The organism is Serratia bockelmannii, from assembly GCF_008011855.1.
Lineage (GTDB): Bacteria > Pseudomonadota > Gammaproteobacteria > Enterobacterales > Enterobacteriaceae > Serratia > Serratia bockelmannii.
The window spans coordinates 1,190,552-1,419,303 of record NZ_VOUX01000033.1 but is presented as its reverse complement, the minus strand read 5'-3'; the positions used below and the strand labels follow the sequence as shown (position 1 = coordinate 1,419,303).

General features: G+C 59.8%; 212 protein-coding genes, 4 tRNA genes and 1 other RNA gene (2 of these 217 running past the window's edge). 139 read left to right on the top strand and 78 right to left on the bottom strand.

Translation table 11 applies throughout. The features are described 5' to 3' along the window. Positions 1–121, top strand: the 3' end of a protein-coding gene (locus FOT55_RS23235) for a multidrug/biocide efflux PACE transporter (protein ID WP_016926809.1). It extends 332 nt beyond the left edge of the window; the window shows 121 of its 453 coding nt (coding positions 333–453); its start codon lies off the left edge, out of view; the stop codon is at positions 119–121. Between the two features lie 66 nt (positions 122–187). Beyond that, positions 188–880 carry an aspartate/glutamate racemase family protein gene (locus tag FOT55_RS23230; protein WP_019453821.1) on the top strand — a complete coding sequence of 231 codons (693 nt, stop codon included), beginning with the start codon at positions 188–190 and terminating at the stop codon, positions 878–880. Here the strand turns inward: FOT55_RS23230 and FOT55_RS23225 are convergent. Then, positions 877–2,124: an ion channel protein gene (locus tag FOT55_RS23225; protein WP_147824082.1), complete on the bottom strand. Its 1,248-nt coding sequence runs from the start codon at positions 2,122–2,124 to the stop codon at positions 877–879. The two genes, FOT55_RS23230 and FOT55_RS23225, sit on opposite strands and share 4 nt — an antisense overlap. Before the next feature lie 310 nt (positions 2,125–2,434). On the opposite strand from FOT55_RS23225, the gene glk reads away from it, so the two are divergent. Then, on the top strand, positions 2,435–3,397 hold the full coding sequence (glk, locus tag FOT55_RS23220) for a glucokinase (protein WP_025303754.1): 963 nt from the start codon (positions 2,435–2,437) through the stop codon (positions 3,395–3,397). Positions 3,398–3,467: 70 nt separating this feature from the next. On the opposite strand, the gene FOT55_RS23215 is transcribed toward glk, so the two are convergent. Continuing rightward, complete coding sequence (locus FOT55_RS23215; protein ID WP_060433775.1) at positions 3,468–4,697, bottom strand: L-lactate MFS transporter; 1,230 nt, start codon at positions 4,695–4,697, stop codon at positions 3,468–3,470. Between the two features lie 397 nt (positions 4,698–5,094). Here FOT55_RS23215 and FOT55_RS23210 point away from each other — a divergent pair, with 397 nt between their 5' ends. Beyond that, on the top strand, positions 5,095–5,427 hold the full coding sequence (locus FOT55_RS23210) for a DUF2502 domain-containing protein (protein WP_025303752.1): 333 nt from the start codon (positions 5,095–5,097) through the stop codon (positions 5,425–5,427). Positions 5,428–5,431: 4 nt separating this feature from the next. On the opposite strand, the gene FOT55_RS23205 is transcribed toward FOT55_RS23210, so the two are convergent. The 3 genes from FOT55_RS23205 to FOT55_RS23195 all read right to left on the bottom strand — a co-directional run bounded on the left by FOT55_RS23205 (position 5,432) and on the right by FOT55_RS23195 (position 9,198). Continuing rightward, the gene (locus FOT55_RS23205) at positions 5,432–6,166 is read right to left on the bottom strand and encodes a LytR/AlgR family response regulator transcription factor (RefSeq protein WP_025303751.1); all 735 of its coding nucleotides are present in this window, start codon (positions 6,164–6,166) and stop codon (positions 5,432–5,434) included. Then, positions 6,163–7,854, bottom strand: a complete 1,692-nt coding sequence (locus tag FOT55_RS23200; RefSeq protein ID WP_147824234.1) for a sensor histidine kinase — start codon at positions 7,852–7,854, stop codon at positions 6,163–6,165. The genes FOT55_RS23205 and FOT55_RS23200 overlap by 4 nt, the downstream gene beginning before the upstream one ends. 99 nt (positions 7,855–7,953) lie before the next feature. Then, a complete protein-coding gene (locus tag FOT55_RS23195; RefSeq protein WP_049203742.1) occupies positions 7,954–9,198 on the bottom strand; it encodes a DUF1479 domain-containing protein in 1,245 nt (414 codons plus the stop codon). Between the two features lie 168 nt (positions 9,199–9,366). Between FOT55_RS23195 and FOT55_RS23190 the strand changes: the two genes are divergently transcribed. The 3 genes from FOT55_RS23190 (at position 9,367) to FOT55_RS23180 (ending at position 11,890) form a co-directional block, all read left to right on the top strand. Further along, positions 9,367–9,906: a GNAT family N-acetyltransferase gene (locus FOT55_RS23190; protein WP_141998610.1), complete on the top strand. Its 540-nt coding sequence runs from the start codon at positions 9,367–9,369 to the stop codon at positions 9,904–9,906. 119 nt (positions 9,907–10,025) lie between these two features. Then, positions 10,026–11,255: an alanine transaminase gene (gene alaC, locus FOT55_RS23185; RefSeq protein WP_016926818.1), complete on the top strand. Its 1,230-nt coding sequence runs from the start codon at positions 10,026–10,028 to the stop codon at positions 11,253–11,255. Between the two features lie 110 nt (positions 11,256–11,365). Beyond that, positions 11,366–11,890 carry a cytochrome b gene (locus FOT55_RS23180; protein WP_060433767.1) on the top strand — a complete coding sequence of 175 codons (525 nt, stop codon included), beginning with the start codon at positions 11,366–11,368 and terminating at the stop codon, positions 11,888–11,890. Between the two features lie 66 nt (positions 11,891–11,956). On the opposite strand, the gene ypdK is transcribed toward FOT55_RS23180, so the two are convergent. The 3 genes from ypdK to FOT55_RS23165 form a co-directional block, all read right to left on the bottom strand. Next, positions 11,957–12,031 carry a membrane protein YpdK gene (gene ypdK / locus FOT55_RS23175; protein WP_099782600.1) on the bottom strand — a complete coding sequence of 25 codons (75 nt, stop codon included), beginning with the start codon at positions 12,029–12,031 and terminating at the stop codon, positions 11,957–11,959. A gap of 558 nt (positions 12,032–12,589) precedes the next feature. Continuing rightward, positions 12,590–13,027 (bottom strand): type II toxin-antitoxin system HicB family antitoxin, encoded by a 438-nt coding sequence (locus FOT55_RS23170; protein WP_025303746.1) that lies wholly within the window; start codon positions 13,025–13,027, stop codon positions 12,590–12,592. An 83-nt stretch (positions 13,028–13,110) separates the two neighbouring features. Then, positions 13,111–13,563 (bottom strand): DUF805 domain-containing protein, encoded by a 453-nt coding sequence (locus FOT55_RS23165; RefSeq protein WP_043140239.1) that lies wholly within the window; start codon positions 13,561–13,563, stop codon positions 13,111–13,113. Between the two features lie 283 nt (positions 13,564–13,846). Between FOT55_RS23165 and mltB the strand changes: the two genes are divergently transcribed. Next, positions 13,847–14,935, top strand: coding sequence for a lytic murein transglycosylase B (mltB, locus tag FOT55_RS23160; RefSeq protein WP_049203736.1), 1,089 nt, complete (start codon positions 13,847–13,849; stop codon positions 14,933–14,935). A gap of 58 nt (positions 14,936–14,993) precedes the next feature. Here mltB and FOT55_RS23155 read toward each other — a convergent pair whose 3' ends face one another. Further along, positions 14,994–16,145 (bottom strand): porin, encoded by a 1,152-nt coding sequence (locus FOT55_RS23155; RefSeq protein WP_147824081.1) that lies wholly within the window; start codon positions 16,143–16,145, stop codon positions 14,994–14,996. Between the two features lie 396 nt (positions 16,146–16,541). On the opposite strand from FOT55_RS23155, the gene FOT55_RS23150 reads away from it, so the two are divergent. Genes FOT55_RS23150 through FOT55_RS23140 form a run of 3 tightly spaced genes read left to right on the top strand, consistent with a single transcriptional unit; the run spans position 16,542 to position 18,108 of the window. Next, positions 16,542–16,832 carry a hypothetical protein gene (locus tag FOT55_RS23150; RefSeq protein WP_049200124.1) on the top strand — a complete coding sequence of 97 codons (291 nt, stop codon included), beginning with the start codon at positions 16,542–16,544 and terminating at the stop codon, positions 16,830–16,832. Between the two features lie 46 nt (positions 16,833–16,878). Beyond that, positions 16,879–17,802, top strand: coding sequence for a DMT family transporter (locus FOT55_RS23145; RefSeq protein ID WP_147824080.1), 924 nt, complete (start codon positions 16,879–16,881; stop codon positions 17,800–17,802). A gap of 3 nt (positions 17,803–17,805) precedes the next feature. Then, entirely contained in the window at positions 17,806–18,108 is a 303-nt protein-coding gene (locus FOT55_RS23140) for a hypothetical protein (protein ID WP_049294901.1), read from the top strand. 11 nt (positions 18,109–18,119) lie between these two features. Here FOT55_RS23140 and dsdC read toward each other — a convergent pair whose 3' ends face one another. The 3 genes from dsdC to FOT55_RS23125 all read right to left on the bottom strand — a co-directional run bounded on the left by dsdC (position 18,120) and on the right by FOT55_RS23125 (position 21,373). Further along, positions 18,120–19,049 (bottom strand): DNA-binding transcriptional regulator DsdC, encoded by a 930-nt coding sequence (dsdC, locus tag FOT55_RS23135; protein ID WP_025303739.1) that lies wholly within the window; start codon positions 19,047–19,049, stop codon positions 18,120–18,122. 441 nt (positions 19,050–19,490) lie between these two features. Continuing rightward, positions 19,491–19,742 carry a CsbD family protein gene (locus FOT55_RS23130; RefSeq protein ID WP_025303738.1) on the bottom strand — a complete coding sequence of 84 codons (252 nt, stop codon included), beginning with the start codon at positions 19,740–19,742 and terminating at the stop codon, positions 19,491–19,493. Between the two features lie 134 nt (positions 19,743–19,876). After that, positions 19,877–21,373, bottom strand: coding sequence for a helix-turn-helix transcriptional regulator (locus FOT55_RS23125; protein WP_043140220.1), 1,497 nt, complete (start codon positions 21,371–21,373; stop codon positions 19,877–19,879). Positions 21,374–21,601: 228 nt separating this feature from the next. Here FOT55_RS23125 and FOT55_RS23120 point away from each other — a divergent pair, with 228 nt between their 5' ends. From FOT55_RS23120 to FOT55_RS23105, 4 genes are all read left to right on the top strand, one after another. Further along, entirely contained in the window at positions 21,602–22,573 is a 972-nt protein-coding gene (locus FOT55_RS23120; RefSeq protein ID WP_147824079.1) for a TIGR04086 family membrane protein, read from the top strand. A 64-nt stretch (positions 22,574–22,637) separates the two neighbouring features. Next, positions 22,638–22,796 carry a hypothetical protein gene (locus FOT55_RS23115; protein ID WP_230201404.1) on the top strand — a complete coding sequence of 53 codons (159 nt, stop codon included), beginning with the start codon at positions 22,638–22,640 and terminating at the stop codon, positions 22,794–22,796. Between the two features lie 683 nt (positions 22,797–23,479). Continuing rightward, a complete protein-coding gene (locus tag FOT55_RS23110; protein ID WP_049207364.1) occupies positions 23,480–24,280 on the top strand; it encodes a helix-turn-helix domain-containing protein in 801 nt (266 codons plus the stop codon). Positions 24,281–24,300: 20 nt separating this feature from the next. After that, positions 24,301–25,575, top strand: coding sequence for a lactonase family protein (locus FOT55_RS23105; protein WP_238476128.1), 1,275 nt, complete (start codon positions 24,301–24,303; stop codon positions 25,573–25,575). Between the two features lie 93 nt (positions 25,576–25,668). Here the strand turns inward: FOT55_RS23105 and FOT55_RS23100 are convergent. Next, positions 25,669–25,743, bottom strand: a tRNA-Arg gene (locus tag FOT55_RS23100). Positions 25,744–25,872: 129 nt separating this feature from the next. After that, on the bottom strand, positions 25,873–26,799 hold the full coding sequence (locus FOT55_RS23095; RefSeq protein ID WP_049207362.1) for a formate/nitrite transporter family protein: 927 nt from the start codon (positions 26,797–26,799) through the stop codon (positions 25,873–25,875). Between the two features lie 229 nt (positions 26,800–27,028). Between FOT55_RS23095 and ccmA the strand changes: the two genes are divergently transcribed. From ccmA to mlaA, 10 genes are all read left to right on the top strand, one after another. Continuing rightward, positions 27,029–27,661 carry a cytochrome c biogenesis heme-transporting ATPase CcmA gene (gene ccmA, locus FOT55_RS23090; protein ID WP_015378626.1) on the top strand — a complete coding sequence of 211 codons (633 nt, stop codon included), beginning with the start codon at positions 27,029–27,031 and terminating at the stop codon, positions 27,659–27,661. After that, complete coding sequence (gene ccmB, locus FOT55_RS23085) at positions 27,661–28,320, top strand: heme exporter protein CcmB (protein ID WP_025303731.1); 660 nt, start codon at positions 27,661–27,663, stop codon at positions 28,318–28,320. The genes ccmA and ccmB overlap by 1 nt, the downstream gene beginning before the upstream one ends. 120 nt (positions 28,321–28,440) lie before the next feature. Then, on the top strand, positions 28,441–29,178 hold the full coding sequence (locus FOT55_RS23080) for a heme ABC transporter permease (RefSeq protein WP_004936270.1): 738 nt from the start codon (positions 28,441–28,443) through the stop codon (positions 29,176–29,178). Next, complete coding sequence (gene ccmD / locus FOT55_RS23075) at positions 29,175–29,411, top strand: heme exporter protein CcmD (protein WP_025303729.1); 237 nt, start codon at positions 29,175–29,177, stop codon at positions 29,409–29,411. The genes FOT55_RS23080 and ccmD overlap by 4 nt, the downstream gene beginning before the upstream one ends. After that, a complete protein-coding gene (ccmE, locus tag FOT55_RS23070; protein ID WP_004936264.1) occupies positions 29,408–29,902 on the top strand; it encodes a cytochrome c maturation protein CcmE in 495 nt (164 codons plus the stop codon). The genes ccmD and ccmE overlap by 4 nt, the downstream gene beginning before the upstream one ends. After that, positions 29,899–31,869, top strand: a complete 1,971-nt coding sequence (locus tag FOT55_RS23065) for a heme lyase CcmF/NrfE family subunit (RefSeq protein ID WP_147824078.1) — start codon at positions 29,899–29,901, stop codon at positions 31,867–31,869. Before ccmE ends, FOT55_RS23065 begins: the two co-directional genes overlap by 4 nt. Next, a complete protein-coding gene (locus FOT55_RS23060; RefSeq protein ID WP_147824077.1) occupies positions 31,866–32,417 on the top strand; it encodes a DsbE family thiol:disulfide interchange protein in 552 nt (183 codons plus the stop codon). Before FOT55_RS23065 ends, FOT55_RS23060 begins: the two co-directional genes overlap by 4 nt. Continuing rightward, positions 32,414–32,881, top strand: coding sequence for a cytochrome c-type biogenesis protein (locus tag FOT55_RS23055; protein WP_099816978.1), 468 nt, complete (start codon positions 32,414–32,416; stop codon positions 32,879–32,881). The genes FOT55_RS23060 and FOT55_RS23055 overlap by 4 nt, the downstream gene beginning before the upstream one ends. Next, the gene (gene ccmI / locus FOT55_RS23050; RefSeq protein ID WP_060433754.1) at positions 32,881–34,095 is read left to right on the top strand and encodes a c-type cytochrome biogenesis protein CcmI; all 1,215 of its coding nucleotides are present in this window, start codon (positions 32,881–32,883) and stop codon (positions 34,093–34,095) included. Before FOT55_RS23055 ends, ccmI begins: the two co-directional genes overlap by 1 nt. A gap of 28 nt (positions 34,096–34,123) precedes the next feature. Next, entirely contained in the window at positions 34,124–34,882 is a 759-nt protein-coding gene (mlaA, locus tag FOT55_RS23045) for a phospholipid-binding lipoprotein MlaA (RefSeq protein ID WP_025303725.1), read from the top strand. Between the two features lie 116 nt (positions 34,883–34,998). Here mlaA and fadL read toward each other — a convergent pair whose 3' ends face one another. Beyond that, positions 34,999–36,321 carry a long-chain fatty acid transporter FadL gene (gene fadL, locus FOT55_RS23040; protein ID WP_004936243.1) on the bottom strand — a complete coding sequence of 441 codons (1,323 nt, stop codon included), beginning with the start codon at positions 36,319–36,321 and terminating at the stop codon, positions 34,999–35,001. Positions 36,322–36,726: 405 nt separating this feature from the next. On the opposite strand from fadL, the gene FOT55_RS23035 reads away from it, so the two are divergent. The 4 genes from FOT55_RS23035 to sixA all read left to right on the top strand — a co-directional run bounded on the left by FOT55_RS23035 (position 36,727) and on the right by sixA (position 41,565). Then, complete coding sequence (locus FOT55_RS23035) at positions 36,727–37,023, top strand: YfcZ/YiiS family protein (protein WP_072145088.1); 297 nt, start codon at positions 36,727–36,729, stop codon at positions 37,021–37,023. Between the two features lie 195 nt (positions 37,024–37,218). Then, positions 37,219–38,529, top strand: a complete 1,311-nt coding sequence (gene fadI, locus FOT55_RS23030) for an acetyl-CoA C-acyltransferase FadI (RefSeq protein ID WP_025303722.1) — start codon at positions 37,219–37,221, stop codon at positions 38,527–38,529. Then, a complete protein-coding gene (gene fadJ / locus FOT55_RS23025; protein WP_025303721.1) occupies positions 38,529–40,694 on the top strand; it encodes a fatty acid oxidation complex subunit alpha FadJ in 2,166 nt (721 codons plus the stop codon). The genes fadI and fadJ overlap by 1 nt, the downstream gene beginning before the upstream one ends. Before the next feature lie 388 nt (positions 40,695–41,082). Beyond that, the gene (sixA, locus tag FOT55_RS23020) at positions 41,083–41,565 is read left to right on the top strand and encodes a phosphohistidine phosphatase SixA (RefSeq protein ID WP_004936230.1); all 483 of its coding nucleotides are present in this window, start codon (positions 41,083–41,085) and stop codon (positions 41,563–41,565) included. 70 nt (positions 41,566–41,635) lie between these two features. Here the strand turns inward: sixA and smrB are convergent, their stop codons facing one another. Next, entirely contained in the window at positions 41,636–42,166 is a 531-nt protein-coding gene (gene smrB, locus FOT55_RS23015) for an endonuclease SmrB (RefSeq protein ID WP_025303720.1), read from the bottom strand. A gap of 170 nt (positions 42,167–42,336) precedes the next feature. Here smrB and prmB point away from each other — a divergent pair, with 170 nt between their 5' ends. The 6 genes from prmB (at position 42,337) to FOT55_RS22985 (ending at position 47,015) form a co-directional block, all read left to right on the top strand. Then, positions 42,337–43,269 (top strand): 50S ribosomal protein L3 N(5)-glutamine methyltransferase, encoded by a 933-nt coding sequence (gene prmB / locus FOT55_RS23010; protein ID WP_025160157.1) that lies wholly within the window; start codon positions 42,337–42,339, stop codon positions 43,267–43,269. 65 nt (positions 43,270–43,334) lie between these two features. Then, positions 43,335–44,420, top strand: a complete 1,086-nt coding sequence (gene aroC, locus FOT55_RS23005) for a chorismate synthase (RefSeq protein WP_004936219.1) — start codon at positions 43,335–43,337, stop codon at positions 44,418–44,420. Between the two features lie 5 nt (positions 44,421–44,425). Beyond that, on the top strand, positions 44,426–45,253 hold the full coding sequence (mepA, locus tag FOT55_RS23000; protein ID WP_147824076.1) for a penicillin-insensitive murein endopeptidase: 828 nt from the start codon (positions 44,426–44,428) through the stop codon (positions 45,251–45,253). A 3-nt stretch (positions 45,254–45,256) separates the two neighbouring features. Then, positions 45,257–46,063 carry a sulfite exporter TauE/SafE family protein gene (locus tag FOT55_RS22995; RefSeq protein WP_025303718.1) on the top strand — a complete coding sequence of 269 codons (807 nt, stop codon included), beginning with the start codon at positions 45,257–45,259 and terminating at the stop codon, positions 46,061–46,063. 80 nt (positions 46,064–46,143) lie between these two features. Next, entirely contained in the window at positions 46,144–46,701 is a 558-nt protein-coding gene (locus tag FOT55_RS22990) for an elongation factor P hydroxylase (protein ID WP_043140178.1), read from the top strand. A 32-nt stretch (positions 46,702–46,733) separates the two neighbouring features. Beyond that, positions 46,734–47,015, top strand: a complete 282-nt coding sequence (locus FOT55_RS22985) for a YfcL family protein (protein WP_016926855.1) — start codon at positions 46,734–46,736, stop codon at positions 47,013–47,015. A gap of 41 nt (positions 47,016–47,056) precedes the next feature. Here FOT55_RS22985 and mnmC read toward each other — a convergent pair whose 3' ends face one another. Then, positions 47,057–49,078 (bottom strand): bifunctional tRNA (5-methylaminomethyl-2-thiouridine)(34)-methyltransferase MnmC2/FAD-dependent 5-carboxymethylaminomethyl-2-thiouridine(34) oxidoreductase MnmC1, encoded by a 2,022-nt coding sequence (mnmC, locus tag FOT55_RS22980; RefSeq protein WP_147824075.1) that lies wholly within the window; start codon positions 49,076–49,078, stop codon positions 47,057–47,059. Positions 49,079–49,248: 170 nt separating this feature from the next. On the opposite strand from mnmC, the gene fabB reads away from it, so the two are divergent. Further along, on the top strand, positions 49,249–50,469 hold the full coding sequence (gene fabB, locus FOT55_RS22975) for a beta-ketoacyl-ACP synthase I (RefSeq protein WP_016926857.1): 1,221 nt from the start codon (positions 49,249–49,251) through the stop codon (positions 50,467–50,469). Between the two features lie 212 nt (positions 50,470–50,681). After that, positions 50,682–50,903: a putative periplasmic lipoprotein gene (locus FOT55_RS22970; protein ID WP_004936201.1), complete on the top strand. Its 222-nt coding sequence runs from the start codon at positions 50,682–50,684 to the stop codon at positions 50,901–50,903. A gap of 51 nt (positions 50,904–50,954) precedes the next feature. Here FOT55_RS22970 and apbE read toward each other — a convergent pair whose 3' ends face one another. Then, positions 50,955–51,986: an FAD:protein FMN transferase ApbE gene (gene apbE, locus FOT55_RS22965; protein ID WP_147824074.1), complete on the bottom strand. Its 1,032-nt coding sequence runs from the start codon at positions 51,984–51,986 to the stop codon at positions 50,955–50,957. Positions 51,987–52,140: 154 nt separating this feature from the next. Here apbE and FOT55_RS22960 point away from each other — a divergent pair, with 154 nt between their 5' ends. Further along, on the top strand, positions 52,141–53,253 hold the full coding sequence (locus FOT55_RS22960; RefSeq protein ID WP_147824073.1) for an SLC13 family permease: 1,113 nt from the start codon (positions 52,141–52,143) through the stop codon (positions 53,251–53,253). Here FOT55_RS22960 and pepT read toward each other — a convergent pair. After that, positions 53,250–54,497 (bottom strand): peptidase T, encoded by a 1,248-nt coding sequence (gene pepT / locus FOT55_RS22955; protein WP_147824072.1) that lies wholly within the window; start codon positions 54,495–54,497, stop codon positions 53,250–53,252. The genes FOT55_RS22960 and pepT overlap by 4 nt on opposite strands. Before the next feature lie 217 nt (positions 54,498–54,714). Between pepT and FOT55_RS22950 the strand changes: the two genes are divergently transcribed. Beyond that, positions 54,715–55,611, top strand: a complete 897-nt coding sequence (locus FOT55_RS22950; RefSeq protein WP_147824071.1) for an endonuclease/exonuclease/phosphatase family protein — start codon at positions 54,715–54,717, stop codon at positions 55,609–55,611. 27 nt (positions 55,612–55,638) lie between these two features. Here the strand turns inward: FOT55_RS22950 and pdxR (FOT55_RS22945) are convergent, their stop codons facing one another. Further along, the gene (pdxR, locus tag FOT55_RS22945) at positions 55,639–57,072 is read right to left on the bottom strand and encodes a MocR-like pyridoxine biosynthesis transcription factor PdxR (RefSeq protein ID WP_187181966.1); all 1,434 of its coding nucleotides are present in this window, start codon (positions 57,070–57,072) and stop codon (positions 55,639–55,641) included. 93 nt (positions 57,073–57,165) lie between these two features. Here pdxR (FOT55_RS22945) and FOT55_RS22940 point away from each other — a divergent pair, with 93 nt between their 5' ends. Beyond that, entirely contained in the window at positions 57,166–57,621 is a 456-nt protein-coding gene (locus FOT55_RS22940; RefSeq protein ID WP_147824069.1) for a rhodanese-like domain-containing protein, read from the top strand. Positions 57,622–57,625: 4 nt separating this feature from the next. Here FOT55_RS22940 and flk read toward each other — a convergent pair whose 3' ends face one another. Next, the gene (flk, locus tag FOT55_RS22935; protein WP_147824068.1) at positions 57,626–58,654 is read right to left on the bottom strand and encodes a flagella biosynthesis regulator Flk; all 1,029 of its coding nucleotides are present in this window, start codon (positions 58,652–58,654) and stop codon (positions 57,626–57,628) included. A 205-nt stretch (positions 58,655–58,859) separates the two neighbouring features. Between flk and FOT55_RS22930 the strand changes: the two genes are divergently transcribed. The 4 genes from FOT55_RS22930 to FOT55_RS22915 are packed head-to-tail and all read left to right on the top strand — an operon-like array spanning position 58,860 to position 62,514. Continuing rightward, positions 58,860–59,222 (top strand): hypothetical protein, encoded by a 363-nt coding sequence (locus FOT55_RS22930; RefSeq protein WP_033639760.1) that lies wholly within the window; start codon positions 58,860–58,862, stop codon positions 59,220–59,222. A 49-nt stretch (positions 59,223–59,271) separates the two neighbouring features. Continuing rightward, positions 59,272–61,308: a protein-disulfide reductase DsbD family protein gene (locus FOT55_RS22925; RefSeq protein WP_147824067.1), complete on the top strand. Its 2,037-nt coding sequence runs from the start codon at positions 59,272–59,274 to the stop codon at positions 61,306–61,308. Next, on the top strand, positions 61,305–62,021 hold the full coding sequence (locus FOT55_RS22920) for a DsbA family protein (protein ID WP_025303706.1): 717 nt from the start codon (positions 61,305–61,307) through the stop codon (positions 62,019–62,021). Before FOT55_RS22925 ends, FOT55_RS22920 begins: the two co-directional genes overlap by 4 nt. Then, positions 62,014–62,514, top strand: coding sequence for a protein disulfide oxidoreductase (locus FOT55_RS22915; RefSeq protein WP_089196121.1), 501 nt, complete (start codon positions 62,014–62,016; stop codon positions 62,512–62,514). Before FOT55_RS22920 ends, FOT55_RS22915 begins: the two co-directional genes overlap by 8 nt. On the opposite strand, the gene pdxR (FOT55_RS22910) is transcribed toward FOT55_RS22915, so the two are convergent. Beyond that, positions 62,511–63,977, bottom strand: a complete 1,467-nt coding sequence (gene pdxR / locus FOT55_RS22910; RefSeq protein ID WP_147824066.1) for a MocR-like pyridoxine biosynthesis transcription factor PdxR — start codon at positions 63,975–63,977, stop codon at positions 62,511–62,513. The two genes, FOT55_RS22915 and pdxR (FOT55_RS22910), sit on opposite strands and share 4 nt — an antisense overlap. A 172-nt stretch (positions 63,978–64,149) precedes the next feature. Between pdxR (FOT55_RS22910) and FOT55_RS22905 the strand changes: the two genes are divergently transcribed. Next, positions 64,150–65,145 (top strand): DMT family transporter, encoded by a 996-nt coding sequence (locus FOT55_RS22905; protein ID WP_060433735.1) that lies wholly within the window; start codon positions 64,150–64,152, stop codon positions 65,143–65,145. A gap of 156 nt (positions 65,146–65,301) precedes the next feature. After that, positions 65,302–65,931: a CatB-related O-acetyltransferase gene (locus FOT55_RS22900; RefSeq protein WP_141998586.1), complete on the top strand. Its 630-nt coding sequence runs from the start codon at positions 65,302–65,304 to the stop codon at positions 65,929–65,931. Between the two features lie 34 nt (positions 65,932–65,965). Here the strand turns inward: FOT55_RS22900 and FOT55_RS22895 are convergent, their stop codons facing one another. From FOT55_RS22895 to FOT55_RS22885, 3 genes are read right to left on the bottom strand one after another with little or no spacing between them, the layout of a single operon-like run. After that, complete coding sequence (locus FOT55_RS22895; protein ID WP_016926872.1) at positions 65,966–67,483, bottom strand: tripartite tricarboxylate transporter permease; 1,518 nt, start codon at positions 67,481–67,483, stop codon at positions 65,966–65,968. An 11-nt stretch (positions 67,484–67,494) separates the two neighbouring features. After that, the gene (locus tag FOT55_RS22890) at positions 67,495–67,926 is read right to left on the bottom strand and encodes a tripartite tricarboxylate transporter TctB family protein (protein WP_025303701.1); all 432 of its coding nucleotides are present in this window, start codon (positions 67,924–67,926) and stop codon (positions 67,495–67,497) included. 15 nt (positions 67,927–67,941) lie between these two features. After that, positions 67,942–68,922 (bottom strand): Bug family tripartite tricarboxylate transporter substrate binding protein, encoded by a 981-nt coding sequence (locus FOT55_RS22885; RefSeq protein WP_025303700.1) that lies wholly within the window; start codon positions 68,920–68,922, stop codon positions 67,942–67,944. Between the two features lie 275 nt (positions 68,923–69,197). Between FOT55_RS22885 and FOT55_RS22880 the strand changes: the two genes are divergently transcribed. The 3 genes from FOT55_RS22880 (at position 69,198) to FOT55_RS22870 (ending at position 71,774) form a co-directional block, all read left to right on the top strand. Beyond that, entirely contained in the window at positions 69,198–69,527 is a 330-nt protein-coding gene (locus FOT55_RS22880) for a hypothetical protein (RefSeq protein ID WP_060433730.1), read from the top strand. Between the two features lie 167 nt (positions 69,528–69,694). Next, positions 69,695–70,369, top strand: coding sequence for a transcriptional regulator TctD (gene tctD, locus FOT55_RS22875; RefSeq protein ID WP_025303698.1), 675 nt, complete (start codon positions 69,695–69,697; stop codon positions 70,367–70,369). Continuing rightward, on the top strand, positions 70,356–71,774 hold the full coding sequence (locus FOT55_RS22870) for a sensor histidine kinase (RefSeq protein WP_147824065.1): 1,419 nt from the start codon (positions 70,356–70,358) through the stop codon (positions 71,772–71,774). Before tctD ends, FOT55_RS22870 begins: the two co-directional genes overlap by 14 nt. Here FOT55_RS22870 and FOT55_RS22865 read toward each other — a convergent pair. Beyond that, complete coding sequence (locus FOT55_RS22865) at positions 71,771–72,691, bottom strand: DMT family transporter (protein WP_049207333.1); 921 nt, start codon at positions 72,689–72,691, stop codon at positions 71,771–71,773. The two genes, FOT55_RS22870 and FOT55_RS22865, sit on opposite strands and share 4 nt — an antisense overlap. Before the next feature lie 117 nt (positions 72,692–72,808). Here FOT55_RS22865 and FOT55_RS22860 point away from each other — a divergent pair, with 117 nt between their 5' ends. The 15 genes from FOT55_RS22860 (at position 72,809) to hisP (ending at position 87,105) form a co-directional block, all read left to right on the top strand. Continuing rightward, the gene (locus FOT55_RS22860) at positions 72,809–73,582 is read left to right on the top strand and encodes an AraC family transcriptional regulator (protein WP_025303695.1); all 774 of its coding nucleotides are present in this window, start codon (positions 72,809–72,811) and stop codon (positions 73,580–73,582) included. A gap of 53 nt (positions 73,583–73,635) precedes the next feature. Beyond that, the gene (gene pdxB / locus FOT55_RS22855; protein ID WP_060433728.1) at positions 73,636–74,757 is read left to right on the top strand and encodes a 4-phosphoerythronate dehydrogenase PdxB; all 1,122 of its coding nucleotides are present in this window, start codon (positions 73,636–73,638) and stop codon (positions 74,755–74,757) included. 110 nt (positions 74,758–74,867) lie between these two features. Next, positions 74,868–75,878, top strand: a complete 1,011-nt coding sequence (locus FOT55_RS22850) for an aspartate-semialdehyde dehydrogenase (RefSeq protein ID WP_025303693.1) — start codon at positions 74,868–74,870, stop codon at positions 75,876–75,878. Beyond that, positions 75,878–76,699, top strand: coding sequence for a tRNA pseudouridine(38-40) synthase TruA (gene truA / locus FOT55_RS22845; RefSeq protein WP_025303692.1), 822 nt, complete (start codon positions 75,878–75,880; stop codon positions 76,697–76,699). The genes FOT55_RS22850 and truA overlap by 1 nt, the downstream gene beginning before the upstream one ends. 78 nt (positions 76,700–76,777) lie before the next feature. After that, positions 76,778–77,440 carry a DedA family protein gene (locus FOT55_RS22840; RefSeq protein ID WP_004936130.1) on the top strand — a complete coding sequence of 221 codons (663 nt, stop codon included), beginning with the start codon at positions 76,778–76,780 and terminating at the stop codon, positions 77,438–77,440. A 232-nt stretch (positions 77,441–77,672) separates the two neighbouring features. Continuing rightward, entirely contained in the window at positions 77,673–78,581 is a 909-nt protein-coding gene (gene accD, locus FOT55_RS22835; RefSeq protein WP_025303691.1) for an acetyl-CoA carboxylase, carboxyltransferase subunit beta, read from the top strand. A 191-nt stretch (positions 78,582–78,772) separates the two neighbouring features. Continuing rightward, entirely contained in the window at positions 78,773–80,038 is a 1,266-nt protein-coding gene (gene folC, locus FOT55_RS22830) for a bifunctional tetrahydrofolate synthase/dihydrofolate synthase (RefSeq protein ID WP_043140120.1), read from the top strand. Further along, the gene (gene dedD / locus FOT55_RS22825; RefSeq protein WP_049203693.1) at positions 80,039–80,776 is read left to right on the top strand and encodes a cell division protein DedD; all 738 of its coding nucleotides are present in this window, start codon (positions 80,039–80,041) and stop codon (positions 80,774–80,776) included. 234 nt (positions 80,777–81,010) lie between these two features. Beyond that, positions 81,011–81,511: a colicin V production protein gene (gene cvpA, locus FOT55_RS22820; RefSeq protein WP_004936119.1), complete on the top strand. Its 501-nt coding sequence runs from the start codon at positions 81,011–81,013 to the stop codon at positions 81,509–81,511. Positions 81,512–81,532: 21 nt separating this feature from the next. After that, positions 81,533–83,050, top strand: coding sequence for an amidophosphoribosyltransferase (gene purF / locus FOT55_RS22815; protein ID WP_025303688.1), 1,518 nt, complete (start codon positions 81,533–81,535; stop codon positions 83,048–83,050). Positions 83,051–83,181: 131 nt separating this feature from the next. Further along, positions 83,182–83,754, top strand: a complete 573-nt coding sequence (locus FOT55_RS22810) for a UbiX family flavin prenyltransferase (RefSeq protein ID WP_019453741.1) — start codon at positions 83,182–83,184, stop codon at positions 83,752–83,754. A gap of 303 nt (positions 83,755–84,057) precedes the next feature. Then, entirely contained in the window at positions 84,058–84,840 is a 783-nt protein-coding gene (hisJ, locus tag FOT55_RS22805) for a histidine ABC transporter substrate-binding protein HisJ (RefSeq protein WP_004936109.1), read from the top strand. An 82-nt stretch (positions 84,841–84,922) separates the two neighbouring features. Beyond that, entirely contained in the window at positions 84,923–85,609 is a 687-nt protein-coding gene (locus tag FOT55_RS22800; protein WP_025303686.1) for a histidine ABC transporter permease HisQ, read from the top strand. Beyond that, positions 85,606–86,310 (top strand): ABC transporter permease, encoded by a 705-nt coding sequence (locus tag FOT55_RS22795; RefSeq protein WP_025303685.1) that lies wholly within the window; start codon positions 85,606–85,608, stop codon positions 86,308–86,310. The genes FOT55_RS22800 and FOT55_RS22795 overlap by 4 nt, the downstream gene beginning before the upstream one ends. Positions 86,311–86,331: 21 nt before the next feature. Further along, complete coding sequence (gene hisP / locus FOT55_RS22790; protein ID WP_004936098.1) at positions 86,332–87,105, top strand: histidine ABC transporter ATP-binding protein HisP; 774 nt, start codon at positions 86,332–86,334, stop codon at positions 87,103–87,105. 7 nt (positions 87,106–87,112) lie between these two features. Here the strand turns inward: hisP and FOT55_RS22785 are convergent, their stop codons facing one another. The 3 genes from FOT55_RS22785 to yfcG form a co-directional block, all read right to left on the bottom strand. Continuing rightward, positions 87,113–88,027, bottom strand: a complete 915-nt coding sequence (locus FOT55_RS22785) for a TIGR01777 family oxidoreductase (protein WP_147824064.1) — start codon at positions 88,025–88,027, stop codon at positions 87,113–87,115. A gap of 16 nt (positions 88,028–88,043) precedes the next feature. Then, positions 88,044–88,415 (bottom strand): dihydroneopterin triphosphate 2'-epimerase, encoded by a 372-nt coding sequence (gene folX, locus FOT55_RS22780; protein ID WP_063988979.1) that lies wholly within the window; start codon positions 88,413–88,415, stop codon positions 88,044–88,046. 111 nt (positions 88,416–88,526) lie between these two features. Further along, the gene (gene yfcG, locus FOT55_RS22775; RefSeq protein ID WP_147824063.1) at positions 88,527–89,156 is read right to left on the bottom strand and encodes a GSH-dependent disulfide bond oxidoreductase; all 630 of its coding nucleotides are present in this window, start codon (positions 89,154–89,156) and stop codon (positions 88,527–88,529) included. A gap of 233 nt (positions 89,157–89,389) precedes the next feature. On the opposite strand from yfcG, the gene yfcE reads away from it, so the two are divergent. Continuing rightward, complete coding sequence (gene yfcE, locus FOT55_RS22770) at positions 89,390–89,941, top strand: phosphodiesterase (protein WP_147824062.1); 552 nt, start codon at positions 89,390–89,392, stop codon at positions 89,939–89,941. Between the two features lie 99 nt (positions 89,942–90,040). After that, positions 90,041–90,586 (top strand): NUDIX hydrolase YfcD, encoded by a 546-nt coding sequence (gene yfcD / locus FOT55_RS22765; protein WP_025303679.1) that lies wholly within the window; start codon positions 90,041–90,043, stop codon positions 90,584–90,586. A gap of 53 nt (positions 90,587–90,639) precedes the next feature. On the opposite strand, the gene FOT55_RS22760 is transcribed toward yfcD, so the two are convergent. After that, complete coding sequence (locus tag FOT55_RS22760) at positions 90,640–91,659, bottom strand: LacI family DNA-binding transcriptional regulator (RefSeq protein ID WP_147824061.1); 1,020 nt, start codon at positions 91,657–91,659, stop codon at positions 90,640–90,642. A gap of 310 nt (positions 91,660–91,969) precedes the next feature. On the opposite strand from FOT55_RS22760, the gene FOT55_RS22755 reads away from it, so the two are divergent. The 5 genes from FOT55_RS22755 (at position 91,970) to FOT55_RS22735 (ending at position 96,010) form a co-directional block, all read left to right on the top strand. Then, complete coding sequence (locus tag FOT55_RS22755) at positions 91,970–92,413, top strand: PTS sugar transporter subunit IIA (RefSeq protein WP_147824060.1); 444 nt, start codon at positions 91,970–91,972, stop codon at positions 92,411–92,413. 92 nt (positions 92,414–92,505) lie between these two features. After that, positions 92,506–92,787 (top strand): PTS sugar transporter subunit IIB, encoded by a 282-nt coding sequence (locus tag FOT55_RS22750; protein WP_147824059.1) that lies wholly within the window; start codon positions 92,506–92,508, stop codon positions 92,785–92,787. A gap of 23 nt (positions 92,788–92,810) precedes the next feature. Beyond that, entirely contained in the window at positions 92,811–94,190 is a 1,380-nt protein-coding gene (locus FOT55_RS22745) for a PTS ascorbate transporter subunit IIC (RefSeq protein ID WP_004936074.1), read from the top strand. 13 nt (positions 94,191–94,203) lie between these two features. Further along, on the top strand, positions 94,204–95,055 hold the full coding sequence (locus tag FOT55_RS22740) for a transketolase (RefSeq protein WP_147824058.1): 852 nt from the start codon (positions 94,204–94,206) through the stop codon (positions 95,053–95,055). Next, positions 95,048–96,010: a transketolase family protein gene (locus FOT55_RS22735; RefSeq protein WP_147824057.1), complete on the top strand. Its 963-nt coding sequence runs from the start codon at positions 95,048–95,050 to the stop codon at positions 96,008–96,010. Before FOT55_RS22740 ends, FOT55_RS22735 begins: the two co-directional genes overlap by 8 nt. 76 nt (positions 96,011–96,086) lie before the next feature. Here the strand turns inward: FOT55_RS22735 and FOT55_RS22730 are convergent, their stop codons facing one another. The 3 genes from FOT55_RS22730 to ackA form a co-directional block, all read right to left on the bottom strand. Further along, complete coding sequence (locus tag FOT55_RS22730) at positions 96,087–96,605, bottom strand: hypothetical protein (protein ID WP_147824056.1); 519 nt, start codon at positions 96,603–96,605, stop codon at positions 96,087–96,089. Between the two features lie 335 nt (positions 96,606–96,940). Then, on the bottom strand, positions 96,941–99,103 hold the full coding sequence (pta, locus tag FOT55_RS22725) for a phosphate acetyltransferase (RefSeq protein ID WP_147824055.1): 2,163 nt from the start codon (positions 99,101–99,103) through the stop codon (positions 96,941–96,943). A gap of 74 nt (positions 99,104–99,177) precedes the next feature. Beyond that, a complete protein-coding gene (gene ackA, locus FOT55_RS22720) occupies positions 99,178–100,380 on the bottom strand; it encodes an acetate kinase (protein ID WP_025303669.1) in 1,203 nt (400 codons plus the stop codon). A gap of 358 nt (positions 100,381–100,738) precedes the next feature. Between ackA and yfbV the strand changes: the two genes are divergently transcribed. The 4 genes from yfbV (at position 100,739) to FOT55_RS22700 (ending at position 104,436) form a co-directional block, all read left to right on the top strand. Then, complete coding sequence (gene yfbV, locus FOT55_RS22715; RefSeq protein ID WP_004936061.1) at positions 100,739–101,194, top strand: terminus macrodomain insulation protein YfbV; 456 nt, start codon at positions 100,739–100,741, stop codon at positions 101,192–101,194. Positions 101,195–101,337: 143 nt separating this feature from the next. Beyond that, positions 101,338–101,832 (top strand): YfbU family protein, encoded by a 495-nt coding sequence (locus FOT55_RS22710; RefSeq protein WP_016926898.1) that lies wholly within the window; start codon positions 101,338–101,340, stop codon positions 101,830–101,832. A 17-nt stretch (positions 101,833–101,849) separates the two neighbouring features. Next, the gene (locus tag FOT55_RS22705) at positions 101,850–102,506 is read left to right on the top strand and encodes a sugar phosphatase (protein ID WP_049207312.1); all 657 of its coding nucleotides are present in this window, start codon (positions 101,850–101,852) and stop codon (positions 102,504–102,506) included. Positions 102,507–102,585: 79 nt separating this feature from the next. After that, positions 102,586–104,436 (top strand): SLC13 family permease, encoded by a 1,851-nt coding sequence (locus FOT55_RS22700; protein ID WP_072008257.1) that lies wholly within the window; start codon positions 102,586–102,588, stop codon positions 104,434–104,436. Between the two features lie 27 nt (positions 104,437–104,463). Here the strand turns inward: FOT55_RS22700 and yfbR are convergent, their stop codons facing one another. Beyond that, positions 104,464–105,063, bottom strand: a complete 600-nt coding sequence (gene yfbR, locus FOT55_RS22695) for a 5'-deoxynucleotidase (protein ID WP_025303666.1) — start codon at positions 105,061–105,063, stop codon at positions 104,464–104,466. A gap of 107 nt (positions 105,064–105,170) precedes the next feature. Further along, a complete protein-coding gene (locus tag FOT55_RS22690; protein ID WP_025303665.1) occupies positions 105,171–106,385 on the bottom strand; it encodes a pyridoxal phosphate-dependent aminotransferase in 1,215 nt (404 codons plus the stop codon). An 856-nt stretch (positions 106,386–107,241) separates the two neighbouring features. Between FOT55_RS22690 and lrhA the strand changes: the two genes are divergently transcribed. The 14 genes from lrhA (at position 107,242) to nuoN (ending at position 123,962) form a co-directional block, all read left to right on the top strand. After that, positions 107,242–108,186, top strand: coding sequence for a transcriptional regulator LrhA (lrhA, locus tag FOT55_RS22685; protein WP_025303664.1), 945 nt, complete (start codon positions 107,242–107,244; stop codon positions 108,184–108,186). 708 nt (positions 108,187–108,894) lie between these two features. Next, a complete protein-coding gene (gene nuoA, locus FOT55_RS22680) occupies positions 108,895–109,332 on the top strand; it encodes an NADH-quinone oxidoreductase subunit NuoA (RefSeq protein ID WP_025303663.1) in 438 nt (145 codons plus the stop codon). A gap of 15 nt (positions 109,333–109,347) precedes the next feature. Next, positions 109,348–110,022: a NuoB/complex I 20 kDa subunit family protein gene (locus FOT55_RS22675; protein ID WP_004936039.1), complete on the top strand. Its 675-nt coding sequence runs from the start codon at positions 109,348–109,350 to the stop codon at positions 110,020–110,022. Positions 110,023–110,118: 96 nt separating this feature from the next. Beyond that, on the top strand, positions 110,119–111,915 hold the full coding sequence (gene nuoC / locus FOT55_RS22670) for an NADH-quinone oxidoreductase subunit C/D (RefSeq protein ID WP_025303662.1): 1,797 nt from the start codon (positions 110,119–110,121) through the stop codon (positions 111,913–111,915). A 2-nt stretch (positions 111,916–111,917) separates the two neighbouring features. Continuing rightward, positions 111,918–112,469, top strand: coding sequence for an NADH-quinone oxidoreductase subunit NuoE (gene nuoE, locus FOT55_RS22665; RefSeq protein WP_004936034.1), 552 nt, complete (start codon positions 111,918–111,920; stop codon positions 112,467–112,469). Then, positions 112,466–113,812 carry an NADH-quinone oxidoreductase subunit NuoF gene (gene nuoF / locus FOT55_RS22660; protein ID WP_043140066.1) on the top strand — a complete coding sequence of 449 codons (1,347 nt, stop codon included), beginning with the start codon at positions 112,466–112,468 and terminating at the stop codon, positions 113,810–113,812. Before nuoE ends, nuoF begins: the two co-directional genes overlap by 4 nt. Positions 113,813–113,889: 77 nt before the next feature. Continuing rightward, positions 113,890–116,628, top strand: coding sequence for an NADH-quinone oxidoreductase subunit NuoG (gene nuoG / locus FOT55_RS22655; protein ID WP_060447996.1), 2,739 nt, complete (start codon positions 113,890–113,892; stop codon positions 116,626–116,628). After that, a complete protein-coding gene (nuoH, locus tag FOT55_RS22650) occupies positions 116,625–117,602 on the top strand; it encodes an NADH-quinone oxidoreductase subunit NuoH (protein WP_004936022.1) in 978 nt (325 codons plus the stop codon). Before nuoG ends, nuoH begins: the two co-directional genes overlap by 4 nt. Before the next feature lie 14 nt (positions 117,603–117,616). After that, complete coding sequence (gene nuoI, locus FOT55_RS22645; RefSeq protein ID WP_025160170.1) at positions 117,617–118,159, top strand: NADH-quinone oxidoreductase subunit NuoI; 543 nt, start codon at positions 117,617–117,619, stop codon at positions 118,157–118,159. 13 nt (positions 118,160–118,172) lie between these two features. After that, positions 118,173–118,730, top strand: coding sequence for an NADH-quinone oxidoreductase subunit J (nuoJ, locus tag FOT55_RS22640; protein ID WP_019453717.1), 558 nt, complete (start codon positions 118,173–118,175; stop codon positions 118,728–118,730). After that, on the top strand, positions 118,727–119,029 hold the full coding sequence (nuoK, locus tag FOT55_RS22635) for an NADH-quinone oxidoreductase subunit NuoK (protein WP_004936014.1): 303 nt from the start codon (positions 118,727–118,729) through the stop codon (positions 119,027–119,029). The genes nuoJ and nuoK overlap by 4 nt, the downstream gene beginning before the upstream one ends. After that, positions 119,026–120,873, top strand: coding sequence for an NADH-quinone oxidoreductase subunit L (gene nuoL, locus FOT55_RS22630; protein WP_015378577.1), 1,848 nt, complete (start codon positions 119,026–119,028; stop codon positions 120,871–120,873). Before nuoK ends, nuoL begins: the two co-directional genes overlap by 4 nt. A 95-nt stretch (positions 120,874–120,968) precedes the next feature. Further along, positions 120,969–122,498, top strand: a complete 1,530-nt coding sequence (gene nuoM / locus FOT55_RS22625; protein ID WP_025303660.1) for an NADH-quinone oxidoreductase subunit M — start codon at positions 120,969–120,971, stop codon at positions 122,496–122,498. A 6-nt stretch (positions 122,499–122,504) separates the two neighbouring features. Continuing rightward, entirely contained in the window at positions 122,505–123,962 is a 1,458-nt protein-coding gene (gene nuoN / locus FOT55_RS22620) for an NADH-quinone oxidoreductase subunit NuoN (protein WP_025303659.1), read from the top strand. A 59-nt stretch (positions 123,963–124,021) separates the two neighbouring features. Here nuoN and FOT55_RS22615 read toward each other — a convergent pair whose 3' ends face one another. Next, complete coding sequence (locus FOT55_RS22615; protein WP_147824054.1) at positions 124,022–124,897, bottom strand: LysR family transcriptional regulator; 876 nt, start codon at positions 124,895–124,897, stop codon at positions 124,022–124,024. A gap of 288 nt (positions 124,898–125,185) precedes the next feature. Here FOT55_RS22615 and FOT55_RS22610 point away from each other — a divergent pair, with 288 nt between their 5' ends. From FOT55_RS22610 to menE, 10 genes are all read left to right on the top strand, one after another. Next, complete coding sequence (locus FOT55_RS22610) at positions 125,186–126,421, top strand: MFS transporter (RefSeq protein WP_025303657.1); 1,236 nt, start codon at positions 125,186–125,188, stop codon at positions 126,419–126,421. 130 nt (positions 126,422–126,551) lie between these two features. Next, positions 126,552–127,061, top strand: a complete 510-nt coding sequence (locus FOT55_RS22605; RefSeq protein ID WP_025303656.1) for a DUF1097 domain-containing protein — start codon at positions 126,552–126,554, stop codon at positions 127,059–127,061. Between the two features lie 239 nt (positions 127,062–127,300). Further along, entirely contained in the window at positions 127,301–128,065 is a 765-nt protein-coding gene (gene idnO / locus FOT55_RS22600) for a gluconate 5-dehydrogenase (RefSeq protein ID WP_025303655.1), read from the top strand. Positions 128,066–128,087: 22 nt separating this feature from the next. Further along, a complete protein-coding gene (gene idnD / locus FOT55_RS22595; protein WP_043136539.1) occupies positions 128,088–129,119 on the top strand; it encodes an L-idonate 5-dehydrogenase in 1,032 nt (343 codons plus the stop codon). Between the two features lie 81 nt (positions 129,120–129,200). Next, positions 129,201–129,512, top strand: a complete 312-nt coding sequence (gene elaB, locus FOT55_RS22590) for a stress response protein ElaB (RefSeq protein WP_025303653.1) — start codon at positions 129,201–129,203, stop codon at positions 129,510–129,512. A gap of 380 nt (positions 129,513–129,892) precedes the next feature. Continuing rightward, on the top strand, positions 129,893–131,569 hold the full coding sequence (gene menD, locus FOT55_RS22585) for a 2-succinyl-5-enolpyruvyl-6-hydroxy-3-cyclohexene-1-carboxylic-acid synthase (RefSeq protein ID WP_147824053.1): 1,677 nt from the start codon (positions 129,893–129,895) through the stop codon (positions 131,567–131,569). Then, positions 131,566–132,336, top strand: coding sequence for a 2-succinyl-6-hydroxy-2,4-cyclohexadiene-1-carboxylate synthase (gene menH, locus FOT55_RS22580; RefSeq protein ID WP_043136534.1), 771 nt, complete (start codon positions 131,566–131,568; stop codon positions 132,334–132,336). The genes menD and menH overlap by 4 nt, the downstream gene beginning before the upstream one ends. An 11-nt stretch (positions 132,337–132,347) precedes the next feature. Then, the gene (gene menB / locus FOT55_RS22575; protein ID WP_043136531.1) at positions 132,348–133,205 is read left to right on the top strand and encodes a 1,4-dihydroxy-2-naphthoyl-CoA synthase; all 858 of its coding nucleotides are present in this window, start codon (positions 132,348–132,350) and stop codon (positions 133,203–133,205) included. Then, a complete protein-coding gene (gene menC, locus FOT55_RS22570; protein ID WP_142591681.1) occupies positions 133,205–134,188 on the top strand; it encodes an o-succinylbenzoate synthase in 984 nt (327 codons plus the stop codon). The genes menB and menC overlap by 1 nt, the downstream gene beginning before the upstream one ends. Continuing rightward, entirely contained in the window at positions 134,176–135,561 is a 1,386-nt protein-coding gene (gene menE / locus FOT55_RS22565) for an o-succinylbenzoate--CoA ligase (protein WP_147824052.1), read from the top strand. The genes menC and menE overlap by 13 nt, the downstream gene beginning before the upstream one ends. A gap of 43 nt (positions 135,562–135,604) precedes the next feature. Here the strand turns inward: menE and katA are convergent, their stop codons facing one another. Further along, positions 135,605–137,041 (bottom strand): catalase KatA, encoded by a 1,437-nt coding sequence (gene katA / locus FOT55_RS22560; RefSeq protein WP_025303647.1) that lies wholly within the window; start codon positions 137,039–137,041, stop codon positions 135,605–135,607. 338 nt (positions 137,042–137,379) lie between these two features. Between katA and FOT55_RS22555 the strand changes: the two genes are divergently transcribed. From FOT55_RS22555 to FOT55_RS22545, 3 genes are all read left to right on the top strand, one after another. Continuing rightward, positions 137,380–137,919, top strand: coding sequence for a YfaZ family outer membrane protein (locus tag FOT55_RS22555; protein WP_033643844.1), 540 nt, complete (start codon positions 137,380–137,382; stop codon positions 137,917–137,919). 200 nt (positions 137,920–138,119) lie between these two features. Beyond that, positions 138,120–140,297 (top strand): TonB-dependent receptor, encoded by a 2,178-nt coding sequence (locus FOT55_RS22550; protein ID WP_147824051.1) that lies wholly within the window; start codon positions 138,120–138,122, stop codon positions 140,295–140,297. Positions 140,298–140,304: 7 nt separating this feature from the next. Further along, a complete protein-coding gene (locus FOT55_RS22545) occupies positions 140,305–141,300 on the top strand; it encodes an ABC transporter substrate-binding protein (protein WP_147824050.1) in 996 nt (331 codons plus the stop codon). Between the two features lie 34 nt (positions 141,301–141,334). Here the strand turns inward: FOT55_RS22545 and tyrP are convergent, their stop codons facing one another. Continuing rightward, the gene (gene tyrP / locus FOT55_RS22540) at positions 141,335–142,543 is read right to left on the bottom strand and encodes a tyrosine transporter TyrP (RefSeq protein ID WP_004935940.1); all 1,209 of its coding nucleotides are present in this window, start codon (positions 142,541–142,543) and stop codon (positions 141,335–141,337) included. A 245-nt stretch (positions 142,544–142,788) separates the two neighbouring features. Here tyrP and FOT55_RS22535 point away from each other — a divergent pair, with 245 nt between their 5' ends. Further along, entirely contained in the window at positions 142,789–143,985 is a 1,197-nt protein-coding gene (locus FOT55_RS22535) for a nicotinamide mononucleotide deamidase-related protein YfaY (RefSeq protein ID WP_049207301.1), read from the top strand. A 3-nt stretch (positions 143,986–143,988) separates the two neighbouring features. Here FOT55_RS22535 and FOT55_RS22530 read toward each other — a convergent pair whose 3' ends face one another. After that, positions 143,989–145,197 carry an FAD-dependent oxidoreductase gene (locus tag FOT55_RS22530; RefSeq protein ID WP_238476127.1) on the bottom strand — a complete coding sequence of 403 codons (1,209 nt, stop codon included), beginning with the start codon at positions 145,195–145,197 and terminating at the stop codon, positions 143,989–143,991. A 116-nt stretch (positions 145,198–145,313) separates the two neighbouring features. Here FOT55_RS22530 and FOT55_RS22525 point away from each other — a divergent pair, with 116 nt between their 5' ends. Then, entirely contained in the window at positions 145,314–146,135 is an 822-nt protein-coding gene (locus FOT55_RS22525) for an AraC family transcriptional regulator (RefSeq protein ID WP_060433916.1), read from the top strand. 230 nt (positions 146,136–146,365) lie between these two features. Continuing rightward, a complete protein-coding gene (locus FOT55_RS25700; RefSeq protein ID WP_004935921.1) occupies positions 146,366–146,518 on the top strand; it encodes a Hok/Gef family protein in 153 nt (50 codons plus the stop codon). Between the two features lie 59 nt (positions 146,519–146,577). Here FOT55_RS25700 and yfaE read toward each other — a convergent pair whose 3' ends face one another. The 4 genes from yfaE to ubiG all read right to left on the bottom strand — a co-directional run bounded on the left by yfaE (position 146,578) and on the right by ubiG (position 151,492). Further along, entirely contained in the window at positions 146,578–146,838 is a 261-nt protein-coding gene (gene yfaE, locus FOT55_RS22515) for a class I ribonucleotide reductase maintenance protein YfaE (protein WP_025303642.1), read from the bottom strand. Between the two features lie 3 nt (positions 146,839–146,841). Then, positions 146,842–147,972: a class Ia ribonucleoside-diphosphate reductase subunit beta gene (gene nrdB, locus FOT55_RS22510; RefSeq protein WP_019453694.1), complete on the bottom strand. Its 1,131-nt coding sequence runs from the start codon at positions 147,970–147,972 to the stop codon at positions 146,842–146,844. A gap of 67 nt (positions 147,973–148,039) precedes the next feature. Beyond that, complete coding sequence (nrdA, locus tag FOT55_RS22505; protein WP_025303641.1) at positions 148,040–150,328, bottom strand: class 1a ribonucleoside-diphosphate reductase subunit alpha; 2,289 nt, start codon at positions 150,326–150,328, stop codon at positions 148,040–148,042. Positions 150,329–150,766: 438 nt separating this feature from the next. After that, a complete protein-coding gene (ubiG, locus tag FOT55_RS22500) occupies positions 150,767–151,492 on the bottom strand; it encodes a bifunctional 2-polyprenyl-6-hydroxyphenol methylase/3-demethylubiquinol 3-O-methyltransferase UbiG (protein ID WP_025303640.1) in 726 nt (241 codons plus the stop codon). A 212-nt stretch (positions 151,493–151,704) separates the two neighbouring features. Between ubiG and gyrA the strand changes: the two genes are divergently transcribed. Then, the gene (gene gyrA, locus FOT55_RS22495; RefSeq protein WP_147824049.1) at positions 151,705–154,347 is read left to right on the top strand and encodes a DNA topoisomerase (ATP-hydrolyzing) subunit A; all 2,643 of its coding nucleotides are present in this window, start codon (positions 151,705–151,707) and stop codon (positions 154,345–154,347) included. Positions 154,348–154,514: 167 nt separating this feature from the next. Next, positions 154,515–157,376 (top strand): two-component system sensor histidine kinase RcsC, encoded by a 2,862-nt coding sequence (gene rcsC / locus FOT55_RS22490; protein ID WP_025303638.1) that lies wholly within the window; start codon positions 154,515–154,517, stop codon positions 157,374–157,376. A gap of 61 nt (positions 157,377–157,437) precedes the next feature. Here rcsC and rcsB read toward each other — a convergent pair whose 3' ends face one another. Genes rcsB through FOT55_RS22470 form a run of 4 tightly spaced genes read right to left on the bottom strand, consistent with a single transcriptional unit; the run spans position 157,438 to position 162,420 of the window. Continuing rightward, positions 157,438–158,088, bottom strand: coding sequence for a response regulator transcription factor RcsB (rcsB, locus tag FOT55_RS22485; RefSeq protein ID WP_004935900.1), 651 nt, complete (start codon positions 158,086–158,088; stop codon positions 157,438–157,440). Beyond that, positions 158,081–160,783: a phosphotransferase RcsD gene (gene rcsD, locus FOT55_RS22480; RefSeq protein ID WP_049207299.1), complete on the bottom strand. Its 2,703-nt coding sequence runs from the start codon at positions 160,781–160,783 to the stop codon at positions 158,081–158,083. The genes rcsB and rcsD overlap by 8 nt, the downstream gene beginning before the upstream one ends. Positions 160,784–160,803: 20 nt before the next feature. Next, the gene (locus FOT55_RS22475) at positions 160,804–161,958 is read right to left on the bottom strand and encodes an MFS transporter (RefSeq protein ID WP_049294881.1); all 1,155 of its coding nucleotides are present in this window, start codon (positions 161,956–161,958) and stop codon (positions 160,804–160,806) included. A 54-nt stretch (positions 161,959–162,012) separates the two neighbouring features. Beyond that, a complete protein-coding gene (locus tag FOT55_RS22470; protein WP_062826730.1) occupies positions 162,013–162,420 on the bottom strand; it encodes a DUF4186 domain-containing protein in 408 nt (135 codons plus the stop codon). A 702-nt stretch (positions 162,421–163,122) separates the two neighbouring features. Here FOT55_RS22470 and ompC point away from each other — a divergent pair. Together ompC and FOT55_RS22460 are read left to right on the top strand one after the other, a co-directional pair. Further along, positions 163,123–164,253 (top strand): porin OmpC, encoded by a 1,131-nt coding sequence (gene ompC, locus FOT55_RS22465; protein ID WP_025303634.1) that lies wholly within the window; start codon positions 163,123–163,125, stop codon positions 164,251–164,253. A 158-nt stretch (positions 164,254–164,411) separates the two neighbouring features. Further along, entirely contained in the window at positions 164,412–164,828 is a 417-nt protein-coding gene (locus tag FOT55_RS22460; RefSeq protein WP_025303633.1) for a VOC family protein, read from the top strand. Here the strand turns inward: FOT55_RS22460 and FOT55_RS22455 are convergent. After that, complete coding sequence (locus FOT55_RS22455; protein WP_147824231.1) at positions 164,822–165,400, bottom strand: TetR/AcrR family transcriptional regulator; 579 nt, start codon at positions 165,398–165,400, stop codon at positions 164,822–164,824. The genes FOT55_RS22460 and FOT55_RS22455 overlap by 7 nt on opposite strands. A gap of 107 nt (positions 165,401–165,507) precedes the next feature. On the opposite strand from FOT55_RS22455, the gene FOT55_RS22450 reads away from it, so the two are divergent. The 4 genes from FOT55_RS22450 (at position 165,508) to FOT55_RS22435 (ending at position 166,758) form a co-directional block, all read left to right on the top strand. Continuing rightward, the gene (locus tag FOT55_RS22450; protein ID WP_025303631.1) at positions 165,508–165,975 is read left to right on the top strand and encodes a nuclear transport factor 2 family protein; all 468 of its coding nucleotides are present in this window, start codon (positions 165,508–165,510) and stop codon (positions 165,973–165,975) included. Between the two features lie 126 nt (positions 165,976–166,101). After that, on the top strand, positions 166,102–166,431 hold the full coding sequence (osmE, locus tag FOT55_RS22445) for an osmotically-inducible lipoprotein OsmE (RefSeq protein ID WP_025303630.1): 330 nt from the start codon (positions 166,102–166,104) through the stop codon (positions 166,429–166,431). Between the two features lie 157 nt (positions 166,432–166,588). After that, positions 166,589–166,676, top strand: a tRNA-Ser gene (locus tag FOT55_RS22440). Between the two features lie 6 nt (positions 166,677–166,682). Then, positions 166,683–166,758 (top strand) — tRNA-Thr (locus FOT55_RS22435). 225 nt (positions 166,759–166,983) lie between these two features. Here FOT55_RS22435 and FOT55_RS22430 read toward each other — a convergent pair. Beyond that, positions 166,984–167,226: a DinI family protein gene (locus FOT55_RS22430; RefSeq protein ID WP_025303629.1), complete on the bottom strand. Its 243-nt coding sequence runs from the start codon at positions 167,224–167,226 to the stop codon at positions 166,984–166,986. A gap of 871 nt (positions 167,227–168,097) precedes the next feature. On the opposite strand from FOT55_RS22430, the gene FOT55_RS22425 reads away from it, so the two are divergent. Together FOT55_RS22425 and FOT55_RS22420 are read left to right on the top strand one after the other, a co-directional pair. After that, a complete protein-coding gene (locus tag FOT55_RS22425; RefSeq protein WP_147824048.1) occupies positions 168,098–168,751 on the top strand; it encodes a helix-turn-helix domain-containing protein in 654 nt (217 codons plus the stop codon). Beyond that, complete coding sequence (locus FOT55_RS22420; protein ID WP_043136490.1) at positions 168,752–169,240, top strand: ATP synthase subunit B family protein; 489 nt, start codon at positions 168,752–168,754, stop codon at positions 169,238–169,240. On the opposite strand, the gene FOT55_RS22415 is transcribed toward FOT55_RS22420, so the two are convergent. The 4 genes from FOT55_RS22415 to ttrS form a co-directional block, all read right to left on the bottom strand. Further along, positions 169,233–169,964 (bottom strand): metallophosphoesterase family protein, encoded by a 732-nt coding sequence (locus FOT55_RS22415; protein ID WP_147824047.1) that lies wholly within the window; start codon positions 169,962–169,964, stop codon positions 169,233–169,235. The genes FOT55_RS22420 and FOT55_RS22415 overlap by 8 nt on opposite strands. 17 nt (positions 169,965–169,981) lie before the next feature. Beyond that, positions 169,982–170,644 (bottom strand): VUT family protein, encoded by a 663-nt coding sequence (locus tag FOT55_RS22410; protein WP_025303625.1) that lies wholly within the window; start codon positions 170,642–170,644, stop codon positions 169,982–169,984. Positions 170,645–170,984: 340 nt separating this feature from the next. Further along, entirely contained in the window at positions 170,985–171,584 is a 600-nt protein-coding gene (ttrR, locus tag FOT55_RS22405) for a tetrathionate respiration response regulator TtrR (protein WP_147824046.1), read from the bottom strand. Then, on the bottom strand, positions 171,556–173,277 hold the full coding sequence (ttrS, locus tag FOT55_RS22400; protein WP_230201417.1) for a tetrathionate respiration histidine kinase TtrS: 1,722 nt from the start codon (positions 173,275–173,277) through the stop codon (positions 171,556–171,558). Before ttrS ends, ttrR begins: the two co-directional genes overlap by 29 nt. Before the next feature lie 228 nt (positions 173,278–173,505). Between ttrS and ttrB the strand changes: the two genes are divergently transcribed. From ttrB to ttrA, 3 genes are read left to right on the top strand one after another with little or no spacing between them, the layout of a single operon-like run. Next, a complete protein-coding gene (gene ttrB, locus FOT55_RS22395; protein ID WP_147824045.1) occupies positions 173,506–174,228 on the top strand; it encodes a tetrathionate reductase subunit TtrB in 723 nt (240 codons plus the stop codon). 11 nt (positions 174,229–174,239) lie between these two features. Continuing rightward, the gene (gene ttrC / locus FOT55_RS22390; RefSeq protein ID WP_147824044.1) at positions 174,240–175,265 is read left to right on the top strand and encodes a tetrathionate reductase subunit TtrC; all 1,026 of its coding nucleotides are present in this window, start codon (positions 174,240–174,242) and stop codon (positions 175,263–175,265) included. Beyond that, positions 175,258–178,329: a tetrathionate reductase subunit TtrA gene (ttrA, locus tag FOT55_RS22385; protein ID WP_147824043.1), complete on the top strand. Its 3,072-nt coding sequence runs from the start codon at positions 175,258–175,260 to the stop codon at positions 178,327–178,329. The genes ttrC and ttrA overlap by 8 nt, the downstream gene beginning before the upstream one ends. A gap of 38 nt (positions 178,330–178,367) precedes the next feature. Here the strand turns inward: ttrA and FOT55_RS22380 are convergent, their stop codons facing one another. Beyond that, complete coding sequence (locus tag FOT55_RS22380; RefSeq protein WP_147824042.1) at positions 178,368–179,276, bottom strand: LysR family transcriptional regulator; 909 nt, start codon at positions 179,274–179,276, stop codon at positions 178,368–178,370. A 125-nt stretch (positions 179,277–179,401) separates the two neighbouring features. Here FOT55_RS22380 and mhbT point away from each other — a divergent pair, with 125 nt between their 5' ends. Genes mhbT through FOT55_RS22355 form a run of 5 tightly spaced genes read left to right on the top strand, consistent with a single transcriptional unit; the run spans position 179,402 to position 184,401 of the window. After that, entirely contained in the window at positions 179,402–180,751 is a 1,350-nt protein-coding gene (mhbT, locus tag FOT55_RS22375) for a 3-hydroxybenzoate transporter MhbT (protein WP_025303618.1), read from the top strand. Between the two features lie 18 nt (positions 180,752–180,769). Further along, the gene (gene gtdA, locus FOT55_RS22370; RefSeq protein WP_049208494.1) at positions 180,770–181,807 is read left to right on the top strand and encodes a gentisate 1,2-dioxygenase; all 1,038 of its coding nucleotides are present in this window, start codon (positions 180,770–180,772) and stop codon (positions 181,805–181,807) included. A gap of 15 nt (positions 181,808–181,822) precedes the next feature. Continuing rightward, complete coding sequence (locus FOT55_RS22365) at positions 181,823–182,524, top strand: fumarylacetoacetate hydrolase family protein (protein WP_025303616.1); 702 nt, start codon at positions 181,823–181,825, stop codon at positions 182,522–182,524. A 19-nt stretch (positions 182,525–182,543) separates the two neighbouring features. Further along, positions 182,544–183,188, top strand: coding sequence for a maleylacetoacetate isomerase (maiA, locus tag FOT55_RS22360; protein WP_060433915.1), 645 nt, complete (start codon positions 182,544–182,546; stop codon positions 183,186–183,188). 19 nt (positions 183,189–183,207) lie between these two features. Next, positions 183,208–184,401 carry a 3-hydroxybenzoate 6-monooxygenase gene (locus FOT55_RS22355; RefSeq protein ID WP_147824041.1) on the top strand — a complete coding sequence of 398 codons (1,194 nt, stop codon included), beginning with the start codon at positions 183,208–183,210 and terminating at the stop codon, positions 184,399–184,401. A 112-nt stretch (positions 184,402–184,513) separates the two neighbouring features. Here the strand turns inward: FOT55_RS22355 and FOT55_RS22350 are convergent. The 4 genes from FOT55_RS22350 to FOT55_RS22335 form a co-directional block, all read right to left on the bottom strand. Then, a non-coding RNA gene (locus FOT55_RS22350) (RtT sRNA) lies at positions 184,514–184,643 on the bottom strand. 34 nt (positions 184,644–184,677) lie between these two features. Beyond that, a tRNA-Pro gene (locus FOT55_RS22345) sits at positions 184,678–184,754 on the bottom strand. A 78-nt stretch (positions 184,755–184,832) separates the two neighbouring features. Further along, positions 184,833–186,614, bottom strand: a complete 1,782-nt coding sequence (gene yejM / locus FOT55_RS22340) for an LPS biosynthesis-modulating metalloenzyme YejM (RefSeq protein WP_147824040.1) — start codon at positions 186,612–186,614, stop codon at positions 184,833–184,835. Positions 186,615–186,623: 9 nt separating this feature from the next. After that, entirely contained in the window at positions 186,624–186,851 is a 228-nt protein-coding gene (locus FOT55_RS22335) for a YejL family protein (protein ID WP_004935782.1), read from the bottom strand. Between the two features lie 210 nt (positions 186,852–187,061). On the opposite strand from FOT55_RS22335, the gene yejK reads away from it, so the two are divergent. After that, positions 187,062–188,069, top strand: coding sequence for a nucleoid-associated protein YejK (gene yejK, locus FOT55_RS22330; protein ID WP_025303563.1), 1,008 nt, complete (start codon positions 187,062–187,064; stop codon positions 188,067–188,069). An 84-nt stretch (positions 188,070–188,153) separates the two neighbouring features. Here yejK and rplY read toward each other — a convergent pair whose 3' ends face one another. Beyond that, positions 188,154–188,438 carry a 50S ribosomal protein L25 gene (gene rplY / locus FOT55_RS22325; protein WP_004935776.1) on the bottom strand — a complete coding sequence of 95 codons (285 nt, stop codon included), beginning with the start codon at positions 188,436–188,438 and terminating at the stop codon, positions 188,154–188,156. 162 nt (positions 188,439–188,600) lie between these two features. Then, positions 188,601–190,358: a DEAD/DEAH box helicase gene (locus FOT55_RS22320; RefSeq protein ID WP_060433649.1), complete on the bottom strand. Its 1,758-nt coding sequence runs from the start codon at positions 190,356–190,358 to the stop codon at positions 188,601–188,603. Positions 190,359–190,676: 318 nt separating this feature from the next. On the opposite strand from FOT55_RS22320, the gene rsuA reads away from it, so the two are divergent. From rsuA to FOT55_RS22305, 3 genes are all read left to right on the top strand, one after another. Continuing rightward, positions 190,677–191,390, top strand: coding sequence for a 16S rRNA pseudouridine(516) synthase RsuA (gene rsuA / locus FOT55_RS22315; protein WP_147824039.1), 714 nt, complete (start codon positions 190,677–190,679; stop codon positions 191,388–191,390). Between the two features lie 41 nt (positions 191,391–191,431). Beyond that, positions 191,432–192,628, top strand: a complete 1,197-nt coding sequence (locus tag FOT55_RS22310; RefSeq protein WP_025303559.1) for a Bcr/CflA family multidrug efflux MFS transporter — start codon at positions 191,432–191,434, stop codon at positions 192,626–192,628. 594 nt (positions 192,629–193,222) lie between these two features. Beyond that, a complete protein-coding gene (locus FOT55_RS22305) occupies positions 193,223–193,567 on the top strand; it encodes a YejG family protein (protein WP_004935763.1) in 345 nt (114 codons plus the stop codon). Between the two features lie 8 nt (positions 193,568–193,575). Here the strand turns inward: FOT55_RS22305 and yejF are convergent, their stop codons facing one another. The 8 genes from yejF to FOT55_RS22260 all read right to left on the bottom strand — a co-directional run bounded on the left by yejF (position 193,576) and on the right by FOT55_RS22260 (position 203,957). Then, positions 193,576–195,186, bottom strand: a complete 1,611-nt coding sequence (yejF, locus tag FOT55_RS22300) for a microcin C ABC transporter ATP-binding protein YejF (protein ID WP_147824038.1) — start codon at positions 195,184–195,186, stop codon at positions 193,576–193,578. A 1-nt stretch (position 195,187) separates the two neighbouring features. Then, positions 195,188–196,213, bottom strand: a complete 1,026-nt coding sequence (locus FOT55_RS22295) for an ABC transporter permease (RefSeq protein WP_025303557.1) — start codon at positions 196,211–196,213, stop codon at positions 195,188–195,190. Then, a complete protein-coding gene (locus tag FOT55_RS22290) occupies positions 196,210–197,301 on the bottom strand; it encodes a microcin C ABC transporter permease YejB (RefSeq protein WP_147824037.1) in 1,092 nt (363 codons plus the stop codon). Before FOT55_RS22290 ends, FOT55_RS22295 begins: the two co-directional genes overlap by 4 nt. Positions 197,302–197,310: 9 nt before the next feature. Then, positions 197,311–199,119 (bottom strand): extracellular solute-binding protein, encoded by a 1,809-nt coding sequence (locus FOT55_RS22285; protein ID WP_147824036.1) that lies wholly within the window; start codon positions 199,117–199,119, stop codon positions 197,311–197,313. 89 nt (positions 199,120–199,208) lie between these two features. Then, entirely contained in the window at positions 199,209–200,795 is a 1,587-nt protein-coding gene (locus FOT55_RS22280; protein WP_025303554.1) for a cyclic di-GMP phosphodiesterase, read from the bottom strand. Positions 200,796–201,207: 412 nt separating this feature from the next. Further along, positions 201,208–201,783 (bottom strand): bifunctional murein DD-endopeptidase/murein LD-carboxypeptidase, encoded by a 576-nt coding sequence (gene mepS, locus FOT55_RS22275; protein WP_025303553.1) that lies wholly within the window; start codon positions 201,781–201,783, stop codon positions 201,208–201,210. Between the two features lie 410 nt (positions 201,784–202,193). After that, on the bottom strand, positions 202,194–202,904 hold the full coding sequence (locus FOT55_RS22265; RefSeq protein WP_025303552.1) for a phosphatase PAP2 family protein: 711 nt from the start codon (positions 202,902–202,904) through the stop codon (positions 202,194–202,196). Between the two features lie 78 nt (positions 202,905–202,982). Then, positions 202,983–203,957, bottom strand: a complete 975-nt coding sequence (locus FOT55_RS22260) for a CobW family GTP-binding protein (protein WP_025303551.1) — start codon at positions 203,955–203,957, stop codon at positions 202,983–202,985. Between the two features lie 318 nt (positions 203,958–204,275). On the opposite strand from FOT55_RS22260, the gene FOT55_RS22255 reads away from it, so the two are divergent. Continuing rightward, on the top strand, positions 204,276–204,584 hold the full coding sequence (locus tag FOT55_RS22255) for a type 1 fimbrial protein (protein WP_004935734.1): 309 nt from the start codon (positions 204,276–204,278) through the stop codon (positions 204,582–204,584). A 61-nt stretch (positions 204,585–204,645) separates the two neighbouring features. Here FOT55_RS22255 and FOT55_RS22250 read toward each other — a convergent pair whose 3' ends face one another. Then, on the bottom strand, positions 204,646–206,118 hold the full coding sequence (locus tag FOT55_RS22250) for a mannitol dehydrogenase family protein (RefSeq protein ID WP_147824035.1): 1,473 nt from the start codon (positions 206,116–206,118) through the stop codon (positions 204,646–204,648). Positions 206,119–206,411: 293 nt separating this feature from the next. On the opposite strand from FOT55_RS22250, the gene uxuA reads away from it, so the two are divergent. Next, positions 206,412–207,602 carry a mannonate dehydratase gene (uxuA, locus tag FOT55_RS22245; RefSeq protein ID WP_147824034.1) on the top strand — a complete coding sequence of 397 codons (1,191 nt, stop codon included), beginning with the start codon at positions 206,412–206,414 and terminating at the stop codon, positions 207,600–207,602. Positions 207,603–207,644: 42 nt separating this feature from the next. Here the strand turns inward: uxuA and yeiP are convergent, their stop codons facing one another. After that, complete coding sequence (yeiP, locus tag FOT55_RS22240) at positions 207,645–208,217, bottom strand: elongation factor P-like protein YeiP (RefSeq protein WP_004935725.1); 573 nt, start codon at positions 208,215–208,217, stop codon at positions 207,645–207,647. A gap of 126 nt (positions 208,218–208,343) precedes the next feature. Next, on the bottom strand, positions 208,344–209,588 hold the full coding sequence (gene mtr, locus FOT55_RS22235; RefSeq protein ID WP_025303548.1) for a tryptophan permease: 1,245 nt from the start codon (positions 209,586–209,588) through the stop codon (positions 208,344–208,346). A gap of 271 nt (positions 209,589–209,859) precedes the next feature. On the opposite strand from mtr, the gene FOT55_RS22230 reads away from it, so the two are divergent. Further along, a complete protein-coding gene (locus tag FOT55_RS22230; protein ID WP_019453627.1) occupies positions 209,860–210,114 on the top strand; it encodes a YkgJ family cysteine cluster protein in 255 nt (84 codons plus the stop codon). Here the strand turns inward: FOT55_RS22230 and FOT55_RS22225 are convergent. The 4 genes from FOT55_RS22225 to FOT55_RS22210 all read right to left on the bottom strand — a co-directional run bounded on the left by FOT55_RS22225 (position 210,111) and on the right by FOT55_RS22210 (position 215,745). Beyond that, positions 210,111–211,286: a sugar efflux transporter gene (locus FOT55_RS22225; RefSeq protein ID WP_147824033.1), complete on the bottom strand. Its 1,176-nt coding sequence runs from the start codon at positions 211,284–211,286 to the stop codon at positions 210,111–210,113. The two genes, FOT55_RS22230 and FOT55_RS22225, sit on opposite strands and share 4 nt — an antisense overlap. A gap of 155 nt (positions 211,287–211,441) precedes the next feature. Next, positions 211,442–213,916, bottom strand: coding sequence for a trimethylamine-N-oxide reductase TorA (gene torA, locus FOT55_RS22220; protein ID WP_147824032.1), 2,475 nt, complete (start codon positions 213,914–213,916; stop codon positions 211,442–211,444). A 12-nt stretch (positions 213,917–213,928) separates the two neighbouring features. After that, positions 213,929–215,089 (bottom strand): NapC/NirT family cytochrome c, encoded by a 1,161-nt coding sequence (locus FOT55_RS22215; protein ID WP_043136424.1) that lies wholly within the window; start codon positions 215,087–215,089, stop codon positions 213,929–213,931. Positions 215,090–215,322: 233 nt separating this feature from the next. Beyond that, positions 215,323–215,745, bottom strand: coding sequence for a nucleotide triphosphate diphosphatase NUDT15 (locus FOT55_RS22210; protein WP_147824031.1), 423 nt, complete (start codon positions 215,743–215,745; stop codon positions 215,323–215,325). A 247-nt stretch (positions 215,746–215,992) separates the two neighbouring features. Between FOT55_RS22210 and fruB the strand changes: the two genes are divergently transcribed. From fruB to FOT55_RS22190, 4 genes are all read left to right on the top strand, one after another. Next, the gene (gene fruB / locus FOT55_RS22205) at positions 215,993–217,126 is read left to right on the top strand and encodes a fused PTS fructose transporter subunit IIA/HPr protein (protein ID WP_049294865.1); all 1,134 of its coding nucleotides are present in this window, start codon (positions 215,993–215,995) and stop codon (positions 217,124–217,126) included. Beyond that, positions 217,123–218,064, top strand: a complete 942-nt coding sequence (gene fruK / locus FOT55_RS22200) for a 1-phosphofructokinase (protein WP_043136417.1) — start codon at positions 217,123–217,125, stop codon at positions 218,062–218,064. Before fruB ends, fruK begins: the two co-directional genes overlap by 4 nt. Before the next feature lie 11 nt (positions 218,065–218,075). Next, positions 218,076–219,761 (top strand): PTS fructose transporter subunit IIBC, encoded by a 1,686-nt coding sequence (gene fruA, locus FOT55_RS22195; protein ID WP_060433639.1) that lies wholly within the window; start codon positions 218,076–218,078, stop codon positions 219,759–219,761. Positions 219,762–219,921: 160 nt separating this feature from the next. Next, entirely contained in the window at positions 219,922–220,515 is a 594-nt protein-coding gene (locus tag FOT55_RS22190) for a DJ-1/PfpI family protein (protein WP_147824030.1), read from the top strand. 19 nt (positions 220,516–220,534) lie between these two features. On the opposite strand, the gene nfo is transcribed toward FOT55_RS22190, so the two are convergent. Both nfo and FOT55_RS22180 read right to left on the bottom strand, forming a co-directional pair. Further along, complete coding sequence (gene nfo / locus FOT55_RS22185) at positions 220,535–221,374, bottom strand: deoxyribonuclease IV (RefSeq protein WP_049205268.1); 840 nt, start codon at positions 221,372–221,374, stop codon at positions 220,535–220,537. Positions 221,375–221,472: 98 nt separating this feature from the next. After that, complete coding sequence (locus tag FOT55_RS22180; RefSeq protein WP_049294862.1) at positions 221,473–222,546, bottom strand: YeiH family protein; 1,074 nt, start codon at positions 222,544–222,546, stop codon at positions 221,473–221,475. A gap of 194 nt (positions 222,547–222,740) precedes the next feature. Here FOT55_RS22180 and FOT55_RS22175 point away from each other — a divergent pair, with 194 nt between their 5' ends. The 3 genes from FOT55_RS22175 to FOT55_RS22165 all read left to right on the top strand — a co-directional run bounded on the left by FOT55_RS22175 (position 222,741) and on the right by FOT55_RS22165 (position 225,599). Continuing rightward, positions 222,741–222,938 (top strand): hypothetical protein, encoded by a 198-nt coding sequence (locus FOT55_RS22175; RefSeq protein WP_043136401.1) that lies wholly within the window; start codon positions 222,741–222,743, stop codon positions 222,936–222,938. Positions 222,939–223,035: 97 nt separating this feature from the next. Beyond that, positions 223,036–223,902 (top strand): DNA-binding transcriptional regulator YeiE, encoded by an 867-nt coding sequence (gene yieE, locus FOT55_RS22170; protein WP_025303536.1) that lies wholly within the window; start codon positions 223,036–223,038, stop codon positions 223,900–223,902. Positions 223,903–224,120: 218 nt separating this feature from the next. After that, positions 224,121–225,599, top strand: coding sequence for an amino acid permease (locus FOT55_RS22165; protein WP_025303535.1), 1,479 nt, complete (start codon positions 224,121–224,123; stop codon positions 225,597–225,599). 45 nt (positions 225,600–225,644) lie between these two features. On the opposite strand, the gene FOT55_RS22160 is transcribed toward FOT55_RS22165, so the two are convergent. Continuing rightward, the gene (locus FOT55_RS22160) at positions 225,645–226,745 is read right to left on the bottom strand and encodes a GGDEF domain-containing protein (protein WP_049294860.1); all 1,101 of its coding nucleotides are present in this window, start codon (positions 226,743–226,745) and stop codon (positions 225,645–225,647) included. A 364-nt stretch (positions 226,746–227,109) separates the two neighbouring features. On the opposite strand from FOT55_RS22160, the gene FOT55_RS22155 reads away from it, so the two are divergent. Both FOT55_RS22155 and FOT55_RS22150 read left to right on the top strand, forming a co-directional pair. Continuing rightward, positions 227,110–228,192 (top strand): FecCD family ABC transporter permease, encoded by a 1,083-nt coding sequence (locus tag FOT55_RS22155; protein ID WP_025303533.1) that lies wholly within the window; start codon positions 227,110–227,112, stop codon positions 228,190–228,192. After that, on the top strand, positions 228,189–228,752 hold the 5' portion of the coding sequence (locus FOT55_RS22150; protein WP_147824029.1) for an ABC transporter ATP-binding protein. Its footprint extends 225 nt past the window's final position; the window shows 564 of its 789 coding nt (coding positions 1–564); the start codon lies at positions 228,189–228,191; its stop codon lies off the right edge, out of view. Before FOT55_RS22155 ends, FOT55_RS22150 begins: the two co-directional genes overlap by 4 nt.

Genomic DNA, 228,752 nt, shown 5'->3' with positions numbered 1-228,752 from the left:
GCTGGAAATCGGTTTCTTCCTGTTCTTCCTGCCGTACACCATGGCCTATAACTGGCTGTACGACACGCTGCGCCAGCGCTGGTTCGAAGCGCGCCAGCCGATCAATTCCGGCGCCAAATAAGGCGTCGTCAGCCCGGCGATTCTCAGGTAAGGTCAGAGGATCGTCGGAAATGCTGAGGAACGAATGATGAAAGTGTTGGGCTTGCTGGGTGGCATGAGCTGGGAATCCACCATTCCTTATTACCGCACTATTAACGAGCAGGTAAAGGCACGCCTCGGCGGGCTGCATTCGGCCAAAATCGTGCTCTACAGCGTCGATTTTCAGGAGGTTGAACGCTTGCAGCACCAGGGCGATTGGGACGGTGCCGGCCGGCTGCTGGCCGCCGCCGCAGTGGCTTTGCGCGCCGCCGGCGCCGAAGCTATCGTGATCTGCACCAACACCATGCACAAGGTGGCGGAGGCGGTCGAGCAGGCCAGCGGCCTGCCGCTGATTCACATCGCCGATGCCACGGCGCTGCAGGTGCGGGAAAAAAACATTCGCCGCGTCGGGCTGCTGGGCACGCGCTTTACCATGGAGCAGACCTTCTATCGCGGCCGCCTGCAGGAATTGCACGGCATCGACGTGGTGACGCCGGTCAGCGCCGATCGCGACATCGTACACCGCATCATCTATGACGAACTGTGCCTGGGTAAAATTCGCGACGCCTCGCGCGATGAGTATCGCCGGATCATCAGCGATCTGGAGCAGCAGGGCGCGCAGGGGATTATTTTCGGCTGCACCGAAATAGGTTTGCTGGTGAGCGAGCGTGATGCGTCGGTGCCGGTGTTCGACACCACCGCGATCCACGCCCGCGCCGCCGCGGCGTTCGCGTTGGCCTAATCGTCGTGCGGCGGCTGCCGGCGATTCACCAGCATCAGCGGTTTGCCCGCCAGCGCCAGCCAGGCGGGCAGCATCACGATGCACAGCACCGGCAGCAGGTGCAGATCCGGCACCACCGCCACCGCCATGAACAGGCTGAGCCAGCCGTCGCGCGTGACCACCAGCACCAGCCCCATGATGGCGCAGGAGACGGTGATCGCCGCCGGCACTGCGGGAACGTGCTGATGCAGCATCAGCCCCAGTGCCACGCCGACGAACACCGCCGGGAAGATGCGCCCGCCGCGAAAGCCACAGGCGGCGGCGATCACCAGCGCCGCCAGCTTGGTCAGGGTAATGGTCAACAGCGCCGGCACCGAATAGCCATCGTCTTGCGCGAGGCGCTTCATTTCATCCAGCCCTTTGAACAGGGTAATCTCTCCGCCCACCAGCGCCAGCAGGCCCAGCACAAAGCCCCCCAGCCCTAACATCAACACCGGGTTCTTCATCGAATGGAACAGGCGGTGAACGTGCGGGAAGCACCACAGCGCCACCATGCCGAGCGCGATGGCGATCAGCGCCACGATGGCGCCGCTGAAGATGTCCGGCAGCCGCGTCACGTCGTAGGCGTCGAGCTGCAGGGCGAAGTTGGGCACGAAGAACATCTGGGTGGTGACCGCGCCGGCGGCGGCGGCGACCAGCGGGGCAAACAGCCGATCCCACAGCGGCGTTTCGTTATTGCCCGCCAGGGTTTGCGAGAAGATCAGCGCGGCGGCGACCGGTGTGCCGAACATCGCGCCGATGGTGCCCGCAGCCGCCAGGATGATCCAGTCCATGCGCGGCACCTTCGGCAGCAGGCGCGCCCCCGCCGCCGCCACCAGCGCGATATTGATGGCGGTGATCGGGTTTTCCGGCCCCAGGCTGACGCCGCCGGCCAGGCCGACGATCAGCGCCAATCCCAGCCCCGGCAGGGCGGAGAGCGGCAGAGGCATGCCGATCAGCGATTCCGTCGCCGGATCCGGCCCGGCGTGGCCCGGCATGTAGCGCGCGATCAGGCCGACCGCCACGCCGGTCAGCGTCAGCATGCCGAGCTGCCACCAGGGTGCCTGGGCATCCAGGCTCAGCGCGTCGGGCAGCGTCACCCACAGCCATTGCTGCAGCGTAGCGGCGACTTTCATCATCAATAGCAGCACCAGACTGGAGGCGGAACCGATAATCAGCGCAGGCAAAGCAAAGGCCAACATGGCATTGGCGCGCGGATGCAGCATGGATAATCCCTTGTCGATGCCTCCATGCAGGGCAGGGAGAGCGGGTGGTTGGGCAGTGGCCACAGCTTGCCAGACTATCGGCGAGCAGGCACGCATTGATATTGCCCGGCGTCGATGACGGTTAACAGTCGCGGCGGCGCGTTTTTTGCCGCAATTTGTTTCAAATCGCGGCATCACGGGCAAGCTGAAACGTTTTTTGTGATCCGGATCGCTATTGGGGCGCAGATCCGAGGCGGGTGATTGTTGTTTTCGCAGCAGGATTTTACAGTGTGGGCAGCTTTTTATTTTTCATTTTGCGGAGACGAAATCAATGACCTATGCCCTCGTGGGTGATGTTGGCGGCACCAATGCCCGCCTGGCGTTGTGCACTGTTGCGACGGGTGAGATTACCCAGGCGAAAACCTATTCCGGCCTGGAGTTCGACAGCCTGGAGGCGGTGATCCGCCACTACCTGAAAGCGTGCGATATCGAGGTGCAGGACGCCTGTATCGCGATCGCCTGCCCGGTGACGGAAGACTGGGTCGCGATGACCAACCACAGCTGGGCGTTCTCTATCAAAGAAATGAAGGCCAACCTGGGGTTGAGTCATCTGGAAGTGATCAACGATTTCACCGCCGTCTCGATGGCGATCCCGATGCTCTCGCCGGACGACGTGCTGCAGTTTGGCGGCGGCGATGCGCAGCCGGGCAAACCGATCGCGGTGTACGGCGCCGGCACCGGGCTGGGTGTTGCCCACCTGGTGCAGGTCGATCGCCGCTGGGTCAGCCTGCCGGGCGAGGGCGGCCATGTCGATTTCGCCCCGAACAGCGAAGAAGAAGACATTATTCTGGAGGTGCTGCGCGGTGAAGTGGGGCACGTTTCCGCCGAGCGCGTGCTGTCCGGGCCGGGCCTGGTCAACCTGTATCGCGCCATCGTCAAGGCGGACAACCGCCTGCCGGAGAAACTGGAGCCGAAGGACATTACCGAGCGGGCGCTGGCCGACAGCTGCATCGACTGCCGCCGTGCGCTGTCGCTGTTTTGCGTGATCATGGGGCGCTTCGGCGGCAACCTGGCGCTGAATCTGGGCACCTTTGGCGGCGTGTACATCGCCGGCGGCATCGTGCCGCGCTTTATGGAATTCTTCAAGGCCTCGGGCTTCCGCGCCGCTTTCGAAGACAAAGGGCGTTTCCGTGACTATGTGCGAGACATTCCGGTGTTCATGATAACCCATGGCCAACCGGGCCTGCTGGGAGCCGGCGCGCATCTGCGCCAGACGCTGGGCATGCAGCTGTAAGCAACGCGGCGGCACGATAAAAAAAGGGGCGCAACCCACAGGTTGCGCCCCTTGTCTTTTTCGTGGGGTATCAGGCTTTGGCCAGCTCCGCCGTTTGGGCGGTTTCTGCCGTTTCCGCTGCCACCGCCTTCGGCGCTTTGATGAACAGCGTAATCAGCAGAGAAGCGGCGGACAGGACGCCAATCACCATAAAGGTGGCGTGGAAGCCGCCGAAGTATTTGGCGACGAACGAACCGGCCAGCGCGCCCAGGCCGAAGCCCTGGTAGATGATGCCGTAGTTCTTGCTGTGGTTTTTCAGGCCGAAGAAGTCGCCGACAATCGCCGGGAACACGGTGATGTTGCCGCCGAAGCAGAAGGCCACCGCGCCGACGCAGATGAAGAACAGCGTGTGGTTCAGAGTCATGAAGCTCAGGGCGACAATCGCCAGCACGGTAACCAGCATGGTGAAGCTGATGACGCGCATGCGGCCCACTTTATCGGACAGCGTACCCAGGATGATGCGGCCGGCGGTGTTGAAGATGGCGACGGCGGACACGGTGTTGGCGGCGGTGGCCAAGTCCATCCCGGCCAGTTGAACGCCCATGTCTTTCACGATGCCAATCAGATACAGACCGCTCATGCAGGCAGCGAAGAAGATGGTGAACAGCAGGTAGGCTTCTTTGGTGGCCAGCATCTGACGCACGCTGTAGTCGTTACCCAGACCGTTGGCGCCTGGTTGTGCGGCGTTGGTCGCCAGCACCGGCTCTTTCAGCAGCAGGGAGCCGACGACGATCAGGCCCATCACGATGGCACCCCAGTAGAAGAAGGCACCGGAAACGCCGACGTCGGCGATCAGGGCGGCGTTGACGTATTTGAACAGCAGGCTACCGCTGCCGAAGGCGCCGACGGAGATGCCGGAAATCAGGCCTTTGTTGGCGGGGAACCACTTAATCAGGTTGGACAGGGTGGAGATGTAGGCGATACCGACCGCAAAGCCCACCACCACGCCGGCCAGCAGGTAAATCATGTCAAGCGAGCTGACGTGGGCGCTGGCGATGAGACCCAGGCCGACCAGGATGCCGGAACACAGCGTCAGATTGCGGATGCCGAAGCGTTCTTGCAGCTTGCCGGCGAACAGCGTGGCGAAGGCCAGGAAGAAGCTGGTGATGGAGAAGGTGGTGGCGACGTCTGCCAGCCCCCAGTGGAACTTGTCGACCAGCGGCTGGTTGAACAGGCTCCAGGTGTAGATGGTGCCCAGACCCATCTGACAGATGATGGTGCCGAGAACGATTAAGCTGCGATTTGCCGGTTTGGTGTTCATGGCCGGTCTCCTTCCTGTGTGTGCGTTGCCGGGCGTGAGCCGTTGGCTGAAATTTGCGGGGTGAATCTGTGTTCCCGCGGTATGGGCTTATTATATGGCCGGCACCCCCGGCGGGCGGCGGATCGGGAATGAGTTGCACGACGGAAGGAATGAAATGCATGTTATGCGGCGTGAGTTGCCGTTTTTGCGCCGAAAAGCGCGTGAAATGCCGGGGGTGACACGTGATCTACATCAAAGATATCAACGATTTATTGTTAATCGGCGGTGAACGATTGTGGTGAAATTGTGAAGGATGCGTCTGAAAGGCGTAAATCGGCATTGCGCCTATAGAGCGGCGATGAGCGCGGGACTATGTTATCTGCGATCGGACGAGGTCCGCTCTGCAGGAGTCCATGAAATGAAAAAAACGCTGTTGTTACTGGCCGCGCTGCTGGCGCTGCCGCTGGCGAGCCAGGCCGACGTGTCCATCGGCGTGAACGTGCCGGGCCTGTCGTTACATATCGGCGATCGCGATAATCGCGGCCACTACTGGGACGGCTATCGCTGGCGCGATCCGCGTTGGTGGGCCGATCATCACCGGTATGAACGCCCGCGCGGGTACTATTACGGCCCGCCGCCACGGGTGATTTACTACGGGCCACCGCGGCGCGACTGGCGAGATCGGCCGCATTACCGCATGCCGCCACCGCCGCCGCCCGGCTATTACTACCGTCCGGGCCCGCGCTGGTAAGCGCTTACAGGCGCATCAGCTTGCGGAACTCTTTCACCTTGCTGCGGCTGACCGGCACTTCAAACTCGAGATCGCTCAGCCGCAGAATGTAGGTATTGTTGAACCAGGGGACGATCTCGCGGATCTTCGCCAGGTTAACGCAGTAAGAGCGATGGCAGCGGAAGAAATGTTCTTCCGGCAGCCGGCCGTAAAACTCGGTGATGTTCATCGGCATCACGAACTCTTCCCGGCGGGTATAGACCCGCGTCACCTTTTCATCGGCGGCGGCGTAATAGATGTCGTTGATGTCGGTAACGATGATCCGCTCGTCTTTGATCAGGTTGATGCTATGGCTGCCGCGGCTCGGCGCGCTGGCCGGCTCCGTCGCGCCGGCGGGGCGATGGTGCAGCGCCTCCAGCTTTTGCAGCATGGTGACGATGCGCGCCTCGTGATAGGGCTTGAGGATATAGTCGAACGCTTCGATCTCGAACGCTTCCACCGCGTGCTCTTTATAGGCGGTGATGAACACGATCGACGGGCGATGCGCGAATTTACTGATGTTTTGCGCCAGCAACACGCCGTCCAGCGACGGGATGTTGATATCGAGGAAAATGGCGTCGACCTGGTGAGTCTGCAGGTATTTGAGGACGTCGAGGCCATCCTCGAAGGTGGCGACGATATCGATATTGCTGTGTTTCTTGATCAGGTAGCTGAGTTCTTCCTGCGCGAGGAATTCGTCTTCCACGATGATGGCTTTCATGAGGCCTCCCCGACCGGCGGCGCGCTCGGCTCCTGATGCAGCTTGCCGCCGTTTTTGCTGATGTAGAACGCGATTTCGGTGCCCGGCTCCAGGCGGCGGATATGCAGCCCTTCACCGTACAGCAGCGACACGCGGTGATGCACGTTGAGCAGGCCGATATTGTGGCCCGGCATTTCGTTGCGCGCCACCCGATCGATGGTTTCCTGGTTGATGCCGTGGCCGGTATCCTTCACCGAAATCTTCACCCGGTCGCCCTGATCTTTCACCGCGATCACCACCACCCCTTTCCCCTTACAGGGCTGGATGCCGTGCACGATGGCGTTCTCCACCAGCGGCTGGATCAGCAGGCTCGGAATGCGCACCGAGACATCGTCGTCGATGTCGTAGATCACCGTCAGCTTGGCGCCGAAGCGGGCCTGTTCGATGGCGATATAGTCCTGAATCTGATGTAACTCCTTGCGGATATCGATCAGTTCGTCGTTCAGCTCCAGGTTGTAGCGCAGGTAGCGCGACAGGTTAATGATCAGCTGGCGCGCGGTGTCCGGATTCAGGCGAATAGAGGAAGAGATGGCGTTCAGCGCGTTGAACAGGAAGTGCGGGTTAATCTTGCTCTGCAGCGCGCGCATTTCGGCCTTGTCCGCCATCTGGCGCAGGTGCTCGATGCGGGACACTTCCATCTGCGTGGAGATGATCTGCGACAGCCCGACCGCCATCACCTTCAGCGTGTTGGTGATCTGGTGGGCGTGGCAGTAGTAGATTTTTAGCGCGCCGGTCACTTCGCCTTTTTCCCACAGCGGCACCACCAGCTGCGAATGGATCTGCGGCGCCGCCGGGTTTTCCAGGTTGTTCTTGATGATGATTTTGCCGTGGCGAATGCTTTCGCGGGTGACGCGGCTCAGCCCTTCGCGGCCGATCGGGTAGGCTTCGCGCCCTACGCCGACGTAGGCCAGCACCTGATGGGTATCGGTGATCGCTACCGCGTCGGCGCGGATGTCCTGGCGGATGATATCGCAGATGGTGGCCAGCGATTCGCTGTTGATGTTGCGGAAATAGGGCAGCGTCTTGTGGGCGATATCCAGCGCCAGCTTAGCCTGGCGCGCGGCGATCACTTCTTTCTCATCCTCGACGCTCTGCACCAGCAGCACGATCAGGCCGATGCACACCGTGCCGAGGATCATCGGCAGGGCGATCTGCGACACGATGTCCAGCCCAAGCTCGGTCGGCTTGGCCCACAGCACGATCAGCAGCATGGTGAGGGATTCGCACAGCATGCCGCCGACGATGCCGGCACGCCAGCGCTGCTCTTTTTTCACCCTGAGGTTGATGTAACCGGCGCTGATGCCGGCGATGATGCTGGTGATAAGACAGGGCACCGACGTGATGCCGCCGATATCGATCAGATAGCGGTGCACGCCGGCGACGATGCCGGTGACGATCCCCACCCAGGGGCCGAACAGGATGCCGCCGGCCATGATGGCGATGACGCGCACGTTAACCAGCGATCCTTCGACGTTGATGCCGGAGTAGGTGCTGAACAGCGCGAACAGCGAGAAGATCGCCGTGACGATGCCGAGCTCGAGCGGCGTATGGTCTTCTTTTTGCAGCAGTTGGCGGAACAGCCGGGTGCGGGTCAGGAAAAACAGACAGATCAACATCAGCGCGGCGCGATCAAACACCGCCAACAGCATTTCAAAAAAAGGGTGCACGACGGGTTCTCGCTGCGGCCTACGGATGGCGGCAGTATACCACAGCGAAAGGGGCCCGTGGCGTGCGCCACGGGCGGGGGATTAGCCCATGCCGAGCTGCGCTTTGCCCAGTGGCGTCAGCAGGTCGACGGTGGCGCGGCCGTCGAAATCCACCTCGAAGTCGTCAGGGGCGAAGTCTGGCGGCGTTCTGCCGTCGATAAAGCTCGGCAGCTGGCGCTGCAGATAGGCGTCGTTTTTCTCGCAGCCCGGCGCGGCAGCGATGTACATCACGTTGCTGTCGAACTCGCCGTTATGCTCGTTCTCCACCGCGTGGATCACATCGCAGTGCCAAAAGACCGTGTCGCCCGGCTCCAGATCGGGAATGGGGGAAATCCCACTTAATAAAAGGGGATGCCACTTTTCCGAGATCGACAGCGCGCGGCCCGGTGCCGCATCGCACAGATCGTCGTCGGCGACGTCGTCCTGCAGCGCGCGCAGCAACACATAGGCCATGGCGTTGGCGATCGGCACCAGGTTCAGCGTGCCGGCGTTGGTGCGCTGCGGCGTCAGCGCCGTCCAACCCTGGAAGGTGCGGAACATCGAGCAGACCGCCGGGGAGGCTATTTCACGCACTTCGGTGCGGCCGTCGGCGGCGAAGGGATCGTACTGCTGCCAGTCGCCGGAGAAAACGTGGCGATAGACATAGCGGAAGTTTTCGTCCAGCCAGCGCTCAATGGTGCCGCTGTCGACGTGCGGTGACAGGCCCAGCGACGAGGAGTTCGGCGGGCGGCGGCGGGTGCGATCGGCGTAGGTGGCGACGCGGGTCGGATCGAAATGCTGTTTGCCGTTGCTCTCGGTGGCCCACAGGCTGTTGAGGAACACCTGCACCGCATGCATGCGCGCATCCTGCCGCGCTTCAACCTGCGGTTTTGACCAATAGATGCCGTAAATCTGCGGCTTGCTGGCGGCCAACTTGCCGAAATAGTTGTCTTCGGCGGCGTTTTTCAACCGTTCGACGAAGTTGTTGCGCTCAAGGTAGTCGCCGATTTCCCGGTTCCAGCCTTCGGCCTTGGCGCGGGGGAACACGCCGCGAATGGCGCAGGCGCCGCGCTGTTTGATCAGCGCTATTTGCTGCTCGCTGACGCGCTGCTGCAGGATATCTTCTGCGTCGATCTGCGGCACCGGATTATGGCCGGCGGCCAGCTCGCGGCGGATCTGTTCGACCTGGCCGCGGATGTTCTCTTCCAGCGCTAGAAAGACGTCGCGGTAGTTCGGTAATGCCTGGCGCAGCTGGCGCTTGACGTTAACGATCGTCTGCGGAATATCGTCGATGACTAAAGAGGCCATGGTGTTCTCCTGGTGCCGCGTGGATAACGGCGGCGGGCAGTTGTAGGGAATCGGGCAAGACGTTAAGGTTTTGTGGTTTTAACGTGAATGATTATCGGCAACCAATCGGGGAAAATAAAGAGATATCTTTCATTCGTAAGTTCCTCTTTTTCGTTTTTCGGAGATTTTATGAAGCTGGTCACTGAACGTCTGCACTTACAGTCGATAACCGTCGAGGATTGGCCGCTGTTTCTGCGCCTGTACCAAGATCCCGAGGTGATCCGTTACATCTCCGATCCGCGCAGCGAAGCGGAGATCCGCGCACGGTTCGAAGAGCGGCTGCCGGCCTGGGACAAACACGGCGAGCAGTGGTTGTGTCTGGTGATGCGTGAGAAGCACAGCGGAGAGGCGGTGGGCATTACCGGCTTTCGTCCGCACTGGGCGCCGTATCGGCAGGCGGAAGTGGGATACGGGAGTTTGCCTTCCGGCCAGGGCAAGGGCTATGGCAAGGAGTCGCTACGGGCAGTGCTGGATTTTGCGGTGAACGCCTGCGGTTTTCACAAATTGACCGCCACCGTGACCGTGGGCAATCTCGCCTCGCGTGGCCTGCTGGAGTCGTGCGGTTTTCAGCTGGAAGGCACGCTGCGCGACAACTACCGTCTGGCGGATCAGTGGTGCGATGACTGGCTGTTCGGGCTGTTGGCGGCGGAGTTTCAGGGCGGCAAATAAAAATATCGCGCCAGGTATCGACAAGCTCGTCGGCGCTGCGCTATGTTCGATATTCGGTCAGTTCGCTGGCCAGCGTCGCTCGGACGGTCCGGGCGCTAACGTCTATCGAGGAATCCCCTATGGCTGATAACAGTCCACAGCGCCGTTTTACGCGCATTGAACGCCTTCCCCCTTACGTATTCAACATCACCGCCGAACTGAAGATGGCCGCACGCCGTCGCGGTGAGGATATTATCGATTTCAGCATGGGGAACCCCGACGGCCCGACGCCGCCGCACATCGTGGAAAAACTGTGCGCCGTCGCCCAGCGCGACGATACCCACGGTTACTCTACCTCGCGCGGCATTCCACGCCTGCGCCGCGCCATTTCGCGCTGGTATGCCGATCGTTATCAGGTGGATATCGATCCGGAAAGCGAAGCCATCGTCACTATCGGTTCGAAAGAGGGGCTGGCGCACCTGATGCTGGCGACCCTTGATCACGGTGATACGGTACTGGTGCCGAACCCCAGCTACCCGATCCACATTTACGGCGCGGTGATCGCCGGCGCCCAGGTGCGCTCGGTGCCGCTGGTGGACGGTGTGGATTTCTTCGGTGAGCTGGAGCGCGCCATTCGGGAAACCATTCCGCGCCCGAAAATGATGATCCTCGGCTTCCCGTCCAACCCGACCGCGCAGTGCGTGGAGCTGGATTTCTTCGAGCGGGTGGTGGCGCTGGCCAAACAGTACAACGTGCTGGTGATCCACGATCTGGCCTATGCCGATATCGTTTATGACGGCTGGAAAGCGCCGTCGATCATGCAGGTGCCGGGGGCGAAAGACATCGCGGTGGAGTTCTTCACCCTGTCGAAAAGCTATAACATGGCCGGCTGGCGCATCGGGTTCATGGTCGGCAATCCCGAACTGGTCAGCGCGCTGGCGCGCATCAAGAGCTATCACGACTACGGGACCTTTACGCCGCTGCAGGTGGCGGCCATCGCCGCGCTGGAAGGCGATCAGCAGTGCGTGCGCGATATCGCCGAGCAGTATCGGCAGCGCCGCAACGTGTTGGTGAAGGGGCTGCATGAGGCGGGCTGGATGGTGGAAAACCCGAAGGCGTCGATGTACGTGTGGGCGAAAATTCCCGAGCCTTATGCCCACCTCGGTTCGCTGGAGTTTGCCAAACGCCTGCTGGCGGAAGCCAAGGTCTGCGTCTCGCCGGGCATCGGCTTCGGCGACTACGGCGATACCCACGTGCGTTTCGCGCTGATCGAGAACCAGGACCGTATCCGCCAGGCGGTGCGTGGCATCAAGGCGATGTTCCGCGCGGACGGGCTGCTGAAACCGGGCAAGGCCGGCAGCGCCAAATAATCCTGTCAGGCCGGGCGTTCGCCCGGCCTTATTTTTTCCGTCCCAAGGTTTTCTTCATCATTTCCCCATTATGCTCAATTACGCTGAATTTTATTTTTTGGATAGAGTGTATGAGCAACCGCTACGCGCGATCGCAAATCGTTTTACATTGGCTGACTTTGCTGATGGTGATCCTCACCTATGCGGCGATGTTGCTGAAAGACTCGGTGCCGGAAGCGTGGGCGCCGATGGTCAAAAATCTGCACTTTAATTTTGGGGCTTCGGTTTTTGCCCTGATGCTGATTCGGTTGGCGGTGCGCGCTTTCCACGCGACGCCGCCGACCACGCCGCCGCTGGAGGAATGGCAGGAAGTGGGCGCCAAGATCTTCCATTGGCTGCTGTACGTGGTCTTCCTGATGTTGCCGTTGCTGGGCATGTTAACCCTGGCCTACGGCGGGAAATCGTGGTCTTTGCTGGGCTGGCCGATGCCGCAGTGGGTGACGCCGGATCCGGTGATGCGCAGGCTGGTCAAAACGGTTCATGAGACGCTGGCGAATATCGGCTACTTTATCATTGGCGCACATGCGTTGGCGGCGCTGTTTCATCACTACCTGCGTAAGGACGACACCTTGCGCCGCATGATGCCGGGCAAATGATCGTTAACAGAAACGACAAAGGGACGCTTGCGCGTCCCTTTGGCTGTGTTCCTGGTCTGGCTACCGTCAGGCAACCATCAACATGAAGGTGCCAACCCAGGCAACCAGCATGAATGACACGCCCATCAAAAAATATTTCACTGAACAACTCCTGTCTGGAGTCCTCGCCAGCAATGATCCCGATTGTTGTGCTGAGTATTTTATGGGCAGCCTGCTTGTCGGGCGGATTCTTCCAAGCGAAAGAACAACGTCCTCGAGCGCGGGCTGTCCGGTTGTCGCGCCTCATGCTCCGTGAGGTAAAATCCGAACCGCGACAGGATCGGCGCTAATGTACTCTCAATACTGGTCTGATTTCAATACTGTGTTTTTGATCACAATTTTCGGCTGTTTTTTGAACATGGCGCGCTGTTTTATAACGCTTTTTATGGGCGGGCGACAGGAACTAGCCCGCCGTGGCGGGCTGTTAAATAGGGGATGAAGCAATGCAGCGGCGGGCGCTCAGGCGACGGCGTTGATGCCGGTCGCCAAAATGACCCAAAAAACGAGACAAGACAGCAGAATAACGGCCCAAATATGACGGCGACTCCACTCCATTTTTAGCCTTCGTTGTTGCGACAAGTGATTAGGTAGCCATCATATCGGCGCAAAACGGGGAAAATTTAGTCCTGTTGACGAATATTTCGCTAACTTAGCGCTAACTCATTGGCAAACTTCGCTTATCGTCACGCGCACTTCGTAGCCCAGCAGATACAACGCCTGCTCCAGCGCTTCAACCTTCGAGGCGTAGCCGATATCCAGCAACCGCTCCATTTGCCCGCCGTTGAATCCCAGCTTGCGCGCCAGCGCCGCTTTGCCGGTGTTTTTGCGTAGCATGGCATTGTGCAGTTCGATCTTCAGCGCCACCAGCGCCGGCAGGTGTACTTTCAAGTCATCGGTTTGCGCAGGAGAAGGGGCGGGCAGAGGCAGACCTTCATCCATCGCGGCGGCGATGGCGGCCAGCAGGCTTTCCTGCGCTTCCAGCTCGATGTCTTCGCGTTTATAGCAGGCAGATTGCCACTCGGGGAAGTCGTGGAAACCGATCTGCCAGGCGTCGCTGTCGCTATCGAAGGTGTAATGGGCGGGGTAGTGGCTGTACATGGCAATCCCTGATTGAAACCTGAATGAGGCGCTATTGTGACGGCGCGGCCGGCGGATAGCCATAGCCTTGAGCGGAATGGCGCTCAATCGGCATGTTCACGCGGCTTGCGACGCAGCCCGTCGGGCGGCAACAGTAGGGCGCAGATCATGACGGCCAGACTGAACAGCGGCAGCCAGCGCGCCACCGGGCCGGGGGAGTAGTTGTTGAGCACCGAGCAAACGTAGCATGTGACGGCCAGCACCCAACCGGGCAGGCCGATATCATTAAGGCGAAACGCGGTTTTGGCCATAAACCACGCCACCAGGCCAAAACAGAACAGCGCCCACACCATGATGCACAACAGATACAGCAGCACCGAGACGAATTCCTCGGTGTCGCCGTGCGCATGGGCGCGAAAATGGTTTTTATCCAGATAGGTCGACAGAAACGACAGCAGCACGATGCCAACGGCGAAGATCGCCAGCGAGAAAACAAAGGGTTTGCGCGAGATGCGCCCGCGGTAAAGGTCTTTGGTGAGTTGTCCGAGAGATTCCATCACAGTCCGTTGTCGTCATCATTGGCCGCCCGGCGGAGGCCGGATGGCAAGCAGCCGGGCATTCTAGCGGGGTAAACGGGGGCGTCAAGGTGATAATTTTTCTCATTTAGTCGCGGTTGAGATTCCACGCGGCCGCACAGGGCGTCCTTTCACCGAGCAAAACGTCACAATTTGGCACGTTTGGCCACCTGACGCGGTCATTGGCGGCATAATCCTGTTTGTTCGCGTTGAACAATGCATTAACATAACTCCCACTTATCTCTTGCATGGCTATGGATATCCGATGCGTCACCTGGTTGCGCTTTTACCGCTGATTACCTTGCTTGCTGCCTGTAGCAGCACGCCGAAACCCAGTACCACCGCTACGCCGCAGAGCACCCCGGTAAAGGGCGGCTTTTTGCTGAGCCCGGCGCACAGCGGCGCGCCGCTGGGAGGGGATTTCGCCAATAACCCGAATACCGCGCGCTTTATCGATAAGATGGTGCAGGAACACGGGTTTGACCGGCAGCAGCTGCACGACGTGCTGGCGCAGGCTCGGCGATTGGACTCGGTGCTGCGGCTGATGGACAGACAGGCGCCGACGCCGTCTACTCAGGGGCCAACCGGGCCGAACGGTTCCTGGCTGCGCTACCGCAACAAGTTCATCACCCCGGATAACGTGCAAAACGGCGTGGTGTTCTGGAATCAATATCAGGATGCGCTGCAGCGCGCCTGGCAGGTGTACGGCGTGCCGCCGGAGATCATCGTGGGGATTATTGGCGTGGAGACCCGCTGGGGCCGCGTAATGGGTAAAACCCGCATTATCGACGCGCTGGCGACGCTGGCCTTCAACTACCCGCGCCGCGCAGATTACTTCGCCGGTGAGTTGGAAACCTTCCTGCTGATGTCGCGCACCGAAGGTGACGATCCGCTCGAGCTGCGCGGCTCCTTCGCCGGCGCGATGGGCTATGGGCAGTTCATGCCTTCTTCCTTCAAAAGCTACGCGGTTGACTTCAACGGCGATGGGCATATCAACCTGTGGGATCCGGTCGATGCCATCGGCAGCGTGGCCAATTACTTCAAGGCGCACGGCTGGTCCAAGGGCGAGCCGGTCGCCATTCAGGCCAACGGCCAGGCGCCGGGGTTGGAAAACGGCTTCAAGACCCGCTACTCGGTCGCCGCACTGGCTGAAGCCGGCCTGAGCCCGCAGGGTTCACTCGGGGATAACCAAGAGGCCAGCCTGCTGCGGCTGGACGTCGGCACCGGCTACCAGTATTGGTACGGTCTGCCGAACTTCTACACTATCACCCGCTATAACCACAGCACCCATTACGCCATGGCGGTATGGCAACTGGGCGAAGCGGTAGGGCGCTCGGCGCGCGGCGGCTTCTGACCGCTGCTTCAAACAACGAAAAAGGCCGCTTGTGCGGCCTTTTTTACGTTCTGAGCAATCAGAAATCGTAGCGCAGACGGACCACGGTCATATCGCCGAGGTTGTCGGTGCTCGATGTCAGCACGTGCTCTACGTCAACGCGGAAACCGTAGTCAAACTGTACGGTAACCCCGAGGCCGTTGTCGATGCGCTGGTAGTTGCGGCCGCTGATGTATTCCAGGCGGTCGCCCATGAAGTACGGCATCACCGATTTCACCGCGTACTGGCCCACCGGCACGGTATAACCGGCCAGGTATTCGATACCCCACGCATCGCCGGCGAAGTAATTGTTGACGTCGGCTTTCTTGGTGGTCAGGAAGTCGTTGTAGTAACCGCCGCCGAAGGTGAGCGTCCAGTTGTCCGGTTTCCAGCTGATGGCGGTACCGAAAATGTTCTGGTCATAACTCTTGCCGCCGCTGGTGGACGGGTTGCGCATTTCGGCGCGGGTGTAGTTCCAGGCGGTACCCCAGGTCAGATCCTGTGTAATGTGGTAATCCACGCCCAGTGAGCCGCCGCCTTTGCGCTTATAACGCAGGCCGTTGCCCGGCAGGTAGTCGCTGTCGCTGAACAGGTACGAGGCGTAAACGTCCGCATCGCCGAAGCGGTTCTTGTACTTCAGCATTTTGCGTGAACGGTAAGAGCCGTCGTAGTCGCCGTTGATGCCGTTGCCCGGTGCCTGGGCCAGCATGTCGTAGTCCCAGATATCGGTCTTGGCGCCAACCACGTCATAGTAAACGCTGTTTTGCTGACCGAAGGTCATCTGGCCCCAGGTGTTGCTTTTCAGGCCGGTATACAGCATACGGCGGCTGGTGTTTCTCGCGCCGTCGGCATAGTGGTGATCCCAGTCAAACAGCGCCGGAATGTTCACACCCAGCTCGTAGTAGCTGATCCAGCTGATATCGTCGAACAGGTAGTAGTCCGCTGCGAAACGGAAACGGGTGCCGCCATCGAAGCCGTTACGCTTATACGAGCCCTTGTCACCGTCGCCCGTCATGTTGTTGAACTGCGGACGGATGCTGCCGCCAACGGTAAAGTTCAGGCGGCTGAGCGGATCGCCGGCCTGTGGTTCTTGCTTCAGCAGAGTGATTTCTGCCTGAGCGGCGAACGACGCGCTGCCGATCGCCAGACCCAGCGCCACCGCTTGAGTCACTACGCGCAATTTCATTGCCATGTGTTATCCCTGTTTTATGTATGACCGCCCCATCAGCGCCGCCATGCCGATGTTTTGCGCAGAACGCTGCGTTTTCACGCATTTTGACGGTTTTTTTGGTGTTTTAGCGGCGGGCGGCATTTGTAACATAAACGGTGAGATAAATAATTACTTTTCTTGCTAATTATTGGCCGGTTTTTGACCATTTCGTGCGGTGAAAAGCGCCATTATTTATGTCTCTCGATTCGGATGAATTCATCTAACGCCAAGGTTTATATTTTTCATTTGTCAGTCATCGGCGTCAGCCTGTAATTTTAGTCGTGCAAGAGATAATTAATTTCAGCCTGTCACCGCCGTATTAACGTTTGCCTTCTTCTGCGTAATCGGTCGGCAGGAATAAGCGATTGGGAGGTCGCCATGAGAAATCTGTTAATGTTGTTGGTGGGGCTGTTTTCATTACCGGCGATGGCGGCGGAGTCGCACGTCTGCCATTCTCAAGCTTATGATTATGCAGAGGTTAGTAAACTCAGGTTATCTGACGATACCCTGTTTACCTGCCGCGGCGTGGGGCGCCTGACGATCCCGGAATTGGCGCGTAAAGGATGGCGGGTGATTCATTTAGCGCAGCAAACTGAATATACCGACTCCGTCGACAGCGATGGTGAGGTTATTAAACTTTATCAGGAAATCGTGGTGTATAAAGAATAATTCTACGGTGGCCTGTGATTATTTCAACGGTGGCGAGAATTCTATTATGAATGCAAGAGTCGGTATTGACGGCAGGGCCGCCGCCGCCATGGTGCTGCTTTGCGCCATCTGGGGGATGCAGCAGGTGGCGATCAAGGCCGCCGAGCAGGATGTGTCGGCGGTGCTGCAAATTGCCATTCGCTCGGGCCTTGCCGCGCTGGGGGTATACCTGTTGGCGCGTTGCCGCGGCGAGTGTTTCACCTGGGATCGCGCCACGCTGAGCGCCGGTTTGAGCGTAGGGGCATTGTTCGCGCTGGAGTTCTTTTTTGTCTCCGAAGGGCTGCGCTACACCAGCGCCTCGCATATGGCGGTGTTTTTGTACACCGCGCCGCTATTTTCCGCCCTCGGTCTGCATTTTCTCCTTCCTCAGGAGCGTCTGTCGCCGGTGCAGTGGCTAGGCATGCTCATCGCCTTTGGCGGCGTGGTGCTGGCCATATCGAGCATGGCTGAGGGAAGTGGCGGAGCCGATCGGCTGAAAGGCGATTTCTATGGCCTGCTGGCGGGGATCGCCTGGGGCGGTTCTACCCTGATGATCCGTACCACGCGTCTGGCGGAGTGCCCGGCCAAACAGACGTTGTTATTCCAATTGACGGGCGCCTGCGTGCTGCTGTCGCTGCTGGCGATAGCGACGGGCAATTTGCACGTCGTCCTGAGCCCGGTGGCCTGGTGCAGCCTGCTGTTCCAAACGCTGATCGTGTCGTTTTTCAGCTACCTGATCTGGTTTTCACTGCTGCGCCGTTATCAGGCTTCCTCGCTGGGCATTCTCACCTTTATGACGCCGGTATTTGGCATCCTGGCGGGGGGCGCCATTCTCGGCGAACCACTGCAAATTGAGTTTGTATTGGGTGCTGTGCTGATCGTGCTGGGGTTAATCGTGGTGAGTTGTTCATATCTTCTTTATTTTGACCGAAGGGTGGCACCAAAAATATAAATTATGGATGTTGATGTACAGAACTACCAAATAAGCTGCGAAAGCCAATTCATTATTCAGTTGCAAATATCCCGCTATGCTTGGGGCGTGCCGCTGATTACGCTCAGCGATAACGGTGATTTTACCGTGATAAGAAGCCGAGGCTGGTCGAGGTTGGCGAATGGGATGCGATTGGAGGTTTATTATTTTGCCAATAATTCCCTGCTGACCTGGGATAAAAGTCGAAAATATATTTCTTATTCAAAGGCCGGCCGGCTCTACGCCTGCGCGCTGCATTTTTCTTATTCCCCCAAAGTAGAGCGCTAACCCTCTGGCCATCAGACCAGAGGGGAGATTTTCATGATCCACTGCTTAAACGCGAGGATCTTGGGCCACTGCCGTTCGGAAATGGTCGAGGTAAAATAGCAGTGCTCACAGGGCACGGTCATGTTGGTGAACGGAATGATCAGTTCGCCGCTTTTTATCCAGTCCTGCACCAGATTAAGCCGCCCCATGGCGACGCCAAGGTGCCGTGTGGCGGCCAGTACCGCGAGATCGGAACGGTCGAACTCCATGCTTTTACTGTCGGTATCCAGCCCCAACGCAAAGTGTTGTGACCAGGTTTGCCACTCATCTTCGCCGGAGTTGTAGCGATCGTGCAGCAGCGTACAGTGAGCCAGGTTTTCCGGCGCATCGTACAGGTTATGTGCAGCGGCGTACTGCGGCGTGCAAATCGGCACCATCGATTCCTGCATAAAGGCCTCGTCCAGATGCCGCCCCGAGGGCAGTTTGCCGAAGTACATCGCCAGGTCCACGCCGCGGTTGGCCAGGTTGATGATTTCCTGCCCGGTCAAAATGTTGAGGTGAATGGTGGGGTGCTGGGCGATAAAGTCGCCGATGCGCGGCAGCAGCAGACATTGCACCAGAGACGGGTGTGAGTAGAGGGTCAATGTTCCCGTCAACTCGCGATTTTTAATGTCCAGAATTTCCTGATTCAAGGTGTTGAAGGAACTGTCCAGCGCCCATTGCATGCGCTCGCCCTCCGGCGTCAGGGTAATTCTGCGATGAAAGCGCTGAAACAGCAGAAAGCCCAATTCCTTTTCGAGCAAATTAATGCGGTGGCTTACGGCGCTGGGGGTGATCGACAATTCTTGCGCCGCCAGCGCAAAAGATAAATGGCGGGCGACGCATTCAAAAGTATGCAGCCGGGAAAATTGATAGCTGGTCAGCGGGGTCGCCCGCTGTGAATGTTTTTTACTGGGGAACATGCTATTTCTCCGTGCGCACAATCTGGCAATATTAACATTTAATGGCGCGGAGGATAAACCCAGCCTGATTGATCTATTCGGTTTTTATACCGAGGGATTTCGATATGTTGAAGAGAATTGCATAACAACCGGAAATAACAGACGGTGGGGGCGATGATAATCAGCAATAGGACGAATATAATAAAAAGAGGTGCCGTTAAGCAGCGAGTAAAGGCGGTGTACCGCAGCCTGAACGATAAAAGCTCATATTCCCTGCGGGATATAACGGTTTCGCCATAATCATCCGTCGCATGGCGACGTTGAGTACGCGTTAAGCCCGGATGCCAACGAGATGGAGGTAGCAATCGATAACGCTGAGCCCCGCCTGGCCAGAGAACCGTGCCCAGTGGTTACCCACCGGGCACAACATTCAGGGAAAAGCAGGTTGATCGTCGGCGCTAATCAACGGCGACGCAGCAGCAGGCCGGCCAACAAACCTGCGCCGGCAACGAGTGCCAACGCGGCGAGGGGGTTTTTCTTCATCATACTGCCGGCGCAGCTCAGGGCGTCGCCGTATTTTTCTTGCAGCGCGCCCACTGCCTGGCGCGTGACGCCTTCGGCCTGCCAACGTTCGTTACCGCTGACGTCGCCTGCGATTTCCTGCGCTTTGCCCGCCACTTTGTCCATCATGCCATTGGCTTTTTCGCTGTTCATTATGATGTGCTCCTAAGGTTCGATCCGTTTGGCGTTCGCACAGAGCGAAAGCCTGCATTTGCACCGCCATGTTATGCACTTCACTCTGCGCTCATAAGGGGCGTTTGCATCGGTGCGGGTAGTGCATTTGCAGGCTACTTGCCGTTCCTGGAGGCCGCTCCGCCGGTAAACAGCCCGCGCTCTCTGGCCCAGACGATGGCTTCGCTGCGGCTGTGCACGCCGAGTTTGGAATAGACCGTCGCGACATGATTGCGGATGGTGTTGAGCGCCAGATTGAGACGCGCCGCAATTTTCTTGTCCGGCAGCCCCTCGCAAATCAATTCCAGCACATCGCGCTCGCGCGGCGTGAGGTCGCTGGCGGTGAATCCAGCCTGGTCGGGCCGGTTGATGCTTTTTACGTTGGCCAGTTTTTCGATCAAAGTTTGGCTGAACCACGAGGCATCCTGCATCACTTCTTCGATGGCATTCACCAGCTCCAGCTCCGATCGTTTACGCTCAGTAATGTCCATGAGCACCAACAGGTAGCAGGGCGCATTATGGATACTGACGGCATCCGCCGAGGCCACGCAGTCGATTAGCTCGCTCCCTTTCTTTCGCACCTGGATATCCAACCCTTCGACGTTGCCGCTTTTTTCCAGTGCGGCAAACAAACGGCGGTTCGCCTCGGGATCGTCAATAAACTGGATCTCATCGACCGTTTTGCCGATCAACGCTTCGGCGTCGTACTCGGTGGTGCGGGTGAACGCTTCGTTGACGTCCAGCACGCGCCGCTCGTCTGCGGTACACACCAACGTCGGCACCGGGCTCAGGCGAAATGCCTTGGCGAACCGCTCTTCACTTTCTCGCAGCGCCGATTCCGCCAGGCGCCGGGGTTCGAGATCGGTAAACGTGAACAGCATGCAGTCGTCTTCATTGATATCCAGCGGTTGACCGGCAACCACCACCAGCTTGCTTCCTCCGCCGGGCAGTTTCAGCTCGGCCTCCATCTGCGGAATGGTGGCGCCTTCCCCCAGGCGCTGAACCGCCAGCTCTTTGTGCTCTGCCTGTTCCAAGACGTCGAGTTCATAAACCGAACGCCCCATGACCTGTTCACGCTGGTAACCGGTCATATCGAGGAACCCCTGGTTGACCTTGACGTAACGCAGGTCGCTTAGCCGACAAATGACCGCCGGCGCCGGATTGGCGTTGAAGGTTTTTTCAAAGCGCTGTTCGGCGCTGGCCCACTCCGTTGCGTCGCTCAGGATCAGCGCCAGCAGCTCCGGCTGCCCCTGCGCATCGGTGATGATCAGGCTCCGCAGGCGGTGCACCCAGAAGCTCTCCGGATCGTCGACCTGCCGAACCTCCACCACCACATCGGTGAAGGTTTCGCCATCGGCAACCCGGCTCAGCGGGTACTGTTCCAGCGCCAGCGGGTGGTTGTTGCGATAACGCAGTGCAAAACGCGCCGCGTACTCGCCGGCATCAGCCCCCAGGGCTTTCTGGTGGCTCACGCCGTGCATGGCCAACGCGGCTTCGTTAGCCCAGAGAAGCGTTTGATCGGTATCCGTCAGGATCACGCCGTCGGACAAGCCGGAGATGATTTGCTGCAGGTGGCCGCGGTGGGTTTCGCTGGCCAGGACGGATGGGTTCATGTGCTCTCCGCTAGACAGAAGGGGAGCGGCCTCTGATCGGGGCCGCGGGTTACGCTACTCGCTGAGCAGCTTAGTGCATAACGTGCGTATTCGCAGGGTGTGAATGCACTAGGCATTATGGCGCAAATGAACTGGGACGGCCGACGCCGCCGCGCGGCAGACTGAATTTGTCTGCGCGGTTATCCACCGTGCGTGCAATCACTTGTCCAGAAAATATAAGGAACAACGATGACCACTGTCTATGAATCAAATCGCTTTGCGTTTCAGGTGTCATGGGGCTCGATATTGGCCGGGAGTGCCGTGGCGCTGGTGACTTATCTTATCTTCAGCGTGCTGGGTACGGCTATCGGTGCCCAGGCCGTGGATATGATGCAAAAGGGCAATCCGCTGAGCGGTTTTGGCACCGGCACCGGGATCTGGCTGCTGGTTTCCACGCTGGCATCGCTGGCCGCCGGTGCGTTCGTCGCCGGACGCACTGCGCCGAACCGCGGCGGTTTGCATGGCCTGTTGAGCTGGGCGATCACCACCTTGCTGACCACCTGGCTGATGGTTTCATTAGCAAGCGGCGTGGTGGGGCTGGCGGGCAGCGCGGTGGGCAAAGGGCTTTCGCTGGCGGGCAGCGGCCTGGCGGCGGCAGCGCCAAACGTGGGTGAAGGCCTCAAGCAACAGCTGGATAAAAAGGGCATTAGCCTTGACTGGGGAAGCCTGGAAAATCAGTTGAACGCCACGCTCAAGCAGACCGGTAAGCCGGAACTGGATCCGGCTCGGTTAGAACAGAAGGCCGATAGAGCGACCGCCGACGGCAAACAATCAGCCATGGACGCGGCTGCCGATCCGGCGCAGGCCGCCTCCGAGCTTAAGCAGTGGTTCGACCGCGTCAAGCAGTCCGGTGAGCCGACGCTGAGCGCGGCCGACAAGGATGCGTTGGTGAATATCGTTGCGGCGCGTACCGGCAAGAGCCGCGATGAAGCGAGCCAAATCGTCGATAACTACGCCCAGGCTTATCAGCAGGCGGTGCAGAAGGTGGAAAAACTCAAGGCCGAGGCCGAGCAGAAAGCGCGCGAAGCGGCTGATGAAGCGGCCAAACAACTGTCTCGCGCCGCATGGGGCTCACTGCTGATACTGCTGTTGGGTGCTGCGCTGAGCGCCGGCGTGGGGCGGATTGCCGAATCAACCCGCCGTACCGTCGCGGTAAGTTGAGATGAGAAAAAACCTGTCTTGCATCTCGCTGAACTATCGAAAAGTGGCGGGAGCGTCTGCTCCCGTGCTCGTCATCGATTTTTGCAACGAGAACAACGAGCGCTACACCTTGCGCTACAACCTGCCGCCGGATACCCCGGAACGCACCGAGCGGCGGGTATCTTTGCTGCTGTATCTGTTGCGCAAGCACCGATCGGCAGAGATCGACAACCTGGCTGATTAATCAGTCCGTTAATGAAAAGCCCGGCCTGGCGAGCCGGGCTTTTTGCCGTGCTGTGGCAACAAAGCACGGGTATGCAGACACGGCACTGTTACGAGGGAAGAGCGAGGCATAAATGGTGCCCCAATTGGCGTGGAGGGTAACGTAGGGCATCGAACAAGGTTTGTTGAAACATCGATTCTGCTTTGTATGGGAAAAGATAAAAAAGAAACGCGCTATGAAGCTCTGCGATTATCTGGCCCGAGGTTAAGGCCTTGCGTTTATCCACCGCATCCTCCCTCGACATTGTTCCTACTTCTTCGCATTAGGTTCAATAATTTTATCAGCCGACCAAACAATAAATTCACGATTTAATTTGTGATGATGAAATTCCTATTCGGCCATGCCAGTGGAGTATAAAAAAACACGTTAAGATAAAACAATTGGCAAAAAGTGTGATTCTCCCTAGAGATGTAAATGCATCTTTGACGGGAGCATTTTATGTGGGTTGTTTTTGTTTTGCCGTTTTTTTGCGGGTGGATTTATATAACATGATCATTTTCAGTTATTTAAGTAATGGCTTTTCCTATGCCGCAAAAATGGCGCTGCCAAGGTGATTTTTTTTAGGACTAATCTTAATGACTTGGTTTGGTTGGTTAACGATTTTAATGAAAAGGACACAATTTTTATAAAGACAGGGAGCGCACATGGACTATCGGAAAGATATTCTTTTACAGGTATTAGAGTATATGGAGAAGAATATTATAGAGGGCCTTTCCGTTGAGAAAGTGTCTATTATCTCAGGGTACTCTAAATGGCATTTGCAACGGCTGTTTAAACATTATTTTGGTATGACGCTCGGAACTTATATCAGGCACAGAAAGCTGAGCCGATCCGCAATTTTGCTTAAACAACATCAAGGGAACATACTGGATGTCGCCTTGGCATCGGGCTTTGCCTCTCAGCAATGTTACACGCGGGCATTCAAACGTTTCTTTGGCGAAACGCCCAACAGCTTTAGAAACAGCCGGGGATGGGATTTCTCCATCCAGATCCCACCGTATGGCAATGACAATAAGCCCTATTTTTATCACACGGTCATGCCGGATGATATTGAGTTGTTAAAGCAGTACAAAGCATTGATTTTCCATTCCATAAGGAAATACAGAGATGCCAGTGACATTACGCAGACTAATGAAAAATGGTTAAGCAAGAATGGAAAAGCTTATGGTGTGGAAAAAACCAGAGCGGGTAAATGGCATTCAAATGGTAAGGAACAAGAGGTTTTCCACTCTATTTTTAACTTCTACATACCCAGAGGGAAATATATTGTTATTCCCTTTATGGGAGCGTTGCCTGAGTACATTGATTTTTTTGAAAGCATCTATGACGCTTACCTGCCGGCCATTAATGTCAAGATGAGGGAAAGCTTTTTTATTGAGCTATATAGAAACGAGCATTTAAACAGCGAAGTTGTTAATGTCGATATACTGATTCCTGTGGTGTAGCGTTGAGAAAAGTAGACATCATGAGTGTAGAGAAATCCCCCGGTTCAATGAATAAACACCATTACGCTTTCGGTATGCTACCTTTAACGTTGTCTGTGTCTGGCAGGGTGAACGTTGCCGGTTTAGGCTGGCAGGTCATTCAATTAATGTTGGCATTAACTCTCTTCATGTTTTCAGGAAATGCGATGGCCAATAATCGGGAGCATCAACAAATAGCGTTAGTCGGTACCTGGACCCATATTCCGGATGCGCCCGCGGTGCAGAAACCGGCGTTCCCCAGTGAAGGGCTCTATCGTCTGAGGGTAAATGTCGACGGCACGTTAACGCTGCTCAATGTCATCAAGATGAAAAGCCCGTCATGGATCGCAAAATCTCGCGATGGTCGTTTCGCCTATGTCACCAATGAAGAGGATGCGGGAACGGTGACCGCCTTGGCAATAGACGACGCAGGCAGCGTGCGGGTGCTGAATACGGTGAGCAGTGCGGGCCAGCAGCCGACGCATGCCACACTCAGCCCGGACGGTAAGTTTCTGTTTGTCGCCAACTACTCCGTCGCCAAAGGAGGCGCGGGGGTGACGGTATTGCCGATTCGCAGCGACGGCACACTGGGTGAACGCGTGCAGCATTACCCGTTTATACCCGGCTCCGGCATCGTGCAGGGGCGCCAGGAAGGCGGGCATGCGCACTCCACCACCTTCAGCCGCGATGGCCAATACCTGTACGCGGCGGATCTCGGCGGCGATAAGTTGCACGCCTACCGCTATCGCCCGGATAACGCGCAGCCGCTGCAGGCGGATGCTTCGCGCGATGTCGGCTTTGCGCCCGGCGCCGGTCCACGGCACATGGTGTTCTCGCCAGAAGGCGAATATGCGTATGTCATCACTGAAATGGCGGGCGAGATCGAGGCGTTTGCCGTTAACGACAATCGATTGACTCTGAGAGGGAAAGTGAAACTGAACGGCGGCCTCGATTCGGCGGAGGCGAAAAGCGGCGGGGCTATTATCCTGAGCCCGGGCGGCAGATATCTTATTGCCACCCATCGCGGTACCGATAACCACCTGCTGGTATTTAAAATAGGCAGGGACGGTCTGCCAGGCGTGCCGACGCGCTATGAGGCCGGCGGCATTGAACCGCGGGCGCTCGCTTTTGATGCCGACGGCAACCGCCTCTATGTCACGAATGTGTTCACCAATAGCGTTACGCTGTTCGATTTCGATGATGAGAAGGGTGAGTTGCAGGCCAGAGGTGAAGCGGCGGCGATTTCAACGCCGACGGATATCAAGTTTTTCAACTAATGCCCATCATAACGCTTGGAGGAATCCGGGACTGAACAAGGGAAAAGGGGGATTGCGGGTGCAGATGATGGGGAATGGCTTGATGAGAAAGAATGGTGTCCCCGACTGGAATCGAACCAGTAACTAGCCCTTAGGAGGGGCTTGTTATATCCGTTTAACTACGGGGACGCTGCGGACCGGCAACCGAAGCTGCCGGGGCATTATACCTTTTTTTACCCGCAGAATAAGCGCTTAGCGGCGCGTTTGCTCAATACCTCGCCAGTTCGCGCCGAAATTTCCTCGGCTAACCGACCGCGATCACGGTTTTTCTCCGCCGTGGCGCCGTTTTTCCTCTTGCAGCCGCGCTGCCTTATTTTTGGCGCTCAAATCGTTGCGGATTTGCGCGTGGCTGATCAGCGCAAAGATAAAGGTGCCGCCGATGATGTTACCCGCCAGCGTCGGCAGGGCGAACGGATAAACGAATGCTTGCCAGCCAATCGCGCCGTTGAACACCAGATACAGGATCTCCACCGAGCCGACCACGATATGCGTCAAATCGCAAATCGCCACCAGGTAGGTCATCAACACGATCACCCAAATTTTCGCCGCGCCGGCGGCCGGGAACATCCATACCATGGTGGCGATGATCCAGCCGGCCAGGATGCCGTTGGCGAACATTTCTCCCGGCGTATGGCGCATCACCTCTTCGCCCAGGCTGATGAAGGCGCGGCGCGTTTCGGCGTCGAACAGCGGCATATGGGTAAACGCCAGCGCCGCCAGCGCGGTGCCGATCAGATTGCCGAGCAGCACCACGCCCCACAGGCGCAGCAGGATAAGCAGGTTGCGCGGCGTGGGTTTATGCATAATGGGCAGCACCGCCGTGACGGTGTTTTCGGTAAACAGCTGCTGGCGCGCCATGATGACAATGATAAAACCGAAGGTGTAGCCGAGGTTCTCAATGAAAAAGCGGCTGGGATCGTCCGGCAAGCGGGCGTGGAAAATGCCTTTCGCCGCCAGCGAGGCGCCCATCGACAGCCCGGCGGCAATCGCCGACCACAGCAGCGCCAGCCCGTCGCGCTCCAGCTCTTTTTCGCCTTCCATTCGGATCTGTTCATGCACCGCCGCCGCGCGTGACGGCAGATTCTCTTCCCTGACTTCGATTTCGCGTTTGCCCTGTTCCTGCTCTTCGCTCTCTACCTGCATTGTCTCATCCGGCTCGTGCTGCTGGCGTTGCTGGTCGTTCATGCTGTCGCTCCTGCTCAATAAGGGTGAGGTCACGTCATTAAGCGTAGTTGCCCGGCCAAAATGCGGCGAAATACAGAAAAAGGTAACAAGAGTTAAAATCCGCCGATTTTTTCCACGCATTCTTGATCCTGCTCGCCATATTGGCCCCTCGGCGCGCCCGCCGCAGGCTGCGTGTGGGGAAAGGCTTATGCTATGATTCGCTATCCCAAAGAAAAATATGAGTTCCCTGATGCTGGAAGCCAAAAGTCTGAGTTGCGTGCGCGATGAGCGCATCCTGTTTAGCGAGCTAAGCTTTTCAGTTCAGCCGGGCGATATCATTCAGGTAGAAGGGCCGAACGGCGCGGGCAAGACCAGTTTGCTGCGCATCCTCGCCGGTCTGGCGCGGCCGGACGGCGGTGAGGTGTGCTGGCGCGGGCGCAACACGCTGCGCGATCGCGCGGCGTATCAGCAAGATTTGCTGTTTATCGGCCATCAACCGGGCATCAAAGCCGTATTGACACCCTTCGAAAATCTGCAGTTTTATCAGGCGGTGCGCGGCGCGGCCGAGCATCAGGCCATCTGGCGCGCGCTGGAGCAGGTGGGGTTGGTGGGGTACGAAGATCTGCCGGTGGCGCAGCTTTCGGCCGGGCAACAGCGGCGGGTGGCGCTGGCGCGATTGTGGCTCAGCGCGGCGCCGCTGTGGATCCTCGATGAACCGTTGACGGCAATCGATAAACAGGGCGTGGCCGAGTTGATTAGCCTTTTTGAACAACATGCGCAGCGGGGCGGCATGGTATTGTTGACCACGCATCAGGATTTGGCCGGCGTCAGCCAAACGGTGGGCAAAATTCGTTTGGCGGAACACGACGCGGGGAGTTTGTGATGTTTTTGACTCTGGTGCGTCGCGAATTGAAGATCGCCTGCCGTAAAGGGTCGGAGATCGTCAACCCGCTGTGGTTTTTCCTGATTGTGATCACGCTGTTCCCGCTGGGGATTGGCCCTGAACCGCAGCTGCTGGCGCGCATTGCGCCGGGCATCGTGTGGGTGGCGGCGCTGCTGGCCTCGCTGCTGTCGCTGGAGCGGCTGTTTCGCGACGACTTTCTCGACGGATCGCTGGAGCAGCTGTTGCTGCTGCCGACGCCGCTGCCGATGACGGTGCTGGGCAAAGTGTGTGCTCACTGGGTCGTGACGGGATTGCCGCTGCTGATCCTGTCGCCGCTGGTGGCGCTGCTGTTGTCGCTCGATATGCAAACCTGGCTGGCGGTGGCGGGTACGCTGCTGCTCGGCACGCCGACGCTGAGCCTGATCGGCGCTATCGGCGTGGGGTTGACCGTCGGCTTGCGCAAAGGGGGCGTGCTACTCAGCCTGCTGGTGCTGCCGCTGTATATCCCGGTGCTGATCTTCGCCACCGGCGCGATCGACGCCGCCTCGATGGGCATGCCGATCGACGGTTACCTGGCGATACTCGGTGCGATGCTGGCGGGCAGCGTGACATTGGCACCGTTTGCCACCGCAGCGGCGCTGCGAGTGAGCGTGCACTAGCTAACGTATTAAATGAACAGACGGGGCAAGGCCGACAAGAGCGTACCCTGCAGAAGATTTTCGCCGTTTCGATCGCTCGGGGCGGCCGACGCATAAAAATTACCGTGAGCACTGACGACAATGTGGAAATGGTTACATCAACTGGCGCGGCCTGAACGGCTGTATCACGTCTGCGGCCGCTTTATCCCCTGGCTGGGGCTGGCGGCGGCGGCCTGCCTGCTGCTTGGCTGGGCATGGGGCTTTGGTTTCGCGCCGAAGGATTATCAGCAGGGCGACAGCTTCCGCATCATTTATATTCACGTGCCGGCGGCCATGTGGTCGATGGGCATCTATGCCTCGATGGCGGTGGCGGCGTTTATCGGCCTGGTGTGGCAGATGAAAATGTCCGATACCGTGGTGGCGGCGATGGCGCCGATCGGCGCGGTGTTCACCTTTATCGCGCTGGTGACCGGCTCCGCCTGGGGCAAGCCGATGTGGGGCACCTGGTGGGTGTGGGACGCGCGGCTGACCTCCGAGCTGGTGCTGCTGTTCCTTTATATGGGCGTCATCGCGCTGTATAACGCTTTCGAAGACCGCCGCCTGGCGGGCCGGGCCGCCGGCATTCTGGTGCTGGTGGGCGTGGTGAACATTCCGATCATCCATTTCTCCGTCGAATGGTGGAATACGCTGCATCAGGGCTCGACCAACATGCAGCAATCCATCGCGCCAAGTATGCGCACCCCGCTGCGCTGGGCGATCCTCGGCTACCTGCTGTTGTTCGTTACGTTGACGCTGATGCGTCTGCGCAATTTGATTCTGTTCCAGGAGCGCCAGCGCCCGTGGGTTGCCGGGCTGGTGAATAAGGAGCGTCAGTCATGAATGCCGCATTCGATTCCTGGCCGGCGTTTTTCGCCATGGGCGGTTATGCCTTCTATGTCTGGCTGGCGGTCGCCGTCACGCTGATTTCGCTGTTGGGGCTGGTGGCACACACCGTCTGGCAGCGGCGGCAGTTGCTCGCCGAGATCGGCCGCCGTCAGGCGCGCGAGCGGCGCATTCGCCATGCGCAACAATCAAAACAAAAATCCGCCGCACCGCGGGAGAAATCATTGTGAATCCACGTCGTAAAAGCCGCCTTTATCTGGCGATCGTTGTGCTGATCGGCATTGCGCTGACCGCAACCCTGATGCTGTACGCGCTGCGCTCCAACATCGATCTGTTCTATACCCCGGGTGAAATCCTGCAGGGCAAGGGCGAAAATCATGAGAAGCCCGAGGTCGGCCAGCGGCTGCGTATCGGCGGCATGGTGATGCCCGGCTCGGTGAAACGCGATCCCAATACGCTGCAGGTCAGCTTCAAGATTTACGACGCGCGCGGCGCGATCGGCGTGACCTACACTGGCATTCTGCCGGACCTGTTCCGCGAAGGACAGGGCGTGGTGGCGCAGGGCGTGCTGGGCGAGGGCAACGTGGTCAATGCGCGCGAAGTGCTGGCCAAGCACGACGAGAAATACACGCCGCCAGAAGTGGCCGACGCGATGAAAGAGAATCACAAAGGGCCGGCGGAAGCGTATAACGCGCCGCAGGCGGAGGGTGCCAAGTCATGATGCCGGAACTGGGCAGTTTTCTGCTGTGCCTGGCGCTGGCGATCGCGCTGTTGCTGAGCATCTACCCGCAGTGGGGCGCGGCGCGGCAGGACAGCCGCATGATGGCGGTGGCCCGGCCGCTGACCTATGGCATATTCGCGGCGATTGCGCTGGCGTTCCTGTGCCTGGTGCATGCCTTCGTGGTCAACGACTTTACCGTCGCCTACGTGGCCACCAACTCCAATACCCAACTGCCGGTGTATTACCGCATCGCCGCCACCTGGGGGGCGCACGAAGGTTCGCTGCTGCTGTGGGTGCTGCTGCTGAGTTGCTGGTCGCTGGCGGTGGCGTTGTGCAGCCGGGCGATGCCGCAGGACGCGGTGGCGCGGGTGCTGTCGGTGATGGGCATGATCACCGCCGGTTTCCTGCTGTTCATCATCATGACCTCCAACCCGTTCACCCGCACGCTGCCGAACTTCCCGATCGACGGCAGCGATCTCAACCCGCTGCTGCAGGATATCGGCCTGATTTTCCACCCGCCGCTGCTGTACATGGGCTATGTCGGCTTCTCGGTCGCCTTCGCGTTCGCCATCGCCTCGTTGATGGCCGGCCGGCTCGACACCGCCTGGGCGCGCTGGTCACGCCCGTGGACTACCGCCGCCTGGGTGTTCCTCACGCTGGGCATCGTGCTCGGATCGGCCTGGGCCTACTATGAGTTGGGCTGGGGCGGTTGGTGGTTCTGGGATCCGGTGGAGAACGCCTCCTTTATGCCGTGGCTGGCCGGCACCGCGCTGATGCATTCGCTGGCGGTGACCGAGAAACGCGGCACGTTCAAAGCCTGGACGGTGCTGCTGGCGATCACCGCCTTCTCGCTGTGCCTGCTGGGCACCTTCCTGGTGCGCTCCGGCGTGCTGGTCTCGGTGCACTCCTTCGCCTCCGACCCGGCGCGCGGCATGTTTATTCTCGCCTATCTGGTGATCGTCATCGGCGGTTCGCTGCTGCTGTACGCGGTCAAGGGCGGCCAGGTGCGTAGCCGGGTACAGCACGAGACTTTCTCGCGTGAGACCTTCCTGCTGGGCAATAACGTGCTGCTGATCGCCGCCATGCTGGTGGTGCTGTTGGGCACGCTGCTGCCGCTGGTGCACAAACAGTTGGGGCTGGGCAGCATTTCGATCGGCGAGCCGTTCTTCAATACCATGTTCACCTGGCTGATGGCGCCGCTGGCGCTGCTGTTGGGCATTGGGCCGCTGGTGCGCTGGCGCCGCGATGAGCCGCGCAAGCTGTGGCGGCGCCTCGGCGTAGCGCTGCTGGCGACGCTGGTGCTGTCGATTCTGCTGCCGTGGCTGCTGCAGGACAGCATCGCCGGCATGACGGTGGTGGGCCTGATCATGGCGCTGTGGGTGATCATCCTGACGCTGATGGAGCTGCATGAGCGCGCCACCCATCGTCACGGTTTCTGGCGCGGCCTGCGGCAGCTGTCCCGCAGCCACTGGGGCATGGTGCTCGGCCACCTCGGCGTGGCGGTGACGGTGATCGGCATCGCCTTCAGCCAGAACTACAGCGTGGAGCGCGACGTGCGGATGAAGGCCGGCGACAGCGTGGATATCCACAACTATCATTTCGTGTTCCGCGACGTGCACGACATTCGCGGCCCGAACTACAGCGGCGGCGTCGGCATCATCGACGTGACGCGCAACGGCAAGCCGGAGGCGACGCTGCATGCGGAGAAACGCTACTACAGCGTGGCGCGCAGCATGATGACCGAGGCGGCGATCGACGGCGGGTTCAGCCGCGATCTGTACGCGGCGCTGGGCGAGGAGCTGGAAGACGGCTCCTGGGCGGTGCGCCTGTATTACAAACCCTTCGTGCGCTGGATCTGGTTCGGCGGCGTCTTTATGGCGATCGGCGGCCTGCTGTGCATTCTCGACCCGCGTTATCGCATGAGCAAAAAGCTCAAGCGCGAAGGCAAGCTGGAGGCGCAATCATGAAGCGTAAGCTGCTGTTTATCCCATTGATACTCTTCCTGCTGTTGGTGGCGGCGCTGATGGTGCAGCTGACGCGCAACGCGGGCGGCGAAGATCCGACCATGCTGGAGTCGGCGCTGATCGGCAAACCGGTGCCGACCTTCAGGCTGGAATCGCTGGATCAGCCCGGCAAAACCTACGATCAGGCGGTGCTGCGCGACGGCAAGCCGATCTTGCTCAACGTCTGGGCGACCTGGTGCCCGACCTGCCGTGCGGAGCACCAGTATCTCAATACGCTGGCGGCGCGCGGCGTGCGGGTGGTCGGCTTGAACTATAAAGACGATCGCGCCAAGGCGGTGACCTGGCTGAATTCCCTCGGCAATCCCTATGCACTCAGCCTGTACGACGGCGACGGCATGCTGGGGTTGGATCTCGGGGTGTACGGCGCGCCTGAGACCTTCCTTATCGACGGCCAGGGGATCATTCGCTATCGCCACGCCGGCGACATGAACGAGCGCGTCTGGCAGCAGGAAGTGCTGCCGCTGTATAAAAAGTACGGGGGCGAGGCATGAGGTTGATTGTTCTGCTGTGCGCCGCGCTGCTGAGCTGGAGCACCGCCGCGGCGATCGATACCTATCGCTTCAACTCCGTCGAGCAGGAGCAGCAGTATCGCGAGTTGACCGAACAGCTGCGCTGCCCGAAATGCCAAAACAACAGCATTGCCGATTCCAACGCTATCATCGCCGCCGACATGCGCACCAAGGTGTACGAGCTGATGATGCAGGGGCAAAACAAGCAGCAGATCATCGACTACATGGTGGCGCGTTATGGCAACTTCGTCACCTACGAACCGCCGGTAACGCCGGCGACGCTGATCTTGTGGATCGGCCCGCTGCTGTTCGTATTGATCGGCGGGGCGGTAGTGATCCTGCGCACCCGTCGCAAGCCCGACGCGGTGGTGGACGATGCATTCTCCGAACGGGAACGGCAGCGCCTGGCGGCGCTGTTGCAAGAGACTGACAGGAAGAAACCCTAATGGCTTTTTGGCTGATTATTTGCGTGTTGTTGGCCGGCGCCGCCGCGTTGCTGGTGGTGCCGGCGATGCGCCACGGCAAGCAGAGCGCCGCCACGCGCGATGCGTTGAACAAAGCGTTTTATCAGGATCGCCTCAGCGAGCTGGAGCAGGATGAGCAGCAGGGCGTGGTGGCCGAGCGTCCGGAACTGGTCAAAGAGCTGCAACAGAACCTGTTGAACGACATCCCGGCCGAGCAGATAGCGCAGGCGAAGCCGATCAACCGCTGGGCGCTGGTGCCGGGCGTGCTGTTATTGCTGGCGGTGACCGTTGGCTTTTATCTGAAAACCGGCGGGTTGGCGCAGGTGCTGGACTGGCGTCTGGTGCAGGCGCAAATGCCGGAATTGCGCGAGCGCGTCGCCAACGAGCGCGCCAAACCGCTGAGCATGGAAGAGATTGCCCGTCTCGGACTGGGGCTGCGCACCGCGCTGCAGCAGGACGATCGCAATATCAACGACTGGATGATGCTGGGGCGCGTCGGCATGGCGTTGAACAATGCCACTACCGCTACGCAGGCCTTTGCTCATGCTTATCAATTGGATCCGAATAGTCTGGAAGTGCGGCTCGGCTATGCCGAGGTCTTGACGCGATCCAACGATCCGGAGGATAACAAGCAGGCGACGCAGCTGTTGCGGCGCATGATCGCGGAAAACCACAGCGATCCGCGGGTGCTCAGCCTGCTGGCGTTCAATGCCTTCGAACAGGGCGATTTCAAGCAGGCGATCGGCGCCTGGCAAGTGATGCTGCAGCTGCTGCCGGCCAACGATCCGCGCGCGGAAGTGATAAAGCGCAGTATTGCACAAGCAAAAGCCCAGGCCGGCGGAGAAACTGTTAAACTGAATGTGACCGTTGCGCTGTCACCGCAGGCGGCGAAAGCCATGCCGCCGCAGGGGACGCTGGTCATTTCGGTCACCGACGGCGTCAGCCCGGTGCCGGTCGCAGTAAAACAATTGCCGTTGAGCCGTTTTCCGCTGTCTTTCTCACTGGATGACAGCAACGCCATGATGCCCGAGCGTCTGCTCTCGGCGCAGCATCAGGTGCAGGTGCGTGTGCGCCTCTCACAGGACGGATTGGCCACGCCGCAACCGGGGGACTGGTTCGGCGAAAGCTCGCTGCAGACATTCAGCGGTAAAGAGCAGGTTAGCGTTCAGATAAACAAGCAGGTCCCTGAAAAATAAGACCGAACGTGTTTTTATGGAGAAAAATATGAACTTTCGCCTGACTGGGGTGGCATTCGCAGCGGCATTACTGGTGGGCTGTGCCAGCGCGCCAGACAATGAGCCGCAAGGGCGTTCTGATCCTCTGGAAGGATTTAACCGGACGATGTTCGACTTCAACTACAACGTCCTGGATCCTTATATCTTGCGTCCGGTCGCGGTGGCCTGGCGTGACTACGTGCCGATGCCGGCGCGTAACGGCATCAGCAACTTCACCTCCAACCTGGAAGAGCCGGCCAGCATGGTCAACGCCTTCCTGAAGGGCGATCCTTACCGCGGGATGATCCACTTCAACCGTTTCTTCCTGAACACCCTACTCGGGATGGGCGGCCTGATCGACGTGGCCGGCATGGCCAACCCGAAACTGGCGCGCGAAGAGCCGAATCGCTTCGGCAGCACGTTGGGGCATTACGATGTGGGTTACGGCCCGTACGTGATGTTGCCGGGCTACGGCAGCTTTACCCTGCGTGACGAAGGTGGCGACTTTGCGGATACGCTGTATCCGATGCTGAGCTACCTGACCTTCTGGATGTCGGCGGGCAAATGGGTGGTCGAGGGTATCGAAACCCGCGCTCAACTGCTGGATTCCGACGGTCTGCTGCGCAATTCCTCCGATCCTTACATCATGGTGCGCGAAGCTTACTTCCAGCGCCACGATTTCATCGCCAACGGCGGTTCGCTCAAGCCGGAAGAGAACCCGAACGCCAAGGCGATTCAGGGCGAACTGGACGAGATCGACTCGCAGTAATCCCGGGCATTATGCCAATGAAAACCCGCCGTCAGGCGGGTTTTTTTATGCCCGCGCGAGCGACAGGCAAAGAAAAAGCGCCCCAGGGGGCGCTTTGGCATCCATCCCAAGTGAGATTAGAAGCGGTAGTTGAAGTTGGCGCCGTACAGCCAGGCCTTGCCTTCGGAGGTGAAGGTATAAGGACCTTCGTTGATGGTGACTTTCTGGCCGTGCATGTAGGACACGCCGACGTCGACCGAGGCGTCTTTGTTGAACGCATAGGTAGTACCGGCACTCAGCCAGAAACGGTCCTGATCGGGAATGGAGATCGAACGGTTTTGGGCAGGCACCGGGCTGTCATCGAAGGCGATACCGGTACGGAAGGTCCAGTTATCGTCGTAGAAGTAGGTGGTACCCAGCGCGATGCGGTAAGCGTCTTTGAAGCCTTCATGCTTCTGGAACAGGGTCTGGCCGTTGTTGCCGGTGGCTTTCAGCTCCTGGAACTGGCTCCAACTGGTGTAGGCCAGGCTGTAGTGGATGGCCCACTGCGGCGCCACTTTGTTATAGCCGGACAGTTCCCACATTTCCGGCAGGTGCAGGCTCAGAGAACCCGGAATGGTGGTGCCGTTGGTGCCCCACGGAAGACCTTGAGAGGCCAGCAACGGGTTGAAGGCTGAAGGCAGGCTGCTCTTGTAATCGCCGTCGAAGTCGATTTTCACTTCTGAGCGATAGGTGAAGCCGTAACGGTTGTTTTCATCCACTTCGTAGAGAATACCGGCGTTCCAGCCGAAGCCCCATTCGTCGCCTTTCAGATGAGAAATTTGGGTATCTGCCGGGATCTGCGAAACCGGGCCGGCCAACTGTGGCGGCAATTTGCCTGAACCGGCGATCAATTTTGGCAGATCGCCGGCGTAACGCTCGAGTTTAGCCTTGGCGTAGACGGCGTCAAAACCCAGACCGAAGCTGAAGTTTTTGTTCAGGCGATAAGCGCCGCTCAGGTTCAGGTTCAGGGTTTCCAGATCGGTTTTGCCGCCCATGGAACCCGCCGCGTAACCGTCGTTATATTCGGTCGCCAAACCGAAGTTGCTGGTGACCGAGCCGCCTACGGCGAATTGATCGTTAATTGGGTGAACATAATGCAGGTTCGGCACCCAGGCTGTCGGTGCGATGTTTTTCGCATCCAGGCTGGCGCCGGAAGGAGATCGGCCACTGATATCGACGTCCGGATCGATGAAGACTGCGCCGAAAGAAAGTTCCGGGCGGGTATACATCATCAGCAATGCCGGGTTGCGGCTTGCGGAGGCCGCCGTATCCGCCATGGCGCCTTCGCCAGAATACGAACGTCCTAAACCAGCTGATGAGAACTCATTCAGCTGGAATCCTGCGGCAGACACGTTTGAAGAAATAATTGCCACTGCAGCTGCGAGAGCTGATTTAGTCAATAGGTTTTTCTGGCTCATGACCAAAACCTCATTATGTGTTTATTATTTAAACTATTGTTACACGAAGTAACAAGGAGCGCGGGATTGTAGGGTCCGTTATCGTTCAGACAAATCAGACCAGTGGCTGAAGTATAGGTCTGACCTGTGAAAATGTTGCAAGTTTGTTTTTGAAATATTTCCAACCTGATATCAAAAAAGAGATCTGCTTAACAAAAAGCCAGCGGTAAATAACAAAATTCTTACCATTCCTTAGCAGACGCTCATTTTTATTTGTGATTTCCATCACTTAAAACACCCAGTAAAAGTAAGTGCTAGTGATTGCCGGCGTGGAAGCGTAAAATACCCGCAGAATTTTGTGGCTTTGTGCCGGTGAGTGAAACGGCAATTTGGGCTGATAACAGAGGCCCTTGAGGAGAACCAATCATGTCAGATGCAATTAATAAATGCAGCGCCCAGGAAACCGCCGCGTGTTGCTGCGTGGATGTCGGCACCGTGATGGATAACACCGATTGCACCGCGTCCTACAGCCAGGTGTTCAGTAATCAACAAGATGCGGAAGCGATGCTGGCCGCCCTGAGCGAAAAGGCGCGCGCGGTCGAATCCGATCCTTGTGACATCAGCAGTAGCATTAAACCGGTTGACGGTGGCGTGCAGTTGGAGGCCGATTTCACCTTCGCCTGCCAGGCGGAAACCCTGATCTTCCAGCTCGGCCTGCGTTAATCCCCGCTTTACCCCCGGCGCCGCCTGCTGCGCGCCGGGGATTTCCTTCCCCGTGCCGCCCCGATAGAAAGTGCGCCTGCTCGCAGTTTTGATCTCTGCCGGTTTGCCAAATGTAACCGTTTGGTTAACAATGACCTCATCAGGTCAGACCTCTTTCTGCCCATTGCGCTGACGTTATTTTCTTCAGGAGCATTTATGAGTAAGGCACTGCCGTTGGTGACCCGTCATGGTGACCGCATTGCGATTGTGAATGGACTGCGTACCCCCTTTGCCAAACAGGCAACTGCCTATCACGGCATTCCGGCGGTGGATTTAGGGAAAACGGCGGTGAGCGAGCTGTTGGCGCGTAGCGGCATCGATCCGCAGCTGATCGAACAGCTGGTGTTCGGCCAGGTGGTGCAAATGCCCGAGGCGCCGAACATCGCGCGTGAAATCGTGCTCGGTACCGGTATGAGCGTTCATACCGACGCTTACAGCGTGTCGCGTGCCTGCGCCACCAGCTTCCAGGCGATCGCCAACGTGGCGGAGAGCATCATGGCCGGCAGCATCAGCGTCGGTATCGCCGGCGGGGCGGACTCTTCTTCCGTCTTGCCGATCGGCGTCAGCAAGGCGTTGGCGCGCACGCTGGTGGACGTCAACAAGGCGCGCACGCTGTCGCAGCGTCTCAAACTGTTCAGCCGGCTGAAATTCCGCGATCTGATGCCGGTGCCGCCGGCGGTGGCGGAGTATTCCACCGGTCTGCGCATGGGCGATACCGCTGAGCAAATGGCGAAAAGCCACGGCATCACCCGCGAAGCGCAGGATGCGCTGGCGCACCGTTCCCATGAACTGGCGGCCAGGGCCTGGCGTGAGGGGTGGCTGCGCGATGAGGTGATGACGGCCTACGTGCCGCCTTACCGCGCGCAGCTTTCTGAAGACAACAATATCCGCAAAGACTCCAGCCTGGCTTCCTACGCCAAGCTGAAACCGGCGTTCGATCGCAAACACGGCAGCGTCACTGCGGCCAACAGCACGCCGTTGACCGACGGCGCGGCGGCGGTACTGATGATGAGCGAATCGCGCGCCAAAGAGCTGGGGCTGCAGCCGCTCGGCTATCTACGCAGTTTCGCCTTCGCCGCCATCGACGTGTGGGAAGACATGCTGCTGGGGCCTTCCTACGCTACGCCGCTGGCGCTGGATCGCGCCGGCATCGGTCTGGCCGATCTGACGCTCATCGACATGCATGAAGCCTTCGCTGCGCAAACGCTGGCCAACCTGAAGATGTTTGCCAGCGAAGCGTTCGCCCGCGAGAAGCTTGGCCGCAGCCAGGCGATCGGTGAGGTGGACATGGACAAATTCAACGTCTTGGGTGGTTCCATCGCCTATGGCCACCCATTCGCCGCCACCGGCGCGCGCATGATCACCCAGACGTTGCGCGAGCTGAAACGCCGCGGCGGCGGGCTGGGCCTGACCACCGCCTGCGCCGCCGGCGGGTTAGGGGCCGCGATGATCGTGGAGGTGGAATGATGAGTGCCGAAAACGCATTGCACGAACAGCGGGCCAAACCGTCGGCCTTTCAGCTGACGATTCGTCCCGACAACATCGGCGTGATCACCATCGACGTGCCGGGCGATAAGGTCAATACGCTCAAGGCCGAGTTCGTCGAACAGGTGAACGACGTGCTGATCCGGGCGCAGCAGCATACCGCGCTGGAAGGATTGGTGATCGTTTCCGGCAAGCCGGACTCGTTTATCGCCGGCGCCGACATCACCATGATTGCCGCCTGCACCAGCGCCAAAGAGGCGGAAACGCTGGCCAAGAAAGGGCAGAGCACGCTAGCGCAGATCGCCGCCTTCCCGGTGCCGGTGGTGGCCGCCATTCATGGCGCCTGCCTGGGCGGCGGCCTGGAATTGGCGCTGGCCTGCCACGGCCGCGTCTGTTCGTTGGATGACAAAACCGCGCTCGGTCTGCCGGAAGTGCAGCTGGGCCTGCTGCCGGGCTCCGGCGGCACTCAGCGCCTGCCGCGCTTGGTTGGCGCCGCCAAGGCGCTGGACATGATCCTGACCGGCAAGCACATTCGCGCCCGCCAGGCGCTGCGCATGGGGCTGGTGGACGACGCCGTGCCGCAGTCGATCCTGTTGCAGACCGCCATCGAGCGGGTGAAACAGGGCTGGAAGCATCAGCGCGAGCTGCCGTGGCAGGATCGCCTGCTCAATGGCCCGCTGGGCAGAAATCTGCTGTTCAGCATTGTGCGCAAAAAAACGTTGGCGAAAACCCACGGCAACTACCCGGCGGCGGAACGCATCATTCAGGTAGTGCGCACCGGGCTGGATCACGGCAGCGCCAGCGGCTATGAAGCCGAAGCGCGCGCCTTTGGCGAACTGGCGATGACGCCGCAGTCGGCGGCGCTGCGCAGCCTGTTCTTCGCCTCCACTGCGCTGAAAAAAGAGCGGGGCGGCAATGCCAAGCCGCATGCCCTGCATCGCGTCGGCATTCTCGGCGGCGGCCTGATGGGCGGCGGCATCGCCTGCGTCACCGCCACGCGCGGCGGTTTGCCGGTTCGTATCAAAGACATTAATGAAACCGGCATCAATCACGCGCTGAAATACAGCTGGGACGTGCTTGGCAAACGGGTACGCAGCAAGCGCATGCGCCCGGCGGAACGGCAAAAACAGATGATGCTGATCTCCGGCTCTACCGATTACACCGGCTTTGAGCAGGTGGATATCGTGGTCGAGGCGGTGTTTGAGGATCTGGCGCTGAAGCAGAAGATGGTGGCCGAGGTCGAAGCGAACTGTGCGCCGCATACCGTGTTTGCCTCCAATACTTCCTCGTTGCCTATCGGCCACATCGCCGAAAAAGCCCAGCGGCCGCAGCAGGTGATCGGTCTGCACTACTTTAGCCCGGTGGACAAAATGCCGCTGGTGGAAGTGATCCCGCACGCCGGCACCAGCGAAGAGACTATCGCGACCACCGTGGCGCTGGCGCACAAGCAGGGCAAGACCGCTATCGTGGTGGGCGACAGCGCGGGTTTTTATGTCAACCGCATCCTGGCGCCGTACATCAACGAAGCGGCCCGTTGCCTGCTGGAAGGCGAGCCGATGGAGTCGCTGGACAAGGCGCTGGTGGACTTCGGTTTCCCGGTCGGCCCGATCACCCTGTTGGACGAAGTGGGCATCGACGTCGGCACCAAGATCATTCCGGTGCTGGTCGAGGCGCTGGGGCCGCGCTTCGCCGCGCCGGCTGCGTTCGATGCGGTGCTGAAGGACGGGCGTAAAGGGCGCAAGAACGGCCGCGGCTTCTATCTTTACCCGAGCGAAGGGCAGCAGCGGCAGCGGCGTAAACGTGCGGATACCTCATTGTATACGTTGCTCGGCGTCACGCCGAAGGCGCACATGCTGCCGGCGACCGTCGCCCAGCGCTGCGTGATGATGATGCTGAACGAAGCGGCGCGCTGCCTGGATGAAGGCGTGATCCGCAGCGCGCGCGACGGCGACATCGGCGCGGTGTTCGGCATCGGCTTCCCGCCGTTCCTCGGCGGCCCGTTCCGCTATATGGACGAGCTCGGCGCCGAAAAAGTGGTGAAAACGTTGGAATACCTGCGCCAGCAGCACGGCGAGCACTTCGCGCCGTGCGAACGCTTGCAGCGCATGGCGCAGCAGGGCGAGCGTTTTTACCCGCTGGGGAGCTGAACGCAGGGCGGCCCGATTTGCACTATAGTTGCAACAGGGCCGCGTTGTGATCGCCATCACTCCTTGTAACAGCGTCAGCCGGTGAGGCTGTACAGCAAGGCGTAGGCAGCGGTAAGTTAGCTTGACCGTCATCAATAAATTTCATGGCGGTAAGGTTAAAATTTAACCCGTTGAATTGATTGTTCTGTGAGCAATCGAGGTTTGCCAGGGGAGGGTTGCTGTAAAAAACAGCATTTTCTTTAGGCAAACTTTCAGGCAAAATGCCCGGCCGCCATAAAGAGACGGCGCGTTATCGTTTTAAAGCTTTGGCTTTGGGTTGTAAAACTCGGCGGTACAGCACGCACGGCGTTTCTGTATAGCGTTACTTTGTCAACAACAGCGGTGCAATATGCAAGTTTTGATTATGCGTCACGGAGAGGCGGCGCTCGAGGCAGCCAGCGATGCGGTAAGGCCCCTTACCCTGTGCGGCCGCGACGAGTCCCGTCAGATGGCGGCCTGGTTGAACACCAAGTCTGTGGATATTGAACGCGTGCTGGTCAGCCCCTATCTGCGGGCCGAACAGACGCTGGCGACGGTGCGTGAAGCCTTGACGCTGCCGGAGGGCGAAGAAGTGCTGCCCGAGCTGACGCCGGGCGGCAACGCCGAACAGGTCGGCAGCTATCTGCAGGCGCTGGCGATGCAAGGGGTGAGCTCGGTGCTGATCGTGTCGCACCTGCCGCTGGTGGGCTACCTGGTGGCTGAACTGTGCCCGGGCGAGTGCCCGCCGATGTTCGCGACCTCGGCGATCGCTAACGTCGATCTGCCGGCGGACGGCAGCTACGGCAAATTTGAATGGCAGGTCAGCCCGTCGCAGGTGATGGCCAAAGTGTGAGCCGCGGATGCGGTGCGGAATAAACTCAGGGCGATGTCTGACATCGCCCTGAGTCGTTTCTGCGGGGGGGCTATTCTGCCAGCTCCACCAACAGCAGGACGGCGGCGTTGCCGCCCCATTCCTTCGGCGCCTGATGGAACGCCAGCACGTCGGGATGCTGCGCAAGCCACAGCGGCGTTTGCTGTTTGAGAATGTGTTTGCCGTGCCCGTGCATCACGCAGGCGCAGTGCACGTGCTCGCGTTTGCAGGCGGCGATCAACGCCCCCAGCTCCTGCTTGGCCTGCAGCTGGGTCAGGCCGTGCAAATCGAGAAACAGCTCCGGCGAATAATCGCCGCGTCGCAGCTTCTTCAGCTCATACGGGCTGCTGCCGGGGCGCACGTAGCGCGTCGGGCCTTCCTCTTCCAGCTGCGGCTGATATTCATCTGAAAAATAATAGCTGGCATCGACCTGCTCCTGCAGCAGCCGCTGCGGCGCAACCTGTTTGACCTTGAGCTTCGGCGGGCGGTGGACGATGGTGTCCTGGCGCAGCTTTTTTGCGCCCGCCACCGACTCTCTGAAGAGCTGTTGTTCGTCTTTGCTCAGAGGGGGCTTGTTCTTCATGCTTCATTCACCGGAAATCGTTTATTTCGCTAGTTTACCTTGTGAATGAGCGCTGTCGACGCAAAACTCGGGCCAGAGTGAAAAGCGCGAGGGGCGCGCGTGATTTGTCGCGGGCTTCATGGCAAACTATGCGGCTAAATCATGAAACACAGCGCCTGCCGGAGGGCAAATTGGACAAAATTTTCGTCGACGAAGCAGTGAACGAACTGCACACCATTCAAGATATGCTGCGCTGGACGGTAAGCCGCTTCAACGCCGCCAATATCTATTATGGTCACGGAACCGACAATCCGTGGGACGAAGCGGTGCAATTGGTGCTGCCAAGCCTGTTCCTGCCGTTGGACATTCCGGAGGACATGCACACCGCCCGTCTGACCTCCAGCGAGCGCCATCGCATCGTTGAGCGCGTGATCCGCCGCGTCAACGAACGCATCCCGGTCGCTTACCTGACCAACAAGGCCTGGTTCTGCGGCATGGAATTCTACGTCGACGAACGCGTGTTGGTGCCGCGCTCGCCGATCGGTGAGCTGATCAACGATCGTTTCAGCGCGCTGATCCCGCACCCGCCACGCCATATTCTCGACATGTGCACCGGCAGCGGCTGCATCGCCATCGCCTGTGGCTACGCTTTCCCGGAAGCGGAAGTGGACGCGGTGGACATCTCCAGCGAAGTGCTGGCGGTGACCGAGCGCAATATTCAGGCGCACGGCGTCGAACATCAGGTGATCCCGATCCGTTCCGATCTGTTCCGCGACGTTCCCGCGATCCAGTACGATCTGATCGTCACCAACCCGCCGTACGTCGATGCGGAAGACATGTCCGATCTGCCGCAGGAGTTCCGCTTTGAGCCGGAACTGGGCCTGGCGGCGGGCAGCGACGGCCTGAAGCTGGTGCGCCGCATCCTGGCCTGCGCGCCGGACTACCTGACCGACGACGGCGTGCTGATTTGTGAAGTGGGCAACAGCATGGTACATCTGATGGAACAATATCCGGACATCCCGTTCACCTGGCTGGAATTCGAAAACGGCGGCGACGGCGTGTTCATGCTGACCAAACAGCAGCTGGTGGATTGCAAGGATCACTTCAGCCTCTATCGCAGCTAAACCGCATTTCCAGGGCCCGCATGGCGGGCCTCATAACGATAAAAGACTAACGGTAAGGAGCCGTGATGGCAGGAAACAGTATTGGGCAGATTTTCCGCGTCACCACCTTCGGTGAATCTCACGGGGTGGCGCTGGGTTGTATCGTCGATGGCGTACCGCCCGGCATTCCGCTCACCGAAGCCGATTTGCAACACGATCTGGATCGTCGTCGTCCGGGCACCTCGCGTTACACCACCCAGCGTCGCGAACCGGATCAGGTGCGCATTCTCTCCGGCGTATTCGAAGGCGTGACCACCGGTACCAGCATCGGTCTGATCATTGAAAACACCGATCAGCGCTCGCAAGACTACAGCGCCATCAAAGACGTGTTCCGTCCGGGGCATGCCGACTACACCTACGAACAGAAATACGGTCTGCGCGACTATCGCGGCGGTGGCCGCTCTTCGGCGCGCGAAACCGCCATGCGCGTTGCGGCGGGCGCCATCGCCAAGAAATACCTGCAGCAGAAGTTCGGCGTGCAGGTGCGCGGCTATCTGGCGCAGATCGGCGACGTGACCTGCGAGCTGAAAGACTGGGATCAGGTCGAACAGAACCCGTTCTTCTGCCCGGATCCGGACAAGCTGGAAGCGCTGGACGAACTGATGCGCGCGCTGAAAAAAGAGGGCGACTCCATCGGCGCCAAGGTCAGCGTGATTGCGGAGAACGTGCCGGTTGGCCTGGGCGAGCCGGTGTTTGATCGCCTCGACGCCGATCTGGCGCACGCGCTGATGAGCATCAACGCGGTGAAAGGCGTGGAGATCGGTGACGGATTTGCTGTCGTGACCAAACGCGGCAGCGAAAACCGCGATGAAATCACCCCGGAAGGCTTCCAGAGCAACCATGCCGGCGGCATTCTCGGCGGCATCAGCAGCGGCCAACCGGTGATCGCGCATCTGGCGCTGAAGCCGACCTCCAGCATCATGGTACCGGGCCGCACCATCAATCGCCAGGGCGAAGCGGTGGAAATGGTGACCCGCGGTCGCCACGATCCGTGCGTGGGCATCCGCGCCGTGCCGATCGCCGAAGCGATGATGGCAATCGTGTTGATGGATCACCTGCTGCGCCAGCGTGCGCAAAACGGTGATGTGGTTTCCGACGTACCTCGCTGGTAATCGCCATGAAAAACTGGATGTTGGGCCTGGTGGCCTTGACGGCCTCCGCTTCCGCCATGGCGCTGACGCCGTGGCAGAAAATCGACCATCCGGTGGCCGGCGCGCCGCAGGCGGTGGGCGGTTTCGCCAACGGCTGCGTCATCGGCGCGCAGCCGTTGCCGCTGAATTCACCGGACTACCAGGTGATGCGTACCGACCAGCGCCGCTATTTCGGCCATCCGGATCTGCTGGCGTTCATACAGCGCCTCAGCAGCCAAGCGAACCAGAAAGCGCTGGGCACGGTGCTGATCGGCGACATGGCGATGCCGGCCGGTGGGCGCTTCAGCAGCGGCCACGCCAGCCACCAGTCGGGGCTCGACGTTGACATCTGGCTGCAGTTGCCGCGCCAACGCTGGAGCGAGCAGCAATTGCTCAAACCGCAGCCGATCGACCTGGTGTCGGGCGATGGCAAGCAGGTGGTGGCGAGCCAATGGCAGCCGCAAATTGAGTCGCTGATCAAACTGGCGGCGCAGGACGCGGACGTGACGCGCATCTTCGTCAACCCGGCGATCAAGCAGCGTCTGTGCCTGGACGCCGGCGCCGATCGCGCCTGGCTGCACAAGGTGCGGCCGTGGTTCGGCCACCGTGCGCACATGCACGTGCGTCTGCGTTGTCCGGCCGGCAGCCTGGAGTGCCAGGAGCAGGATACGCCGCCGCCGGGCGACGGCTGCGGCGCCGAACTGGCGAGCTGGTTCGTGCCGCATCAGCCGAACGCGAAGCCGGGCAAACCCGTGCCGCCGCCGTTACCGCCGACCTGTCAGGCATTGCTGGATCACCATTTCTCAGCGGAATAACACATGGACTGGTTCGTCATTGGCCCCGAGATGCTCGGGGTGTTGTTTGCGGTAGCGCTGCTGGCGGGGTTTATCGACTCCATCGCCGGCGGCGGCGGGTTGCTGACGGTGCCGGCCCTGCTGGCGGTGGGGGTTCCTCCGGCGCAGGCGCTGGCGACCAATAAGTTGCAGTCGGTCGGCGGCTCCTTCTCCGCCAGTCTGTACTTCATTCGTCGGCGAGCGGTGAATCTCAACGACCAGAAGCTGACGATTTTTCTGACGCTGATCGGCTCGATCGCCGGCGCCATTTTGGTGCAGCATATGCGCGCCGATTTGCTGCGGCAGATGTTGCCGCTGCTGGTGATCGGCATCGGTCTCTATTTCTTGTTGATGCCGCGACTGGGTGAGGAAGATCGTCAACGCCGTCTCGGGGCCTTGCCGTTCGGGCTGGTGGCCGGCGGTTGCGTCGGGTTTTACGACGGTTTCTTCGGCCCCGGCGCCGGGTCATTCTACGCGCTGGCCTACGTGACGCTGTGCGGTTTCAACCTCGCCAAGTCCACGGCGCACGCCAAGGTGCTGAACTTTACCTCCAACGTCGGCGGGCTGGCGCTGTTCATCATCGGCGGCAAGGTGGTGTGGAGCATTGGTCTGGTGATGTTGGTGGGGCAGGTGCTGGGGGCGCGTTTGGGCGCGCACATGGTGCTGACCCGCGGCCAGAAATTGATTCGGCCGATGATCGTGATCGTCTCGCTGGTGATGAGCCTCAAGCTGCTGTACGACAATCACGGCGCGGAAATTCAGCAGTGGTTGACCGCCTTGGTGCACGGTTAAAGATGAAGAGGGGGCGTTGCTTACGCGCCCTGTCTTATCGGGTATAATGGCCTCTTTATTTTTGTGGTTATAGAGTTTTTATGTCAGACATGCAGACCCGCCATCACTATGAGCAGCTGATCGAGATCTTCAATCGGTGCTTCAGCGATGACTACAACACCCGCCTGGTGAAGGGCGACGACGAACCTATCTACCTGCCGGCCGACGACGAATTGCCGTATCACCGCATCGTGTTCGCCCACGGCTTCTACGCCAGCGGCCTGCATGAAATCTCGCACTGGTGCATCGCCGGTGAAGCGCGCCGCCAACTGGTGGACTTCGGTTACTGGTATTGCCCGGACGGGCGCGACGCGCAAACCCAGAGTGAATTCGAAGCGGTGGAGATCAAACCGCAGGCGCTGGAATGGATGTTCTGCGTGGCGGCCGGTTTCCCGTTCAACGTCAGCTGCGACAACCTGAACGGCGACTGCGAGCCGGATCGCATCGCGTTCCAGCGCAAGGTGCGCGCCCGGGTATTGATGCTACTGGAGCAGGGAATACCCACACGGCCTGCGCGCTTTATTCAGGCGTTGCAATCGTTCTACAATACGCCACCGCTGGCGGCCGAGCATTTTCCGTATCCGGAAGATCTCAACTGACGCCACAGCCCGTTATTTAATGAGGAAATTTGATGATCGCAGAATTTGAAGCGCGCATTTTGGCGCTGATTGATGACATGGTAGAGCACGCCAGCGATGATGAACTGTTTGCCGGTGGCTACCTGCGCGGTCATCTGACGCTGGCGGTGGCCGAAGCGGAAGAGCAGGGCGAGCATACTGCCGAAGCGCTGAAAGCGCGGGTGGAAGAGAGCCTGCACAAGGCGATCGCCGCTGGGGAACTCTCGCCGCCGGATCAGATTTTGGTGCGCGGCATGTGGGAAAACCTCTATCAGGCTGCCACCCCAGCCGCCTGACCGCCATGCCGGGGCGCGTCGCCGCGCCCCTCATCCATGAATTAAACCGCACGTCCTTTCAGTAACTTTCGCACCCACATTCGATTCGGATTCAACGCCGCCAGCAGGCGCGCGTCGCCCGGTAACGGTTCGCCGAACAGCTGCGCCGCCAGAATTTCCGCCGCCAGCGGCGCCGAACACAGCCCGCGCGATCCCAACCCACCGATAGCGAACAGGCCGGGATAGACCGGCGCATTGGCGACGGTTTCGCCGCGCTGGTTCTGCCGCTGCAAATCCTGATACTGCGTCAACGTGGCCTGATAGTCCGGCAGCGCGCCGACCATCGGCAAATGATCGCGGGTGGCGCTGCGCACGCCGCAGCGCGCCTGATGAGCGCTGACGTCCACTTGCTGCGGCCAGGCCTGCTCCGGCAGGCAGCGCAGCAGGCGTTCACGGTTTTCCTGTTGCTCCTGCTCGCGGTAGTCGGTGGTGATGTCGCCGCGCTGGTAGCTGGCGCCAATGCAGTGGTGGCCGTTGTTGGCATTAACCGGCGTCAGGTAGCCGTCGTAACACAAGACCTGTTTCAATTGACCGAGGGCCGGCGAGCTTGGGATATGCGACACCTGTCCGCGTACCGAATACAGCGGCAGGGCTTCCGTCGGCGCCAGTTCGGCCAGCCGATGGCCATTGGCCAGGATCACCGTCGCATGGCTGCGGCTTTCGCCGTGGGCGAAGTCGATGCGCCAGCCGTTTTCTTCCTGCGTCAGCCTCTGTGCATCGTGCCGGTAGTGGCAGACCAAGCCCTGGCGCTGCGCCAGCGCGAGAGCGCCGCGCGTCAGCTCGGCCGGACAGAGCCAACCGCCTTGGGGATAGGTGATGCCGCCGAAGCCGGTATCGACGCCGCACAGTCCGCTGAGCGTCTCGCGGTCGGCCGCCATCGCCAAGGCCTGCGGCCAGTCGGTTTTCAGCATATTGGCGATCTTAGCGCCGCTCTTGTCGTCATAGGCCAACTGGCTGACGCCGCACCACTGATGATCAAAGGCGACGCCTTGTTGCAACAGCGCGTCGTACTGGCGGCGGGCGAAGGGAAACGCGGCGCTGAAGAAGCTCTCCAGCGCGTCGCCGCTGCCGTTCAGCAACGGATAAATCGCCCCCTGGCGATTGCCGGATGCCCCCTCCGCCGCCTGCTCATCGGCGCAGTACAGCGTGACGGTGGCACCGCGCCGCAGCAAGGCCAGCGCGGTGAGCGCGCTGGCGACGCCGCCGCCGATCAGGGCGATGTCGGCGGTGTTGTCCGCCGCCGGGCGCCGATACCAGGGCGCCGGATGTGCGGCGGGCTGCGCATCGGCCGGGAGCTCGCCGGCGAGCATCTCACGCTTTTGGCCGAAGCCTTTGCAGCGGTTGACCTGAAAACCGGCCTGTTGCAAGCCACGGCGCACAAAGCCGGCGGCGGTAAAGGTGGCGAAGCTGCCTCCTGGCCGGGCGAAACGCGCCATGGCGGCGAACAGTTGATCGGTCCACATGTCGGGATTTTTTGCCGGCGCGAAACCGTCGAGGAACCAGGCATCCACCTGGTTATTCATGCTGGCGTCAAACTGCGGCAGCAGGTCGTTGACGTCGCCGAACCACAGATCGAGCGTAATGCGGCCTTCGGCCAGCAACAGACGATGGCAGCCCGGTAGCGGCAGCGGCCATTGGGCGCGCAGCTCGTCGGCATAAGGCGCCAGCTCCGGCCAGCGCGCATGCGCCGCCGCCAGGTCAGCCTGCTGCAGGGGGAATTTTTCGAAGCTGATAAAGTGCAGGCGTTGCAGCGCGGCGTCCGGCTCGGCCTGGCGGAAGCCGGCGAAGGCCTGCCACAGCGTGAGGAAATTGAGCCCGGTGCCGAACCCGGTTTCCGCCACCACCAACAACGGACGCGGGTGGGTGGCGAAACGTTGCGGCAGCCGATTGCCGTGCAGGAAGACGTAGCGGGTTTCTTCCAGCCCATCCTGATTGGAAAAATAGACGTCATCAAACTGTTTCGAAACAGGTGTACCCTGTTCGTTCCAGGTTAGCGTTGCGGTTTGGATGGGGGCGTGATTCACGGTCAATGGCTCGAAATTCAAGGGATGCCGCGAATTCTAACGGCGCTGGCGCCCCGGCGCAAACTGGACAACAATAAAGCTGAAAAACGCTGATCGGACTTGTTCGGCTTACATCTGTACGCTAAAGTGCGATGCAAAATCCCGTAGGTAAATAGTGGAAGAGGTATTGAATGAAACGTGCAGTGATTACTGGCCTGGGAGTTGTCTCCAGCATTGGTAATAACCAGCAGGAGGTCCTGGCAAGCCTGCAGGAAGGACGTTCTGGGATCACTTTCTCCCAGGAGCTGAAAGATTCCGGCATGCGTAGTCACGTATGGGGGCAAGTTAAGCTCGACACGACCGGCCTGATCGACCGCAAGGCAGTGCGTTTCATGAGCGATGCTTCCATTTATGCCTTCCTGGCGATGCAAGAAGCGATCGCATCTTCCGGCCTGAAGGAAGAAGAGTATCAAAACAACCCGCGTGTAGGCCTGATTGCCGGTTCCGGCGGCGGTTCTCCGCGCTTCCAGGTGTTCGGCGCCGATGCGATGCGCAGCCCGCGCGGCCTGAAAGCGGTTGGCCCGTACGTGGTGACCAAAGCCATGGCTTCCGGCGTTTCCGCCTGCCTGGCAACGCCGTTCAAAATCCATGGCGTGAACTACTCCATCAGCTCCGCTTGCGCGACCTCCGCGCACTGCATCGGCAACGCGGTTGAGCAAATTCAGTTGGGCAAACAGGACATCGTGTTCGCCGGCGGCGGTGAAGAGCTGTGCTGGGAAATGGCCTGCGAGTTCGACGCGATGGGCGCGCTGTCCACTAAGTACAACGACACGCCGGAAAAAGCCTCCCGCACCTACGACGCCGATCGTGACGGTTTCGTCATCGCCGGCGGCGGCGGCATGGTGGTGGTTGAAGAACTGGAGCACGCGCTGGCGCGCGGTGCGCACATCTACGCAGAAATCGTTGGCTACGGCGCGACTTCCGACGGTGCCGACATGGTTGCCCCTTCGGGCGAAGGCGCAGTGCGCTGCATGAAGATGGCGATGCAGGATCTGGATGCGCCGATCGACTACATCAACGTGCACGGCACCTCTACGCCGGTAGGCGACGTGAAAGAGCTGGGCGCTATTCGTGAAGTGTTCGGTGACAATACCCCGGCCATCTCCTCCACCAAGGCGATGACCGGTCACTCGCTGGGCGCCGCGGGCGTGCAGGAAGCGATTTACAGCCTGCTGATGCTGGAGCACGGCTTTATCGCGCCGAGCATTAACATCGAAACCCTGGATGAGCAGGCGGCCGGCATGAACATCGTGACCCAGCCGACTCAGCGCGAGCTGACCACCGTGATGTCCAACAGCTTCGGTTTCGGCGGCACCAACGCCACCCTGGTGATGCGCAAATTGGCGAAATAATTCCGCCGGCGCGTCACTTCGCTATCAAGCCCGCGTTTTCGCGGGCTTTTTACTGCTCAAAGCCCGCCGGGCGAGCGCTCGGAGTTTTCCCAAATCACATCCCCTGACACATCATTACCTCGCCATTACACGCGTTGGGCATACAATAGCCAGGTAGCGTGATTATCGCTCGGCGTAGCTTTCTAAAGTGATCGAACATTGAGGCAAGAAGTATGAAAAAGTTAATTGCGGTTGGGTTACTGTCGGCCGTGTTGGCCGGATGCGCCACCGATTCTCCCTGCGTGCCGGTCTACGATGACCAGGGGCGTCTGGTGCACACCAACACCTGTATGAAGGGCACCACTCAGGATAACTGGGAAACCGCGGGCGCGATCGCCGGCGGCGCGGCGGCGGTTGCCGGTCTGACCCTCGGTATCATCGCGCTGACCAAGTGATCGGCGCGGAACAGGAATAAGCCCGGCCATTGCGCGCCGGGCTTTTTTATCTCACTGCACCAAAAACGCTTTGAATTGCGGCGTCATCACGGCGCTGAAACCGTCGTCGGTTTTGCTGATCAGGTAGACCGCCAGCCCTTTCTCTTCGGCGAGCTGCAACGCTTTCTCCGGGCCCAGCACCATCAAGCCGGTATCCCAGCCGTCGGCCTCGAGCGCAGTGGGGGCGATCACCGTGGCGGAAACCAGCCGGTGGTTGATCGGCCTGCCGGTGGTCGGATCGATGACATGGGAGTAGCGCTGGCCGTTTTGTTCAAAGTAGTTGCGGTAGCTGCCGGCGGTGCTGATGCCGTAACCGTGCAGATCCACCAGCGCCTGCACCGCATTTTCACGATCGGTCGGCTTTTGGATCGCTACCCGCCAGGGTTTGCCCTGGCCGTTGACGCCGCGTGAAGAGACCGCGCCACCGACCGATACCAGGTAGTTGGTAATGCCGTGACGGTTCATCAGGCGCACCAACTCATCCGCGCCATAGCCTTCGCCCAGCGTCGAGAGATCGACATACATGCCCGGGAGATCTTTTTGCAGCCACTCCCCGCGACTGTCGCTGATCAGCTTCAGGTGCTGCAGGCCGGTGTTCTGCTTCGCCGCGTCGATCTGCGCCTGTTCCGGCACCTTGACCGGATGCTTGTCTGGGCCGAACCCCCACAGGTTCACCAGCGGGCCGACGGTGATGTCCATGGCGCCGCCGGTATCGCGGCCGATACGCTGGGCCATCAACACGATGTCCGCCATGCCGCGCGGGATAGGCTGCGGCTCGAGGTTGGCGCTGCGGTTAAACCGCGACAGCACCGAATCGGCGCGGTAGGTAGAGATATCGTCGTTGGCCCGTTCGAGCACCGTGTCGATCTGCCGCTGCAACTCTTGTTTGCCGATCGCGACGTCACCGCTGACCTTAACGCTGTAGAAGGTGCCCATGGTCTTGCCGTCGATATCGATTTGCGGGCGAGAGGCTGCATCGTCGCAGGCGGCGAGCAGGGCGCATAAGGCGCTGAGCAACGCCCCTTTGGCGAACAGGGAAGCCATAACATGTCCTTTGAAAACGAGAAAGCCGCTACAAATAAAGTAAAGCGCGGCAAATGGAAAGCGGATAAAGGTAAAATAGCATTTTGCTGGCGTTGCGGCTGCGCCTGAGCTAACGTCTCGCTCATGCTTTTCGCTGAGGTTTCAAGCTGCCACCATGAGTGCAACCGCCATTTCCCGGCTTATCCATCCCTTTGTCAAAGATCGCTTCTTGCATGTATTGCTGCTGGCCGGCGTGGCGATGTTCGTCTTTCATCCGCAGCCATTGGCGGCGTTGGGCGGCTTTATCGACGGCCGTACCCTCATCACCCTGCTGGGGCTGATGCTGCTGACCAAAGGCGTTGAGGTTAGCGGCTACTTCGATTTTGTCGGCCGCAAGATTATCAACCGCTTGCACAGCGAACGACGGCTAGCGCTGTTCCTGGTGTTTTCCGCCGCGCTGCTGTCGTCGTTTCTGACCAACGACGTGGCGCTGTTTATCGTCATTCCGCTCACCATCACGCTGAAAAAGCTGTCGGCGCTGCCGGTTGGCCGCTTGATCATCTTCCAGGCGCTGGCGGTGAACGCCGGTTCGTTGCTGACGCCGATCGGCAACCCGCAAAATATCCTGCTGTGGAGCCGCTCCGGCCTCTCTTTCCTCGGTTTCATCGGCCAGATGGCGCCGTTTGGCGCCGCAATGATGTTGAGCCTGCTGGCGCTGACCTGGTTCAGCTTCCCGGCGCGCGACATCGTGAAAACGCCGAATACCGAGGGGTATCCGTACCAGCGGCCGCTGTTGCTGAGCTGCGTAGGGCTGTATGCAGTTTTCCTGCTGTGTCTTGATTTCGATCTGCCGTTGTACGGGCTGCTGGCGGTGTTCGCCGGTTTCTTGCTGCTGGCGCGCCGGGTACTGTTGCAGATCGACTGGAGTCTGATTTTCGTGTTCGCCGCCATGTTCATCGATGTCGGCCTGTTTACCCGCTTGCCGCCGCTTCAGCCGGCATTTGCCGCCATCGCCGGGCTGAGCGAGGGGAGCGTGTATGCGTTGGGGGTTGGGCTGTCGCAGATCGTCAGTAACGTGCCGGCCACCATTTTGTTGCTCAACTATGTGCCTTCCAGCCCGCAGCTGGCGTATGCGGTTAACGCCGGTGGCTTCGGGTTGGCCATCGGATCGCTCGCCAACCTGATTGCGCTGCGCATGGCGGGGGAGCGCAAGATCTGGTTGCGCTTCCACTATTACTCGCTGCCGCTGCTGGCGTGGGCTGCGCTGGTCGGCTGGCTGTTGAGCTAACTCTGATTACCGCTCTGCCGGGCGGCCAACAGGCAAATGCTGCGGGTCACCTGGTAGGATTTCACGAAGGCGCTGACGGGTAAAAACTCGAAGCGCGAGTGGAAGTTATGCGCGCCGGTGAAGTAATTGGGCGTCAGGATGCCGCGGCTGGAGAGCGCCGCGCCGTCGGTGCCGCCGCGCATCGGGATCACCTTCGGCGGGATGCCGTGGGCGGCAAGGGCGCCGAAGATCAGATCGATGGCGCGCCGATCTTCGCCGATGGCGTTGCTGATGTTGCTGTAAATGTCGCTGATGCTGCAGCTGACGTTGGCGCGCGGATAGTTGGCCGCCACCTGACGCACCGTCTCCTCAAGGCGAGCTTTACGCGCCTCGAAGGTTGCGCTATCGAAGTCTCGAATCGACACCTTCAGCGTCGCCTGATTGGCATTGGCGGCCAGATCCGTGAACCAGAAATAGCCCTCGCGCCCGTCGGTGTGTTCCGGAGTATCCTGCACGTCGAATCGGTTGATGATGTCGTTGGCGATGCGTATCGGGTTGATTAACACGTTTTTCGCCGACATCGGGTGGGCAGTCACCCCCTCGATGCGGATCTCCGCCGACGCCGCGTTGAAATTCTCGTACACCACTTCGCCCAGCTCGCAGCAGTCGATGGTGTAGGCGAAATCGACGGGGAAACGCTGCAGATCCAGCGCCTTGGCGCCGCGCAGGCCGATTTCTTCGTCCGGTACGAACGCCACCACGATATCGCCGTGGCGATCGGCCGCGGTCAGGTTGGCCAGCAGCGTCATCACCACGGTGACCGCCGCCTTATTGTCGGCGCCCAGCACGCTGGTGCCGTCGCTGAACAGGATCTCTTCGTTCCGGTAGGGCAGGATCTCCGGATGCTCGGCGGTACGCAGCCAGATGTCCTGCTCGGCGTTCAGGCATAAATCCTCGCCGGTGAAGCGCAGGCGCTGCGGATGAATCTCGGGCGACAGGCCGACGTCCACGGTGTCGATATGCGTGATGAAGCCGATGCGCGGCGCGCCGGGTTGGGTGCCGGGCTTGCGGGCGGTGACGGTAGCGTGTTCGTCTATCTGCACCTCGGCCAGGCCGAGCCGGTGCAGCTCGTCCGCCAACAGTTGCGCCATCTCATGCTGCCCCGGCGTGCTGGGCAGGGCGGTTGCGGCGGCGTCGCTCTGGCTGGTCACCGCCAGATAGCGGAAGAAACGTTCGGTAAGCTGTTCGGCAATAGGGCTGGTCATCGGAACTCCTCGCGGTTGGCAATCTACCGGTTTTAAAACGAAATCAGCCGATTGTCCAACGGCGCAATGCGTAAACCGCCAGAATGCGAAGCATCGCGCAGAAACGAAAAATAGCGGTGCAACTAGGAAATAGTCGCAGGTTTCTGCGGCAAAATCGGTGTTAGCTGTGGGCCGGGAAGCGCCTACATAACACTTATCTGTCCCTCAAGGAGAATTCATGCACACCGGTCACGCTCTGCTTATCACTTTACTGTCCCTGGGCATCTCTCACAGCGCCTGGGCGTCCGCCGATACCGGGCATGCCAACAGCAACGCCAACAGCCGCGAAGTGGCCAGCGCGTTGGGCGGCCTGAAGAACAAAACCTACGAGCTGGAGCAGGCGCCGAAGATCCGCGTCGCCAGCTTCAATATCGCCGCCGGCAAGGTCAGCGACATGACCGCCATCGCCAAGGCGATTCGCGCGATGAACGTCGACGTGGTGGCGCTGCAGGAGGTGGATAAACTCACCGCCCGCAGCGGGCGCGTCGATCAGGCGGCGGAACTGGCGAAGCTGACCGGCATGCAGGCGGTGTTTGGCCGGGCGATCGATTTCGACGGCGGTGAATATGGCCTGGCGTTTCTCTCGAAGTATCCGCTGCACGACGCCGTGATCTATCCGTTGCCGTCCGGCCAGCGCGAACAGCGCATCGCCTTCAGTGCCAAAGTTGACGTGCCGGAGTTCCCGGCGCCGATCACCCTGTTCAACGCACATCTCGATACCAAGGAAGATCCGACGATGCGTCTGGATCAGGTGCGGGAGCTGAACGATCGCGCCATCGAAGTGCGCGGCATCAAGCTGCTGTTCGGCGACATGAACGATGTGCCGGGCAGCGTGACCTGGCTGGAGCTGAGCCGCTATTGGAACGACATCATGCCTAACAGGCAGGACGGCCGCAGCTGGCCGGCGGAAAACGCCGAGATCAAGGTGGATTACATCTTTAGCGGCAATGCGCAGCGTTGGCATCTGGACAGCCTGACGGTGCCGAACGCCAGCGGTGATTGGAACGGCGTGCACTGGCCGGCGGTGAGCGACCACCTGCCGCTGGTGGCGGAGATGCGCCTGACCGAGCAATAAGCCGGCCGGCGTCTCTCCGGGGCAGGGCTAAGCCGCGGCGATCCGCGCCAGCCGCTCGACGGCGCTGCGGATCTCGCCCGGCGTCAGGGACGAAAAACCCAGCAGCCAGCCATCGCGCTGGGCCTGAACCGTTTGGTATTGCGCCGTTAACCCGGGCGTAAGGACGCCGAGCCGCCACGCCTGCTGGCTGAGCGCCGCCTCTCGGCCGGGCGGCAGCCAAACGCTGAGCTGCAGGCCGCCGGCGGCGGGAACGGCCGTGGCGAAGTGGCTCAGCTTTTCGCGCACTTCCGTCAGCAGCACATCGCGCCGGCTGTGGTAGAGCTGGCGCATGTAGCGAATATGCGCGGCGAAGTGCCCCTGGCGGATGAACTCGGCGGTTACCGCCTGCATCAATTGCGCGCTGTGGCCGTCATAGACCGTGCGCGCGGTGACGAAGGGAGCGACCAGCGCGGGTGGCACGATCAGGTACGCCAGCCGCAGCGAAGGGAACAACGATTTGGAGAAGGTGCCGAGATAGAGCACCCGGCCATGGCGATCCAAGCCTTGCATCGCCGGAATCGGCAGCCCGTCGTAGTGAAATTCGCTGTCGTAATCGTCCTCAATGATCCAGGCCTGTTGCCGCTCCGCCTGCGCCAGCAACGCCAAGCGGCGTGCCAGGCTGAGCGCCGCGCCGGTCGGGTATTGGTGCGAGGGCGTCAGATAAATCAAACGTGGATCGGGCAAGGAAGGTTCTGCTTGCAGGCCGTCGCCGTCTACGGCCACCGGCGTCAGCGCGGCGCCGGCGCTGATAAAGGCGTTTCTCGCCCCGGCGTAACCCGGCTCTTCCATCCAGACGCTGTCGCCGCCGTCCAGCAGCAGCGTGGCGATCAGCTGCAGCGCCTGCTGCGAACTGGTCAGCACGATAACCTGGCTCACATCGCAGACTACGCCGCGCGTTTGGTTGACGTGGGCAGCAATGGCTTCGCGCAGCGGCAGATAGCCCTGCGGGTCGCCGTAGCGCAGCAGGCTTTCTCCCTGCAGGCGCAGGCGTTGAGCGGTCAGCTGCTTCCACAGGGCCAGCGGAAACGCGCGCAGGTCCGGCGAGCCGGCAGCGAAGGCTTGAGGATGCTGCGGATCGCGGCAGCCGCCGGTGTGCACGATCTGTTGGCCGCGCAGCGAAAGGCGCGGCATGGCGGTGCGGGTCGCCGGCGGCGGCGATTTGGCGATGCGGATAGCCACAAATGTGCCCTGGCCGACGCGGCGCTGCAAATACCCCTCCGCTTCCAACTGGCCGTAGGCTGCTTCGACGGTCACCCTTGAGAGGCTCAGATCCACAGCCAGCACTCGGCTGGAGGGCAGGCGTTGCCCAATGCTCAATGCGCCGTGGTGGATGGCTTGCCGCAATGCCGCGCACAGACGATCGCGCAGCGTGCCGATGGCCTGGGGCGATTGCTGAAACAGCGTGATCAGCGTGTGCCGCATAATGGGTCTTATCATGAGTAAAAAATGGGTATCAATCATAAGACCAAAATCGGGCACTATTGTCATCTGTCTTGATCAACGGGAGTGAGTGATATGTCGAAAGAATCCTTGGTGCTGGCCTTTCCGCCGGCAGCGCCGGAAGAGAGCCTGGCCTATCTGGCGGCTAAACTGAGCCGCTATGCGGATGCCTGGGACGTGGCGGAAGATTTGCGCAATGGCGTGGACGGGATGGTGGTGATCGACACCCGTGCGGAGGCGCTGTACGCCGCCGGGCATATCCCCGGCGCATTCAGCTTGCCGCATCGCCTGATGGATGAAGCCGGCACGGCGCACCTGGATCGCCAAAAGGTGTATGTGACCTACTGCGACGGCATCGGCTGCAACGGTTCCACCAAAGGCGCCTACAAGCTGGCGAAGTTGGGATTTAGGGTGAAGGAGTTGATTGGCGGGCTGGATTTCTGGCTGCGCGACGGCCATCCGTTGGCCATCGGCGAACTGCCGGGGTCACTGCGCGATCGGGCGGCCGCAGCGGACTGCGGCTGCGCCTAAGGCGTTAAAACACCAGCGCCAGCACCACGGCCAACGCCAACAGCAGCAGGATCAGCGCCACGGCGGGCTTACTCAGCGCTTTTTGCAGCGGCAGAGGCAGGGCGGCGATCAGCGGGTTGAGCAGCGGCTGCGGTTCGATAGGGGGGCTGGCGATCGGCTGTGCCTGGCCGGCTTTCTCCAGACGGCGGGCAAACAGCTGATGAATGGCGTCGCTCATTTGCGGATGCGTCAGCGGCGCGTTGGCGCCGCAGTTGAAGCGCGTCTGGCAATAGCCGTTCATCTGCTGCAGTTCTTGCTCATCCGCCGGCTGTTTGAGCGCCGCCAGCAGGTTGTTCAGCGTTGGCGCGTTCTGCGGGCTGAGCGCCACCTTCACCTGTAAAAACTGGTTCAGCAGCTGGAAGTGGCGCGCCGGCAGCGGATCGTTGGTTTTCACGCCCGCCAGATCGAACAGCGTTTGCCAAATTTTAGCCGGCGCTTCACCGGTCGCGGCGCTGAGTTTGGTGACCTGCTGCTGCAGGCTTTGATGCTCTGCGGGCAGCAGCGGGCGATCGCTGGTGGCGGTTTGCTGCGGTTGGGGAATGGTCAGGCCGCCGGTCTGCAACAGATTCAGCACCTGCTGCAGCTGTGGTGGGCTTAACTGGCTCAACACCGTATGGCCGAACCGTTGACGAATAAAGTCACTGACCGCCTGGCGGTTGTTGCCCAGGGGCAGTAATTCGGCCAGCTGTTGCAGCAGTTGGCGCCCGGCATGGTTTTGCTGCGCCTGCGTCAGGCGCGTTTGCAGCAGCTGTTCCGCCGGTTGAAAATGGCGCGCCAGCAGTTCGCCGCCTTTGTCGGCGCCGAGATCGTGACGCAGAGACGCCCAGATCTCCGCCGATTTTACCGGGCTGAGCGTCATGATTTTCACGATCAGTTTTTCCAGCGTTGTGCGCTGCGCCGGAGAGAGGGGTTGATCGTCAGTGGCCGCCGTTTTGCCCGGGGAAGGGGGGCGCTCGCCGGCGATTGGGGTGCCCGGCCCACTCAAAGGTTGCATATCACCAGTCCTTCGCTGTGTATCCCCGCAGTGTGCCTGGAGGAGAGAATCGTCATCGTACCCGGCGAAAAGCGCAGGCTTACCCTCTATGATACCTGTAATTCGCCGCCATCAATACCGCCGCTCAGACATTTCTTTACCGACAAAACGTTGCTAATCGCGTCTGCGCCGCTAAGATAACCCCAGATCTGAACATGAGGATGGCATGGTTAAACGGCAGCGGATTGCAAAATGGTTTTTATGCCTGGCTTGCCTGGTGGTGCTGACGTGCATGACCCAGCGCATGGCGGGCCTGCATGCGCTGCAGCAAACGCTGGGGATCCCGGCCGCTACCGCCGTTCAGTCCAGTGATGCCGCCGCCGAAGCGCAGCCGACGCCCTGTGAACTGAGCGCCAAATCATTGCTGGCCGCGCCGCCGGTAATGTTCGAAACCGTGCTGTTCGGGCTGGGTCTGCTGCTGGCTCTGTTGGCGCCGACCATTGCCGCGCGTCTGCGCATTCCTCCTCCTCGCGCCATTTCTCCGCCCACCCTCAGGGTGCACCTTCGATTATGCGTCTTCCGTGAATGAGTTAATCGCCCGTTTTTCGCGGTGAATTAATCATTTATGGAGAATTAACATGTTGAAAATTATCAGGCTGGCCTGCGCTTGCCTGTTTATGCTGTGGCTGCCCGCCTTGCAGGCGGCGGACAGCGGCTGGCTGCAAAATCCGGCCAACGATCATGCCAAGGTGCGGCTGCGCGCCGACACGTCACAGCCGGGAGAGACCCGTCTGCTGCTGTCGGTCGAGCTGCAAAAAGGCTGGAAAACCTACTGGCGCTCTCCAGGCGAAGGCGGCATCGCGCCGGCTATCGTCTGGCAGGGCAACCCGCCGCCCGCAACCTGGCACTGGCCGACGCCGCAGCGTTTCGAGGTGGCCGGCATTTCCACCCAGGGCTATCACGATCGGGTCACGCTGCCGATCGTGATGCCAGGCCAGGTGTCCGGCCCGCTGGCGGGCACCCTGACGCTGTCCACTTGCAGCAATGTCTGCATTCTGACCGACTACCCGTTCAGCCTGGATCTGACTACGCCGAACGATCCGCTGTTTAACCACGATTTCGCGCAGGCGATGGGGCAGGTGCCGATCGCCGCTGGGTTGGCGGAAAGCGTCAAGGCCGGTTACCGCAGCGGCGAGCTGCAGATTTCCGCCGAACGTGCCGCCGGTTGGCAGCAACCCGCGCTGTTCTTCGATACGCTAGCGGATGCCGATCTCGGCAAGCCGCAGGTCGAGACCGACGGTGCTCAGCTGTTGGCGCGAGTGCCGGTCAGCGACGGTTGGGGCGATGCGGCGCCGGATCTGCGCGGCAAAACGCTGACGTTGGTGATTGACGACGGCGGCATGGCGCAGCAGATTACGCTGCCGATTGGCGATCCGCTGGCCGCGCCTGCCGGTGCGGCGTTCCCGTTATGGCAAGCGGTATTGATGGCGCTGGCGGGTGGGTTAATCCTCAACCTGATGCCGTGCGTGCTGCCAGTGCTGGGCATCAAGCTCGGTTCTATCCTGCAGGTGGAGCATCGCGATCGGCGCAGCGTTCGTTTGCAGTTCCTGGCGTCGTCGCTGGGTATCGTCGCCTCGTTTATGGCGTTGGCCTTGCTGATGACGCTGCTGAGACTCGGCAACCACGCGCTTGGCTGGGGCATTCAGTTCCAGAATCCGTGGTTTATCGGCTTTATGGTGCTGGTGACGCTGCTGTTCAGCGCCAACCTGTTTGGCCTGTTCCATCTGCGCCTCTCATCCGATCTGAATACCTCACTGGCCACCCATAACGGGCACGGTCTGAGCGGCCATTTCTGGCAGGGCGCGTTCGCTACGCTACTGGCGACGCCGTGCTCGGCGCCGTTTCTCGGCACGGCGGTGGCCTTCGCGCTGGCGGCGTCGCTGCCGGTGCTGTGGGGCATGTTCATCGCACTCGGCATCGGCATGAGCCTGCCGTGGCTGCTGATCGCCGCCTGGCCTTCGCTGGCGCTGCGCTTGCCGCGCCCCGGCCGCTGGATGAATACCGTCAAGCTGGCGATGGGGTTGTTGATGCTGGCGTCGTCGCTGTGGCTGCTGAGCCTGCTGAGCAATCATATCGGCGTGCAGGCCACGCTGTGGCTGGGGGCGCTGGCGCTGCTGGCGTTGCTGCTGGCAGTATGGCGTCAGCAGGGAGCACGGTTAGCGGCCAAGCTGGCGGCGGGCACGTTGGTGCTGGCTGGCGTGGCCTTGTTGGCCGGCTCGCTGACCGCCGGCCTGTGGCGCCAACCGTTGCAGGATCGGGTGCAGTGGCAACCGCTGAGCGAACAGGCGATTGCCGAGGCGCTGGCCCAGCATAAGCGGGTGTTCGTCGACGTGACCGCCGACTGGTGCGTGACCTGTAAAGCCAACAAATTCAATGTGCTGCTGCGCGATGACGTACAGCGCGCGCTGAGCGCCGACGATGTGGTCGCGCTGCGCGGCGACTGGAGCCGCCCGTCGGCCGACATCAGCGCCTTCCTGCAAAAGCGCGGCAGCGTCGCCGTGCCTTTCAACCAAATCTATGGCCCCGGCAGCCCGGACGGCGAGGTGTTATCCCCGCTGTTGACCCGTGACGCCGTGCTGCAAACGCTCTCCCATGCCAAAGGAACCGAACAATGAAAAAGCTACTGATTTTACTGATGATCATCGCCGCCCCGGCGTGGGCCGCCGAGCCTTTCACCCCGGCGCAAGAGGCGCGCATTAAAGAGATGATCCGCGAAACGCTGGTGTCCAACCCGGACATTCTGGCGCAGGCGGTGGACGCCTGGCAGCAGCAGACCGCAGGCCAGCAAATCAGCCAGGCTATCAAGCAGAATGCCAAAACGCTGTATCAGGATCCGGCCAGCCCGCGCCTGGGCGCCGCCAACGCCAAACTGACGCTGGTGACCTTTACCGACTATAACTGCCCGTACTGCAAGCGGTTTGATCCGATGCTGGAGAAGATCGTCAAGCAATACCCGGATGTGGCGCTGGTGGTGAAGCTATTGCCGTTCAAGGGCGAAAGCTCGGTCAGCTCGGCGCGCGTGGCGCTCACCACCTGGCAGCAGCATCCGGATCAATTCTGGGCTTTGCACCAGCGGCTGATGGCGAAAAAGGGCTTCCACGACAAGGCCAGCATCGCCGCCGCGCAGGAGAAAACCGGCGTCAAGGCGGTGGCTCCGAGCGAACAAAGCATGACCACGCTGCGCACCAATATGGAATTGGCGGAACAATTGGGCGTACAAGGGACGCCGGCGACGCTGATCGGCGATCAAATGCTGCCGGGGGCGGTGTCCTATGAAGAGCTGGAAACGATGGTGAAGCAGCAGCTGGCGAAGGCCAACCATGGCTAAGCTCAAGCGCTGGGGGCGCGAGTTGCTGCTGCTGGCGCTGATCGTACTGGCGGTGGTCACGGTAATGGATTGGCTGAACGCGCCGCAGGCGCCGCCGGCCTTCGATGCCCAGACGCTGACCACGTTGGACGGTGATCGCGTATCGTTGGCGCAGCTCAGCCATGAACGGCCGCTGCTGGTTTACTTCTGGGCCAGTTGGTGCGGCGTCTGCCGTTTCACTACGCCGGACGTCGCCCGTTTGCAGGCGACGGGCGGCAACGTGCTGACCGTCGCGCTGCGCTCGGGCGACGATACCCAGGTGAAACAGTGGCTGGCACGCAAACGGCTGGCGCTGCCGGTGGTCAACGATCCGGCTGGTACGCTCTCGGCGCAGTGGCAGATTGGTGTGACGCCGACCTTCGTGGTGATCTCGCAGGGCAAAGTGGTGCAGAGTACCACCGGCTGGACCAGTTACTGGGGGATGAAGCTGCGGCTGTGGTGGGCCGCCGTCTAACCGGCGTTTTTCTCTGTTATCACTTCCTCAATCGCCCGGCCCAGCCGGGCGATACCTTCTTCAATCTGCGGCGGCGAGTTGGCGGCGAAGTTTAGCCGCAGACTGTGCGCGCCCAGCTGTTCCTGGGCATAAAAGCATTCGCCGCGCGCGAAAGTGACGCCGTGTCGCCAGGCCACCGGCATCAGTTCGGTGGTGGTTACCGTCGCGGGCAGCGTCAGCCAGATAAACAAGCCGCCTTGTGGCGTTTCGAAACGGCACCCCGGCGGCAACCGCCGTTGCAACGCGTCGATCATCACTTCCAGATGGCGGCGGTAGACGCGCCCGGCGCGCCGCAGCTGCTTGTCGTAACGGCCGACGGTGACGAACGCGTCCAGCGCGCGCTGGATCAGACTGGAGCTGGTGAAGCTGTCGACGTGTTTCAGCCTGGCGAAACGCTGATAGTGTTCGCTGTCCGCCACCAGATAGCCGATGCGCATGCTGGGCAGCAGCATCTTGGAGAAGGTGCTGACGTAGATCACCGCGCCCGGCTGCGCCAGCGCGCGCAGCGACGGCAGCTGCTTGCCCTGGTAACGCAGATCGCCGACGAAATCGTCCTCCAGGATCACCACGCCGGCCTGTTGGGCGATCGCCAGTAGGCGTCGCCGACGCACCTCGCTCAGGCAGCGGCCGGTCGGGTTGTGGAAATTGGGGATGGTGTAGATCAGTTTAGGGCGGTGGCGTTCCAGCAACTCGGGCAATCGTTCGACCAGCATGCCGTGGCGATCGCCGGGCACGGTGACGATATTGATGCGGTGCTGGCGCAGCAGGCCCAGCGCTTCGGCGTAGGTCGGTTCTTCGACGATCACCGTATCGCCCGGCGCCAGCAGGCTTTGCACCACCAGGCTGATGGCATGCTGCGAGCCGTTGGTGATCAGCACCTGTTCCGCCTGCGTGGGGATGCCCTGCGCGCTGAGAATGCGGCTCAGCGTATCGCGCAGCGGGTAGTAGCCGCAGTATTCCCCGTAGCTGAAGGCCTCTTCCGCATGGCGGCTGAGCACCGACAGCAGCACTTTGCGAAACGCCTCCAGCGGAAACACCTTAGGGCTGCCGACGCCGGCGGCGAAGTTGATCAGCCCCTCGGGCAGCGGGGCGTCGGCGTAGCCGTCCAGCCGCGAGGTGAGGGTGGTGAAGCTCTCCAGCGGGAAGGGGGCATCGCTGCTCGGCCGGGCTGGGCGCGTTTGCGCCTGCGGGTGCGCAACATAGGCGCCGCTGCCGCGCCGCTGATGCAAAAAGCCCTTGGCCGCCAGCTCGGCGTAGGCGTTATCCACCGTTAAACGGCTGACCGCCAGCTCGGCCGCCAGCGTGCGCGTCGAGGGCAGCTTGTCGCCATCGACGAACACGCCGGTGAGGATGGCGCGCCGCAGCGCTTCTTCGATCTGTAAATAGAGCGGAACGTCCTGCTCGCGATCTAACGGAATGTGCATGCGAAATTGGCCCGGTTAGGGAGAGAGCTTTTTACTATAACCCATGTCAACGGGGCTTCAAGCGCAGAAAAGTGGCCTGCATGACAACGCCGTAAAGTGGCTATAGTGAGAAAAAATGGCCGAGTTACACTCTGTGCCTGAGTATTTATGTCGCCATTTCTCCGAGGATCTCATGTCATTACCGTCAGGCGTTTCCGCCCGGCCTTTGCTGCCCGGCGCGCGTCTCTTTCAGGGCAGCCGCCAGGGTTACGTCATCGCCATTATCAGCGCCATGCTGCTGGCCTTTACCGCCATCATCATTCGCGCGCTGACCGAGTACTATCACCTGCCGACTTTCGTGCTGGCGTTCTGGCGCGCGGCGCTGGTGGCGCTGGTGCTGTTGCCGCTGCTGTTGGTGGTGAAACCGCAGTGGGCGCGCCTGCGCCGTGAACAGGTATTGTTCTACGCGCTTTACGGGCTGCTGCTGGCGCTGTTCAACAGCCTGTGGACGCTGTCGGTGGCGCTGAACGGCGCATCGGTGGCGACCATTCTGACCTACTGCTCGGTGGGCTTTACCGTGTTCCTCGGTTGGGTGATGTACAGCGAACGCCTGACGCTGCGCCAACTGCTGGTGATCGCCATCAGCCTGGGCGGTTGTTTCCTGGTCAGCAACGGCGACAGCATGGGCAACCAGCACTTCGACTTGTTGGGGCTGCTGGTGGGGATGCTGTCGGGCATCGGCTATACCCTGTATACCCTCGGCGGGCGGGTGGCCAGCGAACGGGGCTATCCGGTGTGGAACACCATCCTGTACGTGTTCGGTTTTTCGGCACTGTATCAGCTGGTGTTCAACGCGGCGCTGACGGCGTTCCCGCTGGCGGCGTTCCACGGCATGGCCGGCTCTCTGTGGTTCCTGTCGCACGGCACGCAGGGCATTCAGTGGAGCGGCTGGCTGTTGCTGCTGGCGCTGGCCGCCGGGCCGACGCTGTTGGGCTTCGGGTTGTATAACATCAGCCTGAAAACGCTGCCGCTGGCCGTAGCCAACCTGATCCTGTCGTTGGAGCTGGTTTTCACCGCGGCGATCGCCTATTTCCTGCTGGGGGAAAACATGAATCAGCTGCAGCTGCTGGGCAGCGCGCTGGTGATGGGCGGGGTGCTGCTGTTGAAAAGCAAGACCGCCGAGGCGTGATCGGCTACCATTACGCCTCGCAAGAGAGGCGGTAATGATGAATAACCCGAGATTGAAACGAGCGCTTATCGCTTGAATGGCCGTGTTGAGTGAACGACAACACGGCCACAGACATTCCGTTCCGTGGCTTTTATTCCCGTAACAAGAGAATACGCCATGTCCGAAAAACATTGGTCCAAAACCGAGCTGCTGCATCAGACGGTGACCAACCCGAATATCATCGTCAAAGGCACCCACAGCTACTACAGCGACTGTTGGGATAACGGCTTCGAACGCTCGGTAGTGCGCTATCTGCACGGCGACGCGGTCAGCCGGCAATGGCAGCCGCTGGGTGACATAGATCGCTTGCTGATCGGCGATTATGTGTGCATCGCGGCCGAAGCGGTGATCCTGATGGGGGGCAATCACACCCACCGTATCGACTGGTTGAGCCTGTACCCCTTTATGGAAACCATCAAACGGGCGTACCGCCCCAAAGGCGACACCCGGCTGGGGGACGGTTGCTGGATTGGCATGCGGGCGATGTTGATGCCAGGGGTATCGATAGGCGAAGGGGCGATCGTCGCCGCCGGCAGCGTGGTGGTCGGCGATGTTGAGCCTTATGCCATCGTCGGCGGTAACCCGGCGAGGTTTATCCGTTGGCGATTCGCGCCGGAAGTTATCGCGCGGTTGCTTGCGTTACGCCTCTATGACTTGTCCGAGGCGGACTTTGCGGTGATTCAACCTCTGCTCGCCGATGACGATATCGATGCGTTGGAAAGGGGAATTGCGGCCTTGCGCCGTTAACCATAACGGGCGGGGGAGCCCCGCCCGTTTCGCATTACTCGGCCTTGGCCTCGGCCGCCGGTTGGCGGCGTTTACGCATCAGGCGCAGCAGCGGCGGCAGCGCCAGTACCGCGACCGCCAGCACCAGCAGCGTTTGCGCGATGCTGCTGCTCCACAGGATGCCGAATTCGCCGTTGCTGATCGACAGCGCGCGGCGCAGGTTCTGCTCCAGCATCTCACCCAGAACAAAGCCCAGAATCAGCGGCGACATCGGGAAGTGCATTTTGCGCAGGATGTAGCCGAACACGCCCAACCCCACCATCAACAGCAGGTCGAAGGTGGTGCTGTGCACCGCATAAACCCCCACCGCGGAAACTGCGGCGATCGCCGGCACCAGGAACCACAGCGGAATGGTCAGCATGCGGGTGAACAGGCCGACCAGCGGCAGGTTCATGATCAGCAGAATGACGTTAGCGATCAGCAGTGCGGCGATCAGCCCCCAGACGATATCCGGCTGTTCGGTGAACATCGCCGGGCCGGGGGTGATGTTGTACAGCGTCAGCGCGCCCATCATCACCGCCGTGGTGCCGGAACCCGGCACCCCCAGCGTCAGCATCGGAATGAATGAGCCGCAGGCCGAGGCGTTGTTGGCCGCTTCCGGCGCCGCTACGCCGCGGATGTCGCCCTTGCCGAAGGTGTCGCTGTTACCGCTGATTTTCTTCTCGGTCATGTAGGTCAACGCGCTGGCGATGGTGGCGCCGGCGCCCGGCAGAATGCCGACGAAGAAACCGATCACCGACGAGCGCAGGGTCGGGCCGGCGCACTGCGCCGCCTCTTTGCGGTTGAACAGCAACCGGCCGGTTTTACGCACCAGCTTTTGCCCGGCGCTGGTGCTTTCCAGCATCAGCAGGATTTCGCTGACCGAGAACAGGCCGATCACCACCACGATAAACTGCACGCCGTCGGAGAGGTGCACGCTGTCAAAGGTAAAGCGGTAAACGCCGGTGTTGGCGTCGACGCCCACCGTCGCCAGCCCCAGGCCGATCAGCGCCGCCAGCAGCGATTTCAGCGGGTTCTGGCTCATCATGCTGCCGAGGCAGGCGATGGCGAACACCATCAGGGCGAAATACTCCGCCGGGCCGAAGGCCAGCGACCAGCGGGCCAGCAGCGGCGCGAACAGGATGATGCCGCCGATGGCGATCATCGATCCGACGAACGAGCTGACCGCCGAGATGGACAGCGCCACGCCGGCGCGCCCCTGCTGCGCCATCGGGTAGCCGTCCAGCGCGGTCATGATCGCCGCCGCATCGCCCGGCACGTTGAGCAGAATCGACGAGATGCGTCCGCCGTACTCGCAGCCGATATACACCGTCGCCAGCAGGATCAGCGCCGATTCGGCCGGCAGCTTGAGGGCAAACGCCAGCGGCAGCAGGATCGCTACGCCGTTGATCGGCCCGAGGCCCGGCAGCAGGCCGACGATGGTGCCGACGAAGCAGCCGATCAGGGCGATAATCAGGTTCTGCGGCACCAGCGCCACTTCGAACCCTTGGGTCAAATACATCCAGGTATCCATCATCGCTCCCGTTAGCTCAGCCAGATGCCGAGCGGCAGTGTGACATCGAGAAGTTGGTCAAAGGCGTAGTACAGCGCTGCGCCCATGACGACGCCGGAGAGGGCCGCCGCCGGCAGGCTGGCCTGAAACAACAGGCCGATGCTGAACGTCAGCAGCGCGGTCGCCAGCGGAAAGCCCAGCCATTCAAAGCCCCAGGCATACAGCACCAGGGTGATCACCAGCACCAGCAGCCGCTGCAGCACCTTGTGGTGCGGCCAGTCCACCGCCTGTGGGCGGCGCAGCAGCAACAGGGCCGCGCACAGCGCCATCAGGCTGAGGATCGCCAGCGGGAAAGGGCGCGGCCCCAGCGGTTCATAGCTGTATTCGCTTTGAATGCCCCAGCCGATGAACAGCCCGCCGATACACAGCAGCAGCCAAAAGCCGGCAAAAATACGATCGCTCATGGTTTTCCCCTGCGGTTATTTGGCCAGGCCGAACACTTTCGCCTGCTCACGGTATTGGGCAACCTGATTCTTCACGTAGGCGTCCAGCTCTTTGCCGGTCATGTTGAATTCGAACAGGCCGCGCAGATCGCGTTGCTGCTTGAATTCATCGGTCGCCATCATTTTCTGGAAGGTGTCGATCCACCACTGATACTCTTCATCGCTGACTTTCGGCCCGACGTAGAAGCCGCGAATGATCGGCCACACCAGGCTGTACCCCTGTTCTTTGGCGGTTGGAATGTCGGCCAACTGGCCAGGCAAACGTTGTTCGGCATACACCGCCAGCACGCGGATTTTGTCGCCCTGCAGGTAAGGCACCATCTCGCTCAGATCACCGGAAACCGCCTGAATATGATTGCCCAACAGCGCGGTGACCGGCTCGCCGCCGCCTTCGAACGCCACGTAGCGCATCTTGCGCGGATCCACGCCGACTTCGCGCGCCAGCAGCGCAGTTTTCATCCAGTCCTGGCTGCCGATGGAGGCGCCGGCGCCGAACACCACGCTGTTGGGATCTTTTTGGAAGGCGTCCATCAGGTCTTTCAGGGTCTTGTAAGGCGAGTCGGCGCGCACCGCGATCATGCCGTAGTCGGTTCCGACCGCCGCCAGCCATTTCACGTCGTCCACGTTGTAGCGGCCGAACTTGCCCTGGGCCAGATTGAGCAGCGAGCCGCCGGAGAAGGCCACCACGGTGCCGAACTCCGCCGGTCGCTGCGCGACGATGGCGTTGTAGGCCACCGCGCCGACGCCGCCGGGCATATAGGTGACGCGCATCGGTTTATCGATCGCCTTGGTGTCCTGCAACGACACCTGAATCAGCTTGCAGGTCAGATCGAAACCGCCGCCGGGCTTGGCCGGCGCAATACATTCGGTGCGTTTGGGCGCTTCCACGGCAAAGGCCTGAGAGGCTGCCAGCAACAGTGCGGCGGCGGTAAAGGTACGGGTCATTATTTTTTTCATTGTGGCTTGCCCTCGGTATTGTTCTGGTTGTGAATCCCGCAGAGCGCGGTTGCAGGATTGTTAAAACAACAACCTTTCATTTACCTTTCAGTGGCCGGAAAAGTTTCCAGTCTGTGATTAGGGTCTCTTGTCGCCAGTGAATCACGGGTGCGCTACCATAGAAATGCGGGCAGGAACAGGGCGCAAAACCGGCCAAAATCCTGCGTAATATCAGGTTTGCCGTTCTGCTTTCGCGATAAAATCATGATCAGTGAAATGAATAGAGACGCAGTGATATGTTTTCGTTAGGGAAATTATTTGGTGGTAGGGACAGCGCCAAAGTATGCGCGATTAAACGGTTGCCTGAGGTCTATGCGGAGATGGTCGGTGAAACCGGGCAGTGCCGTTTGAAGCGACTGCGTGCCGACGTTGGCGTGTTTGAACTGCATTTCGTCAACGCCGACGGTGAAAAGTATGCCTGCCAGATGACCGCCTGCGTGACCGGCATCGATCTGGTATTTGCCGCCAACAACCGCTCCGTGCTGGTTTCTTCGCCGTTTACCGCCGACAAGCTGCGCCCGGTACTGGACATTGCCGTGGCCGATAGCCCCATTCCGCTGATCTGACATCGTCCTGCGATCGCGCTCTATACGCATAATTGTGTGCCAGCTCCCAAAACTGGCGGCGCGGCGCTCTTTTATCCCCTTATTTTCCATGCCATTCTCTGTTATCGACCTGTTAACAAGCGCGATATTGGCGCCAGGTTGTTCAGATAAATCAATGGAATGGGAACATGCGACTGTTATTGGTTGAAGATCACCCCGAGCTGTCTCACTGGTTGCAAAAGGCGCTGACCGGCGCCGGCTTTGCCGTCGACGTCGCCCCGGACGGCGTGGCAGCGGATCACCTGCTGCTCAACGAACGCTATGCGCTCGCGGTGCTGGATGTGGCGCTGCCGCGTATGAACGGTCTGGATTTGCTGGCGCGCCTGCGCAAGCGCGGGCAGGATCTGCCGGTGCTGCTGCTGACGGCGCGCACCGACGTGGCCGACCGGGTAAAAGGCCTGAATCTGGGGGCGGACGATTACCTCACCAAGCCGTTCGAACTGGACGAGCTGGAAGCGCGTATTCGGGCGCTGCTGCGCCGCAGCGTCGGCGCCCCGCAGCCGGCGTTGCAGTACGGCGCGTTGACCTATCACGACGAAGGCTATTTTCTGCTGGAGAGCAAACCGCTGGCGCTGACGCCGCGCGAGCTGGCGGTGTTGACCGCGTTGATGCACCGGCGCGGCCGCCCGGTGGCCAAGCAACAGCTGTTCGAGCAGGTATTTACGTTGTCCGACGAGGCCAATCCGGAGAGCATCGAGCTTTACGTACACCGCCTGCGGAAAAAGCTGCAGGGCAGCGACGTGGCGATCGTCACGCTGCGTGGCCTGGGTTACAGCCTGGAGCTGTGCGATGCGGTGGTTTAACGCGCCGCGTTCGCTGTTCTATCAACTGCTATTGTTTTTTGGCCTGCCGCTGCTGGCGTTGGGCGGCATCTCTATCTACACCCACTATTTCAGCGCCATGAGCGCCGCCACCCTGGCTTACGATCGCACGCTGCTGGCGTCGGCGCGCACCGTAGCGGAGCGACTGGTGGTGCGCGAAGGCAAGCTGGCGGTTGATGTGCCCTATGTGGTGCTCGACAGCTTCGAGCGCAACATGAACGATCAGCTGTATTACGAGGTGATCTCGCCGCAGGGGAAAAGCATCTCGGGCTATGACGATTTGCCGCCTTTGCCGCCCCATATCCCGCGTTCCACGCTCTACCCGGCGCTGGTGCATTTTTACGATGCGGAATACCTCGGCAGGCCGATCCGCGTGGCGGCGCTGTTTCAACCGGTCAACGAGTCGGGCGTGAGCGGCATGGCGACCATTCTGGTGGCGGAAACCCTGGAGTCGCGCCGTTACCTGGCGCGGCAGATGATGATCGCGGCGCTGCTGAGCCAGGGCACGGTGGTGGCGTTAACCCTGATCCTGGCGTTCGCATTGCTCAAGCGGGTGTTGAAGCCGATGCGTAAGCTCTCCGGTATCATGCTGCGGCGCGATCCGGGCGAGCTAACGCCCTTGCCGCGGGTATTGCCATGGTCGGAGATGCAGCCGCTGCTGGTGGCGTTTAATCGTTACATCGAACGGCTGCGGCTGATGGTGGCACGTCAGGAGCGCTTCAGCGCCGACGCTTCGCACCAACTGCGCACGCCGCTGGCGGTGTTGAAGACTCAGGTAGGGGTAGCGCTGGCCAGTGACCGGCCGCAGCAGTGGCGCGAAAGCCTGCAGGCGATGAGCGCGACGCTGGATAATACCGTGTCGCTGACCGACCGCCTGCTGCATCTTTCACGCCTGAAGGCCAGCGAGCACCAGGCCGATCGTAAGTTGCAACCGGTCAACCTGGCGCAGGTGCTGCGCGACGCCTGCTTTTCCCGCTTGCCGCAGGCGCGCAGTAAACAGATCGATCTCGGGTTCGAAGGCGAGGCGGCGTGTCAAGTGGCGGGGGAGCCGCTGCTGTTGGCCGAGCTGTGCGCCAACCTGCTGGACAACGCGCTGAAATATACACCGCGTCAGGGCATGGTGACCGCTCGCCTCACGCAGGATAAGGCGGCAGGGGAAGGCGTGCTGGAGATAGAAGACAGCGGCCCCGGCATCGCCTTGCAGGACAAGGCGCTGGCGCTGCAGCCGTTTCACCGGCTGGACAACGTGGGCGATCAGCCGGGCGCCGGATTGGGACTGGCGTTGGTGAAAGACATCACCGCGTATCACGGCACCCGCCCGGAGCTGTTGAGCTCTGCCGCGCTGGGCGGCCTGTTGGTGCGGGTGCGTTTCAGGCTGCTGCCTTAAGCCTGTTCTTTGCAGGACTCTGCGTTGGCCGCCGGGGCTTTGGCTTTACGCGTCAGCGGCGTGCGCAGCCGCTGCGACAGGATAACGCCCAGCAGGGTAATGCCGCCGCCGATCAGGTGGTAACCGTGCAACTGCTCATGCAGGAACAGCACGGCGATAGCGGCGGTAAACACCGGTGCCAGGTTCATGAAGATCGAGGCGGTGTTGGCGCCCAGGCGCATCACGCCCTGGATCCACAGGAACGGGGCGATGATCGAAGCCGGAATGCCGGCGAACAGCACCAGCGGCAGGTTATGGCCGTTCAAGCCGACATCCTCCGCCATCAGGAAATTAGGCAGTAACAACAGCACGCCGAACAGGATCTGCACGTACAACGATTGCCAGTTCGGCAGCGCGATGGCCCAGCGTTTGGTCAACACGCCATACAGCGCGTACGAGGCGGTGGCGAGCAGCATCATCAATTCCCCTTTGCCGATACCGTGCTGCAACAGCACGCCGGGCTGACCGCCGCTGACCAGCCAGATCAGGCCGCAGAAGGAGAGTATGCTGCCGAGCAGAACGCCGACGGTTGGCGCAATGCGCAGTAGAACGATGCTGATCAGGATGGTCAGCAGCGGGATCAGCGACACGATGATGCCCATAAACAGCGCGCTGACGCTGTGCGCGGCGTAATAGGCCAGGCTTTGGTACAGCACCATGCCCAGCAGGCCGAGGATCATCAGCTTCCACCAGTTGGCGCGCACCTGCGCCCAGTTGCGCAGCACGCCCGGCAGCACGAACGGCGTGAGGGCAATCAGCGCCAGCAGCCAGCGGTAGAGCGAGATGGCCGCCGGATCGATGGCGGTGGCGGAGAGTTTGCTGACGACGGCATTAATCGACCAAATCAGCACGGCCAACAGCGGGAAGAGCATATTCATGATAATTATTCTCAATAACGTCCAACATGCTGGCTAGTCTACGCGTGTCCGGTTTATCATATATAGCGATATCCAGACAAAAATCGGCGTAAACAAGACAAATCACGGGACGAAACCATGCCAGAAATCCGCCATTTCCCCGAGTCGTTGATCCCGGCGCCCAACCCGGTGCAGTTCCGCTGCGAGGAGTTCAACGCGCGCACCGAATTCCAGCCGCACAGCCACACCTGGGGTCAGTTGATGTGGGTTAAAGCCGGGGTGATGGTGCTGCGCATCGGCGGGCAGCGCTTTCTGGCGCCGCCGGAGTTCGTGCTGTGGGCGCCGGCTGGCATCGAACACTCCTGCTATAACCAGCGGCTGGCGCAGTGCCGCATGGTGGACATCACGCCGGCGCTGTGCACCGGCATGCCGGCCGACCCCTGTCTGGTGAGCGTAACGCCGATATTCCGCGCCATCGCCGAGGATTTCTATGCGCGCAAGCAGTACATTCCGCAGGCGGAGGCGGATTTGCGTCTCTGCCAGGTGCTGATCGATCAGCTGCGCCTGTCGCCGCGCCAGCAAACCTATCTGCCGTCGTCGGACGACAAGTTCTTGGCGCCGGTGCTGGAAGCGTTGGAGCATTGTCCGGCGGACAACACCTCGCTGGCGGCGTGGGCGGCTCGGGTCTACACCACCGAGCGCACGCTGTCGCGCCGCTGCCAACAGGATCTGGGCATGTCGTTCAGCGAATGGCGCCAGCGCCTGCGGTTCCTGCATGCCGTCTCCCTGCTCGAGCAGGGCAAGACCGTGCAGGACGTGGCGTTAGACGTCGGCTACAGCTCCGCGTCGGCCTTTATCGTCATGTTCCAGCAGATCGCCGGCACTACCCCTGAGCGCTTTCGCCGTGCCTGATTCAGTGGCACACTATTTCGCAGACAAATAGCCGTAAACCGTCGGAGAACGCAGTGAAAATTCTGGTTGATGAAAATATGCCGTACGCGGCCGAGCTGTTCAGCCGCCTGGGCGAGGTGCAGGCGGTGCCGGGCCGCCCGATCCCGCGTGAGGCGCTGGCGGATGCCGATGCGCTGATGGTGCGTTCGGTCACCAAGGTCAATGAAGCGTTGCTGGCCGGCAGCCGCATTGGCTTTGTCGGTACCGCCACCGCCGGCACCGATCACGTCGATGACGCCTGGCTGCAACGGCAGGGCATTGGCTTTTCCGCCGCGCCGGGCTGCAACGCCATTGCGGTGGTCGAGTATGTGTTCTCTGCCTTGATGCTGCTGGCCGAACGCGATGGCTTCCATCTGCGGGATAAAACCGTCGGCATCATCGGCGTGGGCAACGTCGGTTCCCGCCTGGACGCGCGCCTCAAAGCGCTGGGCGTGCGCACGCTGCTGTGCGATCCGCCGCGTGCCGATCGCGGCGACGCCGGGGAATTCTGGCCGTTGGAGAAGCTGGTGGCCGAGGCCGATGTGCTGACCTTCCATACGCCGTTGAATAAATCCGGCCCATACCATTCGCTGCATCTGGCGGACGCCGACCTGTTGGCGGCGCTGCCGGACAACCGCATTCTGATCAACGCCTGCCGCGGGCCGGTGGTGGATAACGCCGCGTTGTTGCAGGTGCTGGAAAAGGGCAAAAAGCTGAGCACGGTGCTGGACGTGTGGGAACCGGAGCCGGATCTCTCCTTGCCGCTGCTGGCGCGGGTGGATATCGGCACTGCGCACATCGCCGGGTATACGCTGGAAGGCAAGGCGCGCGGCACCACTCAGGTGTTCGAAGCGTTCAGCCACCATCTGGGGCAGCCGCAGCAGGTGGCGTTGGCCTCGCTGCTGCCGGTGCCGGAGTTCAGCCAGATCCGCCTCAACGGGCCGCTGGATGAAGCGCGGTTAAAACGATTGATGCACTTGGTGTATGATGTGCGCCGCGATGATGCGCCGCTGCGCAAAGTCGCTGGGCAACCGGGCGAATTCGATCGCCTGCGCAAGCACTACCAGGAACGCCGCGAGTGGTCTTCGCTGGCCGTGCAATGCGATGACAGCGCCAGCGCCGAGCTGCTCGGCAAGCTGGGCTTTAGCCTGGCGTAGCGCGTAAGGTTGTCTTAAGCCAACGCCGCTACAGTGAGCGGTAAAGATTATCGGGCGGTGATTGCACTGCCCGTCTGCTTTTATGAATGAAATACTCTGGAGAAAACCCGATGTCTGACGGCTGGAATATCGCGCTGCTCGGCGCCACTGGCGCGGTAGGTGAAGCGTTGCTGGAATTGTTGCAGGAACGCCAGTTCCCGGTGGGTGAGCTCTATCCTCTGGCAAGCGAACGCAGTGCGGGCGCCAATGTGCGCTTCAACGGCAAGTCTCTTCTGGTGCAGAACGCCGAAGAGTTCGACTGGTCGCAGGCCCAACTGGCCTTCTTCGTCGCCGGCAGCGACGCTTCCGCTCGCTATGCCGAAGAGGCCGGCAACATGGGCTGCCTGGTGATCGACACCAGCGGTCTGTTCGCCATGGAGCCGGATGTGCCGCTGGTGGTACCGGGTGTTAACCCGCAGGTGCTGGCTGATTACCGCAACCGCAATATCGTCGCGGTGGCCGACAGCATGGTCAGCCAACTGCTGACGGCGATCAAACCGCTGACCGAACAGGCGGGGCTCTCGCGTCTGCACGTTACCACGCTGATGTCGGTATCCTCGCGCGGCAAGGCCGCGGTGGACGATCTGGCCGGCCAGAGCGCGCGCCTGCTGAACGGCATTCCTGCCGAGGAAGGCGTCTTCGCTAAACAGCTGGCGTTTAACCTGCTGCCGCTCGTTGCCGACGAGCAGGGCAGCGTGCGCGAAGAGCGTCTGATCGTCGATCAGGTGCGCAAGGTGCTGCAGGACGAAGGGTTGCCGATTTCGGTGAGCTGCGTTCAGTCGCCGGTGTTTTACGGCCATGCGCAGGTGGTGCACCTGGAAGCGCTGCGCCCGCTGTCCGCCGAAGAGGCGCGCAGCGAGCTCGAAGAAGTCGAGGACATTCAGCTGAGCGAAGAGGACGATTACCCGACTCAGGTAACCGAAGCCTCCGGCAGCGATGCGCTCAGCATCGGTTGCCTGCGTAACGATTACGGCATTCCCGAGCTGCTGCAGTTCTGGACGGTGGCGGACAACGTGCGCTTCGGCGGCGCGTTAATGGCGATCGAAACCGCCGAGCGTCTGGTGCAGGAGCAGATGTACTGATGTCAGAGGTGGTCTCGCCCGCTCAGCCGACGCTGAAGGTAGCGCTGGGCATCGAATATGACGGCAGCCGGTACTACGGCTGGCAGCGGCAGCAAGAAGTGGCCAGCGTGCAGGAGCGCCTTGAGCAGGCGTTGAGCAAGGTGGCGGATGCGCCGATCAACGTGCTGTGCGCCGGGCGCACCGACGCCGGGGTGCACGCCACCGGGCAGGTGGTGCATTTCGAAACCACCGCGCGTCGCAAGGACGCCGCCTGGACGATGGGCGTGAACACCCATTTGCCGCCGGACATCGCGGTGCGCTGGGTGAGCCCCGTCGCCGACGATTTTCACGCGCGTTTCAGCGCTACCGCGCGCCGTTACCGCTATATTATTTTCAACCATCGCTACCGGCCGGCGGTGTTGCAACAGGGGGTGACGCACTTTTATCACCCGCTGGATGCCGATCGCATGCACCGGGCGGCGCAGGCGCTGCTGGGCGAGAATGACTTCACCTCGTTCCGCGCGGTGCAGTGTCAGTCGCGCACCCCGTGGCGCTGCGTAAAACACGTTAAGGTTACGCGCTACGGCGAATATATTGTGGTAGATATCAAGGCGAATGCCTTTGTGCATCACATGGTTCGCAATATCGTCGGCAGCCTGATGGAGATCGGCTGCGGCAATCAGGATGAGAACTGGATGGCCGAGTTGCTGGCGCTGAAGGATCGCAATCTGGCGGCGGCGACGGCGCGAGCCGAGGGGCTGTATCTGGTTGCCGTGGACTATCCCGATCATTTTGGTCTACCGCGGCCGCCGATGGGGCCGCTGTTTTTGCCCGACGATTAAACGCCGGCACGCCTGAAAGCGTCGCTCCCTTGTGCTTCTGCCGGGTGATTGAAACACCCGGTATCAATGAGAGAATTTATGGACATCATCAAGTTTATTATTGATTTCATTTTGCATATTGATGTGCACCTGGCCGAGCTGGTCGCACAATACGGCATGTGGGTCTACGCTATTCTGTTCCTGATCTTGTTTTGCGAAACCGGCCTGGTGGTGACGCCGTTCCTGCCGGGGGATTCTTTGCTGTTTGTCGCCGGCGCGCTGGCGGCGTTGCCGACCAACGATCTCAACGTGCACACCATGGTGGCGTTGATGGCCGTAGCGGCGATCATTGGCGATGCGGTGAACTACACTATCGGGCGGTTGTTCGGCGAGAAGCTGTTCAGCAACCCGAACTCGAAAATTTTCCGCCGTAGCTACCTGGACAAGACGCATCAGTTCTATGAGAAGCACGGTGGGAAAACGATTATTCTGGCGCGATTCGTGCCGATCGTGCGTACTTTTGCGCCGTTCGTCGCCGGCATGGGGCATATGTCCTATCGCCACTTCGCCGCCTACAACGTGATTGGTGCACTGGTTTGGGTGCTGCTCTTCACTTATGCTGGCTACCTGTTCGGCGATCTGCCGGTGGTGCAGGAGAACCTGAAACTGTTGATCGTCGGGATCATCATCGTTTCGATTCTGCCGGGCGTGATTGAAATTTGGCGTCACAAGCGCGCGGCCGCCCGCCAGCAAAAACAGTAAAAACATCGCTTAACCTGTCGGTTCGACCAGTTTTTTGTCCACAGCGCCGGGCCGATATGGTTTAATGAGCGACATTATGGTCTGTTCCTGCGAACAACCCTGAAGCCGATGCCTCAGTCGCCGCGCTTGCCGCGCCGCGAACGGGCATTTTTTCATTGGGGTGTTTTCAGGGGGATTGTTAAAGCATGAACAGCGGACTGGCGTGTGCCAGGTTCAAACAGAAAGGTCATCGATGAGCTGGATTGAACGAATTCTTAACAAGAGCAATATCACACAAACCCGTAAGGCGAGCATTCCTGAAGGGGTCTGGACCAAATGCGACAGCTGCGGCCAGGTTCTCTACCGCGCCGAGCTGGAGCGTAATCTGGAAGTGTGTCCGAAGTGCGACCACCACATGCGTATGGGCGCGCGCGCGCGTCTGCATACCCTGCTGGATGAAGGCAGTGAAGTGGAGCTGGGCAGCGATCTGGAGCCGAAGGACGTTCTGAAATTCAAGGATTCCAAGCGCTATAAAGATCGTCTGGTCGCCGCACAGAAAGCGACCGGCGAGAAAGATGCGCTGGTGGTGATGAAGGGCACGCTGTACGGTATGCCGATCGTCGCCGCATCCTTCGAATTCGCTTTCATCGGCGGCTCAATGTCTTCCGTGGTCGGCGCGCGTTTCGTGCGTGCGGTTGAGCAGGCGCTGGAGGACAACTGTCCACTAGTGTGCTTCTCCGCCAGCGGCGGCGCGCGCATGCAGGAAGCGCTGATGTCGCTGATGCAGATGGCGAAAACCAGCGCGGCGTTGGCTAAGATGCAGGAGCGCGGCTTGCCGTACATCTCCGTGCTGACCGACCCGACCATGGGCGGCGTCTCCGCCAGCCTGGCGATGCTGGGCGACATCAATATCGCCGAGCCGAAAGCGCTGATCGGCTTTGCCGGCCCGCGCGTCATCGAGCAGACCGTGCGCGAGAAACTGCCGCCTGGCTTCCAGCGCAGCGAGTTCCTGATCGAAAAAGGCGCGATCGACATGATTGTTCGCCGTCCGGAGATGCGCCAAACGTTGGCGAGCATTCTGTCCAAGCTGACCAACCAACCGCAGCCGCATTTCGATGAGGCCGCGCCGGTCATTGAGCCGGAGCCGCAGGCCGACGCCTGAGGCAAAGACAGATCCCGCCCGGGTTCAGCCGCCACTTTGTGGCTAAGTGACGGCTGATGCCCGTTCCCTGCTGGCCGTGGCCTATCGCGCCATGGTTTGCGGGTTGGCGGCGGTTACGAAGCGCATCGCCTTTACCGCGGTGAGGGTGGTGCCCTGATGGATTAATGAACCCAAGTTCAGTGACGGGACTCATGCAAAACCACCAAATTCCCCAAGCCACGTCGCCATTGAGCTCGTGGCTTTACTATCTGGAACGTCTGCACAGCCAGGCGATCGAACTCGGTCTTGAGCGCGTACAGCGCGTCGCGGCGCATCTGGATTTACTGACCCCCGCTCCTACGGTGTTCACCGTTGCCGGCACCAACGGCAAAGGCACGACCTGTCGTACCCTCGAAGCCATTCTGCTGGCCGCCGGCCTGCGCGTCGGCGTCTACAGTTCGCCGCATCTGGTGCGCTATACCGAACGCGTGCGCATTCAGGGGGAAGAGCTGAGCGAAGCAGAGCATAGCCGCTCGTTCGCCGCCATTGAAGCCGGCCGCGGCGAAACGTCGCTGACCTATTTCGAATTCGGCACCCTGTCGGCGCTGCAGCTGTTCAAACAGGCGCGGCTCGACGTGGTGATCCTGGAAGTGGGCCTGGGCGGGCGTCTCGACGCCACCAATATCGTCGATCCGAGCGTGGCGGTGATCACCAGCATTGCGCTCGATCATACCGACTGGCTGGGCAACGATCGCGAAAGCATCGGTCGTGAAAAGGCCGGTATTTTCCGCAGCGGCAAGCCGGCGGTGGTGGGCGAACCCGACATGCCGGATAGCATTCGCCAGGTCGCCGAAACGCTGGGCGCACCGCTGTATCGCCGCGGTGAAGCCTGGAGCTTCAGCGAGCAGGGCGATCGCTGGCAGTGGCAGGGCGGTGACACGCAGCTGACCGATCTGCCGACGCCGAACGTACCGCTGGCCAACGCCGCTACCGCGCTGGCGGCGCTGAACTGTTCCCCGCTGGAAATCGACGAACGCGCGATCTTCACCGGGCTGCAGCAGGCGACGCTGCCGGGGCGTTTCCAGATCGTGCGGCGGGAGCCGATGCTGATCCTCGACGTGGCACACAACCCGCACGCCGCCGGCTATCTGGCCGGGCGTCTGGCCAAGCTGCCGCGCGACGGCGGCAAGGTGCGCGCGGTGGTGGGCATGCTGTCCGACAAGGACATCGCCGGCACGCTGGCCTGCCTCAGCGAGCAGGTGGATGAATGGTACTGCGCACCGCTCGACGGGCCGCGCGGTGCCAGCGTCGAACAGCTGGCGCAGCATCTGACGGAACCGCGCCGCTTTAATGATGTCGAAACTGCCTGGCGGCAGGCTATGCAGGATGCTGATAAACAGGATATTGTGATCGTCTGTGGATCGTTCCACACCGTGGCGCAGGTGATGGCGGCGTTAGACGAGATGCGGGGAGTGTGAGTGGCGAGTAAATTTCAGAACCGACTGGTTGGAACCGTGATTCTGGTGGCGCTGGGGGTAATCATCCTGCCAGGGTTGCTGGACGGCAAAAAGAAGCATTACGAGGATGAGTTCGCGGCCATTCCATTGGTGCCGAAGGCGGGCGACGTCGAAGAGAACGACGTGCTGCCGCCGGTGACGCAGCCGTTGCCGGCGCAGCCGCCGGAAGGGGCGGGCGCGCTGGTCGAGCAGCAGGCGGCCAACGAAGCGGCGGCGCAACAGGCGGTGCGGCAGAGCGCTCAGCAACCGACGCAGGTGGCGCCGCCGCCGGTCGAGACGCGTCCTCAGCCGGTGCAGCAGCCTAAGCCGAAGCCGGTGGAAACCAAACCGGTGGAAGTGAAACCAAAACCGGTACCGCAGCCGAAGCCGGTGGAGGTGAAACCGGTGCCGAAGCCGGAACCGACGCCGAAACCAGAACCGACGCCGCAGCCAAAACCGGCGGAAGAAAAAGCGCCGTCCGGGCAAGCCTATGTCGTGCAGCTCGGGGCGCTGAAGAACGCCGCCAAGGCGAACGAGATTGTCGCTTCGCTGCGTCTCTCGGGCTATCGCGCCTTTACCGTGCCGTCAACGCCGGTGCAAGGTCAGATCACCCGCATCTACGTTGGCCCGGACGCTTCCAAGCAGAAGCTGCAGGCGGCGCTGCCGTCGCTGAACTCGATCAGCGGGCTGAGCGGGCAGGTGAAGCCGTACGGCCGTTAAACCCCGCGGGGGCGCAGCAGGATGCGCCCCTGAATTCAGGAGTAGTGGAGAGAAAGCGAGAGAAACCGCGCCTTTTACAGGCGAAATCACCTATGTAGGCGCGGCGATTGGGAATTTTTTAATCGCCGCTTTTTATTTGTAACGTGGTAGGAAATCCCCTACGCAAACGTTTTCTTTTTCTGTTAGAATTCGCCGCGAATTGGATGCAGGGGCGATTCATCATTGGAATAGTTCATGGTCTGGATTGATTACGTCATTATAGCGGTGATTGGATTTTCGGCTCTGGTGAGCCTGATCCGAGGGTTTGTTCGCGAAGCATTGTCACTTGTGACATGGGGATGTGCGTTTTTTGTTGCCAGCCATTTCTACTCTTACCTTGCGGTCTATTTCACTCGTTTTGAAGATGAACTGGTGCGAAACGGCATCGCGATCGCGATTTTGTTCATCGCGACCCTGATCGTAGGGGCTATTGTTAACTATGTGATTAGCTCACTGGTAGAGAAAACCGGGTTGTCGGGCACCGACCGGGTGCTGGGCATCTGCTTCGGCGCACTGCGCGGCGTGTTGATTGTCGCGGCGATCCTGTTCTTCCTGGATACCTTTACCGGCTTTTCACAAAGTGCCGACTGGAAACAGTCGCAGCTGATCCCCCAGTTCAGTTACGTCATCAGGTGGTTCTTTGACTACCTGCAGAGCACGTCGAGTTTCTTGCCGACCCAATTGCCGGGGCGGTAGCGCTGATGAGGAAAAGACAACATGTGCGGTATTGTCGGTATCGCCGGTTTCATGCCGGTAAACCAGTCGATTTATGATGCGCTGACGGTGCTTCAGCACCGTGGCCAGGATGCCGCAGGCATCGTCACCATTGACGCCCACAACGGGTTCCGTTTGCGTAAAGCCAACGGCCTGGTGAAGGATGTGTTTGAGGCGCGCCATATGCAACGCTTGCAGGGCAACATGGGCATTGGCCATGTGCGTTACCCGACGGCCGGCAGCTCGAGCGCCTCTGAGGCCCAGCCTTTCTACGTCAACTCGCCGTTCGGCATTACGCTGGCCCACAACGGCAACCTGACCAACGCCCATGAGCTGCGCCAAAAGCTGTTCGAAAGCGGCCGCCGCCATGTCAACACCACCTCCGACTCGGAAATCCTGCTGAACGTGCTGGCCAGCGAGCTGGATCGCTTCCCGCACTATCCGCTGGAAGCCGACAACATCTTTACCGCGGTCGCCGCTATGCATCAGCAACTGCGCGGCGCTTACGCCTGCGTGGCGATGATCATCGGTCATGGCCTGCTGGCGTTCCGCGATCCTAACGGCATTCGTCCGCTGGTGATCGGCAAGCGCACGCTGGAGGATGGCCGCAGCGAGTACATGGTGGCTTCCGAGAGCGTGGCGCTGGATACCCTGGGCTTTGAGTTCCTGCGTGACGTGGCACCGGGCGAAGCGGTGTACATCACCACCAAGGGCCAGCTGTTCACCCGCCAGTGCGCAGAGAACCCGAAAACCAACCCGTGCCTGTTCGAATATGTTTATTTTGCGCGCCCAGACTCCTTTATGGACAAGATCTCGGTCTACAGCGCCCGCGTGCGCATGGGCCAGAAGCTGGGTGAGAAGATCGCCCGCGAGTGGGAAGATCTGGATATCGACGTGGTGATCCCGATTCCTGAAACTTCCTGCGATATCGCGCTGGAGATCGCGCGTATTCTCGAGAAGCCCTACCGCCAGGGCTTCGTGAAAAACCGCTACGTTGGCCGTACCTTTATCATGCCGGGCCAGCAGGCGCGTCGCCAGTCGGTACGCCGCAAGCTGAACGCCAACCGTGCCGAGTTCCGCGACAAGAACGTGCTGCTGGTGGATGACTCCATCGTGCGCGGCACGACCTCTGAGCAAATCGTCGAGATGGCGCGCGAAGCGGGCGCTAAGCGAGTGTATCTGGCTTCCGCCGCGCCGGAAGTGCGTTTCCCTAACGTCTACGGCATCGACATGCCGAGCGCCAACGAACTGATCGCCCACGGGCGTGAAGTGGATGAAATCCGTCAGATTATCGGCGCCGACGGGCTGATCTTCCAGGACCTCGACGATCTGATCGAAGCGGTGCGCGAAGAGAACCCGGACATCATCCAGTTCGAATGCTCGGTCTTCAATGGTATCTACGTGACCAAAGACGTCGACCAAAGCTATCTGGAATACCTGGAGTCGCTGCGCAGCGACGATGCCAAGGCGATGCGGGTGCAAACCGAAGCGGAAAATCTGGAACTGCACAACGAAGGCTAACGGTCTGCGTTGATCCCTCAAGGTGCATCGCCGCGTCTGCGGCGGTGCACCTTGTTCCTCTGACTTGCTTATCCCTCGCCATTGCGGCAAAGTCTGCCTGATCTTACTTTTTACGGCAGAGGCCATTCTTCATGAAACGACTCATCATCGGCATTTCCGGCGCCAGCGGCGCGATCTACGGCGTGCGCCTGTTACAGGTTTTGCGCGACGTCGCAGAGGTGGAAACCCATCTGGTGATGAGTAATGCTGCAAGACAGACGCTGGCGCTGGAAACGCCGTACAGCCTACGGGAAGTGCAGGCGCTGGCCGACGTGGTGCACGATGCGCGCGACATCGCCGCCGGCATCTCCTCGGGCTCTTTCAAAACCCTGGGTATGGCGATCCTGCCATGCTCAATCAAAACCCTGTCCGGCATCGTCAACAGCTACAGCGACGGGCTGCTGACCCGCGCCGCCGACGTGGTGCTCAAAGAGCGCCGCCGTTTGGTCTTGTGCGTGCGGGAAACGCCGTTGCATCTTGGCCATTTACGGCTGATGACGCAGGCGGCGGAGATGGGCGCGGTGATCATGCCGCCGGTGCCGGCGTTTTACCACCAGCCGAAAAGCGTGGAAGACATCATCGATCAAACCGTCAATCGGGTGATCGACCAGTTTGATATCGAATTGCCGACCGATCTGTTCACCCGCTGGCAGGGTGCTAATTAACATTTTTATCCCTAAATTGGTACATTTGTGCAACACCGCACTGAATTGGGGCGGAGTATGCACCATAATGATCCCACTTCATCACGCTCACTGTTTCATGGTGCCGCCTTATTGCGGTTGCCAGTGGCGCGGCCCCAACCGGCCGATTTAATTTTGCGGTTATCGTCCCAGGAAACAGTATTGTGAAGGTCGGAGCCGTTCCCTCCGCCCGTAGCACCTAATGTGGCACGATTACTGCAAATTGATTTGGTGGGGAAAGTAATGCCCGTAGTGGCATCAAAAAAATCAATTTGAGGGTAATTTATGAAAAAGCGGGTTTTGATTTTGCCGTTAGTTCTGGCTTTGAGCGCCGCCAGCAGCGCCTTTGCCGCCATTCCTTCCACGCTGAAGATTGGCACCGATCCGACTTACGCACCGTTTGAATCCAAAAACGCCAAAGGCGAATTGGTTGGCTTTGACATTGATTTGGCCAAAGAGCTGTGCAAACGCATCAATACCCAATGCACCTTCGTGGAGAGCGACTTCGACGCGCTGATCCCCTCCCTCAAGGCGAAGAAAATCGACGCCATCATCTCTTCGCTGTCCATCACTGAGAAACGCCAGCAGGAAATCGCCTTTACCGACAAGCTGTATGCCGCCAACGCGCGTCTGATCGCGCCGAAAGGGTCCAAGCTGTTGCCTACCGTGGACGCTCTGAAAGGCAAGAGCGTGGGCGTGCTGCAGGGCACCACCCAGGAAGCCTACGCCAACGCCATGTGGCAGCCGAAGGGCATCACCGTCGTGCCTTACCAGAACCAGGATCTGGTTTACGCCGATCTGGCTTCCGGCCGTATTGACGCCGCCTTCCAGGATGAAGTGGCGGGCAGCGACGGCTTCCTGAAACAGCCGCCGGGCAAAGACTATGCGTTCGCCGGCGAATCGGTGAAGGATGACAAGTTCTTCGGCGTCGGCACCGGCATGGGGCTGCGCAAGACCGATACCGAGCTGAAAGCGGCGCTGGACAAAGCCTTCGCCGAGATGCGCAAAGACGGCACCTACGACAAATACGCGAAAAAGTACTTCGACTTTGACGTCTACGGCGGGTAATCCGCTTACCGTTCCATGCTGTGACTGCGGGGCCGGCGTGCCGGCCCCGATGGTTCGGATCCTAGACCACAGGGTGAAGTAGATGCTGCAAGGCTATTCCCAACTGATTTTCGAGGGGGCTCTGGTGACGTTGGAGCTGGCCCTCAGTTCCGTGTTGCTGGCGGTGGTGATCGGCCTGATCGGCGCCGGTGGCAAACTGTCTCATAATCCCTTTATCTCCGGTCTGTTCGGCGCCTATACCACGCTGATCCGCGGCGTGCCCGATCTGGTGCTGATGCTGCTGATCTTTTACGGCCTGCAAATCGCGCTGAACAACATCACCACGCTGCTCGGCTTCTCGCAGATCGATATCGATCCGCTCGGCGCCGGTATCATTACCCTCGGCTTTATCTACGGTGCTTACTTCACTGAGACCTTCCGCGGCGCCTATCTGGCGGTGCCGAAAGGGCAGATCGAAGCGGCGACGGCCTACGGCTTCAGCGGCGCGCAGATCTTTCGGCGCATTCTGTTCCCGGCGATGATGCGTTTCGCTTTGCCGGGCATCGGCAACAACTGGCAGGTGATCCTGAAGGCGACGGCGCTGGTGTCGATCCTCGGCCTGAACGACGTGGTGAAAGCCACGCAGCTGGCGGGGAAAGGCACCTATCAGCCGTTCTTCTTCGCCATCGTGGCCGGCGTGGTGTACCTGATCTTCACTACCGTTTCCAACGGCGTGCTGCTGTGGCTTGAACGGCGTTACTCACTGGGCGTCAAGAGGGCCGAGCTATGATCGAGATTTTGCAACAGTATTGGCAGTCGCTGCTGTGGAGCGACGGCTACCGTTTCACCGGCGTGGCAGTCACGCTGTGGCTGCTGATCGCCTCGGTGGTGATGGGCGGGCTGCTGGCGATCCCGATGGCGGTGGCGCGCGTCTCTTCCCTTCGCTGGGTGCGTTTCCCGGTGTGGCTTTACACCTATGTGTTTCGCGGTACGCCGCTGTACGTGCAGCTGCTGGTGTTCTACTCCGGCATGTACAGCCTCGAGATTGTGCGCGGCACCGAGTTTCTTAATGCGTTTTTCCGCAGCGGGCTTAACTGCACCATCCTGGCGCTGACGCTCAATACCTGCGCCTATACCACCGAGATCTTCGCCGGGGCGATCCGCGCGGTGCCGCACGGTGAAATCGAGGCCGCCAACGCCTACGGTTTCTCGCGCTTCAAGATGTATCGCTGCATCATTTTGCCTTCGGCACTGCGCACCGCGTTGCCGGCTTACAGCAACGAAGTGATCCTGATGCTGCACTCCACCGCGCTGGCGTTTACCGCCACCGTGCCGGATCTGCTGAAGATCGCGCGCGACATCAACGCCGCGACTTACCAGCCGTTCTACGCTTTCGGCATCGCGGCGGTGCTGTACCTGATCATCTCCTACGTGTTAATCAGCCTGTTCCGCAAAGCTGAAAAACGCTGGATGGCACACGTTAGTCACTGATAAATGACGGGAAGAAAAACCATGTCTGAGAATAAATTAGCCGTCACGGAACTGCACAAACGCTATGGCGACCACGAAGTGCTGAAAGGCGTCTCGCTGGCGGCCAACGCCGGGGATGTGATCAGCATCATCGGCTCCTCTGGCTCCGGCAAAAGCACCTTTCTGCGCTGCATCAACTTCCTCGAGAAGCCGAGCGAAGGCTCGATCAGCCTGAACAACGAAGATATTCGCATGGTGCGCGACAAGGACGGCCAGCTGAAAGTGTTCGACAAGAAGCAGCTGCAGCTGCTGCGCACCCGCCTGACCATGGTGTTCCAGCACTTTAACCTGTGGAGCCATATGACGGTGCTGGAGAACGTGATGGAGGCGCCAGTGCAAGTGCTGGGGCTGAGCAAGGCCGACGCGCACGAGCGCGCGGTGCGTTACCTGGATAAAGTGGGCATCGACGAGCGGGCGCGCGGCAAGTACCCGGTGCACCTGTCGGGTGGCCAGCAGCAGCGCGTCTCCATTGCTCGCGCATTGGCGATGGAGCCGGAGGTGCTGCTGTTTGACGAACCGACGTCGGCGCTGGATCCCGAGCTGGTGGGCGAGGTGCTGCGCATCATGCAGAAGCTGGCGGAGGAGGGAAAAACCATGGTGGTGGTGACGCACGAAATGGAATTTGCGCGCCACGTTTCCAACCACGTGATCTTCCTGCACAAAGGGTTGATCGAAGAGCAGGGGCCGCCGGCCGAGCTGTTCGGCAACCCCAAAAGCCCGCGCCTGCAGCAGTTCCTGTCCGGCGCGTTGAAGTAACCTCAGATCAGCGGGCTTCGGCCCGCTGATTAATCACGTCATCCAATGCCTGTTCCAATTCCAGATAGCGGAAGTGGAAGCCGGCCTCTTCCAGGCGCTTCGGCACCGCCCGCTGGCCGCCGAGCACCAGCACCGCCGCTTCCCCCATCAACAGCCGCATGGCGAACGCCGGCACCCGTAGAAACGCCGGGCGATCGAGCACGTTGGCCAATTGGGCGGCGAACTGCTCGTTGTGCACCGGGTAGGGCGCGACCATGTTAAACGGGCCGCTCAGCGTGGCGTGATCCAGTAGATAAATAATGCCGTTGACCATGTCGTCGAGATGGATCCACGGCAGATATTGGCGACCGTCGCCGATCGGGCCGCCCAGCCCGAAGCGGAACGGCGGCAGCATTTTGGCCAGCGCGCCGCCCTGTGGCGCCAGCACCACGCCGGTGCGCAGCAGGCAGACGCGGGTGGCATCGCTTTGCGCCTGCAGCGCCAGCGTTTCCCAGCGTTGACACAGTTGGTGGGTGAATTCGTCGTGCGGTGGCTCCTCTTCGGTCACCACCGCCTGCCCCTGATCGCCGTAGTAGCCGACGGCGGAACCGGAAATCAACACGCCGGGCGGCGTGCTGCCGTCCTTGATAAGCTGCGCCAATCGTTCGGTCAGATCCCAACGGCTGCGGCACAGGCGCTCTTTCTGCTGTGCGCTCCAGCGCTTGTCGGCGATAGGTTCGCCGGCCAGGTTGATCACCGCGTCGAATTCATCCAGCGACTGCCGGTCGTCCAGGGTTTGCCAATAGCTTGGCTGGTCGCCCAGCCTGGCCCGGGCTCGCCGTTCGTCTCGCGTCAGCACCGTAATGTGGTGAGAAAGCGCCAGCAGCCTGGCCGTCAGGCTGCTGCCTATCAATCCCGTTGCGCCGGTGATCAGGATCCGCATGGTCGACCTCCCTGAGTTAGTCCCGGCGGTAGCTCATGGTCATGGAGACCGAGTCGGCGTAGCGCAGGGCCAGAAGTTTATCTATCTCCACTTCAGCATAGGTCACCCAGGCGTGTTCTTTTACGATGTCGAGCACATCCTGCGTTAATTTTTCCAGCAACGCGAAACGGTTATCTTCCACATGGCGGATGATCGCTTTGGTGATAGTGCGGTAGTTGAGGGCATCGGCGATGTCTTCGCTGTTGCGCGCCTTGTCCGCCGGGTAATGGATCGCCACGTTGATCAGAACGTCCTGTCGGTTGTTGATTTCTTCTTCCTTGATACCGATGAACGTGCGCAGCCGCAGATTTTTAATGCGAATAACGGCGTCGGGTTGACTGAAAGACATCAGAGATTCTCCATAGGTCTGATTATTAGCGTTCAGAATACACGGAAAGTAAGGAAAAGATAACGTGGGGACGATGTGACTCCCCGGCCGACGGGGAGTCGGGGAAGGCGCTTAGCCTTGTTCGGCCACTTTGTAGGCGCGCTCGGTCGCCGGGCGGTTGCTGATACGCTCGAACCAGTTGCGCACCGCCGGGTAATCTGCCAGATCGATGCGTTGGCGCGGATGTGACACCACCCACGGGTAGGTGGCGATATCGGCGATGCTGTAGTTGTCGCCGCCCAGGTACGGGTGTTTTTGCAGTTCAGTTTCCAGCACGCCGTACAGCCGCTTGGTTTCCAGATGGTAACGCTCGATGGCGTAAGGCACCGGCTGCGGCGCGTAGTGGTTAAAGTGGTGATTCTGCCCGAGCATCGGCCCGAAACCGGCCACCTGCCAGAACAGCCACTGCAGGGTGGCGGCGCGTTCGCGCAGGCCCTTGCTCAACAGCTTGCCGGTTTTCTCCGCCAGATACAGCAGAATTTCCCCGGACTCGAACAGGCTGATTGGCGCGCCGCCGTCCACCGGTTGCTGATCGACGATCGCCGGGATTTTGTTGTTGGGAGAAATGCTCAGAAAGTCCGGTTTGAACTGCTCGCCGGCGCTGATGTTTACGCGATGGATACGGTAGGGTAAGCCGACCTCTTCCAAAAACAAGGTGATCTTGTGACCATTGGGAGTAGGCGCGTAATACAGGTCAATCATGTTGCCTCCTGCGGTAAGGTGATCTGTAATTCATTACACGTTGCTGCGGTCTTCGCCGCGCACAAAGGTATATCAGAGATCCAACAATAGCAGCTAAGGATAGCAGGCTATGTGGGATTCGTCCGATGCTATCTGCTCGGTTGGATCACAATTCTCCACCGGGGCGGGCGGCGGTTTGCCGCACGGCGCCGGCGCGGTAAAATGGCGCTTATTTCCCTCTATAGGACAAGGTTATGAAGCTGATGTTCGCCTCGGATATTCACGGATCGCTGCCTGCTACCGAACGCGTGCTGGAATTGTTCGCACAAAACGGCGCCGACTGGTTGATTCTTCTGGGTGATTTGCTGAATCACGGCCCGCGCAACGCGCTGCCCGCCGGGTATCAGCCCGCTCAGGTTGCCGAACGATTGAATCGCTATAGCGACAAGATCATCGCCGTTCGCGGCAATTGCGACAGCGAGGTCGATCAGATGCTGTTGACGTTTCCCATCGAGGCGCCCTGGCAACAGGTTTTACTGCAAAAAAGACGATTGTTTTTGACCCACGGTCACCTTTATCATCCCTCGGTACTGCCGCCGTTATCCCGTGGTGACGTCCTGGCCTACGGCCATACGCATCTGCCGCAGGCGGAGCGGCAGGGTGAGATCTATTGCTTCAATCCGGGCTCGGTCAGCATCCCCAAAGGGGGCTTTCCGGCCAGCTACGGCATGTTGGATCGGGGCACTTTGAGCGTGCTGACGCTCGACGACGGCAAGGTCGTCGCGGAGGTGGCGTTAACACGCTAAACGCACTAATTTATACACACACAATAAAAATCTTTGAAAAACACTCATTGATTAACCAGCGCGCGGGATGCATCGCGCCAAAATAGAAGGTTTTAGAGGATGGCGGAACAGGGTCAGGCTGCAGATACCGAATGGGTTGATATCGTCGACGAGCAAAACGAGGTGATTGCTCAATCCAGTCGTCAACAGATGCGGGCGGAGCGGCTGCGCCATCGTGCTACCTATATTGTGGTGCATGATGGGATGGGAAAAATTCTGGTGCAGCGTCGCACCGAGATCAAGGACTTCTACCCGGGCTGGTTGGACGCGACGGCGGGTGGCGTAGTGCAAAGCGGTGAAAACGTGCTGGATTCAGCGCGTCGCGAAGCGGAAGAAGAGCTGGGCATCGCCGGCGTGCCTTTCGCCGAGCACGGTCTGTTCTACTTCGAAGAAGATCAGTGCCGGGTGTGGGGTGCGCTGTTCAGCTGCGTATCGCACGGCCCGTTCGCGCTGCAGGAAGAAGAAGTGGCCGAGGTATGCTGGCTGACGCCGGAAGAGATCACTGCGCGTTGCGACGAGTTTACCCCGGATTCGCTGAAGGCGCTGTCGCTGTGGCTGACGCGCAACAACGAACAGGATTACGGTAAGCCGCTCGACAACCACTGAGACGCCAACGCGTGAGAAAGCCGGTCATCGACCGGCTTTTTTTATGGGCGGATTCAGCAGCTGTCGCGGCGGCACAGCGTGGCGGGCAGGATGCCTGCCGGCAGCCAGGGCTGCTCGTTCAGCCGCGCCAGCAGCGCCTGGCCGGCCTGAATGCCGATATCGCGATGCGGAATGGTCATGGTGGTCAGCGGCGGCTGGCACACCCGGCTGAACTCGCTGTTGCCGAACCCCACCACCGCCAGATTGTCCGGCACCTTGATGCGCCGCCGCTGGCATTCATACAGCGCGCCGCCGGCCAGTTCGTCCGAGGCGCACACCAGCGCGTCCAGCTCCGGCCAGGCGAGCAAGAATTCCGGCAGCTGCTGCGCGCCGGTGCTGAAGCTGGCGGTCTGCGCGGCGTTGATGACCCGATGCGGCGACATATGGTTGCGCAGCAGCGCCTTGTGCCAGCCCTGCAGGTGCTGCTGGAAAATCCACTGTTCCTGGTTGGCGCACAGCAGCCCGATATTCTGGTAGCCGCTGGCGATCACCGTTTGCGTCAGCTGATACATCGCCGCCACGTAATCGATGCCGATGCTCATGTCGATCGGATCGGCGCGCACGGCACCGATCTCCACCACCGGAATGTTGGCGGCGATGAGCGCGTTGCGGGCGTTTTGCGAATGCTCGACGCTGAGCAGCACCGCCGCCGCCAGGTTGTAAGAAAGCAGGGTCTCCAGCAGTTTTTCTTCGCGTTCGAGGTGATGCTGCGATTCCGCCAGCATGATGTGATAACCGGCCGGCTGCAGCACTTTCTGCAGGCCGGCGAACATCTCGGCGCAGCCGGATTCGGACAGGCTGGGCACCACCATGGCGATGGTGTAAGAGGACGCTGACGCCAGCGAGCTGGCGGCCAGATTGGGCAGGTAGCCCAGTTCGTTTACCGCCGCGTCGATCTTCTCGCGCAGTTTGTCTGAAACCTGCTCCGGCGTGCGCAGCGCGCGCGACACCGTCATGGTGCCGACGCCCGCCAGCTGCGCTACGTCAGCCAACGTCACCCTGCCTGTGCTGCGTCGTTTTTTACCGATCGACATGCCTAATCCCGACTGAAATGCGCGAGCGGCGCATAAAAATGGTGAGGGTGGGAAGCCGACGGCGCGGCTTCGACGATCCCAGTATGCGGCACATTCTACCCCGTTACCCGAAAGAGCGAGAAAAAATTGTGGTTAACGCCATGCCGCAGCGCGGTGTTTTGATAGCGCTATCACAGATCTGCATGATAGCGCTTTGGTAGCGCTATCTTTGTGATGTCAGTCACTGTGTCGCCGAGAGGGGTTGATTAAAGTTTTACCGTCGTCGGTGAATTAATCACCGGCCGAAACCATCAACGCTTGGGAGGGGAACGTGCTGAAAGAGTGGCTGACCGCCGATCATATACAGCTGTGCGAACGGGTGGAGGACTGGCGCCAGGCGGTAACGTTGAGCGCACAGCCACTGCTGCAACGTGGCGTGATTACGCAGAATTACCTGACGGCCATCTTTCATCAGCAGGAGAAGCTCGGCCCTTATTTCGTCCTGGCGCCGGGCATCGCGATGCCGCACGCCAGGCCGGAGGAGGGCGCCAACGCGCTGGGGCTGTCGCTGTTGAAGATCCATCAGGGCGTGAACTTCCATTCCGCGGATAACGATCCGGTTCAGGTGGTGGTGATGCTTTCGGCGCCCGACGGCAACAGCCACATTGAAATGATTTCGCAATTGGCGGAATTATTTTCAGATAACTCGGCGATGGAGGCGTTATTTCACGCCACAGATAAACGGCAAATTGAGGATATTATCGCCCGCTATTAACGTTTAATCACCAGGAACACGATTAATGCTAACAACGCCGGGAATATGACCGGCGGCGCTACCCTACACGCTAAATTCAACAGGTGGATATTATGAAAATCATGGCGATTTGCGGTTCCGGTCTCGGCAGCAGTTTTATGGTGGAAATGAACATTAAAAAAGTGCTGAAAAAGATGGGGGTGGAGGCCGAGGTCGAACACTCCGATCTGTCGTCTGCTACCCCCGGCGCTGCTGACGTGTTCGTAATGGCGAAAGACATCGCCGACAGCGCCAGCGTACCGGCCGAGCAGCTGGTAGTGATCGGTAACATCATCGACATCAATGAGCTGGAAGCCAAGCTGCGCGCTTACTTCGAAGCCCACTCAATCATCTGAATAAAACGATTGGCGAGGTGGATATGTTTATCCAGGAAACGCTTAAGTTTGTGGTGGATATATTAAAGGTGCCTTCGGTACTGGTCGGGCTTATTGCGCTGATCGGTTTGCTGGCGCAAAAGAAATCGTTTTCCGACGTGGTGAAAGGCACGGTAAAAACCATTCTCGGCTTTATCGTCTTGGGCGGTGGCGCCACGGTATTGGTCGGGTCGCTCAATCCGCTGGGCGGCATGTTCGAACATGCGTTTAATATTCAAGGCATCATTCCGAACAACGAGGCGATCGTCTCCATCGCGCTGGAGAAATACGGCGCCTCCACCGCGCTGATCATGGCGTTCGGCATGGTGGCGAATATCGTGGTGGCGCGCTTTACCCGGCTGAAATACATCTTTCTCACCGGCCACCACACCTTCTACATGGCCTGCATGATCGGCATCATCCTGACGGTGGCGGGCTTTGAGGGCGTGCAGCTGGTGTTTACCGGTGCGCTGACCCTGGGGCTGGTGATGGCGTTCTTCCCGGCGATCGCCCAGCGTTATATGCGTCGGATCACCGGCAACGACGATATCGCCTTCGGCCACTTTGGCACCCTGGGCTACGTGCTGTCCGGCTGGATCGGCTCGAAGGTGGGTAAAAATTCGCGCTCGACCGAGGAGATGAACCTGCCGAAAAACCTCAGCTTCCTGCGCGACAGTTCCATTTCGATCTCGATGACCATGATCGTCATCTACCTGATCCTGGCGATCTGCGCCGGGCGGGCCTATGTGGAGAGCGAGCTCAGCGGCGGCCAGAATTACCTGGTGTATTCGATCATTCAGGCCATCACCTTCGCCGCCGGGGTGTTTATCATCCTGCAGGGCGTGCGCTTGATTCTGGCGGAAATCGTGCCGGCGTTCACCGGCTTCTCGGAAAAACTGGTGCCTAACGCGCGGCCGGCGCTGGATTGCCCGGTGGTCTATCCCTATGCCCCCAACGCGGTGCTGATCGGCTTCCTGTTCAGCTTCCTCGGCGGATTGGCCGGGCTGTTCCTGCTGGGGCAGCTGAAGATGGTGCTGATCCTGCCTGGCGTGGTGCCGCACTTCTTCACCGGCGCTACCGCCGGGGTGTTCGGCAACGCCACCGGCGGGCGGCGCGGCGCAATGCTGGGCGCCTTCGCCAACGGGCTGCTGATCACCTTCCTGCCGGTATTGCTGCTGCCGGTGCTGGGGGCGCTGGGCTTTGCCAACACCACCTTCTCCGACGCCGACTTCGGCGCGATCGGCATCTTGCTGGGCAACATGGCGCGCTTTATGTCGAAGGAGATGATCATGCTGGCGATCGTCGCCGTGTTCGCGCTGCTGGTGGCGCATAACTTCCTGGGAAAACGCAAAGGCGCACCGGCCGCTGACCGCGTCGAGAAATAACGAGGGCAGACTGATGAACGACACAACGAACGAAACGGAAATTGAAGAACTGCACGCCCTGGCGCGGGCGATCCGCCTGGAAACGCTGAAAGCGCTGACCGGGCTGGGCTTCGGTCACTACGGCGGGTGCATGTCGGTGGTGGAGACGCTGGCGGTACTGTACGGCAGCGTGATGCGTATCGATCCGGCGGATCCGGACTGGCCGGAGCGCGATGACTTCGTGCTGTCGAAAGGGCACGCCGGCCCGGCGCTGTACAGCACGCTGGCGATCAAGGGCTACTTCCCGCTGGCGGAGCTGAAGACCCTCAACCAGAACGGCACGCGTCTGCCTAGCCACCCGGACCGATTGCGCACGCGCGGCGTGGACGCCACCACCGGCTCGCTGGGACAGGGCGTGTCGATCGCCGCCGGCATGGCGTTGTCCCATCGGCTGGCGGGGCGTCGTAACCGGGTGTTCAGCATCCTCGGCGACGGTGAGCTGAACGAAGGGCAGTGCTGGGAGGCGTTCCAGTTTATCGCCCACCACAATCTGAACAACCTGACGCTGTTCATCGATTACAACAAGCAACAGCTGGACGGCGCGCTGGACGAGGTGATCCAACCGTTCGATCTGGCCGCCAAGTTCCGCGCTTTCGGCTTTGAGGTGCAGACGATCAAGGGCGACGACATCGCGGCGCTGCTGGCGGCGGTGGCGCCGGCGCGCGGCGGTGAACAGCGGCCGCTGGCGATCGTGCTCGACAGCATCAAAGGGCAGGGCGTGACCTATCTGGAAAATCTGTCGAACTCACACCACCTGCGCCTGACGCCGGACGTGCAGCTGGAAATCGAAAAAGCCATCGCCGAACTGGAGGCTGCCCATGTTTAACGTAGTGACACAGTTGGAAAACGACGCCGTCGAAATGCGCAAAGTCTATGCCGGCGCGGTGCGTCGGCAGATTGAAGCGGGCGCGCCGATCATCGCGCTGGAGGCGGATTTGATGAGCTCGATGGCGATGGACGGCGTGCACAAGGATCACCCGCAGCACGTGATCAACTGCGGCATCATGGAGGCCAACGTGATTGGCGTCGCCGCCGGGCTGTCGCTCACCGGCCGGGTGCCGTTCGTGCATACCTTTACCGCTTTCGCCAGCCGCCGCTGTTTCGATCAGCTGTTCATGTCGCTGGATTATCAGCGCAACAACGTCAAAGTGATCGCCTCCGATGCGGGGGTGAGCGCCTGCCACAACGGCGGTACCCACATGTCGTTCGAGGACATGGGCATCGTACGCGGGCTGGCGCATTCGGTGGTGCTGGAAGTGACCGACGCCACCATGTTCGCAGACATTCTGCGCCAGTTGATGGATATGCGCGGTTTCTACTGGGTGCGCACCATCCGCAAGCAGGCGACGCGCATCTACCAGGAAGGCTCACGCTTTACCATCGGCAAGGGCAACCTGCTGCGCGACGGCGAAGACGTCACGCTGATCGCCAACGGCATCATGGTGGCGGAGGCGCTGAAGGCGGCGCAGATGCTGGCGCAGCAGGGCGTCAGCGCGGCGGTGATCGATATGTTCACCCTCAAGCCTATCGACCGTGAACTGATCAAAACCTACGCGGCCAAGACCGGACGCATCGTCACCTGTGAAAACCACAGCATTCATAACGGGCTGGGATCCGCAGTGGCGGAGGTGCTGGCGGAAGAGTGCCCGACGCCGATGCGGCGCGTGGGGGTGAAGGAGCGTTACGGCCAGGTGGGCACCCAGGCGTTTTTACAGCAGGAGTACGGCCTGACCGCCGAGCATATTCTGGAGGCTGCCGGGCAGCTGTTGGCACATCGTTAGGAAAGACTAAGACGCCGGTCAATGACCGGCGTTGCCTGATAAGGCCATGTAACGTCGTTGAGGCAACGCGCGTGCCTTAACGCGGAGAATAGGTGTGCCGGTTGTTATATTCGGTATTCGGCGTGACCACGCCGAAAAACGCATTGTGAACCCACATTTTGCAGTTATTGCAACAGGGTGCGATTCTCCCATCCCCGTTAAAAGCCACGCAGTAGTAATGACGTGGATGCAGGTTGCGAGCATAAAGTTCAAGCCACACATGGGCTTCGGCGCACGCGGTAAAGGGCCGCGCTTCAACTTCCTTTTTACCGCTCCACGGGAGAATCAGCCGCTGGCTTTTTTTCTCCTTCGCCTGCAGGTCTGCAATATATCGGTCAAATAGGGAGGCGTCATGCGTGATGCCTGCGCTGTGGCCCACGAAGCGGGTTAATCCCGACACCTCTCTTTTTCCTCTCGTCAGAGAAAAAGCCAGCGCCAGCATTCTGTTCGTTGTGGGGCCGAGCCGGTCGATCTTCCAGAGGTAGGAATCGTAATTAATGGCATTGTTAATGAGCGTCTTGGCTATTTTCTCAACGGACTGACCAGTGTGTGCCATAGGGTTAACCTTCAGATTTTTTTATGAGTGTGCATAGTGTCTAGCACAAGATCCTGTCATCAGAATAAGCCGGACCTTTAATTAAGAGTATTCTTATCTTAAGGTGGAATGGAAATGACTCGCCGGTGATGCCGTAGCTATTTATTTGTTTATAAATAAATTGGTGCAAGCTAAGCGCGGAGGAGGCGGCGAGGTTCCTCCGGAGGAGAAAAAATGATTCTGGCTTCAGAATAAAAAAAGCACCACTCAATATGCTTGAGCGGTGCTTTATTGTTTTACGCCAATATTCATTATCCATAACCCCGTCCAGGACGGGGCGTGGCATTAATGGGCTATCAGGCCTTGGCGGCGGCAGCGTCAGCCTGGGAAGACTGGATCGCCGTCAGCGCGACGGTGTAGACGATATCGTCAACCAGTGCGCCGCGCGACAGGTCGTTCACCGGCTTGCGCATGCCTTGCAGCATCGGGCCGATGGAAACCAGGTCAGCGGAGCGCTGTACCGCTTTGTAGGTGGTGTTGCCGGTGTTCAAATCCGGGAAGATGAACACGGTCGCCTGGCCGGCCACCGGTGAGTTCGGCGCCTTGGACTTGGCAACGTCGGCCATGATGGCGGCGTCGTACTGCAGCGGGCCGTCGATGATCAGATCCGGGCGTTTTTCCTGCGCCAGACGGGTCGCTTCGCGCACTTTCTCGACGTCGCTGCCCGCACCGGAGTTACCGGTGGAGTAGGAGATCATCGCTACGCGCGGCTCGATGCCGAAGGCCGCGGCGGAATCCGCAGACTGGATGGCGATTTCAGACAGCTGCTCGGCGGTCGGATCCGGGTTGATCGCGCAGTCGCCGTAGACCAGTACCTGGTCAGGCAACAGCATGAAGAACACGGAGGACACCAGCGAGCTGCCCGGCGCGGTTTTGATCAGCTGCAACGGCGGACGAATGGTGTTGGCGGTGGTGTGAACCGCGCCGGAGACCAGACCGTCGACTTCGCCTTGTTCCAGCATCAGGGTGCCGAGCACCACGTTGTCTTCCAGCTGCTCGCGCGCGACCACTTCGGTCATGCCCTTGCTCTTGCGCAGCTCAACCAGACGCGGCACGTAGTTTTCACGTACGGCGACCGGATCGACGATTTCGATGCCTTTGCCCAACTCAACGCCCTGCGCTGCCGCGACGCGCTGGATCTCGTCCGGGTTGCCGAGCAGCACGCATTCCGCGATGCCGCGTTCGGCACAGATGGCCGCCGCTTTCACGGTACGCGGCTCGTCGCCTTCCGGCAGCACGATGCGTTTGCCGGCTTTACGCGCCAGCTCGGTCAGCTCGTAACGGAACGCCGGTGGAGACAGGCGGCGTGAACGCTCGGAGGTGGCGGTCAGCGAGTCGATCCACTCGGTGTTGATGTGGCTGGCCACGTAGTTCTGCACTTTCTCGATGCGCTGGTGGTCGTCCGCCGGCACTTCGAGGTTGAAGCTCTGCAGGCTCAGCGAGGTCTGCCAGGTGTTGGTGTCGACCATGAACACCGGCAGGCCGGTCTGGAAGGCACGTTCGCACAGCTTTCTGATCGGTTCGTCGATAGCATAGCCGCCGGTCAGCAGGATAGCGCCGATTTCCACGCCGTTCATCGCCGCCAGGCAGGCGGAGACCAGCACATCAGGACGGTCTGCGGAGGTCACCAGCAGAGAGCCTGGGCGGAAGTGTTCCAGCATGTGCGGGATGCTGCGCGCACAGAAGGTCACGGACTTCACGCGGCGAGTCATGATGTCGCCTTCGTTGACCACGCGGGCCTTCAGGTGGCGAGCCATGTCGATGGCGCGGGTGGCGATCAGATCGAAGCTCCACGGCACGCAGCCCAGAACCGGCAGCGGGCTGTTGGCGAACAGCTGCGCAGGATCGACGTGGGCGATGCTGGCTTTGGTGGAGTCGTCGAAGATTTCGGACAGGTCAGGACGGGTACGGCCCTGATCGTCGACCGGTGCGTTCAGCTTGTTGATGATAACGCCGGTGATGTTTTTGTTCTTGCTGCCGCCGAAGCTGGTGCGCGCCAGTTCGATGCGCTCTTTCAGCTGCGCCGGGGAGTCGTTGCCCAGCGCCAGCACGAAGACGATCTCGGCGTTCAGGGTTTTGGCGATCTCGTAGTTCAGTGCGTTGGCGAACTGGTGTTTGCGAGTCGGCACCAGGCCTTCGATCAGCACCACTTCCGCGTCTTTGGTGTTCTCGTGGTAACGCGCCACGATCTCTTCCATCAGCACGTCTTGCTGGTTGGAGCTCAGCAGGCCCTCAACGTAGTCCATGCGCAGCGGTTCGGCCGCCGTAATGGTGGAGTTGCTGCTGCGGATGATGGTGGTGGTCTGGTCGAGCGCGTTGTCGCCGGTGCGCGGTTGAGCGATAGGTTTGAACACGCTCAGACGAACGCCTTTTTGCTCCATGGAGCGGATGACACCCAGGCTGACGCTGGTCAGGCCGACGCTGGTGCCGGTGGGGATCAACATAATAGTACGTGACACAGAATAGTCCTCTTCACGATTAACATGAGGCTAAAACAACACCGTCAGCCTGGGCTGACGGTGTTTTGAGAGCATTACGCGGTCAGGCGGGATGCGTCCTGCGCGATGACCAACTCTTCGTTGGTCGGGATCACCAGCGCCAGGCGGCTGCCGTCTTTGGTGATGGCGCCGGATTTGCCGAAGCGAGCGGCCATGTTGCGGTCGTGGTCGATTTCGAAGCCCAGCAGGCCCAGTTTGTTCAGGGTCAGCTCACGCACCATGCCGGCGTTCTCGCCGATGCCGCCGGTGAAGATCACCGCGTCCAGACGGCCTTCCATCAGCGCGCTGTAGGCGCCGACGTATTTGGCCAGACGGTGGCAGAACACGTCCATGGCGCGTTTGGCGTCGGCTTTGCTGTCGTAGTTGTCTTCAACGTAACGGCAGTCGCTGGTGACTTCGGTCAGGCCCAGCAGGCCGGATTCTTTGGTCAGCATCTTGTTGATCTGGTCAACGCTCATGCCCAGAGAATCGTGCAGGTGGAAGATGATAGCCGGATCGATGTCACCGCTGCGGGTGCCCATCACCAGGCCTTCCAGCGGGGTCAGACCCATGGAGGTGTCAACGCACTGGCCGTTGCGCACTGCGGTGACGGAGCCGCCGTTGCCCAGGTGGCAAGTGATCACGTTCACTTCTTCTACCGGCTTGTTCAGCATCTTCGCGGCTTCTTGAGTCACGTAGAAGTGGCTGGTGCCGTGCGCGCCGTAGCGGCGAACGCCGTGGTCGCGGTACAGGCTGTACGGCAGGGCGTACAGGTAAGATTCTTCCGGCATAGTCTGGTGGAACGCGGTGTCGAACACGGCAACGTTCTTGTCGGCCAGGTTAGGGAAGGATTTCAGCGCTTCCGCGATGCCGATCAGGTGAGCTGGGTTGTGCAGTGGTGCAAACGGCACGGAATCTTTGATACCCTGCAGAACTTCGTCGTTGATCACGGCAGAAGCGGTGAACTTCTCGCCGCCGTGCACGATGCGGTGGCCGATAGCGGTCAGCTGCGCGGAAAGCTCTGGTTTTTGTGCCAGAATAGTATTAACAATGAAGTTCAGCGCTTCGCTGTGTGCAGCGCCGGCCCCCAGGGCAGCTTCGTGTTTGGCGCCGTCCATTTTCCACTTGATGCGAGCTTCAGGCAGGTGGAAACACTCGGCCAAACCGGAGAGGAATTCGTCGCCGTTAACGGCATCGATGATGGCGAATTTCAGAGAAGAACTGCCGCAGTTAAGAACCAGTACTAGCTTACTCGACATGGAAGTACCTACTTAAATAGTCGTGTTGTTAAAAGAAAATCGAACACACGTGGTGAATTAATCGTCAATCAGACAACAAGCGTAGCGCATAGTGCCGATGACATTTATGATTAACATCATGTGAAGTGCACAAATCACAGGATGATGGAAAAACCGATGATTTCTCTGCGGTTTAAATAATCTTGATTTTTATAGGGCTAAAAGTTGACAAAATTTACGTCATCTTCTACCGGCCACAAGGCCGGCTTAGGATACCGATAGCCCGGTGCAAACACAAAATAAATTTAAAGCTTCAAATTTTTTAGTATGGTCTCTGGCAGCACGCTTTTAGTTTCTTTACGTGACGTTGAGGTACGCAATGACGAGCAAACCGTCCGGTTCCGTAAGCTGGTTTCAGGTCTTCCAGCGCGGGCAGCATTATATGAAAACCTGGCCGTCGGACAAACGTCTGGCACCGGTCTTTCCGGAGAATCGCGTTGCGCGTGCCACCCGTTTCGCTATCCGTTTCATGCCGCCGTTGGCGATTTTCACGCTGACCTGGCAGATCGCGCTGGGCGGCCAGCTGGGCCCGGCGATCGCCACCGCGCTGTTCGCCTGCAGCCTGCCGATGCAGGGCTTGTGGTGGCTGGGGCGCCGTTCGGTCACGCCGCTGCCGCCGACGCTGCTGCAATGGTTCCATGAGGTGCGCAACAAGCTGACGGAAGCCGGGCAGGCGGTGGCGCCGCTCGAAGGCACGCCGACCTATCAGACGTTGGCCGATCTGCTCAAGCGCGCCTTCAAGCAGCTGGACAAAACCTTCCTCGACGATCTGTAAATGAAAAAAGGCCGCGCTGATGCGGCCTTTCTCGTCAAAGCGGCAATAACCCCGGTTTAAATCAAAGAACGGTCGAGTTGTGATTTCCTGCGTTCTTGCGCTGTGCGATGCTCCCGCCATCACACAGAAATGAGGAAATCCTGATGGAAATGACCAACGCCCAGCGGCTGATCCTGTCGAACCAGTACAAGATGATGACCCTGCTCGATCCGGACAACGGCGACCGTTATCGCCGGTTGCAAACCATCGTCGAACGCGGCTTCGGTTTGCAAATGCGCGAACTGGATCGCGACTTCGGCGAACTGAGCGAAGAGGTGTGCCGCACTATCATCAACGTGATGGAGATGCACCATGCGCTGCAGGTTTCCTGGGGCAACCTGAAAGAGAAGCAGGATCTGGACGAGCGCCGCCTGGCGTTTCTCGGCTTCGACGCCGCTACCGAGGCGCGCTACCTGAGCTACGTGCGTTTCCTGGTCAGCACCGAGGGGCGTTATACTCACTTCGATTCCGGTAGCCACGGTTTTAACGCCCAGACCAAAATGTGGGAAAAGTACCAGCGTATGCTGGCGATCTGGCTGGCCTGTCCGCGCCAGTATCACTTGAGCGCCGTTGAGATAGCGCAAATCATCAATGCTTGATTAAGAAGAGGTTTTCTGTGGAGTGTAAGGGTTTTCTGTTCGATCTTGATGGCACCCTGGTGGATTCTCTGCCGGCGGTAGAGCGTGCCTGGACGCACTGGGCCGAGCGCCGCGGCGTCGATCCGCAAGCGGTGCTGGACTTCATTCACGGTAAACAGGCCATTACTTCTCTGCGCCACTTTATGCCGGACGAAAGCGAAGCGGAAATTCAGCGCGAGTTCCAACTGCTGGAGCAGGTGGAAGCGCAGGATACCGACGGCGTTCGCGCGCTGCCGGGCGCCATCGCGCTGCTGGAGCGCCTGAACGCGCTCGGCATCCCTTGGGCGATCGTCACCTCCGGTTCGGTGCCAGTGGCCGGTGCTCGCCGCCAGGCCGGCGGTTTGCCGCAGCCGGCGGTGTTCATCACCGCCGAGCAGGTTAAACACGGTAAGCCACAGCCCGATGCCTACCTGCTGGGCGCCGAGCGCCTGGGGCTGGCGCCGCACGAGTGCGTGGTGGTTGAAGACGCGCCGGCCGGCATTCTTTCGGGTCTGGCTGCGGGCTGTCAGGTGATTGCGGTCAACGCCCCGGCCGATGCGCCGAAGCTGGAGCAGGTCGACCTGCGGCTGGATTCGCTGGCGCAGATCGCCGTCGATAAAACGGCGCAGGGCGCGATCGTTCGCCGGCTGGCCTGAGTGGCATTATCTTCACCCTAATTGATTAGACCCCGCTTCGGCGGGGTTTTTTTATGCTATTTTTTAGACCTTTGGACATTTGCCGGATGAGGCCGTTTTGAACAGCGAATTACTGTGGGTGCTGAGTTTACTGCTGATTGCCATCGTGCTGTTTACCACCAACAAGCTGCGGATGGACGTGGTGGCGCTGTTGGTGATTATCGCCTTCGTGCTGAGCGGCACGCTCAGCCTGCAGGAAGCGACGGTCGGTTTCAGCGATCCCAACGTGATTTTGATCGCCGCACTGTTCGTGATCGGCGAAGGGCTGGTGCGCACCGGCGTGGCCTATCAGGTGGGCGACTGGCTGGTGAAAGTGGCCGGCAGCAGCGAAACCAAAATGTTGATGCTGCTGATGGTGACGGTCGCCGGGCTGGGCGCGTTCATGAGCTCGACCGGCGTGGTGGCGATTTTTATCCCGGTGGTGCTCAGCGTGACGGCCAGAATGAAGATCGCGCCGGGGCGGCTGATGATGCCGCTCAGCTTCGCCGGGTTGATCAGCGGCATGATGACGCTGGTGGCCACGCCGCCCAACATGGTGGTCAACAGCGAACTGGTGCGGGAAGGCATCCATGGTTTCGGTTTCTTCAGCGTGACGCCCATTGGCCTGGTGGTGCTGGCGCTGGGCGTCGGCTACATGCTGATCGCCCGGCGTTGGCTGGGCAGCGGTGACACCGGCAAAGCCGGCGATGACTGGCAGCGTCGCACCTTCCGCGACCTGATCCGTGATTACAAGCTGACCGGCCGCGCGCGGCGGCTGGCTGTCCGCAGCGCTTCGCCGCTGATCGGACGTTCGCTGGATGAACTGCACCTGCGTGCGCGCTATGGTGCCAACGTGGTGGGCATCGAGCGCTGGAAACGCTTCCGGCGGGTGATGGTCAGCGCCTCCGGCAGCACCGAGCTGCGCGAGGGCGACGTCCTCTTGATCGACATGTCGGACAGCCAGGTCGATCTGCGCGAATTCTGCGGCGAGCAGCGGCTGGAGCCGATGGTGCTGCGCGGCGATTACTTCTCTGAACAGTCGCGCAACGTCGGCATGGCTGAAGTGTCGCTGATCCCGGACTCGGCGCTGCTGGGCAAAAGCCTGCGCGAAGCGGCGTTCCGCAGCCGCTACGATCTGAATGTGGTGGGCATCCGCCGCCACGGCGAGACCCTGAGCGGCAAGCTGGTGGACGAGCCGCTGGAGCTGGGCGACATTTTGCTGGTGATCGGCGACTGGAAGGCGATTCGTCAGCTGCAGGCCAAAACCCACGACTTTATCGTGCTCAACCTGCCGGCCGAAGTGGACGAAGTGGCGCCGGCCATCACCCAGGCGCCGCACGCGCTGTTTTGCCTGGCGTTGATGGTGGCGATGATGCTGACCGACGAAATTCCCAACCCGATCGCGGCGCTGATCGCCTGCCTGCTGATGGGCAAGTTCCGCTGTATCGACATGGAGAGCGCCTATAAATCGATCCATTGGCCGAGCATCATTTTGATCGTCGGCATGATGCCGTTCGCGCAGGCGCTGCAAAAGACCGGCGGGGTGGATCTGATCGTCCGCGGGCTGATGGACGTCGCCGGCGGCGCGGGGCCGCGCGTGATGCTGCTGTGCCTGTTCGTCTTGTGCGCCACCATTGGCCTGTTTATTTCCAATACCGCGACGGCGGTGCTGATGGCGCCGATCGCCATTGCCGCCGCGCGCGAAATGGGCGTCTCGCCATACCCGTTCGCGATGATTATCGCCATCGCCGCGTCCGCCGCATTTATGACGCCGGTCTCTTCACCGGTCAACACCCTGGTGCTGGGGCCGGGCAATTACAAGTTCGGCGATTTCGTGCGTCTCGGCGTGCCGTTCACCCTGTTGGTGATGGCGGTCAGCGTGATTGTGGTGCCGTGGCTCTACGGTTTTTAACGGCGCAGCGAGGCTGCGCCGGTGGGGTTACAGCGAGCTGTCGAGGCTGATTTCGTCCAATGACAGGCTGAAACTGGGAATGAACACGTCCATAAAGTAGTCCATTTCCGGGCTGCGGCGCTGTTCCAGGGTTTTATCCAGCCGCGCCTTGGCCAGGGTGAATTCATTGTTGCCGGCAGAGAGTTCCTCCAGACATTTCAGGTAGGCGCACAGCGCGTCTGCCTGCTTCACTACCTGCTTTTCATCTTCGCTGTAGTAGTGCTCATCGAGAATGGTGCGGAAATCGTTGCGCAGCTCAGCGGGGATCATGTCCAGCAGCTTTTGCTGGGCGATCTTTTCGATCTTCTTGTATTCATGGGCGATCTGCGGATTGTAGTACTTGATCGGCGTCGGCATGTCGCCGGTGATCACTTCGCTGGCGTCGTGATACATCGCCAGCAGCGCAACCCGGTCGGCGTTGAGATTGCCGTTGAACTTGCGGTTCTTGATCACCGCCAACGCGTGGGCGACAAAAGCCACCTGCAGACTGTGTTCGGAGACGTTCTCGGTGCGCACGTTACGCATCAGTGGCCAGCGGTTGATCAGTTTCAGGCGGGACAGATGGGCGAAGAAATGGCTCTGGCTCATGGTGCTCTCTTTAACGGCAAGTGAGGCTCCCATTGTGAAGCAGTGACGGCGAATTTTGCAACCGGGCAATGAGAGAAGGGCGCAGCAAGGCGCTGCGCCCCAGGCGATTACTGATGGTAGCCTTCAAGGAAGCGGCCCAGCTTGCCGACCGCCATTTCCAGTTCGTCTACGCGCGGCAGGGTGACGATGCGCACGTGATCCGGGTAAGGCCAGTTGAACGCCGAACCTTGCACCAGCAGCACTTTTTCCTGTAGCAACAGATCCAGCACCAGCTTCTGGTCGTCGTGGATGTTGAAGCGTTTGGCATCGATGCGCGGGAACATGTACAACGCGCCCTGCGGCTTCACGCAAGAGACGCCCGGGATGTCGTTGAGCAATTCCCAGGTGCGGTTGCGTTGTTCGTACAGGCGGCCGCCGGGCTGAATGAATTCGCTGATGCTCTGATAACCGCCCAGCGCGGTCTGAATGGCGTGCTGCATCGGCACGTTGGCGCACAGGCGCATCGAAGCCAGCATCTCCAGCCCTTCGATATAGCCTTTGGCGTGCTTCTTCGGCCCGTTCAGCACCATCCAGCCCTGGCGGAAGCCCGCCACGCGGTAGGTTTTCGACAGGCCGTTGAAGGTCACGGTCAGCAGATCTGGCGCCAGTGCGGCGATCGAGTGGTGTTCGGCGTCGTCGTACAGGATCTTGTCGTAGATCTCGTCGGCGAAGATGATCAGGTTGTGTTGACGGGCGATCTCGACGATCTGTTCCAACAGCGCTTTGCTGTAAACCGCGCCGGTCGGGTTGTTTGGGTTGATGATCACGATACCGCGGGTGCGCGGGGTGATCTTGCTGATGATATCGTCCAGATCCGGGAACCAGCCGGCCTGCTCATCGCACAGGTAGTGCACGGCCTTGCCGCCGGACAGCGATACCGCAGCGGTCCACAGCGGGTAGTCCGGCGCCGGTACCAGCATTTCGTCGCCGCTGTTGAGCAGCGCCTGCATGGATTGGACGATCAGCTCAGAGACGCCATTGCCAATGTAGATATCCTCAACGGTCACGTCACGCATGTTGCGCGCCTGATAGTGCTGCATGATCGCTTTACGCGCCGAGAAGAGGCCCTTGGAGTCGGAGTAGCCTTGCGCCGTGGGCAGATTGCGGATCACGTCGACCAGGATTTCGTCCGGGGCGTCGAAACCGAACGGGGCAGGGTTGCCGATGTTCAGTTTCAGGACTTTGTTGCCTTCTTCTTCAAGACGTTTAGCTTCTTTAAGCACCGGGCCGCGAATGTCATAGCAGACGTTGTCCAGTTTGCTGGATTTCTCAATGGGGGACATAAAAAGTTGAGCCTTTTGCTGGGATAGGGGCGCTCCTACCGTGGGACGCCGCAACTCGCCCAATGTACTCCTGGCGTAGTTGCTTTTGAAGGGTTTTGCACGCCTTTGGTGCAAATGCATGTCGTAACGGGGGATTTTAGTTATGATAAGCAAAGGTAAAGTTATTTTGTGGTTCATAATTTCATGAACTATAATTTTACTAGGGTTTTGTTCTGTTAAATCAAGCGTCGATAAACGAGACGTGCCGGCGATCGCGGCCGGCAGCAGTGAACTGATAAGCCGAAAGGGAGAATAGGCTTCAATAAACTGTAAAGGAACGATAATACCGGAGTAGTCTGATAGCGGGGTGTCGGTTCGCGCACCACACTAAGGAAAATGACATATTTACATTAGCTTTACTTTATATTTTACCTTAAGCATTGTTTATGTGGTTATAAGATTATTATTTAAAGCAAAAATCTTAATGATTGAATTTATTAAATTCATTGAGTAGTCACACGAAGTCGGTACCGTTAATTATTTATCTTTTTTGCTCTGGAATGCAGTCTGAAGGCCGGTTGATAAGGGTTCTCAGTAGCACGAATGGAGTGGAAATTAGGCAGTATGAATGAGTAAAATCTCAGGTTCGGTGGGGGGTTTCCCTTTTCACCGGTATTCAGTCCCCCGCGTTCTATAAGCACCATCGATAGATCGCATTTTAAAAAGCGATAGAGGTAACGAATCATAAGTAATTTTTTTGCCCTCCACTTATGAGTGGGGTACTGTCATAACAGGCGCCGTCCTTTTCAACGGCGTCTGAGAAACACACCAGGGTAGTAGTTCGTAAATTAGAATTTAAAAAAGTGAAGAATACACTATGACAACTGCAAATCGTCCGATACTTAATCTCGACCTCGATCTGCTAAGAACCTTTGTTGCGGTTGCTGATTTGAATACCTTCGCCGCGGCGGCTGTTGCCGTTTGCCGTACTCAATCAGCCGTCAGTCAACAAATGCAGCGATTAGAGCAACTGGTCGGCAAAGAACTGTTTGCCCGCCATGGGCGCAACAAACTCCTGACTGAGCATGGTATTCAGCTTCTCGGTTATGCCAGGAAGATCCTGCGCTTTAACGACGAAGCCTGTACCTCGCTGATGTACAACAATATAAAAGGTGTTCTGACCATCGGTGCTTCCGACGACACCGCCGATACCATTCTGCCTTTCCTGTTGAACCGCGTGACCGCCATCTATCCGAAGCTGGCCATTGACGTGCGCGTAAAGCGCAGTACGACGATGGTCGATCTGCTGGAAGAGGGCGAGATCGATCTGGCGGTGACCACGGCCGATCCTGCCGGGCACCCGCACATCGTGCTGCGCACGTCGCCGACGCTGTGGTATTGCGCCGCCGATTATCACTATCAGGCCGGCGAACCGATCCCGCTGGTGGTAATGGATGAGCCAAGCCCGTTCCGCGCGCTGGCGATTAAACAGTTGGACGAAGCCGGTATTCCGTGGCGTATCGCCTACGTCGCCTCCACGCTGTCCGCGGTGCGGGCGGCCTGTAAAGCCGGCCTGGGCGTGACCGCACGGCCGATCGAGATGATGAGCCCCGATCTGCGGGTGCTGGGCGCGGTGGAAGGTTTGCCGCCGCTGCCGGATACCCAGTATGCGCTGTGCAAAAACGCGCAGTGCAGCAACGAGCTGGCGATGGCCATCTTCAGCGCGATGCAGGGCGGCAATGACGGCTATGGCTTCAACGGTGCGGAAGGCGGTCTCCAGAGCGATCAGGATGACGCCAGCCTGGTGGACGAAGAAGAATAACGTCGCGGCGCGATATCTGATGAAAAACCTCTGCTTCGGCGGAGGTTTTTTTTGCCCTTTTTTTACCTAAAAATTTATTTATATGTATTTGGCTTGTATTTTCAATTGAGTTGGCCGTTTTGTTAACTTTTAAGCGTTAATGAAAAGAGAGTTTGGCCGGGTTTAATACGCTAAGTTCGTTTTTTGAGCAATAAGATTGAATGGGTTAAAGGCATGGTAATAGCAGGGGTATTTTGTTAGCTTATAGCGGCCGTTTTTGCGGCTCAATTTGAGGAAAATTGTTAAAGGGCCACACTTTTTTTGAGGATTTATGCTGAAAACGTGTCCTGGATCAAAAAAATACCCCTAGGTAGTGAGTGGAAGAACAGGGAATTCCTGAGACAATGGTATAGTAAAACTGAAATGTGCATGTTGGTTTATATCTATCTGTTTCTACACAAAAATTAACTGACACGATTTAGCCTGTCCCTGGCGCATCAAATGTTAATCAAATGATACGTATGTAAACTAGTGTGTAGATACTTTTGTCAAAGTTGACAAAAGGTTATAGAAAGGAGTAAAAAGCCCACAGAAAAACGCTGCCTAACTCGCTGTAAAAGCAGTTTGTTTGTGTGGTTATTTATCCTTCCCTTAAATCGATGTGGCGCACTAACTGCCGGTGACAAGAGCAGTGCGATCGACGCCACTTTTGATGAGTAAGCATAGAGTATGTCAACAACCACTGAAGTTATCGCTCATCACTGGGCGCTCGCCGTATTTCTCGTTGTGGCTATCGGGCTCTGCGGCTTAATGCTGCTGGGCGCGTTCTTCTTGGGCGGGAGAGCCCGGGCGCGCGCCAAACACACCCCGTTTGAATCAGGCATCGACTCGGTCGGCACGGCGCGCATGCGCTTGTCCGCCAAGTTCTACCTGGTGGCCATGTTCTTCGTTATTTTCGACGTTGAAGCCTTATACCTGTATGCCTGGTCGGTCTCGGTTCGCGAGAGCGGTTGGGTAGGCTTTATCGAAGCCGCCATTTTCATTTTGGTGCTATTGGCCGGTCTGGTTTATCTGGTGCGCATCGGCGCGTTGGATTGGACTCCGGCGCGTTCCCAACGCCGCAGCAAACCGAGCACGATCACTAACACCAACAGTCATCCGCAGTAACAGCGAGGCATTAAGATGGACTATACGCTCACCCGCATAGACCCGAACGGTGAGAACGACCGTTATCCCCTGCAAAAACAGGAGATCGTCGCCGATCCCCTGGAACAACAGGTCCACCGCACGGTTTACATGGGTAAACTCGAACATGCGCTGCATGACATGGTGAACTGGGGGCGTAAAAACTCTATTTGGCCGTATAACTTCGGCCTTTCGTGCTGTTACGTGGAGATGGTGACGTCGTTTACCGCCGTTCACGACGTGGCGCGTTTCGGTGCGGAAGTGTTGCGCGCCTCCCCGCGTCAGGCTGACCTGATGGTGGTGGCCGGTACCTGTTTCACCAAGATGGCCCCGGTCATCCAGCGCCTGTACGAGCAGATGCTGGAACCGAAGTGGGTGATCTCGATGGGCGCCTGCGCCAACTCCGGTGGTATGTACGACATCTATTCCGTGGTGCAGGGCGTGGACAAGTTCCTGCCGGTCGACGTGTACATTCCCGGCTGCCCACCGCGTCCGGAAGCCTACATGCAAGCGCTGATGCTGCTGCAGGAATCTATCGGCAAAGAACGTCGCCCGCTGTCGTGGGTTGTCGGCGATCAGGGCGTTTACCGCGCCAATATGCAGTCTGAAAGAGAGCGTAAACACGGCGAGCGCATCGCGGTGACCAACCTCCGGACGCCTGACGAGATTTAAGACGTTCATTTAACGTCCATCTTAGTGCGCTATTGGTTAACACAGCGAAAAGTGAAACTTGCGGCGAATAACCCTTTAGTGTGGTGAAAAAAAATTATGACAGATTTGACGACGCACGACGCCTTGCCTGCCTGGCAGACCCGAGATCACCTTGACGACCCGGTGATCGGCGAACTGCGCAACCGTTTTGGGCCGGAAGCCTTTACTGTTCAGGCCACCCGTACCGGCATGCCCGTGGTATGGGTTAAACCTGACCAGTTACTGGAAGTAATGACGTTCCTGAGAAAACAGCCGAAGCCGTATGTCATGCTGTTCGATCTGCATGGCGTGGACGAACGTCTTCGCACCCACCGCGACGGCCTGCCCGCTGCGGATTTCTCCGTTTTCTACCATCTGATTTCCATCGAGCGCAACCGCGACATCATGCTGAAGGTGGCGCTGTCTGAAAAAGACCTGCACGTGCCCACGGCGACCAAGGTATTCCCGAACGCCAACTGGTACGAACGCGAAACCTGGGAAATGTTCGGCATCACCTTCGACGGCCACCCGCACCTGTCGCGCATCATGATGCCGCAGACCTGGGAAGGGCACCCGCTGCGCAAGGACTACCCGGCGCGCGCCACCGAATTCGATCCTTTCGTGCTGACCAAGCAGAAAGAAGATCTGGAGATGGAAGCGCTGACCTTCAAGCCGGAAGACTGGGGCATGAAGCGCGGTACCGAGAACGAAGACTTCATGTTCCTCAACCTCGGCCCGAACCACCCGTCCGCGCACGGTGCGTTCCGCATCATTCTGCAGCTGGACGGCGAAGAGATCGTCGACTGCGTGCCGGATATCGGCTATCACCACCGCGGCGCCGAGAAGATGGGCGAGCGTCAATCCTGGCACAGCTACATTCCGTACACCGACCGTATCGAGTACCTCGGCGGCTGCGTGAACGAAATGCCTTACGTGCTGGCGGTCGAGAAGCTGGCCGGCATCAAGGTACCTGAGCGCGTCGACACCATTCGCGTGATGCTGTCCGAGCTGTTCCGCATCAATAGCCATCTGCTGTACATCTCCACCTTCATTCAGGACGTCGGCGCGATGACTCCGGTGTTCTTCGCCTTTACCGACCGTCAGAAAATCTACGATCTGGTGGAAGCGATCACCGGTTTCCGTATGCACCCGGCCTGGTTCCGCATCGGCGGCGTCGCGCACGATCTGCCGCGCGGCTGGGATCGTCTGCTGCGTGAATTCCTCGACTGGATGCCGAAGCGTCTGGACTCCTACGTGAAAGCGGCGCTGAAGAACAGCATCCTGAAAGGCCGTTCCATCGGCGTAGCGTCTTACAACGCCAAAGAAGCGCTGGAGTGGGGCGTGACCGGTGCCGGCCTGCGTGCCACTGGCGTCGAGTTCGATGTGCGTAAATGGCGTCCTTACTCCGGCTATGAGAACTTCGACTTCGAAGTGCCGGTGGGCGATGGCAACAGCGACTGCTACACCCGCGTGATGCTGAAGGTGGAAGAGCTGCGCCAGAGCCTGCGCATCCTCGAACAGTGCCTGAACAACATGCCGGAAGGCCCGTTCAAGGCCGATCACCCGCTGACCACGCCGCCGCCGAAAGAGCGTACGCTGCAGCACATTGAAACGCTGATCACCCACTTCCTGCAGGTTTCCTGGGGCCCGGTGATGCCAGCCAACGAATCATTCCAGATGATTGAAGCCACCAAAGGGATCAACAGCTACTACCTGACCAGCGACGGCAGCACCATGAGCTACCGCACCCGGGTACGTACGCCGAGCTTTGCGCACCTGCAGCAGATCCCATCGGTCATCCGAGGCAGCCTGGTTTCCGACCTGATCGTCTATCTGGGTAGTATCGATTTTGTAATGTCAGATGTGGACCGCTAACTATGCATGATCAAAAAGACAATCACGCAGTCAACGATGCGCTCGAGCCCATCAATGCAGCCGCTCCTCAGAGCGGCGTTGATGCATTTGTACTGAGCGCGGAAGAACGTGATGCGATCGAGCACGAAAAGCACCATTACGAGGATCCGCGCGCCGCTTCCATCGAAGCACTGAAAATTGTGCAGAAGCAGCGCGGCTGGGTTCCGGACGGTGCGATTTACGCCATCGCGGAAGTGCTGGGCATCCCCGCCAGCGACGTAGAAGGCGTGGCCACGTTCTACAGCCAGATTTTCCGTCAGCCAGTAGGACGTCACGTGATCCGTTATTGTGACAGCGTTGTTTGTCACATCACCGGTTACCAGGGCATTCAGGCCGCTATCGAGAAGAAGCTGAACATCAAGCCGGGTCAAACCACTTTTGATGGCCGCTTCACGCTGCTGCCGACCTGCTGTCTGGGCAACTGCGATAAAGGGCCGACCATGATGATTGATGAGGACACTCACAGTCAGTTGAAGCCTGAAGATATCGAGACGCTACTGGAGCAGTATCAATGACCAAGCACATTGTACGCACTCCCGAAACGCATCCGCTGACCTGGCGTCTGCGCGATGACAAGCAGCCGCTGTGGCTGGACGAATACCGCAGCAAAAACGGCTATGCCGGCGCAGAAAAGGCCCTCAAAGGCTTGGCCCCGGACGAGATCGTCGGCCTGGTGAAAGACTCCGGGCTGAAGGGCCGTGGCGGCGCGGGCTTCTCCACCGGTTTGAAGTGGAGCCTGATGCCGAAAGACGAATCCATGAACATCCGTTACCTGCTGTGTAACGCCGATGAGATGGAGCCGGGCACCTATAAAGACCGTCTGCTGATGGAGCAGCTGCCGCACCTGCTGGTGGAAGGCATGCTGATCTCCGCGTTCGCGCTGAAAGCCTACCGCGGTTACATCTTCCTGCGCGGCGAATATATCGAAGCAGCGGCGCATCTGCGTCGCGCCATCGCGGAAGCCACCGACGCCGGCTATCTGGGCAAGAACATTCTCGGCACCGGATTTGATTTCGAGCTGATCGTGCACACCGGCGCCGGCCGTTACATCTGCGGCGAAGAAACTGCGCTGATCAACTCGCTGGAAGGCCGCCGCGCCAACCCGCGTTCCAAGCCGCCATTCCCGGCCAGTGCCGGCGTCTGGGGCAAGCCGACCTGCGTCAACAACGTCGAAACGCTGTGCAACGTGCCGGCCATTTTGGCGAACGGCGTGGAGTGGTACACCGGCATCTCCGGCAGTGAAGACAAAGGCACCAAGCTGATGGGCTTCTCCGGCCGGGTGAAAAATCCGGGCGTCTGGGAGCTGCCGTTCGGCACTACCGCGCGCGAGATCCTGGAAGACTACGCCGGCGGCATGCGCGACGGTCTGCGTTTCAAAGCCTGGCAGCCGGGCGGCGCGGGCACCGACTTCCTGACCGCCGATCACCTCGACCTCCCGATGGAATACGGCGCGATCGGCAAAGCCGGCAGCCGTCTCGGCACCGCGCTGGCGATGGCGGTAGACCACGAGATCGGCATGGTGCCGCTGGTGCGTAACCTGGAAGAGTTCTTCGCCCGCGAGTCCTGCGGCTGGTGTACGCCATGCCGCGACGGCCTGCCGTGGAGCGTGAAGATCCTGCGTGCGTTGGAAAACGGCGAAGGGCAGCCGGGGGATATCGAAACCCTCGAACAGCTGTGCCGCTCCCTCGGCCCGGGCAAAACCTTCTGCGCCCACGCGCCAGGTGCCGTAGAGCCACTGCAAAGCGCGATTAAATATTTCCGTGAAGAGTTCGAGGCGGGTATCGCCGTGCAGCACTTCGGCAACGCCCATGCGATTGGCGGCATTCAGCCGAACAATCTGCTGAAGCAGCGCTGGTAAGCCGAACTCGCCCGAACACGGCCAGAATTTTTGATTAACGCCTGCCGCAAGGCAGGCCACTTGGAAGCATGCTGACTATGGCTACGATTCATGTAGACGGCAAAGAGTATGAGGTAGACGGGGCGGACAACCTGCTGCAGGCTTGTCTTTCCCTCGGCCTTGATATTCCTTACTTTTGCTGGCATCCGGCGCTGGGAAGCGTCGGCGCTTGCCGCCAATGTGCGGTAAAGCAATACCAAAACGCGGAAGATACGCGCGGCCGTTTGGTGATGTCCTGTATGACCCCGGCATCCGATGGCACCTTCATCTCCATCGATGACGGCGAAGCGAAGCAGTTCCGTGAAAGCGTGGTCGAGTGGTTGATGACCAACCACCCGCACGATTGCCCGGTCTGTGAAGAAGGCGGTAACTGTCACCTGCAGGATATGACGGTAATGACCGGCCACAGCTTCCGCCGCTACCGCTTCACCAAGCGTACCCACAACAACCAGGAGCTGGGGCCGTTTATCTCGCACGAGATGAACCGCTGCATCGCCTGCTACCGCTGCGTGCGTTACTACAAAGACTATGCGGACGGCACCGACTTCGGCGTGTACGGCGCGCACGACAACGTCTACTTCGGTCGCCCGGAAAGCGGCACGCTGGAAAGCGAGTTCTCCGGCAACCTGGTGGAAGTGTGCCCGACCGGCGTATTCACCGACAAAACGCACTCCGAACGCTACAACCGTAAATGGGACATGCAGTTCGCGCCGAGCATTTGCCAGCAGTGCAGCATCGGCTGTAACACCAGCCCGGGCGAACGCTATGGCGAGCTGCGCCGTATCGAAAACCGTTACAACGGCAGCGTGAACCACTACTTCCTGTGCGACCGCGGTCGTTTCGGTTACGGCTACGTCAACCAGAAAGATCGTCCGCGTCAACCGCAGCAGCTGCGCGGCGATGACTGGATCACCCTGAACGCCGAGCAGGCGATGCAGGGCGCGGCGGACATCCTGCGTCAGGCGAAGAAAACCATTGGCATCGGCTCCCCGCGCGCCAGCCTGGAAAGCAACTTCGCACTGCGCGAGCTGGTCGGCGCCGAGAACTACTACACCGGTATCGCTCAGGCGGAGCAATCACGCCTGGCGCTGATGCTGAACGTGCTGAAAAACGGCGGCGTCCATACGCCGGCGCTGCGTGAGATCGAAGATTACGACGCGGTGCTGGTGCTGGGCGAAGACCTGACGCAAACCGGTGCGCGTATCGCGCTGTCCGTGCGCCAGGCCGTCAAGGGGAAAGCTCGCGCGATGGCGGCGGCGCAACGTGTTGCCGACTGGCAGATCGCGGCGGTGCAGAACATCGGTCAGCACGCCAAGTACCCGCTGTTCACCACTAACATCGACAATACCCGCCTGGACGACATTGCCGCCTGGAACTACCGCGCGCCGGTGGACGAGCAGGCACGCTTCGGCTTCGCCATCGCGCACGCGCTGGATAGCGCAGCGCCGGCGGTGAACGATCTGGCCGACGGCCTGAACAAGAAAGTCGATATCATCGTGCAGGCGCTGACCGGCGCACGCAAACCGCTTATCGTGACCGGCAGCAACGCCGGCAGCGAAGCCATCATCGAAGCGGCGGCCAACATCGCCAAAGCGTTGAAGGGCCGCGGTTCCGATGTCGGCATCACCTTCGTGGCGGGCGCTGCCAACAGCATGGGCCTGGCGATGATCGGCGGCGGTTCGCTCGATCAAGCGCTGGAACAGCTGGCGAGTGGCGCAGCCGACACCGCCATCGTGATGGAAAACGATCTCTATCGTCATGCGCCGGCGGCGCAGGTGGACGCAGCGTTGGCCAAGGTCAACAACCTGATCGTCGCCGACCACCAGCGCACCGCGATCATGGACAAAGCCAACCTGATCCTCTCCTCGGCCAGCTTCGCCGAGAGCGACGGTACGCTGATCAACCAGGAAGGCCGCGCGCAGCGCTTCTTCCAGGTATACGATCCGGCTTACTATGACGACGCCAAGAAAAATCAGTTCACCGTGATGCTGGAAAGCTGGCGCTGGATGCACTCGCTGCACTCCACCTACACCAGCCGCCACGTGGACTGGACCCAGCTCGATGACGTGATCGCCGCTTGCGTCGCCGCATTGCCGCAGCTGCAGGGCATCGTCGATGCCGCGCCGGACGCGACGTTCCGCATTCGCGGTCAGAAGCTGGCGCGTTCGCCGCACCGTTCCAGCGGCCGTACCGCCATGCGCGCCAACATCAGCGTGCACGAGCCGCGTCAGCCGCAGGATAAAGACACCATGTTCGCCTTCTCGATGGAAGGGAATAACAGCCCGCTGGCCGATCGTCAGCAGATCCCGTTCGCCTGGGCGCCAGGCTGGAACTCACCGCAGGCATGGAACAAGTTCCAGGCCGAAGTGGGCGGCAAACTGCGCCACGGCGATCCGGGCGTGCGCCTGATCGAAGCGGGGGAGGGCAGCCTCGGTTACTTCGACCGCGTGCCAGCCGCCTTCAATCCGAACGACGGCTGGCGTGTCGCGCCTTACTACCACCTGTTCGGCAGCGATGAAATGTCGCAGCGCTCTCACGTGATCCAGCAGCGCATGCCAGAAGCCTACGTGATGGTCAACCCGGCCGACGCGGCGACGCTTGGCGTCAACGCGGGCAGCCTGGTGGAGTTCAGCTGCGCGGGCCAGACCTTGCGTCTGCCGGTGCGTCTGAGTGAAACCCTGACCCAGGGCCAGGTTGGTTTGCCGCTCGGCTTGCCAGGGATCCCGCCGATCTTGGTGGGTGCTAAGGTAGACAATCTGCGGGAGGCGGCACGATGAGCTGGTTTACCCCTGAGGTGATCGACATTCTGATCGCCATTCTTAAAGCGGTCGTGATCCTGTTGGTGGTCGTGGCGTGCGGGGCATTCATGAGCTTCGGCGAACGCCGCCTGCTCGGCCTGTTCCAGAACCGCTACGGACCGAACCGCGTAGGTTGGGGCGGCTCGCTGCAGCTGGTCGCCGACATGATCAAAATGTTCTTCAAGGAAGACTGGGTACCGAGATTCTCCGACCGGGTGATCTTCACCCTGGCGCCGATGATCGCCTTTACTTCCCTGTTGCTGGCATTTGCCATCGTTCCGGTCAGCCCGACCTGGGCGGTGTCCGATCTCAACATCGGTATTCTGTTCTTCCTGATGATGGCCGGCCTGGCGGTGTACGCCGTGCTGTTCGCCGGATGGTCGAGCAACAACAAATACTCGCTGTTGGGCGCGATGCGCGCCTCCGCGCAAACCCTGAGCTACGAAGTGTTCATCGGCCTGTCGCTGATGGGCGTGGTGATGCAGGCGGATTCGTTCAACATGCAGGCCATCGTTGAATCCCAGGCGCACGTCTGGAACGTCATTCCGCAGTTCTTCGGCTTCGTGACCTTCGCGATCGCCGGCGTGGCGGTGTGCCACCGTCACCCGTTTGACCAGCCGGAAGCCGAGCAGGAACTGGCCGACGGTTACCACATCGAATATTCCGGCATGAAGTTCGGTCTGTTCTTCGTGGGGGAATACATCGGTATCGTCACCGTGTCCGCCCTGATTGTGACGTTGTTCTTCGGCGGCTGGCAGGGTCCGTTCCTGCCGCCATTCATCTGGTTCGCGTTGAAAACGGCCTTCTTCATGATGATGTTCATCCTGATCCGTGCCGCGCTGCCGCGTCCGCGTTATGACCAGGTGATGTCCTTCGGCTGGAAAGTGTGCCTGCCGCTGACGCTGCTGAACCTGCTGGCAACCGCCGCGGTCATTTTGTACAACGCTCAATAAGGGGTGAATAAACCATGACATTGAAAGAGTTAGTGGTTGGTTTCGGCACCCAGGTGCGCAGCATTTGGATGATTGGCATGCATGCCTTCGCCAAGCGCGAAACCCAGATGTATCCGGAAGAACCGGTTTACCTGCCGCCGCGCTACCGTGGCCGCATCGTGCTGACGCGCGATCCGGACGGCGAAGAGCGCTGCGTCGCCTGTAACCTGTGTGCGGTGGCCTGCCCGGTCGGCTGTATCTCGCTGCAAAAAGCGGAACAGAAAGACGGCCGTTGGTATCCGGAGTTCTTCCGCATCAACTTCTCGCGCTGCATTTTCTGTGGCCTGTGCGAAGAGGCTTGCCCGACTACCGCTATCCAGCTGACGCCGGATTTCGAACTGGGTGAGTACAAGCGTCAGGATCTGGTGTACGAAAAAGAAGATCTGTTGATCTCGGGGCCGGGTAAATATCCGGAATATAACTTCTACCGGATGGCCGGTATGGCGATTGACGGCAAAGCCAAAGGCGAAGCCGAAAACGAAGCCAAACCGATCGACGTCAAAGGTCTGTTGCCCTAAGGAGCCAGCAAGCATGGAAATTGCATTTTATCTGGCAGGTTTGATTGCGGTGGCCGCGACGATTCGCGTGATCACCCATACCAACCCTGTGCATGCGCTGCTGTATCTGATCGTCTCGTTACTGGCGATCTCGGCAGTCTTCTTCTCTCTCGGCGCCTACTTTGCCGCCGCGTTGGAAATCATCGTCTATGCGGGCGCCATCATGGTGCTGTTCGTGTTCGTGGTGATGATGCTGAACCTCGGCAACGTGCAGCAGCAAGAACGCGACTGGATGAAGCCGACGGTGTGGATCGGGCCTGGCCTGTTGTCACTGGCGCTGCTGGTGGTATTGATCGTCGCGATCCGCAGCGTATCCGATCAGGGTATCAGCGGCGAGATGGTTGACGCGAAGGCGGTGGGCATCAGCCTGTTCGGGCCTTACGTACTGGCGGTTGAGCTGGCTTCAATGCTGCTGTTGGCGGGTCTGGTTGTCGCCTTCCATATCGGCCGCGAGCACAAGCCTGGCGAGGTGCTGAGCAACGCGCCGGCGAGTGGCGAAATGGCGAGAAGAAAATCGGAGGAGCAAGCATGATCCCTCTTCAACACGGCCTGATCCTGGCGGCTATCCTGTTTGTGCTCGGGCTGACCGGGCTGCTGGTGCGCCGCAACCTGCTGTTTATGCTGATCAGCCTGGAAGTGATGATCAACGCTGCGGCGTTGGCGTTTATCGTGGCGGGAAGCTACTGGGGCCAGGCGGACGGGCAGGTGATGTACATCCTGGCGATCAGCCTGGCGGCAGCCGAGGCCAGTATCGGCCTGGCGCTGCTGCTGCAGCTCTACCGTCGTCGTCATACCCTGAATATTGATACTGTCAGTGAGATGCGCGGATGAACCTATTATATTTAACAATTCTGCTACCGCTGATCGGGTTCCTGCTGTTGGCATTTTCCCGCGGTCGTTGGTCTGAAAACACGGCGGCCACCGTCGGCGTGGGTTCTATCGGCCTGGCTGCGCTGGTCACGGTGTATGTGGCGATGGATTTCTTCGCCCAGAAAGCCGCCGGCGTGCAGCTGTTCGAGCAAAGCCTGTGGACCTGGATGGCCGTCGGCAACTTCAATATCGGCGTGACCCTGGTGCTGGACGGCCTGTCGCTGACCATGCTGTCGGTGGTCACCGGCGTCGGCTTCTTCATCCACATGTTCGCTTCCTGGTACATGCGCGGTGAAGAGGGCTATTCGCGCTTCTTCGCTTACACCAACCTGTTTATCGCCAGCATGGTGGTATTGGTGCTGGCGGACAACCTGCTGCTGATGTATCTGGGTTGGGAAGGCGTAGGCCTGTGCAGCTACCTGTTGATCGGTTTCTACTACAAAGATCCGGCCAACGGCGCGGCGGCGATGAAAGCCTTTATCGTCACCCGCGTGGGCGACGTGTTCCTGGCGTTCGCGCTGTTCATCCTCTACAACGAGCTGGGCACGCTGAACATCCGCGAGCTGATGATCCTGGCGCCGCAGAAACTGGCGGTGGGCGACACGGCCATCACCTGGGCGACCCTGATGCTGCTGGGCGGCGCGGTCGGTAAATCGGCGCAGCTGCCGTTGCAAACCTGGTTGGCGGACGCGATGGCGGGCCCAACCCCGGTTTCCGCACTGATCCACGCGGCGACCATGGTGACCGCGGGCGTCTATCTGATCGCCCGTACGCACGGCCTGTTCCTGATGGCGCCGGAAGTGCTGCACCTGGTGGGCATCGTCGGTGCGGTCACTCTGCTGCTGGCCGGCTTCGCCGCGCTGGTGCAGACCGACATCAAGCGCGTGCTCGCTTACTCCACCATGAGCCAGATCGGTTACATGTTCCTGGCGCTGGGCGTACAGGCATGGGACGCGGCGATCTTCCACCTGATGACCCACGCGTTCTTCAAGGCGCTGCTGTTCCTGTCGTCCGGTTCGGTGATCCTGGCTTGCCACCACGAGCAAAACATCTTCAAGATGGGCGGTTTGCGCAAGAGCATCCCGCTGGTGTACGTCTGCTTCCTGGTGGGCGGCGCGGCGCTGTCTGCGTTGCCGCTGGTCACGGCCGGCTTCTTCAGTAAGGACGAGATCCTGGCGGGCGCGATGGCCAACGGTCACATCAACCTGATGGTGGCCGGCTTGGTTGGTGCGTTCATGACCTCGCTGTACACCTTCCGTATGATTTTCATCGTGTTCCATGGCGAAGAGAAAATCAAAGCGCATGCCGGTAAAGGCATCACTCACCACCTGCCACTGCTGGTTCTGCTGGTGCTGTCTACCTTCGTCGGCGCGATGATCGTGCCGCCGTTGCAGGGCGTGCTGCCGGAGACCACCGAACTGGCGCACGGCAGCGTGCTGACGCTGGAAATCACCTCTGGCGTGGTGGCTATCGTCGGCATTCTGCTGGCGGCCGCGCTGTGGCTGGGCAAACGCAGCCTGGTCAACAGCATCGCCAACAGCGCGCCGGGTCGTTTCTTCTCGACCTGGTGGTTCCATGCCTGGGGCTTCGACTGGCTGTATGACAAAGTGTTCGTCAAGCCGTATCTGGGCATTGCGAAGCTGCTGCAGCGTGATCCGCTGAACTCGCTGATGAACCTGCCGGCCGTCTTCTCCCGCTGGGGGAACCGCGGTCTGACGGTGAGCGAGAACGGTCAGGTGCGTTGGTATATAGCGTCTATGGGTGTGGGTGCAGTGGTCGTATTGGCTCTGTTGATTTTGGTTTAATTGAATAATTTAAACAGACGCATTTTTCGGGCGTAGCGCCGGGCAGGCGCTACGTACAAAGTTTGAAATTATTCGTATAAGGGACACAAAACGCCATGCTATTACCTTGGCTAATTCTTATCCCCTTTATCGGCGGTCTGCTGTGCTGGCAGCTTGAGCGCTTCGGTACTAAGGTGCCGCGCTGGATAGCGCTGATCGCAATGGGGCTGACGTTGGCGCTCTCTCTGCAGTTGTGGATGCAGGGCGGCTATACCTTGACCACGCCGAAAGGCATTCCGCAGTGGCAGAGCGAATTCCTGCTGCCGTGGATCCCGCGCTTCGGCATCTCCATCCACCTGGCGCTGGACGGTCTGTCGCTGCTGATGGTGGTGTTGACCGGTCTGCTGGGCGTGCTGGCGATCCTCTGTTCCTGGCGTGAAATCCAGAAGTATCAGGGCTTCTTCCACCTCAACCTGCTGTGGATCCTGGGCGGCGTTATCGGTGTGTTCCTCGCCATCGACATGTTCCTGTTCTTCTTCTTCTGGGAAATGATGTTGGTGCCGATGTACTTCCTGATCGCGCTGTGGGGGCACAAAGCGTCGGACGGTAAAACCCGTATCACCGCGGCGACCAAGTTCTTCATCTACACCCAGGCCAGCGGTCTGGTGATGCTGATTGCGATCCTGGGCCTGGTGTTCGTGCATTACAACGCCACCGGCGTGTGGACCTTCGATTACGAAGACCTGCTGCAAACGCCGATGTCCCACAACGTGCAATATCTGCTGATGCTGGGCTTCTTCATCGCCTTCGCGGTGAAAATGCCGGTGGTGCCGCTGCACGGCTGGTTGCCGGACGCGCACAGCCAGGCACCGACCGCAGGTTCCGTCGACCTGGCGGGCATCTTGCTGAAAACCGCGGCCTACGGCCTGCTGCGTTTCAGCCTGCCGCTGTTCCCTGAGGCTTCGCACGAGTTCGCGCCAATCGCCATGTGGCTGGGCGTGATCGGCATCTTCTACGGCGCCTGGATGGCGTTCGCGCAGACTGACATCAAGCGTCTTATCGCCTACACCTCGGTATCGCACATGGGCTTCGTGCTGATTGCCATCTACACCGGCAGCCAGCTGGCTTACCAGGGTGCCGTGATCCAGATGATCGCGCACGGTCTGTCCGCCGCCGGTATGTTTATTATCTGCGGCCAGCTGTATGAGCGTCTGCATACCCGCGACATGCGTCAGATGGGCGGCCTGTGGGGGCGTATCAAATTCATCCCTGCGCTGTCGCTGTTCTTCGCCGTGGCTACGCTGGGGATGCCGGGTACCGGTAACTTCGTCGGTGAATTCATGATTCTGTTCGGCAGCTACCAGGTGGTGCCGGTGATCACCGTGATCTCTACCTTCGGTCTGGTGTTCGCTTCGGTTTACTCGCTGATCATGATGCAGCGCGCTTACTACGGTGCGCCTAAATCCGACCAGCCGCTGCAGGGCATGACCGCGCGCGAACTGTTCATCATTCTGCTGCTGGTGGTGTTGCTGGTTCTGCTGGGGGTTTACCCGCAGCCGATTCTGGATACTTCCAACGCGGCGATGAGCAACGTGCAACACTGGTTTGGTTCGTCAGTTTCAGCAATTTCAACAACAAGGCCGTAATTCGCCATGACAATAACTCCTCAACAACTGATCGCACTGCTGCCGCTGTTGATCGTCGGATTGACGGTGGTGGTTGTGATGCTAGGCATTGCGTGGCGACGCGACCACTTTATCAACGCCACCCTGACCGTGATCGGTCTCAACCTGGCGCTGCTTTCGCTGTACTTTGTCGGCCAGGCAGGCCCAATGGACGTCACCCCGCTGCTGCGGGTTGACGGCTACTCGATGTTCTACACCGGGCTGGTGCTGCTGGCGAGTCTGGCGACCTGCACCTTCGCCTATCCGTGGCTGGTCGGCTATCCGGATAACCGCGAAGAGTTCTACCTGCTGGTGCTGATCGCCGCCATGGGCGGCATCCTGCTGGCGAGCGCCAACCATCTGGCTTCGCTGTTCATCGGCATTGAGCTGATCTCGCTGCCGCTGTTCGGCCTGGTGGGTTATGCCTATCGTCAGAAGCGCCCGCTGGAAGCCGCCATCAAGTACATGCTGCTGTCCGCCGCCGCGTCGTCGTTCCTACTGTTCGGCATGGCGCTGCTGTACGCTGAATCCGGCGATCTGTCGCTGGCCGGCCTCGGCAAGAGCCTGCAGGAAAACATGATGCACCAGCCGCTGATCCTGGCCGGTATGGGCATGATGATCGTCGGTCTGGGCTTCAAGCTGTCGCTGGTGCCGTTCCAACTGTGGACGCCGGACGTGTATCAGGGCGCGCCTGCGCCGGTCTCGACCTTCCTGGCAACCGCCAGCAAGATTGCGATCTTCGCGGTCGTGATGCGTCTGTTCCTGTATGCCCCAGCCGCCGACAACGAAGCGCTGCGCCTGGTGCTGTCGATCATCGCGTTCTGCTCTATCTTGTTCGGTAACCTGATGGCCATCAGCCAGACCAACATCAAGCGTCTGCTGGGCTACTCGTCGATCGCTCACCTGGGCTACCTGCTGGTGGCGCTGATTGCGGTGCAAACCCATCAGCTGTCGCTGGAAACCGCCGGCGTTTACCTGGCCGGTTACCTGTTCAGCAGCCTGGGCGCCTTCGGCGTGGTCAGCCTGATGTCCAGCCCGTACCGCGGCCCGGATGCGGATTCGCTGTTCTCTTACCGTGGTCTGTTCTGGCATAAGCCAATCTTGTCCGCGGTAATGACGGTGATGATGCTGTCGCTGGCCGGTATCCCGATGACGCTGGGCTTTATCGGTAAGTTCTTCGTGATCGCGATGGGCGTCAGCGCACACCTGTGGTGGCTGACCGGCGCAGTCGTGGTAGGCAGCGCCATTGGCCTGTACTACTACCTGCGCGTGACTGTCAGCCTGTTCCTCAGCGCGCCGGAATCGCTGCAGCGCGACACCCCGAACAACTGGGCGTTGACCGCCGGTGGCGTCGTGGTGCTGATCTCAGCCGCGCTGGTGCTGCTGTTGGGTGTTTATCCGCAGCCGCTGATTTCGCTGGTGCAGATGGCGCAGCCGACGTTCTGATAACGCTTCAGACGGTAAAAAGGTCGCTTCGGCGGCCTTTTTTTATGGAGAAACGGCACTTAGCCGTAATGGGCGCTAAACGACGTTTCCAGCGCCTGCACCACCGCGCGCACGCGGGCGGCACGCTGCAAATCGGGATGCAGCACCAGCCAGATATCCACCCAGTCTTTATTCTCTGGCAACAGGCGCACCAGCTCCGGGTCTTTATCCGCCAGAAACGCGGAGAGCAGGCCGATGCCCAGCCCGCTGCGAGTGGCGGAGCGCAGCAGCAGCTGTGAATTGCATTGCAGCACGACGTTGGGCTCGTGCAGAGCCTCGCCGCAGAAATTGTTCCAGTGGCGCGGCACCAGCTCGCGCGGGAACATCAGCAGATCGTGGCCGCGCAACTGCTCGCCTTTGACCGGCATGCCGCGCCGCGCCAAATAGTGCTGAGTGGCATACAGGCCCATTTCGATGGTGGCTAACCGTTTGATGATCAGCTCATCGTCATCGGGACGGGCGCCGCGGATCGCCAGATCTGCGCCGTGGTAAGAAATATCGGCGATGTTGACCGCCGTCAGCAGCGTGACGGTGATGGCCGGATAGCGTTCCCGCAGATCTTGCAGCGCGGGTATCACGAAGGCTTCGGCCAGGGTATCGGTGGTGGCGATGCTCACGTGGCCGTGCAGGCTGCCATCGCCGCTGGCGGCTTTGCGGTTGATCGCCTGCACCGCATTCTCCATCTTCATCACGTCCGCCAGCATTTCTTCCCCCAACGGGCTGAGGGCGAAGGATTTCGGCGTGCGGATAAACAGCTTGGAACCGAGAGCGTCTTCGAAAGCGGAAAGCCGTCGACCGACGGTCGCCTGATCGACATGCAGCTGGTTGGCGGCTTTGCGTAGCGTGCCACAGCGTGCGACGGCCAAAAAGAAGCGCGCGTCGTCCCAATTCATCATGCCATTTCCTCTCTGCAGATTTGTCGGCGCCGTGGGGCACAGGCCGAGCCTGGCGAACAATAACGGTTTCTATCATAAAGCGTTGTTCTGCCCGGGGGGAGAGAAAGACGGTTAGCGGGCTGCACATCGGCGGTTATTTCTCTGGTGATGCAAGAATGCATCAGGGTGATTCATTCTTGACGATACTTCGCCCGTCGCCGGAACGCTATGATAAGCGCCGTTCCCGGCAGGCCGGGTGAGGAAAATGTCGACGGCAGGCCGCCGTCTGCCGTCTTTGGGAGTTGAAACATGTCAGAAAATACCGCCAGCCAGATTGCGGCGCCGCAAAATGCTCAGGCGTCGGGCAGGACAATTTTATTGTTCCTGGCGCTGGCTTTGATGTCGGCATTGCTGAACAGCAGCGCGCCGACGCCGCTTTATCCGCTGTATCAGCAGCAGCTTACGCTAAGCTCGGTCAGTCTGACCGTCATCTACGGCGCCTATGCCGCCGGCGTGCTGATCTCTTTGTTCGGCGTCGGCAATCTGGCCGGCAAAGTAAAGGATTTACGCAGTATGATCGTGCCGGCATTGCTGGTGGTGTTGAGCGGCGCCCTGCTGTTCGCGCAGGCTGATACCTTTGCCATGATGCTGATGGCGCGGCTGTTGGCCGGGGTGGGCACCGGGGCGCTAACCGGCGCGGCGAACATCGCGTTGGTGCGGTTTGGGCCGCGCGACGGCGGCAAAAATGCGGCGTTGATCGCGACGCTGTCATTCACCACCGGATTGGCGCTGGGCCCGATCTTCAGCGGCATCGCCTTGCAGACCGGTTTCCATCCCACGACGCTGCCATTTGTTTTCATCATGGTCATGGCCGCCGTGGCTGCGTTGGGCGTGATGTTCTCGTGGCCGCGTGGCGTGGTTACGGCGCCGAGCCATGTTACGTCGGCCGAGACAGAAAAAAGCTCGCTGCTCGATGGCTTGCGCGCCACCGGCGGTAAATTCTTTGTGTGTGCAGGGGCTTTATTTATCTGTTGGGCGCTGGCCGCCAGTATTTTGGCAATCGGCCCCGGCGTGGCGGAAACGCTGTTAGGCCTGCACGCTCGTGGCGTCTTTGGCTATGCGATTGCGGTGTATCTGCTGATCGCCGGTATCAGCCAGATCCTGAGCCGCCGCGTTAACGCCCGTCATTCGCTGTTGTTCGGTTGCCTGGCGCAGGTGCTGGCGGCAGTGGTGTTCACCATGGCGATCCAGTGGCATTCTCTTGGGCTGGCGGCGGTGGGGCTGGTGGTGGCCGGCTATGCTTATGGCGCCATTTTCGTCGGCAGCGCGACCCTAGTGAACCTGATTTCGCCGCCGACCAGCCATGCGCGTTTGCTTTCGCTGTTTTACGTTATCGCTTATATCGCCAACTGGGTGCCGATCTTGCTGGGCGTGGTGGTCGATCGCGTCGATCTGAATCAGGCAACCCATTTGCTGTTCCTGGGCAGCACCGTGGTGTGCCTGTTGTTGGCATGGAAGACGTCCCGGGTGGGGTTCCCTCGCTAATTACTTTGTGATGAATATCTATTTTTTATAATTAATGATTCTTTAATTACATTTATAGTGTGATTTTCATCGCATAAATTGGCCTGTTTTCGGGTAAACTGCGCGCTTTCTTTTTGCTGCAGGTCACTTTATGAACGTTCTTTTCGCCATTGCCGTCACCACCGGGATCCTGTCCGGCGTTTGGGGATGGGTTGCCGTCAGTTTGGGCCTGATCGGTTGGGCCGGCTTTCTCGGCTGCACGGCGTATTTCGCCTGCCCGCAGGGCGGACTGAAAGGGCTGTTGATCGGCGCGTTGACCTGCTGCAGCGGCGTCTTCTGGGCAATGGCGATCATCCACGGCAGCGAACTGGCGCCGCAGTGGAATCTGCTGGGGTATCTGCTGACCGGCATCGTGGCGTTCCTGATGTGCATTCAGGCTAAACAGCAGTGGCTGGGATTCGTACCCGGCACCTTTATCGGCGCCTGTGCGACCTTCGCCGGCGGCGGCGATTGGCCGCTGGTGACGCTTTCCCTGCTGGTGGGCCTGCTGTTCGGCTATGCGATGAAAAACAGCGGTCTGTGGTGGGCGGCACGCAGCGATAAAGCCCGCGCTACGCCGCCGATGGACCCGAATGCCGGCTCAAACGGTGCCGCCGAGTGAGTTGCTGCCGCGCCGCTGTGCGGCAGTATCTCCTGATAACCAGGACGGTAACGCTGTTGAAAATTGTCTATTTTAAAAGGGATAGGTATTGACTCTTCCTGTAGGGATTGCGTGAGATCACGTTAAAAGTAACAGGGTTTCGTAACATTATTTTCAGTGATTCCCATCACGTTTTTACCGGTAACAATCGGCTGAGATAGAGGTCTGTCCGATTGGAGGCCTGAAGGCCGGGAATCACCATGCACAACCTGTTTTCTCTGGATAACAAAACCGTCTTAATCACTGGTGCCTCGCGCGGCATTGGTTTTCTGCTGGCGCGCGGCCTGGCACAGCAAGGCGCGCATATTCTGATCAATGCCACCACCGAAGAACATGCCCGGCACGCCGCCGATCGCCTGCGTGAAGAGGGGCTGCGCGCCGATGCGGCGGCGTTCGACGTCACCGACTCCCAGGCGGTGCATGCCGCCATCGACCGTATCGAAGCGGACATCGGCGCGATAGACGTCTTGATCAACAACGCCGGTATCCAGCGCCGCCACCCGTTCACCGAATTTCCGGAGCAAGATTGGGACGACATCATCGCCGTCAACCAGAAGGCGGTCTTCATCGTGTCGCAGACCGTAGCGCGTTATATGGTGCCGCGCCGGCGCGGCAAGATAATCAATATCGGTTCGATGCAAAGCGAGCTGGGGCGGGACACCATTACCCCTTATGCGGCGTCCAAGGGCGCGGTGAAAATGCTGACGCGCGGCATGTGCGTGGAGCTGGCGCGCTACAACATTCAGGTCAACGGCATCGCCCCCGGCTACTTCAAAACCGAGATGACGCAGGCGCTGGCCGACGATCCGGCATTCACCGCCTGGCTGACCCAACGCACGCCTGCCGCGCGCTGGGGCGATCCTCAGGAGTTGATCGGCGCGGCGGTGTTCCTGGCCGCCGACGCCTCCGCCTTCGTCAACGGGCAGTTGCTGTTTGTCGATGGCGGCATGTCTGCGGCGGTGTAATCTTTTTTCGTGGAGTCTGGAGATGAAAATTCAAACCCAGTCCTGCGTGGTCAATGGCAAGCGAGACGTGGCGGTGATCGCGCAAGAAGTGGATTATCGGGGGCAGGGAACGCTGGTAAAAATCAGCCGCGGCGGCATCTGCGGCTCGGATCTGCATTACTTCCAGGAAGGCAAGGTCGGCAATTTTCAGGTGCGTCAGCCGATGGTGCTGGGCCATGAGGTGATCGGTGAGGTGGTCGCCAGCGATTCGCCGCAGCTGCCGGTCGGGCAGAAGGTAGCGCTCAATCCCAGCAAACCCTGCGGGCAGTGCAAATACTGTCTGGCGCAGCAAAGCAATCAATGCGTCGAGATGCGCTTTTTCGGCAGCGCGATGTATTTTCCGCACGTCGACGGCGCTTTTACCCAATACAAAGTGGTGGATAGCGCGCAGTGCATTCCTTACGCCGCCGATCGCGACGACAGGGTAATGGTGTTCGCCGAACCGCTGGCGGTGGCTGTCCACGCGGCGAAGCAGCCCGGCGATGTGACGGGGAAAAAGATTTTCGTGTCCGGCGTTGGCCCGATCGGCTGCCTGCTGGTGGCGGCGCTGAAAGCGCTGGGCGCCGCCGAGATTGTCTGCGCCGATCTCAGTCCGCGCTGCCTGGCGATCGCGAGGCAAATGGGGGCCGATCGGTGCCTGCATGCCGCGGACGACGATTTTAGCGGTTATCTGCAGGACAAGGGGTATTTTGACGTCGCCTTCGAAGTGGCGGGGCACCCGCAGTCGCTGCAGCGCTGTCTGGAGATCACCTGCGCCAAAGGCACTGTGGTGCAGGTGGGCATGGGCGGCAGCTTCCCCGATTTTCCGCTGATGTTGTTGATTGCCAAGGAACTGAATCTGCTTGGATCGTTCCGCTTCGTGGCGGAGTTCGCGTTGGCGGTGGCCTGGCTGGCCGACGGCGTGATCGATCCGCTGCCGTTGCTGTCGGCGGAATTCGCCAGCGGGCAGTTGGCGCAGGCGCTGACGTTTGCCGGCGATAAACGCCAGGCTGCCAAGGTGCAATTGGTGTTTTAGGGTAAAAGTCCGATGGCCGCAGGCGGCGATCCTTGTCTATAGTGTAGGAACGCTTAATTTTTCAACCACGGAGATCTCACGATGGCAAGACATACGGATGCTGAGCAAACTACGCTGGATGACGATCTGAGAATGCTGACCGAGACGCTGGAAGAAGTGCTGCAATACACCGGCGACCGCGCGGATCAGGCCTACATCGACATCAAGTCGCACGCCGAGCAGGCGCTGAGTGAGGTCAAGGCGCGCTGGGCGAACACCGGCGAATCTTACTATGCGCGCGCCAAAGAAGCGGTGCACCGCACCGACGACTACGTGCGGGACAAACCCTGGCACAGCGTGGGCATCGGCGCCACCGTCGGGCTGGTGCTGGGATTGTTGCTGGCTCGCAAATAAACCATGCCATCGGGGCGGCGCAGGCCGCCCCGTGTTTTTCTTCAGACTGTGTTGTTCATTCCGCCGTTTTACCGAAAGCTTTTCCTTATCCCGCCTATACTTCCCGCTAGCCGCCGTTGGAGCACCCCTATTTCCCTTGTTTTTATATGGACGGATTGAGCCGACGCCGCCGCAAGTGTAAAGTGTTTGTGTGTTTATTGTTTGTTTTTTGTTCTAAATCAAATAATTATCTGGTGTAAACACCCAGGGATATACGGCGTTCTTGCGCTGGCGCAAAAGCCGTGAAAATAACACCTCATATAATACAGAGCGTAACTACAGGCGCGGCGTCTGTCGGCTGCGTCGGAGACGATCTCTGCTAACTGACTTGTGAGCGAACTATGTCGACAAGTGTTTTTAATCGCCGGTGGGCGGCTGTGCTGCTCGAGGCGCTGGCCCGCCATGGGGTGCGGCATGTTTGTATCGCTCCGGGATCGCGCTCCACGCCGCTGACGCTGGCCGCCGCGGCCAACCGATCGTTTATCTGCCATACCCATTTTGATGAGCGCGGGCTCGGCCATCTGGCACTCGGGCTGGCGAAGGCGGCGCGTGAGCCGGTGGCGGTGATCGTCACGTCCGGCACCGCGGCGGCGAACCTTTACCCGGCTTTAATCGAAGCCGGCCTGACCGGTGAACGGCTGGTGTTTCTCACCGCCGATCGACCGCCGGAACTGATCGACTGCGGCGCCAATCAGGCGATCCGTCAAAACGGCCTCTACAGCAGCCACCCGACGCTGGCGATCGATCTGCCGCGTCCTACGCCGGATATTCCGGCCGCGTGGTTGGCCTCCAGCGTCGACAGCGCGATGGCGCGCTTGCAGCATGGCGCTTTGCATATCAACTGCCCGTTCGCCGAACCGCTGTACGGCGGCGATGAGCGTCACTATGCCGATTGGTCCGCCGCGCTGGGCGACTGGTGGCAGAGCGATCGGCCTTGGCTGCAGGAAAGCGAGACGCATGCAGTGCCATTGCCGCAGCCGGACTGGTTTTTCTGGCGACAAAAGCGCGGCGTGGTGCTCGCCGGCCGCATGAACGCACAAGAGGGCGCACAGGTGGCGGAATGGGCCGAAACGCTGGGTTGGCCACTGATCGGCGATGTACTGTCGCAGACCGGGCAACCGCTGCCCTGTGCCGATTTGTGGCTCGCGCATCCGCAGGCGCAGCGCCTGTTGCAAGACGCGCAGCTGGTGGTGCAGTTCGGCGGCAGCTTGACCGGCAAACGCCTGCTGCAGTGGCAGGCGCAGTGCCGGCCGGAAGAGTATTGGGTCATCGACGAGCTGCCGGGGCGGCTCGATCCGGCCCAGCACCGGGGGCGGCGCCTGCGCGCCGGCGTGGCGCAGTGGTTGGCGCAGCATCCGGCGCAACCGCGTGCGCCGTGGGCCGCCGGGCTGGCTGCGCTGGCGGATAAGGCGCTGACGGCGGCGTCCACGCATCTGTACGATAACTTTGGCGAAGCGCAGCTGGCGCACCGCCTGCCGGAACTGTTGCCGGAGAACGGCCAGCTGTTTCTCGGCAACAGCCTGGTGGTGCGACTGATCGACGCGTTAACGCCATTGCCCGTCGCTTACCCGGTATTCAGCAACCGTGGCGCCAGCGGTATCGACGGTCTGATTTCCACCGCCGCCGGCGTACAGCGTGCCACCGCCAGGCCAACGTTGGCGGTGGTGGGCGACCTTTCCGCACTGTATGACCTCAATGCGCTGGCGCTGCTGCGCCACTGCTCGGCGCCGACGGTGCTGATCGTCGTCAATAACAACGGCGGCCAAATTTTCTCGCTGCTGCCGACGCCCGAAGAAGATCGTCAGCGCTTTTACTGCATGCCGCAGAACGTCGAGTTCAGCCATGCGGCGGCGATGTTCCAGCTTGACTACGCGCGGCCGGAGAACTGGAGCCAGCTGCAACAAGCGGTTGAGCAAGGCTGGCGGCGCGGCGGCGCCACGCTGATAGAACTGCAGGTGTCGCCGAGTGAAGGGGCCGAAAGCCTGCAATACCTGGTACAACAGATGGCGGTGCAATGATGCTGGCGACGCGAATTTTGCAACAGGGCGAAGCGGGCCGCCCGTGGCTGGTGTGGCTGCACGGCCTGCTCGGCAACAACAATGAATGGCGGGTGATCGCCGCGCGCTGCCCGGAATGGCCGTCGCTGGCCATCGATCTGCCCGGCCACGGCGATTCCGTGGCGGTGGGCTGCCGCGGCTTCGACGACATCAGCGCGCAAATCGCCGCGACCCTGCAACTGCGCAATATTGAACGTTATTGGCTGGTGGGCTACTCGCTCGGCGGGCGCATCGCCATGTATCACGCTTGCCACGGCCGCCATGACGGCCTGCAAGGGGTGATCGTCGAGGGTGGCAATCCGGGGCTGGAGGACGAACAACAGCGCCGCGATCGTTGCGAGCAGGATGCACGATGGGCGGCGCGTTTTCGCAGTGAGCTGATTGCCGAAGTCCTGGCGGACTGGTATCAGCAGCCGGTGTTCAAAGAGCTTAGCCATGTGCACCGCCAGGCGTTGATCGCCGCGCGTTCGGTCAACAGCGGCCCGGCGATTGCCGACATGCTCGAAGCCACCTCGCTCGGGCGGCAGCCTTATCTGGCGCCGCAGCTGCGCCAACTGACCGTGCCGCTGCGGGTGCTGTGCGGTGAGAACGATCCCAAATTTCAACGGCTGGCGCGCGACGCCGGGTTGCCGTTGCGCATCGTGCCGCAGGCCGGCCACAACGCGCATCTGGCCAATCCGCAGGATTTCGTCGCCGAGCTGCAGACATTTCTCGTTAACCCTGGTTAAAGGAACCGAACATGCTTTATCCGAATGAAGAACACCTGTATGCCGCTATCGCCTGGCAGGATTGCACCGGCGATTTCGAAGACATCCTGTATCACAAATCCGCCGACGGCATCGCCAAAATCACCATTAACCGGCCGCAGGTGCGCAACGCGTTCCGCCCGCAAACGGTCAAAGAGATGATCGACGCGCTGGCCAACGCCCGTTACGACGACGGCATCGGCGTCATTATTCTGACCGGCGCCGGCGATAAGGCCTTCTGCTCCGGCGGCGATCAGAAAGTGCGCGGCGACTACGGCGGCTATCGCGACGACAGCGGCGTACACCACCTCAACGTGCTGGACTTCCAACGCCAGATCCGTACCTGCCCGAAGCCGGTGGTGGCGATGGTGGCCGGCTATTCGATCGGCGGCGGCCACGTGCTGCACATGATGTGCGATCTGACCATCGCGGCGGATAACGCCATCTTCGGCCAGACCGGTCCGAAAGTGGGCTCGTTCGACGGCGGCTGGGGCGCGTCTTACATGGCGCGCATCGTCGGTCAGAAGAAGGCGCGCGAAATCTGGTTCCTGTGCCGCCAATACGATGCCGCCGCCGCGCTAGACATGGGCCTGGTCAATACCGTGGTGCCGCTGGCCGAACTGGAAAAAGAGACGGTGCGCTGGTGCCGCGAAATGCTGCAGAACAGCCCGATGGCACTGCGCTGTCTGAAGGCGGCGCTGAATGCCGACTGCGACGGCCAGGCCGGTTTGCAGGAGCTGGCGGGCAACGCCACCATGCTGTTCTACATGACCGACGAAGGGCAGGAAGGGCGCAACGCGTTCAACGAGAAGCGCCAACCGGACTTCAGCAAATTCAAGCGTAACCCGTAATGAGCGGAGCAAACCGCAGCGCGGCGCTATACCGTTACAGCCTGCCGATGGAGGCGGGCGTGGTGCTGCGCAATCAACGGTTGAAAACGCGTGACGGGTGGGTGGTGCAGCTGTGTCAGGGCGAGCGTGAAGGTTGGGGCGAGATCGCGCCGCTGCCGGAATTCAGCCGGGAAACGCCGGCGCAGGCCGAACAGGCCGCGTTGGGCTGGCTGCAGGCCTGGTTGGCGGGCAACGAACCGGAGCACAGCGCGCTGCCCTCGGTGGCCTTTGGGCTCAGCTGTGCGCAGGCCGAGCTGGAGCAGCGTTTGCCGATGCAGGCGGATTTTCGCAAGGCGCCGCTGTGCACCGGCGATCCGGATGAGCTGTTCGAGACATTGAGCGCTTTGCCGGGCGAGAAAGTCGCCAAGGTGAAGGTGGGGCTGTATGAGGCGGTGCGGGACGGCATGATCGTCAACGTGTTGCTGGAGGCGCTGCCGGATCTGCGGCTGCGGCTGGACGCCAACCGCAGCTGGACCCGCGCCAAGGCCGACGGCTTCGCCAGGTACGTTAACCCGACATGGCGCGATCGTATCGCTTTCCTGGAAGAGCCCTGCAAGACCCGTGATGAATCGCGCGACTTCGCCCGGGCGACCGGTATCGCCATCGCCTGGGATGAGAGCGTGCGGGAGGCGGACTTTGTGGTGCAGGCCGAGCCGGGCGTGGCGGCCATCGTGATCAAGCCGACGCTGGTCGGCAGCCTGGCGCGTTGCCAGACGCTGGTGGCGCAGGCGCACGCGGCGGGCCTGACGGCGGTGATCAGCTCCAGCCTCGAATCCAGCCTGGGGTTGACCCAGCTGGCGCGCATCGCCCGCTGGCTGACGCCGGACACCGTGCCGGGGCTGGATACGCTGGGGTTGATGCAGGCACAGGTGCTGCGCCCGTGGCCGGGCAGCGCGTTGCCGCTGCTGGATGTCTCGGCGTTGGAGTGCCTATGGCGCCGTTGAACGATTGGCCGTGGCGACATTGGGCGCGCACTCAGCCGCAGGCGACGGCGCTGATGCTCGGCGAACAACCGCTGAGCTGGCTGGAGTTGCAGAGCCAGGTGGATGAGCTGGCGGCGGATTTCCAGCATCAGGGCGTTGAACCGGGCTGCGGCGTGGCGCTGTGCGGTAAAAACAGCTATCCGCTGCTGCTGGCCTATCTGGCGCTGTTGCAGTGCGGCGCACGCCTATTGCCGCTCAATCCCGCCTTGCCGACGCCGCTGCTGGCGCAGCTGTTGCCGGAATTGGATATGACCTTTGTCTTCGGTCCGGACTCGTTGCCGGCGCTGCCGGAAGACGTGATTCGATTGACCCCGCCTTCGACCGAACCGCGTTGGCCAGACCTGCCGACGTGGGATGCGCAGCGTTTGGCGACGCTGACGTTGACTTCCGGTTCCAGCGGCATGCCGAAAGCGGCCGCGCACAGCTATGCCAACCATCTGGCCAGCGCCGCCGGGGTGTTGGGGCTGATGGCGTTTCAGCGCGAGGATTGCTGGCTGCTGTCATTGCCGCTGTTTCACGTCTCCGGCCAGGGTATCGTCTGGCGCTGGCTGGCGGCGGGCGCCCGGTTGGCGGTGCGCGAGATGCACCCGCTGAACGAGGCGTTGGCGGGATGCACGCATGCCTCGTTGGTGCCGACCCAGCTGTGGCGGCTGCTGGCGCAACCGCTGGCGGACATGACGCTGAAGGCGGTGCTGCTCGGCGGCGCGATGATCCCGGTGGAACTGACCGAGCGGGCGGAGGCGGCGGGGATCCGTTGCTGGTGCGGCTACGGGCTGACCGAACTGGCCTCCACGGTGTGCGCCAAGCGCGCCGATGCGCGGCTGGGTGTCGGCCTGCCGCTCGGCGGCCGCGAGGTAAAACTGGTGGATGAAGAGGTCTGGATCCGCGCCGACAGCCTGGCGCTTGGCTACTGGCGTCATGGCCATCTGCAGCCGTTGGCCGATGAACAGGGCTGGTTTGCGACCCGCGATCGCGGCGCGATGATCGAGGGGGAGCTACGCATTCTCGGCCGGCTGGACAACCTGTTTTTCAGCGGCGGCGAAGGGGTGCAGCCGGAAGATATCGAACGCGTGCTGGCGGCGCACCCGCAGATATCGCAGGCGTTTGTGGTGCCGGTGGCGGACGCCGAGTTCGGCCAGCGGCCGGTGGCGGTAATCGATGGCGATCCGTCGCTGTCGTTGGCGGCGTTGCTTGCCTGGTCGCAGGATAAGCTGGCCAATTTCCAACGCCCGGCGGCGTTGCTCCCGCTGCCTGACGAGCTGAAAAACGGTGGCATCAAGATTTCGCGCCGCCAGTTGCAGCAGTGGGTGGCGCAGCGTCTCTCTGAGGCATAAAAAAGCCGCCCGTAAGGGCGGCTGAGTGAATGATGCAGGGGGATTATTTCAGCCCCAACGCCTTGGCGACGCCGGCGCCGTAGTCGGGGTGCACCTTGGTGAACAGCTCGACCTGACGGCGCTGGATGTGTTCCGGCACCTGCGACAGTTCGCCGGCGATGCGGGTGAACATGCGCTGGTGCTCTTCGGCGCTCAGCAGGTTGAACAGCGCGCGCGGCTGGCTGTAGTAATCGTCGTCTTCACGATGATTCCAGTGGTCGGCCGCGCCCTCAATGCTCAGCGGCGGCTCGCTGAAGTCCGGCTGCTCCTGGAACAGGCCGAAGCTGTTCGGTTCGTAGGTGGCGCCGTTGCCGCTGTTGCCGTCCACGCGCATCGCACCGTCGCGATGGTAGTTGTGGAACGGGCATTTGGCGCCGTTCACCGGGATCTGGTGGTGGTTGACGCCCAGGCGGTAGCGGTGCGCATCGCCATAGGAGAACAGGCGGCCCTGCAGCATTTTATCCGGCGAGAAACTGATGCCCGGCACCACGTTGGCGGGGTTCATCGCCACCTGCTCAACCTCGGAGAAGTAGTTGTCGGGGTTGCGGTTCAGCTCGAAATAGCCGACGTCGATCAGCGGGTAGTCGCCGTGCGGCCACACCTTGGTCAGGTCGAACGGGTTGTATGGCGTCTGCGAGGCCTCATGCTCCGGCATGATCTGGATCTGCAGCTTCCAGCGCGGGAAGTCGCCGCGTTTGATCGCATCGAACAGATCGCGCTGTGAGCTTTCGCGATCCTTGGCGATGATCGCTTCCGCTTCTTCATCCATCAGGTTTTCAATGCCTTGCTCGCAGCGGAAGTGGAATTTCACCCAGAAACGTTCGTTGGCGGCATTGATAAAGCTGAAGGTGTGGCTGCCGAAACCGTGCATGTGACGGTAGGATTTCGGAATGCCGCGATCGCTGAAGTCGATGGTCAGCTGGTGCAGCGACTCCGGCAGGTGGGAGAAGAAGTCCCACTTGTAGACTGGGTTGCGCAGGTTGGTATGCGGATCGCGTTTCACCACGTGGTTGAGATCGGGGAATTTCAGCGGATCGCGCAGATAAAACACCGGCGTATCGTTACCCACCAAATCCCAGTTGCCTTCTTCGGTATAGAACTTCATGGCGAAGCCGCGAATATCGCGCTCGGCGTCGGCGGCGCCGCGTTCACCGGCGACGGTGGAGAAGCGGATAAACATGTCGGTCTGTTTGCCGATTTCGGAGAAGATCTTGGCGCGAGTGTAGCGGGTGATGTCGTGGGTAACGGTAAAGGTGCCGTAGGCGCCGGAACCCTTGGCGTGCATGCGGCGTTCGGGGATAACTTCACGGTCGAAGTGGGCCAGTTTTTCCAGGAACCACACGTCCTGCAACAGCATCGGGCCGCGTTTGCCTGCGGTGATCACGTTATTGTTATCGACAACCGGGGCGCCGGCTGCGGTGGTCAGTCCTTTCTTGCTCATCACTTGCTCCTTATCGTAGTGCAGTTAAGTAAAGACTCGGGCGGTTTAAGCGTTCATCAGCATAGTCCTTTGGCGGGGCTTCTTCCCCTGACCTTGGTCAAAGCCACTACTAGTTGTAGCCCTATTGCCGAGCGACGGCAAATAGGTCTCGGTTATCGTTGGCATCGCCTTGACGAATATGGATTTTTGTTTGCAAATTTTTACATTTATTTGATTATTGAAGAATTTTTTCGCTTTTATCCCTTAAATACTCATTGCGCTTTGGTATAGACTCATGACGTTATTATTATGCGTTGATTCGATCATTCAGTACGGATGACAAACCAGAGGGAAAGATGATGAAAAAGACTTGGGTCGCGTGCGCGGCAGGATTGCTGTTTGTGACCGGCGCGGCGAACGCCATCAGCGTGTCGGGCGAAGCCGGGCAACACTACACCAACCTGGGCGTTGGTATGAGCACCGGCTCTTCAGGTCTGGGCCTGACCGGCAACTGGGCGCGCAGCGACCACGACGGCAACGTCGGCAGCGTGGGCCTGAACTTCGGCGTGCCGCTGGGGCCGTTGACGGCGACCGTGGGCGCCAAAGCGCTGTACCTCAGCCCGAAAGACGGGAAAAGCGGCGGGGCGGTGGCGCTGGGCGGCGGCCTGGAGTGGGAAATTAACCGTTACTTCAGCCTGCACGGCGAAGGTTACTTTGCCCCTGAGTCTTTCACCAGCGGCGTGAAGGCCTATAACGAAGCCAGCGGCGGCCTGCGCTGGAAGTTCCGTCCGCTGAGCGTGGACGTGGGCTACCGTTACATGCAGATGGAAGGCAAAGACGGGCGTCGCGACAACACCCTGGCCGATGGCCCTTATGTCGGTGTCGGCCTGAGCTTCTAAGGCCGGCTGACGGGCTGCGGCCCATCGCGTTTTCCGAATCCCTCGGTCCTTGGCCGGGGGATTTTTATTTGTGCCATCAACGGGAAATCCATCCGGACTCTGAATGGCAAAAGATTAAATAATTTAAAGACTCGACGATCGGCATCGCCATAGGCGAGCACATGCCGTAAAATACGTAATATAAATATTTATATAACGATATGGACGTCATGACTTACCGAAATCCACTGGCGGCGCTGATGCCGCTGCTTGCCTCACTCTTTCCTTATACCGCTGCGGCGCAGGCCGATCGTGACGAGGTGTTGACCGTCACCGGCCACGCGTTATCCCCCGCGACGGAAAGCGCATCCGGCGCCGGTTTTAAAACGCCGGAGATTGAACTCGGGCCGCTGGGTACCAGGGCCTGGATCGATACGCCTTATTCTTCCACCACCGTGACCCAACCGATGATCAATAATCAGCAGGCGAAAAGCGTCGCCGAATTGCTGAAATATTCACCGAGTACGCAGATGCAGGCTCGCGGCGGCATGGACGTCGGGCGGCCTCAAAGCCGCGGTATGCAGGGCAGCGTGGTGGCGAACAGCCGCCTGGATGGGTTGAACATTGTCTCCACCACGGCCTTTCCCGTTGAAATGCTGGAACGGCTGGACGTGCTCAACAGCCTGACCGGTGCGTTGTATGGCCCTGCGAGCCCGGCCGGGCAGTTCAACTTTGTGGCGAAACGCCCGACGCCGCAACCGTTACGCGAGGTGACGCTCGGGTATCAGAGCCGCAGCGCCTTCAGCGGCCACGTCGATCTCGGCGGCCATCTCGACGACGACAATATGTTTGGCTATCGCATCAATGCCCTCAACGAAGAGGGCGAAGGCAGCGTTGACGACAGTACCTTGCGCCGTCGGCTGTTGGCCGTGGCGTTCGATTGGAATATCAAGCCGGGCACGCAGCTGCAGCTGGACGCCAGCCATTACGAGTTTCTGCAAAAGGGTTACCCCGGCGGCTTCAGCTATGGGCCGAATGTTCCGTTGCCCTCCGCCCCTAATCCGCAGAATAAACACCTGGCGCTCGAGACGGCGGGCAACGATTTAACCACCGATACCCTCAGCACGCGCCTGATTCATTACTTTAATGACGATTGGTCAGTCACGGGCGGCATAGGGTGGCAACAGGCAGATCGCGCCATGCGTTCGGTATCCAGCACTCTGCTCAACGGCAGCGGCGATATCAAACGGTCGATGAGCGACTCCAGCGCCTCGGGGCGATTTCGGGTGTTGAGCAATACGCTGGCGCTGAACGGCCATGTCGATACCGGTTCGGTGGGGCATGAGTTGGCGCTCGCTACGACGGGCTACGTCTGGTCTATCTACAGCGGCAAGGGGGCCAGCCGGCGCTACGATTTGGGCATCGACAATATGTACCATCCGTCGGCGCTGCATGAGCCGGGCGACGGAAAAATCCCCAAGAACGGCGCGCGCTATAAATCCAGCGAGAACAGCCAGCAGAGCGTGACGTTCGGCGATACGCTGACATTCAATCCGCAGTGGTCGGCGATGCTGTATTTAAGCGAAAGCTGGTTGCAGACGCGGAATTACAGCGCTGACGGCAAGAAAATCGAAGAAGACAATCAGCAGGGTTTCAGCCCGAATGCGGCGTTGATGTACAAAATCACCCCGACGCTGATGGCCTATGTCAGCTATGCCGACTCGTTGGAGCAAGGCGGTACGGCCCCGTTGGGGGAAGGCGTGAAGAACGAAGGGCAGACGCTCAAACCCTACCGCAGCCGGCAGTATGAGGTTGGCCTGAAAGCCGACGTCGGGGAAATGAACCTCGGCGCCGCGTTGTTCCGCCTCAAGCGGCCGTTCGCTTATGTTGACGCCGAAGACCGTGTGTACAAGGAGCAAGGCGAACAGGTTAACAATGGCCTGGAGCTGACGGCCGCTGGGCGCGTGGGTGACGGGCTGAGCCTTTTTGGCGGCGTCACTCTGCTCGATCCGCAACTGAAAGAGACGGTTTCCGACAGCACACGCGACAAACGCGTGGTCGGTGTGCCGAAGGTGCAGGCCAATATGCTGGTGGAGTACAGCTTGCCGTCGATGCCGCAATGGGTCTATAGCGCCAACGTGCACTATACCGGCAAGCGAGCGGCGAACGACACCAACAGCACCTGGGCTGACAGTTACACCACGCTGGACCTGGGGGCCCGCTACGTTACCCGGATTCATTCTGTGCCTGCGACCTGGCGGCTGGCGGTCAATAACGTCACTAACGAACATTACTGGGCCTCTATTTTCCCGTCGGGCACGGATGGCAATGGCGGTTCGTCGAGCGCCTTTCTCGGCAACGGCCGTGAAGTGCGCGCATCTGTCACGTTCGACTTCTGAGGGTGCTATGAGAATCGTATCGTTGCCCGTATGGGGGCTGTTGGCTGGCGTGTTGTTGCACGGCAGTTTGTGGGCTGCGCCGCCTGCGAGCGAAATGCGCATTGCCTCGCCGTGGCCCGCGCAAAACGCCATCATCGCGATGCTGGGTTATGGCGATAACATCGTCGGCACCTCGAATGTCGCGAAACAGATCCCGCTGTTTCGCCAAAGCCTGCCGCGCATTGACGCCGTTCCGGTAGTGAGTGTGAATAGTGGGCAAGCGTTGAATCCGGAACAAATCATCGCGCTTGGCACTCGGCTGCTGTTTGTGCCTGACAGCATGAAAGTGCCGCAATTGGATTTACTCGAACGGGCTGGGGTGCGCGTATTGGCGTTTAAAGCCAATTCGATGGCGGCGCTGCGCGAGCGAGTGTTAAAAACGGGGGCCGCGCTGGGGCCGGATGCGCAGGAAAAAGCGTTGGCTTACGAGCGCTATTTTTCTCGTAATGTGGCGCGCGTCGCCGAGCGGCTGAAGGATTTGCCGCCAGGGCAGCGCATTCGCGTTTATCACAGCATGGGCAATCCGCTGATCACCTCAGGGCGGCCGTCGCTTAACCAGGATTGGATGGATCTGGCCGGCGCCGCCAACGTGGCGGAAACGTGGTTTGGCCTGAAAAAAGAGGGGGCGGGCGAAGTGGCGCTGGAGCAGATCGTGGCCGCCAATCCGCAGGTGATCGTGGCGATGAACAGGCGCGATGCCGAAGAGATACGCACGTCTGCGCAATGGCAGGGCATCGATGCCGTTTTGCGGCATCGGGTCGTGGTCAATCCGAAGGGGATGTTCTGGTGGTGTCGCGAGACCAGCGAAGAGGCGCTGCAGTTTTTATGGTTGGCGAAAACGCTGTACCCGGCGCGTTTTGCCGACATTGACATGCGGGAAGAGACGAGAGGTTTTTATCGGGACTTTTTCGGTCTGTCGCTCACTGCGGCGCAGATTGACGCTATTCTTAATCCACCCGCTTGAACAGATTCGGGGGCCGAAACGGCCCCCGAATACGTTACCCGACCGCCGGCAGCATGCCGCTGGCGATGCCCAGTTGGATGGCGATCACCGTTACCCCACAGACAAACACCAGCGCCAGCGCCGGGGTGCCGCCCCAGACGCGGTACTGCGCCTGATGCTTTTGGCGAGTTTTCCACACCAGCAGCGAAGGCAGCAGCAGCGCCAGCACCGACAGGGCGATGGCGGCGAAACCCAACGCCAGCACGAAACCACGCGGATAAAACAGCGCGAAGGCCAGCGGCGGCAAGAAGGTGATGGCGCCGGTTTGCAGGCGGCCACGCACGTTATCTTGCCGCTTGAACAGGTCGGCCAGGAAATCGAACAGCCCAAGCGCCACGCCGAGGAACGAGGTCGCCAGCGCCAGATCGGCGAACAGGTGCACCGCCAGTTCAACGTGCGGCGAAGCTACTGCATCACGCACCGCCTGCAACAGGCCATTCAGCCCGGCCTGCTGAGCCAGGATGCCGACGAAGGTGTCGGAGCTGATGCTGCCCAACGTCGCCAGCTGCCAGAAGATATAGGCGATCAGTGGGATCGCGCTGCCGATGATAAACACCCAACGCAGTTTGCGAATGTTGCCGCCCATGTAGTTGACGATGCTCGGCACGCTGCCGTGGAAGCCGAAAGAGGTGAAGATCACTGGAATGGCCGACAGCGCCAGGCCTTGCTCCAGCGGCAACGTCATCAGATTGGTCTGGTGGATATTCGGCAACATCAGGCCGAGCATCACCACCAGAAACACCACTTTCGCGCTGAACAGGATGCGGTTGAACAAGTCGACCGAGTGGGTGCCGATGCACACCACGCCGCCGGCCACCAGGGTGAACAGCAGGACGCCGAGCGACACCGGGAAGTCCTGTGACGTCCATTGGCTGATGCTGGTGGCGAGCAGTTCGCCGGCGCCGCTGATATAGGCGGCGGTGAGGGCGTACATCAGGAACATCATGCTAAAGCTGGTCAGCCACTGGCCGCCGCCGCCGAGATAACGTTTGGCGAGCGTGCCCAGACCGGTATCCGCCTGCTCATGCTGGTAAACCTCCACCAGTAACAGCGCGGTGTAACACATCAACAGCCACAGCCCGACCAGTAAGGCCAGCGTGACGCCGAAACCGACGCCGGCCGCCGCCAGCGGCATCGCCAGCATCCCGGCGCCAATGGTGGTGCCCGCCACGATAAAAACACTGCCAAGAGTGCGATTCTTCACGTTTTTTCTCTACCAGCCGAAAGATTTTGAAAATTATAGGTAACGATTTATGAGGATGGCAGGATAGTGGAAGCCCTAATTTGTGTCAAACCGACGTTACGAATGATGTACATAAATGTTTACATTGCGGCAGACTGCATGGCACATGAGGAACGGGCCCATGGCTGAAATTATCCGCAGGCGGCTAGTGAAAAGTTATTTACGGGCTTCTATAGTGGAATGACCAAAAAATGTGGGAGAGATCAATGTTAAGGGTAGAGATGCTCAGTACCGGCGATGAGGTGCTGCACGGGCAAATTATTGATACCAACGCCGCCTGGCTGGCGGACTACCTGTTCCAGCAGGGGGTGCCGATGAGCGGGCGTGAAACGGTCGGAGACAGCCTCTCTGCGTTGATCGAGATCCTGCAGGAACGAAGCCATATCGCCGATGTACTGATCGTCAACGGCGGCCTGGGGCCGACCAGCGACGATCTCAGCGCGCTGGCCGCGGCGAAAGCCTGTGGCGTAGAGCTGGTCGAACGGGCCGACTGGCTGGCGCGCATGGAAGCCTATTTCACCGAGCGTGGGCGGCCGATGGCTCCTTCCAATCGCAAGCAGGCGCAGATCCCGGCCAACGCGGAAATGCTGGATAACCCGGTGGGCACCGCCTGCGGTTTCGCATTGCAGCTGAACAAATGTCAGATGTTCTTCACTCCCGGTGTACCGTCGGAATTCAAAGTGATGGTCGAACAGCAGATCGTGCCGCGCCTGCGCCAGCGCTTCACCTTACCGGCGCCGCCGCTATGCCTGCGCCTGACGACGTTTGGCACTTCCGAGAGCGATCTGGCCGCCGAACTGGATGGCATGCCGCTGCCGCCGGAAGTGGTGCTGGGTTACCGCTCATCCAGCCCGATTATCGAACTGAAGCTGACCGGGCCGGAAAGCCGGCGTGCGGAAATGGAGCAGGCATGGCGGCGCGTGCGCGAAGTGGCGGGGGACAACTGCATTTTTGAAGGCACCGTCGGGTTGCCGGCGTTGTTGACGCAGCGGCTGAGTCAGCAAGGGCTGAAGCTGGCGTTGAGCGAGCAATTCAGCGGCGGGTTGATCAATCTGCAGCTGCAAAGCGAGGGTGCACCGCTGGCGGGGGGCGAGCTGCTGCCGGCGCACTGTATCGAAACGCTGGAAACGACGCTGGCCCGCGCCCGCTCGCTGGCGGAGTTGACCGGTGCGCCGTTGGCGTTGGCGGTCAGCGCCATGCGCGATGAGCAGGTGAGCATTGCGCTGCACACGCCGCGCGGCGGTATTGGCCAGACCGTGCGTTATCGTGCGTCGCGCCACGGCCTGCGGCTGCGTCAGGAGTCGGTGGCGATGCTGGCGCTGGATATGCTGCGCCGCTGGCTGAATGGGGGCCAGGCGTGCGGTAAAAACGCCTGGCTGGAGGTAGTGGAAATTATCGAGTGACGGTCATGGCGCCGAGTTGCCGGCGTCACGGCTTTGCTGCAGCCGTTCGGACGCCAGCCGTGACAGGCGTATCGCCGCGGCACCCCGCACGTGCAGTTCCAGACCGTAGTCCCTGAGCGCCTGCGCGGCGCTGCCGGCTTGCGCCAGATGCGTCGCCAGGCTGGCGGCGTCCGCCAGCGCGGTGTTGGCGCCAAGACCGCCCGCCGGGCTCATGGCGTGCACGGCGTCGCCGAGAAAGGCGATGCGTTCGCTGTGCCACACCGGCATCGCCTTCGTGACCTGCACCGTCCGCACGCTGAGCGACAGGGGATCCGCCAGCGCTAACGCCGTTTGCAAGGCGGGCGCCCATCCCTGCGAGATATGCCGTACACGCGCCTGCAGCGTTGCGCTTCCCTTCGCCCGTGTCGGCCCGCCGAGCCGTTCAGCCGATCCGATACAGGCCCAATAGAGATAATCGTCGACCGGCGTGAGGCGGCAATCGGGCGCGTAGTCGGCCGCCAGCTGCGCCAAGGGCGCCTGAAAGCGCATCGGTTCAATCACCAGCGATACGCCGTCGGCGAAGATCACCGATACGCCGTTCAGCAGCTCAGGGGCCAATTGGGCCCGGGTTGCCGCATCGAGCGGCGTTTTGCCGTAAAGAGTGACCGTGCCGCTGTCTTCGGGCCCCGCCTCGGGCAGGCAGCGCCGCCGCACCAGCGAGTTGACGCCGTCGGCGGCGATCAGCACATCGACTCGCACTTGCTCGCCGTTGACGAACTGTAGCTCCACGCCCTGCGGCGTTTGTGCAAATTCACGCAAGGTATGGCCGAAACGCACCCGGTCTTGCAGGCCGGCAAGCAGGATCTCGCGCAGCGTTTGGCGCTGAATGCCGAGATCGCCGCTCGGTTCTTGCGTTTGGCGCTGGCTGGACGGCAACCAGTGCTCGGGGCGCCGGCCGGTGAGCGGGGCAAGCTGCGGATCCCATAGATTGCTCTCGCCGCTGTTTTGCGCGCTGCCGGCGCAGAGCAACCGGTAGTGCGCCGGCGGCAGGCAGGCGGCCAGCGCCTGCTGGCCAGACGGATCGATGCGCAGCCGGTAGCCCTGATCGCGCGCTTGCGGCGTGGTGTCGCGTTCAAACACCGTGGCGTGGATGCCGAAGCGGCTCAGCCCCTGAGCCAGACACAGACCGCCGGGCCCGGCGCCGATAATGCCAATGCTGGGTGTTGTCATCATGTTCCCTCGTGAGTCAGTGGCCACAAACGGGAGCGGCCGGAAGCATTTCATTATGTCGGCGCAGGAAAAGGTTGATATAACGGTATCTGGACTAAAAATAGTGATAAGTGGCCAATGTGAACGATAACCCTCACTTCACTGACGCTGACTGCAGCGAATGGCGGGCGGGCCCCTGGCTGATCGCCCTTGGCGGCCGCGACGCGGCAGGCCGGGAGTATCGGTTGGGCACGCGCGAATACGACTGGCATCAGCATGTGCGCGGGCAGTTGCTGTGCGTTGAAAGCGGCTTGTTGCATGTACGCACGGCGCAGGGCGATTGGGTGCTTCCGCCTCAGCGGGCGGGTTGGATCCCACCGGCGACGGAGCACCGGGTGCAGGTCTGCGGCGCACTGAGCGGCTGGAGTTTGCTGCTGGCGCCGGAGGCCTGCCACGATCTGTCGAATGTACCCTGCGTCATCGGCATTAGCGCCGTGCTGCAGGCGCTGGCTCAGCGAGCAGAAGGCTGGGACAAGCGCAGCGCGCTCACCCTGGAGCAGGATCGCATGGCGCAGGTGATGCGGGACGAGATACGTTTGGCGCCGACGGAACCACTGCATTTGCCGATGTCGTCCCATCCGCGCCTGGCCGGCGTTCTGCAGGCCTTGCTGGCGCAGCCGGGGAGCGAGCGTTCGCTGGAGGCGTGGGCTGAATGGGGGGCGATGTCGCCGCGTACCCTGCGGCGGCTGATGATCGGCGAGACGGGGTTGAGTTTTGCACAGTGGCGCCAGCAGGCCCGGTTGTCGTATGCGTTAGCGAAGCTGGCCGAAGGCGAGACGGTGCTGCAGATCGCGGAAACGCTGGGGTATGCCTCGCCGAGCAATTTTATCGCCATGTTTCGTAAAGCCTTTGGCGATTCCCCGGCGCGTTATTTTTCCACATCGGCGGGAAAGGGGCGCTAAGCGAAATACTTTGAGGATAGTTATATATCCCTAATTAATCATAAAGTTATAGGGGATATTCGCGGCGAGGGAATGCTGTTACTCTCTTGACGGGTGCTTGAGACTGTTCGTCTTGGGCATTGTGTGACAAGGCGGATAGATGAAAGCCCCAAACTGACTCTCAATCAGAATGGGGCTGCCCTAACGCCTAGACACCGTTATGGTAGCCCCTTCACAGCAAGGAGGCAAGCATGCGCTTAAGGCATGTGTTTCACTCGCTAACCGTTGTATGTATTACGGTTTTGTTATTTATCTGGATGATAAGAGACTCGCTGTGCGAGCTGAAAATCTACCAGGAAAATATCACTATCCTGATCAGGTTGGCGTGTGAGGTGAAGCGGTAATCATAGGGCGGGGGCAACCCCGCCTTCTGGTCTCCAGGCGCGGTTTCCGGCACCCGACTTTACATTTCCAGCTCGATATCCGTCAGCGGCATGCAGCAGCAGGGCAGGATCTCGCCGGCGTTGATAAACGCCAGCGGCTGCTGGCGGTAGGTCACTTCACCTTTCACCAGCTTCAGGCGGCAGGCACCGCAATAGCCGGATCGGCACTGATACTCCACCTGCACGTCGTGCAGTTCCAGCACGTCGAGCAGACAGTTTTCACTGTTGGGGCAGGAGAGCTGCGTGCCGGCGGCGCGCAGCGTTACGATTGGCGTCGCCATCGCTTACAGTTCGAAGTCGCTCAGGTCGTCGGCGTTGATCTCCGAGTCGATCTGGCCAACCAGGTAGGAGCTCACTTCCACTTCCTGCGGCGCCACCTGCACGTTGTCGGACACCAACCAGGCATTGATCCACGGGATCGGGTTGGAGCGGGTTTCGAACGGCAGACCGAGGCCGACCGCCTGCATGCGGATATTGGTGATGTATTCCACATACTGGCACAGGATGTCTTTGTTCAGGCCGATCATCGAGCCGTCGCGGAACAGGTATTCCGCCCACTCTTTTTCCTGCTGGGCGGCCAGCACGAACAGATCGTAGCACTGCTGCTGACATTCTTCGGCGATCTCCGCCATTTCCGGATCGTCGGCGCCGGAACGCATCAGGTTCAGCATGTGCTGGGTGCCGGTCAGGTGCAGCGCTTCGTCGCGGGCGATCAGCTTGATGATTTTGGCGTTGCCTTCCATCAGTTCGCGCTCGGCGAACGCGAAGGAGCAGGCAAAGCTGACGTAGAAGCGGATCGCTTCCAGCGCGTTCACGCTCATCAGGCACAGGTACAGCTGCTTTTTCAGCGCGCGCAGATTGACGGTGACGGTTTTACCGTTCACCTGGTGGGTGCCTTCACCCAGCAGGTGATAGTAGCTGGTCATCTCGATCAGATCGTCGTAGTAGCCGGAAATGTCTTTCGCGCGCTTCTTGATCTCTTCGTTGGTGACGATGTCGTCGAACACCAGTGCCGGATCGTTGACGATATTGCGGATGATGTGAGTGTAGGAACGGGAGTGGATGGTCTCGGAGAACGACCAGGTTTCCACCCAGGTTTCCAGCTCAGGGATCGAGATCAGCGGCAGCAGGGCGACGTTCGGGCTGCGACCCTGGATGGAATCCAGCAGCGTCTGATACTTCAGGTTGCTGATGAAGATGTGCTTCTCGTGCTCCGGCAGCGCCTGGTAATCGATGCGATCGCGGGAGACGTCAACTTCTTCCGGGCGCCAGAAGAAGGAGAGCTGTTTTTCGATCAGCTTTTCGAAGATTTCATGCTTTTGCTGGTCGAAACGCGCAACGTTTACCGACTGGCCGAAGAACATCGGTTCTTGCAGCTGGTCGTTTTTGGTCTGAGAAAAAGTGGTGTAAGCCATAAGCCTGAATCCATCGTAACGTGGCTAAATGAAGGGGCCGGAAAATTCCGGCCCGCTAGGTCAAACTTTAGATCTTGCAGGCGCCGCTTTCGCAGTCGTCATCGCCGGCCTTGGCAGGCTGCAAATCTTCCTGGGCGTCTTCCGCACCGTCGCGGGTGTTTTGGTAGTACAGCGTTTTCACGCCGAACTTGTAGGTGGTGAGCAGGTCTTTCAACAGCTGCTTCATCGGCACCTTGCCGCCCGGGAAGCGGGTCGGATCGTAGTTGGTGTTGGCCGAGATCGATTGGTCGATGAATTTCTGCATCAGCCCAACCAGCTGCAGATAGCCGTCGTTGCTCGGCATTTCCCACAGCAGCTCGTAGTTGTCTTTCAGACGCTCATACTCCGGCACCACCTGGCGCAGGATGCCGTCTTTCGACGCCTTGATGCTGATGTGGCCGCGCGGCGGCTCGATGCCGTTGGTGGCGTTGGAAATCTGCGAAGAGGTTTCCGATGGCATCAGGGCGGACAGCGTCGAGTTGCGCAGGCCGGTTTCCTGGATCTCTTTACGCAGGGTTTCCCAGTCGTAGTGCAGCGGCTCGCTGCAGATCGCATCCAGGTCTTTCTTGTAGGTGTCGATCGGCAGGATGCCCTGCGAATAAGTGGTTTCGTTGAACCACGGGCAAGCGCCTTGTTCCTGAGCCAGACGGTTGGAGGCTTTCAGCAGGTAGTACTGAATGGCTTCGAACGTTTTGTGGGTCAGGTTGTTGGCGCTGCCGTCGGAATAGCGTACGCCGTTCTTCGCCAGGTAATAAGCGAAGTTGATGACGCCGATGCCCAGGGTGCGGCGACCCATCGCGCCACGGTGCGCAGCCTTGATCGGGTAATCCTGATAATCCAGCAGAGCGTCGAGTGAACGCACCGCCAGGGTCGCCAGCTCTTCCAGGTCGTCCAGGCTGTCGATCGCGCCCAGGTTGAAGGCAGACAGGGTACACAGCGCGATCTCGCCGTTTTCATCGTTGACGTCTTCCAGCGGCTTGGTCGGCAGGGCGATTTCCAAGCACAGGTTGGACTGACGCACCGGCGCGATCTGCGGATCGAACGGGCTGTGGGTGTTGCAGTGGTCGACGTTCTGGATGTAGATACGGCCGGTAGAGGCACGTTCTTGCATCATCAGCGAGAACAGCTCAACCGCTTTCACGCGTTTCTGGCGAATGCTGTCATCTTTCTCGTACTGGGTGTACAGGCGCTCGAATTCGTCCTGATCGGCGAAGAACGCGTCGTACAGCCCCGGCACGTCGGACGGGCTGAACAGGGTGATGTCTTCGCCCTTGATCAGACGCTGGTACATCAGGCGGTTCAACTGCACGCCGTAGTCCATGTGACGCACGCGGTTGCCTTCAACGCCACGGTTGTTTTTCAACACCAGCAGGCTTTCTACTTCCAGGTGCCACATCGGGTAGAACAGCGTTGCCGCGCCACCGCGCACGCCGCCCTGTGAGCAGGATTTGACGGCGGTCTGGAAGTGTTTGTAGAACGGAATGCAGCCGGTATGGAAGGCTTCACCGCCACGGATCGGGCTGCCCAGCGCGCGGATGCGGCCGGCGTTGATGCCGATGCCGGCGCGCTGCGAAACGTATTTCACAATGGCGCTGGAGGTGGCGTTGATGGAGTCCAGGCTGTCGCCGCACTCGATCAGCACGCAGGAGCTGAACTGGCGGGTTGGGGTGCGCACGCCGGACATGATCGGCGTAGGCAGCGAAATCTTGAAGGTGGAAATCGCATCGTAGAAACGTTTGACGTAGTCCAGACGGGTTTCACGCGGGTAGTTGGAGAACAGGCACGCAGACACCAGCAAATACAGGAACTGGGCGCTTTCGTAGATTTCGCCGCTGACGCGGTTCTGCACCAGGTATTTGCCTTCCAACTGCTTGACGGCGGCATAAGAGAAGTTCATGTCGCGCCAATGATCGATAAAGGAATCCATCTGCTCGAACTCTTCAGCGCTGTAGTCTTCCAGCAGATGCTTATCGTATTTGCCCATCTCGACCATGCGAGTGACGTGGGCGTGCAGCTTCGGTGGCTCAAACTGGCCGTAAGCCTTTTTACGCAGGTGGAAGATCGCCAGGCGAGCGGCCAGGTACTGATAGTCCGGCGCATCGCGGGAGATCAGGTCAGCTGCGGCCTTGATGATGGTTTCGTGAATGTCGGCGGTTTTGATGCCGTCATAAAACTGAATGTGTGAACGCAACTCTACTTGAGAAACCGAGACGTTGTGTAATCCCTCAGCGGCCCAATCGATGACCCGGTGGATTTTGTCGAGATTGATGCGCTCTTTACGGCCATCGCGTTTAGTTACAAGCAGACTTTGGTTCATGTGGTGTTTTACCTGTCCGTATGGTGCCCCTAAGCAGAAGTGTAGTCGCTCTGCTCAGTATGTAAACACTATATATAGGGGTTGTATGTCGGTGAGGTAACAAGATAGTGAGAAAAAACGGCGTTTGCAAGTGAACAAAACCGGCCTAATTTGTGGATAACTTGGGGGTGAAATGCCACTTGCCGTTCGCAGTGCGCGCCGTGACTGGCGCGACAAGCTTGTCAATAAGCACGATCAGATTTTACTGAAAAACTGAAAAAACCGATCGTTTGGCGCTTTATTAAACGTTAGAAAAAAACGGCATATTGATCTGATTTAATATTCTAAAAAACTGTCTACAACCGCTATTTTGATCGAAGTCGCGGAAATTAGGTATTTTTCCTAATACCGCGTTGGCGCCGCCCCCCGGTAATGCAGGGCCGGCGCGGTTTACCGTGCTTAACCTTCGTGCTGGGTGTGCACCATGTAGTTCACGTCAACGTTGCGCCCAAGCTTGAAATGATCGGTGATCGGGTTGTAATGCAGGCCGATCATGTGCTTTTCGCGCAGCGGCGTGCCGTCGACCCAGCCGATCAGTTCGGACGGGCGAATAAACTTCTTATGATCGTGGGTGCCCTGCGGCACCATCTTCAGTACGTACTCGGCGCCGATCACCGCCATCAGCCAGGCTTTGGTATTGCGGTTAATAGTGGAAAAGAACACGTGACCGCCCGGTTTCACCAGATGGGCGCAGGCGCGCACCACCGAGGCCGGATCGGGCACGTGCTCCAGCATCTCCATACAGGTGACCACGTCGTAGCGCTGCGGATTGGCCTGAGCGTGGCTTTCTACGGTTTCCTGCACATAGGTGACGTCCATGCCGCTTTCCAACGCGTGCAGCCGGGCGACCTGCAGCGGCTCTGCGCCCATGTCCAGGCCGGTCACTTTGGCGCCTTCGCGCGCCATGCTTTCCGCCAGAATGCCCCCGCCGCAGCCCACGTCGAGCACCTGCTTGTCAAAGATGCCGCCGGCGCGCTGCATGATGTAGTTCAGGCGCAGCGGGTTGATGCGGTGCAGCGGTTTGAACTCGCCTTCCAGATCCCACCAGCGGGAGGCGACAGCCTCGAACTTGGCGATTTCCTGGTGGTCAACGTTTTGCACTCGGCTGGATGATTCTGCGTTCATGGGCGGGTCTGGCTCCTTGTTCTCGTTGCGCGGATTATACATGTTCCGGCGCGGCATCGTCTGCGCCGATGCGTTTTTAGCGCACTTATCTGCACAATTTCCGTGAAACAGCGGCGGTTATTTTCCCGTAAAGCGTGCTTTGTGATATAGTTTTACACCTTTGCCACTATGGCAGCGGGCAGATGAATCATTAGTAGAGGGATAGCAGCTCCATGAGCGACCTTGCCAGAGAAATCACACCGGTAAACATCGAAGACGAGTTGAAAAACTCGTATCTGGACTATGCGATGTCCGTTATTGTCGGACGTGCGCTGCCAGATGTTCGTGATGGACTGAAGCCGGTTCACCGCCGCGTTCTGTACGCGATGAGCGTATTGGGTAACGACTGGAATAAACCATACAAGAAATCGGCCCGTGTCGTCGGGGACGTGATCGGTAAATATCACCCGCACGGTGACAGCGCGGTTTACGACACTATCGTGCGTATGGCTCAGCCGTTTTCACTGCGCTACATGCTGGTGGACGGTCAGGGTAACTTCGGTTCCGTCGACGGCGACTCCGCCGCGGCGATGCGTTATACCGAAGTGCGCATGTCCAAAATTGCTCACGAACTGTTGGCGGATCTGGAAAAAGAAACCGTCGACTTCGTGCCTAACTATGATGGCACCGAGCAGATCCCGGCCGTCATGCCGACCAAGATCCCGAACCTGCTGGTCAACGGCTCATCGGGCATCGCCGTGGGCATGGCCACCAATATCCCGCCGCACAACCTGGCGGAAGTCGTCAACGGCTGCCTGGCCTATATCGACGATGAAAACATCAGCATCGAAGGGCTGATGGAACATATTCCGGGGCCAGACTTCCCGACGGCGGCGATCATCAACGGCCGCCGCGGTATTGAAGAGGCCTACCGCACCGGGCGCGGCAAAATCTACCTGCGCGCGCGCGCGGAAGTGGAAGCCGACGCCAAGACCGGGCGCGAAACCATCATCGTTCACGAGATCCCGTATCAGGTGAACAAGGCGCGTCTGATCGAGAAGATCGCCGAGCTGGTCAAAGAAAAACGCGTGGAAGGCATCAGCGCGCTGCGTGACGAGTCCGATAAAGACGGCATGCGCATCGTCATCGAAGTCAAACGCGATGCGGTCGGCGAAGTGGTGCTGAATAACCTGTATGCGCTGACACAACTGCAGGTCACCTTCGGCATCAACATGGTTGCGCTGCATCAGGGGCAGCCTAAACTGCTGAACCTGAAAGACATCCTCGAAGCCTTCGTGCGCCACCGCCGCGAAGTGGTCACCCGCCGCACCATCTTCGAACTGCGCAAAGCCCGCGATCGCGCCCATATCCTGGAAGCGCTGGCTATCGCGCTCGCCAACATCGATCCAATCATCGAACTGATTCGCCGTGCGCCGACCCCGGCGGAAGCGAAAGTCGCGCTGGTAGCTCAGCCGTGGGATCTGGGCAACGTCAGCGCCATGTTGGAACGCGCCGGTGACGACGCCGCCCGCCCTGAGTGGCTGGAGCCGGAGTTCGGCATCCGCGACGGCAAGTACTACCTGACCGAGCAGCAGGCTCAGGCGATTCTGGATCTGCGTCTGCAGAAACTGACCGGCCTGGAGCACGAAAAGCTGCTGGAAGAATATAAAGAGCTGCTCAACTTCATCGCCGAGCTGATCTTTATTCTGGAAAGCCCAGAGCGCCTGATGGAAGTGATCCGCGAAGAGCTGGTGGCGGTCAAAGAGCTGTACAACGACGGCCGTCGCACCGAGATCACCGCCAATACTTCCGACATCAACATCGAAGACCTGATCAACCAGGAAGACGTGGTGGTGACCCTGTCTCACCAGGGCTACGTGAAGTATCAGCCGCTGTCCGACTATGAAGCCCAGCGCCGCGGCGGCAAAGGCAAGTCCGCCGCGCGTATTAAAGAAGAAGACTTTATCGATCGCCTGCTGGTGGCCAACACCCACGATACGATCCTGTGCTTCTCCAGCCGTGGCCGCCTGTACTGGATGAAGGTGTACCAACTGCCTGAAGCCAGCCGTGGCGCGCGCGGTCGTCCAATCGTCAACCTGCTGCCGCTGGAAGCCGATGAGCGTATCACCGCCATCCTGCCGGTACGCGAGTATGAAGAAGGGCGCCACGTGTTCATGGCCACCGCCAGCGGTACCGTGAAGAAAACCGCGCTGACCGAGTTCAGCCGTCCGCGCAGCGCCGGCATCATCGCCGTCAACCTCAACGAGGGCGACGAGCTGATCGGTGTCGATCTGACCGACGGCAGCAACGAAGTGATGCTGTTCTCCGCCAACGGTAAAGTGGTGCGCTTCCCGGAAGCGCAGGTGCGTTCGATGGGCCGTACCGCGACCGGCGTGCGCGGCATCAACCTCGGCGAAGGCGACAGCGTGATCTCACTGATCGTGCCGCGCGGCGAAGGCGACATTCTGACCGTCACGCAAAACGGCTTCGGTAAACGTACCGCCGTGACCGAGTATCCGACCAAGTCACGCGCCACCCAAGGGGTTATCTCCATCAAGGTGAGCGAGCGTAATGGCCAGGTGGTTGGCGCCGTGCAGGTGGAAACCAGCGATCAGATCATGATGATCACCGATGCCGGCACGCTGGTGCGCACCCGTGTTTCGGAAGTCAGCGTGGTGGGCCGTAACACCCAGGGCGTGACGCTGATCCGCACGGCGGAAGACGAAAACGTTGTCGGTCTGCAGCGCGTGGCCGAACCGGTGGAAGACGAAGAGCTGGATAGCCTGGAACCGGGCGAGGAAGCGGTGGAAGAAGACACCACGCCGCTGGACGATGGCGACGACGCGGCTGAGCCGATGGACGACGACAACGTTTAAAGCAAGGTGAGGGCGTCGGCATGCCGACACCGTAATGCACTGAGACAAAAGGGCCTGGCAGCGATGCTAGGCCCTTTTTCAGTTATATGGTTTAATTGGCGCACCGAGCCGCCGGCCGCCGTGCCGGCGATAGCGTGCGCCGCCACTGACTTTCGTATGGTATCCGATTGAAATACTTAGCCTCTTTTCGAACTACGCTGAAGATATCCCGCTATCTGTTCCGGGTGCTGGCGATTTTGCTGTGGTCGTTGGGAGCGCTGCTCACCACCTTTTATATTCTGAATATCCTGCATCAGAAAGAATCGGACATCCGGCAGGAGTACAACCTCAATTTCGACCAGGCACAGGGCTATATCCGCCATTCCGCCGACATCATCCGCGACATCAAGTATATGGCGGAGAACCGCCTCAACGGGTCGGTCAGCAGCCTGGACATGTTCAGCGGTGTGTTTCCCGGCAAGGGCAGCCCGCCGCAATTCTTTCCGCTGTACCCGGAGTCCAACTGTGCGCTGAGCACCACCTACCGCAGTTCGCTCGATTCACTGAGCGGCCTGATCCAGTATTGGAAAGAGAACTTCGTAGCGGCCTACGATCTCAACCGGGTGTTCTTCATCGGCGGCGACAGCCTGTGTATGGCAGAATTCGGCGGCGGCAATGCGAGTGCCAATCGGGAAAATGTGCTGAAGTCACTGCACGAGCGCATTCTGAAATACCGCAACGCCAAGAATCAGGACAAAGACAACAACCTGTATTGGATCAGCCCCAGCGCGCAGCGGCCGGACGTCGGTTATCTGTATGTACTGACGCCGATCTATATCGGCAACAAGCTGGAGGCGTTGTTGGGCATCGAACAAACCGTTCGGTTGGAGGATTTCGTTACCGCCGGCAACCTGCCGATCGGCGTCACGCTGCTGGATGAGAACAACGAGCCGGTGCTGCGTCTGGCGGACGGCGATCGTTATGCCGCCTCACTTAACAGCTATCCCGTAGAGCACGCGTACTTCGGCTATGTCGACAATTACCGCGACCTGATTCTGAAGAAAGCGCTGCCACCTTCTTCGCTGAGCATCGTCTATGCACTGCCGGTGAAAAGCGTGGTGGAACGCTTCAAAATGCTGATCCTCAACGCGCTGTTGCTGAACCTGTTGTCAGCCATCGTGCTGTTCACGCTGGCGTGGCTGTTTGAGCGCAAGATGTTCCTGCCGGCGGAGGACAACGCGTTTCGCCTGGAAGAGCACGAGCAGTTCAACCGCAAGATCGTCGCCTCGGCGCCGGTGGGTATCTGTATCCTGCGCATCAGCGACGGTACCAATATCCTGAGTAACGAACTGGCGCATAACTACATCAACCTGTTGACCCACGAAGATCGCGATCGCATTACGCGTATCATTTGCGAACAGCAGGCGAATTTCGTCGATGTGATGACCAGCAACAACAACAACCTGCAGATCAGCTTTGTTCACTCGCGCTACCGTAACGAAGAGGTGGCGATTTGCGTGCTGGTGGACGTCAGCGCGCGCGTGAAGATGGAAGAGTCGTTGCAGGAGATGGCGGCGGCGGCGGAGCAGGCCAGCCAGTCCAAATCGATGTTCCTGGCTACCGTCAGCCATGAGCTGCGCACGCCGCTGTACGGCATTATCGGCAACCTCGATCTGCTGCAAACCAAGGCGTTGCCGCAAGGGGTCGATCGGCTGGTCAATGCGATGAACAACTCTTCCGGCCTGCTGCTGAAAATCATCAGCGATATTCTCGACTTCTCCAAAATCGAGTCCGAGCAGCTGAAGATCGAACCGCGCGAGTTCTCCTGCCTGGAGGTGATCACCCATATCGCCGGCAACTATTTGCCGCTGGTGGTCAAGAAACGTCTGGGGCTGTACTGCTTTATCGAACAGAACGTGCCGGAGCGCATCTTCGGCGATCCGGTGCGGTTACAGCAGGTGCTCTCCAATTTGGTGAACAACGCCATCAAGTTCACCGATACCGGCTGTATCGTGCTGCAGGTCTGCACCCGCGGCAGCTACCTGGAGTTCAGCGTGCGCGATACCGGCGTCGGTATTCCGGAGAAAGAGGTCTCGCGCCTGTTCGACCCGTTCTTCCAGGTGGGGACCGGTGTTCAGCGCCACTTCCAGGGAACCGGTTTGGGGCTGGCGATCTGCGAAAAATTGGTCAACCTGATGGACGGCGATGTCTCTGTCGAGTCCGAACCGGGGTTGGGCAGCTTGTTCAGCATTCGCATTCCGCTGTTCAACGCCCAGTTCCCGATCCCGCAGGCCAGCGATACCTGGCAGGGCCGGCGGCTGTGGCTGGATATCCGCAATCAGCGGCTGGAAAGCTACCTGATGGCGATCCTGGGCGGTTACGGCGCCGATATCCAACGCTATGACGGGCAGGAGACCGCTGCCGGTGAGGTGCTGCTCAGCGATTACCCGCTGATGCTGGACACGCCGCTGCTGGCTCAGATCCAATTCTCCACCGAGCATATCGGCCCGTCGCAGGAAACCCGGCCAGGCTATTGGATGCACAGCACCTCCACGCCGCGTGAAACGTTGACCTTGCTCAACCGGTTGTTTGGCGTCGGCGGCGGCGCGGCAGAGGGGCTGGTGCAGCTGCCGGTGCCCGCCAAGGCCAGCGCGGCGGACAACGGCGATATTCATCTGCTGGTGGTCGACGATCATCCGATCAACCGTCGCCTGTTGTCCGATCAGCTGGGATCGCTGGGGTATCAGGTGGTGACCGCCAACGACGGCGTCGACGCGCTCGGCGTACTGAAACAGCATCACGTCGATATTGTGCTGACCGACGTCAATATGCCGAACATGGACGGTTATCGCCTGACGCAGGAACTGCGACAGATGCAGTTCAGCGCACCGGTAATCGGCGTGACGGCGAACGCGCTGGCGGAAGAGAAGCAGCGCTGTCTCGAGGCGGGCATGGATAATTGCCTGTCGAAACCGGTTACGCTGGAGACGCTGGAACAGACGCTGGCTTACTACAGTCAACAGGTGCGCTACAGCCGCAGCGAGGCTTGAAAAACAAACAGGCACGGCGGATGCCGTGCCTGTTTGTTTTTCACCTGCCGTGAGGCGGGCTTTAGTCTTTGTCCAACGGCGTCATGCTGACGGACGAGAGATAGTTGAGCAGGGCGATGTCGTTCTCGACGCCCAGCTTCATCATTGCCGATTTTTTCTGGCTGCTGATGGTTTTGATGCTGCGGTTGAGCTTCTTAGCGATTTCGGTCACCAGGAAACCTTCGGCGAACAGACGCAGCACTTCGCTTTCTTTCGGCGACAGGCGTTTGTCGCCATAGCCGCTGGCGCTGATTTTTTCCAGCAGTTTAGAGACGCTTTCCGGCGTGAACTTCTTGCCTTTCTGCAGGGCGGCCAGCGCCTTCGGCAGATCGGTCGGCGCGCCTTGTTTCAGCACGATGCCTTCGATATCCAGATCCAATACCGCGCTCAGGATCGCCGGGTTGTTGTTCATGGTCAGCACGATGATCGACAACTGCGGATAGTGACGCTTGATGTACTTAATCAGCGTGATGCCGTCGCCATACTTGTCACCCGGCATCGACAGATCGGTGATCAGCACGTTGGCGTCCAGCTTGGACAGATTGTTGATCAGTGCGGTTGAGTCTTCGAACTCCCCAACGACATTCACCCATTCAATTTGCTCAAGTGACTTCCGGATGCCAAACAGTACGATAGGATGGTCATCAGCAATAATTACGTTCAGGTTATTCATGTTGTTGGCTACCTTGCTTCAGCAGTCTGCTGACGAAAAAATCAATCTGACTGATGTTATTCTCGATCTCGGGCGCATCACCTTCTGCGATGCGCTGTTCTAACGATTCGCACAGCTGCTTGCCGGGAAGCAGATTTAACATGGCAAACACGCCTTTCAGGCGGTGTGCGGTTTGTGACAGCGCATTGAAATCACTGCTGCCCGCCTCAGTATACAGTTTTTTGACATCGTCGGGTACTGTATCGACAAACAGCCCATAGTAATCACTTGATTTCAATTGTTTTTCATAGAGTTGGATATCTTCTGAACTCAATGAAAGCGGGCTTTCTTCCTGTTCCAGCGCGGCCATTTGCTGTTCGATCAGCATCAGCACGGCGTCGATTAATGCGCCGTTCAGGTTGTAGTTCACCCGAATGTAGCGTTTATCCAGCGCTTGCCAACCCGGCTCATCGGTCGCCAGCAGCAGGGTGTAGTCATCGGCCCGCTGCGGGTTATCCGTCAGCAGCACGTCATAATCGCGATTGACCGCGCGATCTTCGGCGACGAGACAGTCGGCACCGTAGGCCTGCAACAGGCGGGTCACGATGCCGCGCACTTCATCCGACGTGACGTCCAGCAGGGCGGTGACGCCGTCGAGCAGCTTTTCCTGCTCCTGCGGTTCTTTTTTCTCCATCTCCATGGCGACGCGAATGGTGTAGCGAGTGCCGATATCCACCTTGCTGCGAATGTCCAACTGGCCGTTGAGCTTCTTGCACAGCTGATTGCACAGGAAGAAGGTGAGGCCGGAACCGTGGTTGAAGCGGTCCACCAGCGTCTGGCTGAGGAACGGATAGTTGAGGTTGCTGATCTCTTCGTTGGAGATGCCGGAGCCGGTGTCGTTGATTTGGAAAATCAGGCGGTCAGGGTGCTCGGGCTCATGGTCGATGACCAGAGAAATCTTGCCGCAGGCGGTAGTGATAATGGCGTAATGCACCAGCAGCGAGATCACCTTGCGCAGCGCGTTGGCGTCGCCGATATAGTTCTGCTCGACGTCCAGCTGGAAATGCTTGAACAGCGCCAGCCCCTTTTGATTGAGGGCTGGCAGGGCCTCCAGCAATAACTCGTCGATCAGCGCCGTTGGGTTGAACGGCTCGCGTGTGGGTTGCCAGTCCTGGGTTTCCAGCCGGGTCAGGAGGGTGATGTTATCGATCAACTCCAGTACCGAAGCCGACGCCGTCGTCAGCTGGCCCAGCAGCGCCTGCTGTTGTTCCTCATCCGGCCGGTTGTGCAGGCGGTCGACCAGATCGTGCATCTGACGTACCGGCTGATTCAGCTCGATGCCCAGATTGTGCAGCATCAGTTTGCGCGCCTGAACGTTTTTGTCGTATTCGCGCCGCGCCTGCTGCAGCCGCTTGTTCACCATCACCTCTTTATCCTGATCGTTCATCAGGAACAGGTAGGTGTCCGGTGAGAGCTGGCTGCGGAAAATGCGAATTTCATACACCTCGTTGTTGACCGTCGCCTGGATCACTCCGTGATGCTGTTCGGCCATATGGGCGATCTTTTGCAGGCTGAGATGCGGCAGCAGGTGTTCGGCGATTTTGTTGCTGGCGATCACCGTATTGTTGGCGAAGCTGTAGACCAGCAGGCCGGAGGGCAGGCTGGAGACGATCTCCCGATTCAGCGCGCGCTCGGCCTCCAGTTCCACTGCCATGTTTTCGCTCGGGCGAATGTACTGGCGGCGGATAAAGTAGATGCTCAGCATCGACAGCGCCAGCAGCAGCAAGTTGACTGCGATCAGCCAGATGTTGTTGCGCAGCAGATCGATGGCCAGATTGATAGCCGAAACGCGATACACCACCTTCAGCGGCGCATTGGGCAGGGCGGCGCTGAACTCCACCCAGCCCCCGCTCATCGTTGCATGGGTACCGAGGACGGTTTCCGACGGGATGGTGCTGTCGTCGAGATCGACATCATCCGGCAGCAGCAGGAAATTGGCGCGGGCCAGATTGGCCGGAATGATGTCGTTGATCGGCAAATCAAAGGCGATCACCGTCGCCAGATGCCCCGGCTGATTAAAGGTGGTGCGAATCGAAAACGAATAGGCGTTCTGGAAGCGTTGCTTGCGCAGATCGGAAAAGCTCTCGCGTTCGTCGAGCATATTGGCCTGCTGCAGCATCTCGGCGCGGCGTTCGTCCGCCGAGGTGGTCAGGTAGCTTTCCCGAAAGCGCGAAGCCAGCTCTTTGAGCGGCTGGGTAGTGATCAGGCTGAGGCTGTTGTCCTGACCATTGAGGTAATACATGGCGTAGTTCTCGGTCTTGGCGCCCCAGCGGGTATCCAGGTAGTCCGAGATGTTGGCGATCATCGCCAGCGTGTTCTCGTCATGGCTGCCGAAGATCACCGCGTCGGTTTTCTTGTGCGGTTTCTCGACATAATAGACGTCGGGCCGCAGACGGGTTTCCTGCAAACCGGGATCGACATTCTGCGCCGGCGCATTGCCGAATTTGTCATAGACCTGATAGGTCATATAGCGGTAGGTATCGATACGCTTTTGCAGCGAACCGGCGATGCTATTGAGCGTGTACTTCTTTTCCGCCAGCCAGGCATTGGTGTAGTTGTAGCCATACAGACCGATGCCGATCGTCAGCAGCACGATAAACAGCAGGAAGCAGCGGGTAATGTTGCTGGAGCTGATGGTCAGTTGTTTATTTTGCATAGTGGCTGCGCATTCCTGAATCAGCGAGTGACGGCCCTGGCGCTGGCGGTCACCGCCAACAGCAGAGCGGCTACGCAGGCGAAGGCCACCGTCAGGTTGGAAAACTGAGCGATGAAGCCGATCAGCGCCGGGCCGGCCAGAATACCGGCATAGCCGACGGTGGTGACGGAAGCGATCGCCAAATTGGCCGGCATGTCGCGCTGGTTGCCTGCGGCGCTGAACAGGATCGGCACGACGTTCGAGGCGCCCAGGCCGACCAACATGAAACCGGCCAGCGAAACGGTGGCGTGATTGAAGGCGATGGCCAGACCCAGGCCGAAAGCGGCACACAGGCTGCCCAGCAGCAGCACCCGGTAGCGGCCCAGCGAGTTCACCACCCGATCGCCATTGAGGCGGCCGAGCGTCATGGTGATGGAAAACAGCGCATAGCCCAGACCGGCCTGGCTGTGTTCGACACCGCGCAACGTGGTGAGGAACAGCGCGCTCCAGTCGAGCATCGATCCTTCCGCCAGAAACATGATAAAGCACAGAATGCCGATGAACATCACCCAACCGCGCGGCAAGACGAACATCGGCCCGCCGTCGTCGGCGCCGCTCTCACGCAGCAGATGGCGGCTGGCAAGCGCCAGCAGGACTATCACCGCCAGCACGGTGAGCAGGGTGGATTGAAGCGGTGTCAGCCCCAACCACAGCAACGCGCTGACGCCGCCGGCGCCGGCAATGCCGCCGATGCTGAAGAAACCGTGAAAGCCGGACATCATCGCCTTGCCGCTGGCGCGTTCGACGATCACCGCCTGAACGTTCATCGCTACGTCGATCATGCCGATTGCCGCACCGAATAGCAGCAGCGCTACGGCCATGCCGCCGAGGGAATCCATCAGTGCCAACAGCGGCAGATCAATACACAATCCCAGACCCGCCATCAGGATCACCGCGCGGCAGCCCAGTTTGCCGGTCAGGAAACCGGTCAGCGGCATCGCCAACAAGGAGCCGGCGCCGATACAGAGCAGCAACAGGCCGAGCGAACCGTCATCGATACCGATGCGCGCTTTGGCGAAGGGGACCAGCGGCGCCCAGGCGGCCATGCCGAGACCGGCGACGAAAAAGGCCAGACGGGTGGCGATCTGTTGAGGAATGCCGGGCGTTTGCTGTTCATTGCACAAGGTAGCTGTCATGTAAGCGTCAGGATCTTGGGTCAAAAGAATGGTGAAAGTTACTGACAGTTTTTATCACAATCCGCGATCCGGATCGAAAATATTCGCGCCTGACATCTCCCTGGCACCGCCTCTGCGCACCAGCCACAGCGCGATAGCTTGGACAATATACTCCTTTTGCTGCTCGTTCAGTGCGACGCCTTGCGGTATGCCGTGCCACTTTTCCAGACAGCTGCGGCAGCAGGTAGCGGTGGCATGCTGGGCGACGAACACCGGGTGGCCGCGCATCGGTGTTTGCTTGCCGTCATTCTTAGGATGGGCGGCGGCCAGGCGGCGGTCGATAAAATCGCGGGCATGGCTGAGTATCAGCGGCAATCCCTTGCCGTCGAGATAAGTTTGGTCTTTGGCATTTAAACGGAAGCGAGCGCGGAAGGGGGAGGTTTGTAGCCGCCGCCACAGCACGTCGGGTTGAAAGGGCATCATGAATTTTACTCGCTGGAGGTGCACTTTTTCCAGGTTATCAGAATTGAAACTCTGCGGCTAATTGTGCCTGCGGCGGGAAATAATCGATGGGATAAAGCACGAAATGAAAAGTAATTTCAATTTGTAGACTAAAATAAGGGAAAAGATTAGCAATTAGTGCGAAAGTAAATTAATGAAACTATATCATTAGGTTATTTATTTGCGTGCTATTTGTACGAGTCGGAATTGTGAGGAGAGTATGGAGAAAAATAAAAAACCGGCCAGAAGCCGGTTAAAGGAGTGCAGAAATTATCCTCGGATCTCAGATAATGAAGGTAATAATGAAAATAATGATGATAGCGAGGTGATTATAGCGGCTGCGTGCGGACGGCGTTTTGGCACAATGTGCTTATTGTCTGGCTCAATTGTATGGTTGGCTTTTTTTTCTTAAAGATATGTATAACTACATGATTTTTTATCAATTAATCTATTCTTTGTCTTTAAGTGCTTTATTTTGTTTGTCTGTAATGTTTTGTGAAAGTTCGCGCGTATTTACATTTGGAAACCTTTATTAATTACACTGAAACACTATCGGATACTTGGTATCATTTTCTTTCTGGATTAATATAACCCTTGTTACCAGAATGGTAATGCACAGTCGTGCTAATAATGCTCGAAAAGGGCAGTGGCCGTAGCTCGACATAATTAACGAGGATAATAACGATGAAACTTCGAGTACTCTCTCTGATGGTACCCGCACTGCTGGTTGCAGGCACAGCAGGCGCGGCGGAAATCTACAACAAAGACGGTAATAAACTGGATTTGTACGGTAAAGTCGACGGTCTTCACTATTTCTCCAGCAACAACGGCGTGGACGGCGATCAGTCTTATATGCGTTTTGGCCTGCGCGGCGAAACGCAAATCAGCGATCAACTGACCGGTTACGGCCAGTGGGAATATCAGGCGAACCTGAATCACGCTGAAAGCCAGGACAACAAGAACTTCACCCGTTACGGCTTCGCCGGTCTGAAATTCGGCGACTATGGCTCCTTCGACTACGGCCGTAACACCGGCGTGCTGTACGACGTCGCGGCGTATACCGACTTGCAGCCTGAGTTCGACGGTATGACCTACGGCGCCGACCAGTTCATGTTCCAGCGCTCCAGCGGCCTGGCGACCTACCGTAACAACGACTTCTTCGGTCTGGTTGACGGCCTGAACTTCGCCCTGCAGTACCAGGGTAAAAACGGCAACGGCGAAGAGACCAACAACGGTCGTGACGTTCTGGGTCAAAACGGCGAAGGCTACGGTATGTCCATGAGCTATGACATGGGCTACGGCATCAGCGCCGCAGGTGCCTTCTTCAACTCGCGTCGTACCAGCGAGCAGAACGGCGGTAACGGTCACCAGAACATCATGGGTCGCGGCGACAAGGCCGAAGGGTACTCCGGCGGTCTGAAATATGACGCCAACGACGTCTACCTGGCGGTGATGTTCACCCAGTCCTACAATGCGGCGCGTTTCGGTAGTTCTGACAGCAGCGTTTATGGCTACGCCAACAAGGCGCAGAGCTTCGAAGCCTACGCGCACTACCAGTTCGACTTCGGTCTGCGTCCGTTCGTGGGTTATAACCAGACCAAAGGTAAAGACTTGGGCCGCGCCGGCAACGGCAAGGACTACGGCGATCAAGATCTGGTCAAATTCGTCGACCTGGGTGCGACCTACTTCTTCAACAAAAACATGTCCACCTATGTTGATTACAAAATCAACCTGGTGGACAACAACGACTTCACCGACGCTGCCGGTATCAACACCGACAACGTGGTTGCCGTGGGCCTGGTTTACCAGTTCTAAGCACCTCAGTGTGAACGTCATCGCGCGGCCTTCGGGCCGCGTTTTTTTTGCCTGTAAGCCGGTAAAAAAGCACGGATTGATCCGCTATCGGCACGGGAAGCACCGTGGTTTTCCTCCTCTAAGCCTACGCTGTCAGTACAGAAAAAGAGGGGGATGATATGGAACTCAAGATCGACAAGGTGATCGAAACGGTGCTCTACGTCAGCGATATTGAACGCGCGGACGCTTTTTACCGGGAGGTGCTGAAACTGCCGGCGATGGTCGCTAACGAACGGTTTCGCGCCTATAACGTCGGCGATCGAAGCGTACTGTTGCTGTTTATCGAGGGCGACTCGCTGCGCGGGGCGCACTATCCTACCGGGTTTATTCCTGCGCACGATGGCGTGGGGCCAGCGCATATCGGGCTGGCGGTGGCGAAAGCGCAACTGCCACACTGGGAACGGCATCTGACGGCCAACGGCGTGGAGATTGAGGGGCGGATGCGCTGGGAACACGGCGGGGAGAGTATTTATTTTCGCGATCCCGACGCCCACCTGTTAGAACTGGTGACGCCGGGCATCTGGGCCAATTACTGATCGACCCCGCCTTGTGCCAGCAACGCCAGAGCGGCATTCAGCACCTGCAGCGCCGCCTGCGGTTGCCGCTCTATCTGCACTCTGACGATGGCGCCGTCGATCAGCATCGCCAGCATTGCTGCCTGCTGTTCCCGCCGTGGGCCGGCGGGCAGGTGACGTGCCAGTTCCTCCGCCATTTGCCGCTTATGCCGGCTGGCGATGTGCAGGCTTTCCGGCAGCAGATCGGCGATTTCCACCGCCGTATTGATAAATGCGCAGCCGCGAAAGCGCGGTTCGTCGAACCACTCCGCCAGGCAGGGCGCCAACGCCGGCAGCAGCCCACCGGTTTGCGCCACATGATGGGCCAGCGATGTGCTGAACCAGGTGAGCCACTGCTGATGGCGATAGGTCAAAAACGCCGTAATTAAATCATTCTTGCTGGGAAAGTGGCGATAGAAGGTCACCTTGGTCACGCCCGATTCTTTGATGATGCGATCGATGCCGGTGGCGCGGATCCCTTCTTGATAAAACAGATCGTGCGCCGTCAGCAGGATGCGCTGGCGGGCGGGTAAGGCGTTGAGATCGGCGGTCATCATTTTCTCCCAGGCTATTTCCGAGTGATTGTAGACAACTCTGTCTACATGCGCTAGCGTAATGACGTAGACAGAGTTGTCTACACGCCTACACTCAGGAGATAAACATGAGCATTAAACCCCCATTGCCGCCTTTTACCCGCGAATCCGCTATCGAGAAGGTGCGGCTGGCGGAGGATGCCTGGAATAGCCGCGATCCCGAACGTGTATCGCAGGTGTATTCCCTCGATACCCACTGGCGTAACCGCGCGGAATTTGTCGATGGGCGCGCGGCGGTGGTCGGCTTTTTGCAACGCAAGTGGGCGAAAGAACTAGAGTATCGGCTGATTAAGGAGCTGTGGGCGTTTGACGGCGCGCGCATCGCGGTGCGTTTTGCCTATGAATGGCGCGACGATTCCGGCAACTGGTATCGCAGCTTCGGCAATGAGAACTGGGAGTTCAATCAGGAGGGGCTGATGATCAACCGTCACGCCTGCATCAACGACATGCCGATCCGCGAACAGGATCGGCGTTTTCATTGGCCGCTCGGCCGGCGCCCGGACGATGTCCCGGCCCTGAGCGATTTCGGTTTTTGAATCTGATGGGATGCTGCGATGGCCTTTTGAGAGCAAAAGCGCACCGATCGACAAAGGGGAATTTGTAGAAAAGCCTTCCCGCTTCTAGACTTAGGGAACAACAAATGCACTCCAAGAGGACAAGCTATGACGAAGAAGTTGGTTTTGGCCGTCGGCACTGCGGCGGTATTCTCCATTCTTGCCGGTTGTACCACCTATGATCGCGCAGCCAGCTATGTCAATGAGCCGGTGGTCAGCGATGTCAAAGTAGGGATGACCAAGCAGCAGGTGCGGGCTATCGCGGGTCCACCGTCGACCACTGCCACACTGGTTCATGCGCAGGGCACCTGCGACACCTATGCGGTGGCGCCGCGCGACGGCAAGGTGCAAACCTACTTTGTCAGCTACAACGACACGGGCCATGTCATGAACAAGGGCTATCAAACCTGTTCAGACTACGATTCTCAGCCGAAATAATCGCGTTTCGGCCGACCAAAAAAGCCTCGCTTGCGCGGGGCTTTTCATTTTTTAAGCGTTTAAGGCCTGAAGTTTAGGCAACTGCACCGGTTGTGCCATTTTTTTGCATCAAAACGATAGACATTTCATAACGGTATCGCTAATATCAGCGCCCATTGGAAGGATGGCCGAGTGGTTTAAGGCAACGGTCTTGAAAACCGTCGAGTGTAACAGCTCCCAGAGTTCGAATCTCTGTCCTTCCGCCAAATTCAGCCGGCTTAGCTCAGTAGGTAGAGCAACTGACTTGTAATCAGTAGGTCACCAGTTCGATTCCGGTAGCCGGCACCATGACAGAGGCCCCAGCAGCGATGCTGGGGCTTTTTGTTATGGTATTGGTGCGCTAGAAAAGTGCACACTGCAGCAGTGCGCGCTTCGAATAGCATCGATATTAACATTAACCAACCGATAACCGGATGGGGGAGGCACCGCGTCAATCCCATTAGCCAAGGGCTGAACGTTTGCATATACTGGCGGAAATATAGCCGGTGGGCGAGTCCGGCTATCAGACAGGGTTCAAATATCAGTGACCAGCCACTGATCCGCTTCTTCGAACATCTCTTCCAACATTCGGTTCAGCTTCTCACGATCGCTTTTGCTGGCGTCGGAGTTCAGGCCGTTGGCCTGCATCGGCTTCACGCGCACCTCCGCCTCCGGGAACAGCACATGCACGCGTTTTTCCAGCTCGTTGCGAATAATCTCGGCGGCGTTGGGTAGCCCAGCGACGTTGCGCTTGTCGTACACTAATTCTACAAACATGACTCACCTGTAAACACTGATTTAATGTACAGTATTCTGGCCTGAGGAAGGCGGGTTGGCAAGAGGGGGGCGCAATTTTGCATAAGGCGTTTATTCTTACTTGCGCAGCGGGCTGCCAAGCCTGCCACTGAATCTTTTCTTTACGTCTGGCCAGTGGTCTGCATTTTCCTCGCTCACTTCGTGCGTGAATATTCAAAGGGCACGATTATCCTCCGCAACCTACATTTTTCTCCCTTACTAATCAGTATGTAAGGCGGTGGCGTCGGGCTGGGGGCTCCCTGGTGTTGGGGGCCCGACGCCACCTTTCTGGTCGCCGTTCTTGGCATAATATCGATCAATGCAGGTATGCGCCGGAACTCGGCGCTACGGGCGCTGACGCAGCTTCTTCGCGTTCTGACAGAGAAAAAATCCCGAGTGTTGGCCAATGGTCGCTCGATGAGCGATGAATAAAGCACTCATCTCATTTCCTTTAAAATTATCGAACCGGGATGCGATTTGCTCTCCAGGTTGGCTTCTGTGCGTTAAATTGCTGCGGGGTTAATGTTTAGCATTTTGGGTTTCTCCTGCGTCGGCTATGGCGTGAATGCGATGAAGATATCCCGGGCGTTGTAAAGCGCCTCTGATGTTTGATGAACGGGCATATGAGTTAGCCTGTGCAGACAGCATTTTTATAAGTAAATTGAATCATTTAAAAGGCAGCCAGTCATGTTCGGCAAGACCGGTGATTCAAAATAAAATTATTATATTACAATGTATTGTATTTATATTTCGTATACCAAAGGCCCCGAGTCATTGTCATAGCCACCCTAGAAGTGGTTTAATGTTTTTAATTCACTTTAATGACGCTAAAGTATAGGTTTAAAACATTATAATGCAACCAAACAACATTAAAATATCAGAAGAAAATGGTATGTCATTGAAAATGATAGGTGAAAACCTTACTTACCTCATGCGCATGCACGGGATTGACGCCAGTCGGTTGAGCAGCGAAACAGGGATAGGTATTGCCACGATCAATAATCTGAGGAAAGGCGTGGGGAATCCCACGATCTCTACGCTTGCGTCCATTGGTGAATTTTTCAGCGTAAAAGTAGGGGAGCTGACTGACAAGGATTTAAGCGTCACGGGAGAGGCCAAACACAATGTGAGATCGCTTCCACTCATTAGCTACAGCGATGTAGAACGTTTTCTGGCCAACACGATCAGAACGGCAGATACCTATACGACAGAAGTCGATGACATGACGGACGATTCGCTGTTTGTGGTAGAGATAACGAATAATTCACTGTCGCCTGAATTAGACCGTGGAACGTATTGTGTGATCTCGCTCAAGGAGCCATTTTGCGATGGCGATATCGTCCTGGTTAAGCTGAAAAATTACCCAATATGCTTAAGGCGAGTTTTTGTTTCCGACGGCGACTTGTTGTTTACAAACATCTCATTAGATTCAGATAGCAGTGTGAAGTCCTATAGCGATTATGCGATCGTCGGTGTTCTATTGAAAATGATAAAGAGGCTGAAATAAATGGACTTATTTAACATAATGAGAAGGTTAAGAAAAATATACTCTCCCAGTTACCTCTATACGTTAGATCGTAGCGTGATCCGAACGGCGGATGGATATTGGCTTTTCAAAGAGTTTGGCACCCATACTTTCGTGAAAAAAAACTGGGGGCAACTCATCGAGGGCGATTTTCTCAGGCATGTTAATCCGAAAGATATCGCTTTTATCGCCGAGACCGAATCTAAAATAAAAATCGCCTCGGCCAAACTGTCGATTCATGAAGAGAAACGAAACTGTATGTGGACGTTGAAAAACGATGTTGATTCGATATCAATATCAGGGGCGGATTTTCTAAGGGATCGCGATCTTGTCGACAAAACCGAGTCCTTGGATGCGACGAAAATAGCCTTCTATGCCGGGGTAAAGGAAGGCAGAGCACTCTCTGCCTCATTGAAAAATGCTAAGAAAAGCGACAGGTCTAAAAAAACAATACTGACGTTGATTAAATAAACCAGGGTTCGACGTGAATATGCTCATCGAACGTAATCACGCTGAAAGCCGAATTGTCTATGCTGCTGACAGCGCTTGTGCCGTTCTTCCATTGCGAACAAATCGCCGGGGAAACAGAGACTAAGGTTTCCCCCAGCTTTCTTTGGAATAGCGTATGTGCATGGCCTGAGCCGATAAACTTAACGTTTAATCGTTGGCAGAGGCTCAAAAACTCCTCGGCATTGTTTAACATACAGCTATCAACAATCGGGGTGCCTACCGGAATAGGATGATGATGCAAGAAGACGGCGACCTTTTTATTGTCACTTGCGACGATGGCTTTTTCAAGCGTGTCGAGCGATTGCGTCGAGATTCTGCCGAAATCTTCATTATCAACCACCGAGTCGATGCTGAGCATGCGCCATTCGTCATCTTCAAACGAGTTTATATCGTAGCTGCCACCCTGCTTACTGGCTGCATCGTCCAGGTTCTTTTTGTTGTCGTGGTTGCCTGGGAAAAAATAGAAAGGTAAGGAAGTGCGGTTCATTATCTTAAAGAAGCGCTCATAAGAGGGGATATCGCCATCATGAGAGATGTCACCCGTCACAATGATTAAGTCGGCATTGATTTTATCGGCATTGGCATTAATGAAGTCAATGGCCCTGTCGAAATTAGCAAGATGCTTCGAAGCCAGCGCGCTTTCATTAGGCATAATATGTATGTCGCTAATCTGAATTACTTTCATGCGAGACCCTGTTGATATTACTTAAATGGATTGTATGAGGTGCCCCAATCATAATGATCGGTGTTTTCTATCTTCTTCACCCACTCGACTAAGGCGATGGCGAGCGGCAGTAATACAATAGAGACGACAACTTTATAAGACCACGTCGTGCTTATGATATTAACCAACTCCATGAAGGTGTATTTTCCTGAAAGACTGATCGGATAGGCTGTCAGCAACAGGGCGGCCTGTGTAGACATGGAGCCAACAATATATCGGATAAAGAAGTATTTGCCGGAGAAGATAATCTTCATCTTTGAAATAATAAAACCATTGACGAAATAAGCGACCGGAACGGACACCCAGGTGCCGATCATGACTCGCCAGAATTCATGGTATAAAGAATAATAGTGTGTGGCGATATCGTTGTTTTCTGGCTGAATAACGGCTGAGAGATTAAGTATTATGACATATAAACTTTGGCAGAACACCATGATCCATATTGCTCTTACCGACAATTTATAGCCATAAACCTCAGTCAGCAATGTGGATATCAAGAAACACAAGGAGAATACAATGCCGCTTGCCGTTATTTTAAAACCATAGATATCAAAGACCTTATAAACCAACGTGTCGCAGGTGATCATAATGGTCACCGTCAGGCCAACAAAAAGGCCATAGAGCTTGAGATTTCCTTGCATTTTTATTCCTTATTTAGTCCGTATTCTTCTGTTATTCATAATCCATACTTATTTAAAACGTTAACCGGATGGCCAGATAGTGGCGTAATGATGCTCGAGCCATGTTGCATGGCCATCATTTCTCTTCATTCAAGGCAACGCCCCTTCTTTCCCTCACGGGGTTCCTGAAGGCGAGAGCGCTACGCTGGGTTTTGCGGAGAATGCTGATAGCCTGTTGGTTGAGAAAAAGTGATCTCACCGTAATTCATTAATATTTCTAATAAATATATTGCCTGGTTCGCGCTGTGTCAATCAAGGAAAGAGGAATACGGGACGTTAGCTTGATGAGGGCTTTATGCATTCACTCCCGGGGCGTGGGCGGTAGAGCCTGCAGCTGAATCACCAATTCCGCCAGGCTGGCGGCCTGCATTTTCTCCATCACTTTTGCCCGGTGAACCTCTACGGTGCGCAGGGCGATATTCAGCCGCTCCGCCATTTCCCGATTCATCATGCCCCGCACCACCAGCTGCGCGATGTCGCGTTCTTTCGGCGTGAGCGTGCGGTAGCGGCCGCAAGTTTCATGGCGCTGCTGGGCTTTGGCCGAGACCTGCTGTGCCCGTTCGAGGGCGGCGATCAGCGGTTCTGCGGCGATCGGTTTTTGCAGGAAATCCACCGCGCCGTACTTCATCTGCTCCACCGCCATCGGCACGTCGCCATGGCCGGACAGGAACACCACCGCCAGCGTACTACCGCGGCGGCGCAGTTCCCCGTAAACCTGGTGGCCGTCAAGTTTCGGCATCCGCATGTCCAGCAAGACGATCCCGGTCTGAAACAGATCGGCCTGCGCCAAAAAGCCGGCGCTGTCATTCCAGCACTGCACGTCGTGGCCGAGGCTGGTCAGCAAAAAATGGCAGGCGTCGGTGACGGCGGCGTCATCGTCCACCAGATGAATTAGCGACATGGTTTTCCTCATCGTTCAATATGAAATGCAGCGTTATGCACAGCCCATTGCGGCTGTCGGGGGCGGGGCGGTTAGCCAGGCGGATTTCGCCGCCGCCGTAGCGGGCCAGGCGCCGGCAAATGGCTAACCCCAGCCCCATGCCGCCGGCTTTGGTGGTGTTGAAGGGGCGAAAAGCCTGTTCCAGCCCGGCCGTTGTCATGCCGCCCGCGTTGTCCTGCAGATGCAACTCGATCGCCCGTTCGCTCTGGACGGCGGAAAGCCAGACGGCGTTGGCTCCGGCCTGCGCCGCATTCAGCAGCAGGTTCGCCAGCAACTGTTCCAGCAGCGCCGGCGGCAGGGTTAGCGTCAGCGAAGGCGCCACGTTGTTGAACAGTTTCAGGTCGGGATAGCGCTGCGTCAGGCGCAGCAGCGTCCACACCCGCTCGGCGGTTTCGCTTACCGCCGCGGGTCGCCAGCGTGTTTGGTCTATCGCCTCAGCGGTGGGCTGCACCCACTGGCGCAGGTTATGAATTGTCTCGCCGCCGCGCTGCGCCTGTCGGTCGATATTTTCCAACGGACCCAACAGCGGATGCCCGGCGTCCGTTTTGCGCAGTTGGATCAGGCATCCCTGCGCATAAAGGCGAATAGCCGCCAACGGTTGATTGAGCTCGTGCGCGAAGCCGGAGGCCATTTCCCCCAGCACGTTCAGCTGCCTGGCGTTCTCCAGCGCCTGCTCCTGCCGCCGCAGTTGCTCTCCGGCATGGAGCAACTGCCGCCCGCGCCGGCGTACCAGCAGCGCGATCCAGATATGGTTGACGATCAACAGCGCCAGCACCGCCAGCGACAGGCCGACGGCCGTCTGATGCTGGATCAGCCAGCTCTTGATATCCAGCCACAGCCGCCGCTGTTCCGGGTGTTGATTGACGGCGCGCAGCAAGGCTTCCACCTCGCTGGTCGAGACCGGTGCGCCCCATTGAAAGGGAGACTGCGGAGGTGCGGTCAGCAAGGCTCTTGCCACCGCATCCACCAGTGAGTTATCCAGGCCGGGCAGGGCGGCGAACGACCAGTTGGGGTAAAGTGGCGTGCTGCTGACGCAGGGAACCGATGTGGGCCGTTGCAACAGCGGGCGAAAATCCGCCGGGTTGATCAGGCCTTCTCGATCCATTTTCTCCAGCAGGCAGACGGGGACGATGGCGGCCTGAATGGCGCGCTCGCGCAACAGATAGAGCAGGGCATCGGCAGGGAAACCGGTAAAGCGCAGGTGGAAATCGCGATCGGGCCGCATACCGGCATCGCTGAGCGCCTTATAGCCGGTCAGATAGCCGCCGAAGGCCTGCGGATCGATGGCGCCCAGCGTTTTGCCCATCAGCGCCTGCGGCGTCGTGATGCCGCTGTCGCGCCGCACCAGAATCACGCTGCCGATGATGTTGCCCGTTGCCCGATCGCCGTTGGCGGCGCGCAATGATGCCAGCCAGCGCAGATGATAGCGGCTGTTCAACTGCACGAACTGCGCCGGATTAGTGACCACGAACTGCACGCTGCCCCGATTGACCGCTTCGCGCATCTGTGCCAGATCGAGCGGCTGCAGGCGGAAGCGCTCACCGCCGACACTGCCGTTGAGGCTGTCGATCAGCGGCTGCCAGTCACGCGCGGTCGCCGCATCGCCGCGCATCGCCAGCACGCCGACCGACCACTCTCCCGCCTGTGCCGCCATCCCCCAGCCGAGACTGAACAGCAGTAGTAACACGACCCTCACAGCCCCTCCTGATGGGCAATTTGCCTGCCGCCACTTGTTTTAGATCAACGTTGGGGCCGGTATGTGGTTAACCACAATAGAGCGCCATCGATGCCATTTTTACACTGTAAATCATCGACATTGTTTATTCATCTAACAGGCATCAATAGCGTGATCGGGGTGATGCCCAGGGCGTGGGAGAGGCGCATGGACTTCAGTAAACGGCAGTTTTTGCAGCAGCTGGGCGTGTTGACGGCGGGGGCTTCGCTGATCCCCGTGGCGGAGGCCGGGCTGACGTTAGCGCCGACGCGGCGCGAGGGGGATGCGAGCCGCCGCTACGCGATGCTGATCGATCTGCGGCGTTGCGTCGGGTGCCAGGCCTGTACCGTGAGCTGCGCCATTGAAAACCAGACGCCGCACGGCGAGTTTCGCACCACGGTAAACCAGTACCAGGTCAGCCTCGAAGGTGAAGCGGTGGCGACCAATGTGCTGCTGCCCAGGCTGTGCAACCACTGCGACAACCCACCCTGCGTGCCGGTGTGCCCGGTACAGGCCACCTTCCAACGCGAGGACGGGATCGTGGTGATCGACAACACGCGCTGCGTGGGGTGTGCCTATTGCGTGCAGGCCTGCCCGTACGATGCCCGCTTTATCAATCACGCCACCCAAACGGCGGACAAATGCACCTTCTGCGTGCATCGGCTGGAGGCGGGATTGTTGCCGGCGTGCGTGGAGTCGTGCGTGGGGGGAGCGCGGATCATCGGCGATATGCGCGATCCGCACAGCACGCTGAGCAAGATGCTGCGGCGCCACGAGGCCGAGATCAACGTCCTCAAGCCGGAGAACCAAACCGCGCCCCATGTGTTTTATCTGGGGCTGGATGACGCCTTCGTCACGCCGCTGCCGGGGCGGGCGCAGGTTGCCTTATAGGGGGAGGGACGATGAGTCGCCAACTGATGATCGCAGAAGTGCTGGGCCAACCGCAGGCGGTGAGCTGGCTGCCGTGGGCCGTGCAATATTTCTTCTTTATCGGCATCGCTGCCTGTGCTGCGCTGCTGGCCTGCGTGTGGCGCTGGCGCGGTGGAGAAAACGCCGCGCATCTGGAGCGCATGGCGCTGTTTATTGGGCTGACGTGTGCCATCACCGCACCGCTGGCGCTGACCGCCGACCTGCATCAAACCGCCCGCTTCTGGCATTTCTACGCCTACCCGACGCCCTGGTCGTGGATGCCGTGGGGCGCGCTGTTCTTGCCGCTCTTTACCCTGCTGATCGGCCTGTGGTTTCTCGCTCTCGAATTTGCGCGGCTGACGGGCAGGCCGGTTGCGTTGCTGCGTGGGATTGCGCCCGCTTGCGCGCTGGTGGCTATTGGCCTGCTGTTGTACACCGGGCGTGAGGTTTCCGTCGTGCGTGCCCGCCCAATCTGGTTCAGCTACGCATTTCCGATCGTGATGTTCCTCAGCGCGCTGCAGGCGCTCTTGGCCTTGCTGCTGCTGACATTGCGCGAACGGCCCGGTCTGCAGGCGCCGCTGGCGCGCGGGATGCTGCTGACGTTACTGCTGCTCGGCGGGGCGATCCTGCTGTGGGTATGCGGCGATACGTTATCCGGCGCGGCGGTACGCCACTGGCTGCAGACGCAGGCGATGGCGCGCCGGTATGCCGTGGGATGGATTGCGCTGTGGGGGCTGACGCTGGCGTGCGCCGCTTGGGCCGGCTCTCGGCGCTTGCCGCGCGGCGGTACGACGCTGCTGGTGGCCGGCGCACTGGGGCTGAGTTGGCTGATGCGCTGGACGCTGTTGATCGAGGTGCAAACCATCCCGAAATACAACGCGACGTATTCCCCTTATAGCCTGCCGCTCGGCACCGATGGCTTGCTGGCGATCGTCGGCACTTTCGGGTTGTGGCTGGCGTTAATGATCATGGTGCGTGAAGTACAGGCGTTTTTACTGCGGAGAAAACAACATGGCTAAACTCACCCGGCGTCAGTGGTTGAAAGTGGGCCTGGCCTTCGGCGGATTGTCCGCCTTTGGCCTGAGCTATCGCGAGGTCGCCAAACGGGCGATCGACGGCTTGATTCACGGCACTTCAGGGCGGGTGACCCTGGATCGCATCAACGGCAACTCCCTGCCGCCCGAAGGGCGGGCAAGGCCGGAATGGCAAGGCAATCCGCAGCAGGCCATCTCGATGACCCAGTGTTTCGGCTGCTGGACGCAATGCGGCGTGCGGGTGCGGGTGGACAGGCAGACCGACCGGGTATTGCGCATTGCCGGCAACCCGTATCATCCGCTGTCTCAGGAACGGCACGTCGACTCGGCCTTGCCGCTGCAGGACGCGTTGGCGCAGCTGGGCGGCGAAAGCGGCCTCGACGCCCGCTCCACCGCCTGCGCGCGCGGCGCCACGCTGCTGGAAGGGCTTTACAGCCCGCTGCGCGTGCTGGAGCCGATGAAGCGCGTCGGCAAACGCGGCGAGGGCAAGTGGCAGCGCATCAGCTTCGAGCAGTTGATCGCTGAAGTGGTGGAGGGCGGCGATCTGTTCGGCGAGGGGCATGTGGACGGCCTGCGGGCGATCCGCGATCTGGAGACGCCGATCGATGCCCGACAGCCGGGGCTGGGGCCGAAAGCCAATCAGCTGCTGGTGACCAACGCCGGTGACGACGGGCGCGACAGCTTCCTGCGGCGTTTCGCCCAGAACAGTTTCGGCAGCAAAAACTTCGGCGCGCACGGCGCTTACTGCGGGCTGGCCTACCGTGCCGGTTCCGGTGCGTTGATGAACGATCTGGACAAAAATCCGCATGTAAAGCCTGACTGGGAACAGGTCGAGTTCGCGCTGTTTATGGGGACCTCGCCCGCGCAGTCCGGCAACCCATTCAAGCGGCAGGCTCGGCAACTGGCCAGCGCCAGATTGCGCAGCGAGTTCCGTTATGCGGTAGTGGCGCCGGCGCTGCCGCTGACCACCACATTGGCGGACGATCATGGCCATTGGATCCCGATATTGCCGGGCACCGACTCGGCGCTGGCGATGGCAATGATCCGTTGGATCCTCGACCACCGGCGTTATCAGGCCGGTTATCTCGCCATCCCGTCCGAGGCCGCCATGCAACGTGCCGGCGAGAAGAGCTGGACCAACGCCACGCATCTGGTGATCGCCGAGAGCGAGCATCCGCGGGCGGGGCAGCATCTGACGTTGGCCGATCTGAATGGCGCCGAGTCGGCGTCGCCGTTGGTGGTCAACGGCGCGGGGGAACTGGTGGCGGCCGAGGCGTGCGACAGCGCCGAGCTGTGGGTAAGCCGTACGGTGACGCTGCACGACGGCGTGCAGGTGGGGGTGAAAAGCGGCTTCCAGTGTTTGAAAGAGGCCGCCGACAAGCTGTCGCCGGAGGCGTACAGCCGGCAATGCGGCGTGCCGGTGGCACGCATCGCGGCACTGGCCGAGGCCTTTACCGCCCACGGGCGCAAGGCGGCGGTGATCGCCCATGGCGGGATGATGGCGGCAAACGGGTTTTACAATACCTGGTCGGTGATGATGCTTAACGTGTTGATCGGCAACCTGAGCCTGGAGGGGGGCGTGTTCGTCGGCGGCGGAAAATTCAACGGCTTCGCTGAGGGGCCGCGCTATAACCTGGTCGAGTTTCCCGGCCTGGTAAAACCGAAGGGGCTGAATATCGCACGCAGCAAGGCCGCCTATGAAACCTCCGACGAGTACCGCGAAAAAGTGGCGGCGGGCGTTTCCCCCTGGCCGGCCAGGGCGCCCTGGTATCCGTTCGTCGCCGGGCAACTGACCGAGCTGCTGACATCGGCGCTGGCGGGGTATCCGTACGGGCTGAAAGCCTGGATCTCGAACATGACCAACCCCTTGTACGGCATCGCCGGGTTGCGCGGCGTGGCGGAGGAACGATTGAAAGATCCGGCGCGTTTGCCGCTGTTTATCGCTATCGATGCGTTTATCAACGAAACGACGGCGTTGGCCGACTATATCGTCCCGGACACCCATAACTTTGAGAGCTGGGGGTTCAGCGCCCCCTGGGGCGGCGTCGCCAGCAAGGCCACTACCGCGCGCTGGCCGATAGTGACGCCGGCGACCGCGAAAACGGCGCAAGGGCAGCCGATTTCCATGGAGGCGTTTTGCATCGCCGTCGCTAAACGCCTGGCGCTGCCGGGGTTCGGCGATCGCGCTATCGGCGACGGCCAGGGCGGGCTGTTGCCGCTCAACCGTGCCGAGGATTATTATCTGCGCGCCGCCGCCAACGTGGCGTTTGCCGGCAAGGCGCCGGTGCCGGCCGCGAGGGCGGACGAACTGACGCTGAGCGGTGTCGATCGCTTGTTGCCGCAGCTTGCGCAGACGCTGCGCGCCGATGAAATCGACCGCGTGGCGTTTATTTACAGCCGCGGCGGCCGCTTCGCCGATCACGACAGCGGCCGCCGCGACGGCAGCGTGGGCAACCGGTGGGAGAAACCGCTGCAGATCTGGAATGCGGAAGTGGCGCAGCACCGGCATGCGATCACCGGTGAGCGTTTCAGCGGCTGCCCCACCTGCTATCCGGCGCGTTTGTCGGACGGCCGCGCGGTGGAAGCGCTCTACCCTGAGCAGCAGTGGCCACTGCGCCTGATGTCCTTCAAATCCAACGTGATGAGCAGCTCCACCGCGGTGATCCGGCGCCTGCACGACGTGAAACCGGTGAACCTGGTGGCGCTGAATCCGGCAGACGGGGCTCGTTTCGGCATTCAACACGGCGACCGGGTACGTATCAGCACGCCGGGCGGCAGTCGAGAGGTGCGGATCAGTTTACTGGCGGGCGTGATGCCCGGCGTGATCGCGGTGGAACACGGCTACGGCCACCGGGAGATGGGGGCCAGTCAGCACTACCTGGACGGTGAACCGCTGGCGATGGATGAGCGCATTGCCGCCGGCATCAACCTCAACGATTTGGGCTTTGCCGATCCGACGCGCGAAGTGCCGAATACCTGGCTGGATTGGGTGACCGGAGCGGCGGTGCGTCAGGGGATCCCTGCGACCATCGTCAAGCTTTCCGCGTAGGCGCAGCCGTAAATCTGCTGTGGCTGCAGGTGGGGGTGTTAAGCCTGCGTCAGCAGCTGCAAAAAGCGGCTCAGCGCGGTAAAAGGCGGTTCGCTGTTGCGCCAGAAGACGCCCACGCTGCCTTTCTGCTCTATCTTCGGCAGATTCAGGATCGCCAGCTGCCCCTGGCTGGCATAACGCTGCGCCAGCCGTAGGGAAAGAATGGAGATCATATCGCTGCTTTGCAGCAGGTTGGTACTGACGTTCATGGATGCCGATTCAACCGTGTTTTCGGGCAGCATCACGCCGTTATCCGCCAGCGCATTATCAATGCTGAGGCGGATGGGCGTGCCGGTCGGCCAGACAATCCAGCGCCAGTGGGTGAGATCGCGCCAGCTGAGGGAGGCGGATTCCGCCAGCGGATGGTGAGGGCGGGCAACAAAGCATACCGGTTCGGTGTAGAGCACTTGATAGTTGAGCGGCAGTTGCAGCGCCCGCCCGCCAACGCGGCCCACGACGACGTCCACCGCGCCCGCGATCAGATCGTGCAGCAGCGGGGTCATCACCTTTTCCTCAATATTGAGATGCAGCGTTGGCATTTCCTGCAGCAGGCTCAATATGGCCTGCGAAACGCAGTCGGTGGCGACCGGCGAACAGCCGATTTTCAGGCTTCCCACCAGCCCGCCTTGCTTAAAGCGGGCGATTTCAGACTGCGAACGCTCGAGATCGTTGACCAAGCGCTGCGCATGCTGAAGCAGCAGTTTCCCCCCCTCGGAGGGGCGCAGCCCTTTGCTATGCCGCTCAAACAGCGTGATCCCAATCTCATCTTCGAGCTGTGATAACCATTTTGACAGAGCGGGTTGGGAGATGTTCATCATCCGGGCAACGTGGGTCAGATTTCCCTGCTCACCCAACGCCACCAACATTTGCAGATGGTGAAGTTTCATTTTCTGCGCCCAGTTCGCCATTTGCTATAACCCTCCGGTTATGTCTCTGCCTGAAAAGCCATTGTACATTTTATCGCTAAGGATACAAATTCGTAACATACCTAAAACAAGACAGACATCTCCCTACCTGCACCGAGGCGCTCACTATGACTCAACGGCGTGATTTACAAGCACTGATCGATGCTGCTCCCATCGGTAAGACGCAGTGGCGCGTTATCATCTGCTGCTTTTTGGTGGTGATGTTCGATGGTTTTGACACCGCCGCCATTGGTTTCATCGCACCCGACATCCGTACCCAATGGCAACTGACCGCCGGCGAACTGGCACCGCTGTTTGGCGCGGGGCTGCTGGGGTTGACGGCGGGCGCACTGCTTTGCGGCCCGCTTTCTGACCGCTTTGGCCGCAAGCGCGTCATCGAACTTTGCGTGGCGCTGTTTGGCACGCTGAGCCTGATTTCGGCCTTCTCCCCCGATATGCCAACGCTGGTCATTTTACGTTTTCTCACCGGCCTGGGGTTGGGGGGCGCGATGCCGAACACCATCACGATGACCTCTGAATATCTGCCTGCTCGCCGCCGTGGTGCGCTGGTCACGCTGATGTTCTGCGGTTTCACGCTCGGTTCAGCCCTGGGCGGGATCGTCAGCGCCCAACTGGTGCCGGTGATGGGGTGGCACGGCATTTTGGTGCTAGGAGGCGTTTTGCCGCTGATGCTCTTTGTGGTGCTGCTGTTTGCCCTGCCGGAATCCCCGCGCTGGCAGGTCCGCCGCCAACTGCCGCGCAAGGTGATTGCCAAAACGGTCAGCGGCATCACCCGAGAGTGCGATGAAGAGACCCATTTTTACCTCAACGAAGCCGCTACGGCGGCCAAAGGGAGCATCAGCCCGCTGTTTGCCGGCCGCCAGCTGCGCATTACTCTCATGCTCTGGGCGGTTTTTTTTATGAGCCTGTTGATTATCTATCTGCTCTCCAGTTGGATGCCGACGCTGCTTAACCATCGCGGTATAGATCTGCAGCATGCCTCTTGGGTGACCGCCGCTTTCCAGATGGGCGGAACGCTGGGGGCGCTGGGGCTGGGCGCGTTGATGGACAAATACAATCCCTTCCGGGTGTTAGCGGCGAGCTACGCCCTGGGCGCCGCGTGTATCGTCATGATTGGTCTGAGCGAGAACGGCCTGTGGCTGATGGCGCTGGCCATCTTCGGCACCGGCATCGGCATCAGCGGTTCGCAGGTTGGGCTGAATGCCTTGACCGCCACGCTCTATCCGACACAAAGCCGGGCGACCGGCGTCAGCTGGTCCAATGCCATTGGCCGCTGCGGCGCGATTGTCGGCTCGCTTGCCGGCGGCGTGATGATGGCGATGAATTTCTCATTCGATACGCTATTTTTCATTATTGCCGTGCCGGCGGCGATCAGTACGGTGATGTTAATGCTGCTGACGGCTGTCGTTCGCCAGTCTGCCCCAGCCCCTGATACGTTGCCTCGCGCAGCGTCGTGAATGAAAAGGAGAATCCCTATGCCTGAACGCAATCAGGATGTTAATCCCAGCCGCCAGCAGTTCTACCGGCATATTTCCGGGCAGAACCTGACCCCATTGTGGGAGTCGCTGCACCATTTGGTGCCGCAAACGCCGAATGCAAACTGCGCTCCGGCTTACTGGAACTATCAGGCGATTCGCCCGCACCTGCTGGCCAGCGGCGAGTTGATTGGCGCCAAAGAGGCGGTTCGCCGCGTGCTGGTGCTGGAAAACCCGATGCTGCGCGGACAGTCCTCCATCACCCCGACGCTGTATGCCGGATTGCAGTTGATCATGCCGGGCGAAGTCGCGCCGAGCCATCGCCATAATCAGTCGGCATTGCGTTTTATCGTCGAGGGGAAAGGGGCATTTACCGCCGTTGACGGTGAACGTACGCAAATGCATGAAGGCGACTTCATTTTGACGCCGCAGTGGCGCTGGCACGATCACGGTAATCCCGGCGAGGAGCCGGTGGTATGGCTGGACGGGCTGGATCTGCCGCTGGTGAACCTGCTGGGTTGCGGTTTCGCGGAAGACTATCCGCAAGAGCAGCAGCCCGTGACGCGCCAGGAGGGGGATTATTTACCGCGCTATGCGGCCAATATGCTGCCGCTGCGCCATCAGAAAGGCAACTCATCGCCCATTTTCAACTACCGCTACGATCGCAGCCGGGAAGCGCTGCACGACCTCACCCGCATGGGGGACGCCGACGAGTGGGACGGCTACAAGATGCGCTACGCCAACCCGGTGACCGGCGGCTATCCCATGCCCTCGATGGGCGCCTTCCTGCAGCTGCTGCCGAAAGGCTTTTCCTCACGGAAGGCGCGCACCACGGATAGCACCATTTACCACGTGGTGGAAGGGCGCGGCCAGGTCAGCATCGGCAGCGAAACCCTTCACTTTTCGGCAAAAGATATCTTCGTGGCGCCGACCTGGTTCGACGTGTCGTTTCAGGCGGACGAAGACACCGTGTTATTCAGTTTCTCGGACAGGCCGGTTCAGGAAGCCCTGGGACTGTTCCGCGAAGCACGTTATTAATTTGGGAGAGACAAAATGACGCAATACGTATTTGCACCGCAAGCCCCCGTGACGGTTCCTGTTGTGGGGAGTGATAAACAGTTTCCCGTGCGCCGTGTCTACTGCGTCGGGCGTAACTATGCTGCGCATGCCCGCGAAATGGGCTTTGACCCGGATCGTGAGCCACCGTTTTTCTTCTGCAAGCCTGCCGATGCGGTGGTGCCGGTGGCGGCCGGAGAAACGCTGGCGTTGCCGTATCCGTCGCAAACCGACAACTATCACTACGAAATCGAACTGGTGGTGGCGATTGGCAAACGGGGGAGCGATATTCCGCTGGAAAAGGCGCATGAATACATTTGGGGATATGCCACAGGCCTGGACATGACCCGCCGCGATCGGCAGATGGACATGCGTCAGATGGGGCGCCCATGGGAAATCGGCAAGTCGTTCGATCTTTCTGCGCCCATCGCGCCATTGCATAAAGCCGGCGACAGCGCCGACGTGAACAACGCGCCTATCTGGCTGCAGGTCAACGGCAGCGATCGCCAGCGCAGCGACATCCGCCATCTGATCTGGTCGGTGAATGAAACCATCAGCTATCTGTCCGGCTTTTTTGAGCTGCAGCCCGGCGATCTGATTTTTACCGGGACGCCGGAGGGGGTGGGCGCGGTGGTGAAAGGCGATGTGATTACCGGCAATGTAGAGGGGCTAACCCCGATCGCCGTGAAGATTGTCTGAGCCGATTCAGAGGTGAATGATGAAGCTGTACAGTTTCTTTAATAGCTCAGCGTCCTACCGCGTGCGCATTGCGCTGGCGCTGAAAGGCCTCCATTACCAGACGGTGGGGGTCAATATTCGCATCGGGCAGCAGAATGAGCTGGCATATCGGCGAATGAACCCGGTCGGGCTGGTGCCGACGCTGCTCACGGACGACGGTGAGTCTCTCAGCCAGTCGCTGGCGATTATTGACTGGCTGGATCGCCATTTTCCTCAGTCGCCGCTGTTACCGACGGCCGACCCGGCGCGCAGCCGGATACTGGAAATCGTTTATGTTATTGCCTGCGATATTCATCCGGTAAATAACCTGCGGGTTTTACGCTACCTGAGTGAAGAGCTGAAGGTGAGTGAGGAAGAGAAAAAACGCTGGTATGCGCACTGGATCCGCCAAGGGCTGAGCGCCGTAGAACAGCTGTTGCTCCAGAGGCCGCCAGGACCCTTCTGCGTTGGCGATACCCCGACGTTGGCGGATTGCTGCCTGATCCCTCAGTGGGCGAATGCCCTGCGGATGGGGTGCGATCTGAGCGGGTATCCGCGCTGTAAGGCGGTTTACGACGCCTGTACTCAGCTCCCGGCGTTTATCGCCGCGGCGCCCGAAAACCAACAAGACAAAATCTCAGCCTGAGCCCGAAAGGAGGAAAACAATGGCTAAAGTGATGCGCGCAATTATCGTCGGGGGAGGCATTGGCGGCGCAGCGACTGCGCTCTCGCTGGCTCGCCAGGGCATTAAAGTGATGTTGTTGGAAAAGGCGCACGAGATTGGTGAGATTGGGGCGGGTATTCAGCTCGGCCCCAACGCCTTTTCCGCGCTGGATAGCCTGGGTGTGGGCGGCGTAGCGCGTCAGCGCGCCGTCTTTACCGATCACATTACCCTGATGGATGCGGTCAATGCCCAGGAGGTGGTGCATATTGAGACCGGGCAAGCATTTCGCGATCACTTTGGCGGTCCCTATGCGGTTATCCATCGGGCGGATATCCACGCCTCTGTTTGGGAAGCGGTATTGACCCATCCGGATGTGGAATACCGTACCTCAACGCAGGTGGCGGGTATCAGCCAAACGGTGGACGATGTGACGGTATTTGATGAGCAGGGTAATCGCTGGACGGCGGATATTCTTATCGGCTGCGATGGCGTGAGGTCGGTGGTGCGGCAGTACCTGCTGGGCGATGCGCCGCGGGTGACCGGACATGTGGTTTATCGCGCCGTGATTAATTGCGATGAGATGCCGGAGGATTTACGCATTAACGCGCCGGTACTGTGGGCGGGGCCGCACTGCCATCTGGTGCATTACCCGCTGCGCGGCGGGAAGCAGTATAACCTGGTGGTGACGTTCCATAGCCGTCAGCAGGAGGAATGGGGTGTGAAGGAGGGCAGTAAAGAGGAGGTGCTTTCCTATTTTTCCGGTATTCACCCGCGTCCGCGCCAGATGCTGGATAAGCCGACCTCGTGGCGCCGCTGGTCAACCGCCGATCGTGAACCGGTGGAGAAATGGGGCAACGACCGTATCACGCTGGTGGGAGACGCAGCGCACCCGGTGGCACAGTATATGGCGCAGGGAGCCTGCATGGCGCTGGAGGATGCGGTAACGCTGGGTAAAGCGCTGAAAGAGCATGGAGGGGATGCGGCAAAAGCGCTTGCCCTGTACGAGTCGGTACGTATTCCACGCACGGCGCGCATCGTCTGGTCAACCCGTGAGATGGGCCGTGTTTATCACGCCGCAGGCGTTGAGCGCCAGGTGCGTAATCTGTTATGGAAAGGCAAATCTCAGGCGGAATTTTATCGCGGAATGGAATGGCTGTACGGCTGGAAAGAAGAAAACTGCCTGCAGCTGCGCTGAAAGAGAGGCCCTGCCCAGACCTCCGCTAGCGCATGGGCCAAACCGGTGCGGCCTAATCCTCTCAATATGCAGACGAAAAAAAACCTGCTGTAACAGCAGGTTTTCTTAAATTTGGTCGGCATGAGAGGATTATGCGCATCTTCGATGCTTGCCCTGCGGGCCGTTGCTAAAGCAACGTGGTCTCACTACGTTCGGCTCAAACCTCCTTCGGAGATTCTCATCCTCTCGACGTGCAGACGAAAAAAAACCTGCTGTAACAGCAGGTTTTCTTAAATTTGGTCGGCATGAGAGGATTCGAACCTCCGACCCCCGACACCCCATGACGGTGCGCTACCAGGCTGCGCTACATGCCGACGCTATGAAAAATCATACTACCGATTCCCGATGTTAATGCAAGCGCCTCGCCACTTGATTGCTTTAGTTTTAAGCAGTTAGTTGGCGATAAAGCGTTTTACATCGGTCAGCACCTGCAGCAGCAGAGCAAGCTGCGGTTTCTCGTCTTTTATTTCATCGCCGTTCTGATCGTAGACGCGATAGTTACCGCTGTTGTCCAGCATCAGCGTTTGCGTTGGCGTGGTAATCACCAGCTGATTGCCATCGCCGGTGGCGATCCAGTCGTTGCGGCGCTGGGCGGTGAACAGATCTTCGCCCTGCGAATAGTCTTTCGGCGCGGTTTTCACGTGCAGCAACCGTTGCATCAAGGTGCGCATCACGTCGTTATGGCCGGTCAGCTTGCTGATGGTCTGCGCCGGGGTGCCCGGCCAGTGGATCACCAATGGCACCTGCAGTTGCGCCTGGTTGAAGGCAGTGCCGGCGCCCCATTGGCCTTTGCCGCTGTCGTTGAATTCGACGCCGTATTCGGCGGTGATCACCACCACGGTTTTGTCCAGCAGGCCACGCTGTTTCAGGGTATCCAGCACCTGGGCTATCTGGGCATCCACGTCTTGCGCGCCGGTGCGATAGCGTTGGATAAAATCGGCCGGCGCCGGGTTTTTGTCGCCTTCGGCCGGCTCGGCGCCGCTGAAGTTGATATAGGAGAACCACGGCTCTTTGCCGCCCTGATCCGTCAGCCAGCGCTGCCATTGCTGCGTGGTTTGCGCGTCGCTTTGCGGCGCCGGCGTCGGCAGCGAGAAGTCGGTCAACAGGGCCTGGCGGTACAGGCTGGCGTTGAAACCGTCGGAAGAGAACAGCCCCAGTTGGTAGCCCTGATCGCCGAGCGCGTTGAGCAGCGCCGACGGCTTGCGGCCGGCGAGCACGCTGTCCAGATAGGTCGGAGAAATGCCGTAGAACAGGCCGAACAGCCCGGTGTCGGCATGATTACCCGAGCTGTAGTGATCGCTGAAGCGCACGTTTTCCTGGGCGAAGCGCGTCAGCGCCGGCATGTCCTGCGCCACGTCTTTGGCGCGAATGCCGTCCACCACGATCATCAGCAGGTTATAGCCGCTGCCTTTATCGCCGTAGCTGAGATCGCTGAGCGGATACTCCACCGCCACCGCTTCCGGGTTGCCCTGTTGCATCAGGCGGCGCTCATACTCTTGCTGGTCGAGCAGGCCGTGTTTTTCGAGGAACTTGCGCGCGGTCATCGGGTACGAGAGCGGCAGATTGGCTCGCTGCATGGTGATCGGGCGATAGAAGTTGGCGTCAGCCCAAATGTAAATCAGGTGCGACGCGAAAAAGGCGCTGATAAACAGCGCCGCCAGCGGTTTGCCGAAGCGGCGGCGGTTCAGGCTGCGCAGCTTCTGCCAGCTCCAAGTGCCGAACAACATCTCCACCAGGAAGATCACGGGCACGCAGATAAACATCAGCTGCCAGTCGCGCGACAGCTCACTCTGGTCCGGGTTGACCACCAGATCCCACACCACCGGATTGAGGTGCAGGTGGAAATGGGAGAACACTTCGCTGTCGACCAGCAACAGCGTGAGCCCGATAGTGGCCAGCGCGGCGGAAATAAATCGCAGCAGCCGCTGCGACATCACCACGAAGGTGAGCGGGAAGATCACCAGCAAATAGCCGGCGAACACGATAAAGCTGAAATGTCCCAGCAGGCTGACAAAGGCATAGACCCGGCCCAGCAGGGATGCGGGCCAGTCGGTAACAAACAGGTAGCGGCTGCCCAGCCCAAGGGCGAGCAGGATGTTGAATAAGGCGAACCAGTGCCCCCAGCTGATCATCTGGGAGACTTTTTCACGATAACGCTGACGGTTTGTCACCATAAGTCAATATTAATGTGCTTTGTCTTCACGGACAGAAGCCTGCAGGGCTTCCGCGAACGATCTTGCCAGGGTTTTCCGCTGCGCGGGGGCAACGCTGGTGTTGATCAAATTAGTGACCATGTTGCCCAGCACCATCAGGGAAAGATCGGTGGGGGTATGGTGTTTTTCCAGAACATTGACCAGCTCTGAGAGCAGTTGTTCAACGTGTTCGTCACTGTAACGGGATGATTGTGGCATAAAATTGCGCTTAGTAATCTGCAAAGTGCCCTATCTTACCGTATAGGGCAGTGATTTTCCGCTCTTTTATCACTTCCTGTCATTTGGGGAAGGGGGCGCCCGTGGCGGGGCTGCTCCTCGCAGCGCCTTTCCGGTTTGCCGCGGTTTTTAGTATTGCAGGTCGGGGCCTTCAGTGTTTGAATACGCGCCTAAAGAACAGGAGGATTTACCATGAGTCTGGATATCGACCAGATCGCTTTGCATCAGTTGGTGAAACGCGACGAGCAAACGCTGGACGTGGTGCTGCGCGATTCCTTGCTTCCTACCAACGCGGCGGTGGAAGAAATGATGACGGAACTGCATCGCGTCTACAGCGCCAAGAGCAAGGCCTTAGGCCTGTTCAACGAAGGTAGCGAGCTGGCGGAAGCGCTGCGCACCTGCCGCAAGGACGATAAGGACTTTCTGGCCTTCAGCCGCGCGGCGACCGGCCGCCTGCGCGACGAACTGGCGAAGTATCCGTTTGCCGAAGGCGGCGTGGTGCTGTTCGGCCAATACCGTTATCTGGCGGTGGAGTACCTGCTGATCGCGGTGCTGAACAGCCGTAACAGCATGCGCGTCAACGAAGAGCTGGATATCAACACCACGCACTATCTGGACATCAACAACGCCGATATCGTCGCGCGCATCGATCTGACCGAATGGGAAACCAACCCGGAATCGACCCGCTATCTGACCTTCCTGCGCGGGCGCGTAGGCCGTAAGGTCGCCGACTTCTTCATGGATTTCCTGGCGGCGTCCGAAGGGTTGGACACCAAGGCGCAAAACCGCGGGCTGCTGCAGGCGGTAGACGACTACTGCGCCGATGCGCAGCTGGACAAGAACGAGCGCCAGTCGGTGCGCCAGCAGGTGTACAGCTACTGCAACGAACAGCTGCAGGCCGGCGAAGAGATTGAACTGCAGGCCTTGTCGCAGGAGCTGTCGCCGCTCGGCGAGAAAGACTTCATGCAGTTCTCCAGCGAGCAAGGGTATGAGCTGGAGGAGAGCTTCCCGGCGGATCGCGGCACGCTGCGCCAACTGACCAAATTTGCCGGCAGCGGCGGCGGCATCAGCCTGAACTTCGACGCCATGCTGCTGGGCGAACGCATTTTCTGGGATGCGGCCACTGACACGCTGACCATCAGAGGCACGCCGCCGAACCTGCGCGATCAGCTGCAGCGCCGGACCGGCAGCGGCAAGTAAGCGCGCCGAATCGCAGACAATAAAAAACGCCGCAATTGCGGCGTTCTTTATTTCGGCGTCCCGAAAGGTTCGAAAACGTAGCGATTAAACGCGAACGAAGTCGATGTGAGCCAGTTTTGGCTTGAACGGGTGACGCTGTACAGCCTGAACCTTAACTTTGGTTTCTTTACCGTCGATAACCAGAGTTACTGCTTCGCTGTAGAATTCTGGTTTAGCTTCCATGTTCTTAACAGAATCATGGTCCAATTCGATGGAAACTGCAGCTTCTTTGCCACCGTAAACGATAGCTGGGAATTTGTTTGCTGCACGCAGGCGGCGGCTCGCACCTTTACCCTGGTCTTTACGTACTTCTGCATTGATAGTGAACATTGTTTTTTCTCTTAAAAGAAAATTTACCCTGCTACAGGCGACCCAAGTAGCAAGTTCGGAAATCCGCTTTAACGCCGGGCAGGCCCAGGTAAAGCGCGCGGCATTTTAACGGAAAGCCGCCTGCAGGGCAACGAAAACCTGTCCAGATTGAGGACCGTTCGCTCAGGTCAATTGATTGGCGCGGCGGAAACGGCCTTGATAATCGAACACTTTCTCGCGCACCTGCCAAAACTGCCCGCGTTTGCGCGCCACCACGAAATCCGGATGGCGCAGCGCCTGCTGTTGCGCCAGCACGTCGGCGGCGGTGTGCCAGGCGAACGGCACGCCCGGTGCGCGCTGGTGCGGGCGCAGGAACAGCATCTCGAACGCTTTGCGCTGCGCCGGCGTCTGCAGGCGGAAACGCTCGCTGGTGCTGGTGCCGTCCTCGTCGTAATAGGTGGCCTTCAGCCATTCGCCCTTGTCATCGCGGCCGCTCTGCAGCTCCATGCCGCCGCAGCGCAGCACCAGCGCGTCTTTCAGCTTCAGCGCCGCCTTCAGCATGTCGTCGGGATCGACCAGCACCTCCTGACACTGATGGCAGCGGCGTGCGGCGATGTCGTTCTCCGCGCCGCAGTGCGGGCAGCTCTTGAACCGGAAGCGGTAATCGCACTGTTCGCGGTGGCCGTCGTCGTCTTCCAGCCACCCCTGGCAGCGGCGGCCGTAGTGCTCGATAATGTCGCCGTTCTCGGTGCACTTGCCCCAGAACAGATTGGCGAAGCCGCAGGCCGGGCAGAACACCTGCACCGGCTGGCTGTCGCCGTGCGGCTTGCTGACGCCGACCTCCGGCGTGAACAGATCGTGCGGGTTGCCGGCGTAGTCGAGGATCAGGCAATCCTTTTTGTCGGGCGCCAGCCGCAGCCCGCGCCCGACGATCTGCTGGTACAGGCTGACGGACTCGGTGGGGCGCAGGATCGCGATCAGATCGACGTGCGGCGCGTCGAAACCGGTGGTCAATACCGCGACGTTGACCAGATAGCGCAGCCGCTGCTGTTTGAACGCGTCGATCAGCGCATCGCGCTCGGCGGGCGGCGTTTCGGCGCTGACCAGCGCGGCTTCGCCGTTCGGCAACAGGCCGTGGATCTCGCGGGCGTGTTCGACGGTGGCGGCGAAGATCATCACGCCTTTGCGATCCTCTGCGTACTCCACGATCTGGCTGATGATGTGCGGCGTGACGCGGTTTTGCCGCTTCAGCTCGCGGTTCAGATCCGCTTCGCTGAACAGGCCGTTGCTCCTGGCCTCCAGCCGGCTGAAGTCATATTGCACGATCGGCATATCCAGCCGCTCAGGCGGCACCAGGAAGCCGTTCTTAATCATGTAGCGCAGCGGCAGCTCGTAGATGCAGTCGCGAAACAGACTGGCGCCGTCGCCGCGGGTGAAGCCATGGTAGTGATACTGGTAAATCCAGCCCTTGCCCAGTCGGTAAGGCGTGGCGGTCAGCCCCAGCAGCCGCAGCTGCGGGTTGGTTTTCTGTAAATGCTGGATGATTTGCTGGTACTGGCTGTCGTCGTCGTCGCTGATGCGGTGGCATTCATCGACGATCAGCAGCGAAAAGGCGCCGTCGAACAGCGGCAGGTTGCGCGCGACGGACTGTACGCTGCCGAACACCACCTTGCCGGCGCTCTCTTTCTGCTGCAGGCCGGCGGCGAAGATATCCGCTTCCAGGCCGTAGGCGCAGTATTTGGCGTGGTTTTGCGCCACCAGTTCCTTGACGTGCGCCAGCACCAGCACCCGCCCGCGGGCGCGCTTCGCCAGCTCGGCGATCACCAGGCTTTTGCCGGCACCGGTCGGCAGCACGATCAGCGCCGGTTCGGGGTGCCGCCGGAAATGGTTGATGGTGGCTTCGACCGCTTCCAGTTGGTAGGGGCGTAGGGTAAAGGCCATAAATGAACGCCGTAGGTTGGAATGGGCCGCCGGGAACCGGTTTTGTCACCTCTGTTCCCACAGAAACCGTGACATTTTACGTGCCGGGCGGCCGAAAAATTTCTATTATTATGCCTTCTGCGCGCGCGCGGTGCGAGAAGCGTGAAAATTACCCCTGTCGGGCAACGCGTTGTACCGCTATACTCGTGTGACAGCAATCGCTGTTCCCCCACGCGATTTCCCCCCTGAACCTGCCATTTGCACCCGGTGCAACGGCGGGCGTCATATTTTGGCAATACGATCAATGCGATCATAACAACGACAGGCAAAGCAGATCCCATGCGATTGGACAAGTTTTTATCTCAGCAGTTAGGCATTAGCCGTGCGCTGGTTGCGCGCGAACTTCGGGCTAAACGCGTCACCGTGGACGGTGAGGTGGTGAAGAGCGGGGCTGTCAAACTGACCCCGGAGCAAGAAGTGGCGTTCGACGGCAATCCGCTGCAGCAGCAGAACGGCCCGCGCTATTTCATGCTCAACAAACCGCAGGGTTACGTCTGTTCCACCGACGATCCCGATCATCCGACGGTGCTGTACTTCCTCGATGAGCCGGTCGCGTACAAGCTGCACGCCGCAGGACGGTTGGATATCGACACCACCGGGCTGGTGCTGATGACCGACGACGGCCAGTGGTCGCACCGCGTCACGTCGCCACGCCACCACTGTGAGAAAACCTATTTGGTGACGCTGGAGCACCCGCTGGCGGAAGACACCGCGCAGCGTTTCGCCGAAGGGGTGCAACTGCACAACGAGAAAGATCTGACGCGGCCGGCGACGCTGGAGCAGGTCGACGAGCACGTGGTGCGCCTGACCCTCAGCGAAGGGCGCTACCACCAGGTGAAGCGGATGTTCGCTGCCGTCGGCAATCGGGTGATCGCGTTGCACCGCGAGCGCATCGGCGCCATCGTGCTGGATGACGATCTGGCGCCGGGTGAATACCGCCCACTGACCGAAGAAGAGATCGCCAGCGTGGGCGCGCCGCACCTGCAGGACTGATAACCGATCATCGATTGCGGCCGATTAAGGAGTCGTGGAACGTGCAACAGAACCGAACCTCTCATCTCGGTTTGATTTTCATTCTGGGCCTGTTGTCCATGTTGATGCCGTTGGCCATCGACATGTACCTGCCCAGTATGCCGGTGATCGCCGCCCAGTTTGGCGTCGAGTCCGGCAGCGTGCAGATGACGCTCAGCGCCTATATGCTCGGCTTTGCCTTCGGGCAGCTGTTCTATGGGCCGATGTCGGACAGCATCGGCCGCAAGCCGGTGATCCTGTGGGGTACGCTGATCTTCGCCATCGCCGGCTGCGCCTGCGCCATGGCGCAATCGATCGATCAGCTGATCGGGCTGCGTTTCCTGCACGGTTTGGCCGCCGCCGCCGCCAGCGTAGTGATCAACGCCTTGATGCGCGACATGTTCACCAAGGACGAGTTCTCGCGCATGATGTCGTTCGTCATTCTGGTGATGACCATCGCGCCGCTGCTGGCGCCGATGATCGGCGGGGCGCTGCTGCTGTGGTTCAGTTGGCACGCCATCTTCTGGACCATGGGCGCCGCGGCGTTGATCGGTTCACTGCTGGTGGCCCTGTTCATCAAGGAGACGCTGCCGAAAGAACGGCGACAGCGGTTCCACCTGCGCACCACGCTGGGCAATTTCGGTTCGCTGTTCCGCCACAAACGGGTGCTGAGCTACATGCTGGCCAGCGCCTTCTCGTTCGCCGGCATGTTCTCGTTCCTCAGCGCCGGGCCGTTCGTCTACATCGAACTGAACCACGTTTCGCCGCAACACTTCGGCTACTATTTTGCGCTGAACATCGTGTTCCTGTTCCTGACGACGCTGATTAACAGCCGCAACGTGCGGCGGTTCGGCGCGGTCAAGATGTTCAAGCTGGGGCTGCTGGTACAGCTGGCGATGGGGCTGTGGCTGCTGGCGGTGAGCGCTGTCGGTCTGGGTTTCTGGGCGCTGGTGATCGGCGTTGCGGTCTATCTGGGGTGCATCGCGATGATCTCCTCCAACGCCATGGCGGTGATCCTGGATGATTTCCCGCATATGGCGGGCACGGCTTCTTCCTTGGCCGGTACGTTGCGCTTCAGCATCGGTGCGCTGGTGGGAGCGGTGCTGTCGATGGCGCCGGGCAAAAGCGCCTGGCCCATGGTCACCTCGATGGCGCTGTGCAGCATCGTGGCGGTGCTGTTCTATGTTTACGCCAGCCGGCCGCGCGATCGCGCAGCCTGACGTTCTCCCGATTCGGGGCGTTTTGCCCCGCATCGCCTTAGGGTTGCGCCTTGCCATTTCAGGGTGCAACTGGCAATGAAAAATTTGTTGCTAAATATACGCAAGCTAATTAATTGGCCGTTTTCCCCTCTGTGTGTTTTTTGTTAAAAAATTCCACCGCCGCATCGCCTAATATTCCTCGGGAGGCGCGGCGCTCTGTCGGCTGAACAGCGTGAGCTGTTTGTATTAGGATTGATATAAATCAAGCTATTAGAAGAGACAGTTGCGCTAACGTGGCGGGCTAAATGTTTCTTCATTGTAAAAATATGGCGACGGAAAAGTAGTCGCATTGCAAGAAAAAAGAGTTGAGATCGCTGCGGGAAAGGGTTACATATAACGCAAAAATGCGAGCTGAGTCGCAAAATGCCGTGAAATAACACCGCACGGCGCGCCAAAAAATGGCACGGCATCGGCAAGCACGGGGTCAGGTTAATGGCTAGCGGCAAAATTTACATTTAAATAACATTTGTGCGCGGCAGAGTCGGGAGTCAGCGGCTATAACTTAGTAACCCTGTCAGGTAAAAGTGTTTCACCTTTTCAATCTAGGGATTTCATGTGGAGAGTATCCAACTTTCGGTAGTGCATCGCTTGCCGCAAAGTTATCGTTGGCTATCTGGTTTCACCGGCGTGAAGGTCGAACCGATTCCGTTTAACGGAATAGACGAAGATAACAACCTGATTGGTCTGAAGTTACTCAGCCATGAAGGGGCCGAGGCCTGGCAGGTCATGCAACAGCTCAATCTGTCGCTGCAGGAGATTCAGGTCGACTGCGCGATTGTTGAATGGGAAGGGGAACCTTGCCTGTTCGTGCAGCGCAGCGACGAGAGCGCCACCATGTGCCGCCTGAAAAACGTCGGCGCCGCGATCGCCGAACCGCTCAGCGCGCAATACCCTTTCTAAATTCGCCGCTAGTCCGCCAACTGCAGCAGTTGACGGGTATAGTCGGCGGCGGGCGCCGCGAAAATCGCCCGGCAGTCTCCCTGTTCAACCACTTCTCCCTGTCGCAACACGATGACCTGGTGGCATAGCGAACGCACCACCTGCAGGTCATGGCTGATGAACAGATAAGCCAGCCGGTGGCGTTGCTGCAGCGATTTCAGCAGCGTCAGGATCTGCGCCTGCACCGATTTATCCAGTGAAGAGGTTGGCTCATCGAGGATCAGCAGCTGCGGCTGCAGGATCAGTGCGCGCGCGATGGCGATACGCTGGCGCTGGCCGCCGGAGAACTCGGTGGGATAGCGGTGGCGCAGCTGCGGATCCAGCCCGACCTCCTGCAACACCGCGATCACGCGCTGTTCCCGCTGCTCGGCAGTAAGCCGCTGGTGCACTTCCAGCCCTTCGGCGATGATCTGCTGCACGTTCAGGCGCGGGTTCAGGGCGGAATAGGGATCCTGGAAGACGATTTGCATTCGGCTGCGGTAGGGCAGCATCTGCTTCATCGTGAGCGGGTGCAGCGGTTCGCCGTCGAACCAGATGGCACCCTGCGAGGCCAGCAGGCGCAGCAGCGCCAGCCCGGTGGTACTTTTGCCCGAGCCGGATTCTCCCACCAGCCCCACGCTTTCCCCGGCGCGCAGCTCGAAACTCAATGACTTCAACGCATAGTGATAATCCACCGTGCGGCGCAGCAGGCCGCGTCGAATAGGGAAGCGCACCTGCAGATCTTCCACCTTGAGCAGCGGCCGCTCGTCGCCGGGGCGCCTGTTGGCTGCGGCAGGCAGCGGCAGCGGTTCACCGACGTCCTCGGCGGCCAGCAGCTGCTGCGTGTAAGGATGTTGCGGCCGGCTGAACAGCTGCGTGCGGGCGTTTTGCTCTACGCAGCGCCCCTGACGCATTACCGCCACGTTATCCGCCAGGCGGCGCACGATATTCAGATTATGGGTGATAAACAGCAACCCCATGCCCATCTCCTGCTTCAGTTCTTGCAGCAGCGTCAGGATCTGCGCCTGGATAGTAACGTCGAGCGCGGTGGTGGGTTCGTCGGCGATCAGCAGTTTTGGGCGGGTCAACACCGCCATGGCGATCATCACCCGCTGGCGTTCGCCGCCGGACAGCTGATGCGGGTAATCCTGCAGCCGGCTCTTGGCCTGACGGATGCCGACGCGTTCCAGGCACTCGACGATCTCTGCGCGCGCGGCTTCGCGCCGCAGGCCGCGGTGCAGCATCAACACTTCCGCCAGCTGTTTTTCGATGGTGTGCAGTGGGTTAAGCGACACCATCGGTTCCTGAAAGATCATCGCGATCTGATTGCCGCGCACCTTGCGCAGCGCCGCTTCCGGCGCATGCAGCAACGAGTCGCCGTTGAACAGGATATCGCCGGCAGGGTAAACCATCGGCGGCGCGGGCAGCAGGCGCAGTATCGACAGGGCGGTGACGCTTTTGCCGGAGCCGGATTCTCCTACCAGCGCCAGCGTTTCCGCCGGCGCGATTTGCAGCGAGAGTTCGTTGACCACCGGCGTGATGGTATCGCCCTGGCGGAAGGCGATGCTGAGATCTTGAATTGCGAGCAAAGGAGTGGCCATATCAATGCGCCTTGCTGGGGTCAAAGGCGTCGCGCACCGCTTCGCCGATAAAGATTAATAACGACAGCAGCACTGCCAATACCAAGAAGGCGGTGATACCGAGCCACGGCGCCTGCAGATTGTTTTTGCCTTGCAGCAGCAATTCGCCGAGCGACGGCGAGCCTATCGGCAGCCCGAAGCCGAGGAAATCGAGCGACGTCAGGGTGGTGATCGAGCCGCAAAGGATAAACGGCAGGAAGGTCAGCGTCGCCACCGTGGCGTTAGGCAGCATATGGCGGGACATGATCACGCGATCCGGCACGCCCATGGCGCGCGCGGCGCGGATGTAGTCAAAGTTGCGGGTGCGCAAGAATTCGGCGCGCACTACGCCCACCAGGCTCATCCAGCCGAACAGGATGGTGATGCCGAGCAGCCACCAGAAATTGGGCTGGACGATGCTCGACAACAGGATGATCAGAAACAGCGTCGGCATGCCCGACCACACTTCGATAAATCGCTGCCCCCACAGGTCGAAACGCCCGCCGTAATACCCCTGGGTCGCGCCGACGCACACGCCGATCAGGCTGGAAAACAGCGTCAACGCCAGGCCGAACAGCATCGAGATGCGAAAACCGTACAGCACCCGAGCCAGCACATCGCCGCCGTTGCTGTCGGTGCCCAGCAGGTTATGGCGCGAAGGCGGCGAAGGGAAGGGCACCTCGGTGGCGAAGTTGATGGTGTCGTAGCTGAAACGGATCGGCGCCCAGACCGCCCAGCCGTGCCGTTCGATCTGCCGCTGGACGAACGGATCCTGATAGTCGGCTTCGGTATTCAGTTCGCCGCCGAAGGCGGTTTCGCTGTAGCTAATCATAAACGGCAGGTATAACCGGCCTTCATAACGCACCAACAGCGGTTTGTCGTTGGCGATCAGATCGGCGGCCAGGCTCAGGGTGAACAGCACCAGAAAGATCCACAGCGACCAGTAGCCGCGGCGATTGCGGCGAAAACGCGCCCAGCGCGCCTGGTTGATCGGGCTAAGGCGGCTCATTGGCGGGCCTCGAAGTCAATGCGCGGATCGACCAGGGTGTAGGTGACATCGCTGAGGATGTTCAACAGCAGGCCGATCAGGGTGAAGATATACAGCGTGCCGAACATCACCGGGTAGTCGCGCTGCAGCGTGGCGTCGTAGCCCAGCAGCCCCAGGCCGTTGAGCGAGAACATCACCTCAATCAGCAGCGATCCGGTAAAGAACATGCTGATAAAGGTGGCCGGAAAACCGGCGATCACCAGCAGCATGGCGTTGCGGAACACGTGGCGGTACAGGATCTTTTTTTCGTCCAGCCCTTTGGCGCGGGCGGTGGTGACGTACTGCTTGCGGATCTCATCAAGGAACGCGTTTTTGGTCAGCATGGTCAGGGTGGCGAAGCCGCCGAGCACCGTCGCCAGCACCGGCAATGTGATGTGCCACAGGTAGTCGGCGATCTTCGCCGGCCACGAGAGGGTGTCGAAGTTGCTGGACACCAGGCCGCGCAGCGGGAACCAGTCGAGGTAGCTGCCGCCGGCGAACAGCACGATCATCAGGATAGCGAACAGGAAAGCCGGAATGGCGTAGCCGATGATGATCAGCGTGCTGCTCCAGGTATCGAATGCGCTGCCGTTGTGGACGGCCTTGCGGATGCCGAGCGGGATCGACACCAGATAGATGATCAGCGTGCTCCAAAGGCCCAGCGTGATGGAGACCGGCAGGCTCTGGCTAATCAGTTGCATCACCGAAGCGCCGCGAAACAGGCTGTCGCCGAAGTCGAAGCGCATATAGTTCCACAGCATGGTGAAGTAGCGTTCGTGCAGCGGTTTGTCGAAGCCGTACCGTTGGGTGATCTCGGCGATCACCTCCGGATCCAGGCCGCGCGAACCGCGATATTGGCCGTCGCCTGCCGCGATGCCCGTCCGGGCATGGCCCAGGCCTTCGCCGACACCGCCGCTGCCAAAACCGCTGCCGTGCCCCAGCTCGATGGCGGCGATGGCCTGATCCACCGGGCCACCGGGCGCGATTTGCACGATAAAAAAGTTGATGGTGATGATCGCCCACAGCGTGGGGATCACCAATAACAGTCTGCGTATCAGATAGGCCGCCATTCCGACTCCTTATTGCCGCTGAGCCGGTAAGCGCGCCGCCTTGTTGACGTCGTACCACCAGTTGTCGAAGCCAATCGCATAGGCCGGGCGGATCGACGGCGTGGAGAATTTGTCCCAATAGGCATAGCGATCGTGGTTGGAGTACCACATCGGCAGCATGTAGTTGTTCCAGGTCAGCACCCGGTCCAGCGCGCGGCCGAGCGGCAACAGGGCTTTTTCGTCGCCCTGATGGGCAGCGATTTGCCTGACCAGGCTGTCGACCGCCGGGTCCTTGACGCCGGCCGTGTTGTAGCTGGAGTCGATGTACTGCGAATCCCACAGGATTTGCAGATCGGCGCTGGGGAACGGCATCGCCATGTACACCGTCGACATCATGTCGAAATCACGCTCGCGCATGCGGCGGGTGTACTGCGAGGCGTCAATCTCGCGGATTTGCATCTCGATGCCCAACCGCTGCAGGTTGTGGCGAAACGGCAACACGTACTGGAAGTTGCTGCCGCTCAGCAGCATCAGTTCAAAGGTGAACGGCTGGCCGGTTTTGGCATTGACCAACTTTTGATTTTTGACCACCCAACCGGCTTCTTTCAGCAGTTGGGTCGCCTTCAGCAGGTTTTGCCGATCGTTGCCGCTGCCGTCGGAGGAGGGCGGTTGGTAGATGCTGGTAAACACCTCTGGCGGTATCTGCCCTTTGAGTGGCGCCAGCAAGGCCAGTTCAGCGGCGTCCGGGTAGCCGCGGGCGGCGTAGGCGGTGTTTTGGAAATAGCTGTCGGCGCGCTGATAGGCGTTGTAATACAGCGCTTTGTTCATCCAGTTGAAGTCGAAAGCCAGGCCGATCGCTTCCCGTACCCGACGATCGGCGAACAGCGGTTTTTGCAGGTTAAACGCCAGCCAGCGGGTATTCTGTGCCGCCTGATTGGTTTCGTCCTGTTTGATGATGTAGTTGCGCGCGAAATTACCGCCCTGATACTGGGTGGCCCAGCTCTTGGGCGACGGCTCGATGCGGAAATCATAAGCGCCGGCCTTGAAGGCTTCCAGCGCCACTTTATCGTCCAGGTAATAATCGTAGCGAATGCTGTCGAAGTTATAGCGGCCGCGATTCACCGGTAGGTTGGCGGCCCAGTAGTCGCGCACCCGCTGATAGGTGATGTACTGGCCGAGGCGGTAATCGCCGATTTTGTACGGGCCGCTGGCGAGCGGCGGGGTGCTGAGCGGTTCGTTGAGCTTATGGTTTTTCCAGAAGCTTTCCGGCAATACGCGCAGGCTGAGCAGGCTGAGGATTTGATCGCGATTTGCCTTAGGCAGCTCGATGCGCACCGTCAGCCGGGAAATGGCCTTGACCGTGACGCCTTTGTAAAAGGAGCGAAACTGCGGTACGCCTTCGGTCATGAATTTATTGAAAGTAAAGGCCACGTCGGCGGCGGTGATCGGGCTGCCGTCCTGGAAGCGGGCGCGGGCGTTGATATCCAATTCCATCCAGCGCATGTCGGCCGGGAAACGGGCCGATTCGGCAATCAACGGGTAATAGCTGCCGGGTTCGTCGTCGGAGTTGGTGAACAGCGTATCGTACAGCTCCATCGTGCGCTCGCCGGGTACGCCGCGGGTAGCGAAACGGTTGAAGTTGTCGTAGGTGCCGATGGCCGCCAGCCGTACGTCGCCGCCTTTGGGCGCCGCCGGGTTGACGTAGTCGAAATGGCTGAAGTCGGTGGCGTATTTCGGTTCACCGAGCAGGGCGAAAGCGTAGCTTTCGTTGAGGGCTTCGGCCTGCAGACCGAAACTCAGTGCCGAGAGCACCAGAGCAGCGAAAATGCGCACGGACATCGGACGGTAAGCTCCTGCTGTGGAATAAGGTACAACCTGCGCCCAGCATAACATTCTTCGGGTGGGCGCAGGGTAAAGTTGCCTAAAGATTAACTATTTTTTTCCTGATAATCAAAGACCTGATTAGCATTGCAGTAAGCGACGAAATCATCGATGCTCAGCGGCTTGCTGAAGTAGTAGCCCTGCATGAAGTTGACGCCGTGTTCTTGCAGGAACTGCATCTGCTCGGCGGTTTCCACGCCCTCGGCCACCGTCAGCATTTTCAGCTTTTTCGCCAGCGAGATCACCGCATCCAGCACCGGCGCGGTGACCGTATCCTGGCCGATGGTGTTGACGAAGCCGCGATCGATCTTCAGGTAATCCATGGTGAAGCGCTCAAGATAGATCAACGCGCTGTGCCCGGTGCCGAAATCGTCCACCGCGATCTCGATACCCTGTTTGTGCAGCCAGTCGAACTCCGCCAGCGCGCTCTCTTCTTCCACCATGCCGCGTTCGGTGATTTCAAACACCAGCGTAAAGTAATCGCCCGGCAGCTGCGTCAGTAGTTCATACACGTCCTGATGGAACGACGGCGCGCTAAGGTGGGCTGGGGAAATATTGAGACCGACTTTGCCTCCCCGTGGCAGCGCTTTGGCGAGCTGCGGCGCATCTTCGGCGATCAGCCTGAACAGATGGCGGGTAAGCGGCACGATCAGCCCGTTGCTTTCGGCGTAGGGGATAAAGACATCGGGCGGGATGCGGCCCTCGAGCGGATGCTGCCAGCGGATCAGCGCTTCCAGCCCACCAATGCTGTTGCTGTCGGTATGGAACACCGGCTGGTATTCGATAAAGAACTCGTTGCGCTTGATGCCGCGCAGCAGCGCACGCTCCGGGCTTTGCCGCAACAGCAGCATATAGTAGCAGAGCACGCCAATCATCAGTGACAGCACCAGGCTGCCCAGCAGCGTCAGGCGAATGTCATTGGGCGTCAGTTTCTCGTTGTAGAACAGGATGGTCAGCGGCAGATTGGGCATCGTCAGGGTATCCGCCTTGCCTTTCGGCAGTTGATCGACCGGCATCAGGTTTGGGCTGAAGGTGGTCAGGGCGCGGTTGCCCATCACGATGGCGATGCCCGGCGCCTGTTCGTCATGCGAGGTGAACAGTAAGTAGGGCATCAGATCGATGTCCAACGTAGCGAGGATGCCGGTGGCCTTTTCGCCGGGATGCCGCAGCCAAACCGCAACCGCCGGTTTGTTCGGTACGATCGGCGTGCCCTGCTGCAGCTTCAGATCCAAAGGCAGATCCCAGTCGATTTCCTGGTAGAGATTTTTCATCGGCAACATCATGTCACCGGTGGCGGAAGAGCAATAGGCGTAGCCGCCTTTTACCAACAGGAAGGTGCGCACGCCGCTGGTAAAGGCCGCTTGGTAGGTAATATCCGACTGGCTGGAGAGGCAAGGCTTGTCCAGCAGCGGCATCATTTGCTGCATCACTGCCGTCAGGTGCGAGATATAACCCAGCGTGAATTTTTGCGTACGCGCTTCGACCTTGTGTTGATATTGCGTGCGCTGGTGGTTGATCAAAGAAAGCGTGACCGCAGTGAAGAGCGTAAAAAATACCAGGGCAGCGACACCGCTTTTAGCCAGGCTGCGCTGTCGGTGAGACACGCTGCGGGCAAAAGCTCTTTTCAAGCCCATAACCGAGTCCTCTGCAACCGGGCGTCAGGGGTGTCGCACAGCCAGTTAATGGATTGTGCAAACGGCTTTTTTTTCATTTTTGACTTTTTATCCCGAACCAACCGGCGGCGCCGTTTAAATACGCGACGTCGCCGACAGAAATATAATGCGCCTATTTTAAGCGGAAACGTTTTAAATAACGCCGGGGCGCCGTTGCCGTCATCTGACGATAATAGGCGAGTTTTTCCTCGATGGCGCGATTTCCTGCCAACAGTTTATCAAAATAACGACGTGCGGCAGTGTTAAGTGGGGAACGGTGACGATAAGGCAGGGATCAATCTTGATGATACCCATTTGACAGCCAAAAAAAACGCCGCCCGTAGGCGGCGCTTATCGCTCGTTTGGTATTCAGGATCTTCAGGGCGTTGCGCCGTCAGCCGTTGGTCAACACTCGGCGTGCTTCTCGATAACGTTTATTCCAATAGTTATCGGTCAGCTTGGAAATCATGACGCCACTGCTGGTAGAAGCGTGAACGAACTGATCGTTACCTAAATAGATGCCGACATGGCGCCCGGTAGAACCGGCGCGGAACAGCACTAAATCGCCGGCGCGCAGCTTGGTGCGCTGGATTTTCTTGCCGAGATCTTCCTGTTCATAGGTAGAACGCGGTAAATCCATACCGAACTGTTCGCGGAAGGTGCGCTGTACAAACGCCGAGCAATCGATGCCGCGCTTGGTGTCACCGCCTAAGCGGTAGCGAACGCCTTTCCAGTCCGCGTACTGATCCATAATCTTTGACTTGACGTCAACGTTGCGGACCATCGCTTCGAATTCATCCTGAGAGGCTTGCAGTAAAAGACCGTCTTTGTCATTAACTGCACGCATCTCAGTTTGTGCGTTATTCAAGTTCGAAGTGTGAGTCGAGCTGCACGCTGACAGCATAACCGCAGCGGCAATTGCAGGGACTACCCGCAAAAAATATCTCAGAAACGGTTGAGATTTGACCATTGTTGTTGTTTTCCCTTGAAGTCCTTAACGACGAAAGTCGCTACCTGAAAAATGCCAAACGGAACGAGCCTAGTCCGCACCTGTTGCATCGACAACCAGTTACCGTTGAAAACGTGCGAGAACGCACATTTTTATCGGATTCCATACTGATTCGACTTAAACCAGGCACAAACGCATCTGAGATTACCGGAACAAATAGGGGATTGCGAGCCTTTTTCCCGTCTTTTTTATATGAATTTGTGATGTAACATAATGTAAATCTTCATATAAAAAACGCCAATTGTCCGATGTATGAATCTGGCGTGAAATCAGGTTGCAAAAGCGTTAACGACTGGTGGCGACATTTTGCGCTCGGCGAAGGGGGAAAGGCCGGGAGGCGGGCACCTCCCGGTATGAGTCATAAATGCATATTATGGTTGGCTGGGACGGTGCTTGCCGGGCAACAGGCGGTTCAACCGATCGACGATCCAGTCGCTGCAAGGCGTCATCAGCACCCAGCTGGCACCAACCAGCACCACGGACAGCGAGCCGACGGCGATATCGGTAAACCAGTGGGCGCCAATCATCACGCGTGGCAATGAGAAGACCAGCGTAATCAGCAGGGCGATGGCAAAGGCGCCGCGGCCGAAATAGCGCAGCATAAAGCAGGAAAAAATAATCAGCATCATGCCGTGGTCGCCGGGGAAGCTGTCGCCGGAAGCGTCCTTAGTGGGGATGCCGGTCAGTTCGCTGACGCGATTGATATTGTCAAAGGTCAGGGTGGGGCTTGGATGCTTCACCGGCAGCAGATGGCCAAGCTGGTTCAGCACCACGGCGGTCAGCAGCATCACCACGCCGGTGATCACCAGACGGCGGCGGCCGGCGGCGTCCTGCTTCAGATAAAAGTACAGATACAGCAGCCCCATGGCGAGCAGCGAGATCGCGTCGAACGCGCGGTTGTTGGTGATGGCGACCAGGTGCAAAAACGCCGGGTCGGTGGCCAGATGGCGGTTAAAGAAGAAGAAGATCGCCGAATCCAGGGTAAACCAGCCGCCGTGATTGGCCGGCAGGAACCAGGACAGAAACAGCGCAACGCCCAGTAAATTGAAGAAGAGAATGAAGGGTAAATTGCGGCGTGTCATGACATAAACCTGTTGGAAAAATGAAAACGAAACAAAACCCGGTTGCCCTGCGACAACCGGGGGGCAACGGTACGGGGTTTAACTTAAACGAATCTTAAACAAGGCGGATTGCAGGGCGTTCCAATCGGCATTTTCGCTGTGGATCAGTTCAATTCGGCTGTCGAGCGGTGCGAGCGGGCGGGTTTCGATGTTGAGATCCTGCCCCTGGCGATTGATCAGCAATGTGCCTTCGGGGATGCGCACCACGCCTTTGATTCGTTCGACCGGCGCCAGCCGCACCCACTCCATGAAACCGACGGTATCGAACCGGGTGTCGCCGTCAAAAATCCAGCCGCAGCTGGTGAAGCCTTGCCCTTCGTTCAGCGCTCGCCGCCAACGGGCGTGTTCCGGCAGCCGCAGCGCCGCCAGCCCCTGCTTTTTCGCCTGACCATGATGATGCTGCGCGTCCGGCAATTCTGTACGATTTGTGCGAGGAAGTGACAACAGCGCGACATCTGCTTCGCCTTGCGCGATGGCGTAGCAGGGCCGCTGCAGCGAATCTTGCGCCCTCCAGGCTTCCAGCGCCAGTCTGTCTTGCGGTTGATAGGTGTCGTTTTTGCTGGCCAGAATAACGTCGGCCGCGGCCAGCTGATCGCGGAAATTTTCGTTGTCGCGGTAGCGGGGTTGGCTAAGCTGGCGGGCATCCAGCAGGCACAGCGTGGCCTGCAGATCGATCCAGCCGGCATAGCTCTCCTGGGTCAGCAGCGACAGGATTTGCTTCGGGTGTCCTAGCCCGGTCGGCTCGATCAGCAGCCGGTCCGGTTTGGCCTGTTGCAACAGCATATTCAAGCCCACCTGCATCGGCAGGCCGTTGACGCAGCACATGCAACCGCCGGGGATCTCTTTGAGCACCGCGCCGCTGTCTGCCAGCAGCGCGCCGTCGATGCCGATCTCGCCGAATTCATTGACCAATACCGCCCAGCGTTCATGTTCGGGTTTATGAGCCAGCAAATGGCGGATAGTGGTGGTTTTACCGCTGCCGAGGAAACCGGTAATCAAATTGGTTTTGGTCATTAATCATTCCTGGCGCAAAAATTAACCTGCTTAATAAATGAGTTACGCAGCCGTATCGGTGAAACGACCGCGATTTAATTTGTGCTCTATCTCGCAAATTTTGCACGTCACCCTGCGCTTTTCAACCGATAAAATCCACCTTTCTTTGCAAGAAAATTCTTAGATAAAACCCTGTATTAGATACGGTTAACTTTTGTTAGTAGCTTGTTTTTACATTGTTAATGACGCGATTAACGATCAAATCCTGTCCCTTTCCTTGCGATTATTCCTAACAAGATCCTCTATGGTTAAATTGGCTTAACTAAAAATGAGGTTGCCATGAATACCTTTCGGTTATTTTTGATCGTAGGAATGTTGTTTTCATGGACGGCAGTGAGTCAGGCAGGAGTGGCCGGTGGGGTAATTCGCTTCGTCGGCTCTATCGTTGAAAGTCCTTGCACGGTCAAGATTGCAGATTCTAAGGCGAATACGCAATGTTACCGCAACGGCCAGCATTATCAGGCCCAGCAAGCGTTGTCAGGTTTTGATACTACACGCAAAGAACTTCCGCTGAATCTTGGCACAACCGAAATGAAGTGGGTAGACCAACAGAAGAAACTTGCTGTTATGACGGTCGTTTATCGTTAAGTCGTTCCGCCATGCCGGCGTAACGTTACGTCGGCATGGTTATTCTCAGCCTGCAGGCACTTCACCGCTTCACCCACTCCTTCACCGTTTCACGCGCACCGCGATCGCGCAGTGACAAATAGGCTTGCGTCACTGCGTCGGTAAACCCCCCATGCGTCGCCAGCGCTTCGCCGAACACCGGTTTGAGCGCCAGCAGCGCCGTTACGCGCCGCCGATCGTCCGGCGTGGCGGCGACAGTCTGTTGCAGCACGTCTGCCAGCGGATCGCGAATGTCGATCGGCTGTCCGGCGTCATCGACGCCGCCGATGTAACGCATCCAGCCCGCCACGCCCAGCGCCAGCCCGCTATAGTCGCCGCCGTGCCGCAGATGCCAGCGCACGGCATCCAGCAGACGCTGCGGTAGCTTCTGCGAACCGTCCATGGCGATCTGCCAGGTGAGGTGTTGCAGCGCCGGATTGCTGAAGCGCGCGATAAGCTGTGCGGCGTAGTCGGCCAGACTGATGCCGGTGACGCTCAGCGTCGGGGCCTGTTCGTCCAGCATCAATCGCAGGGCGGCGCGACGGTAGTGCTCATCCGCCATGCACTCGTTGATATAGCGGTAGCCGCCCAGGTAGCCGAGATAAGCCAGGAACGAGTGGCTGCCGTTCAGCATGCGCAGCTTCATGTGTTCAAACGGCAGCACATCGCTGACCAACTGGGCGCCGGCCAGCTCCCACGCCGGGCGTCCGGCGACGAAGTTGTCTTCCACCACCCATTGAATGAAGGGCTCGCAGGCGATAGCGCATTCGTCGCGCACGCCGCCCAGCGCGGCGGCGATCTCATCCAGCGTAGTCGGCGTGGCGGCCGGCACGATGCGGTCCACCATGGTGCAGGGGAAGGTGGCGGCGGCGGCGATCCAATCGGCGAGCGACGGATCCCGCGCCTGCGCCAGATCGAGCACCGCCCGGCGCAGCACGTGGCCGTTCTCCGGAATATTGTCGCAGGAGAGCAGGGAAAAGGCGGGCAGGCCGCGTTCGCGCCGCAGCCGCAGCGCCTCTACCACAATGCCGGGCACGGTCTGCGGCTGATGCGGCGCCGCCAGATCGGCGACGATCCCCGGATGCTGCCAATCCAGTTGCCCGTTGCCGGGCTCGATGCAGTAGCCTTTTTCGGTGATGGTCATCGAGACGATTGCCACCTGCGGCTCTGCCAGCTTCTCCAGCACTGCGGCGATGCCCTCCAGCTTGCGGTGCAGGCTTTCATGCACCGCGCCGATCACAATGGCCTGATGGCCGTCCGCGCCTTTCTCCAGCACGCTGTACAGATGATCCTGCTGCCGCAGCGCCTCAAACAGCGGCACGCCGCCAGACAGGCTGATTTCGCAAATGCCCCAGTCGCCGCCCTGGGCGTTCAATACCCGATCCGTCAGCAGCGCTTGATGTGCGCGGTGAAACGCGCCGAAACCCAGGTGCACGATACGGCTGCGCAGGGCACGGCGATCATAGTTCGGTTGCCGGACGGTGCCCGGTAGCGGGGTGTTGGCGATCGTTTTCATCTCATCTCCAAAGCGTGTAGGACAGCTGGCGGGCCACTTGCATCAAGTTAGCGGACCAGTTTGCCGCCGTATGGGCAGGGTGGCGCCGGCGATAAAAAACTGCGACCAGTCTAGGTCTGTAGACAGGTTAAAGGAATTGGTCAGTCCAAAATAAGCCAAAATCGTGAAGTGGATCAACCAATGCGCGGTTCACTTTTGACAGCGCGTTGCGAAAGAGTACCTTAAAGGTAACTGATATCTACGTTAAACTGGTATAACAGCATCGCGATGCGAGACAGGCATAAGGACAAAACATGGAACAAACATGGCGTTGGTATGGCCCGAACGATCCGGTCTCTTTGGATGATGTGCGTCAGGCCGGGGCGACCGGAGTCGTGACGGCGCTGCATCATATTGCGAACGGCGAAGTCTGGCCGATTGATGAGATCCGCGCGCGCCAGACGTTACTGGCGGAAAAAGGACTGGTGTGGTCGGTGGTGGAGAGCGTGCCGGTGCATGAGGAAATCAAAACTCACAGCGGTGACTGGCAGCGGCATATCACCCATTACCAGCAGACGCTGCGCAACCTGGCGGCCTGCGGCATCGATACCGTCTGCTATAACTTCATGCCGATCCTCGACTGGACGCGCACCGATCTGGCCTATTCGCTGCCGGACGGCGCCAAAGCGCTGCGTTTCGATCAGATCGCCTTCGCCGCGTTCGAGCTGCATATCCTGCAGCGCGCCGGCGCCGAGGTGGACTATACGCCGCAAGAGCGCAGTCAGGCGGCAGCCTATTTCGCCGCCATGAGCGAGGAGGAGAAAGCCACGCTGACCGGCAATATCATCGCCGGCCTGCCGGGAGCGGAAGAAGGCTATACGCTGGATCAGTTCCGCCGCCGCCTGGCGGAATACGACGGCATCGACAAGGCGCAATTGCGCGAAAACATGGCGATCTTTCTGCGCGCCATCGTGCCGGTGGCGGAAGAGGCCGGCATCCGGCTGGCGGTGCATCCCGACGATCCGCCGCGGCCGATCCTCGGCCTGCCGCGCATCGTCTCCACGATTGAAGACATGCAGTGGCTGAAGCAGACCGTCGACAGCATTCATAACGGTTTCACCCTGTGCACCGGTTCCTACGGCGTGCGCGCCGACAACGATCTGGTGCGGATGATTGAAACCTTCGGCGATCGCATTCACTTCACCCACCTGCGCGCCACCTGCCGCGAGGAGAACCCGAAAAGCTTCCACGAGGGGGCGCACCTGCAGGGCGATGTGGACATGGTGGCGGTGATCGAAGCGATCCTGACCGAAGAGCTGCGTCGGCAACGGGCCGGCGATCGGCGGCCGATCCCGATGCGCCCCGATCATGGGCATCAGATGCTGGACGATTTGAAAAAGAAAACCAATCCGGGCTATTCGGCCATCGGGCGGTTGAAAGGGCTGGCGGAGCTGCGCGGCGTCGAGCTGGCGCTCAAGCGGCGCTTTTTCCCGGAATTGCCGTAGCGGAAAATGAAACGGGGCCGAGACTCGGCCCCGCTGGCGCGACTAGTCAGCGCGGCTCATGTAGCGGCGTTCGGCGATATGAATGCGAATTTTGTCGCCGGCGCTGAGGTATTCCGGCACGTGGATCACCAGACCGGTCGCCATGGTGGCCGGTTTGTTGCGGGCGCTGGCGGAAGCGCCTTTGATGCCCGGCGCGGTCTCGACGATTTCCATATCTACGGTCTGCGGCAGCTCCAGCGCCAGCACCTGGCCATCCAGCGTCAGCACCTGCATGCCCGGCAGGCCGCCTTCCGGAATGAACAGCAGCTCGTCTTCGATCTGGTCTTTCTTGAAGATGTACGGCGTGTAATCTTCGTCATCCATAAACACGTATTCTTCGCCGTCGATATAGGAGAAGTTCACCTTGCGGCGCGACAGGGAAATGGTGTCCAGGATATCGTCGCCCTTGAAGCGTTCTTCCACTTTCAGGCCGGTGCGCACGTCGGAGAAGCGCATTTTGTACAGGGTGCTGGCGCCGCGGGCGCTCGGGCTCTGCACGTCGATATCTTTTACCAGCAGCAGCTTGCCGTTGTAGCTGATCGCCATGCCGCGTTTAATTTCGTTAGCTCTTGCCATTTCAATTCATCCGCAATGAAGAGTATTAGAGAAGTTGCGACAAGGTACTCGCGCCACCGATTTCAGGCAATAGCCCGGCGCAAAAACAGTGCGGGAAAGGGAGGGCGGCCGCCCTCCCGTCGGGGATTAGTGGAAGACCGGCAGCAGGCCGAAAAGCGACAGAATATGCGCGGCGGCGTTGATCAAGCCGAACAGGATGACGAACAGGATCACGCCGTTACCGCCCGGTGCGCGGTAACCCGCCTGCGGATAGCGGCGGCGGCTGGCGCGCGCCATCAGCGCCGGCACGATCACCGCCCAGATGGTGGCCGCCAGCCCGGCAAAGCCGATGGCGTACAGAAAACCGTTCGGGAACAGCAGCGCGGCCAGGGTCGGCGGCACAAAGGTCACCAGCGCGGTCTTGCTGCGCCCGACGGCGTCATCCTTGAACTTGCAGAAGTCCGCCAGGTAGTCGAACAGGCCCAGCGACACGCCGAGGAACGAGCTGGCCAGCGCCATATAGGAGAAGGCGTTCAGCAGTTGGCTGACGGTCTGGCTGCTGGAGACGTTGCCCATTTGCTTGAGCAGGCTGCCGATATTGCCGCCTTCGGCGATCACCTGCTTAAAGGCATCGCGCGCGATATTGCCCTGAATCACATACTGCCACAGGATGTAGATAGCCAATGCCAGCAGGGTGCCGTACACCAGGCTGCGCACCACGGAGCTGCTGTCCTTGTGGTAGTACTTCACCAGCCCGGGAATGTTGCCGTGGTAGCCGAACGAGGTCAGCAGGTAAGGCAGCGCCGCCAGGGCGTAAGGCAGATAGCTGGCCTGGTCATCGCCGGTGTTGAACAGCACCGCGGGCTGCACGTGGGTGAACATGTCGCCCACGGACATCACGAAGGTGATCACCATGCCGCCGATCAGAATGGTGCTCAGGCGGTCGACCGCGCGGGTGGAGAGCCAGACGATAAACGCCACGACCAGTGCGAAGACCAGGCCGGCGGTGGTCTGGCCGACGCCGACGATGCCCTCCAGCGTATGCGCGATAATCGAGCCGCCGGCGGAGATATAGGCGTAGGTCAGGATGTAGAGTACGAACGCCACCGACAGGCCGTTCACGGCGTTCCAGCCCTTACCCAGCAGATCCTTGACCATGGTGTTGAAGCTGGCGCCGCTCGGGTAGTGCAGCGTGGCTTCGAGGATCATCAGGCCGGAAAGCAACATGCAGGCCCAGGTATACACCAGCAGCGCGACGGAGCCGCTGAACCAGACACCGGAAGTGACGATCGGAATGGAAAACATGCCGGCGCCAACGGCGGTTCCGGCAATGATCATCGCGCCGCCGAGGACGGAAGGGCGGGCTAGCTTCTGGATGGTGTCCGTAGACATGCGTGCTCCTGATGGAAGAAGTTCTTTTGTACTAGCTCAATGGTACATGGATGCATGGCGCATGTAAAGCGGGGGGATTGCACGTTTCACGCGTTTTTGTCTTTAAATTGCGGCTTTTTGGGCGTTTACTCGCCAGGCGGCGAATCAGGCGGGGTAAGACGGTTGCGGGACGAGTGTAAAGATCGCAGGGGCGCAGGGATTCTGCTGGCGGCCACCGCGCGCGGCTGCTATTGTCGCGCTTCTTTTCCCCAGCCCACCAGGAGTAGCGCTGATGGACTGTCGCAGCGACTGCGGCGCCTGCTGTATCGCGCCGTCAATATCCAGCCCGATCCCCGGCATGCCGAACGGCAAGCCCGCCAATACCCGCTGCATTCATCTGGATGAACAGCTGCGCTGCGGCCTGTTTCATTCGCCGCTGCGGCCGAAAGTGTGCGGCAGCCTGCAGCCGAGCCGCGATATGTGCCACGATCACCGCGATCAGGCGCTGATCTACCTCGCCAGGCTGGAAGCGGACACCGCGCCCTAAACTTCCCTCAGCTTCCACAGACACAGCGTCGCACCTGCCGCCATCGCCAGCGCGGCGTAAAATACCGCATGGTAGTTCCAGATTTCCGCCACCGCACCGGCGATGGCGCCGGCAATGACCCAGCCGACCCGAATGGTGTTGGTGAACAGCGTGGTGGCCGTGCCGGCCTGGCCGGGCATCAAATCCTGGAAGTAGAGCATGCCGATCCCCGCCAGCACGCCGATAAACGCCGCATTCAGCAGCTGCAGGGCGATGAGTTGCCAACTGCCGGTGATAAACAGCAGGCTGCAATAGAACAATACGCCGGCGACGGCGGCACCTAGCATCAAACAACGCTTGCCGCAGCGTTTCGCCACCAGACCGGCGATCAGCATGATCGGGATTTCCAGCCCGGCGGCGGTGCCCATCAGCACGCCGACCAGCCGCTCCGGCAGCCGCAGTTCGTGCACCATATACAGCGGCATGTTGATCAGGTACATGCTGTTGGCGGTCCACATCAAAGTGCTGGCGCCAAACAGCAGTAGCGCATCGCGGCGATGCTGGCGCGGTGCGGCCAGGGGCGCACTCGCCGCGGCAGTTTTCGGCATGGAAGGCAGCCGTTTCCACACCAGCAGGCCGCACAGCACAAAGGCCGCCGCGCCCGCCAGATACATGGCCTTGAAGCCGAAGCCCAGCGCCAGCGCGAAGGCGATCGGCGGGCCAATGACCCAGGCGAGCGAGACCTGGGCGCGCATGATGGAGGTGAACATGACCGCCTCGCGGCCGGTGCGATCGGCGTGTTCGCGCGCCAGAGCGAACATTTGCGGGTTAGCGGTGGAGCCGAAGCTGGTGAGCAGCACGCCGACGAGCAGCAGCAGGTAATAGTTGCGGCTCCAGGCGAACAGCGTGAACCCCAGCGCCCCCAGCATACAGCAGAGGAAGATCAGTGATTTGCGGTCGCCTTTTTTATCCGAGCGGCCGGCGAGAAACTGGCTGACCAGAATGCCGATCACCGCGCTGCCGGTAAAGAACAGCCCAACCAGCGCCGGCCGCACCTTGACTTCGGTTTCCAAAAACAGGCTCAGCGTCGGGGTTTGCAACGCACCGGCGATGCCGGTCAGGAACGCCACCGCCAAAAAGGCCAGCGAAGTGAGATCGGGCGTGCGTCGCGTTACTGCGGATGAAGTCGGCATGGCGGTTGAGAATTCGTCGAAAAAGGGAGGTCGCGCGCATCATACGCCCGTTGAAAAGAAACGCAAACCGCTATCCATTGGCGCAGGGTAAGCGAATATGTCGCGCGGCGACGTGAAAAAAGGGGCGCGTTGCGCCCCCCTTGCTTGCCGGTAAATCAGGCGCCTTGCGGCACCGCGTGCGCGGTATTTTTCAGCGCCGGCCCCTGATATTTCTCGATCTGCAGCTGCGCCATCTGCCCGCAGTTGCCCTGCGCCAGGCTGGAAGAGCCGATGTCGAAGGTCAGGCAGTTGACGTTACCGTTCTTGCACAGCGAGCCGGGCTGCGCCGGATCGGCCGGATCGAACCAGGCGCCTTCGCTGATGCGCACCACGCCGGGCCGCACGTCTTCGCTGACCACCGCGCCCACCAGGATCTGGCCGCGATCGTTGTACGCCCGTACCAGATCGCCGCCGGTGATGCCGCGCGGCTGCGCGTCCTGCGGGTGGATCAGGATCGCTTCACGATCCGCTACCGCGTATTTCTCGCGCAGCGGCGTGTTGTCGAGCTGAGAGTGCAGCCGGTTGGTCGGGTGCGCGGTATTGAGCGACAGCGGATACTTGGCCGCTTCCGGCCCGCGATACCACTCGTGCGGCGGCATCCAGGTCGGGATGCCGGGGCAATCCGCATAATGCATTTTGGCGATCGCGTCGGAGTAGATCTCGATCTTGCCCGACGGCGTGCCCAGCGGGTTCAGCAGCGGGTTGTCACGATAATCGGCGAAGCGCACCCACTGCTTATTGGCCTCGGGCACCGGGAAACGCACGTAGTTATTGGATTGCCAGAACATGTCGAACGGCGGCAGCGCCACCCGTGCGGCGCGCGCCTGGTTTTTCATGTCGTCATACATGCCTTTCAGCCACTGGGTTTCATCCTTGCCCTCGGTAAAGGCCTCCTGCACGCCCAGCCTGGCCGCCATCGCCGAGAAGATGTCAAAGTCACTGCGCGATTCGTGCTGCGGCGGCACGCATTGATGCATCGGGAACACATAGAGCTGCGAATAGTCACCCCCCATCTCCAGATCGTTGCGCTCGTAGCTGGTGGTGGCCGGCAGCACGATATCGGCATGCTTGGCGGTGGCGGTCCAATAAGGCTCGTTGACCACGATGGTGTCCGGCCGCTGCCAGGCTTTGACCAGGTTGTTGGTGTCCTGATGCTGGTGGAAGGTGTTGCCGCCCGCCACATACACCATTTTCACCTCGGGGTAGGTGACCTTGGCGCCGTTGAAGTCGATGGTTTTGCCTGGGTTGCTCAGGCATTCGGCGATGCGCGCCACCGGGATCGGCGCCGGTGAGTTTTTCGGCGCATTGCCGGCGGAGATGCCGGCGATGATGCCACCCTTGGCGGTCGGGCTGCCGCCGGACGAATAGTGGTAGCTGAAGCCGAAGCCGCCGCCCGGCAGGCCGATCTGGCCGAGCATCGCCGCCACCGTCACCAGCAGCCAGTGCTGCTGTTCGCCGTGGTGCTGGCGCTGAATGCCCCAGCCGCCCATGATCATGGTGCGATGCTTCGCCATTTCGCGCGCCAGACCGCGTAGCGTGTCGGCATCGACGCCGCTGATGTCGGCCGCCCATTCGGCGGTTTTCGCCACGCCGTCGCTCTCGCCCAGCAGGTAGGCCTGGAACTTGTCGAAGCCGACGGTATAGGTTTTCAGGAAGTCCGGATTATGCAGCTTCTCGGTCAGCAGCGTGTGGGCGATGCCGATCAGCATGGCGCCGTCGGTGTAAGGGCGCGGAGCGATCCACTGCGCATTGACGAACTTGGCGCTGTCGTTGTGCACCGGATCGATGCTGATCACCCGGGTGCCTTTTTTCTTCAGCGCCTCGAAGCCGGTCTGGCCGACGTGATCCGGCACGTTCCAGCTGTTTTTCAGCGTGACCATCGGGTTGCAGCCCCACAGGATCACCAGCTCGCTGTTTTCGATCACGTTCGGCCAGGCGGTCTGCTGTTCGTAGACCTCCATCGAGCCGACCACGTGCGACATGATCACCTGCGCCGCGCCGGTGGAGTAGTCGCCGGCGTAGCCGAGGAAGCCGCCGGTCAGGTTCATCAGGCGCTGCAGCAGCGTGCGGCTGTTGTGCAGCATGCCGACGCTTTTCCAGCCGTAGGAACCGGCGTAGATCGACTGCGGGCCGTGATCTTTTTGCAGGCGGGTGATCTCATTGCACACCAGCTCGGTCGCTTTGTCCCAGCTGACGCGCACCCACTCGTCGCGGCCGCGCAGCTCGGTGCGGCTGCCGGGGCCGCCTTCCAGCCAGCTTTTGCGCACCATCGGGTATTTGATGCGGTTCTCGGCGTGCACCTGATAAGGCGCCATGGTGATCAGCTCATTGGGATACGGGTCGTCCTGCACCGGCTGCACGCCGACCATCTTGCCGTCCTGCACGATGGCCTCAAACGCGCCCCAGTGGGCGCCGGTCAGGATGCCTTTTTGCGCCTGACGCAAGACGATGAACTGCGGCAGCGCTTCGCTGATGGCCTGCGCCAGCGCCGCTTTGGGCCATAAGCCCGCCAGCAGCGGGGCAGCGGTCAGCGCGGCGGCGCCGGTCAGAAAGCGGCGGCGGCTCATGGTTAACGGTTTTTGGTTGCTCATTGCGCTTCTCCCTTAAAGCTTGGCCGGTGCGGCAGGTGGCATGTCGCTGGCGTGTTTTTGTACGTATTGTGTCAGCACGCGCAGCTGTTCCTGCGTCAGCGAGGTGCGCGGCGCCATGCCTTTGATGACGCCGATCCATTGGTTGGCGTTGAAGCGATCGAGCGCGGTCAGCCCGTGGCAGCCGGTGCAGTTGGCCGACATCATGTCCGCGGCGTAGCGCCAGATTTTTTGCTGATCGTCGATCAGCTGCTTGCGCGGCAGCCACACCTGCAGAGAGACCTGATGCCAGACCAGGCCGGTTTCCGCATCGGTCTGGGTGGACGCGGTCTTCAGCTGTTTGCGCGCGTCTTCACCCAGCAGCACGCTGAGGATGCGCTTGCCCTGCGCGGCGTAGAACACTTCGCTGACCCCGTCTTGCTGCCAGCCGCTCACGGTGGCCAGCACCTTGTCGCCCTCCTGTTTCACCACCTGCACTTCGGTGGATGGCATCAGGTTGCCGGCGTTATGGCTGTCGTCTGCGCTGAGGAAGAACGGTTCGGTGGCGATGGTGTAGAGGGTGGTGGCGCCCGGTGCGGTCAGCGCTGCGGCCTTGGCCAGCTCGGCGGCGCCAGCCTGGGTTTCGCCGCTCATGTCCGGCAGGATGTGGGCCACGCCTTTATGGCAGTCTATGCAGGTTTCGCCCTGTTTGATCGCCACCGGGTGCTGCAGGCGCGCCTCAGGGCGCTGGGCGGTGATGTCCATGGCGTCGTAGCTGTGGCAGGAACGGCAGGTGGCCGAATCGTTTTCTTTCAGCGTCTTCCAGACCGACTGCGCCATCGCCAGCTTGTGCGCTTCGTATTTTTCCGGTGTGTCGATGGTGCCGACCATTTCGCCGTAAATGTCTTTCACCGCGCGGATTTTGGTCCACAGGTAATCGATCGGCTGATGGGGGACGTGGCAGTCGGCGCACTCGGCGCGGATGCCTTTGGTGTTCTGGAAGTGGACGCTGCCCTGATATTCGGCCAGCGGTTGTTGCATGGTGTGGCAGGAAACGCAGAAGGCGGTATCGCTGGTTTTATGGAATACGGTGGCGGTCCCGGCCAACAGCGCCGCGCCGAGGATAATCCCCAGCAGCAAAAGCCATAGCCATCCCCACCGGCGCTTTTTTTCAAAGCCAGTCAGTTTTTTGCTCATGGTAAACCCGCTTATAATTATGAATTTAAAATAAAATCTTGCCAAAAGGCCACCGACCGAAGGTCAGAATGCCACGTCGATTGCAGGGGTAATAATAGAAGAGGGTTAACCCCATAGGGTTATCCGTAGTCAAAAAAATGGCGTATATCGCAAAAAATAGCGTTATATTCTAAATTATATAGCGGTGGGGCGGTGCAGCAGGGAAAGCGAGCGCAGCACGCGCTCGCGATGGGTCAGGCCGTGGGCAGATAGGCCTGGCCGCTCAACCACAGGCGGATCGCTGTGCGGCTGGCTTCGAAATGCGGTTCCGGCAGGGCGTCCGGCGCGCACCAGCGCCATTCGGCGCATTTTTCGGGTTCTTTCAGCTCCGCTTCGCCGCCGGGGTGATCCACCTGCAGGCAGATAGACACCGTGTGTTTGCCTTCGGCGTGCCAGGTTTGCAGATTGTTGCTGACGCCAACGAAGCGCGGCGGATCGATGATCAACCCGGTTTCTTCGGCAATTTCGCGCTGGGCGCACTGCTCGAAGGTTTCACCGGCATCCAGATGCCCGCCGGGGATCGACCAAAAGGGCGCGTGGGAGCCGCAGCGTTTGCCCAGCAAAATCTCGCCTTGCGGGTTGACGATGATCACCCCGACGCCCGTCACTACATTCATGCTTTTCTCCGTCAGCAAAGTTTCAGCACAGTATGTCATTTTGCTCCGGCGCTGACCAATGCGCCGATGAAAGTGTGCGTAAGCTCAAAAATCTGCAATGGCGAAAGGGAGAAAACTTGCTTTCACATTGCGCTGCTTACACACTCCTTGAAACGTTTCAGCGTTATCCGACCGCTTGTGGGCAGCGGGTAGCGCTCCTTTTTCTCAATAAAGCTGAAACGATTCAATTCAGCAGGAGAGGAGAATCATGTTCCAGTTGTCACCGCAAGACATTCATCTGGGCGCCGCTGCCGCCGATAAGCAGGGGGCCATCCGTCAGGTGGCCGCCGCGCTGACCGAAGCCGGCTGCGTCAGCGCCGGTTACGTGGACGGCATGCTGCAGCGCGAACTGCAGACGTCCACCTACCTGGGCAACGGCATCGCCATTCCGCACGGCACCACCGATACCCGCGATCTGGTGTTGAAAACCGGCGTGCAGGTGTTCCAGTTCCCGCAGGGCATCGCGTGGGGGGAAGGCCAGACCGCCTATGTGGCGATCGGCATCGCCGCCCGTTCCGACGAGCATTTGGCACTGCTGCGTCAGCTCACCCACGTGCTGAGTGATGACAGCGTGGCGGAGCGGCTGGCGAAAACCACCTCCGCGGAAGAGCTGCGCAGCCTGTTGATGGGCGAACGGCAGAGCGCTGAATTCCAGTTCGACGTTTCGCTGATTGCGCTCGACGTCGCGGCCGACAGCCTGATGACGCTGCAGGCGCTGAACGCCGGCCGTCTGCAAAAAATCGGGGCGGTCAACGCGCAGTTCGTCAGCGATGTCATCACCCGCAGGCCGCTGAATCTGGGGCAGGGCATTTGGCTGAGCGACAGCGTTGAAGGCAACCTGGCCAGCGCGGCCACCGTCAGCCGCCCGGCGCAGGCTTTCGTGGAAGACGGCGAGCCGGTGGCGCTGCTGCTGACGGTGTCGGTCGCCGACGCGCAGCCGCTGGCGGTGCTCAACTACCTCAGCGATCTGCTGCTGGCCAACAAAGCTGAACGCTTGCTGAAGGCGGATGCCGCTGGGGTGCTGGCGCTGCTGACCAGCGACGTGGCGGAAGAGAGCAGCGTGCTGAGCGCCGAATTCGTGATCCGCAACGAGCACGGTCTGCACGCGCGGCCGGGCACGGCGCTGGTCAACGTGATCAAAAGTTTCAACAGTGACATCACCGTCACCAACCTGGACGGCAGCGGCAAGCCGGCCAACGGGCGCAGCCTGATGAAGGTGGTGGCGTTGGGCGTGAAGAAAGGGCATCACCTGCGCTTTACCGCCAATGGAGAAGATGCTGAAGCCGCGCTGAAGGCGATTGGCGAAGCGATTAATGAAGGACTGGGCGAGGGCGCAGCATGAGCAGAAGAGTAGCAACAATCACCCTGAACCCGGCGTACGATCTGGTGGGTTTCTGCCCGCAGATCGAGCGCGGGGAAGTCAACCGGGTAAAAACTGCCGGCCTGCACGCCGCCGGTAAGGGCATTAACGTCGCCAAAGTGTTGAAGGATTTAGGCATCGACGTCACCGTCGGCGGCTTCTTGGGCAAAGACAATCAGGACGGTTTCCAACTGCTGTTCAGCGATCTGGGGATCGCCAATCGCTTTCAGGTGGTGCCGGGCCGCACCCGCATCAACGTCAAGCTGACGGAAAAAGACGGCGAAGTGACCGATTTCAACTTCTCCGGTTTTGAAGTGACATCACAGGACTGGGATCGCTTCGTCAGCGACTCGCTGAGCTGGCTGGGCCAATTCGACATGGTGGCGGTGAGCGGCAGTCTGCCAGCCGGCGTCGATCCCGACGCCTTTACCGACTGGATGACCCAGCTGCGCGCCAAGTGCCCGTGCATCATTTTCGACAGCAGCCGCGAAGCGCTGGTCGCCGGGCTGAAGGCCTCGCCGTGGCTGGTGAAGCCGAACCGCCGCGAGCTGGAAATCTGGGCCGGTCGCCCGCTGCCGACGCTGGCGGACGTGGTCGAGGCCGCGCATGCGCTGCGTGAACAGGGCATCGCCCACGTGGTCATCTCCCTCGGCGCGGAAGGCGCGCTGTGGGTTAACGCCTCCGGCGCCTGGATCGCCAAACCGCCGTCCTGTGAGGTGGTCAGCACCGTGGGCGCCGGCGATTCGATGGTCGGCGGCCTGATTTACGGCCTGCTGATGCGCGAATCCAGCGAACACACTCTGCGTCTGGCCACGGCGGTAGCGGCGCTGGCGGTCAGCCAAAGCAACGTCGGCGTGACCGATCGTCCCCAGTTGGCCGCGATGATGGCGCGCGTCGATCTGAAACCTTTCAATCAATAGCAGGAGGCAGAATGAAAACGCTGCTGATGGTAGACAGTTCGCTGGGGCAGGCCCGTGGCCACCTGGCGAAACGCATGCTGGAGGCCGCCGCGGCCAAAACTGGCCTGACGCTGGTCGAGTCACTGCAGGACGCCGAACTGGTGGTGGTGGCGGGGCAGGCTGCTCCTGCTGACGCCGGGCTGAACGGCAAATTGGTGTATGTGGGCGATGTCGAACAGGCGGTGCGGGAACCGGACGCTTTTCTGGCGCGTGCCAAGGCCGAAGCTGAAACCTATCAGGTGCCGCAGGCGGCGGCACCGGTGAAAGCCAATGGGCAAAAACGCATCGTGGCGATCACCGCTTGCCCAACCGGCGTGGCGCATACCTTTATGGCGGCCGAAGCCATTGAAAGTGAAGCCAAAAAACGCGGCTGGTGGGTGAAGGTGGAAACGCGCGGTTCCGTCGGCGCCGGCAACGCCATCACCCCGGAAGAAGTGGCGGCCGCGGATCTGGTGATCGTCGCGGCGGACATCGAAGTGGATCTGGACAAGTTTGCCGGTAAGCCGATGTATCGTACTTCCACCGGTCTGGCGCTGAAGAAAACCGCGCAGGAACTGGACAAGGCGCAGGCCGAGGCGGAGGTGTTCCAGCCGCAGCAGCGCGGTAGCGCGGCGCCGGCGGCGAAAAAGAAAGAGGGCAGCGGCCCGTATCGCCACCTGCTGACCGGCGTGTCCTACATGCTGCCGATGGTGGTGGCCGGCGGTCTGTGCATCGCGCTGTCGTTCGTGTTCGGCATCAAGGCGTTTGAAGTCAAAGGCACGTTGGCGGCGGCGCTGATGCAGATCGGCGGCGGCTCCGCCTTTGCGCTGATGGTGCCGGTGTTGGCCGGTTTTATCGCCTTCTCCATCGCGGATCGTCCGGGCCTGACGCCGGGCCTGATCGGCGGCATGCTGGCGGTGAGCACCGGCGCCGGGTTCCTCGGCGGCATCATCGCCGGCTTCCTGGCGGGTTATGTCGCTAAGGCGATCAGCAGCAAGCTGCGCCTGCCGCAAAGTATGGAAGCGCTGAAGCCCATCTTGATCATTCCGCTGGTCGCCAGCCTGATCACCGGCCTCATCATGATTTACGTGGTCGGCACGCCGGTGGCGAAAATCATGGAAGGTCTGACCCATTGGCTGCAATCGCTGGGCACCGCCAACGCCGTACTGCTGGGGGCAATCCTCGGCGGCATGATGTGTACCGACATGGGCGGCCCGGTGAACAAAGCGGCCTACGCGTTTGGCGTGGCGCTGCTCAGCTCTTCGGTGTATGCGCCGATGGCGGCGATCATGGCGGCGGGCATGGTGCCACCGCTGGCGATGGGTCTGGCGACACTGCTGGCGCGCCGCAAGTTCCCGAAATCCGAACAGGAAGGCGGCAAGGCGGCGTTGGTGCTGGGGCTGTGCTTCATCACCGAAGGGGCGATTCCGTTCGCCGCCCGCGACCCGATGCGCGTGTTGCCGTGCTGCATCGCCGGCGGGGCGCTGACCGGCGCGCTGTCGATGGCCTTCGGCGCCAAACTGATGGCACCGCACGGCGGGCTGTTCGTGCTGCTGATCCCGGGCGCGATTTCGCCGGTGTTGCTGTACCTGGTGGCGATCGCCGCCGGTACGCTGCTGGCGGGCGTAGCTTATGCCCTGCTGAAACGTGCGGAAGTACCGGTTACTGCCGCGGCGTAAGCCTCGCGATACCGCAAAACGCGCAGCCCCGAGCTGCGCGTTTTTGTTTGTGCCTTAGGCAGTTAGCACGATTTACCCCTGGTCAGAAACCACAACGCTTTCTAAGCTGATAGCGCGACTTTGTTCCTGCGAACAAGCAATGACTCAAGGAGATTCATCCGTGGCTAAAAAAGTGGCGATCGTACTCACACCCGGTTTCGCCGATTGGGAATACGCGCTGATTGCCGGCGTTGGCGGCCCGTTTTATGGGCTGGAGGTGGCGTTTTTTGCGCCGCAGGCCGGAACGCTTCGCTCACAGGGCGGGCTGACGGTCGAGGTTGAAAAAAGCGTGGCCGAACTGGCGGATTGGCGCCCCGAGGTGCTGGTGGTGGTCGGCGGCACCCTGTGGGAAACCGAACGGGCGCCGGATATCCGCGCGTTGCTCAACGAACAGTCTCAACGCGGCGCGACTCTGGCGGGCATTTGCGGCGGGACGTTGGCGTTGGCGCGGGCCGGCCTGTTGAACGGCAGGGCGCATACCTCCAACGCTGCCGAGTTCTTGACGGGCAATGTTGAGGGCTACAGCGGGCAGCGCCATTACGTTGCGAGCGCCGCCGCCGTCGTGGATGACCGTGTCATTACGGCACCAGGCTCGGCGCCGGTCAGCTTTACCACCGCGGTGTTTAGGGCGGCGGGCCTGGATGAAGAAACGCTGCGTCAGTTCGGCGCAATGCTGGCGGCAGAGCACACGGTGGGGGAAACCGCTCGCGCATAGGCGAGCGGCCAAGGGAGGGTTACTGCTGTGCTTTCAGCCAGGCGATCTCTTCCGCCCAGATATCCGGGTTTACCGTTTCCAGAATCAGCGGAATATTGTCGAAGCGCGGATCGCGCATGATGTAGCTGAACACCGTTTTGCCGATGTTGCCTTCCCCCAGGCTGTGGTGGCGGTCGACGCGGCTGTTGAACTCGCTCTTGGCGTCATTCAGGTGCATGCCGCGCAGGTAGTTGAAGCCGACGATGTCGCCCAACTGCTTGAAGGTGTGCTCGCAGTCTTCTTCGGTACGCAGATCGTACCCGGCGGCGAAGGCGTGGCAGGTGTCGATGCAAACGCCGACGCGGCTCTTATCTTCCACGCCGTCGATGATCGCCGCCAGATGTTCGAATTTGAAGCCCAGGTTGCTGCCCTGGCCGGCGGTGTTCTCGATCACCGCCGTCACGCCAGCGGTTTTATCCAGCGCGATATTGATCGATTCGGCGATGCGCGCCAGGCACTTGTCTTCATCGATTTGCAGCAGGTGGCTGCCGGGATGGAAGTTCAGCAGCGTCAGCCCCAGCTGTTCGCAGCGCTGCAGTTCGTCGATAAACGCCTCGCGCGATTTTTCCAACGCCTCGGCCACCGGGTGGCCCAGATTGATCAGGTAGCTGTCGTGCGGCAGGATCTGCCCCGGCCCGAAGCCGTACTGGGCACATGCGCTCTTGAACTTATCGATCACGTCGGCGGCCAGCGGTGCGGCCTTCCATTGACGCTGATTTTTGGTGAACAGGGCGAACGCGGTCGCCTCCAATTCGTGCGCGCGGATAACCGCCTGATCCACGCCGCCTGACGCGCTGACATGTGCACCGACAAACTTCATCTTCATTCTCCTGTGTTATCGGTGACATTATGGCATTGATGGCGGGCGGATTGAATGGCGAAAAGCGGCGGCCCGCCGAAGCGGACCGCCGAGGGGGATTACAGCAGGTGTTGCACCAGTTGGTTTATCGCGCCGCCGCCGACCAGCAGCCAGACGAACAGCAGCGTCGCCAGCAGAATCGGTTTCATCCCGGCCTGGCGCACGGCGCTGATGTGGGTGGTCAACCCCAGCGCCGCCATCGCCATCGCCAGCATCCAGGTATCGGCGGTGATCAGATGGCGCACCAGCGCGGCCGGCAGCAGGTTGAAGGAGTTCAGCCCGGCGACCGCGATAAACAGCACGGCGAACCACGGAATGGTGATGGCGGATTTTTCCGCCTTGCCTGCGCTGCCGCGGCTGATGTAGCCCGACAGCAGCAGCAGGAACGGTGCCAGCATCATCACGCGGATCATCTTGGCGATCACCGCCGCATTTTCGGCGTCCGGCCCGATGGCGTGCCCGGCGGCGACCACCTGAGCCACTTCGTGGATGGTGGAGCCGGCGTAAATGCCGAAGGTTTCCTGGCTGAACGGCAGCCACTGGAAGTGTTCATTCAACTGATACAGCCAGGGATAAACGAAAATAGCCAGGGTGCCGAACACCACCACGGTCGAGACCGCTACCGCCACTTTGCTGGAATCGGCCTTCAGCACCGGCTCGGTGGCCATCACCGCCGCCGCGCCGCAAATGCTGCTACCGGCGCCGATCAGTATCGCGGTCTGGCTGTCGATGCCGAACACTTTCTTGCCGAGCCAGCAGGCCAGCAGGAAAGTGGTGATCAGGGTCAGTGCGTCGATGATGATGCCGCTGGCGCCGACATCGGCGATCTGCTGAAAGGTCAGCCGGAAGCCGTAAAGGATAATCCCCAGACGCAGCAGCCGCTGTTTGGCCAGCTGTACGCCGCTGTGACAAACGGTTTGCCAGCGGGGATACAGCGTGTTGCCCACCAGAATGCCGAGCAGGATCGCCAGCGTCAGCGCCCCCAGCCCCAGCTCCGCCACCCAGGGAATATCGCCGGCCCAGACGGCCAACGCGGTGAGCGCGCCGGTCAGCGCCAGCCCCGGCACCAGCCGTGGCAGGCCAAACAGCGGAAAGCGTCGCTCGGGATAGGTGTGAGTGGTATCAGTCGCCATAAAAGTCAGTCCTTCAGTCTGTTTCTTGCTGCTAAGAGTACGTTTGGGCTGAATAAAAGAGAAATTGATTATATATTTATAACCTATCTGAATAAGTGGTATGGGATCAGGCATTGGCATAACGCCGCATTGCGGCTAGGGTGTGGAGGAGCGGCGAGAGCCGCCGTCAACTTTCCAACTAACAGGAGCAGGCGATGGATACCGACGATCAACGCAGAGAGCAGGTAGATCAGGAAGTGGGGCGCGCGGTGCGGCGGTTGATTGAAGAAAACAAGGCGATCGACCGCGATCACCTGGTGGCGATGCTGCAATTGATACTGCGGGACGAAGCCGGCACGCCGCGCGAGCCGGTGCTGGCCGCGGCGGCGCAGCTGGTCGCGTTAGGCAAATAGCGCGCCGATCTGGCCGCAAACAGGGTAGCCTGGCCGGGCTGCCCACATCACCATGTTGGGTTCTCTGGCAGAACCTTCTTTCAATACCGGGACGGCTATGCATATCACGTTGCGTCAACTGGAAGTTTTCACCGAAGTGCTGAAAAGCGGTTCGACCACTCAGGCCTCGGTGGTGCTGGCGCTGTCGCAGTCGGCGGTCAGCGCGGCGCTGGCGGATCTGGAGGGGCAGCTGGGCGTGCAGCTGTTCGATCGCGTCGGCAAACGGCTGGTGATCAACGAGCACGGCCGGTTGCTGTATCCCAAGGCGCTGGCGCTGTTGGAACAGGCGGGGGAGATAGAGCAGCTGTTCCGCCATGACGGCGGGGCGCTGCGCATCGCCGCCAGCAGCACCATCGGCAACTACATGCTGCCGGAGATGATCGCCCGTTACCGTCGGGATTTTCCGGCCACGCCGCTGGAGCTGAACGTTGGCAACAGCCAGGACGTGATCGTAGCGGTGGCGGATTTTCGCGTCGATTTGGGGCTGATCGAAGGGCCTTGCCATATGCCGGAGCTGGTGACGCAGCCGTGGCTGGAGGACGAGCTGGTGGTGTTTGCCGCGCCGGACAATCCCTTGACCCACCAACCGCCGACGCTGGAGGCGCTGGCCAATGCGCCTTGGATCCTGCGCGAGCGTGGTTCGGGCACCCGCGAGGTTCTGGATCATCTGCTGTTGGCGCACCTGCCGCACTTCCAGCTGGTGATGGAACTGGGCAACTCGGAGGCGATCAAGCACGCGGTGCGGCACGGTATCGGCATCAGCTGCCTGTCGCGGCGCGTGGTGGCAGAACAGCTGGCCAGCGGCGCACTGGTAGAACTGCCGGTGCCGCTGCCGCCGCTGCGGCGCACCCTGTACCTGATCCGCCATCGGCAAAAGCACATTTCCAACGCCTTGCAGCGTTTTCTCAGCTATTGCGCGCTGTAATCGACAGCGCGTCACGTCCTCTGCTGCTGCGCAGGCCGAAGAAAGCATAAAAACCTGCGCGCGCTCACATTAATGAGAGTAAGTAAGGCCATAAGGGCCGCGGCTAATAATTGCCTCTGAATTATGAAGCTATCTTATATCAGTGCAATGTTGCTAGTTCACCGGCGGGTATTTGTTACAATCCGCCCTCATTTTTTCAAAGAGCAGATAGGGTACGAATGGCTCAGCAGGATATAAAAACATCGGGGCAGCAAGCACCCGGATTGCGCCGCGAGCTGAAAGCCCGGCATTTGACCATGATCGCCATCGGCGGCTCCATCGGCACCGGCCTGTTTGTGGCCTCGGGGGCCACGGTTTCTCAGGCAGGCCCCGGCGGGGCGCTGCTGTCTTACGCTCTGATCGGTTTGATGGTGTACTTCCTGATGACCAGCTTGGGCGAACTGGCGGCCTTTATGCCGGTCTCCGGTTCATTCTCCACTTACGGCGCCAAATACGTGGAAGAAGGCTTCGGCTTCGCGCTGGGCTGGAACTACTGGTACAACTGGGCGGTGACCATCGCCGTTGACCTGGTGGCCTCGCAGTTGGTGATGAACTACTGGTTCCCGGACACCCCAGGTTGGATCTGGAGCGCCCTGTTCCTCGGTCTGATGTTCCTGCTGAACTACATTTCGGTGAAAGGGTTCGGCGAGGCGGAATACTGGTTCGCGTTAATCAAGGTCAGCACGGTGATTATCTTCATCGCTGTCGGTGTGCTGATGATCGTCGGCATTCTGAAGGGCGGCGAGCATGCCGGTTGGCAGAACTGGACGGTAGGAGACGCGCCGTTTGCCGGCGGCTTCTCGGCGATGATCGGCGTGGCCATGATCGTCGGCTTCTCGTTCCAGGGCACCGAGCTCATCGGTATCGCGGCCGGCGAATCGGAGAATCCGGGTAAAAACATCCCGCGCGCAGTGCGTCAGGTGTTCTGGCGTATCCTGCTGTTCTATATCTTCGCCATTCTGATCATCAGCCTGATCATTCCGTACACCGATCCGAGCCTGCTGCGCAACGACGTGAAAGACATCAGCGTCAGCCCGTTCACCCTGGTGTTCCAGCATGCCGGCCTGTTGTCGGCGGCGGCGGTGATGAACGCGGTGATCCTGACGGCGGTGCTGTCGGCCGGTAACTCGGGCATGTACGCATCGACCCGCATGCTGTACACCCTGGCATCGGAAGGCAAGGCGCCGCGCATTTTCGCCAAGCTGTCGAAAGGCGGCGTGCCGCGTAACGCGCTGTATGCGACCTGCGTGGTGGCCGGCCTGTGCTTCCTGACGTCAATGTTCGGCAACCAGTCGGTTTACCTGTGGCTGCTCAATACCTCGGGCATGACCGGTTTCATCGCCTGGTTGGGCATCGCTATCAGCCACTACCGTTTCCGTCGCGGTTACATGCTGCAGGGGCGCGATCTGAACGATTTGCCGTACCGTTCCGGGTTCTTCCCACTGGGGCCGATCTTCGCCTTCGTGCTGTGCCTGATCATTACCCTGGGCCAGAACTACCAGGCCTTCCTGCAAGATAAGATCGACTGGTATGGCGTGACCGCGACCTACATCGGCATTCCACTGTTCCTGCTGATCTGGTTCGGTTACAAGCTGTCGCAAGGCACCCGTGTCGTGAAGTACAGCGAAATGGAATTCCCGAAGATGGACGTGAAGTAATTTTCGGTGAGTGATACGCGGCGGGGGTTCCCGCCGCGTTTGGCTTTACTTTTTCCCGCCTTTGGCTTCCGCCAGCGCCTGCTGCGCCGAACTCATCAAATCTTCCACCGTTGCATAATGCTGCGTCAGCGCCACAATGCCAGCGTTGAGCTGCATGTTCACCTCGCCGAACGCGCCAAAATCGTAAGGTGCCTCCAGCGGCGGCACGATGCGCGCCAGGAACTCGCTTTCCGCGCCGTAGGGCAGATCGTGCACCAGAATCAAAAACAGGCCGCCGGTATAGCGGCAGACGTAGTCGCTCGGGCGGATCAGCGTCTTGAGACGCTCGCCGACGGTGCGCAGTACGTCGTCGCCGATCTGGACGCCGTGGCTTTGGTAGAGCGCCGCCAGCGGACCAAACTCAAGAATGAACAGGTGAGAGATCGTCTGTGCCGCTGCGGGGCGGCAGATGCTGCGCATCACCACCTCGCCGCCCGCTCGGTTGAGGAAGCCGGTCAGGCGATCGCGGTGCGACGCCTGCTGCTTCTCCCAGGCCAGCGTGACGTGCTGCACCAGTTGGCGGTGGTAGCGTGCGATCATACCGTGGGCCAGCACCAACCACAGCGGCGCGAGGTCCGCCAGGACAAACAGATTTTGCACGCGCGACAGCGGTGCCGCCAGCAGGTAAGGCAGCGTCAGCGCGATCACCTCAAGCAGCGCGAAGCGTGGCGCGGCGGCGTGGCGCTGCATCAGCCAGCAGGCCAGAGCGGTGATGGTGAGGCCGGCGAAAAGTATTAAAACGAAGCGGCCCGACAGCATCGCCAGCGCGGCGCTGGCGCCGACCAGCAGCGTCCACAGCAACACCGTCACCAGCATGGCGTCCGGCCAGGCGGGTTGACGCCGGCGCGCCAGCCAGGCTCGCCCGGCGGTCAACAGCAGCAACAGCAGCAGCAGGCCGATACCGACCAGCGGTCGGTTCAGCCAGGCGTACCCCACCAACAGCGCGACCGGCCCTGCGGCATTCAGCCAGGGAGTGAGAGGAGAGGGCGTCAGCGTGAGACGCAGCTGGCGTTGAAACGGCTCGTCATCGGCCTGCAGCGGGCTGTATAACAGCCAGTTCAGCAGCGCCGGACGTTTGGGCGTTGTCGCCGGAGATGGACTTCTCATTACAGCCTCGTCAATAAGGCCGCTCTTGCGGCGGCCTGAAGGTTTTTTGCACGCGCGGTGCTGTGGCTTTGGATTCTATGTGGTTTTGCCGTTATTTGTCAGAGTCTGGTCGGATCAGGGATCACTTTCAGAATAATGAACCTACTGGCCGCTGGCGGGGGTAAGCGTGGTGGTTTGAAAAATGGCGTGTAAAAACAAATTGTTACATTTCTATAACGCTGTTTTCACCGATTGATATGATTGATAAGTATTATCGTTTGCTTTATTGTGGACGGCTGCGCGCAGGCTGCTGCCGCACACTTTCCGGTTCACGGCGGACGCCTTCGCGCCGCTGTCATGATGGTTGTAACAGGTATCTTAACGAATGAGCGTATCCACCGATCCCATGACTGACGCCAAGGGGCAACCCAACGCCGGCGTGATGGGGCGTTATCAGCATATTCTTCGCCATCGCCTGATGATGATGGGCGTGTTGGCACTGGCGATCCTGGGCTCGCTGCTGCTGGATTTCACCATGGGGCCGTCCGGCCTGTCGCTGTCGTCTTTATGGCACACGCTGCTTGACCCCGCCGCGGCCGATGCCGGCACGCGGGTGATCGTCTGGGACATCCGATTGCCTTACGCGCTGATGGCGGTGGTGGTGGGCTTTGCGCTCGGCCTGGCCGGGGCGGAGATGCAGACCATCCTGAATAACCCGCTGGCCAGCCCCTTTACCCTCGGGGTCTCTTCCGCCGCGGCCTTTGGCGCCGCGCTGGCGATCGTGCTTGGCATCGGCATTCCGGGGATTCCCGACCAGTGGTTCATCTCCGCCAACGCCTTTATCTTCGCGCTGTTCGCTGCGCTGATGCTCGACGGCATCACGCGCTGGACGCGGGTCGCCACCTCCGGCGTGGTGCTGTTCGGCATCGCGCTGGTGTTTACCTTCAACGCGCTGGTCTCGATGATGCAATTCATCGCCAGCGAGGACACGCTGCAGGGGCTGGTGTTCTGGACCATGGGCAGCCTGGCGCGCGCCTCGTGGGACAAACTGGGCATTCTGTTCGGGGTGTTCGCCGTGCTGCTGCCGCTGTCGATGATGAGCTCGTGGAAACTGACCGCGCTGCGTCTGGGTGAAGACCGGGCGGTGAGCTTCGGCATCGACGTGCGTCGGCTGCGTTTGACCACGCTGCTGCGCATCAGCATGCTCTCGGCGCTGGCGGTGGCTTTCGTCGGGCCGATCGGCTTTATCGGCCTGGTGGCGCCGCACATCGCCCGCATGATCTTCGGCGAAGATCACCGTTTCTACCTGCCGGCCAGTGCGCTGATTGGCGCGCTGGTGTTGTCGATGGCCTCGGTGGCCTCGAAAAACCTGGTGCCCGGCGTGATCATTCCGGTGGGCATCGTCACGTCGCTGGTCGGGGTGCCGTTCTTCCTGAGCATTATTCTGCGCCATCGGGGGAACGTATGATCCAGGGTTTACGGATAGAAAACTTCTCGGCGGGCTACCCGAAACGCCAGGTGATCGACAATCTCTCGGTGCCGATGCTGCCGCGCGGGCAAATCACCGTGCTGCTGGGGCCGAATGGCAGCGGCAAATCGACGCTGCTGCGCTCGCTGGCCGGGCTGAACCCGGCGCAGGGCAAGCTGTGGCTGGACGACGGCGATCTGATGCAGATGCCGTTCGCCCGTCGGGCGGAGAAAGTGGTGTACCTGCCGCAGTCGCTGCCTGCTGGGGTGCATCTGCACGTGCTGGAGTCGATCATCGTGGCGCAGCGCGCCTCGGGCGGCCGCAGCAACGCCAGCAGCGAAGCGGAAGTGATGGCTTTGCTGGAACAGCTGGGCATCGCCCACCTGGCGCTGAGCTATCTCGATCAGCTGTCCGGCGGCCAGAAACAGCTGGTGGGGTTGGCGCAGTCGCTGATCCGTCAGCCGTCGCTGCTGCTGCTGGATGAGCCGCTGAGCGCGCTCGATCTCAACTACCAGTTCCACGTGATGGATTTGGTGCGCCGCGAAACCCGCAAGCGCAAT

Coding starts and splice junctions, on each gene's coding strand:
- FOT55_RS23230 (WP_019453821.1), top strand. CDS start 188: ATGAAAGTGTTGGGCTTGCTGGGTGGCATGAGCTGGGAATCCACCATT.
- FOT55_RS23225 (WP_147824082.1), bottom strand. CDS start 2,124: ATGCTGCATCCGCGCGCCAATGCCATGTTGGCCTTTGCTTTGCCTGCG.
- glk (WP_025303754.1), top strand. CDS start 2,435: ATGACCTATGCCCTCGTGGGTGATGTTGGCGGCACCAATGCCCGCCTG.
- FOT55_RS23215 (WP_060433775.1), bottom strand. CDS start 4,697: ATGAACACCAAACCGGCAAATCGCAGCTTAATCGTTCTCGGCACCATC.
- FOT55_RS23210 (WP_025303752.1), top strand. CDS start 5,095: ATGAAAAAAACGCTGTTGTTACTGGCCGCGCTGCTGGCGCTGCCGCTG.
- FOT55_RS23205 (WP_025303751.1), bottom strand. CDS start 6,166: ATGAAAGCCATCATCGTGGAAGACGAATTCCTCGCGCAGGAAGAACTC.
- FOT55_RS23200 (WP_147824234.1), bottom strand. CDS start 7,854: ATGCTGTTGGCGGTGTTTGATCGCGCCGCGCTGATGTTGATCTGTCTG.
- FOT55_RS23195 (WP_049203742.1), bottom strand. CDS start 9,198: ATGGCCTCTTTAGTCATCGACGATATTCCGCAGACGATCGTTAACGTC.
- FOT55_RS23190 (WP_141998610.1), top strand. CDS start 9,367: ATGAAGCTGGTCACTGAACGTCTGCACTTACAGTCGATAACCGTCGAG.
- alaC (WP_016926818.1), top strand. CDS start 10,026: ATGGCTGATAACAGTCCACAGCGCCGTTTTACGCGCATTGAACGCCTT.
- FOT55_RS23180 (WP_060433767.1), top strand. CDS start 11,366: ATGAGCAACCGCTACGCGCGATCGCAAATCGTTTTACATTGGCTGACT.
- FOT55_RS23170 (WP_025303746.1), bottom strand. CDS start 13,027: ATGTACAGCCACTACCCCGCCCATTACACCTTCGATAGCGACAGCGAC.
- FOT55_RS23165 (WP_043140239.1), bottom strand. CDS start 13,563: ATGGAATCTCTCGGACAACTCACCAAAGACCTTTACCGCGGGCGCATC.
- mltB (WP_049203736.1), top strand. CDS start 13,847: ATGCGTCACCTGGTTGCGCTTTTACCGCTGATTACCTTGCTTGCTGCC.
- FOT55_RS23155 (WP_147824081.1), bottom strand. CDS start 16,145: ATGGCAATGAAATTGCGCGTAGTGACTCAAGCGGTGGCGCTGGGTCTG.
- FOT55_RS23150 (WP_049200124.1), top strand. CDS start 16,542: ATGAGAAATCTGTTAATGTTGTTGGTGGGGCTGTTTTCATTACCGGCG.
- FOT55_RS23145 (WP_147824080.1), top strand. CDS start 16,879: ATGAATGCAAGAGTCGGTATTGACGGCAGGGCCGCCGCCGCCATGGTG.
- FOT55_RS23140 (WP_049294901.1), top strand. CDS start 17,806: ATGGATGTTGATGTACAGAACTACCAAATAAGCTGCGAAAGCCAATTC.
- dsdC (WP_025303739.1), bottom strand. CDS start 19,049: ATGTTCCCCAGTAAAAAACATTCACAGCGGGCGACCCCGCTGACCAGC.
- FOT55_RS23130 (WP_025303738.1), bottom strand. CDS start 19,742: ATGAACAGCGAAAAAGCCAATGGCATGATGGACAAAGTGGCGGGCAAA.
- FOT55_RS23125 (WP_043140220.1), bottom strand. CDS start 21,373: ATGAACCCATCCGTCCTGGCCAGCGAAACCCACCGCGGCCACCTGCAG.
- FOT55_RS23120 (WP_147824079.1), top strand. CDS start 21,602: ATGACCACTGTCTATGAATCAAATCGCTTTGCGTTTCAGGTGTCATGG.
- FOT55_RS23110 (WP_049207364.1), top strand. CDS start 23,480: ATGGACTATCGGAAAGATATTCTTTTACAGGTATTAGAGTATATGGAG.
- FOT55_RS23105 (WP_238476128.1), top strand. CDS start 24,301: ATGAGTGTAGAGAAATCCCCCGGTTCAATGAATAAACACCATTACGCT.
- FOT55_RS23095 (WP_049207362.1), bottom strand. CDS start 26,799: ATGAACGACCAGCAACGCCAGCAGCACGAGCCGGATGAGACAATGCAG.
- ccmA (WP_015378626.1), top strand. CDS start 27,029: ATGCTGGAAGCCAAAAGTCTGAGTTGCGTGCGCGATGAGCGCATCCTG.
- ccmB (WP_025303731.1), top strand. CDS start 27,661: ATGTTTTTGACTCTGGTGCGTCGCGAATTGAAGATCGCCTGCCGTAAA.
- FOT55_RS23080 (WP_004936270.1), top strand. CDS start 28,441: ATGTGGAAATGGTTACATCAACTGGCGCGGCCTGAACGGCTGTATCAC.
- ccmD (WP_025303729.1), top strand. CDS start 29,175: ATGAATGCCGCATTCGATTCCTGGCCGGCGTTTTTCGCCATGGGCGGT.
- FOT55_RS23065 (WP_147824078.1), top strand. CDS start 29,899: ATGATGCCGGAACTGGGCAGTTTTCTGCTGTGCCTGGCGCTGGCGATC.
- FOT55_RS23060 (WP_147824077.1), top strand. CDS start 31,866: ATGAAGCGTAAGCTGCTGTTTATCCCATTGATACTCTTCCTGCTGTTG.
- FOT55_RS23055 (WP_099816978.1), top strand. CDS start 32,414: ATGAGGTTGATTGTTCTGCTGTGCGCCGCGCTGCTGAGCTGGAGCACC.
- ccmI (WP_060433754.1), top strand. CDS start 32,881: ATGGCTTTTTGGCTGATTATTTGCGTGTTGTTGGCCGGCGCCGCCGCG.
- mlaA (WP_025303725.1), top strand. CDS start 34,124: ATGAACTTTCGCCTGACTGGGGTGGCATTCGCAGCGGCATTACTGGTG.
- fadL (WP_004936243.1), bottom strand. CDS start 36,321: ATGAGCCAGAAAAACCTATTGACTAAATCAGCTCTCGCAGCTGCAGTG.
- FOT55_RS23035 (WP_072145088.1), top strand. CDS start 36,727: ATGTCAGATGCAATTAATAAATGCAGCGCCCAGGAAACCGCCGCGTGT.
- fadI (WP_025303722.1), top strand. CDS start 37,219: ATGAGTAAGGCACTGCCGTTGGTGACCCGTCATGGTGACCGCATTGCG.
- fadJ (WP_025303721.1), top strand. CDS start 38,529: ATGAGTGCCGAAAACGCATTGCACGAACAGCGGGCCAAACCGTCGGCC.
- sixA (WP_004936230.1), top strand. CDS start 41,083: ATGCAAGTTTTGATTATGCGTCACGGAGAGGCGGCGCTCGAGGCAGCC.
- smrB (WP_025303720.1), bottom strand. CDS start 42,166: ATGAAGAACAAGCCCCCTCTGAGCAAAGACGAACAACAGCTCTTCAGA.
- aroC (WP_004936219.1), top strand. CDS start 43,335: ATGGCAGGAAACAGTATTGGGCAGATTTTCCGCGTCACCACCTTCGGT.
- mepA (WP_147824076.1), top strand. CDS start 44,426: ATGAAAAACTGGATGTTGGGCCTGGTGGCCTTGACGGCCTCCGCTTCC.
- FOT55_RS22995 (WP_025303718.1), top strand. CDS start 45,257: ATGGACTGGTTCGTCATTGGCCCCGAGATGCTCGGGGTGTTGTTTGCG.
- FOT55_RS22990 (WP_043140178.1), top strand. CDS start 46,144: ATGTCAGACATGCAGACCCGCCATCACTATGAGCAGCTGATCGAGATC.
- FOT55_RS22985 (WP_016926855.1), top strand. CDS start 46,734: ATGATCGCAGAATTTGAAGCGCGCATTTTGGCGCTGATTGATGACATG.
- fabB (WP_016926857.1), top strand. CDS start 49,249: ATGAAACGTGCAGTGATTACTGGCCTGGGAGTTGTCTCCAGCATTGGT.
- FOT55_RS22970 (WP_004936201.1), top strand. CDS start 50,682: ATGAAAAAGTTAATTGCGGTTGGGTTACTGTCGGCCGTGTTGGCCGGA.
- apbE (WP_147824074.1), bottom strand. CDS start 51,986: ATGGCTTCCCTGTTCGCCAAAGGGGCGTTGCTCAGCGCCTTATGCGCC.
- FOT55_RS22960 (WP_147824073.1), top strand. CDS start 52,141: ATGAGTGCAACCGCCATTTCCCGGCTTATCCATCCCTTTGTCAAAGAT.
- pepT (WP_147824072.1), bottom strand. CDS start 54,497: ATGACCAGCCCTATTGCCGAACAGCTTACCGAACGTTTCTTCCGCTAT.
- FOT55_RS22950 (WP_147824071.1), top strand. CDS start 54,715: ATGCACACCGGTCACGCTCTGCTTATCACTTTACTGTCCCTGGGCATC.
- pdxR (WP_187181966.1), bottom strand. CDS start 57,072: ATGCGGCACACGCTGATCACGCTGTTTCAGCAATCGCCCCAGGCCATC.
- FOT55_RS22940 (WP_147824069.1), top strand. CDS start 57,166: ATGTCGAAAGAATCCTTGGTGCTGGCCTTTCCGCCGGCAGCGCCGGAA.
- flk (WP_147824068.1), bottom strand. CDS start 58,654: ATGCAACCTTTGAGTGGGCCGGGCACCCCAATCGCCGGCGAGCGCCCC.
- FOT55_RS22930 (WP_033639760.1), top strand. CDS start 58,860: ATGGTTAAACGGCAGCGGATTGCAAAATGGTTTTTATGCCTGGCTTGC.
- FOT55_RS22925 (WP_147824067.1), top strand. CDS start 59,272: ATGTTGAAAATTATCAGGCTGGCCTGCGCTTGCCTGTTTATGCTGTGG.
- FOT55_RS22920 (WP_025303706.1), top strand. CDS start 61,305: ATGAAAAAGCTACTGATTTTACTGATGATCATCGCCGCCCCGGCGTGG.
- FOT55_RS22915 (WP_089196121.1), top strand. CDS start 62,014: ATGGCTAAGCTCAAGCGCTGGGGGCGCGAGTTGCTGCTGCTGGCGCTG.
- pdxR (WP_147824066.1), bottom strand. CDS start 63,977: ATGCACATTCCGTTAGATCGCGAGCAGGACGTTCCGCTCTATTTACAG.
- FOT55_RS22905 (WP_060433735.1), top strand. CDS start 64,150: ATGTCATTACCGTCAGGCGTTTCCGCCCGGCCTTTGCTGCCCGGCGCG.
- FOT55_RS22900 (WP_141998586.1), top strand. CDS start 65,302: ATGTCCGAAAAACATTGGTCCAAAACCGAGCTGCTGCATCAGACGGTG.
- FOT55_RS22895 (WP_016926872.1), bottom strand. CDS start 67,483: ATGGATACCTGGATGTATTTGACCCAAGGGTTCGAAGTGGCGCTGGTG.
- FOT55_RS22890 (WP_025303701.1), bottom strand. CDS start 67,926: ATGAGCGATCGTATTTTTGCCGGCTTTTGGCTGCTGCTGTGTATCGGC.
- FOT55_RS22885 (WP_025303700.1), bottom strand. CDS start 68,922: ATGAAAAAAATAATGACCCGTACCTTTACCGCCGCCGCACTGTTGCTG.
- FOT55_RS22880 (WP_060433730.1), top strand. CDS start 69,198: ATGTTTTCGTTAGGGAAATTATTTGGTGGTAGGGACAGCGCCAAAGTA.
- tctD (WP_025303698.1), top strand. CDS start 69,695: ATGCGACTGTTATTGGTTGAAGATCACCCCGAGCTGTCTCACTGGTTG.
- FOT55_RS22870 (WP_147824065.1), top strand. CDS start 70,356: ATGCGGTGGTTTAACGCGCCGCGTTCGCTGTTCTATCAACTGCTATTG.
- FOT55_RS22865 (WP_049207333.1), bottom strand. CDS start 72,691: ATGAATATGCTCTTCCCGCTGTTGGCCGTGCTGATTTGGTCGATTAAT.
- FOT55_RS22860 (WP_025303695.1), top strand. CDS start 72,809: ATGCCAGAAATCCGCCATTTCCCCGAGTCGTTGATCCCGGCGCCCAAC.
- FOT55_RS22850 (WP_025303693.1), top strand. CDS start 74,868: ATGTCTGACGGCTGGAATATCGCGCTGCTCGGCGCCACTGGCGCGGTA.
- truA (WP_025303692.1), top strand. CDS start 75,878: ATGTCAGAGGTGGTCTCGCCCGCTCAGCCGACGCTGAAGGTAGCGCTG.
- FOT55_RS22840 (WP_004936130.1), top strand. CDS start 76,778: ATGGACATCATCAAGTTTATTATTGATTTCATTTTGCATATTGATGTG.
- accD (WP_025303691.1), top strand. CDS start 77,673: ATGAGCTGGATTGAACGAATTCTTAACAAGAGCAATATCACACAAACC.
- folC (WP_043140120.1), top strand. CDS start 78,773: ATGCAAAACCACCAAATTCCCCAAGCCACGTCGCCATTGAGCTCGTGG.
- cvpA (WP_004936119.1), top strand. CDS start 81,011: ATGGTCTGGATTGATTACGTCATTATAGCGGTGATTGGATTTTCGGCT.
- purF (WP_025303688.1), top strand. CDS start 81,533: ATGTGCGGTATTGTCGGTATCGCCGGTTTCATGCCGGTAAACCAGTCG.
- FOT55_RS22810 (WP_019453741.1), top strand. CDS start 83,182: ATGAAACGACTCATCATCGGCATTTCCGGCGCCAGCGGCGCGATCTAC.
- hisJ (WP_004936109.1), top strand. CDS start 84,058: ATGAAAAAGCGGGTTTTGATTTTGCCGTTAGTTCTGGCTTTGAGCGCC.
- FOT55_RS22800 (WP_025303686.1), top strand. CDS start 84,923: ATGCTGCAAGGCTATTCCCAACTGATTTTCGAGGGGGCTCTGGTGACG.
- FOT55_RS22795 (WP_025303685.1), top strand. CDS start 85,606: ATGATCGAGATTTTGCAACAGTATTGGCAGTCGCTGCTGTGGAGCGAC.
- hisP (WP_004936098.1), top strand. CDS start 86,332: ATGTCTGAGAATAAATTAGCCGTCACGGAACTGCACAAACGCTATGGC.
- FOT55_RS22785 (WP_147824064.1), bottom strand. CDS start 88,027: ATGCGGATCCTGATCACCGGCGCAACGGGATTGATAGGCAGCAGCCTG.
- folX (WP_063988979.1), bottom strand. CDS start 88,415: ATGTCTTTCAGTCAACCCGACGCCGTTATTCGCATTAAAAATCTGCGG.
- yfcG (WP_147824063.1), bottom strand. CDS start 89,156: ATGATTGACCTGTATTACGCGCCTACTCCCAATGGTCACAAGATCACC.
- yfcE (WP_147824062.1), top strand. CDS start 89,390: ATGAAGCTGATGTTCGCCTCGGATATTCACGGATCGCTGCCTGCTACC.
- yfcD (WP_025303679.1), top strand. CDS start 90,041: ATGGCGGAACAGGGTCAGGCTGCAGATACCGAATGGGTTGATATCGTC.
- FOT55_RS22760 (WP_147824061.1), bottom strand. CDS start 91,659: ATGTCGATCGGTAAAAAACGACGCAGCACAGGCAGGGTGACGTTGGCT.
- FOT55_RS22750 (WP_147824059.1), top strand. CDS start 92,506: ATGAAAATCATGGCGATTTGCGGTTCCGGTCTCGGCAGCAGTTTTATG.
- FOT55_RS22745 (WP_004936074.1), top strand. CDS start 92,811: ATGTTTATCCAGGAAACGCTTAAGTTTGTGGTGGATATATTAAAGGTG.
- FOT55_RS22740 (WP_147824058.1), top strand. CDS start 94,204: ATGAACGACACAACGAACGAAACGGAAATTGAAGAACTGCACGCCCTG.
- FOT55_RS22735 (WP_147824057.1), top strand. CDS start 95,048: ATGTTTAACGTAGTGACACAGTTGGAAAACGACGCCGTCGAAATGCGC.
- FOT55_RS22730 (WP_147824056.1), bottom strand. CDS start 96,605: ATGGCACACACTGGTCAGTCCGTTGAGAAAATAGCCAAGACGCTCATT.
- ackA (WP_025303669.1), bottom strand. CDS start 100,380: ATGTCGAGTAAGCTAGTACTGGTTCTTAACTGCGGCAGTTCTTCTCTG.
- yfbV (WP_004936061.1), top strand. CDS start 100,739: ATGACGAGCAAACCGTCCGGTTCCGTAAGCTGGTTTCAGGTCTTCCAG.
- FOT55_RS22710 (WP_016926898.1), top strand. CDS start 101,338: ATGGAAATGACCAACGCCCAGCGGCTGATCCTGTCGAACCAGTACAAG.
- yfbR (WP_025303666.1), bottom strand. CDS start 105,063: ATGAGCCAGAGCCATTTCTTCGCCCATCTGTCCCGCCTGAAACTGATC.
- FOT55_RS22690 (WP_025303665.1), bottom strand. CDS start 106,385: ATGTCCCCCATTGAGAAATCCAGCAAACTGGACAACGTCTGCTATGAC.
- lrhA (WP_025303664.1), top strand. CDS start 107,242: ATGACAACTGCAAATCGTCCGATACTTAATCTCGACCTCGATCTGCTA.
- nuoA (WP_025303663.1), top strand. CDS start 108,895: ATGTCAACAACCACTGAAGTTATCGCTCATCACTGGGCGCTCGCCGTA.
- FOT55_RS22675 (WP_004936039.1), top strand. CDS start 109,348: ATGGACTATACGCTCACCCGCATAGACCCGAACGGTGAGAACGACCGT.
- nuoC (WP_025303662.1), top strand. CDS start 110,119: ATGACAGATTTGACGACGCACGACGCCTTGCCTGCCTGGCAGACCCGA.
- nuoE (WP_004936034.1), top strand. CDS start 111,918: ATGCATGATCAAAAAGACAATCACGCAGTCAACGATGCGCTCGAGCCC.
- nuoF (WP_043140066.1), top strand. CDS start 112,466: ATGACCAAGCACATTGTACGCACTCCCGAAACGCATCCGCTGACCTGG.
- nuoG (WP_060447996.1), top strand. CDS start 113,890: ATGGCTACGATTCATGTAGACGGCAAAGAGTATGAGGTAGACGGGGCG.
- nuoH (WP_004936022.1), top strand. CDS start 116,625: ATGAGCTGGTTTACCCCTGAGGTGATCGACATTCTGATCGCCATTCTT.
- nuoI (WP_025160170.1), top strand. CDS start 117,617: ATGACATTGAAAGAGTTAGTGGTTGGTTTCGGCACCCAGGTGCGCAGC.
- nuoJ (WP_019453717.1), top strand. CDS start 118,173: ATGGAAATTGCATTTTATCTGGCAGGTTTGATTGCGGTGGCCGCGACG.
- nuoK (WP_004936014.1), top strand. CDS start 118,727: ATGATCCCTCTTCAACACGGCCTGATCCTGGCGGCTATCCTGTTTGTG.
- nuoL (WP_015378577.1), top strand. CDS start 119,026: ATGAACCTATTATATTTAACAATTCTGCTACCGCTGATCGGGTTCCTG.
- nuoM (WP_025303660.1), top strand. CDS start 120,969: ATGCTATTACCTTGGCTAATTCTTATCCCCTTTATCGGCGGTCTGCTG.
- nuoN (WP_025303659.1), top strand. CDS start 122,505: ATGACAATAACTCCTCAACAACTGATCGCACTGCTGCCGCTGTTGATC.
- FOT55_RS22615 (WP_147824054.1), bottom strand. CDS start 124,897: ATGATGAATTGGGACGACGCGCGCTTCTTTTTGGCCGTCGCACGCTGT.
- FOT55_RS22610 (WP_025303657.1), top strand. CDS start 125,186: ATGTCAGAAAATACCGCCAGCCAGATTGCGGCGCCGCAAAATGCTCAG.
- FOT55_RS22605 (WP_025303656.1), top strand. CDS start 126,552: ATGAACGTTCTTTTCGCCATTGCCGTCACCACCGGGATCCTGTCCGGC.
- idnO (WP_025303655.1), top strand. CDS start 127,301: ATGCACAACCTGTTTTCTCTGGATAACAAAACCGTCTTAATCACTGGT.
- idnD (WP_043136539.1), top strand. CDS start 128,088: ATGAAAATTCAAACCCAGTCCTGCGTGGTCAATGGCAAGCGAGACGTG.
- elaB (WP_025303653.1), top strand. CDS start 129,201: ATGGCAAGACATACGGATGCTGAGCAAACTACGCTGGATGACGATCTG.
- menD (WP_147824053.1), top strand. CDS start 129,893: ATGTCGACAAGTGTTTTTAATCGCCGGTGGGCGGCTGTGCTGCTCGAG.
- menH (WP_043136534.1), top strand. CDS start 131,566: ATGATGCTGGCGACGCGAATTTTGCAACAGGGCGAAGCGGGCCGCCCG.
- menB (WP_043136531.1), top strand. CDS start 132,348: ATGCTTTATCCGAATGAAGAACACCTGTATGCCGCTATCGCCTGGCAG.
- menC (WP_142591681.1), top strand. CDS start 133,205: ATGAGCGGAGCAAACCGCAGCGCGGCGCTATACCGTTACAGCCTGCCG.
- menE (WP_147824052.1), top strand. CDS start 134,176: ATGGCGCCGTTGAACGATTGGCCGTGGCGACATTGGGCGCGCACTCAG.
- katA (WP_025303647.1), bottom strand. CDS start 137,041: ATGAGCAAGAAAGGACTGACCACCGCAGCCGGCGCCCCGGTTGTCGAT.
- FOT55_RS22555 (WP_033643844.1), top strand. CDS start 137,380: ATGAAAAAGACTTGGGTCGCGTGCGCGGCAGGATTGCTGTTTGTGACC.
- FOT55_RS22550 (WP_147824051.1), top strand. CDS start 138,120: ATGGACGTCATGACTTACCGAAATCCACTGGCGGCGCTGATGCCGCTG.
- FOT55_RS22545 (WP_147824050.1), top strand. CDS start 140,305: ATGAGAATCGTATCGTTGCCCGTATGGGGGCTGTTGGCTGGCGTGTTG.
- FOT55_RS22535 (WP_049207301.1), top strand. CDS start 142,789: ATGTTAAGGGTAGAGATGCTCAGTACCGGCGATGAGGTGCTGCACGGG.
- FOT55_RS22530 (WP_238476127.1), bottom strand. CDS start 145,197: ATGATGACAACACCCAGCATTGGCATTATCGGCGCCGGGCCCGGCGGT.
- FOT55_RS25700 (WP_004935921.1), top strand. CDS start 146,366: ATGCGCTTAAGGCATGTGTTTCACTCGCTAACCGTTGTATGTATTACG.
- yfaE (WP_025303642.1), bottom strand. CDS start 146,838: ATGGCGACGCCAATCGTAACGCTGCGCGCCGCCGGCACGCAGCTCTCC.
- nrdB (WP_019453694.1), bottom strand. CDS start 147,972: ATGGCTTACACCACTTTTTCTCAGACCAAAAACGACCAGCTGCAAGAA.
- nrdA (WP_025303641.1), bottom strand. CDS start 150,328: ATGAACCAAAGTCTGCTTGTAACTAAACGCGATGGCCGTAAAGAGCGC.
- ubiG (WP_025303640.1), bottom strand. CDS start 151,492: ATGAACGCAGAATCATCCAGCCGAGTGCAAAACGTTGACCACCAGGAA.
- gyrA (WP_147824049.1), top strand. CDS start 151,705: ATGAGCGACCTTGCCAGAGAAATCACACCGGTAAACATCGAAGACGAG.
- rcsB (WP_004935900.1), bottom strand. CDS start 158,088: ATGAATAACCTGAACGTAATTATTGCTGATGACCATCCTATCGTACTG.
- rcsD (WP_049207299.1), bottom strand. CDS start 160,783: ATGCAAAATAAACAACTGACCATCAGCTCCAGCAACATTACCCGCTGC.
- FOT55_RS22475 (WP_049294881.1), bottom strand. CDS start 161,958: ATGACAGCTACCTTGTGCAATGAACAGCAAACGCCCGGCATTCCTCAA.
- FOT55_RS22470 (WP_062826730.1), bottom strand. CDS start 162,420: ATGATGCCCTTTCAACCCGACGTGCTGTGGCGGCGGCTACAAACCTCC.
- ompC (WP_025303634.1), top strand. CDS start 163,123: ATGAAACTTCGAGTACTCTCTCTGATGGTACCCGCACTGCTGGTTGCA.
- FOT55_RS22460 (WP_025303633.1), top strand. CDS start 164,412: ATGGAACTCAAGATCGACAAGGTGATCGAAACGGTGCTCTACGTCAGC.
- FOT55_RS22455 (WP_147824231.1), bottom strand. CDS start 165,400: ATGACCGCCGATCTCAACGCCTTACCCGCCCGCCAGCGCATCCTGCTG.
- FOT55_RS22450 (WP_025303631.1), top strand. CDS start 165,508: ATGAGCATTAAACCCCCATTGCCGCCTTTTACCCGCGAATCCGCTATC.
- osmE (WP_025303630.1), top strand. CDS start 166,102: ATGACGAAGAAGTTGGTTTTGGCCGTCGGCACTGCGGCGGTATTCTCC.
- FOT55_RS22430 (WP_025303629.1), bottom strand. CDS start 167,226: ATGTTTGTAGAATTAGTGTACGACAAGCGCAACGTCGCTGGGCTACCC.
- FOT55_RS22425 (WP_147824048.1), top strand. CDS start 168,098: ATGCAACCAAACAACATTAAAATATCAGAAGAAAATGGTATGTCATTG.
- FOT55_RS22420 (WP_043136490.1), top strand. CDS start 168,752: ATGGACTTATTTAACATAATGAGAAGGTTAAGAAAAATATACTCTCCC.
- FOT55_RS22415 (WP_147824047.1), bottom strand. CDS start 169,964: ATGAAAGTAATTCAGATTAGCGACATACATATTATGCCTAATGAAAGC.
- FOT55_RS22410 (WP_025303625.1), bottom strand. CDS start 170,644: ATGCAAGGAAATCTCAAGCTCTATGGCCTTTTTGTTGGCCTGACGGTG.
- ttrR (WP_147824046.1), bottom strand. CDS start 171,584: ATGTCGCTAATTCATCTGGTGGACGATGACGCCGCCGTCACCGACGCC.
- ttrS (WP_230201417.1), bottom strand. CDS start 173,277: ATGGCGGCACAGGCGGGAGAGTGGTCGGTCGGCGTGCTGGCGATGCGC.
- ttrB (WP_147824045.1), top strand. CDS start 173,506: ATGGACTTCAGTAAACGGCAGTTTTTGCAGCAGCTGGGCGTGTTGACG.
- ttrC (WP_147824044.1), top strand. CDS start 174,240: ATGAGTCGCCAACTGATGATCGCAGAAGTGCTGGGCCAACCGCAGGCG.
- ttrA (WP_147824043.1), top strand. CDS start 175,258: ATGGCTAAACTCACCCGGCGTCAGTGGTTGAAAGTGGGCCTGGCCTTC.
- FOT55_RS22380 (WP_147824042.1), bottom strand. CDS start 179,276: ATGGCGAACTGGGCGCAGAAAATGAAACTTCACCATCTGCAAATGTTG.
- mhbT (WP_025303618.1), top strand. CDS start 179,402: ATGACTCAACGGCGTGATTTACAAGCACTGATCGATGCTGCTCCCATC.
- gtdA (WP_049208494.1), top strand. CDS start 180,770: ATGCCTGAACGCAATCAGGATGTTAATCCCAGCCGCCAGCAGTTCTAC.
- FOT55_RS22365 (WP_025303616.1), top strand. CDS start 181,823: ATGACGCAATACGTATTTGCACCGCAAGCCCCCGTGACGGTTCCTGTT.
- maiA (WP_060433915.1), top strand. CDS start 182,544: ATGAAGCTGTACAGTTTCTTTAATAGCTCAGCGTCCTACCGCGTGCGC.
- FOT55_RS22355 (WP_147824041.1), top strand. CDS start 183,208: ATGGCTAAAGTGATGCGCGCAATTATCGTCGGGGGAGGCATTGGCGGC.
- yejM (WP_147824040.1), bottom strand. CDS start 186,614: ATGGTGACAAACCGTCAGCGTTATCGTGAAAAAGTCTCCCAGATGATC.
- FOT55_RS22335 (WP_004935782.1), bottom strand. CDS start 186,851: ATGCCACAATCATCCCGTTACAGTGACGAACACGTTGAACAACTGCTC.
- yejK (WP_025303563.1), top strand. CDS start 187,062: ATGAGTCTGGATATCGACCAGATCGCTTTGCATCAGTTGGTGAAACGC.
- rplY (WP_004935776.1), bottom strand. CDS start 188,438: ATGTTCACTATCAATGCAGAAGTACGTAAAGACCAGGGTAAAGGTGCG.
- FOT55_RS22320 (WP_060433649.1), bottom strand. CDS start 190,358: ATGGCCTTTACCCTACGCCCCTACCAACTGGAAGCGGTCGAAGCCACC.
- rsuA (WP_147824039.1), top strand. CDS start 190,677: ATGCGATTGGACAAGTTTTTATCTCAGCAGTTAGGCATTAGCCGTGCG.
- yejF (WP_147824038.1), bottom strand. CDS start 195,186: ATGGCCACTCCTTTGCTCGCAATTCAAGATCTCAGCATCGCCTTCCGC.
- FOT55_RS22295 (WP_025303557.1), bottom strand. CDS start 196,213: ATGAGCCGCCTTAGCCCGATCAACCAGGCGCGCTGGGCGCGTTTTCGC.
- FOT55_RS22290 (WP_147824037.1), bottom strand. CDS start 197,301: ATGGCGGCCTATCTGATACGCAGACTGTTATTGGTGATCCCCACGCTG.
- FOT55_RS22285 (WP_147824036.1), bottom strand. CDS start 199,119: ATGTCCGTGCGCATTTTCGCTGCTCTGGTGCTCTCGGCACTGAGTTTC.
- FOT55_RS22280 (WP_025303554.1), bottom strand. CDS start 200,795: ATGGGCTTGAAAAGAGCTTTTGCCCGCAGCGTGTCTCACCGACAGCGC.
- mepS (WP_025303553.1), bottom strand. CDS start 201,783: ATGGTCAAATCTCAACCGTTTCTGAGATATTTTTTGCGGGTAGTCCCT.
- FOT55_RS22265 (WP_025303552.1), bottom strand. CDS start 202,904: ATGACACGCCGCAATTTACCCTTCATTCTCTTCTTCAATTTACTGGGC.
- FOT55_RS22260 (WP_025303551.1), bottom strand. CDS start 203,957: ATGACCAAAACCAATTTGATTACCGGTTTCCTCGGCAGCGGTAAAACC.
- FOT55_RS22255 (WP_004935734.1), top strand. CDS start 204,276: ATGAATACCTTTCGGTTATTTTTGATCGTAGGAATGTTGTTTTCATGG.
- FOT55_RS22250 (WP_147824035.1), bottom strand. CDS start 206,118: ATGAAAACGATCGCCAACACCCCGCTACCGGGCACCGTCCGGCAACCG.
- uxuA (WP_147824034.1), top strand. CDS start 206,412: ATGGAACAAACATGGCGTTGGTATGGCCCGAACGATCCGGTCTCTTTG.
- yeiP (WP_004935725.1), bottom strand. CDS start 208,217: ATGGCAAGAGCTAACGAAATTAAACGCGGCATGGCGATCAGCTACAAC.
- mtr (WP_025303548.1), bottom strand. CDS start 209,588: ATGTCTACGGACACCATCCAGAAGCTAGCCCGCCCTTCCGTCCTCGGC.
- FOT55_RS22230 (WP_019453627.1), top strand. CDS start 209,860: ATGGACTGTCGCAGCGACTGCGGCGCCTGCTGTATCGCGCCGTCAATA.
- FOT55_RS22225 (WP_147824033.1), bottom strand. CDS start 211,286: ATGCCGACTTCATCCGCAGTAACGCGACGCACGCCCGATCTCACTTCG.
- torA (WP_147824032.1), bottom strand. CDS start 213,916: ATGAGCAACCAAAAACCGTTAACCATGAGCCGCCGCCGCTTTCTGACC.
- FOT55_RS22215 (WP_043136424.1), bottom strand. CDS start 215,089: ATGAGCAAAAAACTGACTGGCTTTGAAAAAAAGCGCCGGTGGGGATGG.
- FOT55_RS22210 (WP_147824031.1), bottom strand. CDS start 215,745: ATGAATGTAGTGACGGGCGTCGGGGTGATCATCGTCAACCCGCAAGGC.
- fruB (WP_049294865.1), top strand. CDS start 215,993: ATGTTCCAGTTGTCACCGCAAGACATTCATCTGGGCGCCGCTGCCGCC.
- fruK (WP_043136417.1), top strand. CDS start 217,123: ATGAGCAGAAGAGTAGCAACAATCACCCTGAACCCGGCGTACGATCTG.
- fruA (WP_060433639.1), top strand. CDS start 218,076: ATGAAAACGCTGCTGATGGTAGACAGTTCGCTGGGGCAGGCCCGTGGC.
- nfo (WP_049205268.1), bottom strand. CDS start 221,374: ATGAAGTTTGTCGGTGCACATGTCAGCGCGTCAGGCGGCGTGGATCAG.
- FOT55_RS22180 (WP_049294862.1), bottom strand. CDS start 222,546: ATGGCGACTGATACCACTCACACCTATCCCGAGCGACGCTTTCCGCTG.
- FOT55_RS22175 (WP_043136401.1), top strand. CDS start 222,741: ATGGATACCGACGATCAACGCAGAGAGCAGGTAGATCAGGAAGTGGGG.
- yieE (WP_025303536.1), top strand. CDS start 223,036: ATGCATATCACGTTGCGTCAACTGGAAGTTTTCACCGAAGTGCTGAAA.
- FOT55_RS22165 (WP_025303535.1), top strand. CDS start 224,121: ATGGCTCAGCAGGATATAAAAACATCGGGGCAGCAAGCACCCGGATTG.
- FOT55_RS22160 (WP_049294860.1), bottom strand. CDS start 226,745: ATGAGAAGTCCATCTCCGGCGACAACGCCCAAACGTCCGGCGCTGCTG.
- FOT55_RS22155 (WP_025303533.1), top strand. CDS start 227,110: ATGAGCGTATCCACCGATCCCATGACTGACGCCAAGGGGCAACCCAAC.